This window comes from Chryseobacterium sp. Leaf404 (assembly GCF_001424145.1).
Taxonomy (GTDB): domain Bacteria; phylum Bacteroidota; class Bacteroidia; order Flavobacteriales; family Weeksellaceae; genus Chryseobacterium.
On the sequence record NZ_LMQM01000010.1, the window covers coordinates 588,435 to 819,120 of the forward strand.

The 230,686-nt window shown below is 36.9% G+C and carries 204 protein-coding genes, 1 tRNA gene and 5 pseudogenes (2 of these 210 only partly in view); 75 read left to right on the forward strand and 135 right to left on the reverse strand.

Translation table 11 applies throughout. The features are described 5' to 3' along the window. Positions 1 to 202, forward strand: the final stretch of a protein-coding gene (lgt, locus tag ASG31_RS08465; protein WP_056031403.1) for a prolipoprotein diacylglyceryl transferase. The gene continues 665 nt to the left of window position 1, outside the view; only the last 202 of its 867 coding nucleotides appear in the window; its start codon lies beyond the left edge, outside the window; the stop codon is at positions 200 to 202. A gap of 52 nt (positions 203 to 254) precedes the next feature. Here lgt and ASG31_RS08470 read toward each other — a convergent pair whose 3' ends face one another. After that, entirely contained in the window at positions 255 to 1,769 is a 1,515-nt protein-coding gene (locus ASG31_RS08470) for a bifunctional ADP-dependent NAD(P)H-hydrate dehydratase/NAD(P)H-hydrate epimerase (protein ID WP_056030591.1), read from the reverse strand. 135 nt (positions 1,770 to 1,904) lie between these two features. Here ASG31_RS08470 and mscL point away from each other — a divergent pair, with 135 nt between their 5' ends. Next, complete coding sequence (gene mscL, locus ASG31_RS08475) at positions 1,905 to 2,294, forward strand: large conductance mechanosensitive channel protein MscL (protein WP_056030594.1); 390 nt, start codon at positions 1,905 to 1,907, stop codon at positions 2,292 to 2,294. A gap of 57 nt (positions 2,295 to 2,351) precedes the next feature. Here the strand turns inward: mscL and ASG31_RS08480 are convergent, their stop codons facing one another. Both ASG31_RS08480 and ASG31_RS08485 read right to left on the reverse strand, forming a co-directional pair. After that, positions 2,352 to 3,311, reverse strand: a complete 960-nt coding sequence (locus tag ASG31_RS08480; RefSeq protein WP_056030597.1) for a D-2-hydroxyacid dehydrogenase — start codon at positions 3,309 to 3,311, stop codon at positions 2,352 to 2,354. Between the two features lie 97 nt (positions 3,312 to 3,408). Further along, positions 3,409 to 3,813 carry a hypothetical protein gene (locus tag ASG31_RS08485; protein ID WP_056030599.1) on the reverse strand — a complete coding sequence of 135 codons (405 nt, stop codon included), beginning with the start codon at positions 3,811 to 3,813 and terminating at the stop codon, positions 3,409 to 3,411. Positions 3,814 to 4,051: 238 nt separating this feature from the next. On the opposite strand from ASG31_RS08485, the gene idi reads away from it, so the two are divergent. The 3 genes from idi to gcvT all read left to right on the forward strand — a co-directional run bounded on the left by idi (position 4,052) and on the right by gcvT (position 6,194). Further along, positions 4,052 to 4,561, forward strand: a complete 510-nt coding sequence (gene idi, locus ASG31_RS08490) for an isopentenyl-diphosphate Delta-isomerase (RefSeq protein ID WP_056030602.1) — start codon at positions 4,052 to 4,054, stop codon at positions 4,559 to 4,561. 8 nt (positions 4,562 to 4,569) lie between these two features. Next, on the forward strand, positions 4,570 to 5,046 hold the full coding sequence (locus ASG31_RS08495; protein WP_231433726.1) for a hypothetical protein: 477 nt from the start codon (positions 4,570 to 4,572) through the stop codon (positions 5,044 to 5,046). 71 nt (positions 5,047 to 5,117) lie between these two features. Then, positions 5,118 to 6,194, forward strand: coding sequence for a glycine cleavage system aminomethyltransferase GcvT (gcvT, locus tag ASG31_RS08500; protein ID WP_056030608.1), 1,077 nt, complete (start codon positions 5,118 to 5,120; stop codon positions 6,192 to 6,194). A gap of 857 nt (positions 6,195 to 7,051) precedes the next feature. Here the strand turns inward: gcvT and ASG31_RS08505 are convergent. Next, the gene (locus tag ASG31_RS08505; RefSeq protein WP_056030611.1) at positions 7,052 to 7,405 is read right to left on the reverse strand and encodes an arsenate reductase family protein; all 354 of its coding nucleotides are present in this window, start codon (positions 7,403 to 7,405) and stop codon (positions 7,052 to 7,054) included. 120 nt (positions 7,406 to 7,525) lie between these two features. Here ASG31_RS08505 and ASG31_RS08510 point away from each other — a divergent pair, with 120 nt between their 5' ends. Both ASG31_RS08510 and ASG31_RS08515 read left to right on the forward strand, forming a co-directional pair. Then, positions 7,526 to 7,993, forward strand: coding sequence for an acyl-CoA thioesterase (locus tag ASG31_RS08510; RefSeq protein ID WP_056030614.1), 468 nt, complete (start codon positions 7,526 to 7,528; stop codon positions 7,991 to 7,993). A gap of 5 nt (positions 7,994 to 7,998) precedes the next feature. Further along, positions 7,999 to 8,868 (forward strand): sugar phosphate isomerase/epimerase family protein, encoded by an 870-nt coding sequence (locus ASG31_RS08515; RefSeq protein WP_056030618.1) that lies wholly within the window; start codon positions 7,999 to 8,001, stop codon positions 8,866 to 8,868. 75 nt (positions 8,869 to 8,943) lie between these two features. On the opposite strand, the gene rny is transcribed toward ASG31_RS08515, so the two are convergent. From rny to ASG31_RS08545, 6 genes are all read right to left on the reverse strand, one after another. Beyond that, complete coding sequence (gene rny / locus ASG31_RS08520) at positions 8,944 to 10,515, reverse strand: ribonuclease Y (RefSeq protein WP_056030620.1); 1,572 nt, start codon at positions 10,513 to 10,515, stop codon at positions 8,944 to 8,946. Positions 10,516 to 10,738: 223 nt separating this feature from the next. Continuing rightward, entirely contained in the window at positions 10,739 to 11,026 is a 288-nt protein-coding gene (locus ASG31_RS08525; RefSeq protein WP_056030622.1) for a cell division protein ZapA, read from the reverse strand. After that, positions 11,026 to 11,328 carry a hypothetical protein gene (locus ASG31_RS08530; protein ID WP_056030624.1) on the reverse strand — a complete coding sequence of 101 codons (303 nt, stop codon included), beginning with the start codon at positions 11,326 to 11,328 and terminating at the stop codon, positions 11,026 to 11,028. The genes ASG31_RS08525 and ASG31_RS08530 overlap by 1 nt, the downstream gene beginning before the upstream one ends. 134 nt (positions 11,329 to 11,462) lie before the next feature. Next, a complete protein-coding gene (locus ASG31_RS08535; protein ID WP_056030628.1) occupies positions 11,463 to 12,245 on the reverse strand; it encodes a porin family protein in 783 nt (260 codons plus the stop codon). A 3-nt stretch (positions 12,246 to 12,248) separates the two neighbouring features. Beyond that, entirely contained in the window at positions 12,249 to 12,980 is a 732-nt protein-coding gene (gene ubiE, locus ASG31_RS08540; RefSeq protein WP_056030630.1) for a bifunctional demethylmenaquinone methyltransferase/2-methoxy-6-polyprenyl-1,4-benzoquinol methylase UbiE, read from the reverse strand. Next, positions 12,977 to 13,546 (reverse strand): hypothetical protein, encoded by a 570-nt coding sequence (locus ASG31_RS08545; RefSeq protein ID WP_056030633.1) that lies wholly within the window; start codon positions 13,544 to 13,546, stop codon positions 12,977 to 12,979. The genes ubiE and ASG31_RS08545 overlap by 4 nt, the downstream gene beginning before the upstream one ends. A gap of 100 nt (positions 13,547 to 13,646) precedes the next feature. On the opposite strand from ASG31_RS08545, the gene ASG31_RS08550 reads away from it, so the two are divergent. Together ASG31_RS08550 and ASG31_RS08555 are read left to right on the forward strand one after the other, a co-directional pair. Then, a complete protein-coding gene (locus ASG31_RS08550) occupies positions 13,647 to 14,714 on the forward strand; it encodes a 3-oxoacyl-ACP synthase III family protein (protein WP_056030636.1) in 1,068 nt (355 codons plus the stop codon). 62 nt (positions 14,715 to 14,776) lie between these two features. After that, on the forward strand, positions 14,777 to 15,982 hold the full coding sequence (locus ASG31_RS08555; RefSeq protein ID WP_056030639.1) for a metallophosphoesterase: 1,206 nt from the start codon (positions 14,777 to 14,779) through the stop codon (positions 15,980 to 15,982). 115 nt (positions 15,983 to 16,097) lie between these two features. Here the strand turns inward: ASG31_RS08555 and ASG31_RS08560 are convergent, their stop codons facing one another. Next, positions 16,098 to 16,850, reverse strand: a complete 753-nt coding sequence (locus ASG31_RS08560) for a polysaccharide deacetylase family protein (protein ID WP_056030642.1) — start codon at positions 16,848 to 16,850, stop codon at positions 16,098 to 16,100. A gap of 86 nt (positions 16,851 to 16,936) precedes the next feature. Beyond that, on the reverse strand, positions 16,937 to 17,899 hold the full coding sequence (locus tag ASG31_RS08565) for an NAD-dependent epimerase/dehydratase family protein (protein WP_056030645.1): 963 nt from the start codon (positions 17,897 to 17,899) through the stop codon (positions 16,937 to 16,939). 92 nt (positions 17,900 to 17,991) lie between these two features. Between ASG31_RS08565 and ggt the strand changes: the two genes are divergently transcribed. Both ggt and ASG31_RS08575 read left to right on the forward strand, forming a co-directional pair. Next, complete coding sequence (ggt, locus tag ASG31_RS08570; RefSeq protein ID WP_056030649.1) at positions 17,992 to 19,677, forward strand: gamma-glutamyltransferase; 1,686 nt, start codon at positions 17,992 to 17,994, stop codon at positions 19,675 to 19,677. Positions 19,678 to 19,767: 90 nt separating this feature from the next. Then, positions 19,768 to 21,048, forward strand: coding sequence for a dicarboxylate/amino acid:cation symporter (locus tag ASG31_RS08575; protein ID WP_056030652.1), 1,281 nt, complete (start codon positions 19,768 to 19,770; stop codon positions 21,046 to 21,048). Positions 21,049 to 21,194: 146 nt separating this feature from the next. Here ASG31_RS08575 and ASG31_RS08580 read toward each other — a convergent pair whose 3' ends face one another. The 7 genes from ASG31_RS08580 to gyrB all read right to left on the reverse strand — a co-directional run bounded on the left by ASG31_RS08580 (position 21,195) and on the right by gyrB (position 31,703). Beyond that, complete coding sequence (locus ASG31_RS08580) at positions 21,195 to 22,046, reverse strand: diacylglycerol/lipid kinase family protein (protein ID WP_056030655.1); 852 nt, start codon at positions 22,044 to 22,046, stop codon at positions 21,195 to 21,197. Positions 22,047 to 22,089: 43 nt separating this feature from the next. After that, positions 22,090 to 22,884 carry a DUF3298 and DUF4163 domain-containing protein gene (locus tag ASG31_RS08585; protein WP_056030658.1) on the reverse strand — a complete coding sequence of 265 codons (795 nt, stop codon included), beginning with the start codon at positions 22,882 to 22,884 and terminating at the stop codon, positions 22,090 to 22,092. A gap of 132 nt (positions 22,885 to 23,016) precedes the next feature. After that, the gene (locus ASG31_RS08590) at positions 23,017 to 23,835 is read right to left on the reverse strand and encodes an RsiV family protein (protein ID WP_056030662.1); all 819 of its coding nucleotides are present in this window, start codon (positions 23,833 to 23,835) and stop codon (positions 23,017 to 23,019) included. A 59-nt stretch (positions 23,836 to 23,894) separates the two neighbouring features. Next, positions 23,895 to 25,802 carry a transglutaminase-like domain-containing protein gene (locus ASG31_RS08595; protein ID WP_056030665.1) on the reverse strand — a complete coding sequence of 636 codons (1,908 nt, stop codon included), beginning with the start codon at positions 25,800 to 25,802 and terminating at the stop codon, positions 23,895 to 23,897. 6 nt (positions 25,803 to 25,808) lie between these two features. Then, positions 25,809 to 27,746, reverse strand: coding sequence for a transglutaminase-like domain-containing protein (locus ASG31_RS08600; protein ID WP_056030668.1), 1,938 nt, complete (start codon positions 27,744 to 27,746; stop codon positions 25,809 to 25,811). Between the two features lie 2 nt (positions 27,747 to 27,748). Beyond that, positions 27,749 to 29,641, reverse strand: a complete 1,893-nt coding sequence (locus ASG31_RS08605) for a DUF3857 domain-containing protein (RefSeq protein ID WP_056030670.1) — start codon at positions 29,639 to 29,641, stop codon at positions 27,749 to 27,751. A gap of 127 nt (positions 29,642 to 29,768) precedes the next feature. Next, positions 29,769 to 31,703: a DNA topoisomerase (ATP-hydrolyzing) subunit B gene (gyrB, locus tag ASG31_RS08610; RefSeq protein WP_056030673.1), complete on the reverse strand. Its 1,935-nt coding sequence runs from the start codon at positions 31,701 to 31,703 to the stop codon at positions 29,769 to 29,771. Between the two features lie 229 nt (positions 31,704 to 31,932). Here gyrB and ASG31_RS08615 point away from each other — a divergent pair, with 229 nt between their 5' ends. Together ASG31_RS08615 and ASG31_RS08620 are read left to right on the forward strand one after the other, a co-directional pair. Then, the gene (locus tag ASG31_RS08615) at positions 31,933 to 33,276 is read left to right on the forward strand and encodes a cytochrome ubiquinol oxidase subunit I (protein WP_056030676.1); all 1,344 of its coding nucleotides are present in this window, start codon (positions 31,933 to 31,935) and stop codon (positions 33,274 to 33,276) included. Beyond that, positions 33,273 to 34,277 carry a cytochrome d ubiquinol oxidase subunit II gene (locus ASG31_RS08620; RefSeq protein ID WP_056030680.1) on the forward strand — a complete coding sequence of 335 codons (1,005 nt, stop codon included), beginning with the start codon at positions 33,273 to 33,275 and terminating at the stop codon, positions 34,275 to 34,277. The genes ASG31_RS08615 and ASG31_RS08620 overlap by 4 nt, the downstream gene beginning before the upstream one ends. 12 nt (positions 34,278 to 34,289) lie before the next feature. Here the strand turns inward: ASG31_RS08620 and ASG31_RS08625 are convergent, their stop codons facing one another. The 6 genes from ASG31_RS08625 to ASG31_RS08650 form a co-directional block, all read right to left on the reverse strand. Continuing rightward, entirely contained in the window at positions 34,290 to 35,114 is an 825-nt protein-coding gene (locus ASG31_RS08625) for an OmpA family protein (RefSeq protein WP_056030683.1), read from the reverse strand. A 98-nt stretch (positions 35,115 to 35,212) separates the two neighbouring features. Continuing rightward, the gene (locus ASG31_RS08630) at positions 35,213 to 36,658 is read right to left on the reverse strand and encodes a T9SS type A sorting domain-containing protein (RefSeq protein ID WP_056030686.1); all 1,446 of its coding nucleotides are present in this window, start codon (positions 36,656 to 36,658) and stop codon (positions 35,213 to 35,215) included. A 106-nt stretch (positions 36,659 to 36,764) separates the two neighbouring features. Continuing rightward, positions 36,765 to 38,465 carry a lysine--tRNA ligase gene (lysS, locus tag ASG31_RS08635; protein WP_056030688.1) on the reverse strand — a complete coding sequence of 567 codons (1,701 nt, stop codon included), beginning with the start codon at positions 38,463 to 38,465 and terminating at the stop codon, positions 36,765 to 36,767. A 351-nt stretch (positions 38,466 to 38,816) separates the two neighbouring features. Beyond that, positions 38,817 to 39,740, reverse strand: coding sequence for a 23S rRNA (adenine(1618)-N(6))-methyltransferase RlmF (gene rlmF, locus ASG31_RS08640; RefSeq protein ID WP_056030691.1), 924 nt, complete (start codon positions 39,738 to 39,740; stop codon positions 38,817 to 38,819). Between the two features lie 3 nt (positions 39,741 to 39,743). Further along, positions 39,744 to 40,112 (reverse strand): c-type cytochrome, encoded by a 369-nt coding sequence (locus tag ASG31_RS18350; protein WP_056030694.1) that lies wholly within the window; start codon positions 40,110 to 40,112, stop codon positions 39,744 to 39,746. Beyond that, positions 40,112 to 40,324, reverse strand: a complete 213-nt coding sequence (locus ASG31_RS08650; RefSeq protein ID WP_056030697.1) for a hypothetical protein — start codon at positions 40,322 to 40,324, stop codon at positions 40,112 to 40,114. Before ASG31_RS08650 ends, ASG31_RS18350 begins: the two co-directional genes overlap by 1 nt. Positions 40,325 to 40,710: 386 nt before the next feature. Here ASG31_RS08650 and ASG31_RS08655 point away from each other — a divergent pair, with 386 nt between their 5' ends. The 10 genes from ASG31_RS08655 to ASG31_RS08700 all read left to right on the forward strand — a co-directional run bounded on the left by ASG31_RS08655 (position 40,711) and on the right by ASG31_RS08700 (position 49,600). Then, positions 40,711 to 42,126, forward strand: coding sequence for an anthranilate synthase component I family protein (locus tag ASG31_RS08655; RefSeq protein WP_185113202.1), 1,416 nt, complete (start codon positions 40,711 to 40,713; stop codon positions 42,124 to 42,126). A 67-nt stretch (positions 42,127 to 42,193) separates the two neighbouring features. Continuing rightward, on the forward strand, positions 42,194 to 42,787 hold the full coding sequence (locus ASG31_RS08660) for an anthranilate synthase component II (RefSeq protein ID WP_056030701.1): 594 nt from the start codon (positions 42,194 to 42,196) through the stop codon (positions 42,785 to 42,787). A 75-nt stretch (positions 42,788 to 42,862) separates the two neighbouring features. Further along, positions 42,863 to 43,852 carry an anthranilate phosphoribosyltransferase gene (trpD, locus tag ASG31_RS08665; protein ID WP_056030703.1) on the forward strand — a complete coding sequence of 330 codons (990 nt, stop codon included), beginning with the start codon at positions 42,863 to 42,865 and terminating at the stop codon, positions 43,850 to 43,852. Position 43,853: 1 nt separating this feature from the next. Continuing rightward, positions 43,854 to 44,237 carry a hypothetical protein gene (locus ASG31_RS08670; protein ID WP_056030707.1) on the forward strand — a complete coding sequence of 128 codons (384 nt, stop codon included), beginning with the start codon at positions 43,854 to 43,856 and terminating at the stop codon, positions 44,235 to 44,237. A gap of 9 nt (positions 44,238 to 44,246) precedes the next feature. After that, a complete protein-coding gene (gene trpC, locus ASG31_RS08675; protein WP_056030710.1) occupies positions 44,247 to 45,026 on the forward strand; it encodes an indole-3-glycerol phosphate synthase TrpC in 780 nt (259 codons plus the stop codon). Between the two features lie 37 nt (positions 45,027 to 45,063). Further along, positions 45,064 to 45,762 (forward strand): phosphoribosylanthranilate isomerase, encoded by a 699-nt coding sequence (locus ASG31_RS08680; protein ID WP_056030713.1) that lies wholly within the window; start codon positions 45,064 to 45,066, stop codon positions 45,760 to 45,762. Further along, a complete protein-coding gene (trpB, locus tag ASG31_RS08685) occupies positions 45,749 to 46,957 on the forward strand; it encodes a tryptophan synthase subunit beta (RefSeq protein WP_056030716.1) in 1,209 nt (402 codons plus the stop codon). Before ASG31_RS08680 ends, trpB begins: the two co-directional genes overlap by 14 nt. A gap of 162 nt (positions 46,958 to 47,119) precedes the next feature. Beyond that, positions 47,120 to 47,872, forward strand: a complete 753-nt coding sequence (gene trpA / locus ASG31_RS08690; RefSeq protein WP_056030718.1) for a tryptophan synthase subunit alpha — start codon at positions 47,120 to 47,122, stop codon at positions 47,870 to 47,872. Positions 47,873 to 47,904: 32 nt separating this feature from the next. Continuing rightward, positions 47,905 to 48,645 carry a lipoyl(octanoyl) transferase LipB gene (gene lipB / locus ASG31_RS08695; protein ID WP_056030720.1) on the forward strand — a complete coding sequence of 247 codons (741 nt, stop codon included), beginning with the start codon at positions 47,905 to 47,907 and terminating at the stop codon, positions 48,643 to 48,645. 145 nt (positions 48,646 to 48,790) lie between these two features. After that, on the forward strand, positions 48,791 to 49,600 hold the full coding sequence (locus ASG31_RS08700; RefSeq protein ID WP_082504515.1) for a DUF2059 domain-containing protein: 810 nt from the start codon (positions 48,791 to 48,793) through the stop codon (positions 49,598 to 49,600). A gap of 194 nt (positions 49,601 to 49,794) precedes the next feature. Here ASG31_RS08700 and bglX read toward each other — a convergent pair whose 3' ends face one another. The 5 genes from bglX to ASG31_RS08725 all read right to left on the reverse strand — a co-directional run bounded on the left by bglX (position 49,795) and on the right by ASG31_RS08725 (position 59,105). Then, a complete protein-coding gene (gene bglX / locus ASG31_RS08705) occupies positions 49,795 to 52,122 on the reverse strand; it encodes a beta-glucosidase BglX (RefSeq protein WP_056030726.1) in 2,328 nt (775 codons plus the stop codon). 164 nt (positions 52,123 to 52,286) lie between these two features. Further along, positions 52,287 to 52,994: a prolyl oligopeptidase family serine peptidase gene (locus ASG31_RS08710; RefSeq protein WP_056030729.1), complete on the reverse strand. Its 708-nt coding sequence runs from the start codon at positions 52,992 to 52,994 to the stop codon at positions 52,287 to 52,289. A gap of 384 nt (positions 52,995 to 53,378) precedes the next feature. Beyond that, positions 53,379 to 54,767: a glucoamylase family protein gene (locus ASG31_RS08715; protein WP_056030732.1), complete on the reverse strand. Its 1,389-nt coding sequence runs from the start codon at positions 54,765 to 54,767 to the stop codon at positions 53,379 to 53,381. An 82-nt stretch (positions 54,768 to 54,849) separates the two neighbouring features. Beyond that, positions 54,850 to 56,274 carry a RagB/SusD family nutrient uptake outer membrane protein gene (locus ASG31_RS08720; RefSeq protein ID WP_056030733.1) on the reverse strand — a complete coding sequence of 475 codons (1,425 nt, stop codon included), beginning with the start codon at positions 56,272 to 56,274 and terminating at the stop codon, positions 54,850 to 54,852. 11 nt (positions 56,275 to 56,285) lie between these two features. Beyond that, positions 56,286 to 59,105: a SusC/RagA family TonB-linked outer membrane protein gene (locus ASG31_RS08725; RefSeq protein ID WP_082504516.1), complete on the reverse strand. Its 2,820-nt coding sequence runs from the start codon at positions 59,103 to 59,105 to the stop codon at positions 56,286 to 56,288. 403 nt (positions 59,106 to 59,508) lie between these two features. Here ASG31_RS08725 and ASG31_RS08730 point away from each other — a divergent pair, with 403 nt between their 5' ends. Beyond that, the gene (locus ASG31_RS08730; RefSeq protein WP_056030738.1) at positions 59,509 to 60,186 is read left to right on the forward strand and encodes a DUF4197 family protein; all 678 of its coding nucleotides are present in this window, start codon (positions 59,509 to 59,511) and stop codon (positions 60,184 to 60,186) included. A gap of 23 nt (positions 60,187 to 60,209) precedes the next feature. Then, positions 60,210 to 60,515: a DUF493 family protein gene (locus ASG31_RS08735; protein ID WP_056030741.1), complete on the forward strand. Its 306-nt coding sequence runs from the start codon at positions 60,210 to 60,212 to the stop codon at positions 60,513 to 60,515. A gap of 86 nt (positions 60,516 to 60,601) precedes the next feature. On the opposite strand, the gene ASG31_RS08740 is transcribed toward ASG31_RS08735, so the two are convergent. From ASG31_RS08740 to ASG31_RS08795, 12 genes are all read right to left on the reverse strand, one after another. After that, positions 60,602 to 60,949: an ArsC/Spx/MgsR family protein gene (locus ASG31_RS08740; RefSeq protein WP_056031410.1), complete on the reverse strand. Its 348-nt coding sequence runs from the start codon at positions 60,947 to 60,949 to the stop codon at positions 60,602 to 60,604. Positions 60,950 to 60,983: 34 nt separating this feature from the next. Beyond that, entirely contained in the window at positions 60,984 to 61,598 is a 615-nt protein-coding gene (locus ASG31_RS08745) for a deoxynucleoside kinase (RefSeq protein ID WP_056030744.1), read from the reverse strand. Positions 61,599 to 61,622: 24 nt separating this feature from the next. After that, positions 61,623 to 62,450: a hypothetical protein gene (locus ASG31_RS08750; RefSeq protein ID WP_231433727.1), complete on the reverse strand. Its 828-nt coding sequence runs from the start codon at positions 62,448 to 62,450 to the stop codon at positions 61,623 to 61,625. 154 nt (positions 62,451 to 62,604) lie between these two features. Then, a complete protein-coding gene (locus tag ASG31_RS08755; protein WP_056030749.1) occupies positions 62,605 to 63,630 on the reverse strand; it encodes a glutaminyl-peptide cyclotransferase in 1,026 nt (341 codons plus the stop codon). 35 nt (positions 63,631 to 63,665) lie between these two features. Beyond that, positions 63,666 to 64,049 carry a VOC family protein gene (locus ASG31_RS08760; RefSeq protein WP_056030752.1) on the reverse strand — a complete coding sequence of 128 codons (384 nt, stop codon included), beginning with the start codon at positions 64,047 to 64,049 and terminating at the stop codon, positions 63,666 to 63,668. Positions 64,050 to 64,065: 16 nt separating this feature from the next. Then, complete coding sequence (locus tag ASG31_RS08765) at positions 64,066 to 64,494, reverse strand: SRPBCC domain-containing protein (protein ID WP_056030755.1); 429 nt, start codon at positions 64,492 to 64,494, stop codon at positions 64,066 to 64,068. An 18-nt stretch (positions 64,495 to 64,512) separates the two neighbouring features. After that, the gene (locus ASG31_RS08770; RefSeq protein ID WP_056030757.1) at positions 64,513 to 66,126 is read right to left on the reverse strand and encodes a Na+/H+ antiporter; all 1,614 of its coding nucleotides are present in this window, start codon (positions 66,124 to 66,126) and stop codon (positions 64,513 to 64,515) included. A 262-nt stretch (positions 66,127 to 66,388) separates the two neighbouring features. Beyond that, complete coding sequence (locus ASG31_RS08775) at positions 66,389 to 66,841, reverse strand: VOC family protein (protein WP_056030759.1); 453 nt, start codon at positions 66,839 to 66,841, stop codon at positions 66,389 to 66,391. Positions 66,842 to 67,105: 264 nt separating this feature from the next. Next, a complete protein-coding gene (locus ASG31_RS08780) occupies positions 67,106 to 67,477 on the reverse strand; it encodes a VOC family protein (RefSeq protein WP_056030762.1) in 372 nt (123 codons plus the stop codon). Beyond that, on the reverse strand, positions 67,474 to 67,881 hold the full coding sequence (locus tag ASG31_RS08785) for a hypothetical protein (protein WP_056030765.1): 408 nt from the start codon (positions 67,879 to 67,881) through the stop codon (positions 67,474 to 67,476). The genes ASG31_RS08780 and ASG31_RS08785 overlap by 4 nt, the downstream gene beginning before the upstream one ends. Beyond that, positions 67,881 to 68,354: a hypothetical protein gene (locus tag ASG31_RS08790; RefSeq protein WP_231433728.1), complete on the reverse strand. Its 474-nt coding sequence runs from the start codon at positions 68,352 to 68,354 to the stop codon at positions 67,881 to 67,883. Before ASG31_RS08790 ends, ASG31_RS08785 begins: the two co-directional genes overlap by 1 nt. Before the next feature lie 11 nt (positions 68,355 to 68,365). After that, positions 68,366 to 68,821: a DUF1569 domain-containing protein gene (locus ASG31_RS08795; RefSeq protein ID WP_056030767.1), complete on the reverse strand. Its 456-nt coding sequence runs from the start codon at positions 68,819 to 68,821 to the stop codon at positions 68,366 to 68,368. 466 nt (positions 68,822 to 69,287) lie between these two features. Here ASG31_RS08795 and ASG31_RS08800 point away from each other — a divergent pair, with 466 nt between their 5' ends. After that, positions 69,288 to 69,806 carry a fasciclin domain-containing protein gene (locus tag ASG31_RS08800; protein WP_056031415.1) on the forward strand — a complete coding sequence of 173 codons (519 nt, stop codon included), beginning with the start codon at positions 69,288 to 69,290 and terminating at the stop codon, positions 69,804 to 69,806. Positions 69,807 to 69,936: 130 nt separating this feature from the next. Here ASG31_RS08800 and ASG31_RS08805 read toward each other — a convergent pair whose 3' ends face one another. Both ASG31_RS08805 and ASG31_RS08810 read right to left on the reverse strand, forming a co-directional pair. After that, on the reverse strand, positions 69,937 to 75,825 hold the full coding sequence (locus ASG31_RS08805) for an alpha-2-macroglobulin family protein (RefSeq protein WP_056030770.1): 5,889 nt from the start codon (positions 75,823 to 75,825) through the stop codon (positions 69,937 to 69,939). 9 nt (positions 75,826 to 75,834) lie between these two features. Next, positions 75,835 to 81,705: an alpha-2-macroglobulin family protein gene (locus ASG31_RS08810; RefSeq protein ID WP_056030772.1), complete on the reverse strand. Its 5,871-nt coding sequence runs from the start codon at positions 81,703 to 81,705 to the stop codon at positions 75,835 to 75,837. A 106-nt stretch (positions 81,706 to 81,811) separates the two neighbouring features. Between ASG31_RS08810 and ASG31_RS08815 the strand changes: the two genes are divergently transcribed. From ASG31_RS08815 to ASG31_RS08830, 4 genes are read left to right on the forward strand one after another with little or no spacing between them, the layout of a single operon-like run. Then, on the forward strand, positions 81,812 to 82,576 hold the full coding sequence (locus ASG31_RS08815; protein WP_056030774.1) for a hypothetical protein: 765 nt from the start codon (positions 81,812 to 81,814) through the stop codon (positions 82,574 to 82,576). A 56-nt stretch (positions 82,577 to 82,632) separates the two neighbouring features. Further along, the gene (gene recF / locus ASG31_RS08820; protein WP_056030777.1) at positions 82,633 to 83,712 is read left to right on the forward strand and encodes a DNA replication/repair protein RecF; all 1,080 of its coding nucleotides are present in this window, start codon (positions 82,633 to 82,635) and stop codon (positions 83,710 to 83,712) included. Further along, a complete protein-coding gene (locus ASG31_RS08825; protein WP_056030780.1) occupies positions 83,712 to 84,143 on the forward strand; it encodes a hypothetical protein in 432 nt (143 codons plus the stop codon). The genes recF and ASG31_RS08825 overlap by 1 nt, the downstream gene beginning before the upstream one ends. Before the next feature lie 6 nt (positions 84,144 to 84,149). Then, complete coding sequence (locus ASG31_RS08830) at positions 84,150 to 84,446, forward strand: DciA family protein (RefSeq protein WP_056030782.1); 297 nt, start codon at positions 84,150 to 84,152, stop codon at positions 84,444 to 84,446. Here ASG31_RS08830 and ASG31_RS08835 read toward each other — a convergent pair. The 3 genes from ASG31_RS08835 to ASG31_RS08845 are packed head-to-tail and all read right to left on the reverse strand — an operon-like array spanning position 84,424 to position 88,205. Further along, positions 84,424 to 86,442 (reverse strand): recombinase, encoded by a 2,019-nt coding sequence (locus tag ASG31_RS08835; RefSeq protein ID WP_056030785.1) that lies wholly within the window; start codon positions 86,440 to 86,442, stop codon positions 84,424 to 84,426. The two genes, ASG31_RS08830 and ASG31_RS08835, sit on opposite strands and share 23 nt — an antisense overlap. A gap of 29 nt (positions 86,443 to 86,471) precedes the next feature. Further along, the gene (gene mtgA / locus ASG31_RS08840; RefSeq protein WP_056030790.1) at positions 86,472 to 87,116 is read right to left on the reverse strand and encodes a monofunctional biosynthetic peptidoglycan transglycosylase; all 645 of its coding nucleotides are present in this window, start codon (positions 87,114 to 87,116) and stop codon (positions 86,472 to 86,474) included. A gap of 42 nt (positions 87,117 to 87,158) precedes the next feature. Continuing rightward, a complete protein-coding gene (locus tag ASG31_RS08845; RefSeq protein WP_056030793.1) occupies positions 87,159 to 88,205 on the reverse strand; it encodes an ABC transporter substrate-binding protein in 1,047 nt (348 codons plus the stop codon). A gap of 48 nt (positions 88,206 to 88,253) precedes the next feature. Between ASG31_RS08845 and ASG31_RS08850 the strand changes: the two genes are divergently transcribed. Continuing rightward, a tRNA-Arg gene (locus ASG31_RS08850) sits at positions 88,254 to 88,327 on the forward strand. Positions 88,328 to 88,634: 307 nt separating this feature from the next. On the opposite strand, the gene ASG31_RS08855 is transcribed toward ASG31_RS08850, so the two are convergent. From ASG31_RS08855 to ASG31_RS08865, 3 genes and pseudogenes are all read right to left on the reverse strand, one after another. Further along, positions 88,635 to 88,988: IS3 family transposase (locus ASG31_RS08855; protein WP_157844459.1), on the reverse strand; the 354-nt coding region annotated here is incomplete at its 5' end. A gap of 1 nt (position 88,989) precedes the next feature. After that, a pseudogene (locus ASG31_RS08860) lies at positions 88,990 to 89,232 on the reverse strand (transposase); the annotation flags it as partial. Positions 89,233 to 89,317: 85 nt separating this feature from the next. Then, entirely contained in the window at positions 89,318 to 90,037 is a 720-nt protein-coding gene (locus ASG31_RS08865) for a DUF429 domain-containing protein (RefSeq protein WP_157844454.1), read from the reverse strand. Between the two features lie 55 nt (positions 90,038 to 90,092). On the opposite strand from ASG31_RS08865, the gene ASG31_RS08870 reads away from it, so the two are divergent. Continuing rightward, on the forward strand, positions 90,093 to 91,601 hold the full coding sequence (locus ASG31_RS08870; RefSeq protein WP_056030805.1) for a gluconokinase: 1,509 nt from the start codon (positions 90,093 to 90,095) through the stop codon (positions 91,599 to 91,601). A gap of 485 nt (positions 91,602 to 92,086) precedes the next feature. On the opposite strand, the gene ASG31_RS08875 is transcribed toward ASG31_RS08870, so the two are convergent. From ASG31_RS08875 to ASG31_RS18355, 5 genes are all read right to left on the reverse strand, one after another. Beyond that, positions 92,087 to 93,199, reverse strand: a complete 1,113-nt coding sequence (locus tag ASG31_RS08875; protein ID WP_056030808.1) for a PAS domain-containing sensor histidine kinase — start codon at positions 93,197 to 93,199, stop codon at positions 92,087 to 92,089. After that, complete coding sequence (locus tag ASG31_RS08880; protein WP_056030811.1) at positions 93,189 to 93,986, reverse strand: alpha/beta fold hydrolase; 798 nt, start codon at positions 93,984 to 93,986, stop codon at positions 93,189 to 93,191. Before ASG31_RS08880 ends, ASG31_RS08875 begins: the two co-directional genes overlap by 11 nt. 106 nt (positions 93,987 to 94,092) lie before the next feature. Next, complete coding sequence (locus tag ASG31_RS08885) at positions 94,093 to 94,449, reverse strand: response regulator transcription factor (protein ID WP_082504532.1); 357 nt, start codon at positions 94,447 to 94,449, stop codon at positions 94,093 to 94,095. A gap of 234 nt (positions 94,450 to 94,683) precedes the next feature. Continuing rightward, the gene (locus ASG31_RS19180) at positions 94,684 to 94,788 is read right to left on the reverse strand and encodes a hypothetical protein (RefSeq protein WP_262908068.1); all 105 of its coding nucleotides are present in this window, start codon (positions 94,786 to 94,788) and stop codon (positions 94,684 to 94,686) included. A 19-nt stretch (positions 94,789 to 94,807) separates the two neighbouring features. Further along, positions 94,808 to 95,392: a PDDEXK nuclease domain-containing protein gene (locus tag ASG31_RS18355; protein ID WP_117585834.1), complete on the reverse strand. Its 585-nt coding sequence runs from the start codon at positions 95,390 to 95,392 to the stop codon at positions 94,808 to 94,810. 365 nt (positions 95,393 to 95,757) lie between these two features. Here ASG31_RS18355 and ASG31_RS08895 point away from each other — a divergent pair, with 365 nt between their 5' ends. Further along, positions 95,758 to 97,545, forward strand: coding sequence for a helix-turn-helix domain-containing protein (locus ASG31_RS08895; protein WP_056030821.1), 1,788 nt, complete (start codon positions 95,758 to 95,760; stop codon positions 97,543 to 97,545). A gap of 1,005 nt (positions 97,546 to 98,550) precedes the next feature. Further along, on the forward strand, positions 98,551 to 100,272 hold the full coding sequence (locus ASG31_RS08900; protein WP_056030825.1) for a S41 family peptidase: 1,722 nt from the start codon (positions 98,551 to 98,553) through the stop codon (positions 100,270 to 100,272). Positions 100,273 to 100,418: 146 nt separating this feature from the next. Here ASG31_RS08900 and ASG31_RS08905 read toward each other — a convergent pair whose 3' ends face one another. From ASG31_RS08905 to ASG31_RS08925, 6 genes and pseudogenes are all read right to left on the reverse strand, one after another. Further along, positions 100,419 to 100,595: a histone H1 gene (locus ASG31_RS08905; RefSeq protein ID WP_056030828.1), complete on the reverse strand. Its 177-nt coding sequence runs from the start codon at positions 100,593 to 100,595 to the stop codon at positions 100,419 to 100,421. A gap of 84 nt (positions 100,596 to 100,679) precedes the next feature. Continuing rightward, positions 100,680 to 101,069 (reverse strand): hypothetical protein, encoded by a 390-nt coding sequence (locus ASG31_RS08910; protein WP_056030831.1) that lies wholly within the window; start codon positions 101,067 to 101,069, stop codon positions 100,680 to 100,682. Beyond that, positions 101,070 to 101,138 (reverse strand): annotated as a pseudogene (locus ASG31_RS19185) (hypothetical protein); the annotation flags it as partial. Then, positions 101,110 to 101,562 (reverse strand): annotated as a pseudogene (locus tag ASG31_RS08915) (DUF4099 domain-containing protein); the annotation flags it as partial. The pseudogenes ASG31_RS08915 and ASG31_RS19185, both read right to left, overlap by 29 nt. Positions 101,563 to 101,800: 238 nt before the next feature. Continuing rightward, positions 101,801 to 102,034: a hypothetical protein gene (locus tag ASG31_RS08920; protein WP_056030837.1), complete on the reverse strand. Its 234-nt coding sequence runs from the start codon at positions 102,032 to 102,034 to the stop codon at positions 101,801 to 101,803. A gap of 392 nt (positions 102,035 to 102,426) precedes the next feature. Then, positions 102,427 to 104,004 (reverse strand): Na+/H+ antiporter, encoded by a 1,578-nt coding sequence (locus tag ASG31_RS08925; protein ID WP_056030840.1) that lies wholly within the window; start codon positions 104,002 to 104,004, stop codon positions 102,427 to 102,429. Between the two features lie 530 nt (positions 104,005 to 104,534). On the opposite strand from ASG31_RS08925, the gene ASG31_RS08930 reads away from it, so the two are divergent. The 3 genes from ASG31_RS08930 to ASG31_RS18880 all read left to right on the forward strand — a co-directional run bounded on the left by ASG31_RS08930 (position 104,535) and on the right by ASG31_RS18880 (position 106,713). Beyond that, positions 104,535 to 105,110: a helix-turn-helix domain-containing protein gene (locus tag ASG31_RS08930; protein ID WP_056030843.1), complete on the forward strand. Its 576-nt coding sequence runs from the start codon at positions 104,535 to 104,537 to the stop codon at positions 105,108 to 105,110. Between the two features lie 326 nt (positions 105,111 to 105,436). Beyond that, positions 105,437 to 106,396, forward strand: a complete 960-nt coding sequence (locus ASG31_RS08935; RefSeq protein WP_231433781.1) for a TonB-dependent receptor — start codon at positions 105,437 to 105,439, stop codon at positions 106,394 to 106,396. 35 nt (positions 106,397 to 106,431) lie between these two features. Further along, on the forward strand, positions 106,432 to 106,713 hold the full coding sequence (locus ASG31_RS18880) for a hypothetical protein (RefSeq protein WP_231433780.1): 282 nt from the start codon (positions 106,432 to 106,434) through the stop codon (positions 106,711 to 106,713). 314 nt (positions 106,714 to 107,027) lie between these two features. Here ASG31_RS18880 and ASG31_RS08940 read toward each other — a convergent pair whose 3' ends face one another. The 15 genes from ASG31_RS08940 to ASG31_RS09005 all read right to left on the reverse strand — a co-directional run bounded on the left by ASG31_RS08940 (position 107,028) and on the right by ASG31_RS09005 (position 126,954). Then, on the reverse strand, positions 107,028 to 107,942 hold the full coding sequence (locus ASG31_RS08940; protein ID WP_056030846.1) for a carbohydrate kinase family protein: 915 nt from the start codon (positions 107,940 to 107,942) through the stop codon (positions 107,028 to 107,030). Beyond that, positions 107,942 to 109,483, reverse strand: a complete 1,542-nt coding sequence (locus ASG31_RS08945; protein ID WP_056030849.1) for a glycoside hydrolase family 32 protein — start codon at positions 109,481 to 109,483, stop codon at positions 107,942 to 107,944. Before ASG31_RS08945 ends, ASG31_RS08940 begins: the two co-directional genes overlap by 1 nt. 11 nt (positions 109,484 to 109,494) lie before the next feature. Next, a complete protein-coding gene (locus tag ASG31_RS08950; protein ID WP_056030851.1) occupies positions 109,495 to 110,889 on the reverse strand; it encodes a DUF4960 domain-containing protein in 1,395 nt (464 codons plus the stop codon). Between the two features lie 12 nt (positions 110,890 to 110,901). Continuing rightward, on the reverse strand, positions 110,902 to 112,599 hold the full coding sequence (locus tag ASG31_RS08955) for a RagB/SusD family nutrient uptake outer membrane protein (RefSeq protein ID WP_056030854.1): 1,698 nt from the start codon (positions 112,597 to 112,599) through the stop codon (positions 110,902 to 110,904). A gap of 18 nt (positions 112,600 to 112,617) precedes the next feature. Next, on the reverse strand, positions 112,618 to 115,719 hold the full coding sequence (locus tag ASG31_RS08960; RefSeq protein WP_082504521.1) for a SusC/RagA family TonB-linked outer membrane protein: 3,102 nt from the start codon (positions 115,717 to 115,719) through the stop codon (positions 112,618 to 112,620). 11 nt (positions 115,720 to 115,730) lie between these two features. Beyond that, on the reverse strand, positions 115,731 to 117,284 hold the full coding sequence (locus ASG31_RS08965; protein ID WP_056030861.1) for a glycoside hydrolase family 32 protein: 1,554 nt from the start codon (positions 117,282 to 117,284) through the stop codon (positions 115,731 to 115,733). Positions 117,285 to 117,358: 74 nt separating this feature from the next. Next, positions 117,359 to 118,669 (reverse strand): sugar porter family MFS transporter, encoded by a 1,311-nt coding sequence (locus ASG31_RS08970; protein WP_056030864.1) that lies wholly within the window; start codon positions 118,667 to 118,669, stop codon positions 117,359 to 117,361. Between the two features lie 759 nt (positions 118,670 to 119,428). Next, entirely contained in the window at positions 119,429 to 122,191 is a 2,763-nt protein-coding gene (locus tag ASG31_RS08975) for a substrate-binding domain-containing protein (protein ID WP_056030866.1), read from the reverse strand. Positions 122,192 to 122,411: 220 nt separating this feature from the next. Then, on the reverse strand, positions 122,412 to 122,756 hold the full coding sequence (locus ASG31_RS18885) for a bestrophin family ion channel (RefSeq protein ID WP_231433779.1): 345 nt from the start codon (positions 122,754 to 122,756) through the stop codon (positions 122,412 to 122,414). Positions 122,757 to 123,025: 269 nt separating this feature from the next. After that, positions 123,026 to 123,313 carry a bestrophin family protein gene (locus ASG31_RS18890; protein WP_231433778.1) on the reverse strand — a complete coding sequence of 96 codons (288 nt, stop codon included), beginning with the start codon at positions 123,311 to 123,313 and terminating at the stop codon, positions 123,026 to 123,028. A 337-nt stretch (positions 123,314 to 123,650) separates the two neighbouring features. Continuing rightward, entirely contained in the window at positions 123,651 to 124,820 is a 1,170-nt protein-coding gene (locus ASG31_RS08985; protein WP_056030869.1) for a DUF3570 domain-containing protein, read from the reverse strand. 31 nt (positions 124,821 to 124,851) lie between these two features. Continuing rightward, on the reverse strand, positions 124,852 to 125,079 hold the full coding sequence (locus ASG31_RS08990; RefSeq protein WP_056030871.1) for a DUF4266 domain-containing protein: 228 nt from the start codon (positions 125,077 to 125,079) through the stop codon (positions 124,852 to 124,854). A 40-nt stretch (positions 125,080 to 125,119) separates the two neighbouring features. Next, the gene (locus tag ASG31_RS08995; protein WP_056030874.1) at positions 125,120 to 126,046 is read right to left on the reverse strand and encodes an FAD:protein FMN transferase; all 927 of its coding nucleotides are present in this window, start codon (positions 126,044 to 126,046) and stop codon (positions 125,120 to 125,122) included. Positions 126,047 to 126,051: 5 nt separating this feature from the next. Next, positions 126,052 to 126,498, reverse strand: a complete 447-nt coding sequence (locus tag ASG31_RS09000) for a thioredoxin family protein (RefSeq protein WP_056030877.1) — start codon at positions 126,496 to 126,498, stop codon at positions 126,052 to 126,054. A 75-nt stretch (positions 126,499 to 126,573) separates the two neighbouring features. Then, positions 126,574 to 126,954, reverse strand: a complete 381-nt coding sequence (locus ASG31_RS09005; RefSeq protein WP_231433777.1) for a hypothetical protein — start codon at positions 126,952 to 126,954, stop codon at positions 126,574 to 126,576. Between the two features lie 290 nt (positions 126,955 to 127,244). Between ASG31_RS09005 and ASG31_RS09010 the strand changes: the two genes are divergently transcribed. Beyond that, positions 127,245 to 129,296, forward strand: coding sequence for an ATP-binding protein (locus ASG31_RS09010; protein ID WP_056030883.1), 2,052 nt, complete (start codon positions 127,245 to 127,247; stop codon positions 129,294 to 129,296). Between the two features lie 118 nt (positions 129,297 to 129,414). Here ASG31_RS09010 and ASG31_RS09015 read toward each other — a convergent pair whose 3' ends face one another. From ASG31_RS09015 to ASG31_RS09060, 11 genes are all read right to left on the reverse strand, one after another. Then, complete coding sequence (locus ASG31_RS09015; protein WP_056030886.1) at positions 129,415 to 131,148, reverse strand: ATP-binding protein; 1,734 nt, start codon at positions 131,146 to 131,148, stop codon at positions 129,415 to 129,417. Next, positions 131,148 to 132,272: a histidine kinase gene (locus tag ASG31_RS09020; protein WP_056030888.1), complete on the reverse strand. Its 1,125-nt coding sequence runs from the start codon at positions 132,270 to 132,272 to the stop codon at positions 131,148 to 131,150. Before ASG31_RS09020 ends, ASG31_RS09015 begins: the two co-directional genes overlap by 1 nt. A 199-nt stretch (positions 132,273 to 132,471) precedes the next feature. Next, positions 132,472 to 133,551 (reverse strand): porin, encoded by a 1,080-nt coding sequence (locus ASG31_RS09025; RefSeq protein ID WP_056030890.1) that lies wholly within the window; start codon positions 133,549 to 133,551, stop codon positions 132,472 to 132,474. A gap of 78 nt (positions 133,552 to 133,629) precedes the next feature. Then, the gene (locus ASG31_RS09030; RefSeq protein WP_056030893.1) at positions 133,630 to 134,196 is read right to left on the reverse strand and encodes a K(+)-transporting ATPase subunit C; all 567 of its coding nucleotides are present in this window, start codon (positions 134,194 to 134,196) and stop codon (positions 133,630 to 133,632) included. A 103-nt stretch (positions 134,197 to 134,299) separates the two neighbouring features. Further along, positions 134,300 to 136,309: a potassium-transporting ATPase subunit KdpB gene (gene kdpB / locus ASG31_RS09035; protein WP_056030896.1), complete on the reverse strand. Its 2,010-nt coding sequence runs from the start codon at positions 136,307 to 136,309 to the stop codon at positions 134,300 to 134,302. A 21-nt stretch (positions 136,310 to 136,330) separates the two neighbouring features. Next, positions 136,331 to 138,019 carry a potassium-transporting ATPase subunit KdpA gene (gene kdpA / locus ASG31_RS09040; protein WP_056030899.1) on the reverse strand — a complete coding sequence of 563 codons (1,689 nt, stop codon included), beginning with the start codon at positions 138,017 to 138,019 and terminating at the stop codon, positions 136,331 to 136,333. A 330-nt stretch (positions 138,020 to 138,349) separates the two neighbouring features. Next, the gene (locus ASG31_RS18550; RefSeq protein WP_157844456.1) at positions 138,350 to 138,490 is read right to left on the reverse strand and encodes a hypothetical protein; all 141 of its coding nucleotides are present in this window, start codon (positions 138,488 to 138,490) and stop codon (positions 138,350 to 138,352) included. 10 nt (positions 138,491 to 138,500) lie between these two features. Next, complete coding sequence (locus ASG31_RS09045) at positions 138,501 to 138,860, reverse strand: hypothetical protein (RefSeq protein WP_056030902.1); 360 nt, start codon at positions 138,858 to 138,860, stop codon at positions 138,501 to 138,503. A 157-nt stretch (positions 138,861 to 139,017) separates the two neighbouring features. Then, positions 139,018 to 140,367 carry a sigma-54-dependent transcriptional regulator gene (locus tag ASG31_RS09050; RefSeq protein WP_056030905.1) on the reverse strand — a complete coding sequence of 450 codons (1,350 nt, stop codon included), beginning with the start codon at positions 140,365 to 140,367 and terminating at the stop codon, positions 139,018 to 139,020. Between the two features lie 244 nt (positions 140,368 to 140,611). Then, complete coding sequence (locus tag ASG31_RS09055) at positions 140,612 to 142,096, reverse strand: xylulokinase (protein ID WP_056030908.1); 1,485 nt, start codon at positions 142,094 to 142,096, stop codon at positions 140,612 to 140,614. 673 nt (positions 142,097 to 142,769) lie between these two features. After that, positions 142,770 to 143,162, reverse strand: coding sequence for a hypothetical protein (locus ASG31_RS09060; protein WP_131725525.1), 393 nt, complete (start codon positions 143,160 to 143,162; stop codon positions 142,770 to 142,772). 283 nt (positions 143,163 to 143,445) lie between these two features. Here ASG31_RS09060 and ASG31_RS09065 point away from each other — a divergent pair, with 283 nt between their 5' ends. Continuing rightward, positions 143,446 to 144,633, forward strand: a complete 1,188-nt coding sequence (locus ASG31_RS09065; protein WP_056030913.1) for a glycosyltransferase — start codon at positions 143,446 to 143,448, stop codon at positions 144,631 to 144,633. Here ASG31_RS09065 and ASG31_RS09070 read toward each other — a convergent pair. The 7 genes from ASG31_RS09070 to ASG31_RS09100 form a co-directional block, all read right to left on the reverse strand. Next, the gene (locus ASG31_RS09070; protein ID WP_056030915.1) at positions 144,603 to 145,187 is read right to left on the reverse strand and encodes a class I SAM-dependent DNA methyltransferase; all 585 of its coding nucleotides are present in this window, start codon (positions 145,185 to 145,187) and stop codon (positions 144,603 to 144,605) included. The two genes, ASG31_RS09065 and ASG31_RS09070, sit on opposite strands and share 31 nt — an antisense overlap. After that, a complete protein-coding gene (locus tag ASG31_RS09075; protein WP_056030918.1) occupies positions 145,184 to 145,912 on the reverse strand; it encodes a PIG-L deacetylase family protein in 729 nt (242 codons plus the stop codon). Before ASG31_RS09075 ends, ASG31_RS09070 begins: the two co-directional genes overlap by 4 nt. Before the next feature lie 9 nt (positions 145,913 to 145,921). After that, positions 145,922 to 147,094: an acyl-CoA dehydrogenase family protein gene (locus tag ASG31_RS09080; protein WP_082504522.1), complete on the reverse strand. Its 1,173-nt coding sequence runs from the start codon at positions 147,092 to 147,094 to the stop codon at positions 145,922 to 145,924. Between the two features lie 355 nt (positions 147,095 to 147,449). Further along, complete coding sequence (gene pgl / locus ASG31_RS09085; protein WP_056031418.1) at positions 147,450 to 148,160, reverse strand: 6-phosphogluconolactonase; 711 nt, start codon at positions 148,158 to 148,160, stop codon at positions 147,450 to 147,452. A 20-nt stretch (positions 148,161 to 148,180) separates the two neighbouring features. Beyond that, on the reverse strand, positions 148,181 to 149,662 hold the full coding sequence (zwf, locus tag ASG31_RS09090; protein ID WP_056030924.1) for a glucose-6-phosphate dehydrogenase: 1,482 nt from the start codon (positions 149,660 to 149,662) through the stop codon (positions 148,181 to 148,183). 13 nt (positions 149,663 to 149,675) lie between these two features. Then, complete coding sequence (gene gndA, locus ASG31_RS09095; protein WP_056030929.1) at positions 149,676 to 151,088, reverse strand: NADP-dependent phosphogluconate dehydrogenase; 1,413 nt, start codon at positions 151,086 to 151,088, stop codon at positions 149,676 to 149,678. 126 nt (positions 151,089 to 151,214) lie between these two features. Then, positions 151,215 to 152,090 (reverse strand): pirin family protein, encoded by an 876-nt coding sequence (locus tag ASG31_RS09100; protein WP_056030932.1) that lies wholly within the window; start codon positions 152,088 to 152,090, stop codon positions 151,215 to 151,217. A 293-nt stretch (positions 152,091 to 152,383) separates the two neighbouring features. On the opposite strand from ASG31_RS09100, the pseudogene ASG31_RS18895 reads away from it, so the two are divergent. Beyond that, positions 152,384 to 152,482: pseudogene (locus tag ASG31_RS18895) on the forward strand (helix-turn-helix domain-containing protein); the annotation flags it as partial. Between the two features lie 2 nt (positions 152,483 to 152,484). Continuing rightward, positions 152,485 to 152,736, forward strand: coding sequence for a nuclear transport factor 2 family protein (locus ASG31_RS09105; protein WP_231433776.1), 252 nt, complete (start codon positions 152,485 to 152,487; stop codon positions 152,734 to 152,736). 97 nt (positions 152,737 to 152,833) lie between these two features. Here ASG31_RS09105 and ASG31_RS09110 read toward each other — a convergent pair whose 3' ends face one another. Beyond that, entirely contained in the window at positions 152,834 to 153,661 is an 828-nt protein-coding gene (locus ASG31_RS09110; protein ID WP_056030935.1) for an AraC family transcriptional regulator, read from the reverse strand. Between the two features lie 106 nt (positions 153,662 to 153,767). Here ASG31_RS09110 and ASG31_RS09115 point away from each other — a divergent pair, with 106 nt between their 5' ends. Genes ASG31_RS09115 through ASG31_RS09135 form a run of 5 tightly spaced genes read left to right on the forward strand, consistent with a single transcriptional unit; the run spans position 153,768 to position 157,287 of the window. Continuing rightward, positions 153,768 to 154,334 (forward strand): sugar O-acetyltransferase, encoded by a 567-nt coding sequence (locus ASG31_RS09115; protein WP_056030938.1) that lies wholly within the window; start codon positions 153,768 to 153,770, stop codon positions 154,332 to 154,334. 11 nt (positions 154,335 to 154,345) lie between these two features. Beyond that, positions 154,346 to 155,524 carry an NAD(P)-dependent alcohol dehydrogenase gene (locus tag ASG31_RS09120; RefSeq protein WP_056030941.1) on the forward strand — a complete coding sequence of 393 codons (1,179 nt, stop codon included), beginning with the start codon at positions 154,346 to 154,348 and terminating at the stop codon, positions 155,522 to 155,524. A 10-nt stretch (positions 155,525 to 155,534) separates the two neighbouring features. Further along, positions 155,535 to 156,008, forward strand: a complete 474-nt coding sequence (locus ASG31_RS09125; RefSeq protein ID WP_056030944.1) for a cyclophilin-like fold protein — start codon at positions 155,535 to 155,537, stop codon at positions 156,006 to 156,008. Positions 156,009 to 156,020: 12 nt separating this feature from the next. Then, positions 156,021 to 156,518, forward strand: coding sequence for a cupin domain-containing protein (locus tag ASG31_RS09130; RefSeq protein WP_056030947.1), 498 nt, complete (start codon positions 156,021 to 156,023; stop codon positions 156,516 to 156,518). Between the two features lie 22 nt (positions 156,519 to 156,540). Beyond that, positions 156,541 to 157,287 carry an SDR family oxidoreductase gene (locus ASG31_RS09135; protein ID WP_056030950.1) on the forward strand — a complete coding sequence of 249 codons (747 nt, stop codon included), beginning with the start codon at positions 156,541 to 156,543 and terminating at the stop codon, positions 157,285 to 157,287. Between the two features lie 291 nt (positions 157,288 to 157,578). Here the strand turns inward: ASG31_RS09135 and ASG31_RS18900 are convergent, their stop codons facing one another. From ASG31_RS18900 to ASG31_RS09145, 4 genes and pseudogenes are all read right to left on the reverse strand, one after another. After that, positions 157,579 to 157,872: a Crp/Fnr family transcriptional regulator gene (locus tag ASG31_RS18900; protein ID WP_231433775.1), complete on the reverse strand. Its 294-nt coding sequence runs from the start codon at positions 157,870 to 157,872 to the stop codon at positions 157,579 to 157,581. 3 nt (positions 157,873 to 157,875) lie between these two features. Next, positions 157,876 to 158,052: pseudogene (locus ASG31_RS18905) on the reverse strand (Crp/Fnr family transcriptional regulator); the annotation flags it as partial. Continuing rightward, positions 158,021 to 158,164 (reverse strand): hypothetical protein, encoded by a 144-nt coding sequence (locus ASG31_RS18910; protein ID WP_231433774.1) that lies wholly within the window; start codon positions 158,162 to 158,164, stop codon positions 158,021 to 158,023. The pseudogene ASG31_RS18905 and the gene ASG31_RS18910, both read right to left, overlap by 32 nt. A gap of 10 nt (positions 158,165 to 158,174) precedes the next feature. Beyond that, positions 158,175 to 158,486, reverse strand: a complete 312-nt coding sequence (locus tag ASG31_RS09145; protein WP_056031422.1) for a hypothetical protein — start codon at positions 158,484 to 158,486, stop codon at positions 158,175 to 158,177. Between the two features lie 328 nt (positions 158,487 to 158,814). Here ASG31_RS09145 and ASG31_RS09150 point away from each other — a divergent pair, with 328 nt between their 5' ends. Further along, entirely contained in the window at positions 158,815 to 159,636 is an 822-nt protein-coding gene (locus ASG31_RS09150; protein ID WP_056030953.1) for an alpha/beta fold hydrolase, read from the forward strand. A gap of 61 nt (positions 159,637 to 159,697) precedes the next feature. Here ASG31_RS09150 and ASG31_RS09155 read toward each other — a convergent pair whose 3' ends face one another. Both ASG31_RS09155 and ribA read right to left on the reverse strand, forming a co-directional pair. Further along, positions 159,698 to 161,128, reverse strand: a complete 1,431-nt coding sequence (locus tag ASG31_RS09155) for an SDR family oxidoreductase (RefSeq protein WP_056030956.1) — start codon at positions 161,126 to 161,128, stop codon at positions 159,698 to 159,700. 41 nt (positions 161,129 to 161,169) lie between these two features. Beyond that, positions 161,170 to 161,760: a GTP cyclohydrolase II gene (ribA, locus tag ASG31_RS09160; RefSeq protein WP_056030959.1), complete on the reverse strand. Its 591-nt coding sequence runs from the start codon at positions 161,758 to 161,760 to the stop codon at positions 161,170 to 161,172. Positions 161,761 to 161,855: 95 nt separating this feature from the next. On the opposite strand from ribA, the gene ASG31_RS09165 reads away from it, so the two are divergent. The 13 genes from ASG31_RS09165 to ASG31_RS09220 all read left to right on the forward strand — a co-directional run bounded on the left by ASG31_RS09165 (position 161,856) and on the right by ASG31_RS09220 (position 175,524). Beyond that, entirely contained in the window at positions 161,856 to 162,515 is a 660-nt protein-coding gene (locus ASG31_RS09165) for a TetR family transcriptional regulator C-terminal domain-containing protein (protein ID WP_056030962.1), read from the forward strand. Position 162,516: 1 nt separating this feature from the next. Then, a complete protein-coding gene (locus ASG31_RS09170) occupies positions 162,517 to 163,845 on the forward strand; it encodes an ABC1 kinase family protein (RefSeq protein WP_056030965.1) in 1,329 nt (442 codons plus the stop codon). Then, positions 163,835 to 163,978 carry a DUF2256 domain-containing protein gene (locus ASG31_RS18225; protein WP_082504523.1) on the forward strand — a complete coding sequence of 48 codons (144 nt, stop codon included), beginning with the start codon at positions 163,835 to 163,837 and terminating at the stop codon, positions 163,976 to 163,978. Before ASG31_RS09170 ends, ASG31_RS18225 begins: the two co-directional genes overlap by 11 nt. Next, positions 163,942 to 165,240 carry a DASH family cryptochrome gene (locus ASG31_RS09175; protein ID WP_056030969.1) on the forward strand — a complete coding sequence of 433 codons (1,299 nt, stop codon included), beginning with the start codon at positions 163,942 to 163,944 and terminating at the stop codon, positions 165,238 to 165,240. The genes ASG31_RS18225 and ASG31_RS09175 overlap by 37 nt, the downstream gene beginning before the upstream one ends. After that, positions 165,228 to 166,706 (forward strand): cryptochrome/photolyase family protein, encoded by a 1,479-nt coding sequence (locus ASG31_RS09180; RefSeq protein ID WP_056030972.1) that lies wholly within the window; start codon positions 165,228 to 165,230, stop codon positions 166,704 to 166,706. Before ASG31_RS09175 ends, ASG31_RS09180 begins: the two co-directional genes overlap by 13 nt. Further along, complete coding sequence (locus ASG31_RS09185) at positions 166,706 to 166,987, forward strand: TIGR03643 family protein (protein WP_056030975.1); 282 nt, start codon at positions 166,706 to 166,708, stop codon at positions 166,985 to 166,987. The genes ASG31_RS09180 and ASG31_RS09185 overlap by 1 nt, the downstream gene beginning before the upstream one ends. Positions 166,988 to 167,013: 26 nt before the next feature. Beyond that, the gene (locus tag ASG31_RS09190; RefSeq protein WP_056030978.1) at positions 167,014 to 167,712 is read left to right on the forward strand and encodes an SDR family NAD(P)-dependent oxidoreductase; all 699 of its coding nucleotides are present in this window, start codon (positions 167,014 to 167,016) and stop codon (positions 167,710 to 167,712) included. Positions 167,713 to 167,753: 41 nt separating this feature from the next. Next, positions 167,754 to 168,398, forward strand: a complete 645-nt coding sequence (locus ASG31_RS09195; protein WP_056030981.1) for a MarR family winged helix-turn-helix transcriptional regulator — start codon at positions 167,754 to 167,756, stop codon at positions 168,396 to 168,398. A 218-nt stretch (positions 168,399 to 168,616) separates the two neighbouring features. Further along, positions 168,617 to 171,118, forward strand: a complete 2,502-nt coding sequence (locus ASG31_RS09200) for a PIG-L family deacetylase (protein WP_056030984.1) — start codon at positions 168,617 to 168,619, stop codon at positions 171,116 to 171,118. A 100-nt stretch (positions 171,119 to 171,218) separates the two neighbouring features. Further along, positions 171,219 to 172,910: a sodium:solute symporter gene (locus tag ASG31_RS09205; protein ID WP_056030987.1), complete on the forward strand. Its 1,692-nt coding sequence runs from the start codon at positions 171,219 to 171,221 to the stop codon at positions 172,908 to 172,910. 32 nt (positions 172,911 to 172,942) lie between these two features. Continuing rightward, positions 172,943 to 173,461: a DUF2911 domain-containing protein gene (locus tag ASG31_RS09210; protein ID WP_056030990.1), complete on the forward strand. Its 519-nt coding sequence runs from the start codon at positions 172,943 to 172,945 to the stop codon at positions 173,459 to 173,461. 693 nt (positions 173,462 to 174,154) lie between these two features. Continuing rightward, positions 174,155 to 174,736 carry a hypothetical protein gene (locus ASG31_RS09215; protein WP_082504524.1) on the forward strand — a complete coding sequence of 194 codons (582 nt, stop codon included), beginning with the start codon at positions 174,155 to 174,157 and terminating at the stop codon, positions 174,734 to 174,736. Positions 174,737 to 174,816: 80 nt separating this feature from the next. Continuing rightward, entirely contained in the window at positions 174,817 to 175,524 is a 708-nt protein-coding gene (locus tag ASG31_RS09220; RefSeq protein ID WP_056030993.1) for an ABC transporter ATP-binding protein, read from the forward strand. A gap of 212 nt (positions 175,525 to 175,736) precedes the next feature. Here ASG31_RS09220 and ASG31_RS09225 read toward each other — a convergent pair whose 3' ends face one another. Then, positions 175,737 to 177,818, reverse strand: coding sequence for a M13 family metallopeptidase (locus ASG31_RS09225; RefSeq protein WP_056030996.1), 2,082 nt, complete (start codon positions 177,816 to 177,818; stop codon positions 175,737 to 175,739). Positions 177,819 to 177,948: 130 nt separating this feature from the next. Between ASG31_RS09225 and ASG31_RS09230 the strand changes: the two genes are divergently transcribed. Beyond that, positions 177,949 to 178,326 (forward strand): VOC family protein, encoded by a 378-nt coding sequence (locus ASG31_RS09230; RefSeq protein WP_056030999.1) that lies wholly within the window; start codon positions 177,949 to 177,951, stop codon positions 178,324 to 178,326. Between the two features lie 17 nt (positions 178,327 to 178,343). Here the strand turns inward: ASG31_RS09230 and ASG31_RS09235 are convergent, their stop codons facing one another. Genes ASG31_RS09235 through ASG31_RS09245 form a run of 3 tightly spaced genes read right to left on the reverse strand, consistent with a single transcriptional unit; the run spans position 178,344 to position 180,107 of the window. Beyond that, on the reverse strand, positions 178,344 to 178,859 hold the full coding sequence (locus tag ASG31_RS09235) for a hypothetical protein (RefSeq protein ID WP_056031002.1): 516 nt from the start codon (positions 178,857 to 178,859) through the stop codon (positions 178,344 to 178,346). Between the two features lie 37 nt (positions 178,860 to 178,896). Then, positions 178,897 to 179,280, reverse strand: a complete 384-nt coding sequence (locus ASG31_RS09240; RefSeq protein WP_056031005.1) for a DUF1634 domain-containing protein — start codon at positions 179,278 to 179,280, stop codon at positions 178,897 to 178,899. After that, the gene (locus ASG31_RS09245) at positions 179,277 to 180,107 is read right to left on the reverse strand and encodes a sulfite exporter TauE/SafE family protein (protein WP_056031008.1); all 831 of its coding nucleotides are present in this window, start codon (positions 180,105 to 180,107) and stop codon (positions 179,277 to 179,279) included. The genes ASG31_RS09240 and ASG31_RS09245 overlap by 4 nt, the downstream gene beginning before the upstream one ends. 87 nt (positions 180,108 to 180,194) lie before the next feature. Here ASG31_RS09245 and ASG31_RS09250 point away from each other — a divergent pair, with 87 nt between their 5' ends. From ASG31_RS09250 to ASG31_RS09260, 3 genes are all read left to right on the forward strand, one after another. Beyond that, complete coding sequence (locus tag ASG31_RS09250) at positions 180,195 to 180,746, forward strand: DUF1543 domain-containing protein (RefSeq protein ID WP_056031011.1); 552 nt, start codon at positions 180,195 to 180,197, stop codon at positions 180,744 to 180,746. A 22-nt stretch (positions 180,747 to 180,768) separates the two neighbouring features. After that, complete coding sequence (locus ASG31_RS09255; protein ID WP_056031014.1) at positions 180,769 to 181,878, forward strand: 5-(carboxyamino)imidazole ribonucleotide synthase; 1,110 nt, start codon at positions 180,769 to 180,771, stop codon at positions 181,876 to 181,878. Between the two features lie 191 nt (positions 181,879 to 182,069). Further along, entirely contained in the window at positions 182,070 to 182,612 is a 543-nt protein-coding gene (locus ASG31_RS09260; protein ID WP_056031017.1) for a lipocalin family protein, read from the forward strand. Between the two features lie 173 nt (positions 182,613 to 182,785). Here the strand turns inward: ASG31_RS09260 and ASG31_RS09265 are convergent, their stop codons facing one another. The 3 genes from ASG31_RS09265 to ASG31_RS09275 all read right to left on the reverse strand — a co-directional run bounded on the left by ASG31_RS09265 (position 182,786) and on the right by ASG31_RS09275 (position 185,883). After that, a complete protein-coding gene (locus tag ASG31_RS09265; RefSeq protein WP_056031021.1) occupies positions 182,786 to 183,979 on the reverse strand; it encodes a VWA domain-containing protein in 1,194 nt (397 codons plus the stop codon). Between the two features lie 124 nt (positions 183,980 to 184,103). After that, positions 184,104 to 184,778: an SIMPL domain-containing protein gene (locus ASG31_RS09270; RefSeq protein ID WP_056031025.1), complete on the reverse strand. Its 675-nt coding sequence runs from the start codon at positions 184,776 to 184,778 to the stop codon at positions 184,104 to 184,106. 139 nt (positions 184,779 to 184,917) lie between these two features. Further along, positions 184,918 to 185,883: an SIMPL domain-containing protein gene (locus ASG31_RS09275; protein WP_056031028.1), complete on the reverse strand. Its 966-nt coding sequence runs from the start codon at positions 185,881 to 185,883 to the stop codon at positions 184,918 to 184,920. Between the two features lie 131 nt (positions 185,884 to 186,014). On the opposite strand from ASG31_RS09275, the gene ASG31_RS09280 reads away from it, so the two are divergent. Genes ASG31_RS09280 through ASG31_RS09290 form a run of 3 tightly spaced genes read left to right on the forward strand, consistent with a single transcriptional unit; the run spans position 186,015 to position 189,276 of the window. Further along, positions 186,015 to 187,787: a histidine kinase gene (locus ASG31_RS09280; protein ID WP_056031031.1), complete on the forward strand. Its 1,773-nt coding sequence runs from the start codon at positions 186,015 to 186,017 to the stop codon at positions 187,785 to 187,787. Between the two features lie 15 nt (positions 187,788 to 187,802). Then, positions 187,803 to 188,525, forward strand: coding sequence for a hypothetical protein (locus ASG31_RS09285; RefSeq protein ID WP_056031035.1), 723 nt, complete (start codon positions 187,803 to 187,805; stop codon positions 188,523 to 188,525). A 16-nt stretch (positions 188,526 to 188,541) separates the two neighbouring features. Next, a complete protein-coding gene (locus ASG31_RS09290) occupies positions 188,542 to 189,276 on the forward strand; it encodes a LytR/AlgR family response regulator transcription factor (RefSeq protein ID WP_056031038.1) in 735 nt (244 codons plus the stop codon). 200 nt (positions 189,277 to 189,476) lie between these two features. On the opposite strand, the gene ASG31_RS09295 is transcribed toward ASG31_RS09290, so the two are convergent. Further along, positions 189,477 to 189,953, reverse strand: a complete 477-nt coding sequence (locus ASG31_RS09295; RefSeq protein WP_056031041.1) for a hypothetical protein — start codon at positions 189,951 to 189,953, stop codon at positions 189,477 to 189,479. Positions 189,954 to 190,067: 114 nt separating this feature from the next. On the opposite strand from ASG31_RS09295, the gene ASG31_RS09300 reads away from it, so the two are divergent. From ASG31_RS09300 to ASG31_RS09315, 4 genes are all read left to right on the forward strand, one after another. Beyond that, positions 190,068 to 191,318, forward strand: a complete 1,251-nt coding sequence (locus tag ASG31_RS09300; RefSeq protein ID WP_056031044.1) for a CinA family nicotinamide mononucleotide deamidase-related protein — start codon at positions 190,068 to 190,070, stop codon at positions 191,316 to 191,318. A 71-nt stretch (positions 191,319 to 191,389) separates the two neighbouring features. Next, positions 191,390 to 193,426: a M13 family metallopeptidase gene (locus ASG31_RS09305; RefSeq protein WP_056031047.1), complete on the forward strand. Its 2,037-nt coding sequence runs from the start codon at positions 191,390 to 191,392 to the stop codon at positions 193,424 to 193,426. A gap of 109 nt (positions 193,427 to 193,535) precedes the next feature. Next, positions 193,536 to 194,615 carry an endonuclease/exonuclease/phosphatase family protein gene (locus tag ASG31_RS09310; RefSeq protein WP_056031050.1) on the forward strand — a complete coding sequence of 360 codons (1,080 nt, stop codon included), beginning with the start codon at positions 193,536 to 193,538 and terminating at the stop codon, positions 194,613 to 194,615. A gap of 214 nt (positions 194,616 to 194,829) precedes the next feature. Next, positions 194,830 to 196,974, forward strand: a complete 2,145-nt coding sequence (locus ASG31_RS09315) for a prolyl oligopeptidase family serine peptidase (RefSeq protein WP_056031053.1) — start codon at positions 194,830 to 194,832, stop codon at positions 196,972 to 196,974. 161 nt (positions 196,975 to 197,135) lie between these two features. Here ASG31_RS09315 and ASG31_RS09320 read toward each other — a convergent pair whose 3' ends face one another. From ASG31_RS09320 to dnaN, 6 genes are all read right to left on the reverse strand, one after another. Continuing rightward, complete coding sequence (locus ASG31_RS09320) at positions 197,136 to 197,543, reverse strand: META domain-containing protein (RefSeq protein WP_056031056.1); 408 nt, start codon at positions 197,541 to 197,543, stop codon at positions 197,136 to 197,138. 53 nt (positions 197,544 to 197,596) lie between these two features. Further along, the gene (locus tag ASG31_RS09325) at positions 197,597 to 199,471 is read right to left on the reverse strand and encodes a type VI secretion system baseplate subunit TssF (protein WP_056031060.1); all 1,875 of its coding nucleotides are present in this window, start codon (positions 199,469 to 199,471) and stop codon (positions 197,597 to 197,599) included. Positions 199,472 to 199,507: 36 nt separating this feature from the next. Then, positions 199,508 to 199,948: a GPW/gp25 family protein gene (locus tag ASG31_RS09330; protein WP_056031424.1), complete on the reverse strand. Its 441-nt coding sequence runs from the start codon at positions 199,946 to 199,948 to the stop codon at positions 199,508 to 199,510. Positions 199,949 to 200,010: 62 nt separating this feature from the next. After that, positions 200,011 to 201,423, reverse strand: a complete 1,413-nt coding sequence (locus tag ASG31_RS09335; RefSeq protein WP_056031063.1) for an APC family permease — start codon at positions 201,421 to 201,423, stop codon at positions 200,011 to 200,013. A 100-nt stretch (positions 201,424 to 201,523) separates the two neighbouring features. Beyond that, complete coding sequence (gene pheT, locus ASG31_RS09340; RefSeq protein ID WP_056031066.1) at positions 201,524 to 203,926, reverse strand: phenylalanine--tRNA ligase subunit beta; 2,403 nt, start codon at positions 203,924 to 203,926, stop codon at positions 201,524 to 201,526. 168 nt (positions 203,927 to 204,094) lie between these two features. Continuing rightward, positions 204,095 to 205,225 (reverse strand): DNA polymerase III subunit beta, encoded by a 1,131-nt coding sequence (gene dnaN, locus ASG31_RS09345; protein WP_056031069.1) that lies wholly within the window; start codon positions 205,223 to 205,225, stop codon positions 204,095 to 204,097. A 264-nt stretch (positions 205,226 to 205,489) separates the two neighbouring features. On the opposite strand from dnaN, the gene ASG31_RS09350 reads away from it, so the two are divergent. Next, positions 205,490 to 205,846, forward strand: a complete 357-nt coding sequence (locus ASG31_RS09350) for a diacylglycerol kinase family protein (protein WP_056031072.1) — start codon at positions 205,490 to 205,492, stop codon at positions 205,844 to 205,846. A 61-nt stretch (positions 205,847 to 205,907) separates the two neighbouring features. Here the strand turns inward: ASG31_RS09350 and ASG31_RS09355 are convergent, their stop codons facing one another. The 4 genes from ASG31_RS09355 to ASG31_RS09370 all read right to left on the reverse strand — a co-directional run bounded on the left by ASG31_RS09355 (position 205,908) and on the right by ASG31_RS09370 (position 213,106). Then, positions 205,908 to 206,276 (reverse strand): ribonuclease inhibitor, encoded by a 369-nt coding sequence (locus ASG31_RS09355; protein ID WP_231433772.1) that lies wholly within the window; start codon positions 206,274 to 206,276, stop codon positions 205,908 to 205,910. Positions 206,277 to 206,434: 158 nt separating this feature from the next. Further along, positions 206,435 to 210,133, reverse strand: a complete 3,699-nt coding sequence (locus ASG31_RS09360) for a phosphoribosylformylglycinamidine synthase (protein ID WP_056031078.1) — start codon at positions 210,131 to 210,133, stop codon at positions 206,435 to 206,437. A 232-nt stretch (positions 210,134 to 210,365) separates the two neighbouring features. Continuing rightward, entirely contained in the window at positions 210,366 to 211,793 is a 1,428-nt protein-coding gene (gene purB, locus ASG31_RS09365; protein ID WP_056031081.1) for an adenylosuccinate lyase, read from the reverse strand. Positions 211,794 to 212,194: 401 nt separating this feature from the next. Next, on the reverse strand, positions 212,195 to 213,106 hold the full coding sequence (locus ASG31_RS09370) for a DsbA family protein (protein WP_056031427.1): 912 nt from the start codon (positions 213,104 to 213,106) through the stop codon (positions 212,195 to 212,197). Positions 213,107 to 213,328: 222 nt separating this feature from the next. Here ASG31_RS09370 and ASG31_RS09375 point away from each other — a divergent pair, with 222 nt between their 5' ends. Further along, complete coding sequence (locus tag ASG31_RS09375; RefSeq protein ID WP_056031084.1) at positions 213,329 to 213,706, forward strand: winged helix-turn-helix transcriptional regulator; 378 nt, start codon at positions 213,329 to 213,331, stop codon at positions 213,704 to 213,706. Positions 213,707 to 213,853: 147 nt separating this feature from the next. Then, positions 213,854 to 214,642, forward strand: coding sequence for a DUF1444 family protein (locus tag ASG31_RS09380; RefSeq protein WP_056031087.1), 789 nt, complete (start codon positions 213,854 to 213,856; stop codon positions 214,640 to 214,642). Between the two features lie 4 nt (positions 214,643 to 214,646). On the opposite strand, the gene ASG31_RS09385 is transcribed toward ASG31_RS09380, so the two are convergent. The 10 genes from ASG31_RS09385 to ASG31_RS09435 all read right to left on the reverse strand — a co-directional run bounded on the left by ASG31_RS09385 (position 214,647) and on the right by ASG31_RS09435 (position 224,788). Continuing rightward, positions 214,647 to 215,273 (reverse strand): peptide deformylase, encoded by a 627-nt coding sequence (locus ASG31_RS09385; protein ID WP_056031090.1) that lies wholly within the window; start codon positions 215,271 to 215,273, stop codon positions 214,647 to 214,649. Positions 215,274 to 215,514: 241 nt separating this feature from the next. Then, on the reverse strand, positions 215,515 to 216,387 hold the full coding sequence (locus tag ASG31_RS09395) for a ChaN family lipoprotein (protein ID WP_056031097.1): 873 nt from the start codon (positions 216,385 to 216,387) through the stop codon (positions 215,515 to 215,517). A gap of 54 nt (positions 216,388 to 216,441) precedes the next feature. Further along, positions 216,442 to 216,684: a hypothetical protein gene (locus ASG31_RS09400; RefSeq protein WP_131725526.1), complete on the reverse strand. Its 243-nt coding sequence runs from the start codon at positions 216,682 to 216,684 to the stop codon at positions 216,442 to 216,444. A gap of 383 nt (positions 216,685 to 217,067) precedes the next feature. Continuing rightward, a complete protein-coding gene (locus ASG31_RS09405) occupies positions 217,068 to 218,099 on the reverse strand; it encodes a hemin-degrading factor (RefSeq protein ID WP_056031103.1) in 1,032 nt (343 codons plus the stop codon). Between the two features lie 4 nt (positions 218,100 to 218,103). Beyond that, on the reverse strand, positions 218,104 to 218,754 hold the full coding sequence (locus ASG31_RS09410; RefSeq protein ID WP_056031430.1) for a class I SAM-dependent methyltransferase: 651 nt from the start codon (positions 218,752 to 218,754) through the stop codon (positions 218,104 to 218,106). Position 218,755: 1 nt separating this feature from the next. Further along, on the reverse strand, positions 218,756 to 219,526 hold the full coding sequence (locus tag ASG31_RS09415; protein WP_056031106.1) for a heme ABC transporter ATP-binding protein: 771 nt from the start codon (positions 219,524 to 219,526) through the stop codon (positions 218,756 to 218,758). Further along, positions 219,526 to 220,566, reverse strand: coding sequence for a FecCD family ABC transporter permease (locus ASG31_RS09420; RefSeq protein ID WP_056031109.1), 1,041 nt, complete (start codon positions 220,564 to 220,566; stop codon positions 219,526 to 219,528). Before ASG31_RS09420 ends, ASG31_RS09415 begins: the two co-directional genes overlap by 1 nt. Continuing rightward, positions 220,550 to 221,428 (reverse strand): hemin ABC transporter substrate-binding protein, encoded by an 879-nt coding sequence (locus ASG31_RS09425; RefSeq protein ID WP_056031112.1) that lies wholly within the window; start codon positions 221,426 to 221,428, stop codon positions 220,550 to 220,552. Before ASG31_RS09425 ends, ASG31_RS09420 begins: the two co-directional genes overlap by 17 nt. Before the next feature lie 113 nt (positions 221,429 to 221,541). Continuing rightward, positions 221,542 to 222,642, reverse strand: coding sequence for an HmuY family protein (locus ASG31_RS09430; protein ID WP_056031115.1), 1,101 nt, complete (start codon positions 222,640 to 222,642; stop codon positions 221,542 to 221,544). A 10-nt stretch (positions 222,643 to 222,652) separates the two neighbouring features. Beyond that, on the reverse strand, positions 222,653 to 224,788 hold the full coding sequence (locus ASG31_RS09435) for a TonB-dependent receptor plug domain-containing protein (protein ID WP_056031118.1): 2,136 nt from the start codon (positions 224,786 to 224,788) through the stop codon (positions 222,653 to 222,655). 295 nt (positions 224,789 to 225,083) lie between these two features. Between ASG31_RS09435 and ASG31_RS09440 the strand changes: the two genes are divergently transcribed. Further along, positions 225,084 to 225,917 carry a T9SS type A sorting domain-containing protein gene (locus tag ASG31_RS09440; RefSeq protein WP_056031121.1) on the forward strand — a complete coding sequence of 278 codons (834 nt, stop codon included), beginning with the start codon at positions 225,084 to 225,086 and terminating at the stop codon, positions 225,915 to 225,917. Positions 225,918 to 226,197: 280 nt separating this feature from the next. On the opposite strand, the gene ASG31_RS09445 is transcribed toward ASG31_RS09440, so the two are convergent. The 6 genes from ASG31_RS09445 to ASG31_RS09470 all read right to left on the reverse strand — a co-directional run. Beyond that, a complete protein-coding gene (locus ASG31_RS09445) occupies positions 226,198 to 226,488 on the reverse strand; it encodes a putative quinol monooxygenase (RefSeq protein ID WP_056031125.1) in 291 nt (96 codons plus the stop codon). Positions 226,489 to 226,649: 161 nt separating this feature from the next. Continuing rightward, positions 226,650 to 227,534, reverse strand: a complete 885-nt coding sequence (locus ASG31_RS09450; protein ID WP_056031128.1) for a sulfite exporter TauE/SafE family protein — start codon at positions 227,532 to 227,534, stop codon at positions 226,650 to 226,652. A gap of 22 nt (positions 227,535 to 227,556) precedes the next feature. Beyond that, positions 227,557 to 228,798: a sulfate adenylyltransferase subunit 1 gene (locus tag ASG31_RS09455; protein ID WP_056031130.1), complete on the reverse strand. Its 1,242-nt coding sequence runs from the start codon at positions 228,796 to 228,798 to the stop codon at positions 227,557 to 227,559. A gap of 134 nt (positions 228,799 to 228,932) precedes the next feature. Then, positions 228,933 to 229,841 (reverse strand): sulfate adenylyltransferase subunit CysD, encoded by a 909-nt coding sequence (gene cysD, locus ASG31_RS09460; RefSeq protein ID WP_056031133.1) that lies wholly within the window; start codon positions 229,839 to 229,841, stop codon positions 228,933 to 228,935. Positions 229,842 to 229,866: 25 nt separating this feature from the next. Continuing rightward, a complete protein-coding gene (locus ASG31_RS09465) occupies positions 229,867 to 230,559 on the reverse strand; it encodes a phosphoadenylyl-sulfate reductase (protein WP_056031136.1) in 693 nt (230 codons plus the stop codon). Positions 230,560 to 230,643: 84 nt separating this feature from the next. After that, positions 230,644 to 230,686, reverse strand: the final stretch of a protein-coding gene (locus ASG31_RS09470; protein WP_056031138.1) for an RrF2 family transcriptional regulator. It continues 365 nt past the right edge of the window; 43 of the gene's 408 nt are visible here — the last part of the coding sequence; its start codon lies beyond the right edge, outside the window; its stop codon occupies positions 230,644 to 230,646.

Sequence of the window (230,686 nt, forward strand, 5' to 3'; positions counted from 1 at the left end):
TGGTTTGTTTTTCATTATTCTTTGGGCAATACGGTTCTTTGTAGAGTTTTTGAAGGAGCCGCAAGGCAAAGAGTACATTTCTATTGGAAGTTTAAATACGGGCCAGGTGCTTTCCATTCCTTTTATTATTGCCGGAGTTGTGATTATGATTTACTCTAAAAAAATGAAAATCACTGAGGCTGAAAATGCGAAACCTGATTAAGGTAAATTGCTGTTGGCTTCCAGCTCTTAGCTTTGAAAATACTAACAGAAAGTCATAACCTGGTTGTGGCTTTTTTGTTTAATTTAAGAAAGGTATTTCCTATTTCATCAATCACATCTGTGGGTTGCATTGCTTCTTTGGAATGCTTTTCAGCTGCTGAATCTGCGGATTTCCCATGAAGCCAGACGCCCAGAATTGCAGCTTTTTCAGGTGAGTACTTTTGTGCTACAAGCGAAGTCAGAATTCCTGTAAGAATATCGCCACTTCCACCTTTTGCCAAACCTGAATTTCCTGTGATATTATAAAAAACTTTACCATCGGGATTGACGACCTGTGTGTGATGATCTTTTAAAACTATAATAATCTCGAGTTCTCTAGCCTTTGTTTTGGCTAAATCTAATCTCTCCAATGAATTTTGAGTTTTGCCGAAAAGCCTTTCAAATTCTTTAGGATGTGGAGTGATGACAGAGTTTTTCGGAATTAATCTTAAATCATTTTTATTTTTAGAAATAAGATTTAAAGCGTCTGCATCTAAAATGAGAGGATTTTGATGAGTTTTAATGAATTTCAGTAGTGCTTCCTCAGTTTGCTTATCTGTTCCCAATCCTGGACCTACTCCGTAAACAGCATTTTCCTGATCATCAATTCTGTTGATAATTTTATCGCCACCATTAATAAACATGGCTTCCGGACAGCTCGTCTGTAAAATTTCATAACCACAATTCGGAGCCAGCACAAAAGTTAATCCTGAACCGGTTTTCAACGCTGCTTTTGTAGCCAAAACTGCCGCACCGATTTTCCCGTAACTTCCGCCAACAATAATCGATTTTCCGAAAGTTCCTTTGTGCGAAAAGTCAGGTCTGGGTTTAAAAATATTTAAAATTAATTCATCATCAATTACAAAATCATCAGTTTCCGTTTCGTCAATAAACTTTTTTGATAAATTTATATCCAAAACAACTACTTTTCCGGCGAACTTACCGGCTTCAGGATGGAGAAAGGTCTTTTTCAAAAACTGAAAAGTTAATGTGAAATCCGCTTTAAAGATGACATCGTTTTCGCCATTTAGCTGATCTGCAAACATTCCGGACGGAATATCAATCGAAATTTTTGGAGTATTTTTTAAATTTAAATTTTCAATTAAATCGCGATGAATTCCTTCTGAACATCTAGAAAATCCTGTTCCGAACAATGCATCGATCAAAACGGCTTTCTCAAAATTAAACTTGTCCGTTTCATTAAAATCATGAACCGTAATTCCTGAAATATCTTTTATTTTTTTTAAATTGACAGAAGCGTCATCCGAAAATTTAGAATTTGACTTGTCAACGAAAACATCCACATCAAAACCTTTCAGATAAAGCATCCTTGCAATGGCAAAACCATCGCCGCCGTTATTTCCGTTACCGCAGAAAACTGCAAATCGGGTGTGATTTTTACATTTAAAATAAATCCAGTCGACACAACTTTGCGCAGCTCTTTCCATTAAACTAACAGAGAAAATCGGTTCATTTTGTATCGTATATTGGTCTGCTTTTCTGATATTTTCGGCTGTAAAAATTTTCATTTGAATTGTTTTTTATTAAATTTAACCATAATTATTTAAAATTATTCATCATTCAAATCAAAAAACTACCCAAAACATTTAATATTATTATTTTTAAATGATACTTTTGTGCAAAACATTTAAAAAATAAAAATTATGGGATTTGTAAAAGATTTTAAAGATTTTGCTTTCAAAGGAAACGTTGTTGACCTTGCAGTCGGTGTAATTATTGGTGCAGCTTTCAGTGCTATCGTAAAATCATTCGTTGATGATATTATTACGCCACTGCTGCTAAATCCGGCGTTGGAAAAGGCAAATGTAAAAAACATTGCAGAACTTTCATGGAACGGTGTGAAGTATGGGAATTTCCTTTCTTCTGTTATCAGTTTTGTAATCGTAGCATTTGTTTTATTTATGCTCATCAAAGGAATTGCAAGCTTAAGTAAAAAAGAAGATGCTCCTATTGAAGCTCCTGCAGGACCAACTGAAGACCAAAAATTATTAATGGAAATCAGAGATTTATTGAAATCAAAGAATACTTTATAAAATAAGAAACGCCGCAAAATTTTTGCGGCATTTCTCTTTATTCCTGAAGATTCAAAATTACTGAATCTGTAAAATACTTGTAATCTGCTCTGCCAGAGAAAGCCCGATTCTATCCTGAGCTTCGAGCGTTGAAGCACCTGTGTGAGGTGTTACAGAAATTTTAGAATGTGTAATAATTTCTTTTGAAGGCGTTGGCTCGTTAATGAAAACATCCAAACCTGCAAATCTCACTTTTCCTGAATCTAAAGCTTCAATCAAAGCAGATTCGTCGATAACACCGCCTCTCGAACAGTTCACGATCGCAACACCGTCTTTCATCATTTTAAACTGAGATTTCCCAATCATGTAGCCATCTTTCTGAGCCGGAACGTGAAGTGTAATAAAATCTGCGTGTTTCAGTACTTCATTCAGCGGTTCAGTTTCAATGTCCACATTAATAAACTGTTTGTTGTAAAAAGTAACTTTAATGCTCGCTTTTCCAATCATATTATCTGCAGCAATCACTCTCATACCAAGTCCCAGAGCGATTTTCGCAACTTCCTGTCCTATTCTTCCCATCCCGATAATGCCGATGGTTTTTCCTTTCAATTCGATACCTGCAGCGTACGCTTTTTTCAGTGAAGCAAACTCAGTATCTCCTACCAAAGGCATTTTTCTATTGGAATCCTGCAAAAATCTTGCTCCTGAAAATAAATGGGCAAAAACCAGTTCAGCCACAGATTCTGACGATGCAGAAGGCGTGTTGATCACATGAATTCCTTTTTCTCTCGCATAGTCTACATCAATATTATCCATACCTACTCCACCTCTACCGATGATTTCCAGCGACGGGCAGTTATCTATAATATCTTTTCTCACCTGCGTTGCACTTCTTACCAAAACCGTACGGATTTTGTGCTCGTTGATGTAATCCAGAAGAAATTCCTGAGGAACTTTTGTGGTAATCACTTCAAAACCTTTTGCTGTCAATGCATCAATTCCGGACTGGTCTAAACCGTCGTTTGCTAAAACTTTCATAACTAACTTAATCTATTTAAAATGTAAAAAGATTTAAAAATTAAAAGAATCTGCAGCATTTTGCCTTTCATTTCAATTTTTAAACCTTCTCTTTGATTTAATCTTCTTTAAAAACTTCTATGGTTACCTGTTTTTCAACCATATCCGTAAATCTGCCTTTGTATCTTGTGGCTCTCACCAGATGATTATCAATCCAGTGGTAATTTCCGCCTCTTGGTTTTCCGCACAAAACGCTGTGGTATTTGAAACCGTGCTTGTCTAACCAATCAATTGTAATCTGCTTTAAATTCTCTGTTCTTGAGGTAAAAAAACAGATCTGATGACCTTCATCGTACCATTTGTTCACTGTTTCCAAAGCATCCGGAAAAGGATCACAGGTCACCATTCTTTCAGGCTCTTCGTTGGGTACATCTTCCGTAATTGTTCCGTCGATATCGATCAGATAATTCTTTACTCCGTCTTTTAGAATCGGACTGATATGCTCAATATAATTTAGTTCCATCGTTAAAATTTTTAAAGTGCAAAGTTAAGCATTAATGATGAAACGGAAATATTAATCTTAGTTTATGTTAAAATTTTAACAGAAAAAACAACTTAAAAATACAAATCACTCCATTCTATTGCACATTTCATAAAAGATGAGGTTTAATTTTATTTAATAAAAAGCCAAAATTTCATAAATATTAAAAATTTTAAACAATTATTTTACGAAATCGCGATTAAAACTTAAATTTGTAGGAATGGAAGAATTGGTTGTATTGGTAAATTCCGAAGATAACGTTCTGGGTTTAATGGAAAAACAGCAGGCTCATATTAATGGTTTGCTTCACCGTGCTTTTTCGGTTTTTTTATTTAACGACAAAGGTGAAATGCTTTTACAGAAGCGTGCGGAGGGGAAATATCACTCTCCCAAGCAATGGACAAACGCCGTCTGTTCACATCCGAGAATTGACGAAACGTATCTTGAAGGCGCAGAAAGACGGTTGTCTGAAGAATTAGGAATCAAAACAGATCTTTCAGAAAAATTTCATTTTATCTACAAAGCTGATGTTGGGGGCGGACTTTGGGAGCACGAGCTGGATCATGTGTTCACAGGAACCTACAGTTCAGGGTTTAATTTGAATAAAAACGAAGTGGCGGAAGTTCGCTATATTTCGCTTTCAGATTTAGATAGAGAAATTTCAGAAAATCCGGGACAGTTTACCGAATGGTTTAAAATTATTCTCCAAGAATATAAACACAATTTTTAAATATACTGATGAAAAAATATCTGTTAATAACCGCATTCTTAGTAAGCACATTTTCTTTCTCACAAAAACCGGGAAAGGAACTTTACGAAAGCGAAAATTATTCAATCAAAATGCCCGATTTGTGGAAGGCAACGAATGATGAAGGGATTGTCAATATTTTCCCGACCAATCAGATTGGTGCAATTACCATTTCAGAATATCATGATTTAGATTTGCCGAAAGAGGAAGTAAAGAAATTTATTTTAGCTTTATACAATTCTGCAGACGACGAGAAAAAAGTAAAAAACACGGGCAGTAAAAAAGGATACTCAGAATATCAGTATGATTATTTTGATGAAAAAGAAAATCTTTTTTGGGTTACAAAAGTGTATCAGAAAAACAAAGATTTGTTTTTGGTAAGCATCAACTGTCAGCAAAAACACTGGAACGGAAATTACAAAATGCTTTTCAGCGAAGCCTTTGAAAGTTTTAAAATTAAAAAATAAAGTCAAAATCTTTACGGACTTCGCTTTAAAATTATTACAATTAGAACAGAAAATAAATATAAAAATTAAACATGAAAAAAACAGCATTGTACGACAAGCACGTTTCTCTGGGAGCGAAAATAGTACCTTTTGCAGGATTTGAAATGCCTGTACAATACTCCGGAGTAACGGAAGAACATTTTGCAGTAAGAGAAAAAGCGGGATTGTTTGACGTTTCGCACATGGGACAGTTTTTCATCGAAGGTGCGGGTGCGAAAGATCTTTTGCAGTTTGTAACCACCAACAATGTAGACGTTCTCGAAAACGGAAAAGCACAGTATTCTTGTCTTCCAAACGAAAATGGCGGAATTGTGGACGATTTAATTGTTTACAAAATGGCGGACGAAAAATATTTTGTGGTTGTAAATGCTTCAAACATCGATAAAGACTGGGATCACATCTCAAAATACAATACTTTCGGAGCGAAAATGACCAATGCTTCAGACGAAATGTCTCTGTTGGCAGTTCAGGGTCCGAAAGCGACAGAAATTCTTCAGAAAATCACAGAAACCAACCTTTCAGAAATTCCTTACTACCATTTTACAGTAGGTTCTGTTGCAGGCGTGAGTGATGTTATTATCTCAAACACAGGCTACACGGGAAGCGGTGGTTTTGAGATTTATTTCAACAATCAGAATGCTGAGCAACTTTGGGATGCCATCATCGAAGCCGGTGCCGAAGAAGGAATTATCCCTTGCGGATTAGCTGCCAGAGACACTTTAAGACTAGAAAAAGGTTTCTGCTTGTACGGAATGGATATCGACGATACCACTTCCCCAATCGAAGCCGGTTTAGGATGGATCACAAAATTCGATAAAGATTTTGTTTCCAAAGAGACTTTTGCAAAACAGAAAGAAGAAGGCGTTACCAGAAAATTAGTAGGTTTTGAACTGACAGACAAAGGAGTTCCAAGACACGACTACCCTGTCGTAGACGCAGAAGGAAACGTGATCGGAAAAGTAACTTCAGGAACACAGTCGCCAATGAAGAAAATCGGTTTAGGAATCGCTTATGTAGACAAACCTCACTTCAAACTGGGAACTGAAATTTTCATTCAGGTAAGAAACAAAAACATCCCTGCAAAAGTGGTAAAAATGCCATTTGTGTAATCAGGAAATACCTATTTTATAGAAAACCGCCTTGTCATAATTGATTAGGCGGTTATTTTTTTTGGAGCTGATTCCAGCTCTCCACTATATCTTTTTTGCCATCCTCATCCAGCCGCAAAAAAAGGATGCCGTTGCGATCTGGGCTATGAGATGATCCCGCTTCTTACCAATAATTTATAAATTTTCAAAAGATACCTTTCCAATTTGATTTCGGTTTGAGATGTAAGTTCAAATTTTCAAAGAGTTAAATCAATAGCGTCGGGCTTTAGACCGATGTACAAATAATGAGCATAAATTAGGCTTTAGCCAAAACTTAAAATTAGATTTCGGCTAAAGCCAGACATATATATCATAAGACAAATGGGCTAAAGCCCATTCCTATTGAATTACAGACCTTCGTTACTAAAATAAGGTTTGAACTTATTGCAATTGGTTTCCCGCAACCTGTTGGAGACTTCCTGCGATTGCATTTTGTTTCCCGCAATCTGTTTGAGACTTCCTGCGATTGCATTTTGTTTCCCGCAATCTGTTTGAGACTTCCTGCGATTGCATTTTGTTTCCTGCAACTTGTTTGAGACTTGCCGCGATTGCAGTTTGTTTCCCGCAACTTGTTGGAGACTTCCTGCGACTGCAGTTGGTTTCCCGCAACATGTTTGAGACTTCCTGCGTTTGCAGTTTATCTGAAGCAGGAATAAAAGCTTTTTAATTTAAAAATTTAAGAGCCAAATCTAAAGGCCGCGTAATTAAGTTATTTAAAAACATCTTAAAAAATTCGTGATCTTAGTTCACAAAAAAACCTCACAGCTTTTGAAAACCTGTGAGGTTTAATTATATTAAAAAATCTTTATTCAGATCAATTAATCTGCTCTGAAATAATCTTTCACGCTTTGTACAGTTGCTTTTTCGCTTCCTACAAAAATTTCTTTATCTGTAAGGAAAACCGGACGTTTCAAAAAGGTATAATGATCCAGAAGTAATTCTTTATAATCATCTTCAGTCAAAGTTTTTAAATCTATTTCTCTGAGTTTGATCTGAGTAGATTTTTTGCTGAACAAAGCTTCGTAAGATTTTGTATGCTCGTACATCGCCTCGATTTCTTCCTTTGTGATGGGCTCTTTTTTGATTTCTCTAAGTTCCCATTCTTTAAGATTAAACTGTCCTATAATTTTTCTGCAAGTGTCACATGTATTAAGATAAAATACTTTTTTCATTGAGAGTTTTACATTTTCTAATGGTTAAATGAAAACCCCTTCAGTTTTCAATCTGCAAAAATAGGTTTTAATATACGATTTTAAGAATTATTAAATACCTTTAGTAAAAATTTATGATATATGGATAATAAACCAGTGACTTTTCAGTTTATTTCTGAGCCATCAGACGTCAATTACGGAGGAAATGTACACGGAGGAAGCGTAATGAAGTGGATCGATCAGGCCGGATACGCCTGCGCAACAACTTGGAGCGGAAATTATTCTGTAACCGTCTACGTCGGCGGAATTCGTTTTTATGAACCTATCAAGATCGGTGAGATTATAAAGGTCGAGGCTCAGGTCATTTATACCGGTTCGTCAAGCATGCATATTTCAATCAATGTTTTTTCAAGGAATTTAAAGCAACCCACTTTTGATAAGAAAACACACTGCATTATTGTATTTGTGGCCGTTGACGAAAATGGAAAAAAGCTTCCGGTTCCAAGATGGATTCCAGAAACAGACGAGGAAAAGCAGCAGGAAAAATACGCAAAACGCCTGATGGAGCTGAGAACGCAGATTGAAGATGAGATGAAACCTTTTCTTTAAATAATATGAACCGCAAAGATTTTTTAGCATTATCATCATTAGGATTTCTTGGAATTTCATGTGGGATTTCCAAAACAAATCATGTGACAAAAGCTTTGGCTATTCAGTTATATACTGTTCGTCATTCGATTTCAAAAAATTTAGAAGAAACTTTTGAGCGACTTGCAAAACTGGGATTTAGTGAATTTGAAATTTATGGTTACAACGAAACTTTCTTCGGAAAAACGGCGAAAGAATTTAATCAAATCTTAAAAAGTAATGGTTTAAAAGTGATCAGTTCGCACCACCGCACAGGAATGACAGATAATGAAAACGGAACCTTGCTCAAGAATTGGGAAAAAACTTTAGAAGATCTGAATTTTATCGGAGCGAAATATGCCGTCTGCTCCTATCTTCCCGAAGCAGAAAGAAGTGTGGAATCTTACCGCAAACTCCCTGAAATATTAGAAAATGCAGGAAAAATTTCAAAACAAAATGGAATTCAACTCGCCTATCACAATCACGATTTTGAGTTTCTGAAAATGGATGAAAAGCGAAATTTCTATGATTTCATTCTGGAAAACACATCTTCAGACCTTGTCAAAATGGAATTGGATTTATACTGGATTTCAAAAGCCGGTCTCGATCCTTTGGTTTATTTTGAAAAGTATCCCAAACGTTTTCCATTATGGCATGTGAAAGACATGAAAGCCGAAACAAAAAACTTTGCAGAAGTCGGCAATGGAACGATTGATTTTATAAGGATTTTTAAGGCCAAAGAAAAAGCAGGCCTGGAACATTGGTTTGTAGAGCAGGATTCGAGTGATAAAGATATTTTCGAGAGTATTGAGATGAGCAGGAATTACATTAAAAACAATCCATACTTCTTTAAATAATTTTCCGCCAGATTGATTAAAAACAAAACCCTTTCAGTTGCCTGAAAGGGTTTTCTAATATTATAAACTGAAAAATTATCTTGCGATATTTACAGCTCTTGTTTCTCTGATTACCGTAACTCTTACCTGCCCAGGATACGTCAGTTCATTCTGAATTTTCTCTGAGATGTCATAAGAAAGCTGCGCAGACTGCTCGTCATTCACTCTTCCGCTTTCTACCATCACTCTCAGTTCTCTACCCGCCTGAATCGCGTAAGCTGAAGAAACACCTTCAAAACTTAAAGCTGCAGCTTCAAGATCTTTCAGTCTTTGGATATAAGATTCCAAAACCTGACGTCTCGCTCCCGGTCTCGCTCCCGAAATTGCATCTGCAACCTGAATGATTGGAGATAACAATGAAGTCATTTCCACCTCGTCGTGGTGAGCTCCGATGGCATTTACCACTTCAGGATTCTCTCCATATTTCTCGGCCCATTGCATTCCTAAAAGTGCGTGTGGAAGTTCAGATTCCTGTTCAGGAACTTTTCCGATATCGTGAAGAAGACCGGCTCTTTTGGCCATTTTTACATTTAAGCCTAATTCCGCAGCCATTGTTGCAGCGATATTCGCTACTTCTCTTGAGTGCTGAAGAAGGTTTTGTCCGTAAGACGAGCGGTATTTCATTCTACCGACGATCTTCACCAACTCTGGGTGTAAACCATGGATTCCTAAATCAATAATGGTTCTTTTACCAACTTCGATGATTTCTTCTTCGATCATCTTTTTGGTTTTTTCTACCACTTCCTCAATTCTTGCCGGGTGAATTCTACCGTCTGTTACCAGTCTGTGTAGGGATAATCTTGCGATTTCTCTTCTCACTGGGTCAAAACATGAAAGAAGGATTGCTTCCGGAGTATCATCAACGATGATTTCAACTCCCGTCATCGCTTCTAATGCACGGATATTTCTACCCTCTCTACCGATAATTCTACCTTTTACTTCGTCAGATTCAATATTGAAAACAGATACTGAATTTTCAATCGCCTGCTCCGTGCCGATTCTCTGAATGGTCTGGATAACGATTTTTCTTGCTTCACTTTTTGCATTCAGCTGAGCTTCTTCCATAATGCTCTGAACGTGCGCCTGAGCTCTGGTTTTTGCTTCTGCTTTTAAAGTTTCCACTAATTCTGCTTTGGCTTCGTCTGCTGTGTAATTAGAAATTTTCTCAAGCATCTCGATCTTTCTTGCAGTAGCAGCATCGAGTTCCTGCTGTTTTCTTTCGATGAATTCGTTCTTTTTGGCATAATCAGCGATCTGTCTGTCCAGATCTTTTTCCAATTTTCCGGCTTTACTAAGCTCATCGTTCAGCTTGTTTTCTTTGTCTTTGGTGCGTTTTTCGGCATCCTGCATTTTCTTCTCACGAGCCTGAATATCTGCATCATGTTGGGATTTTAGCTCTAAAAACTTTTCTTTCGCCTGAAGATGTTTGTCTTTTTTAACAGATTCTGCCTGTAAAGTGGCTTTTTCAAGAAGATTATCTGCATTTTTTTTGGCATCATCGATGATGAATTTTGCTTTGGTATTAAGTGAGCTTTTGGAAAACATCATTCCAGCCACTGCACCCACTATCAAACAAATAACGCTTATAATTATAGCGGTTGTTGTCATATTTATATTGAGTTTAATTGTCTTTTGTTACATAAAAAAAGCCCACAACAATTCAGAGATTTAGAGTAAACTCCATATCTTCACGATTTGTTCTGATTTCTTCTCTCTGTAATCTGCGTAAAGCAGCACGCCATTGAAAAGACATTCGAACGTTAATTGTTTAGCGTTGAGTTTACCTTAATGTGTTAGAATTATTGTAGGCAGTCTGTTTGGGAAAAAAAATCTATTTCCCTGTTTCTTCCAGCATGCGGTTGATGTGTACTAATCTTTCGCTTGCAGATTTTATATTTTTTTCGTTGGCAAGAGACACCATTTCTGCGTTGGTACCCAGTTTTAAGGCACACATGGCTAACGCATCCTGTTTATCTCTTACATCAAAATTCTGTTCAAAATCTTTAATCATGTTTTCAATCTGCTTCCCCACTTTACGCAGTGTTTCTTCTTCTGCTGCGGGTACGTTCAGCGGATATACTCTTCCGGCAATGTTGATGGTTATTCTTCTTACATCCATTACAATCCACTGTTTTGAAGCTGTGCAATACAAAAGTCTACTTCTTTTACCAATCTGTTGATATGGTTTTTCATGAGCCTGTTGTGTTCAGGATTACCTGATATTGCTGAATACAATTTTATATTTTTCTGTTCTTCTGCTAAGACCTGACCTTTTTTTCTCTCCTCATCATACTTCTTCTTCAGCTCGGTATGCTCTGCATTTAATTCTGAAAATCTCTCGGAAAGATTCTGATAACTTTTATGAAGATTCTGAATCTTTTTTTCCAGTTCCGAAAATTGATTTTCTAATTCTTGAAGCATTTCAGGTTGATATTCTAACTTATCACAAAAATAGGAAAATAATGGTACGAACAAAAATAAAAACCATGATATTTAGGTTTAAAACAAAAAAAGGAGACACATTTCTGTATCTCCTTTAATATCATATAATTAAATTACTCAAATTTAAGAACAAACATTACCGCTCTTGTCTGAAGTGTAGATACTGCAGCAGACCAGTAAGGCGGTGTGGTAGCATTATCTGCAACCATTTCATTATTCATAAAGAAAGTACCTCTTACAGCAGGTGTAAGCTTGAATTTATTGAAATAAAACTGAACTCCGAATTCTGCAGACCATGCAAAGTTATGCGTTGTTGATCTGAAAACCTGCTGAAGGTTATCTTCTGTAGAATCTGAATTAGACTGAAGGTTAACAATATAGTTTACACCTGCAGCAATGTACGGTCTTGAATTGTACCAACGGTCACCGTGAAGCTCAAGCAAAACAGGAACGTCTACCAAAGTAGATTTGATCTGTCTGTGCGTATCTTTTTCCGCAAGACCCAATGGTGCAAAAGGAGCATTGGTTAATGTTCCGTTTTGATATTGATCGTTTGACTGTGTATTGAAAACAACTTCTCTCTGACCAAACTGCAGGCCTGGTTCCATTCTCAGATCAAGGTTGTCATTAATTCTAAGTTTTCCGATAAGCCCTGCCCCAAAGCTGTAACTTGGTTTTGATGTAACAAGGTTTCTGTTCCCATCCATACCGTATCTGGGATTCAGATTAATATGATAATCCATCATATTACCATTCAGGTAAAAACCCCAGCTGACCTTCTGCTGATCAAAACTCTCCAACTTATCCATCCTGTTACGGGTTCTGAATTGTGCATCTGCAAAAACTGCGATATTTACTGAGGCAAAAACCAGTGCTTTTAATAAAAATTTATTCATAGGTTACTTTGTTGCTTTATAAATTGTGGCTATACCTAAACTTAGTTTTTTATATTCAACTTTTTTAAATCCTGTATTCAATAGAATCTGCTTCATCTTTTCGCCAAACGGAAAAGCATTCACAGAATCGGGAAGATACGTATAGGCTCTGTTGTCTTTAGAAACCAATCTGCCAATTGCGGGCAAAATGTTTTTGAAATAAAACATATAAAATGGCGCTAAAAAACCTTCTACCTTAGAAAATTCAAGAATATAAATACTTTTATTTTCTTTTACTACTCTTCTCAGTTCAGAAAGCCCTTTTTCAAGGTTTTCAAAATTCCTTACTCCAAATGCAACTGATACTGCATCAAACCTGTTATCCTCAAAAGGAAGGTTTTCAGCATCCCCTTTCTGCATAGAAATTTTGCCGTCTAATTTAAGTTTTTTTATTTTAATAACGCCAACATTTAACATTTGTTGCGATAAATCTAAACCAACTACTTTTGCCTGAGTTCCTTTTTCAACAGCAATTGCCAAATCTCCGGTTCCTGTAGCTACGTCCAGAACTTCCTCAGGCGCATCTTTCTTCATCCAGCTTACCAGGGTGTTTCTCCACAGCACATCAATCTTCATAGATAAAACGTGATTGAGAAGATCATACTTCGGAGCGATATTGTCAAACATATCCTCCACCTGGCTTTTTTTCGTTGCCTCAGAATTGTAAGGCGTCACATTATTGATATCTTTTGTCAAAACTTATAATATTCGTTATAATAATTAAGATAATCCTGCTTTCTGAAAATCTTTGAGCGGGATTCTACTTTCTGAATGTTTTTGATCAGCCGGTCATATTCTTCGTCTACATTGTAATAAAAATCTTCTGTATATAATTTATTAAAATGTTTTGCCCCGCCGTAATATGCTTTTCCGTCGATCATTGTCTTATCAAGTGCCAAAAGTAATGAATCTTTCTTTAGGTTGTACCCATAAAATTGCTCATTGATGTAATAATCCTGATGAGCCAGATTTATAAGCCCTCTCACTTTGTTTACTTCGAACGCAGAATCGTAGATTAATTTCTTTTCCTGATCAAAAACTTTGATGCTGTTTTTACCCTTTGAAAGATCTACAGCAACAGTCTGTCCCGAAGATATAATTCCTTCAGCTCCGTTATTTATTTTAAAATAAAAAGTTTTGGGTGTAGGATTGTCTACTACGTAATAATTTTTCTTTGCAAGAAAGAAGAAATAAATCCCAAAGGCTCCCACAAACGCCACCAATGCAATCAAAAGACCTTTTAAAGAAGGATTGTTTTTCATAAGTATGTAAAGTAGAATTTTTGCAAATTTAATAATAATTTTAATTCTTTCTTATTAATATTAATTATTAACTTTGCCTCCTTAAAAAAATTGTATAAAAATGCCTAATACGATCATCATTGGCTCCGGTTCTTATCTTCCAGACCGAATTATAGGAAGAGATTTTTTCTTAAATTCTGAATTTTACACGGACGAAGGTGAAAAAATTGACAAACCTACAGAAGAAATTATTTCAAAATTTGTAGAAATTACAGAAATTGAAAACAGAAGATATATCGGCGAAGACACTTCAAACTCAAAAATTGGTTACGAAGCTGCAAAAATAGCTCTAGAAGATGCTGGTGTTGATGGTGAAAATTTAGATTACATTATTTATGCAAGTAATTTCGGCGAAGTAGGTACCAACGGGGCAGCCAACTTTATGCCCAACATGGCGGGAAGAGTAAAAAATCATTTAGGCATCAAAAACAGAAAATGTATTACGTATGATATGATTTTCGGTTGCCCGGGCTGGGTTGAAGCCATGATTTTAGCAGACCACCTTATCAAAGCCAGTGTAGCCAAAACGATTTTGGTAGTAGGTTCAGAAACTTTAAGCAGAGTAACGGATCCTTATGACAGAAATAAAATGATTTTTGCTGACGGTGCCGGGGCTGTAGTTGTAAAGGCTACTGAAGAAGAAAATGTGGGGATTATTTCTCACAATACCATCTGCGACAACGGTCCGGAGCTTGAATATTTGCGCAACGGCGCATCAATCAATCAGGGTTTTGACGATAAAAAACTGTACATCAGAATGATGGGCAGAAAAATATACGAATATGCTTTAAAAAATGTTCCATCTGCGATCAAAGAAACAATTGATGATGCAGGACTGTCTATTGAGGATATCGACAAAGTTTTAATTCATCAGGCTAATGCTAAAATGGATTATGCCATGATAGACAGGCTTCACAAGCTTTACGATGTGAAAGAGTATGATCACGCTATCTCTCCAATGACGATTCAGCAGTTTGGAAATTCATCTGTGGCCACCATTCCTACCATGTTTGATTTAATAATAAAAGGTAAAATGGAAGGTCATTCGTTTAAAGATAAAGGTAACATTGTGATGACTTCGGTAGGTGCCGGCATGAACATCAATGCGATCGTTTACAGATTTCCTTAAAATTTATTTTAATTAAAATACAAAGCACAAAGGACATCTCTTTTGTGCTTTTTTTAAATATTATGCAGAAGAATTTTATAATTATTGCCGCCATTTTCCTTGTTCTGGAAATCTACGTTTATCAGGCTGTAAAAACACTTACAGATAATTTCTGGATCAGAATTGCGTATTGGGCGGTGACCCTCTCTGTTTACGGGCTTTTCATTTATGAACTCACCCATATTTCCCGTGCAGACAAAGATCCTACACGGCTTCATCTTACGGTTTCGCTGTTTTTGATTTTTATGCTTCCGAAGATTTTTGCCGTCCTTTTCCTCCTCGTGGATGATATCTTCCGCACAGGAAACTATCTTTTCAACTTTACAAAAGCGGGTGAACATTTCTTTCCCGAAAGAAGAAAATTCCTGAGTCTTGTTGGCTTAGGTCTTGGTGGAGCATTTTCTGCTTTGTTTATCGACGGGATTACATTTGGAAAATTCAGACACAGAGTAAGAAAAGTAAAAATTAAAATTCCCGGACTTGGAAAAAGTTTTAAAGGCTACAAAATCATACAGATTTCTGATGTTCACAGCGGGAGTTTTCCCAATCCTGAAAAATTAAAACATGCGATTGATCTGATTAATGCCCAAAAACCTGATCTTGTTTTATTTACAGGAGATATGGTGAATAATGTAGCAGAAGAATTCAGGCCTTTTATCCCACTGTTCTCAAAGATCAAGGCTAGAGACGGAAAACTTGCAACTTTAGGAAATCACGATTACGGAGATTACGTAACCTGGAAGTCGCCAAAAGCTAAGTCTGATAATCTTGAAACTTTGATTGATTACGAAAAGCAGGCTGGTTTTGAAAATTTAAGAAATGAACACCGCATTATTGAAAAAAACGGTGACAAATTGTATATTTTAGGAATTGAAAACTGGGGTCTTAAGCCATTTCCTCAGTATGGAGATTTAGATAAAGCCCTCAAAGGTGTTCCCGAATCTGCTCCAAAAATACTCATGAGCCATGACCCTTCCCACTTCGATGCGATTGTTAAGAAACACGCTGGAAACGTTCATTTAACACTTTCAGGTCACACTCACGGAATGCAGTTTGGTTTAGATTTGAAAAACGTAAAGTGGTCACCCGTTCAGTACAAATATCCGAAATGGGCAGATTTGTATGAAAGTGAAGGTAAATTGCTTTATGTCAACAGAGGTTTCGGAGTTTTAGCTTATCCGGGAAGAGTTGGTGTTTTGCCGGAGATTACGCTTTTTGAACTTTCGTAGTTTTTAATTTGAGATTTGGAGTTTGAAATTTGAGATGAATGCTGCGCTCAGTTTTCTTTTACAAAAAGATTGTCTATAATTGCTTAACCCGAACCACGCAACCCGCAACCCGCAACTAAAAAATAAAATCCTTCATACGGGAAGTCGCAAGTTCTTTCCCGTTGATAAAAGTAAGGAGGGCATTGAGTTTGTCCTCCATTTTTTTGCCCGAGTTATAACGTCGGTAGAAAGGCATCTTTAAGCCATATTTTTTGAAATCGGTAAACTGCCAGGAATTTACGTAGATCAGCACAAACTCCTCATTCTTGAGCGTTTCAAAAACCATATTTTGATAATAATGCATTGGCAGAGCCTGAAAAACAAAATCATTGTAAGGCAGCTGACTGTAAGGCGAGATGCTTTCCGGAACAATACTCACCCCATTTTCTTCAACAATTTCTGTGTCTCTTTTCAGCCTTTTAAACGGAAAAAGAATATCTGAATGATCGATGTTTGATACGTAGGTAAAGTTCAGAGATTTCAGTTCTTCCAAGGCATATTTTTCATTTTTCTGCCGGATTCCACGTATCTGTTTTTCAAGTAAATCTTCAGTCTGTTTTTTTACACCGTCGATTTTTGCCAGAGTGGAATTTTCATTATAAAAAGCAACCTCATGCCCCTGAGCCGAGATTGCTTTTACAAGTTGCACCAGTTTTTCAATGATTGAAATTTCAATGAAGAAACTGGCTTTGATGTCATGCTCATCTAAAATTCTTAAAATTGATTCTGTATTTTCTTCTGTAATTTTCAGCTTTTCAACCATCGAAATTCCAGCCGGATTTTTTGTTTCAGCGTCAGAATTTATGATATTAAAAGTGAGTAAAATCATTCAATTAAATTTTAGATGGAATTTATAAAATACTATTTAATAAATATTTGGCAATTTAAAATTAAACATATACTTTAAATTATAAATTATTTATTAAGTTTAATTTTTAGATTCTTAATCATATCTTCTGTCATTTCAGAAATTCCGAAATCGTAAGTTAATCCCCAGTCTTTTTTAGCCACAGAATCATCAATCGATGCCGGCCAGGAATCTGCAATCTGCTGTCTGAAATCAGGCTTGTAGTCTATCTTAAACTGCGGAATTTCTTTTTTAATTTCAGCTGAAAGTTCGGCTGGCGTAAAAGACATTCCTCCTAAATTGTAAGACGAACGGACAGTTAAACTTTCCTTCGGAGCTTCCATAAGTTTCAGTGTTGCATTGATGGCATCATCCATATAAAGCATTGGCATTGCTGTATCTTCTGAAATAAAACTGGTGTATCTGCCTTCCTCAATGGCTTCATAAAAAATCTCTACAGCATAATCTGTAGTTCCACCACCTGCAGGAGTTTTCCATGAGATCAACCCAGGATAACGGATACTTCTTACGTCTACTCCATATTTATCAAAATAATATTCACACCATTTTTCACCTGCCATTTTAGAGATACCATACACTGTTGTTGGATTTAAAACCACATCCTGCCCAACATTTTCCTTCGGAATTCCTTTTCCAAAAACAGCAATGGAGCTTGGCCAGAAGATCTTTTTAAGCAACCCCTCTTTCGCCATTTCACAAAATTGAAGCAATGGCTCAAGATTTAATTTCCAGGCAAAAACTGGTTGCTTTTCTGAAGTTCCAGATAAAAGGGAAGCCAAATGATATACCGTAGTGATCTCATAATCTTTAATCACCTGTCTCACGAGCTGGGTATTGGTAACATCCATTCTTTCATAATAACCTGCAGAAGTCATATCTTTCTGATATCTGTCAAGGCCCGAAGCCACCACATTTTCAGCACCATGTATAGCTACAAGGCGATTCGTAAGTTCTGTTCCTATTTGTCCTAAAGCTCCTGTAATAAGTATTTTTTCTGTGAAAGACTCCATTTTTAATTTTTATTGGTTGACTGAAAGCAAAAGTAAAAATTTTAAAGACTACCGTGAAACAAAAATTGTAATTTAGTCTGTAAATTTTAATCATGAAAAGAATTATTTATATCCTGTTGTTTTCAGGTGGTTCTATATCAGCACAATACACAGATATTCAGATTGTAAAAGAAGTAAAAGTTTCTAAAAAAGGCGTTGTTGTAAGTGCTCATCCTTTGGCAAGTGAAGCAGGCGCGAAAGTTCTGCGAATGGGAGGAAATGCCTACGATGCAGTGGTTGCAACACAATACGCTTTGGCAGTAGTTTATCCACAGGCCGGAAACATCGGTGGTGGCGGGTTTTTAGTTGGAGTAAAAAATAGCGGAGAAAACTTCAGCATTGATTACCGTGAGACCGCTCCCAAAAGTGCTTTCCGGGATATGTATCTTGATAAAAATGGAAATGCAGATACCAGTCTTTCTCAAAACGGACGGCTCGCCGTAGGAATTCCCGGAAGCGTTGCAGGATTTTTTGCAACTTTAAAGTACTGCAGACTTCCAATGGAAAAACTTATTGAGCCCGCTATAGATCTCGCCGAAAAAGGTTTTGCAGTCACCAGACAGGAAGCAGAACTTCTGAATCATCACAAAACTGAATTCCGTAAACATAATAAAAATTCTGTCGCCTTCTCTAAAGGCACAGACTGGAAACAGGGAGATATTTTAATTCAGAAAGAACTCGCAGAAACTTTGAAACGTATAAAAAAAGATGGTCTTAAAGGTTTCTATGAAGGGAAAACAGCTCAATTGATAGTTTCGGAAATGAAAAACGGCAACGGGATAATCAATGCTGATGATCTTAAAAACTATAAAGTGGTTGATAGAAAAGCCTTAAATTTCTGGTATAAAGAAAATAATATCATTTCAATGCCACTCCCTTCCAGCGGTGGAATTCTGCTGGCACAGATGCTGAAAATGTCATCATTTGAAAACCTTGAAAAATACCAGCAGAATTCTACAGAAGCAGTACAGATAATGATTGAAGCAGAAAGAAGAGCTTTCGCCGACAGAGCTGAATATATGGGCGACCCAAATTTCATCAGTGATAAAACTTCCTATCTGATTTCTGATGAATATCTTAAAAACAGATGGAAAAATTTCAGTTTCAGCAAAGCAACCCCAAGTGCGGAAGTGGGAAAAATTGTTCAGCAACCTAAAGAATCTACCGAAACTACTCATATTTCTGTGATCGATAAAGATGGCAATGCTGCGGCCGTTACCACTACCCTAAACGGTCTTTACGGCAGTAAAGTTGTTGTTTCAGGAGGTGGATTTTTTCTGAACAACGAAATGGATGATTTTTCTGTAAAACCCGGCGTTCCGAATATGTTTGGAGCAGTGGGCGGCAAAGCCAATGAAATTCAGCCAGGCAAAAGAATGCTTTCTTCGATGACTCCCACGATTGTGATGAAAAACGGCAAACCTTTTATGGTTGTGGGAACACCAGGCGGTACAACGATTCCCACTTCGGTGTTTCAATCTGTTGTAAATGTTATCGATTTTAAATTGAATGCCAATCTCGCCGTGAATAGTCCAAAATTTCATCATCAGTGGCTGCCGGAATGGGTGGCTTTTGAGAAAAATTTCCCGGAAACAACAGTCAAAAAACTTGAAAGTTTAGGCTATCATTCTGAATACTGGGGACAGCTTGGACGAACCGAAATGATCCTCGTGGACGAAGACGGAACTTTACATGCTGTGGCAGACGGCAGAGGTGATGATTCTGTAGCGGTGGAATGATTTGAAATTTGAAATTTGAGATTTGAGATTTGAGGTTTTAAAGATTTACTATTGGATTTAATTTCTTAATTTCCCCACCAAATTTATATTTTGAAAACAAAAAAGTTTTATCAGCAGCTGTATTTCCAGGTAATTGTGGCCATTGTGCTGGGTATTCTTCTTGGAAAATTCTATCCTGAACTGGGGGAAAAAATGAAACCCCTCGGCGACGGATTTATCGAACTGGTAAAAATGATTATTGCTCCTGTAATTTTCATTACACTTACTTTGGGAATTGCCCACATGACTGACCTGAAAAAAGTAGGAAGAATCGCTGTAAAAGCAATGATTTATTTTTTCACTTTCTCTACTTTAGCCTTAATTATCGGACTCGCTGTTGGAAATTTATTACAACCGGGAGCCGGCTTAAAAATTGATCCTGCGAGTCTTTCCGGAGATATTTCCCAATACCAGCAGAAAGCTCATGAAACAACTCTTACAGGTTTTATCATGAACATTATTCCTGAAACACTATTCAGCCCTTTGGTGGGTGAAAATATTCTTCAGGTTTTATTGGTTGCCATCTTATTTGGTGTGGCTCTGGTTTTAACAAAAGAAAAAAGCGGAAAAGTAACAGAACTTCTTCAGGTTTTATCTGTTCCCGTTTTTAAAATTGTTCACATGCTGATGAAACTCGCACCCATTGGGGCATTTGGAGCAATGGCATTTACAATCGGAAAATATGGTTTGGCATCTGTTTTAAATCTTATCTTTCTGGTGGGAACATTTTATATCACGTCAGCGCTTTTTGTTGTGGTAGTTTTGGGTGCGGTTGCGTGGTACAACGGTTTCAATATTTTTAAACTGATGTACTATCTGAAAGAAGAACTTCTTTTGGTTTTGGGAACGAGCTCTTCAGAATCTGCACTTCCCGGAATTATGGAAAAGATGGAAAAGGCCGGCTGCTCGAAAGCGATTGTGGGTCTGGTAGTACCTACAGGCTATTCTTTTAATCTTGACGGCACCAATATTTACATGACATTAGCTTCACTTTTTATTGCCCAGGCATTAAACATTGAGCTTTCCATAGAAAAACAGCTGATGCTTTTACTCGTCGCGATGCTGAGCTCAAAGGGTGCGGCTGGAGTGACGGGAGCAGGATTTGTAACGTTGGCTGCAACATTAGCAGTGGTTCCTGAAATACCTCTTGCAGGAATGACCTTGATTTTGGGGATTGATAAATTTATGAGTGAATGCCGTGCTTTAACCAACGTGATAGGAAATTCTGTTGCAACGGTAGTTGTCGCCAATTGGGAAAAGCAGTTAGACCGGGAAAAATTGCAGTACTGCCTTTCAAATCCGGCTAAGATTGAAGAAAAATTAGAAGTTTAAAATATGTTGTAAATATGATCAGAACCACAAAAAATTAACAGCGCAGTCCGTATTTTTGTAACTGATTAAATAATAAATCAATTTTCATCATTTGTGTTTATCAGCCCTTCATTTTGGAGGGTTTTTTTTTGTGAAAATGGGTAATTTCATATTAAGATGCGCAGACTCGCAGGCTGCACTCTGATATGCACCGGAGACTCAATTCTGTTGAATTCTCCGTCGATATGCCAGCTTTTGGTGTCAACACTGAATTCAGTTTCAGAAATGGGCAGGTAAGTTATGTAATCATCACTTTTCAGTTTTTTGGTAAACATTCTGAACGCAAAAAATGGAGAGTAAATAAGCGGAAATTTTTTAACCAAAACCAGGTCTACCAGCCCGTCACTTTTGCTTGCCATGGGTGCAATATATGCGTTATTGCCAAACTGCCTTGTATTGGCAATGTTTACCATGAGATATCTGCCGTTGTGCTGAGCATATTTTTCGTCAGCAAATGTCAGTCTGATTGGTTTGTAGCTGAAAAAAGTTTTCAGTGATACTTTGATGTAATTTTTAAATCCACGGCTGGTTTTTTCAAATTCTTTCACCACTTTCCCGTCAAAACCTGTTCCCGAAACGTTGATAGAAAGTTTACCGTTGACTGTGAAAGTATCTATTTTTCTGGAATTTTTGCTTTTGATTTTCTCCAGAAGCTCATCCAGATTTTTGCTGAACTGAGTTTCGTTTGAAAAGCCATTACCAGAGCCTGCCGGAAAAATCGCAAGAATTTTATCTGTGTTGATGATGTTGCCCGCCACAGTGGAAATCGTGCCGTCGCCTCCTATCGCAACAAAAATTTCTACGCTATCAAAATTTTCTCTTATAAAATCATCGGTTCCGACAATTGATTCTGAAATATAGTAAAGCGGATTATTAATTTGTGTCTTCAGCTGATCAAGAAAAGGCTGATAATTTTTTTTTGCTGAAAAAGGATTAATGATGAAGGCTACATTTTCCATTTCACAAAAATAAAAAATGCTCCCTGATTTGGAAGCATTAATATTAGTTAATGTTGAGTCTCTTTTGAAATTCAGGTTTCAGATATTGTTTTATTTCTGAAAACGGGACTTTAATTTCTATAATTCCTGCGGCATAAGGCCCTATCTCATACTGATTATAAACAAATGTAATGGATTGATTATCAAAATAAAAATTATCATTTGCAGAGATATTTTCGTCAAAGAGCATTTCTTTATCCGCATGTTTCAGAAGAACTGGCTTCCAGTTTAATTTTGAAATTTCTATAAAATCTGACAACTGAAGGATTGTCTGTTTTTTCAGGTCGACTGTTTTATAAAGATCATAGCCATAACCATGAGCGCCACCGCTGAAGCCGTATCCGTTATAATTCACAGTGAGAAAATCTTTGGTCTGCGCAAAAACTTTCATATCCGAAACCTGATCCCAGGTCATTGCGTACTCCCTGTCTGCATATTCTTTTTCCGCTGCGTTGTCTGAAAGATATTTTTTCATATTTTCAGTCATTCTCATTTTAATATTTTCGCTGGTGTAATCATGCATCGGCTTTTCTTTTAGAAGTAATTCTCCAAGGTAGAGACTGTCTAAAACCTGTTTCTGAAGACCTTTAAAAGTTAAAATTTTCTGTCTGTATTCCGCAGAAAAGTTTTTTGAGTATCTGGCAGAATCTTCAACTACAAGTGAATCAACAATAATCTGCAGACTGTCTTTTTTTATTTGAACAGTATCATTTTTTGATGTGGTGGTATGTTCGGTTTTGTTTTTATTACACGATGCCGCTAAAGCGATGACAGCAAAGGTGAAGACGATATTTTTCATGATTTTTTTGATGGTTTGTGAATTTTTAATCTGACGTTAAATGTAAAACAGATATTAAGCCCTCGCAGATTTTGCGGATAAAGAAGAACTTTTCACAACTTCAATCGCTGTAATCTCCGATAACAAAATAAGTTATTGAGAATTCAGTCTTTTCTCAAATTCTGGTTTTAAAGTTCCTTTCAGTTCAATCCAAGGGATGGGAATTACGATGTCACCGGCAGCAAAAGCGGCAATTTCGTACGGACTGTAATGAAAATAAAGATTTTTACTGTCAAAATAAAAATTTTCGTTCGGCTCTATAATGTCTACCAAAAGCATATCAGAATTTTTCACTTCACCATGAGAATCTGTGGTTCCACTGTGCATCTTATCCATATTTTTCTTAAGAATTTCAGAAATTTTCACATCTGGCATTGTGGTGATATCTGAAAGAAGAAGTTTTCTTTTGTTTTTTAAGTCAAAAACTCTGTTGGAAAACCAATAATTGTCGTGAGCACCACCTTCGTACGCGGATGTAAGATATTCCAACTGCAGAAAATTATTTTTAAGTGACGTTTGAGTCATCTTAAAATTGGTATACCAGGTCTGTTTGTAATTGATATCAGAAATCCATTCTTTGCTGCGGCTTTTGGTCTCTTCAAAATATCCCGTTTTATCATTTCTTAAATAGTTTTGCAGCCCCGGTTTAGAATAATCTGTAATTCCTTTATAAATGAAATAAATACTGTCTAAAAGTGCTTTGTCTTTAATTGAGGGATACACCAAAACATACGATTCGTAATTCAGTGACAACATATTACTGATTACCGCAGAATCTTTCACAGAGACTGAATCTATTACAAATTTTGGTATTTCAGAGGAAGCCGTCTCCAACACGGGACTTTTCTCTTTTTTACATGAAACGAGTACTATACAGATACCGATGATAAAGGCAACAACAGATTTTTTCATAGATCATTTTTGCTTTTGAATGCAAAAACCATTCTCAAATGGAATGGTTTAGATTTTCTTTACTTTTTTGTTAAACTTACAACCTGATTTTCTGTATCAGAAACTGTTTTCCAGATTTGCCTGAATGCAGGATAATATTCTTTAGGATAGTTGTCGCTTGCAATTTTAATTTCTGAAGTTACTCTCAAAATATTGCTGTCCACAAGTTCACATTTGTATTTAAACGTCAGCTCTTTATCGCTGGTTACTATATTTTTTGATTTTGGAACTATGCTTAAGGTGTATCCTTCAGGAATCTCTATATCTACAGTTTTTTTTCTGGAAATTGGTGATACAAGGTCGATATGATTCTGTCTTTCTTCCTTTTGATCAAACTCTTCATTTCCACCCATTAAAAACAACAGTGGATTGAAAATAATTTTAGAACCCACCACATCAATATTCTGCGACTCTTCAAAAGCAATCTGTGAAGACATCTCGCCGCTGTCAAGTCTTTTGGTTTCCACATTTTTGGTAGTGATTTTATACTGGGTCTTGAAACTGTCGTTATATCTTGTCTGGTTCTCATCAAAACTGTCAAACGCTTCAATGGCATACATTCCGCCGTCTGTTGAAGATAAAACACCTGTTATTTTGGAACTGTCTACGTCTAGTTTAGCTTTTATGTACAGATTTTTTGTACTCACATTGGTGTTTGAAAACGAGATATCTGTAGCTTTCTGACCTTCAATTAAAATCCCAAAGTCATTCCAGTCTCTTTCAGGAAGAAGATTGGCTTTAGAATTTGGTGAGGTAGCATCATAAAAATAATACTGCCCGTCAATCTTTACTGATGCCAAAAGATAATTCAGGTTATTCATATTGGGAGCCACAATGTTTAAAATACCATTTTCAACTGTAGAAATAAGAAACGGATTGGCGTCTAAACCTGCATTTCTGAAGAGATTGACAAGGAGTAGATTAATTTCTGCACTGTTTCCGGATTTTGTTTTCAAAACAGATTTCAGGTTTTGATCTGCGATAAATCCATGGTTTTTATTCCATTTTACATTGCTTTTCACATAGTCAAAAATTTTGTCTGCACGGTCGGTGGGTCTTGCAGTTTTTTTAATATCTTCCGGCAAAACGTCTTTGGTAGAAGTCCTCAAAAATCCCCCGAAATTATCGCTTTCATCAAGACCTTTTGCAATTTTGTTCCATGTTTTAGCAAATTCATAGGTTGAATCTCTGTAGGTATACTTCTGAAGTTCTGGCTTGATACGTTTTCGGTATCGATTTGCATTTTTTACAAATTTTTCTTCCTTTATGGCCTTAGTATCTGTAAAAGCAAATCTTTCAACGGTATAGCCGACGCCCAAACGACTGCTCATTTCCGATACATGGTGTTCCGGCTGCAAAAGACTTCCCGCACTGTTGAAAACATAAGTAACCCCATCCGGATATTCGAGATTATATTCCTGATAGACAGCAGGGATATCGTGTTCCAGATAGCAGGCGACATTCATTATTCCTGTTGAAAGTTTATAAGAATATTCTATTACATCTCCATCTGCAACATTTGGAATCGCCATTTTAAAGAACTTCAGTCCTTTAATTACGTTTTCTTTGAGCTGTTCTTTTTTATTGAACGTTACTTTTTCAATTTTACCATTGCTGTATTTATAAACGTTTACAACAAAAGAAGAAAGCTGCTCACCCTGCACCACAGGAATTTCAATATTAAGCCATTTTTCAGACCTCTGCCTGTCATATATTTTAATTTTGGAAAAACAAGTTTTTTCTGCAGACAGATTTTCAATATCATACCTTACGCTGTTGTAAAGTATTTCTGCAGGTGCCGAGGCGTCTATTAATGACTTAGGTTTTATAAGTTCATCTTGGGTGATGGTGGGATAATTTAAAAATTTATGTTGTGAAAAACATAGGCCTGAATACAAAATAATCCCTAATGCTATTTGTTTTATCATTGACAGTTATTGTGTTTTTACTAAACTCATCACCTGGCTTTCGCTGTCGGAAATTACTTTCCAGATTTGCTTAAATGCCGGATAATATTCTTTTGGATAGTCTGCACTCGCAATTTTGTATTGAGACGTGACTTTTATTTTATTATTGTTTTTCTCTACGATGTAGGAGTAACTGATTTCTTTGTCTTCGGTAACGATTTTTTTACTTTTTGGAAGATCTTCCACTTCATAACCTTCAGGTATTTCAATTTCAACCGTTTTGATTTTGGATACGGGAGAAATAAAATCAATCATATATTTTCGTTCTTCGATCTGATTAAAATCATTGGAAGAAGAATGTAGAAACAGTAACGGGTTGAAAATCTTTTTCTTGCCCACATTATCTATTAAATTTTCCGAACTGAAACTCATTTTAGATTCAAAATCTCCATTTTCAAGAACATCACTTTTGATATCTGTAAAGTCTACAGAAAAATTTTCTTTGTACTGCTTACTGTATTTCTCCTGATTTTCGTCGTAATGTTCTTTCGCATTCATGGCAAACAAACCTACATCCCTGTCTTCATAAACCCCACTGATGATTCCGTTTTCATTAATTTTTGCTTTGGTTGTGAGATAATTGTAAGACATTTTAATATTGTTCAGGCTGATGACTTCTGCTTTATCATCTCTTAAGATCAAACCTGTATTGTTCCAGACTCTGGACGGTAAAATTCCTTCAGAAGACTGTCTGGAAGTTGCATCAAAAAGGTAAGACTTTCCGCTGATTTCGGCACAGATAATTACGTAATTAAAGTTGCCAACGTTAGGAAAGGTGATATTTACATTTCCGTTTTTAATAGTGGAAACCAAAATAGGGTACGCTTTGATACCCGAACTCCGAAGCATACCCAGTAGCATCAGATTTAAATCGCCGCAATTTCCTGTCTTGGTTTTGATGAGATTTTTCACTCCATTTTCTGCAAAATAACCATTACTCTCGTTCCATGTATAGTTGTTTTTCACAAAACTATGAATCAACTGAGCTCTTTTAAGCTCTTCTTTCTCACCCGCGATGTCTGAAGGCATGATTTCTTTTACAGCACGGTCTTTTCGATATTGATTTCCGAAATCTTCATCATCCCAAAGCTTTTTTCTAATGTCTTCCCAACTCGCTGTATACATTTTCAGACTGTTGTTGAAATAAGTTGAGTGAAGTTCAGCACGCACTTTTGTTCTGTAATTATCACTGTTTTTTACAAAATTTTCTGTTTTGAATGCTTTCAGATCTTCAAAAGCGAATCTGTAGGTTTTTGTTGTTCTACCATAAAGTTGGGCTTCCTCTACTTTACGGTGTTTCGGCGACAGACTTCCTGTAAAATCAATATGATAAGACATTTCTACAGGAGACTCAAAAACATATTCTGTATATTCTGATGGGATATCAAGCTCAATGTAAGCCATCGGAACCTGATAAGCAAAAGGCGAGGAAACTTCATATCTATATTCTATTACAGACCCGTTTTTGATATTTGGAAAAGCAAACTTGTTTACTGTGGTGTATTTATTTTCTTTTGATTTGAATTTTGAACTTTTATCAACCTTTGTTTCTGCAATTTTATCATTTTCCAGATTGTACACTACAGCTTTCATCGATCTTAAGGCCTCTTTGCTTCCGTTGTTGTTATCATATAAAGAGATTTCCAGATTCATCCAGTCTTCTACCTTATCTTTATCATATACTTTTATTCTATATGCTATATTTTTTAAAAGATCACCCGTAGAATCGTCAATTCTGTAATGCACAGAGCGGTACAGTATTTCTGCCGGAGCTTTAACGTCTATTGCAGATTTAGATTTTTTCAAATCATCAATCGTAAATTTAGGCATTTTCAGAAACTCATGCTTCTGTGAATATAGAAATACCGCCGAAACACAGCAAAAAGTTACTAGTAATTTTTTCATGATTATGATTTTTTTGAGATCATTATTTTAGAATTGTCAGCATTCCGGATTTTTTTTCTGAAACTTACATAGTCGTTGTATTTTTCTTTGCTGTAAATCCCTTTTTTGATCTGAATAAGTCTCTTCACAACAAGCTTAGAATCTTTTTTCTCAAAATTAAGAGTGTACGTCCCAAATTCTGAAGTTACAGTGCCGTTCTGCGGCAATTCTTCTATGAAATAACCCGCTGGAAGTTCGTATGAAATTTCGTAATCATCTTCATAGGCAAACTTCGTTTCAAACGGAAGATTTCTGGTCTCGTTTTCGTGAAAAAAACCTTCAGAATAAATAGGCACTGCTCTGAAAATAAAGCTGTTTCCTACGGTTTTAGAGTAATTTGAGGCTTTAAAATCGAGATCATAATCTATAGAAGCAACATCTCTGTCATTTTTAAAATTACTCATCTCAAGATTTTCAAAATTTAACATCGGCATCTGTGATTTCAATGCATCATTTCTTTCTTTTTGAGACAAACCTGTAAATCTGAGATTAAAATCGTACTGATTTCCTGTGTACTGCAGTTTTGCTTTTCCAGTGATGGTTTTATCAGCATTTAAAACGATATCAATCAGCTGCTTTTCTCTGTTTTGCTGTGCAGTATAATTCGGAGTTTCAATAATTTCAATTCCTGAAGGTTTTACCGCTAAAACATTGCGGTCTGTAGTGCTGTAACTCAAATGATTGAAAGCAATTTCCTGAGACGTATTTTCCAGCCAGATATTTCCTTTTTCGGTTGGAATGACCAAAATAACGTGATTACCACCCATTTTGGGGAAATCTTTATCAAAACTGATAGCCGAAGGATTTGAGTTGATGATGGCGTAGTAAGATTCTATTCCCGCTTCATCCAGAAGAATCTTCATATAATTGCTGAGACCTTTGCAGTCTCCGTAGCCCTTTTTCTGAACTTCGTCCGGCAACATTGGCTGCCATCCGCCTATACCAAGTGAGACAAAAATATACCTCGTTTTGCTCTGCATATACTGGTAGATTTTCTTCACCTTTTCTTCCTTGGTTCCAGACAGATTTAAAGCAGCAATTTCAGCCTTAATCTGTGGTGTGGATGCGGAAACAGGCGTCAACAGACTGTTGTGATACCATAATCCGAAATCTTTCCAGGTTGTAATTTTACCTTTTTTCCCGACAAGATTAAATTCATCTAAAGAAAAACTCACCTTAGGTAAGATTTTCTGAGGATTCGGAACTAAAATTTCATCATCCAGAGCGGCAATATTCTGATAACTGTATGTCTTGGCATTCCCTTTATCATCAGCCGTTACAGATGCATAACCGAATGGCGAAGGATAAACTTTTGATCTGAGATTGATCCCGGAATTATTGACAATTGAAAAAGTGCTTTTCTCAAGAGAAATATTAAAGCTGCCGAACGGTGTAAAATCTGGTAGAAAAACTGTGCTTTCGTCTTTCTGGTCATAAGAAAATTCGATGGTATACGGAAAAACAGTTGGCGTATAAGTCAAAATCATGGCTCTGCTGTCCGAATAAAAAGTACCCTGACTGTTGGCCGCAATATCAATAAAATCACTTTTAGAAAACGATTTGATTTTTTTGCCGGCTTCATCGTATACAGCCACTTTCACATTACTGATGATATCCCCTTTCTGATAAAATATCTTGGGAACTGCAAACCCCATCGCCTCTTTGTTTAATACACTTACTGCAGAATAATTTTTGTAAACGATCTCATCAATTCTGTTAATCTGGATTTGAGTATCCTCGTTACGAATGACGGCGCTGGCATTTTTTTTAATTTCAGGAGAAATTGTAGAGACCGGATAAGTTTGGGAGTAGTAAAATGAAGCTGCTAACAGAGCTCCTGCAATAATGATTTTCATCTTGGAAATAGTTTCTCCAAAAGTATAAAAATCTTAATGAAATGTTAAATAAAAAATCAATATTTTGAGAAATAAAAAAAGGAAGACTTAAAAAAGTCTTCCCTGCTGTATTATTTTCTGCATTTAATTACGCGTCAATCTTCGCATACTTCGCATTTTTCTCGATAAATTCTCTCCTTGGCGGAACTTCGTCTCCCATCAACATTGAAAAAACTGAATCTGCTTCAACTGCATTATCAATTGTTACCTGCTTCAGAATTCTGTATTCAGGATTCAGAGTGGTTTCCCAAAGCTGTTCAGGGTTCATTTCCCCAAGACCTTTATAACGCTGAACTTCAACACCTTTACCGTCCGGAGCCATTTCTAAAGTAAATTCTTCACGCTCTTTTTCGTTGTAAGCGTAAACCTTTTTGTTTCCTTTCTTTAGTAGATACAAAGGTGGCTGAGCGATATAAATGTATCCGTTTTCAATCATTTCTTTCATAAATCTGAAGAAGAAAGTCAGAATTAGAGTTGAAATGTGAGAACCGTCGATATCGGCATCGGTCATGATGACTACTTTATGATATCTTAATTTAGATATATTTAAAGCTTTGCTGTCTTCCTCAGTTCCTACTGAAACTCCTAGAGCTGTATAAATATTTTTAATTTCTTCATTGTCGTAAACTTTATGAAGCATTGATTTCTCAACATTCAAAATTTTACCTCTCAACGGAAGAATAGCCTGGAAAAATCTGTCTCTACCCTGTTTTGCAGTTCCACCTGCAGAGTCTCCCTCGACTAAGAAAAGTTCAGATTCTGCAGGATTTTTTGATGAACAGTCAGACAGTTTCCCCGGAAGACCAGAACCTCCCATCGGAGATTTTCTCTGAACCATTTCACGGGCTTTTTTCGCTGCCTGTCTTGCTTTTGCAGCCAAAACAACCTTCTGAACAATCAGTTTTGCTTCATTGGGATTTTCCTCAAGGAAGTTGCTCAACATCTCGCCTACGATTTTATCAACCGCACCGGATACTTCAGAGTTACCCAATTTAGTTTTAGTCTGACCTTCAAACTGAGGTTCCATCACTTTTACAGAAACTACAGCCGTCAAACCTTCACGGAAGTCATCTCCGGTAATCTCTACCTTTTCTTTTGCCGGAATACCCAAGTCATCAGCATATTTCTTCAATGTTCTCGTTAAAGCACGTCTGAAACCTGCCAGGTGAGTTCCTCCTTCATGCGTATTGATGTTATTAACATAAGAGTGAAGATTTTCGCTGAATGAGGTGTTGTAACGCATCGCCACTTCAATAGGAATGTTTTCTCTTTCCCCTTCCATGAAAATTACGTTTTCCATGATAGACTCACGGTTTCCGTCAATAAATTCAACGAATTCTTTTAAGCCACCTTCAGAATGGAACACTTCGAAAGCGAAAGATCCGTCTTCATTCTTCTCTCTTTCGTCTACCAGCGTGATTGTAATTCCTTTATTTAAAAAAGACAATTCACGTAATCTTGCTGCAAGCGTATCATAATTATAAACTAATTCCTGAAAAATTTTACCGTCTGGCTGAAAGAAAACTTCAGTTCCTCTCTCGTCTGTAGTACCTATTTCGGCAACGTCTGCCAAAGCTTTTCCTTCAGAATATTTCTGCTGATATAATTTACCGTCACGGCTTACCGTTGCTACCAATAAAGTAGAAAGTGCATTTACACAAGAAACACCCACACCGTGAAGACCACCGGAAACTTTGTAAGAGTCTTTATCAAACTTACCACCCGCCCCGATTTTTGTCATTACAACTTCTAATGCAGATTTCTGTTCCTTTTCGTGAAAATCTACAGGAATTCCTCTACCGTTATCTTTTACAGAGATACTTTCACCTTCATGTATCGTAACCAAAATAGTGTCACAATGCCCGGCCAAAGCCTCATCAATAGAGTTATCCACTACCTCATAAACCAAATGATGAAGACCTCTCACCCCTACATCGCCGATGTACATAGACGGTCTTAATCGAACGTGTTCCATCCCTTCCAAGGCCTGGATACTTCCTGCGTTATATTGTTTTTGACTCATATAAAATTGAAATAATTGCTTTATGCAAAGACCCACAAATATCGTGATTTTTTTTGAGGTATGAAAGTATTTTGCCTCTTAAAATATCAGAATTTCTGCTAAAATCTCAATGTATATTTCAGAGAAAAAACATTAAAGTTACAACCCAAATCTGAATTAACTGCAATGTTTTAAATCATATTAAGTTACCGTAATTTTATCCGTAACTTTCAGTTGAAAATTAAACATTATGGATGATTTCCTCGCTGCCCGCGCACAGATGGCAATGTCTTTGGGCTTTCATATCATATTCTCCTGCGTTGGGATGGTAATGCCTTTTCTGATGGCATTTGCCCACTGGAAATATCTTAAAACCGGAAACGAAATTTATAAAGGTCTCACAAAAGCCTGGAGCAAAGGTGTAGCGATTTTATTTGCCACCGGAGCTGTTTCCGGAACTATGCTTTCATTCGAACTCGGGCTTCTATGGCCTGCATTTATGAAACATGCCGGACCTATTTTTGGAATGCCTTTTTCGCTTGAGGGAACGGCGTTTTTTATCGAAGCCATCGCCATCGGATTTTTCCTGTACGGTTGGGACAAATTCAACAAATGGTTCCATTGGTTTTGTGGATTTTTAGTGGGTTTAAGTGGTTTAGCTTCTGGAATTCTTGTTGTAGCTGCCAATGCATGGATGAATTCTCCTGCCGGATTTGATTATGTAGACGGACAATATTTAAATATAGACCCAATAAAAGCAATGATGAATGAAGCCTGGTTTCCGCAGGCTCTGCACATGACGGTCGCAGCTTTTTGTGCAACAGGATTTGCCGTTGCCGGAGTTCACGCTCTGTTGATCTTGAGAAAGAAAAATATTGAATTTCATACCAAAGCATTTAGAATAGCTGCAGCTTTTGCTTTGATTGGTGCTTTTGGAGCTCCTTTGAGCGGCGATGTTGCTGCGAAATCTGTTGCAGAACGTCAACCCATCAAATTAGCGGCCATGGAAGCTCATTTTGAAACCGAAAAAGGTGCGTCTTTTGTTTTGGGAGGAATTCCTGATGAAGAAAAAGGCGAAATTAATTATGCCTTAAAAATCCCTAAAGTTCTCAGTTTTCTGGTGAGCAATAATTTTAATGCTGAAGTAAAAGGTTTAAAAGATTTTCCAAGAGAAGAATGGCCTCCCGTTGCCGTTGTTCATTACGCTTTCCAGATTATGATTTTCTTTGGTGTCGTGATGATCGGCATCGGAAGTTTGTACCTTTTTGCTTTCTTTTTCAAGAAAGAATGGCTGAATAAAAATTGGCTTTTGAAAACATTTTTATTTGCAACACCTTTCGGTTACATCGCTTTGGAAGCAGGCTGGACGGTCACTGAAGTCGGAAGACAACCATGGATTATTTATGGAATTATGAAAACCGCTGATGCCGTTACACCGATGCCGGGAATCCAGTATTCATTTTACTTTTTTACAGCAATTTTTGTTTCGTTATCATTAATTATTATTTTTCTTTTAAACCGTCAGATCAGAATGGTTCCGAAACTTTACGACCCCACAGATCCGCAGTATAACACAAAAAACAAGAAGTCATGATTTACGTAGTTATTGGTTTTTTATGGCTTTCAATCTGCCTGTATGTAATTTTAGGAGGTGCTGATTTCGGTGCCGGAATTGTGGAACTTTTCACTAAGAAAAAATCCAGAGAACGAACGAAAGAATTGATGTATGAATCAATTGCGCCTGTTTGGGAAGCCAATCACATGTGGCTGATTATCGCAATTGTTATTTTATTTGTAGGTTTCCCCGAAATTTACACAACGATGTCAACGTACCTTCATATTCCGCTGGTGATGATGTTGGTGGGAATTATCGCAAGAGGCACAGCGTTTACTTTCAGACATTACGATGCCGTGGAAGACCGATGGCAGATGGTTTACACTCAGATTTTCTACTATGCAAGTCTGCTCACTCCGTTTTTTCTGGGTTTGATAGCCGCCTCCACCGTATCGGGGTCAATTAATCCGGATGCTAAAACTTTTTTAGACCTTTACATCTTCAGCTGGCTCAACTGGTTTGGGGTTTCTGTAGGTTTATTTACTGTTTCCATTTGTGGATATCTGGCATCTGTTTTCGCTTTAAGAGAAACTGTTGACCGTCTTGAACTCACTTTGATGGTCAGAAAAACGCATCAGACAATGGTTTTTGTTGTCATTGCAGGAATTCTGGTCTTTGTAACAGCTCACTTTTCGGAAATTCCTCTCGCAAAATGGATTTTCTCTAAACCTTTAGGTGTGATGGCGATTGCCTTTGCAACGATATCTTTAGGTTTGATTCTAAGAGCGATGAAAAGGCGAAAGCTGCTTCCCGTTCGGGCTTTGGCAGGTTTTCAGGTGGTGATGATTCTGGTGGCAGCTACGTATCAGCATAATCCAAATATCATTTTATTAGGTAACGGTGATCATCTTTCCCTGCTGGAATATTCTGCTGCAGGAAAAACAATTTCCGCATTGGGATGGGCTTTGATGCTGGGTTCTGTATTTATTCTTCCTTTTCTGTTTTATCTGATGGCATCATTCAGTAAGCAGAGAAAATAGGTGGTCAGAAGATTATTTTTTAATTAAAACCAATTCTACACGCCGGTTTTTGGAGCGGTCTTCTTCGGTAACTTCGGGGTAAACAACGGGATTCAAATGCCCTAAACCTTCAGCTTTAATTCGGTGGGGTTCTATTCCCATTTTAATTAAAAATTTCCTTATTGCATCGGCTCTTGTGAAAGAAAGATTAAATGTTTTCAGATCTGTATCTTCACCATCAAAATTATCATAGTCACAGCAGATATGGCCCTGAAGCTCAACTTCTACGGATGGATTTTTCTTTAAAATTTCATACAGCAGATACAGTTTCGGGGTACCTTTTGACAGCCAGACGTGTCTGCCTCCAATAAAATTCACATCGGGCAGTGAAAACATATCATTCACTTTCATAGAAGAAATTTTCACATCAAAAAAACTTGGATAAGAATTTCGTGAAATCTTTTCGCCATCTGCTATAGTTTTTTCAATAAAAATATCTACACGACGATTTTTTGCCTGCAAAATTTCAGTGCTGTTGTCATTGATTTGTTTTGAAATTCCTAATCCAACTGAGCCAGAAAGTTTTATATTCTTCCCGATCCTCTTCTGAAGATAATCGCTGACGGTTTTTGCCCTCTGATCTGAAAGGTTTTTATTAAAATCTTCATTTCCTAATGGATTGGCATTCCCGAAAATTCTGAACGTAAGATTTGATTTTAACTGAGAAAGACTATCTAATTTCTGTTTCGATTCAGAATTTAAATCAAAAGAGTTGTTTTTAAAATAAATAGATGTGAGCGTTTGAGCATTCAGTTCAGAAAAAAAGACGAGCGAAAAAAACAGCAGAACGCATCTCATAAGTTCATTTTTTATTCTAACGGAAAAATATCAATTTATTGTCTGCGAACAGAAATCAATAAATAGTCCTCACCTAAAGCTATTTCTGTGATGAGATTTTAAATTTTAATCGCTTTTCTGGAAATTACTTTTGATGATTCTGTAGTTATTTTAATGATGTAAATTCCTTTTTGAAGACCGGAAGTATCGATACTTTTTGCGGCTTTACTCTGAATGATCAGCCGTCCACTTTGATCGTACAATTCTGCCGATTCGATTTTTTCTTTTGACTCTAATTTTAATTCATTTTTAAAAGGGTTGTTAAAAACTATACTCTTGTCTATTGGTAGATTTGCATTTACAGATAATGTGGATTGGCTTATAATATACCTTGAAATTTTATTATCATAAAAAACGTATAGGAAATTATCTTTAATTATCGGATGAAAAGTATCATTAACAGTACTTTCCTGTAAAATATGATGAAGATTTCCGTTAATTACAACTGGATTCCCCGAACTTGTATAACCTCTCATTCCTATTTTTGTCAGCGCAGTGTTATTCGTTGTATCGAAAGAAGCTGAATATAAGAATATATAGTTTTCAAACAAGAGTGGTTTATTTTCTGCACTGCTGTACAAATCTCCGTTGAAGGTGTATGAATCGGCGTAATTTACTTTACCATTTATACCAAAAGTAGCATCAGCAATGCCTGACGAATTAGTTTTTGTTAACTGGCCGTCTGTTCCGTTTTTAAAATTATGGATAAATGATGCAGTATTTTGAGAAATCACAGCAGTTCCACAGTGTAATACCGGATTGGAGAGTGTGTTTGAAAGTTCTGCATAGCCATTCTGCCCAAATGACAAATCCAGATTTCCTGTGTTAAAATTAATCTTTCTCACAGAAGTCTGCCCTCCCTGAGTGTTAACAGCTTCATACAAAAAATCATTGTCGTAATAAAAAAGTTCTCCAAAAATTGTGCTTGTGTTTTCTAAAGTCGTGAGAAGAGTTTGAACTCCATTATTTCCGAAAGCAGCGTCTGGAAAACCTGTTGAATTATATTTACTGATACTCTGTTGATTTCTTGAAATAATTTTTCCGTCTGCCAAAACTATTTTATAGTGATGGTACGGTGTTGTAAGGGAAGAATTTATATTTCCGAATCCTGCATCTAACTGTCCGTCAGAAAGATACTTCACCCCTGAATTCAAATAAAATTTAAAAGGATCACAGTAAAAGCTGTCTGAAAAATAGATTGAATTCAAGACATTTACTTCTCCATTGTTACCGAAAGTGGAATCTGGAGTTCCGTTACTATTTAGCCTGAAAAATTTTCTACCGATAAAATTATTGGAACTGTCGTGGATTTCCTTATTCAAAAATAATTTGTTGTCTTGAAATGTGGGCGTGTTATAAGCAGACAATTGTGACATCGAATTGGTCTTTGTGCCAACCTCTACTACACCATTATTTCCAAAACTTAAGTCTTTCGTAAAAGTAATTTGAGAATAACAGAAAGACAAACTGCAGGCGAATACTGCCACGGATATTTTCTTCATCATTTATGTGTGTTTAATTATTTCCAAAAATAATATTTTTTCTCACATAAAAATGAAAAGAGCAGACTTTTTTTAAATCTGCTCTTAATTATTAATATTTTAAATGGTTTTAAACCAACTTCATCCACACATTTTCATCCACTTTCTCAACCTTCACAAGGTTTCCTTTCGTTAAAGTCTTAGAAGCCTTATCCCATTTTTTTCCGGATAACTGACTTCTTTCTTTTACTTCAGCTAAAGAAAATGCCTCTTCCTGAGAATTTAAAATCTGCAGAATTACTTTTTCATCTTCTCCCAATTCGATTTGAGGAACCGTTTTTTCAGGTCTCATCTGCGGGAAGAACAATACTTCCTGAATCGATGGGTTATTTGTAAGGAACATAATCAGTCTGTCCATTCCGATGCCCAAACCTGAAGTTGGCGGCATTCCGTATTCCAAAGCTCTGAGGAAGTCTTCATCGATAAATCCTGTTGCTTCATCGTCACCTTTTTCGGCTAATTTTAACTGCTCTTCGAAACGTTCTCTCTGATCAATCGGGTCATTTAATTCTGAATAAGCGTTGGCGATTTCTTTTCCGCAAACCATTAATTCAAAACGTTCTGTCAAACCTTCTTTGCTTCTGTGTTTTTTGGTTAACGGTGACATTTCAATCGGGTAATCGGTAATGAAAGTCGGCTGGATAAAGTTTCCTTCACATTTCTCCCCAAAAATTTCGTCAATTAATTTTCCTTTTCCCATCGTTTCGTTCACTTCAATTCCGATAGATTTAGCGAAATCGAACAATTCCTGCTCAGTTTTCCCGGTGATATCAAAACCTGTATATTTCTGAATCGCTTCTGTCATAGAAACTCTTGGGTAAGGCGCTTTCCAGCTGATTTGATGCTCACCGAAGGTTGATTCTGAAGAACCGTTCACAGAAGTCGCACAGAATTCCAGCAATTTCTCTGTAAAATCCATCATCCAGTTGTAGTCTTTGTAGGCTACATAAATTTCCATTGCTGTAAATTCCGGGTTATGGGTTCTGTCCATCCCTTCGTTTCTGAAGTTTTTTGAGAATTCGTAAACACCGTCAAAACCACCAACGATCAGTCTTTTCAGATACAATTCGTTGGCAATTCTTAAGTATAATGGAATATCCAAAGCATTGTGATGCGTTATAAACGGTCTCGCCGCCGCTCCACCTGGAATCGACTGTAAAATCGGAGTTTCAACCTCAAAATATCCTGCATCGTTGAAGAAAGTTCTCATTGCATTGAACAGTTTTGTTCTTTTTACGAAAATTTCTTTCACCTGAGGATTTACCGTTAAGTCAACGTAACGCTGTCTGTATCTCAATTCCGCATCATTGAAAGCATCGTGTACGACACCATTTTCGTCGGTTTTCGCAATGGGTAAGGGACGTAATGATTTGGTAAGCAAAGTAAAATTCTTCACCAAAACCGTCATTTCACCAACCTGAGTGGTAAATAAATCACCCTCAATACCGATAATATCACCAATGTCTAAAAGATGTTTGTAAACATCGTTGTATAAAGATTTGTCTTCTCCCGTACAGATTTCGTCACGGTTGAAGTATACCTGAATTTTCCCTGTAGAATCCTGCAATTCAGCAAAAGAAGCCTTCCCCTGAATACGGCGAGACATCAGTCTGCCCGCAATCTTCACCTGTTTACTTTCAGAAAAATTCTGTTTTATAGATTCTGTAGTATCTGTAACCGTGTATTCTTCTGCCGGGAATGCGTTGATTCCCAATTCAACAAGCTTAGTCAGCTTTTCTCTTCTAATGATTTCCTGTTCTGATAATTGCATTATAATTCAATTTTTTCGAATTGCAAAAATAGTGAATTTTAAGCGTTTATGAAACTGGAAATTTGTTTTAACCACAAATCGTAGATTAGAAGCAGTCAAAAGTCACAAAAGTTTTATATTGGATTGAAGATGTGATGGTTTTCGCTTTAAAGCTCAAAAAAATTAAATCATATAATTTTTGGTAAAAAATGGTGTTACCTGCTACGAAACCGCAGCCCGAATTGAGTGGAGCTCTTTTTGTGAGGAGGAACGACGAGCAAAAAAGCGGGAACGGAAGGCGGAAATAGCTGCCAAAAAAAAATAGTAAATTGCTATTCGACGTAGTCAAAAGCTGCAATAAAAAAATCACTTTTAAAAACTATTCCTCCTGTTTTTAGGAACAAAAGTCCACGCTAGAATACGGCTCAATTTTTGACCTTGCGCCATGTCGATTATTTTCACTTCGAGAGCGTCTACTTTCTTTAAAAGTGAATTTAATTTAAATAAATTTTCTTTTTTGGAAACCAAAGACGTAAACCACAGAATTTGAGACGAATACAAAACACTTTCTTCAATCATTTTTGAGACAAAAGCTATTTCGCCACCTTCGCACCACAATTCAGCCTGCTGTCCGCTGAAATTGAGATTGGGCTTTTGAACCTTGGATTTATGAAGATTTTTTGTTTTGCGAATATTACCTTTCATCGCAGAATCCATCGAATTATGGAATGGCGGATTGCACATGGTAAACGTGAATTTATCCTGAGAATTAAGAATATTTTTAAAGATAAACTGAGAATCCTGCTGTAATTTTAACTGAATATTTTCGGAAAAATCAGTATTTTCAGCTAAAATCTTTTGGGCATTGTCTAAAGACTTCTGATCGATATCGGTTCCCAGCATTTCCCAACCATAAGATTTATGGGCAATCAGCGGATAGACCAGATTGGCTCCGGTTCCAATGTCGAGACCTCTAACAGATAACCCTGACGGAATTTCTTTTAAATTTCCTGCCAGCAAATCGGCGATGTAATGAATGTAATCGGCACGTCCGGGAATGGGCGGACAAAGATTTCCTTCCGGAATATCCCAGTTTTTAACGTTGTAAAAATGCTCTAACAAAGCCTTGTTAAGAAATTTTACTGCTTTCGGAATACTGAAATTGATGGTTAAATTACCGTAAGAATTTTTAAAAACGTAATGTTTCAGTTCCGGCACACAGGAGACCAGTTCGTCGAAATTATAAGAATTTCTGTGAAGATTTCTTGTGTGCAGTCCTGATTTTTCGGTGGTCATGAATTATTTTTTCTGTTTCAGAATATATTCCACCATTTTTTTGGCATCTTCTTTCGAAAACTGCGGATGAGGCTGCATCGGAACACTTCCCCACACACCGCTTCCGCCTACAATAATTTTTGATGCCAACTGCTCAATATCCTTTTCAGAATATTTTGCGGCGATTTCTCTGTATGAAGGGCCGATCATTCTTTCATTAATGCTGTGACAAGACATACAGTCAGATGTTTCAATCATCGTCTGCCCCGAAGCTTCTGCCACAACGGGAGTTGCCACATCTGATGAGTCGGCAGCCTGTGGTTGTATGGTCTCTTTTTTAGAACAGGAAATGGCAAGTAAGCTCACCAATCCTGTTACCAATAGTTTTTTCATTACTTAGCTGCTGCTGTAGAGTCTGTTTTTACAGGTGCAGCCATTGCTGCGGGAGCCGGTGTAGAATCTTTTTTAGTAGAATCTGCCTGTATAGTCTGCACTTCAGGTTCTTCAAGCATCGTGTTGCTGTCCTGTAAAGAATGGTCTGCCTTTTTTGAGCAGCTTGCCAATACTAAACCTCCGATAAATGCGATTGCAATTAGTTTTTTCATATTTTTCTATTTAATTTTCAAATTTTTCAGTGAAAACGATTACCTGTTTTATGGTTTATTATTTTCGGTCACAAAAATATAAAAATAAAATTTCAAACTGTAGATTTAAGACGATTTTAAATCCTGTTTAGACTGATTTTGCAGAAATTGAAGATAAATCTCAGCTTTTAAGTTTTTTTTGCTGCAGATATTGAAAAAAATTCTACATTTGTCACATGATTAATTCAGTTAACAGAAATTGGTGGTGGCATTCAAACTCTTCGTCGGGTCTGAAGCTATTGTCCTTTTGTTAATCTACAGCCGGAATTTATAGAAAAATATACAGAGACTTTGACGATTTGCGTTGAAGTCTTTTTTTATGTCTAAATCTCAAAAAAATAAAAAGAATGTCTGATTCTATTATAAAAATTAAAACAAAATCCAGAAAAATACTGGGCGACTTGCATACCCCGATGAATATTTATCTTCAAATCAGAGATAAATTCAGGGATACGATTCTTCTGGAAAGTTCGGATTCTAAAAATATTGACCACAATTTTTCATTCATCGCTATCAACGCAATTGCCGGAATTGAAATTAAAAACCTGGATGAATTTGAGGTAAAATTCCCCAATAAAAGTCCTGTGAAGAAGTCTTTAGAAAACAAAAATATTCCTGAACTGCTGAATGATTTTTCTAAAAGTTTTCAGTGTGAAAAAACGCATGATAAAATTGAAGAAACGGCACAATCTCTTTTTGGATACACCAGCTTTGAAGCGGTGCAGTTTTTTGAAGATGTAAAATTCAAACCTCAAAGCAGAGAAGTTGAAATCCCGATTCTGCGTTACAGACTGTATCAGTACGTGATCGCCATTAATCATTTTAACGATGAGATGCATTTGATTGAAAACCAGATTTACGGTGTAAAATCTGAATTCAGAATGCTGGAAGATTTAATAAAAAATAAAAATGCTGTCGTTTATCCATTTGAAAAAATGGCTGAAGAAACTTCCAATATCACAGATGAAGAATATTTAGAACTGGTAAATAAAGCTCAGAAACACTGTATGCGCGGCGACGTTTTTCAGTTGGTTTTGAGCAGAAGATTTGAGCAGAAATTCCAGGGAGACGAATTCAATGTTTATCGTGCTTTGCGAAATATTAATCCATCACCTTATCTTTTCTATTTTGATTATGGAAATTACAAACTTTTCGGATCAAGCCCTGAAAGTCAGTTAATTATCAAAGACAACAAAGCAATTATACATCCCATTGCAGGAACTTTTAAAAGAACAGGTGATCTGGAAACGGATTTACAGTCGATTGAATCACTGAAAAACGATCCTAAAGAAAATGCCGAGCACACCATGTTGGTTGATTTGGCAAGAAATGATTTAGGAAAATTAGGTAAAAATATAACCGTTACGAAACTGAAAGAAATTCATCTATTTTCGCACGTTATTCATATGGTAAGTGAGGTGACAGCAGATTTAGAGGAGATGACCAATCCTTTTGAAATGGTTGCTACGACCTTTCCACAGGGAACTTTGAGCGGAGCACCAAAACATAAAGCACTACAGTTAATCAACGAATACGAAAAAGATTCCCGCGGATATTATGGCGGCTGCATCGGAATGGTTGGTTTGAACGGCGAATGCAATCAGGCGATTATGATCCGTACTTTTCTGAGTAAAAACAACACTTTATTTTATCAGGCAGGAGCAGGTTTGGTAGCAAAATCAGTTCCCAAAAACGAATTGGAAGAAGTTAATAATAAGTTGAATGCTTTGAAAAGAGCGGTGGAAAGAGCGGAAAAACTTTAAAAATTTGAAATTAGATGTTTGAAAATTTGATATTATCAGAGATCATATTAACAAAACAATACACGAAATGAATTCAAAAAACATAAATCATCATTCTAAGACTCTCGTCTTTGATAACTACGACAGTTTCACTTACAATTTAGTTCAAATAATAGAAAGAGTTTTAAATCAAAAAGTTGACGTTTTCAGAAACGACCAAATTTCGCTTGAAGAAATCAACAAATATGATAAAATTATCCTTTCTCCAGGTCCCGGAATTCCCGAAGAGGCAGGAATCTTATTGGATTTAATTAAAAGATATGCTCCTACAAAAAGTATTCTTGGAGTTTGCCTCGGGCAGCAGGCAATTGCTGAAGCTTTTGGCGGAAATTTAATCAATCTCAGTGAAATTTATCATGGCGTTGCCACAGAAGCGATTCAAACCAGCGAACATAAACTTTTCAAAGATTTACCAAACACTTTGGAAGTCGGCAGATATCACAGTTGGGCAGTAAACCCGGAAAATTTCCCCGAAGAATTGGAAATTACGAGTACCGACAGCAAAGGAATGATTATGAGTTTGAAGCACAAAACTTATGACGTTCACGGCGTTCAATATCACCCTGAAAGTATTTTGACGCCTGATGGTGAGATGATTATCAGGAATTTTTTATTGGGTTAACAGGTTTTGGAGTGAAGTTAATAGAAAAAACGAACTATAAAAACCAAGAACCCAATACTAACAACAATTACAATTATGAAGGAAATACTACAATATCTTTTCAATCATCACACCTTATCAAAATCGGAAGCAAAAGCGATTATGATTGAAATTGCCCAAAATAAATTCAACGCAACTGAAGTCACAGCCTTCATCAGTATTTTTCTGATGCGGAATATCACTTTAGATGAACTGAAAGGTTTCAGAGAGGCTTTACTGCAAATGGCTCTTCCTGTAAATTTAAGCACCCGCGACACGATAGACATTGTAGGAACGGGCGGTGATGGAAAAAATACCATCAACATATCAACGTTAGCAAGTTTCGTAGTGGCAGGAACCGGACAAAAAGTGGCAAAACACGGCAATTACGGAGCTTCCACAATCACGGGATCGTCTAATGTGATGGAAGCTTTGGGTTATCAGTTTAAAAAAACTTCTGAGGAACTCAATGAAGATTTAGATAAAGCAAACATCTGTTTTCTGCACGCTCCTTATTTTCATCCTGCATTGAAATCTGTGGTGGAATTGAGAAAATCTTTAGGTCTTAGAACATTTTTCAATCTCCTCGGGCCGCTTGTGAATCCCGCTAAACCTCAATTTTCTGTGATTGGCGTTTATAATCTTGAAATAGCAAGAATTTATCAATATCTGTTGCAAAAAGAAGAGATAGACTTTGTTTTGGTTCATGGGATGGATGGTTACGACGAAATCAGTTTGACGCAAGACAGCAAAATCATTACAAAAAGCGGAGAAAACATCTATTCGCCTGAAGATTTAGGATTTAAAACTGTGGAAGCAGAAAATATCAAAGCCGGAAATACGCCCGAAGAAACGGCACATATTTTCAGAAATATTTTGGAAGGAAAAGGTACAGAATCACAAAATGCAGTGGTTTTGTCAAATGCGGCTGTTGCATTATATCACACTAATAAATTTGAAAATTATGAGAACTGTTTAAATTTGGTGAGAGAAAGTTTGTTTGGCGGCAAAGCGTTACACAGTTTGAATCAATTGATTGAATGCTAAAATGAAAACACTTTATCAATCAAAGAACGGCAAGATAGAATTAAAAATTGTTGGTTACGATGAGCCTAATAATGGGCGCTCACTTCATATTGCAGAATTATATATTCAAAGTAAAGATTATACATCTCAATATTTTGAAAATGGTTGGAATAGATTAAACTTTAATTTGGATGATTTCCAATTTGAATCAGCAGATTCAAAATTCATTTTTATTCCTGCGGAAGGAAATAGCTTTTTAATCAATACCAACACTTTTGCAATTATAAAATTTCCTTTCAAAGCATTTTCAACGTTTCATTTTAAAAAGAATGAATTTCTTGAAAACAGTGTAAAGATTTATTACAGTGACGAAACTCTTGAACTGAACTTACCAATAAACGATTAAAATCTTAACATGAACATTTTAGATAAAATTATTGCCACAAAAAAAAGGGAAATATCAGAGTCGAAATCTGAGGTTTCAGTTCACCAGTTGAAAGATTCAGAATTTTTCAACAGGAAAGCTTTATCGCTGAAAGAATCATTACAATCAAGATCCGGAATTATTGCCGAATTTAAAAGAAAATCACCCTCAAAAGGAATTATTAACGACAAAGTTTCTCCACTCGAGGTAGTTTCGGCTTACGAAAAATTCGGAGCGAGCGCTGTTTCAGTTTTAACGGATAAAGAATTTTTCGGTGGAAGTTTTGACGATATTTTAAATGTAAGAAACCAAATCAACATTCCGATTTTGAGAAAAGATTTTATGATTGATGAATATCAGTTTTATGAAGCTAAATCAATCGGTGCTGATGTTATTTTGCTCATTGCAGCATGCCTTTCGCCCAGTCAGGTTTCAGAATTTACTGAATTGGCACACAGTTTAGAATTAGAAGTTTTACTGGAAATTCACACCGAAGACGAACTTCAGCATATTAACAAAAACGTGGATTTGGTGGGTATCAACAACAGAAATTTAAAAGATTTTAAAGTTGATCTGCAGCATTCTGTTCACCTCAAAAACATGCTTCCTGAAAACACTTTATCTGTCGCCGAAAGCGGTATTTCCAGTGAAGAAGATTTTAAATTCCTCAAAGAAAAAGGCTTTGACGGATTTTTAATGGGCGAATATTTTATGAAAAATGAAAACCCCGGAAAAAAATTCGGGGATTTTATTTCTAATGTTGTTAATTAACAGTTTAACAATATAACAGTTTAACAATTTACCAATAATGAAAAGCCAAAAGCAAGAAGCCAGTCGCCGACCGCAGGTTAAAGTCTGTGGTTTGACTCAGCTCAATCAAATCAGTGAACTGATGACCTTGAAAGTTGATTTTTTAGGTTTTATTTTCTATGATAAATCACCAAGATTTGTTTTGAATCATTTGAGTTTAGATCAAATTTCAACAATAGATCATCAGGGGAAAATAGGCGTTTTTGTGAATGAAACTGTTGGAAAAATTGTTGAAATTTCAGAAAAGGCAAATTTAAATTTCATCCAGCTCCACGGCGATGAAAATGAGGAATATGTTATCAGGTTGAGGCAGAGGCTAAACGAAAATGTAAAAATTATAAAAGTAATCCGAATGGGAGCTTGTAAATCTGAAGTAGAAAACGAAATACAAAAAATCTCAAACCTCACACGAGGCAAAGCCGAACTGAGCGAAGCTAAACCTCAAATTTCAAATCTCCTGTTCGATACCGACTCAAAAGCCTTCGGAGGAACCGGAAAAACCTTCGACTGGAATATTTTAAACGAAATCAAAATTCCTCTTCCCTATTTCCTGAGCGGCGGAATTTCACTGGAAAATGTTGATGAGATTAAAAATCTAATTCAAAAACCATTTGTCCTCGACATCAATTCAAAATTTGAAACTGAGGCGGGAATTAAAGATTTAGAAAAAATAAAAAAATTATATGCAAAATTATAAAAATCCTGACCAAAACGGATATTACGGCGAATTTGGAGGAGCTTTCATCCCCGAAATGCTCTACCCGAATGTGGAAGAGCTTCAGAAAAATTATTTGAAGATAATCGAATCTGAAGAATTTCAAAATGAATACCAAGATCTATTAAAAAATTATGTTGGACGTGCTACTCCACTCTATTTTGCGAAAAATTTAAGTGAAAAATACAGCACAAATATTTATCTCAAAAGAGAAGACCTCAATCACACCGGAGCGCATAAAATAAACAATGCTTTGGGGCAGGTTTTGCTGGCAAAACGTTTGGGAAAAACCAGAATCATCGCCGAAACAGGAGCCGGACAACATGGCGTTGCAACTGCAACAGCCTGCGCGCTATTAGGTCTGGAATGCATCGTTTACATGGGCGAAATCGACATCGCCAGACAGGCTCCGAATGTTGGACGAATGAAAATGCTGGGAGCAAAAGTCGTTCCCGCAACTTCTGGTTCAAAAACCCTGAAAGACGCAGTTAATGAAGCACTTAAAGACTGGATCAACAATCCTGTGACTACTCATTATGTGATTGGAAGTGTTGTGGGGCCACATCCGTTTCCAGATCTGGTGGCGAGATTTCAGAGTATTATTTCAAAGGAAATTAAAGAACAGCTTATCGAGCAGACTGAGAGTGAAAATCCCGATTATGTAATTGCCTGTGTGGGCGGAGGAAGTAATGCTGCAGGAACATTCTATCATTTTGTGGAAGAAGAAAATGTGAAAATCATTGCTGCAGAAGCAGGTGGTTTTGGTGTACAGTCCGGAAAATCCGCTGCGACTACTTTTCTGGGAACTTTAGGCGTTTTGCATGGGAGTAAAAGCCTGGTCATGCAGACTAACGACGGTCAGGTTATCGAGCCCCACTCCATTTCTGCAGGTTTGGATTATCCCGGAATAGGGCCTTTTCATGCACATTTGTTTCAGGAAAAACGTGCTGAATTTTTCAGTATTAATGATAATGAAGCATTGCAATCTGCATTTGATTTAACAAAAATGGAAGGGATTATTCCAGCTTTGGAAAGTGCACATGCTTTGGCGGTTTTAGATAAAAAGAAATTTAAGGAAGACGACATTGTTGTCATTTGTTTGAGCGGGCGTGGCGATAAGGATATGGAAACGTATTTGAAAATGCTGGATGAGGGAAGCGGGAAGATGGATGTTTGATTTTGCTGTAAAACAAATTTCCTTCAAAAATTCAAACGGATGATTTAACAAAGTATTCGATTCAATCCTAATCAGCTATATTGAACAAAAAAAAATAAAAAAATCCATCAGTGACCAACATAACACCCATCATCCATCACCCAACCCAATAAAAAATCAACAATGAATCACAATAAAACCCAACCCAAACTCAACATCTACTTCACAGCAGGAATTCCCCAGCTTGAAGACACCACAGAAATCATCAGACTCGTACAGGATTCGGGAGCGGACATGATGGAAATAGGAATGCCATATTCTGATCCCGTTGCAGATGGACCGGTTATTTCTCAGGCTCACGAACTGGCTTTAAAAAACGGAATGACGATTGAAAAACTATTTTCACAACTAAAATCTATTAAAAACGAAATCAGAATTCCGATTATTTTAATGGGTTACATCAATCCTGTTTTAAGTTTTGGATTTGAAAGCTTCTGTAGAGAATGTTCAGAAAGTGGTATTTCAGGATTGATTATTCCGGATTTGCCGGCGATAGAATTTGAATTAAATTATCAGAATATTTTAAAACAGTTCAATTTGAATTTCACATTTCTCGTCACTCCGGAAACTTCCGATGAAAGAATTTTATATCTCGATTCTTTAAGTTCAGGATTTCTGTATGCGGTAAGTTCGTCTTCCACCACCGGAAATGACCAGGTAATTTTAAAAAATGAAGATTACCTGTCAAGGCTGGCATCGCTCCCGTTAAAAAATCCGGTGATGATTGGTTTCGGAATTAAATCGAAAGAAGATTTTGAAAACGTAACCGAAAAAGCAGACGGCGGAATCATCGGAACTGCCTTTGTGAACGTCCTTTTACAAAATAGAGATTGGAAGACAAAAGCCATAGATTTCATCCATTCTATAAAAGCGTAAAAATTAGTAAATTTGTTTCATCAAAGTAAAGCATGAATACACATCAAAATAAGGTCGTAGAATTTGAAGATTTAGGCATCAGAGAATATCAGCCCGCATGGGATTATCAGGAAAAACTGATGAAAGATATTATTGACATCAAAATCAAAAACCGCGATTTAGCTCCTGAAAATCATATTACAACGCCCAATCATTTTCTTTTGGTAGAACATCCCCATGTTTACACCCTCGGAAAAAGCGGACATGAAGACAATATGCTCGCCGGAATTGATAAACTAAAAGAAATCGACGCCACTTTTGTAAAAGTAAACCGCGGCGGAGACATTACCTATCACGGTTTCGGACAAATTGTTGGCTACCCGATTTTAGATCTTGAAAATTTCTTCACCGATATTCATTTATACATGCGAAATCTTGAAGAGGTGATTATCAGAACAATGGCTGAATTTGGCATAAAAGGTGAACGTTCACCGGGAGAAACCGGAGTTTGGCTGGATGTCGGAAAACCTTACGCCAGAAAAATCTGTGCAATGGGCGTGAAAGCCTCAAGATGGGTTACACTTCATGGTTTTGCCCTCAACATCAACACCGATATGCGTTATTTCGAATACATCATCCCCTGTGGCATCAAAGACAAGCAGGTTACTTCCCTAAAAAGAGAGCTTGAAAGAGACCTGACTCCTGAAGATATGGACGACATCAAAGCCAGAATCAGAAAGCATTTTGAGAATGTTTTTGAAGCGGAATTGGTGAGTGAAAGCTTTATAAAATAAATTTTTAATGATATGAAATCTGTTTCTTTTGGAGTAGATTTTTTCGTCTACATTTTCTAATAGATTTGAATTATTTTTTTTTATTTTTAACAAATTATAGTTTGGATTGACGTAATGCGTGAAGCCAAATTTTATCTTCAATTGTATGAAAGCAGTACTATACATAAGTTTATTATTATTTTCAATTAATTTGTTTGGACAAACAAAAGAGCAAAAGACTGAATCTTTGATTAAGGAATTAGGTTATTTTGGCTCAATGAAAAGTGCTCTTTTTGATTATCACCTCAAAAATTTGAAAAATTTTGTTGACAAAAATGATAATAGAATTGAAGTTCTTGAGAATAAGTTAAGTGACAATGAAATCATAAAAAGACTCTCAAATGCTTACTCCAAAATTTTTTCTCAAAAAGAAATTGAGGAATTATACAAATTTTTCAATTCTGAAACAGGAAAAAAATATTCTAAAAGTCAAAATGATGTTGAAAATAAAATAAAAGATAACTTCATTGATATATTTGAGGAGATAAATCAAATTCAAGAAGAAAATCAAGAGAAACAAAATAACCAAGGATCATATTTGACAAAATTTTTCGATACAAAATTTGACAAACCAGACGGATTTTACTTGGTGACAGAGAATAGAATTAACAAAGAAGAAAGGAAATTAGAATTAGAGGAAAAACCATCTTTTACTCCAAATGATATTGAAGAAATCAAATCTAGTTATGATGACTTAGGAAATTTAATTATTGACATTAAATTTAAGGTTACTTCTGCAAAAAAATTAAAAGAAATTACTGCTAAAAATATAAATAAAGGAATGGCAATAATTGTTGATAAAAAAATTATAAAAATGCCTGTAATATCATCTGAAATTCCTGATGGAAAATTACAAATATCAGGAATGTTCACAGTGGAAGAAATTAAAAACATCGTTAATAAATTAAAAAAATAACAACTTCTGATAACATAGGTAACAGTTGCACAACCTTTTAATTTTCCAATTTTTCCGCTTCGCAAAGTCTCCGACTTTGAGGCCATAAAAACCCTTAAAAAAAACTTATCCCAAAGCTCTTAGAAATGGCGTTGTTGTATTCCCAACACCTATAACCCATAAAAAAAACCATTCTTTCGAATGGTTTTTTTCACTTACTTCGTCCAGTTGATTTTTGAGTGTTTCACTTCTTCAGAATTGGTACCAATCATGATATCAAATTCTCCGGCTTCCCAATCATATTTTAAATCTCCGTTGTAGAATTTAAGATTTTCAGGTGTGATGTCAAAAGTTACTTTTTTAGATTCTCCTTTTTTCAGCATCACTTTTTGGAAACCTTTCAACTCCTTTACAGGTCTTGTGATAGTTCCTACTAAATCTCTGATGTATAACTGTACCACTTCTGCTCCATCATAATTTCCGGAATTGGTTACTGTAACCGAAGCCTCAACCGTTTGATTTCCTTTTGGATTTGCATTGGAAACAGTTACATCAGAATAATTAAATTTTGTATAACTCAAACCATATCCAAACGGATATAGCGGCGTATTACACTCATCCATATAATTCGAACGGAAACGCTCAAACTGACATTTTTCAACCAGTTTCTGATCTAAAGGACGGCCTGTATTTTTGGCATTATAATAAATTGGAACCTGTCCAAGACTTCTTGGGAACGTCATCGGAAGTTTACCTGAAGGATTTACTTTTCCGAAAAGAACATCAGAAATCGCATTTCCGGCTTCTGAACCTGCAAACCATGCATTTAAAATAGCATCTGGAGCATCTTTCACATTCGTTAAAGCTAAAGGACGACCCGTGAAAAGTACCATGGCGATTGGTTTTCCGGTTTTTTTCAATTCATTCAACAAATCGACCTGAGACTGCGGAATGGTAATTTCAGTTCTTGATGACGATTCTCCGCTCATTTCTGCAGATTCTCCGATGGCCAAAACGATAACGTCTGCCTGGTTCGCAATATCAACAGCTTCTTTTAATAAAGCTTCTTTTGAACGGTTGTCTCTGTCGGTTTTTTTACCGTGAGCTGCATAAATATCTTCTAATTTAGCATCGTAATCGATGTTCGCTCCTTTTGCAGAAAGGAATTTCACTTCTTTCCCATAATTTGCCTGAAGACCCTGCATTAAATTGATTGCGTTGGCATGTTTTGAAGCTACGCTCCAGGTTCCGGGCATATTCATTGAATTGTTAACCAACGGACCGATTACTGCAACCGTTCCGGATTTTTTCAATGGTAAAACCTGATTTTCGTTTTTCATCAAAACCATCGACTGAGCTGCTGCACTTCTTGCAATGTTGCGGTTTTCCATGTTATAAACCTCTTTTGCCGCAAGTTTTACATCTCCGTGTTTGTAAGGATTGTCGAATAAACCTAAATCGTATTTCGCTTCCAGAATTCTTTTAGCAGCCATATCGATTTCGGCCTGAGTCACTTTTCCTTCCGACAGAGATTTTTTTAATGTAGTTAAAAAGCCTTCTCCAACCATGTCCATATCAACTCCAGCTTTTAAGGCTAAAGCTGAAACTTGCTTAAGGTCTCCCATTCCGTGATCTACCATTTCGTTGATTCCCGTGTAATCTGTAACAACAAAACCTTTGAATTTCCATTGGTTTCTCAACACTTCAGTCTGCAACCATCGGTTTCCTGTTGCAGGAACGCCGTCAACTTCATTAAATGAAGCCATCACCGAAGCTACACCCGCATCTACAGCAGCTTTGTATGGTGGGAAATATTCGTTGAACATTCTCACGTGGCTCATGTCAACCGTGTTGTAATCTCTACCCGCTTCACCGGCTCCGTACAGTGCAAAATGTTTTACACAGGCTAAAATATTAGTTCCATTTGCTAAATCTTTACCCTGATAACCATACACCATGTTTTTAGAAATTTCACTTCCTAAATACGGATCTTCCCCAGAACCTTCAGAAACCCTTCCCCATCTCGGTTCGCGTGAAATATCCACCATTGGAGAAAAGGTCCAGTTGATTCCGTCTGATGCGGCTTCTCTTGCGGCAACTTTTGCAGACTGCTGAACTAAATTCATATCCCACGAAGCTGCCAATCCCAATGGAATCGGGAATGTAGTTTCGTAACCATGGATAACATCCATTCCGAAAATCAAAGGAATTTTCAGGCGGCTGTTTTCTACTGCTACTTTCTGTACGGCTTTGATTTTCTCAGCTCCTTTTATATTGAAAAGTCCTCCGACTAATCCCTGCTCTACTTTTTTTCCGATGTCTGAACTTTTCGCAAGACCTGTGGTAAAATCTCCTGAACTCGGTAAATTCAGCTGCCCTATTTTTTCGTCTAAGGTCATTTTAGCCAATAGTGCATCAACAAAGGCTTTTTTCTTTGACTGATATTGTGCAGTCTGGTAAGACTGAACGGGCTTTGTGACCATTTCCTGTGCTGAAAACATCGGCGCAAGGGCTAATGTTGCAATTACAATTAACTTTTTCATGTATCTATCTTCTTAAATTATATTTTTCTTTTTGTTTTAATTTTAATTTCTCAACGCAATGTTCGCTACGATTTTGATCTAAATCGTCCTGCCTACTTTTCGCAAAGGCATTTCACTTAACAAAGACAAGTTTAAATTACATTAATCAGAAACTTTCTTTTAAATTATTTCTCTTTTCTTTTACTCAACATCCATTCGTACAAAGCAGGATTTGAATAGGTGGAATCCCAAGAGTTGTGATTATCATTCGGGAAAATCGTCAGTTCTGCGGAGGGGTTGATGGGATGAAGTTTTTGGTAAAAATTAAAAGCATTTTCCGGTAGAACTACATCATCCATTCCGCCGTGGAAGATCTTCATATTGAGATTTTTGTACTGATGAATATTCGCATACATTACTCTGTCTGTCGGTGCACAAACGGAAACAACTGCTGCAAACATTTCGGGATGTTCCATCGCTAATTTTAAGGTTCCCCAACCACCCATTGATAGACCGGTTAGGTAAATTCTGGAGTCATCAATTTTATATTTTGCCTGAATTTCCTTGATTAAATGATACACCGTCACGGTATCCCACCAAGTATTTTCCGAACATTGCGGTGCCAAAATAGCAACTGGTTCTTTGATTAAATTTTTATAAGTAAAAGGACTGTGAGCTTTTACTTTTTCCAAATCATTTCCTCTTTCGCCGGAACCATGCAGAAAAACTACCAACGGTACTTTTCCTTTTGTATTTTGGGGATAGTCGAGAATGTACGATATTTTTTCTGTTCGTTTTACTTCTTTATTAAAAGTCGTCTTGACTTCCTGAGCGTTTAAGCTGATAGAAAACGGGAGAAATAATAGAGGTAAATGTTTCAGTTTTAAATTCATAATTCTTTAGGTTTTGGCTAAAGCCGTTTGATTTTTTTTGCGTTCGGTTGCACGTTCGGTTATTTAAATTGAACCCTTTCAGGGTTCTGAATTTGACCTTTTGTTTTTACCATCGGTTTCACCGACGGCTATTCAAATTGAACCCTTCGGGTTTATACTTCAAATTTGTAAACCTGTAAAGGTTTAAAACTTTACCAGGATGCCTGCTATATACTTTTGGCGGTCAGTTATCACTAGCCCTGATGGGAACGGCATCCTTTTTTTGTGGCAGACGGAACAAAGTGGAGACTGCCACAAAAAAAGATACAGTGGACAGCAGGATTAAGCTCCTAAAAGGCAATCGGCTGATGGCTTCTGGCTGTTAGCATTTCGCATAATTGACGTTTATTTGATGTTGTATTTTTCTGATTTGAAGCTTAATTTTTTTAATCCCTGCTGGATTTCGGGGGCATTCATAAATAATTTCCATAAAAATCCGGTACGGTGGTTTTCTATCATTGGGGCAATTGTTCCCTGATCGATGGCTAAATATCGTGGCGTCGTCCAATTGTTATAATGGATTGAAGTGGCATCATAAGGTCCTGCAGAACCTATGAATTCTGGCTTTTGGGTATAAATAAATTTCAGAAAGTTCATAGATTCTTTTGGCGTGTACGGAAAACTGCTTAAGGCCGCGGTTGGCGTAATGACACCGTGTTCGTTTTGTGGAAAATGAGCATCATAACCTACTCCACCGTCGTTATTTCTTGAATATCCTGCCGTGAGACCCCAGTAATTTTCGCCGTAGCCTTTCCATTGTTTTGGGTTTTCTACGCAGTAGTTGTAATCGATTAAAACCTGATTTTTATTTAAATCGAAATAATTTTTAATGAGTTTATCCGAAAGATTCATCGGGTCAAGACCAATGTAGGAATAATGCGCCCAAAAAAGTGGACCGCCATATTCTTCGGCTCCGTTGTGCTTTACGAACATTGGAAGTCCATATTTTTCTTTGTCTGAAAGGTAGGTTCCGTTTCTCGTCCAGCCTTTGTAATAGGTTTCAGCATCGATAGAATAAGTTGGAGATGAAGCCGCTAGAATGTAAGTTATCAAACATTCGTTGTAACCCTGAAGCGGAAAATTCATTTCCCACTGATATTCCGCTGACCAGTGCCAGTACAGGACTTTTTCGCCGCCTTTGGTGTACCAGTTCCACTGAATTCCTTTCCAGAGTTCGTCGCACTTTTTGGCTAAGGCTTTTTCTTTGGTATTTCCGTTTTTGAAATATTCTCGAACCTGAATGATACCTGTCGTCAAGAACGCTGTCTCCACCAAATCTCCGCCGTTGTCTTTCTTTCCGAAAGGGACGGTTTTTCCGGTTTCTCCGTTAATCCAGTGTGACCATGCACCTTTGTGGCGGTCTGCTGTTGCGAGAAAATCCATCATCGTGGTGAGCCTTTTTACTGCCTCTTTTCTGGGAATAAAACCTCTTTCTACACCGACAAGAATGGTTGCCAGACCAAATCCTGAACCACCAGTTGTGATAACATGTTTGTCATTATCAGGATAAATATTGTCTTCATGGTAACGCTCTCTTCCAAGTTTTGAGTTTGGTTCGGCGTAATCCCAGAAGTATTTCAAAGCATCTCTCTGAACTTTATCCATCAGCTGTTCGTCTGAAATATTTCCTGAAACGGTTTTGTTTTGGGAAGTATTTTTAGAGGAATTTGAAGCCGTTGTGCAACTGAAAAGTAAAGCTGAAACTGACAAAATTGATATTATACTTAATTTCATATAAATTTCAATTTAAAAAATTAAAATTGGTTAAAAAAATAACCAAAGTTAAACTTTGGTTATTTTTTATGTTTAATGACTTTTAGTAACCAGGGTTCTGTGATAAAACTCCATTACTTTGATTTATTGAATTCAAAGGAATTGGAAACACTTCATTTTTGTTTGCTTTATAACCATAAGACGCCAGTACAGTTGCCGCCTGACCTGTTCTAACAAGATCTACAAACCTATCTCCTTCCATCGCAAGCTCTACTCTTCTCTCCTGCCAAATTGCAGTTCTTAAAGTACCTTGAGCTGAAGCTGTGGTATTTACTAAACCAGCCCTATTTCTAACCTTATTCAGATTGGTGACTGCCATTGCAGTATTTCCTAATTCGTTAGCAGCTTCGGCATTTATCAGAAGAATTTCTGCAAATCTTAAAATTCTGATATTCTGAATAGAACCATAACCACAGCTTGCGTCATTAACCGAAGTAGGAACATATGCTTTCTGATTCCATGTATTACCAGCCTGAGGATCACCTTTTTTAATAAGGTCACCTTCTGGTGTAATTTCTCCCTCTCTAAGGATAGTAAGTTCTTTACGGATATCTCCTGATTCAAATGCAGATTCCAGAGCTGCTGAAGGCGTGAAAAAGCCCCATCCGTATTGATTTCTTACACCTTGAACCTCTGCGTATTGACTTCCTCCAAATTGGGAAGAACATTGACAGTTAACTTCTATTACAGACTCAGAACCAAATTCACCTGCCGGTCGGAATAAATGATTGAAATTAGGATCTAAAGAATAACCTAAAGCAATTACCTGATTTGAAGTTTCGTAAGCTTTTTGCCAATCCTTTTTATATAAATATACTTTTGACAGTAAACCTAAAGCACCTCCTTTTGTAACTCTACCCACATTAGCAGCGTCATAGCTTTGTGGTAAAACTGCGGCAGCTGCGCTAAGATCAGAAATAATAAAATCGTAAACTTCGCTAATTGAATTTCTCGGAATATTGTAGTTACCATCTGAAGGAAGTCCGTTAAATATAGGGACACCACCATAAATTCTTACCAAATTAAAATAGAAATATGCTCTCAACATTTTTGCCTCTGCGATTAATCTACTTTTAAGTGATTCATCCATATTAATGCCAGGAACATTCGTTATCACTTGATTACAGCGATTTACAAACTGCCATTGACCAATCCAGTAACCTTCGACTCCTCCATCACTTGCAGTATAACTGAAGTTATTATAAACATTTATAAATGATGCATCTCCAGGATTTGAACCTTTCTCTACATCATCCGCTGGAACACCAAAAACGTATTGAGCAGGAAATGCGGAGTTTTCCCAGCTTCTAAGTGATGAATATATTGCATTAGTTGCTTGCATAGCATCGTCCTGTGTGGTAAAGAAAACAGCTGCATCTACTTTCCCAGGTTGTACGGTATCTAAATAGTCATCCTTACAACTAATTGCAGCTACTATTAAAGCTAATGATAAAATTATTTTTTTCATGATTTTCTATATTAAAAAGTGATACTTGTACCCATTGTGTAAATAGCAGACATGGGATATATATTATTATCAATACCCATACTGACTCTGTCTGAACTCGTAATTTCAGGGGAGAAACCATTATATTTGAATGATGTCCAAGGGTTTTGTGCACTTAGATAAATTCTCACCTTAGTAAAATTAGGCCATTTTGCAAAGCCTTTTGGTAAAGTGTATCCAACCTGGATATTTCTAATTCGGAAATAGCTGCCATCTTCTACGTAGAAACTACTTGGTAAAATTATAGATTGGTTGTTTGTAGCCATAGAATAAGAATTGGATGTTCCAGCTCCCTGCCATCTATTGTTATAAAAGTCTAAATCCCAACTTTCATTTCCAAACCTCTGCTCTCTGTTGTAGTTATAAATTTTATTTCCGAATACTCCTTGAAAATCTATTGCAAAATCAATATTGGACACATTCATATTAAATCCAAAACCATAAGTACCTTTAGGAACAGGACTTCCCAGGAATGTTTTATCTCTAGCATCGATAATTCCATTTCCATCCTGGTCTGTAAATTTGAACCATCCAGCTTTTGCACCAGAAGCTCCTTGTGCAGATGCTGCTGCTTCTGCGTCGGTCTGGAACACACCAGCAACTTCATATCCATAATAAGAGCCAACAGACTGTCCGGCTTCAAGCCTTACAATCTGATTTCCAAATAGACTTGCTCCAGCATTTTGATAAGAACCTCCAAAAACAGATGTAATTTCATTTTTTAGAGATGTAAAATTACCATAAAAACCAATTCTTACTTTTTCAGAAAGTTTTTTGTCATAATTCACAGACAATTCTATACCACTGTTATTAAATGAAAAAGCATTTGTAATATAATTGTTGTTATTACTCGCGCCTGAAACAGGGCTTTGTACGATTCCATACACCACATCTTTGGTATCTTTATCGAAATAAGCCGCCTCAAATTTTAATGCATTGTTTAAAAAAGCCATTTCAACACCAAAATCCTTACCTGTAGTAATTTCCCAACCAATAGTTGTATCAATAAACTGACTGATCGTTTGTGCTGGAGAACCAACTGTACCATAGTAAGCACCAGCATTTACTGCGGTAGCAGACAACTGATAAGCCCCATACTGTACATTTGGGTTTCCTGTTCTTCCCCAGCTACCTCTTATTTTTAAAAGGTCAAAAACATTTTGATCACTCATAAAGTTTTCTTTAGAAATAACCCATCCGGCACTTACTGAAGGGAAAATTTCGTTTCTGCTAATATTAAAATTAGAAGATCCATCTCTACGGATTGACGCGTTCAAAAGGTATTTTCCTTTATAGTCGTAATTTAGCCTACCAAAAAAAGATTGAATTCTTGAGATGTACGGTACTACATTATATTCTGCATTATAGACATCGACGCCAAAAATATTTGTTCCGCCGGAAATTTGAAGAGAGCCATTACTACCATCATAATTCACATTACGTGCATTCCAGTACGATTGTGAATAATAGTTTTGAGTTCTTGAAAAGCCAGCCAAAACATCAAGATTATGACTACCAAATTTTTTCTTCCAGTTTAACGTGTTGTCCCAGACATAATCTCTGTTTCTAGAATCTCTCGTAATTAATGTAGAATTTGCAGGTGTTGGTAAATAAGTCTGTAAAGGAGTGTACTCAAACAAACTAGAATTCAAATTATCGTTAGTTAAGCTTGATCTAAAGGTAAAATCTTTCAGAAATTTAACTTCTCCCCAAACATTATTCAGCATTCTCTGTTGTCTGTTTTGAGATCTGAAAAGATCTAACTGTGCCCGAGGATTACTTACAGTAACTAGGCTAAAATACTGGTAATTTCCAGTTGTAGGATTGATTGGTGCATAAACTGGTGGTGCATTATATGCATTTAACAAAGGATTATTTGCAACGTTTGTAAGAATCTTCGAAAATGTGAAATTGTTTCCAATCGTTATATTGTCTGTAATTTTGTAGCTTAAATTCAATTTCGAAGTGAATCTTTTAAAATTACTTCCAGAATTTATACCTTTATTAGCATCCAGGTTTCCCTCGTCCTGAAGATAACCAACACTACCATAATATGAAAGCTTTCCCGCAGATCCTGAGGCAGAAAAATCATTGGAATTAATACTGCTTGGTCTCAAGATTTCCTTAAACCAATTTGTGTCAGCTGGATAATTTGTTCTTGAAATAGATCCCAACCCAGAGCCAGTATCATTGTATAATTTTTCATTGTACAATTCAATATACTGATCAGCATTTACCATTTTAGGAACATTAGTAACGCTCTTAATACCTAAATAAGAATTCACATTAAAAGTTGGTTTTTTACCTTTTCCAGTTTTAGTTTTAATAATCACCGCGCCGTTACCAGCTTGTGCTCCGTAAATAGCTAAACTTGATGGATCTTTTAGAATACTCATCGACTCAATATCCTGAGGATTTAGATAAGAAATATCAGTGGTTATAGAGCCATCCACGATGTAAACTGTATTTCCAGTCATAGATCCGATCCCTCTAATATCAACTCTTGGCGAGCCACCTGGTGTTGCTGAGTTGAAAATCTGGACACCAGCTGCTTTACCCTGTACAGAACTTAATGCATTAGAATTCGGTCTGTCAGCAAGATCTTTTGCCGAAATGACACCAATACTTCCCGTTACATTTTCTTTTTTCTGTGTTCCATATCCCACAATAACCACTTCCTCAATCTTTTGTTCTTTCTGAACTGTATCCTGAGGGGTAGTCTGCCCGCTGACGTTCATACCGAAGTAGAGAACAGCAATGAGGGTAGAATACTTTAAATTACTTTGTTTCATATAGTTTCAATTTTCTTGTTTGTTCCTTTTGTTTTTATCTCAAAATAAGACATTAATCCAAAAATAACAAAAAAATCCAATTCTGTTAATTTTTCTTAAAAAATTTAATTTTTTAACATATCAGTCTACAATTAAGCAAGATTATTGCAATTTCAGTTAACATTCAGTTAATATAACATAAAAAAATTATCAATTAAACATTGTACCTTATCATTATTTTTTCTTTTCGAAGCATTAAAAAGCCCAAAATCAATTGATACAGAGGTGAAAATTTTAGTTTCCGAAAAAATATGAAACCTTAATGCACCAAAAATCTTAAAAATAATTGTTTCAAAGTATTGAAATTTTTAATCTGTCATATTTTGGTGCTATATTTGAAACTTGATTTTAATTAAAATCGGTTATGAAAAAATATATCATTGCAGTTGCGCTTCTTATCGGGACGGGAATTGCAATTACCACTTCAGTACAGTCTTGCACAACCCTTGCAACGTCAGATTTAGGGATTTCCGTAATTAAAAGGATTTTGCTTGGCGGAGTTAATAAAGGCGCCAACATTTATGGCAACAAAGAAGCTTTCATGCAGAACAATCTTATTGATAAAGCGCTTCCAAAAGAATTAAGAGATATTAATAATACTCTCGAAAAAATTGCCCCATCTCTGGTGCAGAAAGAGAAACAGTACATTGCTGAAGCTGCTGCTTTCACTGTCAATATTTCGAAACCTATTCTAGAAAATGCCGTTAATACCCTTAGTGCGCAGGATGTGACGAGAATTCTCCAGGGCGAAAAAGGTACTGCAACCTTAATTTTAAAGGAAAAAACACAGACGCAACTCATCCAGGCGATTGCACCGAGAGTGGAACAGGAACTGAATAAATACGGAATTGTAAAAACCATTAATACAGCACTTTCCGGCAGTAATCTTTTAGGAAGTATTTTAGGTGGAAATAAGACATCCGTAAATTCCGGGGGACTCAGTAATCTGGCTTCCGAGCAATTGGTGAACGGAATGTTTAACATCATCGAAGACTATGAAATTGAAAATTCTAAAAGTCTTTTGGGGCCTTTAGGAAAATAAAAAATAATTAAGCGAATTTAAAAATGGATATAATAGAGGGAAACCAACACGCCAGCCCTGAAGATTTTTACGAATCTTTAAAACAGAAATTAGAAGACAATCACGATTTTCCGGAGGATTATTTGTTTAAATTTATCATTCCCACAGATCAGGCTAAACTTACGGAAATTTATAAAGTTTTTGACGGAATAAAATTCACCCTTGGGAACCGCGAAAGCAAAAACGGAAAATATACAGCCTGCAATATCAATGCTTTTGTTCTTGATGCAGATCAGGTGATCAAGATTTATAAAGAAGTGAGCAAAATTGAAGAAGTAATTTTACTTTAGTCAATTGGTAATGAGTAATGAGTAATGAGTAATAAAGTTACATTTTACTTAAAATGAAAGTCAGCGGGATGCTGACTTTTTTATTGCTATTCTATGAAGAATTTTACATTTTCTACCGGTCTTCCCAGCATAGCAACTTCGCCTTTGATCAGAATTGGTCTTTGAATAAGCGCTGGATTCTGTCTTAAAACTTCGATCCACTCGTCATCAGAAAGCTGTTTTCCTGCATAGTTTTCAAGGTACAGACGGTCGTTTTTTCTGATTAATTCATGAACGCTGTGGTTCAGTTTTTTAAGTAATGTTTTAATTTCCAGGGCAGAAAGCGGATCTTCAATCAAATCTATAATTTCGAAGGGGACGCCATTTTCATCAAGATATTCAAGAACTGCTTTAGATTTTGAACAGTTTCCATTGTGCAGCACTTTAAGTATCATAATAATTTGAGATTTGATGTTTGAAATGTCGGGATTAAAACAAGCCATTGAGCTCTGCCTCAATCTTTTCAAGAATAAAGCCAAAGTCTTCGGGTTTCTCCACAAAATCAAGATCGTCTACTTCTATAATCAAGAGTTTACCCTCGGTGTATTCAGAAATCCATTTTTCGTATTTCTGATTCAGTTTAGAAAGATATTCAATGCTGATGGATGCTTCATATTCTCTGCCTCTCTTGTAAATTTTCTTCACCAGATTCGGAACGTCAGATTTCAGATAAATTAAAATATCAGGCGCAGAAACAAAAGATTTCATTAAGCTGAAAACGGATATATAATTAGCGTAATCTCTGTCAGAAAGGAGTTTCATATCATTCAGATTCTCTGCAAAAATATGGGCATCTTCATAGATCGTCCGGTCCTGAATAATATTTTTCCCACTCTCACGGATTTCTTTCACCTGTCTGAAACGGCTGCCCAGAAAATAAATCTGCAGTGCAAAACTCCATTTGCTCATGTCTGCATAGAAATCTTCCAGATAAGGGTTGTGATCAACGTCTTCAAACTGTGCGTCCCAGCCGTAATGCTTAGCGAGCATGGTCGTTAAAGTAGTTTTTCCAGCTCCGATGTTTCCTGTAACCGCAATGTGCATAGTTGTCTGTGTCTTATTTAGATTTTAGTACCCAAGATTCTCAATTTCCTCCAAAACTTTCAGAATGTCACCTTTTTCAGATTTTTCTTTTTCAAGTTCTTCAATAGCGTCTTCCAGTTCTGCTTTTTTCGCTTCTGCTTCCATTAGACGAAGCGATTCGGAGCTGTAAAGATAGAGTTTGTTGCCTTTTAGTTCAAAAAAAGCGTGACTGTTTTTTTCCACAATCTGGGTATCGGGATCTTCAAATATTGTAGTTATTTTCTGATCTGGACTGAATCTCAGAATACTGTTCTGAGTGATTATTAAAATCATCTCATTTTCTCTGCGGAAACGTTTGGGATTTACAACTTCAGCTTCAAAAAGTTTTTCAAATTTTAAAGTGAAGATTCTGAAGTGATTTTTGGTAAGAATATAAACTTTGTTTTCGAAAACCAGAAGATCGATAATATCTTCAAAACCACCGTCGTATGGGTAAGAATTGATGGTTGTATCATTCCGGAAATTGTATTGCAGAAGTCTTCTTGTGCTTTCATCTAAAAGCCAGATCTGCTGTAAATCTTCAGCATATGCATGCTTGATGTAACTGAATTTCTGTTTAAAATCTATCTTTTGTATGTCATTAAGATTTTGATCCACAAACTTCATTTCCTGTGCATTTTCAGAAAATAGCGGAATACTTAAAGGATTCTGCACACTTTGGATTTTATAAGGAACGGGAAGCATCATCTGGCCAATCTGTTTCCCCAGAGAATCATATTTGGTAAGGCTGAAATCTTTGCTTTTGTAAATGTAGAGATTGCCGTAATCGTCAGCAAAAAAATCTTTCACTTCCTTAAGTTTAAGAGTATCCAAAGGGAGACTTTTCTGCGCAGAAACCGTACAGAATAAAAACAAAAAGATGATACTAAATAACCTCAATACTATTTTACTAAGAAAGCGTTCCAAAAGGAACGCTGCCAATTTACATACTTTATTTTATTAAGCAGAGAATTACTTTCAATTTTTTCTATTTTACAGCAACCTCGTATATTTTAGACCATTTTTTACCTGTCACCACCATGTTTTCTCCTTTGAAGGCAATGCCATTCAGTACATTTTCGCTGTCGGCATCTGTGAAAGGTTTGGCTAATTTTTCGAAATCAAATTTTCCTACCACTTCACCTGTTTTAGGATCGATTTTAAGAATAATTGGTTTGTGCCAAACATTGGCGTAGATGAAACCTTTGTAATATTCAAGTTCATTAAGCTGGTCATAAACCGAACTGTTTCCTGCCACCGAAATATATCTCACAATTTTTGAAGGATCATTGGGATTAAGAAAGTACAGATTTTTAGTTCCGTCTGAAGCGATCAGATTTTTGCCGTCAAAAGTAAGTCCCCATCCTTCCACCATCATATCCGGATAAGGAAATTCGGAAAGTAATTTCAGGGTATTTTTTTCGTAGACCAAACCTTTTTTGTTCTGCCACGTCAGCTGGTAAATTTTGTCTCCTGCAATGGTACTGCCCTCAGAAAAAATGTCGGCGGGCTGCTTATTTTCCTTCATTGGAAGCGTATCTCCTATTTTATATGTAATTAATCTGGAAGACCCGTACTGCCCTTCACTTTCGTAAATCGTAATGCCATCCAGCTGAAAACCCTGTACAAAATTTGCCGGATTATGAGGATATTCTGCTACCACATCATACTTTAAAACCTGCTCAGGACTTTTGCTGTACACATTAATAGTAGCATCCTGATTCAGCATTTCGCCACTTTTGGTTTTGATATTAAACGTCACCGCGTTGTCCCCCAGTGTAAAATATTTGGGATCTACCACTAAATTTTCTGTTTCTTTATCTCCAAAACTGATGGTGATGCTTTCAGCCATATCTAAAACATCCTGAGGCAGATTGAGTTTATCACCAAAATGATAACCTTTCGCCTCCATAGAATTGTTATAGTCTGCAAGATTGTTCATCACTTTTTCGTCATCTTTACAAGACACGATCATCAAGAGTGCTGCAAAACCTGCTATGATTTTATTTTTCATATTCTGTTTAAAAAATTCCTCAAAAATAACAAAATTTATGGCTCTTTGCTAATTTTGGTAATATTCTCTCCGAATTGGAGTATGTAACCGTTGTTGTCATAGACTGCAAACTCACGCATTCCCCATTCAAAAGTTTCTATTTCGTAGCAAACATCAGCTTTTTCCTTTAGATCTAACCATAAACCTTCCACATCATCTACATTAAAATAAAATGATCCGGAAAAACCAATGTTGTTAAATTTAGAATGGTCATTTTTCTCCGAGATCATGAGAACTACATTGTCTTTCTGTAACGAAGCCCATTTCCACTCAGCATTTTTTTCATTTAAAATAAATCCTAAAATTTCGGTGTAAAATGATATGCTTTCTGCGAGGTGATCTGTCCAAAGAATTGGTTTGAGATTATTGAATTTTGACATTTCGATTCATATTAAATTATTTCTCCAGAAAAGGTTTCAGGCTGTGATTCAATATTCCGCGCCAGCCTTCTGCAAAGCTTTTCCGGGAAAAATTATAGCCTAAATCACCGAATTTTTCGGTTTCGGAATGGATTACTTTTACTGATGTTTCTCCGTTTTCAAGCTCGTCAATCTCCCAGGTTACAGTACTTACCGCAGTTGAAAAATCTGGATACGTCCAGGTAAATGAAAGTTTCTTTTCTGGAATTACTTCCAAAACTTCGCTTCTGTGACGGTATTTTTTGTGATCTTCAGGTTCATAAAAATCAAAGACAGTTCCTACAAAAGGCTGGAAATTCTGAATATCAAAATACCATGCTTTGATTTCGTTTTTATCTGTGAGTGCCTGCCAGACTTTAGCTGCGGAGACTTTAATATTGGTTTTAATTTCAATCGGACTGCTCATATTTTGTTAATATTAAAATTAAGTGTGTGCAAAACCAGTAATTTTCGCTTCATCAAAATCCAGCTGCATTTCTATTGTACGCATTACGTGATCGTCAAAAATTTTCTCACGTTTCATGCGGTGAAGTTCGTTACGCTGCGCCTGGATCACCTGTCTCAAAACATTTTTATTTTCATTCATTGCCGTAACATAATCTTCTGTTGAAGCCATACACTGTGCTTTGTCTGCCATCATCATCATTTCGTTTTCCAGCTTGTGAATCTGATGTTTTACCATACTGTTTTTCTCTGAAAGTTCAGAAAAATCGTTATTCAGTTTTTGAAGAGCGGTTTCTTTCAGTTTTTTCATCAGGATTACTTCCTGCTTCTCTTCAGGCAGTTCGCTTCCTGCATCTTCTATTTTAAGCCATTTTAAAACGGGCGAAAGCAGTAAACCCTGCCCTACTAAGGTAATTAAAATGATCACAAAAGTTACGAATAATATTATATTTCTGTGCGGAAAAGGTTCACCCGGACTGATATACACCGGAATTGAAAGTGCCGCAGCCAGGGAAACCACGCCCCGCATCGCCGCAAAACTGATTATAAAAGGCTCTTTCCAGTCTGGTTTTGGATTTTCCTTCCGTAATTTTTCAGAAAAAAGCCTTGGAATGTATACGATGGCGTAACTGTACGCCAGTCTCGTAACGATAATGGCTCCGCCAATAACGATGCTGTAGAAAATACCTTCAGAAATGGTATAATCTTTCATAGATTCAATTACAACTGGAAGTTCAAGACCAATTAAAATAAAAATTACTGTATTCATTAAAAATATAACGACGCTCCATACATTTCCGGTTTGAATTCTCGAGGTGTGGCTCAGATAACAGTGTGAATTATAAGACATTAAAAGCCCACCTGCAACCACCGCCAAAACTCCTGAAAAATGAAAATGCTCGGCAGCAACGTACATTACATAAGGAACAATAAGTGTGATTACCGTATCAATATTAGAATTGGAGGGGATCATTCTTAAAAATTTACCAAAAACCAGCCCGCCCGCAATTCCTACGGCTACTCCACCAATTGCCATGGTAAAGAAATCCTGAACGGCATCGCGGAAGATAAACTGTCCTGAGATGACGGCAGCCAAAGCAAATTTAAAGACAATTAAACTGGAAGCATCATTAATTAAACTTTCCCCTTCCAAAACGGTAGTGATCTTTTTCGGAATTTTCATATTCCTTAAAATTGAAGTTGCGGCAACCGCATCGGGAGGAGAATTTACACCACCCAAGAGAAATCCCATCGCCACTGTAAGCCCTGGAATGATGGATGAAGAAAGGTATGCAACCACGATGGAGGTGAGAAAAACCAAGCCAAATGCCATCGAAAAAATCTGCTTACGCCACTTGTGAAAATCCTGCCAGGAGGTAAACCAGGCCGCTTCAAATAAGATTGGAGGAAGGAAAATCAGGAAGACCAAATCCGGCTCAATCTCAATTTGCGGCATTCCCGGAACGAAACTTACCAGCAGACCGGCAATTACGAGAAATATGGGATAGGCAACTTTGAGCTTCTGGCCTATCATCACCAAAATCATTACAGAAAGTAATACGGCTATGGAAATTATAACGTAAGTGTGAATCATGATTAATTTAATTTTTGGAATGAAAAATGAGCAAGCAAAAGATAATTAATTATTTCTATCAATCAGACAAAATCAATACTAAAAATCAATTACAGACACAAAGTCAATTTTTTTTAAAAAAATGATGTTACCAGAAAAATTTCTTAAAAAAATATCACCGCCAAGAAGTCAATATGTCAGTTATGGTAAAAAACTATTCTGAACTGCAGGTTTAAAAAAGAAACCGCCAGAAAAAACTGACGGTTTAAATTGAGATAAAATCTTAGGGATGCTGCTGCATTTTCGCAGGATCATCATAATTGACCATCCAGTTGATACCAAACTGATCTGTAAGCATTCCGAAGTAAGCGCCCCAGAATGTATCTGCCATTTTCATTGTCATGTTACCGCCCTGTTTGCCAAGTTTTTCATAGATTCTGTCTGCTTCCTCACGGGATTCTGCGTTTACGGAGATCGCAAAATTGTTTCCTACAGTGATTTTGTCGGCATATTCACCGCCTGCATCACTTCCCATCAGAACGGTTTCCTGGGAAATCGGCATGCTGACGTGCATAATTTTGTTTTTGTCTTCTTCAGACATTTCCATTCCTTTCTGTGGAGGCATTTCACCAAAAGTTCCCATGTAAGGAATTTCTTTTTCGAAAACATCCTGATAAAATTCGAATGCCTGTCTGCAATTACCATTAAAGGTAAGATAAACGTTTACCTGTGCCATTTTATTTGAAATTTAAAATTTGAGATTTGAGTTACGTGATTCGGGGTGCGAGATTCGAGTTACAGAATACGGGTTACGGGATTCGGGTTACGGAGTGCGAGCTTCCAGTTACGAGTTTCGGGGTGCGTGATTCGGGTTTTGCGATTTGTGATGCGGGTTTTATTCATCAGACATCACTCATCATTCATCATAAATCATTAATCACTCATCACTTATCATTCATCACCCATCATTCATCAATTATTGCTTATTACCCATCTCTCATTACCTATGTTGATCGATGAGAATCATATTTCCATCGGGGTCTTTGAGGAATATGTGTTCGGGGCCGGTGGTGGATTCGTCGGCAGATTTTTCCAGTTCTACTCCACTTTTATTCAGTTCTTTCTGAATGGCTCTCACGTCATCAAACTCTTCCAGATTCTGAGCATTTTCGTCCCAACCTGGGTTGAAGGTAAGCATATTTCCGTCGAACATTGCCTGAAAAAGGCCAATAAGTGTACTGCCGTTTTTCATGATGAGATAATTATTTTCCATACTTCCGCCCATTGAGCTGAAGCCTAATTTTTCGTAAAATTCTTTTGATTTAGCTAAATCTTTTACGCTGAGGCTTAATGAAAATACTCCCAGTTTCATATCTTGGTTTTATTTAAAGCCACTTTATATCCTGCGAAAACAACAGATGGCGCTAAAATCCCTGAAATCCACATCCATGTGGGTGTAGGCAGCATTGTAAAATTCCAGATGATGGCTGATAGCAGAAGTACTCCACAGATCATCGCGTAATATTGTTTTCCGTCTTTGGCAATTTTTGTAGAAACGAAACCGGCAGCAAACGCTCCAATTACATATCCGGCAATAATCATCAGCAACGCATCAACGGGGAGACTTTCAATATATCTGCTGAACGCTTCCCGGTTTTCGTAAGTTACGCCTTTTGGCAGCGGATAATGAAAATGATTAATGGCTTCCATCAAAAATATGATCAGATTACCTGTAATCATTCCTCCAATTACTGCAAATATTTTTCTGATCATCATTAACGGTTTTTGAGTCTTGTTTTAAAAGTCATGGTTTTATCATAACTTACCCAATCTCCTATCAATTCAATATATTGATTTTCAATCTGATCCTTCTCTTTATTCCATTTAAAAGTGTAGATAAATCTTCCTTTAAATACTCCGGAATGCTTGCCTTTATTTTCTTCTGAAAGGTCATATTCGCCGAAGACCGTGCTCTTCTTACCGGAGTTTTTATACTTGGTAATTTTTATTTTACCTTCAAATTTTGCATACACCTTATCCACCAGAGAATATCCTGAAATAAAGTATTCCTGATCGTTTTTCCTGTCCTGATCGGAGGTATTAATTTTAAGTTTTAAAACTTCACCTTCTTTACCGATGGTACCCTCATAAGGTTTGCTGTTGTTGAGCCATACTGTTGAAATATTCGGCATCTGCGCAAAGCTGAAAGCGGAAAAGAATATGAGTAGAAACAATAATTTTTTCATCATAAGAAAGTTTTTTAAACTCCAAACTGAGCGAGGTGATGATTGAGGTGTTTTGCAAACATATTGTTCCATTCATGGGATTTCAGTTTCCCGAAAGAGAATGATTCTTTGCCTTCAAATGCGTCCTGACCAAGCTGTTGTGTCTTTTGTATAAAACCAATCAGTCTCTTTTTTTCTTCGTGAAAATTTCTTCTGTTTGAAATCAGAAACTGAGGCGCCGTAGGAGAATCTCTTGGATAAGCTTTTTCGCTGACTACTTTTGGTTTTACAAACTGTTTCAGTATAAATTTTGCAATTGCTCCCGGTTTTTTGTGTTTTTCGGGCTCGTAAACCATCTCATAAGTTACGCAGCAGTGCGCCAACATTTGATCTACGGTCATTCTGCCCCACATACCGTGTGTGTCTTCGATGAGATTATTGATTCTATTGATGTAATTCTGAGCGTCTTTTGCGTCGAAAACGTTTTCCATTGTTTGATTAATTGTAGAAAAGCAAATATAATTATTCTGTTACAATTTATTTAAGAGCCCGTATAAATATTTCATCAAAATTATTTTGCAAACTCTTTATTCTCTTCAGCAGGCTTAGGTAAATTATCTTAGGATGAAATAGAAGTAGTTTTAACAAAGTTTTCAAGTCATTTTTTAACCTAATCACGAAATTATATTTTATAAGGCAGATCCTCAATCTGATTGATACAGTATGATGACTTCCAGAGATATTTTAATAATTTAATAATTTATTCTCACTTCAAAATCTGATTTTAGATATCTATCGTATATAGAATCGTAACATTAAAAAAATATTATTATGAAAATCCAAAAGTTAATTGTAGGTGCTCTGTTTGCATCATTACTAGTGTCAACAAGCTGTAAAAAAAATGAAACCGCTGAAACAAACTCGGTGGAACAGCCTGCTGTGACAGATTCTACATCTATGAACGACTCTGCAAGTATGGCAAAACCAGCGGAAGAAACGAAAATGGTGGGAGGTGCAGAAATGTATCCATCCAAAAATATTGTTGAAAATGCAGTAAATTCTAAAGATCATACAACATTGGTAGCAGCTGTAAAAGCAGCAGGATTGGTTGAGACTTTATCCGGTGCAGGTCCTTTCACTGTTTTTGCTCCTACCAACGCGGCATTTGATATGCTACCTAAAGAGGCCGTTTCTAATCTTATGAAGCCTGAGAATAAAAAAGCATTAGCTGGCGTACTTACTTATCATGTAGTTTCGGGCAAAGTTTCTGCAGCAGATTTGATGAATAAGATTAAAGAAGGTAACGGCAAAGCCGTTTTGACTACTGTTGCAGGCGGAAAACTTACTGCATGGGAAAAAGATGGTAAAGTTTATCTTACAGATGAAAAAGGTGGGGAAGCGATGGTGAGCATTGCAGACGTCAATCAGTCCAACGGGGTGATTCATGTGATCGACCATGTTCTGATGCCAAAATAATTGCATTGATTATTGTAAAGAAAGCTTATTTTCACAAAAACCCTTGCAAAATTTCAAATCTTAAATTCAATTAAAAATCGCTTCCAATTTTTGGAAGCGATTTCTTTTTTATTGATATTTTTTTTTAATATTACTCTTTTATTTCCACAGTAATCCCCTTTGTATTTGAATTCATCTGCGGTGCATAATAATTCTGAACTGTGGTAATTCCGTTGGAGAAAACTCCGGATGCATTGCAAATCAAATCATATTCAAAAACATATTTTCCTTTCGGCATTGACTGAATGTAGAAGTTTGTGGAAGCGTCTTTTGTCGACTGATAATATCCCAAACTGTTTTTCCACTGATAGCCCGAAATGACACTTATAGGCTCAAAACCTGCCGCTCTCATGTCTTTAATCTGGATAAATTCCATTGCGCGGTCTGTGTTTAAAATCATTCTTACAGTTACCTTATCTCCCACTTTTAAAAGCGTTTCGGATGTGATATTTTTCAGTTCTTCGCCGTTGACCGTTTTTACTTTTTTGTAGAGTTCTTTTGTAACGGAAAGGTAATTTTCAGAAGATTTAATTTTATCTAAATCTTCATAATACTGCCAGAATAATCCGCCCTGAACGATTCCCGCACCTGGTTTTGTAATGGTTACAGTTGCTAATTTTTTATCGACAAAGTCTGTTTTTATCGAAGATTTCACATAACCTGTTGCCTGAGTTTCTGGTTTTAATTCTTTCCCGCCCCAAATAATGGTTGCTTTATCGCTGTCTGATGAAGTCCATGATTTTCCTGAATTTAAAATCGTGAAAATTGCTTCTGCAGTTCCTCTGGAGCTTCCCCACGAGTTCACTTCTTTTTGAGTAATCAGCCAGATTTTCATTTCTTCAATAAATTTCTGGTCGGTTGGTTTTAATGTACTGAAAGCTTCCAACACACCTGCGTGATTCACCACTTTTGAGCTGAACCAGCCCCAGTCATTCAGATTCTGTTTCCAGTAAACACCTTGATTTTTAGAATCGACTGAGGTTTCCTTTAAATAATTTAATAATTTTTCTGAAACATCTTTCAAACCGTAATCACTCATCAAAATTGCTGCACGATGCAGTCCGAAGAATGTAAAATCTGTGATTTTTGCGGTTTTGGCTTTTTCTTTTACCAAAGATTTTAACGTTGCAGATTTTCCGGTTAAAAGATATTCTTTTTCCCAGTAATTTCTGGCATTCAAATAATCCAACGTCCAGTTTGTCCACACATTTTCCTTTTCCACGTCATATTTTCCAACTTCCTGATCGACATATTGTACCAGTTTATTAACTAAATCTTTCTGTTCTGAATTTTGATAATCTTTCACATTATCTTTCAGCCAAAGATTGATTTTACCTAAATTTCTTAAAATGTAAAGCGAAGTAGAATACGAACTCGGATAACCCTGATACCACGAAAAACCACCATCCGGATTCTGCAGTTTTTTCAAATCATCCCAATCCTGACTGATTGAATTTTTCATCGTGTTGGCATCAAAAAGCAAAGCTAATTTCTGCATATGTTCAGTCTCATTTTTACTTTCCAGAACCCACGGAGTTTCATCCAGCAAGGTCTGTTTCAGTTCCTGATTTTTTTCAAGATTTGAATTTAATAATCCTTTGTTTTGATATTCTTCAAAAACAGTTTTCAGTTTTGGATTTGCTTTAAAAATTTCCGAAGCTAAAACGTCTGCAAACCATTTATTAAATACAACATCCGCAGAATTGTTCTGATCATTTTTAAGGCTTGGCAATGCAAACATGATTTCCCAAATCGGACTTGTCGTCAGTTCTAAAGTATTGGAAACATTTGAAATTGTAATTGAACTGTTATTTTTAAGATTTTCGATCTCAAAAGTTTTGGTTTCGCCTTCTTTTACGAATACAGGAACAGCTTCTGTGACAAGCATTCTGTTTGGTAAAACTGCAACTGCTTTTTGCTCACCATCAGAATAATTTCCGGCCTTCGCAACGACTTTGAGAATAATCGATGAAACATTTTTTGGAACAAGAACTTTCCATGTTAATGCAGAATTTCCCTTTTCCTTTAAATCAAAATTCTGAATACTTGATTTTAAACCAAATTTATCAGAAATATCTTCATTGGTAAAAGCGTCTAAGATTTGGAGTTGAGCCGTTCCGTTTAGTTTTTTATCAGTAAGATTTGAGAGTTTAGATTGCAAGTTTAATTCATCACCTTCTCTCAAAAATCTCGGATAATTCGGTGTAACTGAAAATTCTTTCTGTGTAACGACTTGTTTTTCCAAGGTTGCCGCTCTTGCATCTTTTGTGTGAGCCAAAAACATTAATTTCCATTTGGTTAATGCCTCCGGAGAAGTAAATTTAAAGCTTACATTTCCGTCTTTGTCTGTTTTTAAATCTGGGTAGAAGAAGGCAGTTTCGTTGAGATTTTGGCGAACGGGAACTTTATTTGAAAGCGTTTCACTCAATTGTGTAGGATCGATGACATCTGTGTATTCAATCTTTTCTTCTTTTGAAAGCTGTCTTCCAGAATTGAGAATTTCTACCGCTGCATCATCCATTCTCAAGCTCTGTAAGCGCACCTCTTGTGGTGCAGCTGCAATTTTGTGATTTACCCTTGCATCTCCAGCCAAATATCCCTGATTAGAAGTTGGCTCCTCATCCTGATAATCTAAATCTTCATCTAAAGAATAATTTAGCCAGTTTAATTCAGGAATTCCAATGCTTTTTACTCTTAAATATTTATAATTTTTTTCATAATATCCCTGCTGAAGACTGTTTTGTATAGAATAATTTTTAAAATCATCATAAGATATTTTTAAAGTATTCCAATCGAATTTATTGACATTGAACTGATCCAAAGACATATCATACATATTCGCAAGCACTTCCGCGTTTACTTTTTCCTGATCATTTCCTGAAACTTTTACTATCCATTTTTCTTTGGAATTCGGTTCTATTTTATCTCTGAAAGTTACCGTTTCAATCGTCATATTGTTTGACTGATCAACCACGTTATAATTAACAGTTTTGGTTTGTACATCATTGAAAGATACCAGCTGAAAAGTAATATTTAAATTTGAAATCTTATCATTTAAAGATGCCGTAACAGGGAATTTTAAAACTCCATTTTTAAACTGGTGAACCGAGCTCACAACCGAATTTACTCCATCCTGAAAAAACACATTCACAGACGCATCCGGAATCGAAGAATAAACATAAATTTCTGAAGTTTCCCCTCGATTCAACTCTGTTTTTGGCTGAACAATTTCAAGGAAAATATTTTGCTCTTTACCAACATATTTTTTACTGAAAACAGAAAAATTCTGCTTTGTTCTTATCGTGTCTTTTCCTTCGATATTAAATAACTCAAGTTCATAATTTCCTGTTTCAAGTTTGCCTAAACTTAGATCCTGTGAAGCTTCGACTTCGCTTTGTGAAACAGTTTTACTTAACATAATCGACTGAGGTTTTGGACTGTCTTCATCATCAATTTTATCAAAACGGTCGTGCGGAAATTTGTTTATAAATTCTGCCTTGGAATACTGCGGCAAATTCTGAGTATAATCTTCAAAATTACTTCTGAAAATTCTTTCAGGAGATTTCAGTTTTGAAAGTTTTATCTGATACGATTTTTTAAGATTCTGTTCGTTGTAATTTTTAGTTTCAACTTTCAGTTTTACATTTTCATCGTCAAAAACATTTTTTATATCATCAGCTTTGATGTAGTGTGAGACAGAAGCTACCTTCAAATTTGTATTTGCAGACTGAGTTTCGCCGTTGATATCAGTAACAGAAGCATTCACGGCAAAATTATCGATTTGGATTCCATCAATTTTGTCGTCTTTTTTTAAATCAACTCTTATAGTAAATTCGCCTTTATCATCCGTTTTAACGTCTCCCAAAATTGAATTTTCGTTATCATAATCATGTGGAAACCAAGGGAAATATTTCCATCTGATGTTCTGTTTTTTGATTTCGTAATTTACTGTTGTATTGCTTAATGCAACTCCGGAAAACATCATCGTTTTACCTTTTAATTCAAGCGTTTCTCCGTATTTGTATTCTGTTTTTACAGGTTCGAATGTGACTTCAAACTTGGGTCTTTTGTATTCTTCAACCTGAATATATTTGTTCCATTCTGCAAAACCCTCAGTTTTAATTCTGAAAGAGCCATTAAGTTTACCTTTGGGCAAAATAAAGCTTCCATGATAAGAACCAAATTCATTTGTTGTAAATTCCTGAGAAGTTATTTCCTGATTATTTGCATCAACCAAACTAATTTTCTGTTTCGTATTTGAAGCTACAGATTCTTTATCATTCACAATCTGGGTGCTGATTACTTTAAAATAAACCGTTTGACCAGGTCTGTAGATCGCTCTGTCGGTAAAAATCTGTGCTTTCTTTGCATTTCTTTCCTGAATATATTGATTTCTATCGTGCCCGTAAACACTCATCATTTGGAAACTGTTAGTTTTTGGCTGGGTGATCAGATATCTTCTGTAAAATTCTTTATTTTCGGATAATGGAAATTTAAAAATCCCGTTTTTATCAGTCAAAAGCTTCGTTTCAGATAATTTTTTATCACCTGAGAATTCATAAATGATAAGATTTTCTTCGCCTACAACATTACCATTTTCACTGTTTACCAATTTCAAAAGATTCTGTAAATCTCCCTCATCAGATTTTGTCTGATAAAGAATTTTGTTTTCTGAAACGAAAAAATAAAAATGCTGATATTTAAGACTTTCTTTATCGTTTTCAACTACAAATTCTGCAATATAAATTCCTGCAGGCAGAGGTTTTATTTCGAGTGAAGTTCTGTGAGTCTTGTAATCTTTAGGATTATTCAGTTTAAATTCATCCTTTCTTACCAATGTTTTTTTTATTCCGTCTAATGAATTTTTGTTTTTGTATGAGAAAAACTCATTTACGTTTTGAGGTTTATAAATATTGAGACTGAAATTTTCTACATTTTTAAATTCCGCAGAAAAATGGATCGGCACATTGGGCTGCGTCTGGTCTTCATAAATTATTTCAAGAGAAGGATTTACAATTCGGTTTTCGATATTTTTAAGGTTATTTAAAAAAGACGATTCAGGAAATTCCTTTTTAGCTTTTTCAATTGCTGCAAGCGCGTCTTTTTCCTTATCTTCCAAAGTCAGAGTTTGAGCAATATCTTCGTAAATCAAAACTTTGTAATCTCCTTCCACAGGAGAATTTGCTAATTTGTAAAGCTGCTCCACCTTATTTTTGCAGTCGGTATTTACACAATCCTGAACGATCTTATCATGAGAAAAATACAGTTTTGAATTTCCTGTATTTACAGCAATTAATTCATCCAAAATTTTACTGATCTCAATTTTATTTTCAGCCAATTCGTTTGGTGTGAAAAAATTGAGATTTTTAAGAAAATTAATCTTTTCCAAAGCATACCAGTCGTATAAAGTCGGGAAAAATTCAATAGACGAAGTATTATAAAAGACTTTCTTATACTTCGAAAAATCAATCTTTTTTAATTCAGCTTTCATCTGATCCAACTCCTGATGCGATTTGGAAATATAGTTTTTAAAATCAAGTTTAGACCAGGTTTCAATTGAAGAAACATCCTGTTGATTGATATTGGTTTGGTCGTTAATCTTCCAGATATTGTGAATGTAATATTCGTGTAAAAAATTGGAAACTAAAATTTTAAAGAAAAGCCTGTCATCTCCCTTCAACTGCTGTTCAGTAGCTCTTATTTTCGCAAAAAATTTTGAATCCAAATCATTTTCTTCACTGTGGGAGATTTCGAAGATGATTGCATATTCTGATCTCAGAGCTTTTATCAGTTCAATCGTTTTATTTTCTTTCATTGCGCGTGTCTGTATTTCTGTAATGATGGGAAGATTGCTTTTAAACTTCCCTGCATTCGAGTTTTCCTGAACTTTTTTCCATTGGGTATCGTAATAATTCTGAGCCTGAATTTGATTGAAAATCCCAATAAACAGAAGAATCAGGATGAGTTTGATGCTTTTCATATTTGATGTTTAGTTTTTAATTTCAAGTTTATCGCCTTTTGTGCGGGCATTCATTTGAGGTGCATAATAATTCTGAAGCGTTGCAAACCCGCTGGAGAAACTGCCTGCTGCATTACAAACGAGATCGTACTCAAAAACGTATTTTCCTTTCGGCATATAGTAAATATAAAAATTGGTTGAAGCATCTTTTGTTGCCTGATAATAACCTAAATTATTTTTGTACTGATACCCCGAAAGCACGTCTACAGGCTCCAATCCCGCAGCTCTCATATCTTTCAGATGAACATATTGCATCGGTCTGTCGGAGTTCAAAATCATTCTTACAGTAAGGCGGTCTCCCACATTCAACGGACTGTTTTCTGTGATTTTAAGCAGTTCTTCGCCATTCGTGGTTTTTACTTTTTTGTAAAATTCTCTCGTCATCGAAATATAGGTTTCGGTAGATTTTGCATTGTTGATATCTTCATAATATTGCCAGAACAAACCGCCCTGAACAATTCCCGGACCTGGTTTGGATACCGTAACCTGACCCAATTTGGGATCAATTTTATCTGAATTGAAGGTCTGTTTCAGGAAGCCTGTGGTTTTGGTTTGAGAATTAACTTCTTTTCCTCCCCAGATCACCGTTGCTTTATCAGCTTCTGGAGTTGTCCACGATTTGCCGGAATTCATCATGATGTAAATAATTTCCGCAGTCGTTCTTGAGTTCCCCCATGAATTGGTTTCTTTTTGTGTAGCCAGCCATATTTTTGATTCTTCGATAAAATCAATGTCATTCGGTGCAATTTTGGCCAAAGCTTCGATGGCTCCGGCATGATTTACAGCCTTGGATTCGTACCAACCCCAGTCGTTGAGATTTTTCTTCCAGTAAGCACCTTGTGTTTCAGATGAAACTGAAGTTTCCTTTAAATAATTAATCAGTTTTTTGCAGGTATCTTTCAATCCGTAATTATCGTAAATCAGAGCTGCACGGTGAACACCGTAAAACGTTAGATCTGTTACTTTAAACTTATCTGCTCGGTCGATGATCATTTGTTTTAATCTTAAACCTTTCCCCGAAATCGGATATTCTTTTTCCCAATAACGTCTCGTATCTAAATAATCTAATGCAAAATTGCTCCACGGATTGTCTTTTTCTTCACTCCAGTATCTTTCCAGTTGAGAATCGATGTAGCCGATCAGTCGTCCAACCATCGATTGCTGTCCACCCGGTTGGTATTCTCCAATCCCATCTTTCAGCCAGACATTCATCTTACCTAAATTTTTAAGAATGTATAATGAATTGCTGTACGAACTTTCGTAGCCCGGAAGCCACGGAAAACCGCCATCGCCGTTTTGGTAACGCAATAAGATACTCCAGTCTTTGGCAATAGAATTTTTCATCTGATTGACCTCGAAAAGTCGGGCAACTCTGTTCATCGTTTCTGTTTCTGACTGAGATTGCAGAACCCAAGGCGTTTCTTCAAGTAAAACCTGCTTAAGTTCCTGATTTTTTTCAAGATTGCTTTTCAGCAAATCAGCGCTTTTGTATTCATCAAAAACCGCTTTCATTCTCGGATTGGCTTTAAATATTTCTGTACCAACCACATCTGCAAACCAGGTATTGAACCAGTCATCCGAACTGATGTTTAAGTATTCACTCAAATCCGGCAAGGCAAAAATAATTTCCCAGATCGGATTGGTTTTCAGTTCCAAAGTATTTCTCACATTTTCTGCCGTTCCTGTGGTATAATTAGTAAGATTTTCCAAGGTAAAAGTTTTGGTCTGACCTTCTTTCACGAAAATCGGAACTGCGTCTGTTAACAACATTCTGTTAGACAATACCGCGACTGGAATCTGCTCTCCATCAGAAAAATCACCTGCTTTTGCAACGACTTTTATGATGATGGAATTTACTTTGTTGTAAGGCGTTTGAATTTTCCAGCTCGCTACAGCATTTCCTGTATTCTGAACTTTAAAATCCTGAACTGAACCCGTAATTCCAAATAAAGATGTGATATCTTCATTGGTTTCGGCATTTAAAATCTGAAGTGAAACCTTTCCATCCAAAGACTTATCGGTAAGATTAGAAATTTTAGTCTGGAAAGAAAGTTCGTCTCCTTCTCTCAAAAACCGTGGATAATTCGGAGTTACCGAAAGTTTTTTCTGAGTGATAATATCCTTCTCCAAAACGGCATTTCTGTCGTCTTTTGTGTGGGCAAGAAACATTAATTTCCATTTGGTTAAAGCTTCGGGAGTGGTAAATTCAAAACTTACATTCCCCTGAGCATCGGTTTTCAGATGAGGATAGAAAAATGCAGTTTCATTAAGATTCTGTCTCGCATTTACTTTATCAAGATCTTCATCTTTTACATGTGGTGGTGGCGCATCGTCTTTATCTAAAACACCGTCTGCATCTTTATCAGCGAAACGGCCCTTGGATTTTTGAGCAGAAGAAACTTCCGCCGCCATCATAGCCTTTGGCTTAGGGCATCCGTTATAACTTTCCAATCCTGGAACTGATGGGCAGGCATCTTTCATATCATCGATTCCGTCGCCATCTGTATCTGTAGTCAAACCGTATTTTAACAGTAATTCATAAAATACATTTTCATCAAACCATTTGAGTTGCGGCAGATTAATTTGCTTGGTTTCAAGATATTTAACCTGTTGATACCAGTACAGTTGTGACGGATAAATCTCAACATTAAAATCTTTGAAAACGTTTGTCGGCCTGTAAATTTTCGTCCATGAATATTTATTGGGAACAAATTTATCCAGCGATTTATCATACATATTCGCTAAAACTTCAGCAACAACCTTTTCCTTCTCTCTGCCTAAAATTTTGATGCTCCATTTTTCTTTTGAATTGGGTTCCAGTTTATCTTTGAACGTCGTCAATTCAATTTTCAGAGGTGGATCTTCATTTTTGATGTTGAGATTGATGTATTCATTTTGAACATCGTTGTACTGAGCCAGAACGAACTGAATATTATATTTTTCAATATTCTTATCTGAAGAAATTGTGAGTGGATAAACCAAAATTCCGTTAGAGAATTTACTTGTTTCCATTTTTGGAGCTCCGAAACCATCCTGAACATAAATATTAACTTCAGCATCAGGAATTGCAGAATAAGCATAAATCGTCACTTTCGAACCTCTTTTAACCTCATTTTTAGGTCCGATAATTTTTAAAAAAGGAAACTGATTTTTGCCAAGAAGGTTCTTATCCCAAACGCTGAAATCCTGTTCGGTCTTTATTGAATCTTTGCCTTCAATATTGTAAATCAAAAGTCTGTAATCTCCTGCATCAAGTTTTTCGAAATTGAGCTCTTTTCCGTTTTTTGTTTCGTCTATAACTGTTTTTAAAACTTTCCAGTATTTCTGGTCGTCAGATTTATCATATCGATCATGCGGGAATTTGCTTAAAAACTCATCTCTTCCCATTTTCGGAAGGTTTTGAATATTGTTTTTAAAATTATTTCTTAAAATTCTTTCCGGTTGTTTCAGCTGTACCAATTTAACTTTATAGCTTTTATCCAAAGCAATATCATTGTAATTAAAACTTTCTACCTTTATTTTAAGATCTTCATTTGCAGACGCTTCAGAAACAGGATTTGTTTTTAAATAATGGGAAACTGAAGCCACTTTTACATTCGTTTCGGCACTTTGTGTTTCGCCGTTCAAGTCGGTAACGGTTGAATTGACCTTATAATTATGAACCTGAATTCCTTTTACATTTTCATCTTTTTTCAGGTCAATTTTAATGGTAAATTCTCCCTTTTCATTGGTTTCAACCTTTCCTAAAACTGAATTTTCGTTGCTGAATTCTGCAGGATACCACCAGAAGTAACGGTTTCGGATATTTTCTCTTTTAATATCAAAATTCACCATTGTTTTGCTGAGAGGAACTCCTGAAAAGGTGGTTACTTTTCCTTTCAATTCAATGGTTTGACCATATTTGTATTCACTTCTGATGGTGTCAAAAACGATCTCGAATTTAGGACGTTTGTATTCTTCAACAGAAAAATATTTCTGGTTTGCATAATTACCATTGGAGACATTGAGAGAAAATTTCCCATTCAAACGGTCTTTTGGAATCTCAAAACTTCCGCTGTAAGAACCGAAATTATTGGTTTTAAATTTCTGAGAAGAAATTTTCTGATGATTGGTATCGTACAAAATAACCTCATGATCCTGATTCAGCAAAAGAACATCTTTGCGCTTTTCAAAATCAGGCGTTGTTGCAATTACTTTAAACTGAACAGTCTGACCCGGACGGTAAATCTCTCTGTCAAGAAAAACCTGAAACAGATCGTAAGGATACCTACTGTCACGATCCCATTCGTATTCTGAATTTAAAATATTAAAATCTCCCGAAACAGCATCATAAATTAAATAGGGGTACTCACGGTGATAACCTTTAACTGAAGGAAATCTGGCAAAATTATCGGTCTGGATCAAAACTTCTGCTTCACTTGTATTCTTATAATCCGTGAAAGCATATTTGTGAAGTTTTGTATTAATTTTTCTCTTCCCCGTTTCTCTTTCAACCAAAATGTAATCTTTCTTTTCATCATAAATTACCCTTGAAGAAGTTGAAACAAACAGAAATTTGGAAACATCGCCACCATTGATGTATTCTCCGATGTAAAGGCCTTTCGGAAGCCCTTTCATTTCCAATGAGGTTGAATAGTTTTTGTAATCTTTTTGATTGGGAAGCTCAAAAATATCAGTTCTTACTAAGGTTTTATCGATCTTTTTATAATATTCTGCATAATCAAGACCTTGCAAGTAGAGCAACTGATTTTTAAAATCGTTGACCTTATAAATTTTTATTTCAAAACGGTCTGCATTTTTATGTGAAGCCACAAGATGGACCGGCATTTCGGGAATATTGTGTTCTTCATAAAAAATCTGAACTACAGGACTTTTGATGTTATTTTCCAGATAATCAAGATTGCTCAGAAGCTTTGAGCCGGGATATTCAGATTTCATTTTTTCAATCCAGCGGATGGCTTCTTTAAATTCAGACTTTTGCTGCAATACTTCTGCAATATTTTTGACAATCAGAATTTTGTAATCTCCTTTTTCTGAGGAGTTGACAAGATTGATCTGTTTTTGCAGGAACTCATCATCATTTTTAATACCGTTTTCAAACAATAAAAGCTGGTGCTGAAAATATAGCTTTGCATTTCCCTGGTTAAAACTGATCAGATTCTGATAAAGATTTCTGATCTGCAAACGGTTTTCCACAAGTTCATCCTTAGTGAAAATAAACTGATTATTCAGAAAATCAATGTTTTTCTTCAGTTTCCAGTCGTACAGAGTTGGATAATAATCGTAGTCTGTATTTTCGCCAAGCGCTTCTTTATAAGATTCAAGTTTTACTTTTTTGAGTTGATTATCGAGTGCTGAAAGTTCTGCAAACTTTTGGGTATAATGTTTTTTATAGTCTAGTTTTGTCCATGTTTCAATTTCAGAAATTTTTCCTTCTCCTGTATTGGTTCGTTGCTGAATCTCATACCTTGTACGGTTGAAATACTCTTCAAAAAATTCAATTTCAAGGATTTTAAAAAACAAAAAATCATTTTTTTTCAGCTTGCGTTCTGTTTCTTTAATTTTCGCAAAAAATGCCGATGCGTAATCGTTTTTAGTATCGTCGTGCGTTTCTTTGTAAATACCAAATTCTGCTTTTAAAGATCTTACAGTTTCGGACGCGTTTTTATCTTTAATGGCTTTGTTCTGAACTTCTAAAATCAAAGGCAGGGAAGATTTGAATTCTCCGTTTCTGTACCCTTCGGCAATCTTTTTCCACTGCACGTCATAGTAGATTTGCGCAGAAGAGAAAGTTGCAAGCAATAGAAATAATACTGAAAGACATTTGTGTATGGTTTTCATATGTAGATTTTATTGTTTTAATTTGTCATATGTTATCGCCATAATTTCATTGTAATTTGCTTGCAATCCTGTTACTGGCGATTTCATAGATCTTATTTTTGTATGAATGAATGCTTTAAAATTACTGAAAAAATACGTCATCCACAGTCAAATATTTGTCTCATTGATGGGAACTTTTTTTGCAGTTTTTTTTATGCTGGAGCGGCAAACCTTCCGTTGGCCTACAGTTGCGCTGATTTTCATCACTTATTTCAGCGGCTATCTGTATACAAAGTATCAGAAAACAGAGCATTTTCCAAAGATTTTGATTTTAAACTTTCTTGCAGGAATTATTTCGGCAGTTTTAATTATTTTAAATCATAATGAAATACGCTTGCTGAAATGGTTTGTGATTGTTGTACTTGGATTGCTTTATAATTCTTTTTTTCTAGAAACTTACATTAGGAAAATCCCTTTACTGAAAGTGTTTTACGTAGGTTTGGTCTGGGGTTTAATGAACTGCTGGCTTACGCTGCCGGAATTCAGCTTACCCATTTTTATTATAAGTTTTCTGTTTATCACTGCATTGGTTCTGCCCTTTGACATTCGGGATATGAAAAGCGATACCGTACAGACTTTCCCGAAAATTATCGGTGTGCAGAATACAAAATATTTAGCTTATTTTCTTGTTTTTACGGCAACTGTTGTGGGATCATTATATTTAAAACAAAACTTTTCTGTAAGCTTTTTCCTCACCACATTTATCACCTTTGTATTTATTTTTTACGCAGAAAATACAAAGAGTGAATCTTACTTTTCATTCTGGGTGGAATTGTGCTCCGGCCTGCCGCTTTTGTTTTTAATTCTGTACGAAAAGCTTTATCTTTACTGAAATTTTGGAACACAAAATCCTCCGCGACTTCAGATCTCCCTAAGAGTTTTCAAAAAATGACCATCAACAGACTTACTCTCTATAATTTTAAAAATCATGCAGAGCAGCACTTTGCTCTTTCCCCGCAAATCAACTGTTTTGTAGGAAATAACGGTGTTGGAAAAACCAATATTCTGGATGCACTCCACTATCTTTCTGTAGGCAAAAGTTTCCTCGGGAACAGCGATTTAAACAACATTCTTGATGCAGAAGATTTCTTTACAATAGAAGCAGAAATTCAAAATGAAGATTCTCAGGATATTATTAAAATTCTTCAACCCAGAGAAGCCAAAAAAGTCATTAAAAAAAACGACAAAAGCTACGAGAGAATGGCTGATCACGTGGGTTATTTACCAAGTGTGATGATTTCTCCTTACGACTCAAATTTAATTTCAGACTCGGGGGAAAGCCGCAGAAAGTTTCTGGATTCGATGATTTCACAAACCGATTCTTCCTATCTTTTTGATTTAATCCAATACCAAAAAACCGTTCAGCAAAGAAATGCCCTCTTAAAATATTTCGCCAAAAACAGAACGTGGGACAAAGACTCTTTGGAGATTTATGATGATCCTATCGTAAAATCCGGAACAAAAATTTTTGAAAAAAGAAAAGAATTTGTTGAACAACTCTATCCCATTGTTCAAAACTTTTATAAAATTATTTCCGGCGGTAAAGAAACTGTTTCCGTAAAATACGAATCGCATCTGCTTGACGCGTCATTTGAAAATTTATTAAAGGAAAGCTTAGACCGCGACAGAATGCTGACTTACACGTCCAAAGGCATTCACAAAGATGACTTGCTGTTTGAGATGAATTCAGTTTTGATTAAAAAAATCGGCTCACAGGGACAGCAAAAATCGTTTCTGATTTCGTTAAAACTGGCTCAGATGAGTTTGATTAAGGAATTGACAGGAAAGACACCAATACTTTTACTCGATGATATTTTTGATAAACTGGATGACAACCGTGTTTCGCAATTAATTGAGCTAGTTAATCAGGAAAACTTCGGGCAGATTTTCATTACAGATACGCACCGTGAACGTACGGAAAATGTAGTGAAAAGAATTAATGAGGAAAGTGTTATTTTTGAGATTTAATGAGAAATTTTAAAAACATATTATCAATTTTTATTTCAGCAATATGCGTGATAAGTTGCGGAATTGAAACTGATGATAAAGATGAGATTTATTACCTTTGGACAAATGCTGAACTCCCGAAAGATGTACTGACAATAAACGGTAAATATTGGGAATCTGGACATTTTACTAAGGAGTACGAAGTTTACATTCATTTGAAACCAACTGTGAAATGGTGGAATGAATTTAAAAAAGTGAATGAATTGGATTCTGCTAAATCAAATTTTTCAGAAGATATTATTTTAAAGTTAAAACCAAATTATAACCGGGCTATAAATTTACCAGAATGGTTTAAACCTAATAAAAATTCTACTTTTTATCAAAAAAAAGATTCTGAATTTTATTGGAACGAAAAAACTAAAGATTTATTTATTCACGAAATTCAATTGTAAAAACGGATGAAAAGAAATAAAAAACGTGAATTTCAATCCTCAGAACTGGTGAAATCTTTTGCCAGAATTCATGGTTTTGAAGATAAACTGGTCGCTTTTGAGATTAAATATTTTCTGGAAGATTATCTTGATGAAGCTTTATTTAATGAAATTAAATCAGTAAATCTTGAAGACAAAATTATTATCATCAAAGTAAATTCTCCGATTCTGAAGCACGATTTTCAGATGCGAAAAAGCTTTTTTCTAAAGAAATTTCAGGAGAAATTCGGGGAAGAAAAATTTAATGATCTTCAGATTTTGTAATTACACTGCTTTTCATCATATCACTTGATTTTCTGTCGTAAGCAGACCTCATCGGTATAAAAAAGCTCAGAGGGCGTCTTAGAAAATATCTCCAGATTTCTCCGTAAATATCTCTTACCTCACCCAGATTCAATTTTCGGGAACGGAACGCCAAGAACATCGAAAGACTGAAACTTACAGCAAAATTAAAGAACCCTATAAGTGCCACAGTAACCAGTGAAATACAGAATGTGTAGGTGTCTATTGAAAAATCTTTACCATAAAGCCCAAGTGCAAAATTCCCTGCAGCAAATGTGATGTGGCGGATATCCAGATCAAGCCCGAAGAACAGACCGATTGGTGCCGTAGCTCCCAAAAAAACACCAAACCAGAAATTGGATACTATTCCTGCCCAGTTTTTAGCATAATATTTTGAGAGGCTTTTGGCAAATCCTGCCCCGAACCATCTTTTGATAGAGATATTTTTTGCAATCCTGTCTGGTATCTGATAGAAAACTGAATTATTGGCAATATTCCCCGCAATAATCCCGGAGATAAAAAGGTAAAAACCTGCAATACAGGCATGCAGAATCGCTTTCGACTGAAATGGATCTAAATCTTTCAACAGCTTATCTGATCTTTCAACAGCAAGATTTTGCGAGAAAAAAACATCGAGACCATAAATGATTGCCATTGCAATAGGAAAGGAAAGCAGAACATTTCCCACAAATGCGATAAACTGACTTCTGAAAAGTTTTGAAACCAAATCTGCAAATTCTGTATAATTCTGCTTAGAATTTCCCTGCTCAGAAAGCACCTTCGTCATCGTAGCGGCTGTCATTGCGGGCTGTTTGGTTGCCAGCGTGAAGCTCATCAGATAAATCATCACAAATCCCATTGCGTAGTTTACTGAGTATAAAAAAGCATGAAAAAAATCGCTGCCCGGCATAAAACCGTATAACATTTTCAAAACACAGAGCGCACCTACTATGATCCCACCACCACTGGCTTTGTAAAACATACTCATATACTGTTTCCGGTTTGCAGTGATGTAATGAGTGCCTGTTTCAGCGGTATGATTGGTAATTAGATGCGAAAGTAATCTTGTGCTGTCATTAAAAAGTTCAGCAATATTATTTTTATGAGATTTATATGATACTATATTGAAAATCAACTGCTTGGATTTCAAAAGATAATCTTTTTCAGAATCAATAACCAACAGGTTTACAATATCATAAATTCTGGTGGTCTGCTGTCTGATTTTCAGCAGTGACTGGTTGATTTTGCCTGAAATTCCGTATTTGGAAGAGTTTTTAAACGAAATATTAACGAAATCAAGACACTGTTCGATATAGATTTTAATCTGCTTGTATCTGCTGTCCTTCGATGAAAGCTGTAGTTTGGGATTGACCTTAAACTCCTCTGCGAGGGCTTCCAGTTCATTTTGAAGTGCCAAAAAAGGATTATCAAAATTTCTGTATTCGGGAGCCATTCTCACGACGTCAACCTCCAGTGCCATCCCTGTAACGCGCCATGACAGGATATTCATAGAAAAAATAAGCTCGCTCTTAACCTTCTCGCTATTGATAAAATCTGAAATATTAAGAATCTGAAGAAACTCATTCAGTTCATTTTCCGGAATATTATGAAAGTACTGAAGATCTTTTGCCGGCCTGATGCTGATATTGTCGATCAGATACCAAACTGTCTGCTCATGCTCTACAGAAGGCAGAATTTTATTTAAAGCCCGCTTCCTGAGTTCTGAGAAAAAAGAGTTTTCAGAGAGAATATTGGCTTCTGTGAGTGATAAATTGAAAGGTCTTTGCGCAAAAATATGGTGCAGATATCTGGAAAAATGAAGCTTTTGGTCTTCGTGAGATTTCAGGTAATCTAAAACATCTTTAAAATCAGACTTACGGACACCTTCCAGAAACTCGGCCAGAGGTTCCAGCGAATGCGTTTCGTTTTCAAAAGAAAAGTACTTGGAAAGAACGGTTTTAAAATTTTTACTGTTCAAAAGACTGTTTTTTTATCAGAAAGAGTAAATTATTTTAAACTTACGTGGTTCATCTGCCTCATAATCCACCGGTGTTTTTTGTTGAGATAGACAGATGGATTTTTGGGATCGTATTTTTTGGGATTTGGTAAGACTGCGGCTATCCACGCGGCTTCAGACTGATTAAGATCTTTAGAGGATTTACCGAAATAATATTTACTTGCAGCTTCAATTCCAAATACACCGCGCCCCATTTCAATGGAATTCAGATACCTTTCCAAAATGATATCCTTAGACCAAACTTTCTCAATAACAAACGTATAAGCAGCTTCAAAACCCTTTCTTATCCAGCTTCTGCCCTGCCAAAGGAAAATATTTTTTGCTGTCTGCTGAGAAATGGTACTTCCTCCACGCACTTTTTTTCCCTGTTCATTGTTTTTATAGGCCTTTTCAATAGCTGTATAATCAAAACCATTGTGTGTGAAAAATTTCTGATCTTCGGATGCAATAACGGCTTTTTTCACATTGGATCCCATATCTTCATAAGAAATATAGTCTCTGTTCAGTTTTCCGTACTGTATTAGACCGCCAATCTGCGTAAGGGTAATCGGTGGATTAAAAAATCTTCCCCAAATGATGAAAAATACATTCAGAAGAAGTATGATAAAAATAAATTGTTTGATTTTTTTCCACATAAGCTCAAAAACTTGATGCAAAAGTAAGCAAATACTGCGAGGTTACTGCAATTCTTTGAAATAGGTGAGCTGATATCCCGGAAATAATTCCGGATGAAATACTTTAATATAATCTTTCAGAACCAAGTCAGACCGCACTACTCCGCTTTCAAAAAAATCATTGGCAGTAGATGTCTGTTTATTACTGTAAGCATAAATCTTTCCCATGCTGAAAACCTTGAGCTTTGCATAAAGTGGGTTCGTCTGTGCCAACTCTTTTTTACTTAAATGATTACCGGCATTCATCCAGAAACTGATGGAATCTGATTTGGAATAGACCTCTTCAAAACTCATCGCTACTGCTTTATCTTCTGTATTCTGATGTAGAATGTAATTTCCGCCAGCATCGGCAATATACTGAGCTACGGAAGTTTTTCCGCCCGGCATATACCAGATATTCCCGTACATCTCGTTGGCTAAAACATTTGGTTTTGTAGCCGCAGCGGCGGCCTGTTTACTGTATTTACTGTAGTCGCCCTCAATTTCTTTGTATCTTTTTTCTGCCAGCTGGTCTTTTCCTAAAAGTTTGCCGAAAACTTTGAGATATGAAGTTTTTTCTAAAGGTTTCTGTTCTAAATATTCGTCCAGAAATATCACTTTGATTCCATTGCTTTTCAGGAGTTCATAGGTATTTTCAAAATTAGGGATGTGGTTGGTAAAAACTGCATCTGGTTTTAAAGAAATAATTTTTTCAACATCATATTTCTGGTCACTGCCCACATTCTGAATTTTTCCGGACTTCACCATATCCTGAATTTTCTGCGAAAATATATATTCCGGACTGGAAACTGCAATGATTTGATTTTCGGCATTCAGTTCAGAAATAAAGCCAATCATACTTGCATTCAGAACGATTATTTTTTTAAAAGGTAGATCTTGTTCGCTGAAATTATATTCAAATTTTCCTGTTTTCAGATGAAAACCTGAGGCATCCTCATTATATCTGGTTCTTTCAGAGAGAATCTGCCAATTCTGAGAAGTAATTTTCTGTTCTCTTTTACAGGATATTAGCAGTAAAAACGCGAATAACATTAAAATTTTTGATTTCATATTTCAAAGAAAACAAAAAAATTGTATATTTGCAAACCTTTAAACAACGGCCTCGTGGCGCAACTGAATAGCGCACCTGATTACGGCTCAGGAGGTTACAGGTTTGAATCCTGTCGAGGTCACAAGACCGACATTTGAAGATTTTTCACTTCTTTGTCGGTTTTTTTGTTTTCCTATTTCCTTCTTAATCAAGAAGATAGTCTCCGCAAAACTATTGATTTTAGTGGTTTGAAAAAATTCTCCGTTGAAGGTTAACTTTTCAGGATATATCAAACCAATTATAGCTCTTTTGTCTAATGTGGATATGCAAATAAAAATTCCAGTATAAGTTAAGCAACATTTTGATAAATTTTATTTTGATTGTTAAACTCTTCTATTGTTTTGTAATTCAAGGTGCTNTGGATATGCAAATAAAAATTCCAGTATAAGTTAAGCAACATTTTGATAAATTTTATTTTGATTGTTAAACTCTTCTATTGTTTTGTAATTCAAGGTGCTGTGGCGTCTTTTTTTGTTGTACCAGACTTCGATGTATTCGAAAACTTCCAGCTCCATTTTTTCTTTGGAGATAAGTTTATTCCCATAAATGAGTTCCGTTTTTAATGATTTGAAAAAACTCTCTGCCACTGCGTTATCCCAACAATTTCCTCTGCGGCTCATACTTCTTGTAACGCCATAAAATTCAATAGTATTCACAAATTTCTTACTTGCATATTGAATGCCTCTGTCGCTGTGAAAAATTAATCCGTCAATTATTTTCCGGTTTTTGACAGCCATTTTCCANAATAGTATTCACAAATTTCTTACTTGCATATTGAATGCCTCTGTCGCTGTGAAAAATTAATCCGTCAATTATTTTCCGGTTTTTGACAGCCATTTTCCAGGCTGCAAGACTTGTCTCTTCGGTGCTCATTCCATTACTCAAACTCCATCCTATTATTTTTCGGTCGTRTAAATCAATCATARTTGTCAAGTATAAAAACCCTTCTTTGGTCTGAATATAAGTGATGTCAGAAACCCAAACTTGCGCAGGTTTCTCGGCAATGAAATTCCTCTCCAAAATAAATGGTAATATTCACCGTGAAATAAAGATCATACCAGATGAGTAAATTTTACTTTGAAAAATAATGAATTTTCATAGGTATTCCGAGAATATCTAAATTACCGGTCTCAAAAGATTTATCAGAATTAACCATCTCCTCAAGTGTTACTGCCAGGCAGATAGAATCTAGAATATCATCAGCAGAAACATGCTTTCGTCTAAAATTACACATAGAATTATTATAGATCATTTCTGCTTTATCGGAGTAATTGCTTAACACCTGCAATCTTTCCTGCTGACCCTCATCTGTCTTTTTATTATATTCCATAGATTGCTGATTGTTCAAAAAATGAAACGCCACCTCAGGATGTGATTCTTTGATTTTATCTACAAGGCTTCTATTACTTTGTAAAAGTTGATCGACTTCTCTGATCTTTGGAACTATACCCCAGGATTGTTTTGAGATACCTTTCTTAACTATTTCTTTATTTATCTGATTAGCTTCTTCATATGATGAAGCATATATTGCCTCCCGACACGGAACTGAAAACAGACTCGGTTTTCTTTTTTTTGATAAAATTTTTCGGGTCAGCATTTCGCAATTTCTTTCTGTCAAATCAACATTGGCAAGACCAACAGGCATATCAATCATGAACATACTGTTTTCAGGATTAAAATGTATCAGATCTGCCAGACTTTTAAAGAGGTTTACAGAACTACAATTCAATGAAACAGCTACCCATCCATACTTACAGCCATCAATACCTATTAATTCTTTGCATTTTGTCAAAATCTAATGTAATTTAGATGGTAAATATATCACTTTAAATTATTGACTGAAAATTATGATAATAGGATTAGATATTGGCACGTCGTCTACAAAAGCCGTTGCATTTGACCTGAAAGGCAAAGTCTTGGCAATACAAAGTATATCTTACCCTATACTAAAACCTTTAGAAGGACATTACGAACAGGATCCTGAGGTTATTTATAATGTGTGTATTACGTCGATTGCGCGTCTAATGACCGAGTTACAAAGCCTTGACAAGATGCTACAGCCTATGTGCATTTCTGTTAGCAGTGCGATGCACGGACTGATAGCTGTTGACAAATCAGGAATGCCTCTCACGAACTGCATCATTTGGGCTGACCGAAGAAGTGAAGATATAGCTAACGAACTGAAGGCAAATGAAGAAGGAAGACTATTATATCAACAGACCGGAACCCCCATTCATCCCATGACTTTGCTTTGCAAACTAATATGGATGAAATCCTGTGATGAAAAAGTGTTTGTTCAATCTCATAAATTTATTGGTATTAAGGAATTCCTTTTTTACAGACTCTTTGGTACCTATGTAGTTGATCATTCCATTGCATCGGCTACGGGATTATTTGACATACATAAGTTAGTGTGGTCTGATTTAGCACTGAATTTGGCAGGAATCTCTGCCGAACAACTGTCTGCACCTGTCCCGATTGATCATGTTTTTACATTGCAGGACCAAAACACAGCAGTCTCGATGCGCATACCAGAAGGTACTTCATTTGTTATTGGTGGTAGTGACGGCTGTCTGGCTAATCTGGGAGTTGGAGCTGTAGAACCGGGAGTGGCTTCTGTAACTTTTGGCACCAGCGGAGCTATACGGGTTGCCTCTTCGCATCCAAACCCGGAACAAAAGCAACGGTTATTCAGCTATCTCCTAAGACCGAATGAATATATAATTGGAGGAGCTGTTAATAATGGTGGTATTTTGCGAAATTGGTTCCGAAGTACTTTCTTAAACGAATCAACCAAAAAAATTACGGATGAGGACTTTAACCATTTTTTTAACGAAATGATAGATTCGGTGGGTCCAGGATCAGAAGGCTTGATTTTTTTGCCTTACATAACTGGTGAGCGTGCTCCGCATTGGAATTCCAATGCAAAAGGAGTTTATTTTGGAATACAGTTGCAACACACCTCTGCACACTTTGCGCGGGCAATGATGGAGGGCATGCTGTTCGCCATCTACAGCGTTGGAATTGCGTTGGAGGAAAATACCGGTCCAATTCAAAAAATCTATGTAAGTGGCGGTTTAGCGCGGTCGCAGAATCTGATTAAAATGTTAGCAGACATTTTTAACAAGCCCGTTTTCATTAAAGATTCAGTGGAAAGCTCCGCATGGGGAGCTGCACTAGTAGGTATGGAAGCCTTAGGAATCACACTGAAGCAGGCTGTGAAAGAATCCATAGCGGCAGATAGGACAGACAACATTGAGCAATTTTATGAGCCGAGTAAGGAAAATCATGCAGTGTATTTAAAAAATTTCAAACAATTTCAGAGACTTTATGATAAGCTGGAAGACGAGTTTTAATTATATAGCAAATCATCAAATTTGGGATGTTTAGACAAGTCTTTTTTTTGTTACTGTAATCAGACTCAACACTTTATTTTTCTCGCATATAAAATTTATCACTGGGGGCTTTACCATGCTAATAATCGCTGTGATAATCCTTAAATGTTTTGAAACAGGAGCCAATATTACAACGTGACATCTGGACTTTTTTAGTAACCGTGGACGATGTTGTCTACGGGAATTTTAGGAGGCATACAGTTATTTTCAAATGTTTTATTTTTGGCATTATAGACATTTTTTCAGCTTGTGCTTTCATAAATTATCTGTGCTGTATGTAGTGATTTTACTGTTGGCAGCGCTATTCTTAACTCATCGTCTTTTGAGTTTTTTATTTAAATATCTAATGAACCGTTTGCCGCATGAATCATATTGTAAAAGAATCATTGTTTAATATACAAAAATGTGGTTCATTATTTATTTATGAACGTACATTGAGTGTAAGATTATTCTATTGAAACCCGAAATGTAAAACATGTTTTATTTTCGTCTGATATAACGGATAGTAGCCCGTGATGCGCTTTTGCTATTTCATGTGAAATGTACAATCCCAGTCCAAGACCATTTTGATTCGAATCCGTCCCTTCGCGGTGAAAAGGATTAAAAAGATTTTTTATTGATTCTTCCGGTATTTTCTGACCGCTGTTAGTAACAGAAATTTCCCAAAATTCATCGGTGGCTTCGGCGCCAAGAGTGATAGAAGTATCAGATAATCCGTGCGTAATCGCATTGGCAAGAAGATTAGAAACCAGTTGAGAAACACGCCCAGGATCACATTCTATCAAACGATTAATTTTAAAATGAGATTCGATAGTCCTTCCCGGCCAGGAAACTTTTAATTCATTGCTGACTTCATTGAGAAGCTGTTCCAAATCAACAGTAACGGGTATTATGGAAATTCCGCCTCCCAGCCGGCCACGAGCCAAATCCATTATATTGTTAATCATCTCATACATCCTTTTTGAGCTGGAATGTACTATATTCATTAATTTTCTGTCGCGATCACTTAATTCAGATCTTGTCAGCAATTGAGTAGCGCTCATTATACCTCCGAGCGGATTTCGTAGGTCATGCCCAAGTACTGCTATAAATTGCTCACGAATAACTGCCTGCTGCTGTTCAATATTTAAGTTTGTTTCGGCTAATTTTTTGGACATCTGTAGGTTCTCTTCATACAAACGCCGGTCTGCTGCCTGAAATAAGGTGAAGCGTAAAAAAAGAGGATGATTGTTTTCATCTCTTCTTTCATATCCATTGATATAAACAGGAATTTTACCTTTCCCTGTATCTGTCAATTCAACTGATACTTCGTCAAAGTGTCCCTGTATTCGAAGCAACGGCCACAAATGGGTTTCAAAATATATTTTGCCGCCTACCGAAAGCAAATCAGATATACGTTTTCCAGTAAGGTGATCGGGACTGGTGCCAAGCCAACGGGCTGCACAAGTATTGATTCTGGTGATTTTCCCATTTGCATCAGCAATTACAAATCCGCATAATGAAGATTCGAAAAAGTCGTCAAAGTCCTCTGACAGTTTATTTGATTGGCTACCAGTCATTTAAAAAAACTCTTATTGCTTCAATTGTCTCTTGGGGAGCACTGAGATTAGGGCAATGCCCAGTTGCATTCATAATGACCAATTGACTTCCTTCCATCTGCCTGTGCATATAATGACCAACTTCTACCGGGGCAATGACATCATTACTACATTGAAGGATCAGAACAGGAACTTTCAGATCACCCAAAATATCCCGCTTATCTGTTAAAAAAGTAGTGCGTGCAAAATGTTTAGCGATTTCAGGATCAGTTTTACAAAAGCTGTTTGTTAATTCTTTTCCGAATTCCGGTCTGTCAGGATTTCCCATAATTACAGGAGCCATTGTTGCTGACCATCCTAGATGGTTGTCGTTTAAGGAATCAAGGAGCTCATCAATTTCTGACCTGCTGAAACCACCTACATAATCATCTTCATTGATATATGACGGTGAAGGTGATACCAAAACTAATTTTTTGAACAGTTCAGGAGCCATTTTTGCAGCAATAATTCCCATTATTGAACTTACAGAATGTCCAACAAAAACTGCGTTGGAAATTTTTAATTCTTTTGCAATTTCAACAATATCTTCAGCATAGCCCTCAAGCTGGCTATATTTTTCAAATGAATATGATGAAAGATCTGAATTTCCTGCACCTACGTGGTCGAATAGGACAGTTGTATGATTCTCCTCAAATGCAGGTGAAACATAACGCCACATATTTTGATCACAGCCAAAACCATGAGCAAAGAAAATAACGTTTTCACCTTCTCCATTTACTGTGACGTTATTCCTTTTGAGGATATCCATTAAATTCTGATTTTTGCAAATCTATTGATTTTTTAATTGGGAAATAAATAAACTTTTTGATTTCAAATTAATGGAACCAATCATTTTATTTAAAAATCATTTAATACTAAACCAAATTCTCTTTAATTCTCGCTAGCAGATTATCAATATCGAAAGGTTTGGAAATAAAATTGTCCGGCTGACAGATTTCACTAAATTGCTTGAGTTGAGCATGGGCACTCATAATGATCACAGGAACATCTTTATTATTGATATCCTCTTTTAGTTCACTGCATAGATCAATTCCAGATCCGTCAGGAAGCATTACATCAAAAAGATAAAGATCAGGATTTACTTTTAAATTTCTTTGTCTAAAAGCATGAGCAGTGGAAAAGGACTGTACTTCATAATTTTCCGACGTTAGTACAATCTCAAGTATTTCTCGAATGGACGGATCATCTTCTACCAAAAAAATCTTTCTCATATCCATACTTAGCAACAATGAAACCAAATAAAAGGTATAATTTATTGATTTGCTCAGTTTTTTAGTAAATTACTATCGTTTTTTGAGAATATCTAATTAATTTTATTGCTACTTCTGAATAAATACTCGAAGCATTCAGCAATTAGTTGTAAGAAATTAGTTATTCCTATTTAATCCTTTGAGACTCTTATATTACTCTGAGATTGGTCTTTGATGGCTTATGGTTCATATATTTTACTGGTCTGTGCTGTAATCTTCGTTTAATTTATCGATATTGTCTTTTACAAGCTGCTCCAATTGATAGGTAGCAACTTCTAAAGGTTTATCCAGTCCTCGCATTGCATATTCTACTTTAACATTACTTTTTGAGGCACAAAGTAATAACCCAATGGTTACAAAGTAATAACCCAATGGTTGGCTCATCAAATGGAGTCTTAATTTTATCGTCAACTGCACTGATATAAAAATTTAGTTTAGAAACATATTCAGGCATGAATTCTCCTGCCTTTATTTCGATCACAACATAGGCATGTAAAACAGTTTGATAGAAAAGCGAATCGGTTTTATAGTCGGTTTTATCGACTTCGATGGCATATTGACGTCCTACAAAGGCAAATCCCTTTCCCAACTCTAAAAGAAAGTCCGTTATTTTATGTGTCAAAAGCTTTTCTATTTCCAGCTCTTTTACTTTCGTTGAGAGCATCAAAAAATCAAAATGATATGGATCTTTGTAAATACTCTGCGCTAAATCTGATTGATATTCGGGGAATGTCTGTTTAAAATTATTCAAAGCCTTTCCGCTTCTTGTATATAAATTGCTTTGAATCTGTAAAAGCATTACGTCTCTACTCCACTCATTCTTGGCTGCTTCTGTAATGTAAAATGCTCGTTCTGTAGGATCCTTTATCTTTGTAAGAAGACTGATGTGATGATACCAGGTAATTTGTGCAAGTTACACTTGCACAAATTGTGTTTCAGATTGTGCAAGCGGCACTTGCATTATTGGAAACTGAGGATATCCTCACGACATGAAGATAAGATTGCAAAAGAAGTTAGAAATAGAGCGTAATTTATAAGTCTCATAAATAAAATTTGACCTAAAAGTAATGTCCTATTTCCACAGTGAAAAATTTCGGGCGAGGTATGGGAAGTAAAAACTTAAATATAGTTTTCTAAACAAAAAAAAGAATGGTAAAAACAAAAAAAAGAATGGTAAAAACAAAAAAAAAGATTTGTGTATTCAAAGTGATTTAATTGATTTTTCACTACTTTTAGAGCGGAATTCAAACACCTCTTCAATCACTGAACATGATTAAACTCTACACTACCACTATCATTTTTTTGCTGTCGCTCACATTCTTCCATTCCCAGAGAAAAACTGATTTCAATAATTTCGATTTTAATCTGATCAAGTCGAAAATTACAGAGCCTAATTTAAAAAGTGCAGAACGGAAAAAGCTGATTTTGGAGTTGATATTCGATGTGAAAAAGATAAATGACAAAAATCTTTTGTATGATTCCTACGCATTAGCATCACAATATACAACGGGGCAAGACCAATTAAAATACGGTGACAGCATTTTGATGATTGGAAAAGTAATTGGCACAGATGCAAAAATTGCAGATGCCTATATTGCAAAAGGGATGATTTTATCTACCCACAAGGATTTCGTTGGCTCATTAGATTCGTATCTGAAGGCATATGACCTCTTAAAAAAAGGAAAAAATGGCTATGTAATCAACAATTTGGAGTATAATATTGCCGATACAAAAAATTATTTAGGATTACATGAGGAAGCCCGAACCTCATTACAGAAAACCATAGCTTTTTTCAGATTGCATCATGACAAAGTAGATGGAACGGATTACAGATTATACTACATGTATTCCTTAATATCTCTCATTGATACCAATTCCAGAACAGGAAAATTTGGAGATAACGCCAATTTGATTAATGAGGGTAAGAATTTTATCAAGGATAAACAAAATGCAGACCTTGAAACTCTTTTGCCCTACCTAATCAGTTCAGAGGGAATGCAGGCATACTATCAGAAAAATTATCAACAGGCAATCAAGCTTTTAAATAAAAGCCTTAGTACCTACAATGACCAATGGAATCACTCAAACGATTATTTTTTTCTGGGAATGAGCTATTGGGAAAATGGAGAGCAGGATAAGGCTGTTGAATCATTTGCTGTCCTTGATGAAGAACTTGACAAAAACGGCAAAATTGACCCGAAATTCAGGTCTGCATTTGAAAAACTGTATGAATACTATCTAAAGAAAGAGGATAAAATTAAACAGTTTGAGTACATAGATAAACTGCTCATGCTTCATAAAGTGTATGAGAAAGAATACGAGCAGATTTTTCCTCATCTAAAAACGAAGTATGAGATTGATAAGTTAAACAGAGAAAAGCAAAAATTATCCACCTCCTTAAAAGAGCAGAGATATTTTAATCTTTCTCTTATCGTCTTGTCTACTCTACTACTTTTAGGATTATTCTACAGCATTTTAAGAAGTTACAGACGAAAAAAACAATATAAGAAACTTTATGAGACTTATATTCTTCAAAACTCTGTTGGGTCATCAGTTGAGGAAGAATCTGTAGATTACGAATTCTCTTCAGACAATTATGATGAAAAGTTTATTGATGATAAAGAAGAATCAGATGAAATCTGCGAAGAGGAACTTGAGGAGGAGGAAGTCTCGCCGTCAGGCAATACATTGCTCATAAACCAAACACTGGAAAACCAAGTTCTGGATAAACTTTCCTTTTTTGAAAAAAGCAGAAAGTTTCTTGACTCAAGTGTTACCTTGAAATCCCTGGCAGTATACTGTGGAACAAATACTGCATATCTTTCAAAGATAATCAATAGTCATAAGAAATGTAATTATAAAACTTACATGGTCAACCTTCGCCTTAATTACACAATGCATTTATGGAAGTCCAGAGCCGATTCAAGGGTGCTGTCAATTCAGGAGATAGCTACAAAATCAGGCTTTAGCACTGCACAAAGTTTTTCTAAAAATTTTCTGCTTAAATATGAAGTTTCACCAAAGTACTTTTTACAGCAACTGAATAAAACTCAATAATTATAGTCTAAACGTAAGTAGTAGATCTTTTAAATTGAGGAAAGTCATGGATTGAAACCAAAACAATGCACTAGGATGTCAGGATGATCAAATATAGCCATATATGCAGGGACATAAACCAGCTTGCCCGAGCAGAAAATGATCTTAAATACAAAACATAGATGAGACTAGTCCTGATAATAATTCTGTTATTGTCTGTTTTGAAGGAGACAAAAACTAAAAGCATTTTAAGTAATCTTCTTTCAATCCTTACGTGCAGAAAATGAGAAAGTGGAATGCTGGGAAATGACAATTATGAGGGATATTGAAATTTACATAATTGAAGAAGCCGGAAAGAAATCGTATTTCACCATCTTCTCTGTGATTAGGCTGTAAAGATAAATTCTCCTTATAGTGTAAAAGATTAGTTGTGAGGACTCCTTAAATTTCAATAAACCGCATTTGCGTTTTGTGAGGTTTCTGACTTTTCTATGCAGATTACCATTCAGGCAGGCACAAGGAAAACTGCAATCAATTCCATGAAAACAATAAGAAAGAAAATTGATAGAGCCTGAAATATTTTTGCGGAGGCTCCGCAATCCCGGATTGTGGATACCCAAAAAGATTTTTTTCCGCAGGGACAACGGAATATATTTGCTATAGAAAATCGGAGAGCCTCACAAGGAATGATGATAATTGAAATATGATCTTCTTTTTATAGAATAAAAAATGAAAACAAATGTTATGAAAGATCCAGTTGAGATATTTTTTGCAAAATTGTTGGTTTATTAGCGGATGAACACTTTCAGATCTGTAATTATGAACTGATTTTTCCGGTTTCATCACTTTCCATTATACGAACCTATAATAAATGATAGAAATTTTTATTTGGTAAAAACTAAATTCCTGTAACTTTAGTGCGTTTGTAACTGTCATTGTAATGTGTATGTATCCCTTCAGAATGTTTTACCAAATTTAGTTTCTGTGGAGATTGTATTCATGACATTAAAAAATTAATTTAAGCGCATGAAATTCCTCATTTTTCTCTCTATCCTTTTAACATCTTCCCTATCCGCTCAAAGCACCAGATTCTCTGACCGTGAGTTATATGACTTAGCTAAAATTTGGGGGCTGATTAAATATTATCATCCTGCAACTTCTCAGGGAAAAACAGATTGGGACAATGTTCTTTTGCAGTCATTCAGCAATCAGAAAGAATCAACTCCAGATGAAATAATCACCAATTGGCTGAAGCAGGCAGACCAAAGTTCATCTGACCGGATAGTTGAGAGAAAATCGGACTGTGACAGCATTACCCTTCGTAATTTTGATGATTCGTGGATAAAAAAATTAAATAAAATAAGTCCTGCAAACAGGAAACGTCTGCTGGAAATGACAGCTCAACCAAAAAATGTAGGATCATTCTACTCTAATCCCGTTGAAAACAGTATTCGTTTCAGCAGTACCAATGAAAAAACGTACACCCAATTTTCGACAGACATCAAAATGCTGGAACTCTTCAGAATCTGGAATGCGATCGAATATTTTTATCCCTACAAATATCTTCTAGATGAAAAATGGGATCAGGTTCTGCAAAAGTATATCCCTGTTTTCAAAAAAATAAAAACAGAAACAGACTACAAATACGCTGTAATGCAGCTTGCCGCTGAAATTCAGGATAGCCATGTTGAAATAAAGAAAACCTTACAGTACGATGTTGTCGGAAAATTATCTGCTCCTTTTATTTTTCAGATCGCTGACGGCAAAGTTGTCATCACCGGGATTAAAGATGAAGCTAAGATGAAGAAAGCAAACCTTGAAGTTGGAGATGTCATTACAAAGATCAATGGAAAATCTGTTCTGAAATCGCTTGATATCAATTCCAAATATTTTGCATACTCCAATAATGCAGTAAAATTACGTGAGGCTTACAGCTATCTGTTCAGCAGCAATGTTCTGACAGCAACAGTAGAAGGTGTAAAAAAGAACGGAAAGGCTTTCAAAACGGTCATGGAAAGAACTGGACGCATCTTTCAAAATGAATGGGACAAAGACGGCATACCCAATTATCAGCTGTTCTACAAAAACAAAACCTACACCTACCTCACTTATAATGAGAAAGAAAGCCGCCTAAATCCGAGCTTTCCGCTTGATGACAAAGTGTATTTTGAGTTTGCGTCTTTAAAAGCAACAGAGATTCCTTTACTGATGGAAAAGTATCAAAATACCAAAGGAATGGTTTTCGATCTCCGCGGCTATAATAATGACGGCTCAATAATAAAGATCTTTGATTATCTGCTGACTAAACCGGAACATTTCGGGATTATGACTCAGGCAGATTTCAGCCAGCCTGGAAAATTCTGCTTCGTCGATAATATCATTGACAAATCCTACAAATTTGCGGGCAGGAATAATCCCAACGCCTACAAAGGTCAGGTTGTTGTTTTAATCAACGAGTATACACAGAGCGCAGCTGAACTTTGGGCAATGATATTTAAAAAGGTTCCCAACGTCATTTTTGTTGGAAGTCAGACCGCAGGGGCGGACGGGAATAAGACGTCCATTAAAATGACCGACGGAAATGAACTTATTTTTTCAGGACTGGGTATTTACTATCCAGATGGTGCTGAAACCCAGCGGATCGGTATTCAACCAGACATTGTCGTACGTCCCACCGTTGAAAGCATCAGAAATAGTCAGGATCTGCTTCTGCTGAAAGCTTTTGAACTTATTGATCAGAAGAAATAAATTTAAAAATTTACACTGCATTTACGTGGCAAGGTTCTACCGGAAGCAAGAAAAGGATAGTGAATATTTTACGCATGCAGGCTTAATTAAGAAATATAAACAAAATATCCATCACAGTACGATGGATATTTTGTTGTAAGAGAATCTTATTTTTTTGATTCCTCAACAGAAACTTTTCTGAAATCCTTAAAAAGTTTGCTTAGTTCTAAAGCTGATTTTCTGGCTCTTGTTCCTGCTGCTTTGTTTCCTTTTTCAGATTGCTGATTCGCTTCAGCAGTAAATGCTTCAAATTCAGCATTGATTTTTTCGATAAGTTCTTTCATAACTGGATTGTATAAATTTATTTGGATGGCAAATATATTTATTTTTTTTAGTTAGACATGGTTTTTCACACAGGTTTAGAAAGTTCACATTTTGCGACCTTTGGATTTGTTAACTGTTTTAGTTATCCTTACTTGTTCTTTTACCGGATTTTTAAACGAAAACTCAAACTTTCCTATCTTATTATGGAAACTAATATAGCCTTGGTATTTCTTTCCTTTGCTGTCGTTGAGTCCGTTGATGTAGGCGGTCTCCCCTGCTTTGAGTTTTTCGATCTGCCATTTGTGGAGGGGTTTGCCTCTGAAGGTAGTAGGCACTTCTGCTTTGAGGAGGGTTGGGCGGGTTTTGTGTTTTAAATGGTTTTGTAAAGTATTGATGCTTTTATTGATGTTTCTGTTGAATAGGAATTCTACATATCTTTTGTCGGCATTGAACTGGACGGTGGCATTGAAGAGGGTTCCTCTTTTGGAGATCATGTTTTCAATATATAAGGGTTTTCCTTCTTTCCAGGGTTTTCTTTTGATCTTTGTTAAGGGTGACTCCACAGAGAACCAATGGGATTCTGATATATTCTGCTCGTAATGTCTTGAGTTGGTTGGTTAGTCGGTCTCTGCTGATGACGGACGGAGTGATTTCGTCAGTCATAGGATTGATCAGATTGACCACCCCGCCCATGTTTCCTGTTTCCAGGAGATTGATTTGGTCTTGTTGGATGAAGTCATGACCGATGAGTTGGGTGGCGAAGTCTGGTTCTTTTCTGACGGGGTGAATGCTTACTTCAAGGCATCCGACATCGTTGAGTCTTAAGGAAAGTCTGACATCCACGGTCGTTGTGATGGTTCCCTGATTAAACGTGATGGGAATCAACATGGGTGTTTTATATCCTTTGAGTAAGGGTTCCATGGCGTTGAGCTGTTCGAGTATTTCTTTTGTAAGAATGAGCCTGCTCATGATTTTCCAGTCGATCTGTTCAGGGACATAGCGGTATTGATTTTCTTAATGTAAGGATAATTACTTTTACTTTGCTGAAATTGGGTGAGTTTATTTTGACGATCCAACGCCGCTTGTACTGCATCGATGGAAACTGCATAGTCTTTGAGCTGGTCGATTCTTTTACACTTGCCTGACCGATGTAGTCCTGAAGGTATTCAGCTGTTTCATTGGCTTCGTATTAAGTTACTTTGAAAAAGGTGAATTCTTCAGGGTTTTATAACTTGTGGTACAAATCTGAATAGAATTGGGTGAAGCTGGCTTCTTTTGAGTTAATTTTTAAGATGGTATTTAAATATTCTTGCTCGGGTTCGTTGTAATTGATCGTCCCGTCTGGATTGATGTTTTGTACAATGCCGATAGTATTGCTGTTATTGTGGAGAACCACTAAAGTGTCGGTGGATTGGATTTTTATATTCTGTTCCTGATTTTGTTTGTACTTATTTTCCATAATACTCAATCTGATTTACTAATAAAATTAAATGAGAATTGGTCCGGATTCATGTTCTGGAATTCCATGACATATTTTGGAAATGGTAGTCTTTCTTATGATTCTCTTTTAATAAGCATATTAAGTAAGTCCGTTGCGTTGACTTAATCTTTAAATTTGATGAGTATTGCAAAAAAAAACAAGCTTCCTGATAACGATGACGCTCTTAAAGTCACAATACCGTTTTGCTAAAAGATGCAATCATTCTTCTAAAGCACACACATCATCTTTAGATTATTCAAAAAGCTATTATTACCTTACCTGTTGAGACAAGACTTTACTGATAGATCCGAGCTGGATTCCAATACGAGAAACAGGCTCTAATGACAGACCACAAAAAATATAACAAAATATTAGCTTCTCATATTTAATCTTTCCTCCTGAAGATCTAGCAGGCGAAGATGTTTTCTGATTATTTCTTCATCTAACAGGAGCTCTTCTCTGTTTTTATTGATCAGCCAGCTTCTCTGACTTTCGAGAATGTCGATATAAATCTTTCTGTACTCATCAAAATTGAGAATGATCTCAGAACTGCTTAATTGGTTTTCGTATTTCTGTAATTGATCTTTCAACGCCGGGAAACTTTCTATTTTGTGGGCATAATCGCTGTGGATTTTATTAATTGCCACTTCTGCCAAGCTGTTTTGAATATCGTAATCAATCTCTTTCTCACTTTTTATAAAGTCCCGATCTACAGGTGGAAACCTTTTAAGTAAAATAGGAAGTGTGAGACCTTGCAGCAATAGAGTTAAAAGAATAACAATAAAAGTAATGAAGAGAATCATATTTCTTTGTGGGAAAGGTGTTCCATCATCCAAAGTCAGGGGAATGGAAAGCGCTGCGGCCAAAGAAACTACTCCTCTCATTCCAGTCCAGCCAATAATCATGGGCGTTTGCCAGCCGGGTGACTGCGCATCAGCAACGGTAATAAAATTTCTCATAATTAAAGTTGTAATTAACGCTCCGTAGCCGGCAACTATTCTCACAAGAATCAATACAACAGTAACTGCAACTCCATAACCGATTGCAGTGTATAAATCTGTATCACCTAAGCCGGAAACAATTTCCTGCAGGTCTAAACCGATAAGCATGAAAACGATTCCATTTAACAAAAAGCAAAAGCTTTCCCAAACTGTTACCGTACGTATCCGTGATGCGCTGCTTAAAAAATCGTGACTCCGGTAAGAAAGAAATAACCCACCGGTTACCACAGCTAAAACTCCGGATGCATGTAGCTGTTCTGCTGCCAAATACATTGAAAAGGGCGCAATAAAAGTCAACAGAATATCAATGTTTGAATCTGTAGGTAAAATTTTATGCATTTTCATAAAGATGTGCGCAATAACAAGACCTATTCCTACTCCTCCAAAACACATCCATATAAAACTGCCAGCTGCTTCATGCCAAACGAATTGTCCGGTTGCAGCAGCAATCATCGCAAATCTGAAAATAATGAGAGAAGAGGCATCGTTAAGCAAACTTTCACCTTCGAGAATTGATACCAGTCTTTTCGGAACCTTTACAAATTTTAAAATTGCTCCAGCACTCACTGCATCTGGTGGAGAAATGATTCCACCCAATAAAAACCCCAGGGCTAATGAAAATCCCGGAATAAAATAATTAGCAAAAACAGCCACTGACATAGCAGTAAAAAAAACGACTATAAAAGCAAAACTAAAAATAATTCTACGCCATCGCCATAGTTCTTTCCATGAAGTTGACCATGCAGCCTCATAAAGCAGAGGAGGTAAAAAAATGATGAATAATAATTCAGGTTCTATTTTAATATGTGGCGTACCGGGGATAAAACTGATCAGAAGGCCGGCTAAGACCAGCAAAACGGGATATGCAACCTGAATTTTCTTTGCCAGCATGATGAGCATAGTGATAAGCAAAACCAGAAAAAGATAGAATTCGAAATTTTCAAGCATAGTGGATTTTTAGAAAACTAAATATATATATTAAATTTTAAAAACATTTAGATTAGAGATAGATATTCAACAACATTACTATTCCGACACAACGTCAATCTGCTTTTCAACAGGTGTTGAAACATACGTTTCAACTATGTATTCTGCCGTCTTCAGTGCATTAAATATTTTTACCATAATTGTATTTTACCTTATAGATTAATAAGCTGAGGAAGCACCTTTACTCTCAAACTTTAGCTGGCGGAATCTGGTATTATCCTGTAATAGTTCGACATCATATCCTCTTTTTTCTCTCTTGTTTTCATTAATGTAGCAAGTTCGGTAGTGTAGGATCTGACAAAATGATTAAAGAAACTGCCCCTGCTTAAACTTTGTTAATCATAACTTCATTATCTGAAGTGGTCTTTATTTTAGATAGTAACAGTCTTTTAAATTTCATATGATATAAAAATAGCACCAATATAAGTTTACTATTTGTAATATTGTGAAAGGATAAATTTATACTTTTACAAAATCAATATAATCATAGAATGAGTGACTTCATCATAGGCATCGGCAAAAGAATAAAGGATATCAGAAAAGAAAACAATCTTACAATTAATGAGCTTGCCAACAGAGCCAATGTGAGCAATGGACTGATTTCAAGGATAGAAAACGGCAGAACGATACCCTCTCTTCCTGTATTATTGGATCTTATTCAATCGCTAAACATTGATGCAAGCTATTTTTTTGAAGGCGTAGAAAAAAGCAGTACAGCAAAATATATTTACATTCCTAAAGAAGATCAGCAGGTAATTGAAAAAGAAATAGAAGCAGAGGGATTCAAATACATGCACATCTTCAGCAAAAGTTTAAATTCATTGGGTTTCGAGGCTGTTTTGCTGACTTTGGAACCACGTTCTAAAAGAGAAAAAGTAATCACCGATGCCTGGGAATTCAAATATATTTTACAAGGAACTGTAAAATACGTTATTGATCAGGAAGAAATTATCTTATCCGAAGGTGATGCACTTTATTTCAACGGAAAACATCCTCATGTTCCGGTAAGCATTTCTGATGAATCATGTATTATGCTGGTTCTCTACCTATATTCTGAAAAATTCTGAAATTATAAATCAGACATATGCTCCGCAATTTAAAAGTTTACTAATAGTAAACTTTTTGTTTTTCCATTTAATAATTACGTAATAATTTGTTCATATCTGTCTTGAATTAATTTTGTATTCCCGTTGAGAAAAAATCATCTGAAATCTTCACATCTCCCTCTCTTAAAGCATTATTCTTTATTTTCGTCAGGCAGAAGTTTTCATACTTCAGCTTATTTCATTCAAATTAAATATAAAATTTCTTCATTATTACTTAACATTAAAAGTTTATAAATATTAAAAATCAGGCATATTTTTGTAGTGTAATTTTAATATTTGTAAAAAAAATGAAAACCATAATCCAAAAAAGCTTCATTCCATTATTTGCCTGCTGCACCATCGGCATTTTTGCACAGAAGCAAATCGTTACAGGAATAGTTTCTGATGATAGTCAGGCTCTGCCGGGCGCCGCAGTATCTGTGGAAGGAACCTCAAAAGTTTTGATCACTGATGCTGAAGGAAGATTTACCATCAGCGATTTAAAGGCAGGTCAATACAATCTGAAAGTAAGTTATATAGGCTTTGAGCCAAAAAATCTTTCTGTAGAAATTATTGATTCTCAGAATCTTGATTTAGGGAGTATTGTTCTTTACCAGCGTCAGAAGAATATCGAAGAAGTTATCGTTTCAGGAACACTCAGAAACAGTGAAGCCCGTGCCTTGAATATGCAAAAAAATGCAATCAATATTTCAAACGTCATCGCCTCAGACGGTATTGGTAAACTACCGGACAGAAACGCAGCCGAAACCGTACAAAGAGTTCAGGGTGTCTCCATCGAGCGCGATCAGGGTGAAGGAAGATTTGTTTCTTTAAGAGGACTTCCTCCATTTTGGGCATCAACAACCATCAATGGAAATAGACTTCCAACCGCTGAAGAAGAAACCACCTCAAGAGCAACAGCCTTTGATTTTTTTCCGACAGAATTGATTTCTTATGTACACGTCAACAAATCTTTTACTCCCGATATGGAAGCAGACGGAATTGGTGGCGGTGTGAATTTTATCACCAAAACTCCTCCCATGAAAACTGAGTTCAGAGGGACTTTAGGAACAGGTTACAATGCAAAGTCTGATAAAGGCGTTTACAATCTGGGTCTGCTTTACGGCGGAAGAACGAAAGACAAAAAGTTCGGATATCTTGTTAATTTTTCGCATTTCATCAGAAACTGGTCAACGTATAATTTTGAAGCAAGAAGAAGCGGTGACGAAGGAGTTTTCAGAATGGAACTTCGTGATTATAATGGGTAAGAAAAACTACAGGAGCAAATGCTGCTTTAGAATATGTGTTGTCTCCGAAAAGTACCTTGTATCTGAAAGGAATGTACGGAACCCTTTCTGATGACGAAACTCATTACAAACACAGAGTGAGATTTGATAAATTCAGTGCGGCAAACAACACGGCAAGAGTTGAGCTTCAAAACATTCACAATTTACTGATCACAGAACTGACTTCGGTTTCTTTGGGTGGAAATCATCAGTTTAATAAAAGTAAAATTTTTGGGAGAAGGTCAAGAAGGTCACATTTTCTAAGATTCTTGCGCCGTATAAAAGTTGCAAACACTTAAGAAGGTAAGTGAGATTTTTAAGAGTCCACTATTTGACCTGATATAAATCATTATAATATATAAATCACCATTTTACATCTGATTAAAAACATCTAGAACTTTATTAATATCAATCAATAATTGGTTTGAATAGATTCCTGTCTTGTTCACAAACAACCAAATGGCGCCACTAAAGACAAGTGGCGCCATTTTTTATGATGTTGTTTTAATTATTCAAAAAATTATTTACCGAGAATTAAAATTTGAAGATCAATGTCAACAGACAAAACTCCCAAAAAGAGAGTTTTGTTTTATGATCAATATGTGTAATTATCTTACTGAAAAACGTTCTGCTTACGAAATATCTCTATTTCAGAGCTTTCTATTTTAGGATTTGCCCCGGAGTAACTCGCTACTAATGCCCCGACGGCACTTGCAAAATTCAGGGCTTCATCCGGACTTTCATTTGAGAGCAATTTGGCAATCAGACTGGCTAAAAAAGAATCTCCTGCACCTACTGTATCTGCTACTTTCACAGGAAAGCCCTGGTGTCTGTACAGTTCATTATTCCACAGCAGGATAGAGCCGTGCTTTCCTAAAGTTACACAGATTGCCTTCGTGTCTGTTTTTTCTGATATAAATTTAATGTTTGACTCCAGATCATCAGACTCGAATCCCATTCCGGCAGCTATTTCCACTATTTCCTCATCATTAAATTTGATAAAATCTGCTCTCTTCATAAGCTTTTCGAGAAGCTGAATGTTGTAAAACGGCTTTCTTAAATTCACATCAAAAACTTTAAACATTCTGTCATTGAAATCTAAAAGTGAGAAAAGCGTCTTTTGGGAAACTTCATTTCTGCAGGCAAGACTTCCGTAGAAAAAAACATCGGCCTTTTTTACGGTATTCATTATCTTATCATCTACAGTGATAAAATCCCATGCAGAAGGAAATTTAATCTCGTACGTTGCAGAACCACGTTCATTTAAAGAAACCTGCACAATTCCTGTATTATATTTCGGAGAAACAGCAATCCCGGCAGTTTCAACAGCATTTTTTCCGGTGTAATCCAGAATTATCTTTCCGTCTTCATCATTTCCTACGGCACTGATCATTGCCACGGGAAAGCCAAAAGAAGCCGTTCTGAGAGCCAGATTAAGAGGCGCTCCGCCAATTTTTTTCTCTTCTCCAAAAACATCGAAAAGTACTTCGCCAAAACTTATTACATTAATTTTATTATTGATAGACATTAATTGGGGTTTTTAATATTGACATTACTGAATGAACTGTCTGAAGAACTAAAAATACTCCATTTTTTATTAACTACATTATAAATCCTGTTTGTGAACGCGATTTTATCGTTAATATAAACCACACAAACATCGTTGCTCATAGAAGCTGTTACAGTATATGATGTTCCTGAAACCGAACTTAACGAATAAGAATTCATAAGATCCTCCGAACCGGAATTCATTACATAAGCTGCGATTCTGTTATTTGCAGGTTCAAAGGCAATCTTTACCCCACTTCCGGCGTCGGTATCCTGTGCCAGAATAATTCCTGCTTTTCCGGCAGATACATTCAATGTAAAGTTAATCTGATTAGCCTTCTGAAGTTTTGAAAAAGTGATCTGAGAATTGGAAGATAAATTAAAGCTGTTTCCATTCTGAGAGGCATTTCCGATGATTTTATCAACTGATAATGCATTGTTTTGATTAAACACAGATTGTACTCCCGAAACAGGTTTCACAGCCAGTGTTCCGTCCGGATTCTGAAGCAGTCTGTGAGCAACAATATTTCCTGCCCAGTCTTTTCCACCGGTATTATTTTCAGGTGTTTTTCTTGCGGTCCATCCTACCAGATAACGGTTTGTATTATCCGAAACTGTTTTGGCTGCATATAGATAAGAGCCGTCAAGACGGTCATTTTGAGGCGTAGTCCAAGGTCCGTTTGGTGAAGTCGAAATACGGTAATGCGTTCCTGTATTGCTGCTCCAGTTTTCAGAAAAAACAAGATACCAATAATTGCCCATTTTGAAAAGGTCCGGACATTCCAGCATAATATAATTTTCGGAAGAGGTGGTTGTATAAATCGGATTTTGTACAGTCCAGTTTCCGGTTGCCGGATTGGTTGTGGTAAATTTCAATACAACCGCTTTTTTATCAGAGGTTTGAGCAGAGACCAACATCCAGTATTTACCGTCTTCAGAGTTAAAGAAAACGTGTGGATCACGGAATTCATAATCATAATATCCTGCCGGAGCAGTCATTTTGAAACTCTTTACTTTTGTCCAGTTTTTCATATCTGTACTTGTTGCCAAAAGAATGCTCTCCCGCGGATTGCCTGAAAGAAACGAAGCTGCGGCGTTATGACCGGTGTAATAGTAATAATACGTATTTCCTACCTTCACAAGGCTTCCTGTTCCCACTCCGAAATCGGCTTCTGATGACGTTCCGTAAGGAATCTGTCTTCCCTGATAAGTAAAATCTGTGAAATTACCGGTCTCGAAGCTGTGAATATCGTGAAATCCTTCTCCTGCGGGTTTTGTTTTTGCATCGTGGAGAAAGAAAAGGTGGAACTTCCCGTTTTCATAATAAGGCATTACATCTCCTGCATAACCTTCTGTATAATAAGGATTGTTCTCTCCCATCCACTGATTGGGCGGCTGCGGAAAGATATTGGTTTTGCTGTAAATATCTTCCGGATTAACCTCCGTATCCGAATCACGATTCTGACAGGAAAATGTTGCCAGTGAAAGTACGGCTGCTACATATATTTTTTTAATTGACATGGGTTCTGATATTAATTGGTTACAAGATAATTGAGGCTGTTTTCCGTCATCTTTTTTATGTTATCCTGAAATGAATTGGGTTGGCTCGGGTTTCCGTTCACTGTTTCATTGTACCAGTCGTAGGCACCCATACAGATGACCATACATTTTTTGTTGGCAGTTCCGCCGGGAAATTCAGCAATAGCAACACGTCCGTCCAAAGTATTGTCCCAAGCCTCGCTGGCAAGATTATTACCACCTGTCTGGTTTCTCCATCCGGCCCCATTTACGTAACCACCCCAATCAGGAAGAAACCACCATGCTGTGTGATTAAGACGGAATGTCCCTTTCTCAAGCAGATTAGCTTTTCCTGCTTCGTACGTCTGAAGACCATCGAAAACAGGATGATTTTCATTTCCTTTGAAAGAAATTCCCCAGTCACTCCCTGTATCAATAAATCCGTTCGGAAGAAAATCTCCGAAAACATTATTCGGTCCTTTTCCTGCAGGAACTATCCCCAGTGCATCTACATATTGTGCAGCAAAGCTTGTTAGCAAAATATTTCCTCCGCCATTCAAATAGGTTTTGATTTTGGAAGTTACATTTGTATTCAGCGCATCGCCCGGCAGAGCGGTAGCCGAGTCAAAATGCCACCAGATCACATCAATGCCCGTAAGATTGGCTGCACCACTTGCGACATCAGCAATCGAAACATAGACAGCTCCTGAATATTTTCCAAAAAGCCAGTCAGAAGCTGCAATCTCATCCGGATTTGTCAATCCTGTTCTTGTAGTTGCTGTCCCAAGGAATAAAACGGACGGTCCTGATACAGGAGTTGTTACCTTCGCAGTATACACTTCCATTAGACTTCCGTTAGAAACAGTAAACGGAACCGGACTGGTAAAGTTAATAGTTGTTCCTGATACAGGATTGATGCTTACACCGTTTCCTGTTTCTATGATTGGCTGCAATGCGGTAAGATTTGTTCCTTCCGGCATTGTGAGTAAAATCGTCTTACTGGAATGATTGATGGTTGCCGATAATCCGTTGATTTTAAAACTGATAATTGGAACCTGAGCCTGAACCGTCACCTGGTAATCTTTATAAATATTACCGTTCTTCACTCTGAATTTGACAGGCTGGGAAAAATCAATTACAGTTCCCGAAGCCGGGGAAATTACAGAACCTTGTGGAATTTCTATGATTGGCGATAAAGCTTTCACACTTGTTCCATAAGGAAGCGTGACGATGATTTTATCATTTTTATGGTCTATTTCTCCTGAGACATTATTCACTCTAAAAGAAGAAATATTGACTGAAACATCCGTAACAAGGCCGTCTTCCATCTGGCTGTCGCAAGACCAGGTAAAAGCTGCAGAGATCAGCAGAATGATGATAACGTAAGTTTTTTTGAATATTGTTTTCATTTGAATCTTTTTTTAATATCCGTTATTTTGTTTGTACAGTCCCTGACTGAAATTGATCTGAGCCAGAGGAATCGGACAGTATTCCTCAATTCCATGGTCAAAACCTGCCTGAGAATAGAAGGATCTTTTCGTTTTTTCTACAGAATAATAGCTGTTCATCGTTCCCGCGGCAGTTCCCCATCTCACAAGGTCAAAGAATCGGCTTCCTTCCATAGCAAACTCCATTCTTCTCTCCCATCGCAATGCTTTTCTTGCAAAATCCTGATTCCATGTGCAGTTTACTCCCGGCTCGTACTTGCTAATAAGATTATTGGTCGTATAATTCCCCGTAAGAACAGTACTGTTGGCAGCACGCTGTCTTACCTGATTGATTAATGGTAGTGCTTCGTTGATCTGTCCGAGTTCAATTAACGCTTCAGCTTTCATCAGCAAAACATCGGAGTATCTTATAATGATCCTGTTTTTTGAATTGCCATAAAAAGGATCCACATTCACAGTACAGCCGCATCCCACAGGTACATTTTCTTTTAAAGAGGCATAATATCCATAAGTTCCGGGACTTCTGCTCCAGCTTTCCTGAAAGATTTTGTTTTCCTCATATTTCCAGGGCAATCCGGGCAGGGCGACGGTATGATACAATCTTGGATCCACTTTGTAATTGTTGAGTTGACTGTAGTTCAGATCCGAGTCATTGTACGTGTCAAACATCGGTAAACCCTGAGGGGTTGTTTTGAATGCATTCACAAGATTCTGGCTTGGCTTATGAAAATCACAGCAGCCTAAACCTTGCGGAAGAGAAAGCACATCACCGTAATTAAGCCTTCCGAAAAGCGTTCCGTCGTTGTCAGAATACTGAATTGAAAATACAGCTTCAGGACCGTTCTCGTACGTTCCTGGCATAAAATTATATCCAAAATCTGGCTCCAGTGTATAATTTCCTATCACCTGATTGGCAGCATCAACAGATTTTTGAAGTGTTACCGGATTGATCTGAGTAACCGTGTAGTTAGCATCCTGCTCGTATGCCTGATATAGCCTTACTTTAGCAAGATAAGCGTAGGCAGCACTTTTCTTTGGTCTTCCGACTTCTGATTGGGTTGCAGGAAGATTGGCGGCTGCAAATTCAAAATTAGAAGCAATTGCTTCCCAAAGCTCCTGGTCTGTTTTTGCTTTGTTGGAAATTTTAGGATAATCATCAATGGACGTATTTTCATCCACATAAGGCACATATTTGTATAAAGTTTTCAGTAAAAAGTAGTAATGTCCTCTTACGAAATTCATCTCGGCAATCCGCTTCTGCCTGTTTGGATATTCGGATTCTGAAAGCTGATTAAGTGCGGCAATCGCTTTGTTACATCTGGAAATTCCCACGTAATTGAGATACCATAATCTGTCTAATTCACCAAAATCCGGACGGATATTGTTTGAAATTTCGAAGAAGTGAAAGGTCTGGATGTCATTGGTTCCGCTTCCTCCTTTGTACGCGTCATCAGAACGGACGTTTCCATAAGGCCAAAGACTGAAAGGGGTATCATAGTGGTCATTTCCGAGAGATGCATAGGCTGCAACCACAAAACCATCCACATTCTGAGGCGTTACCACATCGGCTTCAGACAGTACACCTCTCGGCTCATTGTCCAGAAAATCGTTACAGGAAGTAGTTCCCAGCAAAAAGGCAAAAGCTATTGTTAAAAGTATATTCTTTTTCATTTTTTTATTATTTAAAAATTATAGGGAAAAATTAACTCCAAAATTGAACGTCAACGGTAATGGATAACCGAATGCCGGTGTTTCAGGATCGATTCCTGTAAAGCTTTTTGATTTTATTGTCCAAAGATTCTGTACACTTGCATACATCCTGAAATTGGCGATATGATATTGCTCCATCAGAGATTTTGGGAAAGTGTAACCCAACTGCAGAACCCTCAATTTAAGATAGCTTCCGTTTTCCACGTAGTAAGATGAAAATCTTGATTCTGCATTGCTGTCTACTGTTGTAAGAGCAGGAATATCCGAATTTGGGTTTTGAGGAGACCATGCGTTCAAAAGCCTTGTACCTTTATTGGACCCTACATCATCCACACTCCAGAAATCAGTCTGGTATTTTTTTGAATTAATCACATCTACATCACCGATGCCCTGCCAGAATGTTGAAAGATCAAAGTTTTTATAAGAAAAGTTAAAATTGATTCCATACGTAAACCCAGGATTGGGATTTCCTATCCATGTTCTGTCTTTATCGTCAATAATGCCGTCGTTATTTAAATCGGCATAACGGATTCTCCCCAGCCCTTTCCCTGGCTGTGCAGCAGAATTATCCACCTCAGACTGCGTCCTGAAAAGGCCGTCTGCAACATAACCGTACATCGAGTTGATGGGTCTTCCAAGGATATTATCTGTAGTTCCGTTCCCGCCGTAGTTATTGACAACAGACTGTGGAAGTTCGGTGATTTTGTTGCGGTTCATAGAGATATTCCCTGAAACTTCATAGCGGAAACCTCCCGCAGTTTCATTCTGGTAAGATAATGCAGCCTCAATTCCTTCGTTTTCCATCGATGCACCGTTAATCCAGCGGTCTCCCCCTTCTCCTATTACACCAAGATAAGGTGGAAGCACCAGAATATCTTTCGTAGCTTTCTTATATACATCTACACTTCCTGTCAGTTTCTGATTAAACAACCCGAAATCCAATCCTAAATTGGTTTGTGTGGTTGTCTCCCACCGAAGGTCATCATTTTTGGTTTGTGTTGCAATAAAGCCTGAAGGGAGCAATCCGCTACCGACACCTGAAATATCGTAAGCCGTACCGTAAGATGTCGCCCAGGTAGGATTTCCTCCGGCATAATTTGCGATATACAGAGAATACACCGCTGAATTACTGATCTCCTGGTTTCCGGTCTGTCCCCAGCCAGCTCTTAACCTCAAATCTGAAAAAAACGGAATAAGATTTTGTGCAAAATGTTCCTTATTGATTCTCCATCCTGCCGAGAACGCAGGAAAAGTTCCGAAACGGTTATTCTTCCCGAATCTTGAAGACCCATCGTAACGCATTGTTGCAGAGAAAAGATAGCGGTTGTCATAATCGTAGGAAAATTTACCAAAATAGGACAAAAGGCTGTAATATGTAGAGCTTCCTCCGTTGAAAGCGTCTCCGGTTCCGGCATCGGGATACATATAATCAGGAGTTTCAATTAAAAAACCTTCTTTTCTCAGCCAGGTATTTCTAAACGTGTCTTTGTACATTTCCATTCCGCCCAGAAGATCAAAATGATGCTTACCAGCTTTTGCTGTGTATTGTGCAGTATTGGTCCATGTCCATTTTTCGGTGTCTGACTGGTCAATGTTTACTGCATTGGTTTTGTTTTGCAAGTAACCCGAAACATAGCTTCTTTGCAGCATTCTTTTATAATAATTGGAAAGATCTATCCCGAAACTGGATTTTAAGGTCAGATTTTTCACGGGCGTTAATTCAGCAAATACATTTCCGAAGAATCTTTGGTATTCATAACCGTTATCTTTGTTGTATTCCAATAATCTTACAGGATTTTGTCTGTCATTCATTCCGCCAACCGGACCACCCCATCCAATGCCGTCTACAGTGCGAACAGGGATGATTGGTAAAGCTCGCAGAGCAGGATCCAAAACACCCGGATCCATCAGTTCATTGGTTTTATTGAAGGTAAAATTTTCTCCGATTTTCAGTTTTCCGTCGAAAAAGTTATAGGAGGTATTTACACGGGCAGACAGTCTTTTAAAATTGGTCAGTTTCACAATTCCTTCATTATCATAGTAACCCAAAGAGAAGAAATAAGAACCTTTGTCTGAAGCACTTGAAGCAGAAACATCCAGCGAATTGGCAACACCGGTCTGTGAAACCTCATCATACCAGTTGGTATTGGCTGATTTCAGGGTTTTTGCTGCATCCAGATATTCAGGTACGAAACTATTGTACAATACAGGAATGCCATTCTGCACGCCCCAATCGAAATTGTAGCTGAGATTATTCAAATTCGGGTTCAGTCCGTCATTGATATTGGCCTGCCAGAGAGCCTGTCCGAATTGTTTGGCATTCAGAACCTCTGTTTTTCTGGCATATTGTGAATACGCTGTGTAATAATTGAGGTCGATTCTCATCTTTCCTTTTTTTCCTTTTTTGGTCGTGATGATGATAACACCATTCGCAGCCCTTGATCCGTAGATACTTGCAGAAGATGCATCTTTAAGTACCTGCATAGATTCTATGTCACTTGGATTAAGCTCATGCATACCGGCTTTTGTTGGAACTCCATCTATGACGTACAAAGGATCTGTATTGTTCAGTGTTCCTACACCACGAATCAGTACTTTTGTATTGCTGCCCGAAGGAGATCCGTCGGTTGTAATATTCACACCTGCCACCCTTCCCTGAAGGGATTTTATTGGATTGGGTTCTGTCTGCTTATTCAGGTCTTTCATATCCACCACCGAAACCGCACCTGTAATATCTGCCTTTCTCTGCTTTGTATATCCTGTTACGACAACCTCTTCTATGCTTTTTATTTTCTCCGCAGCTAAAACGATGTTCAGAACCGTCTTTTCATCCACGACAACTTCGCGGGTAGAATAATCGGGATAAGTAAAAATTAGGGTGTTTCCTTTTTGCAGATCATTGATCTGAAATGCACCGCTGCTGTCTGTTGTGGTATTGGTTCCTGTTTCTGAAACGGTTACAATTACACCGCTCAAAGGCTTTTGATCTGAGGAAACTACCTTACCTTTAATAACTTCCTGCGCAAATACATACGAAAAAGGCAAGAGGCAAAAAGCGATGGCTATTTTGTATTTCTTCATAGTATAGTTTTTTATTTGATATTAATCTGATGAGCATTGAATTTTACTGTACTTCCCTTGGTATCTGTGGATAAGCTTAGCTCCGAGTAGCTTTCATTAGGGAAGAAAATTTCGGTCATTACCTTTTCGCCGTCATTGAAGAAAATTTCGATGGAAGTTTTATCCAGAAGAATTTTAAATTTTCCCTCAGTTACAGCTTTTGAAAGCGGCGCTTTTGTTACCTTTTCTGCGAATTTATCACCGAAATTGGTTTTTCCCGATTTCCTGCGGTCTATGAAAAGTGATTTCTCTTTATTATCGATTCCAAAAGTGATTTTTTCACCTAAAAAATTACTGAGAGAAAATGTATAAACACCGCCAGTCATTTTCTTAAAATCAAAATCGATCACTGCTTTTGTAAGGTCGATTTCATTATTTTTAAGAATAGATTGGGATGATTTCAGAGTAATATTTTTTGAAATTTTCTTTCCCTGGTATTTTTCCAGCTGAGAAACGGGTACATTTTTAAGAATATAACCTTCTTTCTTTTTTACAAGGCTCACTTCCCGTGCAATGGTGTTACTGCTTCTCCACTTTTCTGTGGGAACTTCCTGCGCATACAGCCAATTCGACATCCAGCCGATGATTACTCTTTTATTTTCTGGGACGTTGTCAAAAGATACACTTGCATAATTATCCATTCCCCAATCTAACCACACGGCTTTTTCTTTTGCCAGTTGTTTTTCAAAGAGAGGGTCTATTTTAAATGTTTTTCCATCAAAATCCCCCACAAAAAACTGGGCACCAGAACCTCCGTTTGGTCCACCCGGATTAAGATTTTGAATCAAAACCCATTTGGTTTCCTGTGTTCCCTCAATTTTTATAGGAAAAAAATCCGGACATTCCCAAACACCGCCGTGTGCACCTAAATCTTTTCCAAAATCTGACAAAAGTTGCCAATCTTTCAAATTTTTAGAAGCATAAAACTGTGTTTTGTCGTGCGCAGCAATACTCATTATCCATTGCTGATGAATCTCATCTCGGATCACTTTCGGATCTCTGAAATCCCGAATACCTGGATTTTGAATTACAGGATTATTTTTATATTTCGTCCACGTTTTACCGTTATCCAAAGAATACGCTAAAGCCTGACTTTCAACATCAGTTTTATTTTCTTTTTCCTTTGATGGATCGTGATAGGTATAAAATGCTAAAACTGGAATGTTTTTTCCGTCTCCAAAACCGGAAATGTTGTTTTTATCTACCACAGCGCTTCCCGAAAAAATATAACCTAAATCATCCGGATAAAGCGCAATGGGCTGCTCCTCCCATCTAATAAGGTCTTTGCTGGTTGCGTGTCCCCAATGCATTGGCCCCCACTTGTTTCCACCGGGATAATACTGAAAAAACAAATGATAAAGACCATCTGAATAATACAATCCGTTTGGATCATTCATCCAGTTTGCTTTCGGTGTAAAGTGGTAATTGGGTCTGTAAAGCTGCTCTTCAGAGGCTTGGGAGCCAGACTGCGCTTGGAGCCCGGAATAAAGCGTTGCGATTATTAAAGTTGATATGATTTTCTTCATTATATTTATTTAACAGGAGATTTTTAATTATATTTAAAACACTTTCCTAAGTTTAAACAGCTCATTTTTAAAATCTATTTCGTGAGTGTTCTGCTTAATTTTTCCAGCGATATACCTTTGGTTTCCGGCATCATAAAAATGACAAATAATAACTGGAATACCATGGCAACCGTAAAGACCAAAAACACGGTCGCTGCGCCTATGGTAGCAAATAATGTGGGAATAAGTGATGGAATAACTGCTGCCAAAAGCCAGTGTGTGGAACTTCCGAAAGCCTGACCTGATGCACGCAGGTGATTCGGGAAAATCTCAGAAATAAACACCCAGATCACTGTTCCCTGACCAATAGCGTGAGAAGCAATAAACAGGAACAGGAAAATTGGAATCGCCAATCCCGACCAATGAAAATAAAAAGCCATAGAAACCAATCCTAAAGAAATGATATAACCTACAGAACCCAGATACATCAGAGTTCTTCTTCCCACCTTATCAATGAGATTTACTCCAACTAAAGTGAAAACCATATTCACAACACCTATCCCGATACTGCTGAGAAGTGCCGTTTTCTCACCTAATCCTGCTTCGCCAAAAATCCTCGGCGCGTAGTAAAGAAATGCATTTATCCCTGACATCTGATTGAAAAAGGCTACCAGAAAAGCCAGCATCAGCGGAAAACGGTATTTTTTCATAAAGATATTTTCCTGTGGCGATTCTGCGTGGTCATCTTCCATCTGCGTGATCAAAGTGTCAGAATCCTGATCTGGACTTAGGATTTTCATCACTTTTTTCGCTTCTTCTATTCTGGATTTGGAAACCAGCCATCTTGGACTTTCAGGAATTGTGATTACACATAATGTATAAATAGTTGCGGGAATTGCCTGTACACCAAGCATCCAACGCCAGTCGTTATCACCGATACCACTTAATAAATAATTTGATAAAAATGCAACTAAAATCCCCAGAACAATATTAAACTGATACAAGGAAACCATTCTGCCACGGTCTTTTGCAGGTGCAATCTCTGAAATATAAGCCGGTGCAGCAATTGTAGATGCACCAACACCTAAACCACCCATAAATCTGAAAAATGCGAACAGATAAGGATCATTGGAAAGTGCCGTTCCTATTGCAGAAAATGCATATAAAACACCAATAATCAAAAGCGTTTTTTTCCTGCCCAATTTATTGGTCGGTATTCCACCAAAAATAGCACCTATCACTGTACCCCATAATGCCATTCCCATCACTACTGCTCCGTGAAATGCATCTGAGCTGTTCCAGAGTGCCTGCAACTTTTTGTCTGCCCCGGAAATTACCACTACATCAAACCCGAAAAGAAATCCTGCCAAAGCTGCAGTTACAGACCACATAAGAATTTTATTCATCCTTAAAAATATTTATTTGTTTGTGGCTAATATATCCCAAGGCGGCTATCCGAAGGTTTAATTATGTAACTAAATATTTCGAAAAGGTTAATTATTTGTTAAATAACAGTAACTTACTAATAATCAATTATTTAATTTAAAATAATTTCATTAAATTTTCATCAGGTTTCAAAAATGTTACATTGTTTTATAAAAATGTTACGTGTGTTTTGGCGTTTTCGAGGTTTAAGAACAAATAATGTTATGAAAATTTTAACCGAAAAAATGGTCAAGGTGTATCGTTTTTGGATCAATAACTTTTAGGAATTACAATTCCTATGAAAAGCTGTTTAATTTTCCGAATGAAGCTGTAATGTTGGGAAAATTTAATAAAAAAAGCAACAGATTAGTAAACTGCTGCTGAATATGGTAAAATATGAGGTGTGAATATTTTTTTCATTGTTGTCCTCAAAAAATTGAAAACAAATTGATTAATACAATGTTTATCGGATAAATTAACAGTTCGCTCCTACGGAGCTATTTTTTTTGACCTTATTTTTTTTCTATTAACAGTAAGTCCTTACAGGACTAAATACAGCTCCATTAGGAGCTAACTGTTAATAGAAAGAAAGTAATTCTTTGATAATTTAAGCTCTATAGGAGCGACCTGTTAATTGTATAATTTTCATCAGACAACATAATTTTTCTTATCTAAATAAGATTAAAGTGTTAGATTTTTTTATTAAAATGTTACAATATCATAGTTGATTTCGCACATTTTTACAACTCATTATCTGCGGACTTTCTAAAAGCATTCGGGGATACGCCAAACTTATTTTTGAAGACAGTGGAGAAATAATTCGGGGAAGAAAAACCGTTTTTGTATGCAATCTCAGAAATCGTCAGTTCAGGATTTTGAAGCATTGATTTGGCTTGCTCAAGACGGAGATTGTTAATATAATCGCTCACGTTCACATCAAATATTGCTTTTATCTTTCTATAAAGCTGAATTCTGGAAATATTAAGCAAGTCTGCGAGATTTTCCACTGAAAAATCGGCATTGTCAATATTTGTTTTAATCAAGTTATTCAGATTGTTCACAAAGGTCTGTTCTATGCTTCCGAACGACTTGCTGTCCACAATTCTGCCAATATTATTTGTATAATAATAACGCAGTTTTTCCCGGTTGTAAAGTAATGCACGCAACGATTGTATCAGAATCGTGTAACTGAAAGGTTTCGTAAGATAAAGATCAACACCGGATTTCAATCCTTGCAGATAAGATTCTTTATTATCCAGAGCGGTCAAAAGAATGACCGGAATATGTGATGTACGAAGGTCGTTTTTTAAGATTTCACAGATTTCAAAGCCATTTTTGCCCGGAAGATTCACATCACAAACGATAATATCAGGAATTTCAATTAAAGCTTTATCAATCGCATCTGTACCGTCAGAAACCATTATCTCAAACTCATTCTGAAGCTTGTTGCTTAAAAAGAAAGATAAATCCGAATTGTCCTCTACCAAAAGAAGTGAATAACGTTCGCCTTGAGATTCCTGATTTTGAGTAATCGTCTCGTCTTCCAATCCTGTAAAAACGATATCTTTTGCCAGACTTTCAGCACCTGCAAGACTAGGTTCTTTTACCATTTGGTCTTCATTGAAATGCTTGTTTCCTTTATAAAGACTGATGACGAACTCTGTTCCCTGAAAAGAACTCACTTCTATCTTCCCAAGATGAAGATCAATGAACTGTCTGCTAAGATGAAGCCCGATTCCTGAACTGTTTTTTCGGTTGTTGGAACCCTTGAAATAAGCTTCGAATACATTGACAATCTCTTTTTCAGGAATTCCGATCCCATTATCTTTGAAGCTGATGACCGCTTGATTTCCTTTTTCCTGAATCGTGATTTCAATTTTTCCATTGTCCGGAGTAAATTTAAAAGCGTTGGACAAAAGGTTGAAATAGACTTTATCCATCAGGTTTCTGTCGATATAAAGCTCAAGATTTTTATTCTGAGAATGAATTTCGAATTTGATATTTCTTTTCTTCGCTTCATTTTCAAAATCACGGAAAATGGCGTAAGTAAAATCGTAAATATTCGTTTTGGAAACTCTTAGGTTAAAAGTTTGGTTTTCTATTTTCCTAAAATCCAGCAAGTTATCCACCAGTCGTAATAATCTGTTGGAGTTTTTATTGATCAGCTCCAATTCATAGGGCGGTTTTGTACCTTTGGTTTTGCCAGAATCAATTAAAGATTCCAATGAACTGAGGATAAGCGTAATGGGCGTTTTGAATTCGTGAGACAATCCCGTAAAAAAATTAACCCTTGCTTCATTACTTTCTTTCAACTTATTGGCAATGGTTTCAATCTGGTTTCTTTGAATAGTAATTCTCTCGTTAGTAAGGGTAAGCTGCTTATTTTTTATCTTGATTGCATAAATAAGGTAAATAGAATAAGCAACCAGGCAAAACATCAATACCAGCAATATGATAGACCATCGGAACAATTGTTTTTGTGAAGAATAAAGCTCAGTCTGTTTTTTAATCGCCTGTACCTGATTTTCTATGATGTCTTGCTGTTCGATGATTTTATCAAACTGATTGCGCATAATTTCAGCATTCATCCGGTCAATAATCGTTGTGCTAAGTTTGATACGTTTCGGAACAGGAACACCGTTATGAATCTTAATTGCAGTTTTGATGGCTTCTGCTCCACCTGTCGGATACAATAAAGTGGCGTTCAGCTTACCATCCAGAACCATTTGTACTCCTCCGTCTTTTGTATTCAGTCCGTCAACACCGATAAATTTGATTTGTTTTTCCAAACCTCTATTCCTTGCAATTTGCCACGCAATGTCGGCAAGCTCATCATTAAAAGCAAAAACATACAGACTTTGCTTTCCTAATGAATCCAGCGTTTTCCTGAAAGAGTCTGCTGGAAGTCCTTTAAACGTTTTTAGTAAATCTGTATTGGGATTGTTTTTGATAATTTCCTGAAAGCCTAAACTTCTCTCAATTGTTGGCGAAGATTGGTCGTCACCTCGTATTTCGATTACTTTTTTATCATTTTTGGAATCTGAAAGAATGTAATTGGCTGCATCTTTACCAATTTCAACGTTATCTGCGCCAATATATGTTGTATATTTTTCTGAATTAATCTTCCGGTCCAGCAAAATAACGGGAATATTTTTTGCAGCCGCTTTTTCCACCACAGGAACTAAGGAATGGGGATCAATGGGTGAAATGATAATCACATCCACCTTACGATCAATCAATTTTTGAATATCCTGAATCTGTTTATTGACAGAACCTTCTGCTTTCTGTATACTCAGCTCTACTTCGGAATGAAGTGATGCCTGTATTTCCATAGAATGGTTCATTGCCAGTCTCCACGGATGATTTCCCAAGCCCTGCGAAAATCCGATAGTAATTTTATCTGAAGTTTTCTGCGATTCTTTACAAGAAAAAAAAACAAGAAGAAACAGAACCAATATTATTCTATAAGTCTTAAAAAAACTGAAAAATTTTAGTGCTAACATATTAACACAATATTAATGAAGATGTTGCAGATAGGCAATTATAATTGCACTTATCTTATCATAAAAATTCTCCATTTATTGCACGCATACTTTGATTAGGATTCAGTAAAAAATCTTTTCTGAATTCGAAATATTTAAAAATTCTTAAAAACTAACAAAAACACATTCACCTGGTGATTTAAAGTTTCATAATTAAATGAACTTGTGACAGGAGCATTATTTACAGAAGCTTTCTTTTTACCTCATCACAGTTTTGTACAATTGTTTTACAGATTTCATCAACGGTTACAGATGTTTTGTTATCAGAAAAAGGTTCGCCATAGAGGTTTGCCAGTTTATTAATGGTTAAAAATGAAGTGCTGATAATAACCATAATTTGGATGGTCAATAACTCAAATGTGCTGTCTTCACCACCTAAATCAATATCGCCGATAAACAACGGCAGTAAAACAATATAAAAACTCACAATAATCTTTGTAAATGCACTGTAAATCATCAGAAACGGAGTATTTTTGATCCGCTCTGCTTTCCCCTGAATGTCATAGAAACGGGTAATATGCTGCATCAAATCATTTTTTTCAAAATTTGCCTTTGATGTAAAACTGTGTTCCAGACTTTTGGTTACGGCGAGTAATAATTAATTTGAAATTTTATTTTCCATGTTGATTTCAAAACTATTTAACACCTGTATTTCCTGCTCACTGAATGCTGGCTGGAAGTTGTTGTGCATTTCATTTTGAGCTGACGAATGTACAGCAAAATTAATTCAATGATATTCTGAGCCTGGGTTTTCAGGGAGTTTTCTTCTACCTTAATGATGTTCGCACTGTTACTTTAATAGGCATATATTTTTGCGGCAAAACTTCTTGTGTTGTTGGTAAGTTCACCAAATATCTTTCGGGCTTCCCACCATCTGTCATACGAAGAATTCATTCTGAAACCTAAGAAAAATGCAACTGCAAGACCAAATACAGAACCTATTTGCCGCGGTATTTTATAGATGTGATCACCAAAATATTCTTCAAGACCAAGTATAAAAACTGTATAAGCGGCAGTGACAACAATATATGGCAACGAAATTTTCAGCAACTGAATTAAACCCTGCTTTTCTGTTTTTATCATCCTTTTAAAATTTTTTTATGTTTTCAGTTAAAGCAGCCGGCTCTGTGAAGATTTTCATTAAAATATAAACTTTGCTGTAAAAATATTTGAAAACTGCTGCCAGCTTCTGAGAAAAATTCTGACCTGCCAATGATCTTAACAATCCAAAATTGATTTATTTAGCATCTTTTTAAAATTTCATCAAAATTAATTTCCGCGGCCCTTCCTTCTTTAAACTCTGGATGACATGGGAGTTCATTTTAATAAAATTTTCAAACCATTTTTATTCTCCCTTTTGGCTTGGGTAAAAGAAAAATGACTTGAAAATTTGTTTATCTAATCATTTTTAAACAGGCTTTTATTTGAATCTTACATTTAACGATAAAATATCAGATTTCATTCCTATAGATTTTGTGTAATGACCGTAACGGATTTCCAGCATATTCAGGCGTGAAACTCCGAACAGCCCGTTTTTAGGATTGATTCTGATGCCCGCTCCGTAAAAATTACTGCTGAATTGAGACAGATCATAATTGCTGGTGTAAAAATCATCAAAAGCGGTATGCTCTTGATACTGTGCAAAATATTTTGCCGAAGTCTGTTTATAGTAGCGATAGAAAGGCGTCACCGAAACGAAAGGCGAAATCTTTACCGGCGTTTCCAGGCTTACAGTATTTGATTTTAAACCCCAGTTGTCTGTGTAATAACGGTAGTAAGCTCTCACAACTAACCGGTCACCTAAAAAATAATTGGCCCTGAATCCCACAGGAATTTTAAAACGTTTATCCGGCAAGGCCTCCTGATGCACAGAGCTGTCTTTGAAATAAACCCTGTGAAACGGCAAACTTAGATAACCCGTCTGCTGTACACCATCTGCCAGAAGCTCCACCTGAAAATTCTGGTTGATAATCTGCGAATACGCTAAAGATAATGCATAAGTGTTTCTGCCGCTCGTTCCCTCATTTTGTGCGGTTCTCAGCTCTACAGGAGCAATCAGTTTTACCTGATCCATGTACTCCTGAAATTTAGCTGTAAATTCTCCCATTTTGTTGGGCGTTTTCTGCGAAAAACCAATATTGGCGCTGTAAGACTGGTAATCATACTCAAAAGAAGAAGATACGCCTGCCAGCAAAGTTGTACCATTTTCGGCATTCTCACGGCTCCAGCTCAAAGCAGGATAAATCCTGTTGTCTGCACGGGAAGCAGAAGAATTTGCTTTCAGATCAATCATATCAGAAGATGCAGATGTGTAATGGTCTATTCCTGCACTGAAACTAAATTTGTTCTTCCGTTCTTTTTTATCGTATTTTACAACGGTTACATCGATCGTATTTGAGATATCAGACAATTTTTCGGTTCCGGTTCCTCCGGTGACGGCAGAATTATTCCCATCCTGTTTATAATAGCTTGAAACCAAATTGGCTTCATCAAATGTTAGTTTTTTAGGCTGTTCACTTCCTGTATTTTGCTGTGCCTTTACATTAAAAATCCCAAAAAGAGCAACGATGCTTATGATAATTTTTTTCATTTTGAATCACATTTTTACTGTACAGTTACTCTTAATTACAACCGCATCCACCTCCTACTTTCCCGGCATTTGCTCCTGAAGAACCTTCTCTGTAAGACTGAAAACTCAGTTCTGTTTTTTCAACCGGTCTGTTGCCCAGGGTCATTTCGGCATCGTTCAGTTTGTTTTTATCGTACTCTTTTACCGTTACGCAGGATTGCATCAGTACATTTGCGGTGATGCACAGGGCAGCAACCGCTGTTTTATTTAAGTTTTTCATTTGTTTTGAATTTAATTTGTTTAAAATGAAACCTTTACGATCATTTTAGATTAATATTTTGAGAAGAATAAATATGGTCTTCTTCATCAATGATAATGCACTCCAGATGGTTAATCTGATTGACCATATTGAGAGCCGGCTGAATTCCCATGATACTTACGGGAGTTGCCATGGCATCTGCAATTTCAGCATTCGGGCAGAAAACGGTCACGCTTTTTACTCCAGATACGGGCATTCCAGTCTTCGGGTTGATGGTGTGAGAATATCTTTTACCATCTATCATTACAAATTTTTCATAATTTCCGGAGGTTGCGACAGCCATATCAGTGATATTCATGTAAGAAAACGGCTGTCCCGAATGATCAGGATCTGCGATTCCTACCGTCCAGGGTTTTCCGTTGGCCTGGCTTCCCCATGTAGTTAAATCGCCTGAGGCATTTACAATTCCTGAATTTACACCACGGGTCTGAAGCAGCTGTTTGGCCATTTCTGCAGCGTAGCCCTTCCCGATTCCACCAAAGCCGATACGCATGCCTTTCTTCTTAAGAAAAACCGTCTGAGAATCTTTATTCAGGATAATATGATGATAATTAACCAGCTCGAGCTGTTTTTTTATATATTCGGGATTGGGCAGCGCTGTCATTTCTTTGTCGAAATTCCAGAAACTTTTATCAATACTTCCGTACGAAATATCAAAATATCCGTCTGTGATGCTGCTTATTCTGAGGCTTCTTTCAATCAGACTGAAAATTTCCTCGTCCACTTCTACAGGTTTAATTCCTGCGTTGCGGTTAATGAGATTGGTCTGGCTCCCGTCGCTGTAAGTAGTAAGGAGTTTTTCTATTCTCTGGATTTCTGCAATCGCTGCATCAATATGCCTGTCAGCAGAATTTTCACTATCGCTCACCACAGTTATTTCAAAGGCGTTACCCATCAGTTTCTGGGGCCTTTTAAATTCTTTCAGCATCAGCCTCAGGGTTTTTGATTTTCCTTAATTTCTCTGATTTCTTTTGTGAAAGACGAAGCATTTCCGGATGGCAGGCCTTCCCAGCTCTTTAGAATTTTACCTTCAGAATTCATCAGAAGTGTATACGGAAATATGCCTTTCGGATTATAATGGTCGGCGAGAGATGAGTTTTCTTTTTTCAACTCTGTTGAAAGCTGATTTTTTTTGTTTCTCGGAAAATCTGCATTGATGTAAACGACGATATTTTCGGTTTCAAGTTTCTTAAATTCGTCCGTTCCGATCATGGTTTTATGAAGTTTGATGCACGGAATACACCAGTCTGATCCGGAAAAATTAAGCAATATCAATTCTTTGTTTTCTGATGCCTGTTTTTGGGCATTCTCAAACCTGCTTTGCGCATGTACGCCAACAGAGAATACAGCCAGAAGTATAGCTGAAAATAATGTTTTCATTAGGATATAATTAATGATAAATAAAAAAATGATAAATTGTTGATTTACAGATAGTAAATCAATATTTTGAAAGTTTTAGGAAAATGAAATCCTGGGTGGTTCCCAAGCCCCATTGAGAAAGCCTTTCAAGCACAGATCTTCATCTATTAAAGGCATCTGATACGATTTCATATTTTCAAATGAAACCTGCTTCGCGACCATCTGAAATTCTTTATCCAATACGAACAGTAAACTCAATGTTTTGGCGTGAACGATGAATGGAAGTTTTCTGTCTTTCCCGAAATCACCGTCTTTTGACGGATGATCGTAATGGGTTTTCAGAAAAGCGGTAAAACTCATTTCTGAATTCAAATTTTTATGCTCAAAATAATGCTCTATAAGCTGTGGGATTTTAAATAACTGATACAGTTCGGTTGTAGAAACCAAAAACAAAGTTAAAAACAGTATAGAAAACATCTTTTTCACTAATCAAATTTAGAAAATAAAATAATAAGAATGATTTTAAATAATTTTAAGAAGAATTGTGTGTACATCACTTTGCTTCATCCATCTTCTGACGACAAAATTGAGAAGTGATTTTGAAGAAATTTAGAATTTTATTTTTTCAGAACAAAAATATTGCCTGCATCATCTTTTGAAATACAGCGCGTACCGTACGATAAGGAAAAAGGCACAGTATCTGTAAGACAAAAGACTATTATTAGTTACCTTTGCAAACATAACTTTGATAATTCTGCAACATCACCATGGCCGATTATAATTCTTCTGATGAGCTTAAGAGGCTGGAAGCGCTTTACTCTTACCACATCCTTGATACTGATACAGAAAAAGATTTTGATGAGCTTACTGCGTTGGCAGCAGCTATCTGTGATACTCCAATCTCCCTTATCAGCTTTGTAGACAGAGACAGACAGTGGTTTAAGTCTCATTATGGTCTTGATGCCAGACAAACAGACAGATGTCATTCGTTCTGCTCACATGCAATACAGGATCCAGGGCAATTGATGCAGATTGAAGATGCACGGAATGATTTTCGCTTTCAAGACAATCCTTTAGTAACCGGAAATCCTGATATACGCTTTTATGCGGGAATTCCGCTTATGGATAAGGAGGGTTTTGCTCTGGGCTCTCTATGTGTAATCGATCAGAAACCGAAACTTTTGACAGAAGTACAAAAGAAAGCTCTTCATACCATTGCCAGTCAGGTAATTGACAAACTGCTGTTGCGGAGAAATAACAGAAGTCTTTTTTTAGCTAATAAAAATCTTACTGAAACCAACGAAAAATTAAGAATAGCTGAGGAAAGTTTGAAAAAAGCTGTAAGTGATTTAACTGATAGTAAAGAGAAAATTCAGAATATACTCGATATTGTAGGAGAAGGAATTGGGTTAACCGATCATCAGGGAAATATTGTGTATACCAATAAACGCAATCAGGAAATCTTTCAGATGGACGAAAAAAGTATGCTGGCTTTGTCTAATATCTCTCCGGAATGGAATAACCGCAGGTCCGACGGATCAAGCCTTCCTACTGAAGAACATCCTATTACCATCGCTTTGAATACCGGTAATCCTGTACTTGATCATATTCTTATGATAACTGATCAGCGTGGAGATTCGAAATATCTGCGGATGAATGCAATGCCCGTAAAAGATGCTGATGGAAATGTAACCGGAGCAATCGGGAGTTTTGCAGATATTACAGAAAGCTATCTTTTACAGCAAAAATTAAAAGAAAGCGAAGAAAGTCTTAAATCTGCCATTTCTTCGGCTAATCTTGGAACCTGGCAGATGAGCGTTCAGACCAAAGAACTGCTTTCTTCGTCCCGAACCAAAGAGCTTTACGGATTTTACCCTGATGAGCCAATGCCATTCGATGTTGCCGCAAACCAGATTGCAGAGTCACACCGTCAGGAGGTTATTAACATCATCGAGTCTTCAATTTTAAATGACGAACCTTATGAATTTGAATATCCGGTGGTAGGATATCATGATAAAAAACTCAGATGGGTTTGTGCGACTTTACAGTCTTACAGAGATCCAAGGGATCTGAAAACTTCCTATCTCTCCGGAACCATTGCAGATATTACAGAAAGAAAATTGGATGAACAGCGCCGTACAGACTTTGTAGGAATGGTAAGCCACGAACTGAGAAACCCACTCACAGCTATAAAAGCGTATGTGCATTTGTTTAACAAACGTGCCAAAAAAAACAATGACACGATTTTATCAGATAATCTATTGAAATTAGACAGTCAGGTAAAACGTATGGAAAATTTAATCAACGGATTTCTCGATTCAGCACGTCTTGGTGAAGGAAAAATCAACCTGGAAAAATCTCATTTTGATGTAGCTCACCTGATCAGATCAACGGAAGAAGAATCTCTGGAAACAATAACTTCTCATCACCTGGTTTTCGAACCTTCTGAAAAGGTGGTGGTAGAAGCAGACCGTAATAAAATTGAGCAGGTGCTGGTGAATTTTATTAATAATGCAGTAAAATATTCGCCCAGAGAAACTGCAGTTACCATAAAATCTTTTACCCAGGATGGTTTTCTACATATTTCTGTGAAAGACAACGGAATGGGAATACCGGAAAAGGACCAGCCCTTTATCTTTGACCGCTTTTACAGAGTGGAAAGTGATGCTATGAAAAACAAAAAAGGCTTTGGAATTGGTTTATACATTTGCAAAGAGATCATAGAAAGACATAACGGGCAAATCGGGATGGAAAGCAGAGAAGGTGAAGGCAGCACATTTTGGTTTAAGTTACCCATTGCTGCCGCTAAAACTGTCTGACTCAACAGAACTTCTGCATCATTCATCTTCAGACAGATTTCATCTGAGGCGAATACGGTTAAAAATAAGGTTATTCAACAGTATTCGCCTGAAGATATAAGCGCTTCTGACTGGCAATTTATTTAAGATTTGAGCTTATTTCAAAACTAAAACTGCTTCCCTGTCCTGGTTTGCTTTCTACAGATACAGACCCTCCATGGGCCTCCACAAAGTCTTTGCAGATGCTTAATCCCAAGCCGTTGCCTTCTGTTTTCGTTCCCGGTATACGGAAATATCTGGTAAATATCTGTTTTAAATACTGAGGTTCAATACCTCTCCCCTGATCTGTAACTGAAAATTTTACAGAATCATCTACCTTTTTCACCGCAATATCTACAGTAGAATTTTCAGAAGAATAACGGATTGCATTGGAGACCAGATTGTTTAAAACCCAGACAATTTTTTCTTCGTCCGCATTCACCGTTTCAACCCGGGAATCAACATGAGCATTAATGCGTATATTTTTTTCAGCGGCGGCAGACTGGTTGGTATCCATCACTTCTTTTATCATCGGGTCAATGCTGAAAGGATGTATATTGAGCTGTATAATTCCTGTTTCTACCTGAGCTAAATTCAGCAACTCACCTGTGATCCTCAGCAATCTTACGGTGTCTTCGTTAATTCCTTTCAGAAGATGTCTCTGTTCCTCATTAAGATTTCCCACTTTTTCGTTTTCTAAAAGCTGCAGCCCCATTTTAATGGAGGAAATAGGAGTTTTAAATTCGTGAGAAACAGTTCCTATAAACTGTGTTTTGGCTAAATCCAGTTCTTTGAAAGGAGTAATATTTCTCAGCATAATTACCTGCCCAATCAACTGAATTTCCTGTTCGCCGGTTGGTATCACATTGATATCCACAATCTCTTTTTCAAAATAATTCTCTTTTCCTTCAACGAATATTTTCAGGGAACCGGAAGAATCTTTTTCTGAATCCGGATGGATGATTTCTTTAATTAAATTGCGTATCAGATCATTAGAAACTGCAATATCCTGAATTTGCCTGCCTACAAAATCAGTCTTTTTCAAACCTGAAATCTTCAGCGCCTCATCATTCACGAAGAGAACTTTCCGGTTCTCATCTATCCCAATAACCGCATCGTGCATATTGTCTATCAAAGTCTCAATTCTCTTTTTACCTTTCAGGATTTTATCGAGACGGCTTTCAGAATATTCCTGAAGTTTTTCTGCCATGGTGTTGAAAGATTTTGCCAGTTCACCAAACTCGCTGTTGCTTTTAAAATGAACGCGTTCCTTATAATTCTGATTGGCAATCTGATGGATACTCGAAGTAAGTTCCCGGATAGGATTTGAAATATTGGCGGGCAAATTTGCCATTAATATAAAGGCAATCAGGAAGCACAGGGTTCCTAAAACTGATATCACAGCAATTGCATTTTCTGCAGTGGTGTTTGCTATTTTACTTTTAATTTGGATGGCATTCATGTTGAGCTGCATCAGTTCAGCAATATCTTTCCGGATGGATGATTCTATTGCAGGATTTCCAAAATCTGCTTTTAACTCAGAAAAATGTCTTTCAATGTTCTGCGTTGCCTGCATTTCACCGTCTTCCGTTATATTTTTTGACTGTAGCTCAAGGTTTTTCCGGAAATCATTTCCCGCAACCGGATCTTTGCCCAAATCTTCCAGTGCCAAAAGCATATTTCTGGAATACTGCAACGTATTGTAATTGGCAACAAGAATATTCTGTGTATCTTTTTTCAGCTGATAAATAAACCATCCGCCTGAAAGAGACAGAATGATGATCATTAAAAACATCAGCCCTACACCGGCATTAAGTTTTGCTTTTATTTTCATTAGGACAAAATTACTAAATCTACGTTTTGCTTTGAAAGCCTTTTTAATAAAGAGTTGAATGTATCTGTAGCCCAGATTATTCTCCAGATATCAAGATGGGGCTTGCCAATGCAGACGGTGGTGATGCTTTTTTCATCACACTGTTCCATGATCGAGAACGCAATATTTCTGCTTTCCACTTTTACGATTTCCCCGCCCAGTTCTGTAGCCAGTTTGAAATTATTGATCAGATGCCTCTGCTTGCTCAGTGAAATTCTGTCTGCAGATTCTTTAGGAATCTGTACATACAGCAGAAACCATTTGCTGTTATAATAATTGGCGAGTCTGGCAGTTTTCCGGATCACATTTCGTGCGGTTTTCTCATTGGAACTGATGCAGGCAAGAAATCTTTCCTTCTTCAAACTTTTTCCGATAATAATATCAGATTCTACCTTTCTGGTCACCTGTGACGCCACTTCCTTCAGTGCAAGCTCCCTAAGCTGAAGAATATTTTCGTTTTTAAAAAAATTACTGAGCGCTGAAGGAATTTTACTCTGTTCATAAATTTTCCCTTCTTTCAGTCTCAAAATCAATTCATCGGCAGTGAGATCAATATTGACTACCTCATCGGCCGATGCCAGAACGGTATCGGGAATTCTTTCGGCCACTTCAATGCCTGTAACTGCCTTCACCTCATCATTAAGACTTTCCAGATGCTGAATATTTACTGCACTGATGACGTTGATTCCGGCTTCCAGAATATCCATTACATCCTGCCACCGTTTTTTATTTTTGCTTCCTTCAATGTTGGTGTGAGCAAGCTCATCCACAATCACAATTTCAGGACGGAGAATAAGAATTGCAGGTACATCAAGCTCTTCCAGCTCTTTACCCTTGTAAAAAAGCTTTCTCCGTGGGATGATAGGTAAACCTTCCAGCAGGCTGTGTGTTTCTTTTCTGCTGTGTGTTTCTATGTAACCGATTTTCACATCAATTCCGTTCTGTAAAAGAACATGGGCTTCCTGAAGCATTCTGTAGGTCTTTCCCACGCCTGCGCTCATCCCGATATAAATCTTAAGCTTTCCTCTTTTTGATTTATTGATAAGATGTAAAAATTCTTCTGCGGATTTTCTGGATTCGTTCATTTGTTGAAATGATTTATTTGAGAGCAGTTACATTTTTTTTAAGCATTAAAAGCCTGTTTAAAAATTATTGAAAAACAGATTTTTATAAACTTTTTTTCTTTTCCCCAGCCCTAAAGGGAGGAAAAATCCTTTTGAAAGTGACAGAAATTACTCCCTTTAGGGTCGGGGAAATAATTTCTGTCAAATTTTATATTGATTACTAAAACGAAACTGCCAGTGCCGTAGTTGCCGTGAGACTGTTTTTATTAAACTCATCGGTTCTGTTCATAAAAACCGCGTCTCTGCTGTTTAAATTTCTGATTTCTGTGCGCCAGAAAAGATTCGGAAAGATCTGATAATCGGCGTTCAGAGAATATCCAAAAGTTTTAAAACCATTTTCTGTTCCGGTAGCGATAATGACTCCTTTTTCATCCTGATAATACTCTCCTCTTGCGGTGAAACTCAGTTTTTCTGTAGCATTGTATTTTGCGATTAAAACAGGAGTGTACCAAATATTGTACTGTTCACTTCGCTTTGCTTTCTGCTCGGCTCCGATGTCAAATCCTGCTGTTACCCCAAAATTCTTACTGATTTGATACACTGCGTAAAGATTGTGAAAATACCGCATCTGGCGAATGCTGTCGGGCTTGTCATTTCCGATAAAAGAGCTGCTGTTGATAGTCAGTTTTTCATTAGGTTTAAAAATTACTTGATGACCAAATGCAGGAGTAGAATTTCCGTCAACTCTCTGAATACGCTGCCAACCATTGAGTACTAAACCGCTTACAAACCATTTTCCGCTTTGTGAAGTGTAGGAAATTTTCGCACCGGTTTCAAAATAAGGCGAATTGTCTGCAAACAGACTTCGGGTAAGCGTCCAGTTGTCTTTTCCAACGGCACTTTCAAACCCTAAATGTGACGAGAAAATCCCGGCATCAATCCACAGATTGTATTTTTTGGAAATTTTCAAACCTGCATTGGCTTCGTAAATGTTTTTCATAACACCCTGTTCGGCTGCGTAGTTGGCATTCATGTAAGTTCCGACCGCTAAAGCGAGATTGGCTCTTACATTTTCGGTACTGTAAGCCGTTTTAATAAAGGCTAAATTAACATTAACCTCATTGTTACGGTTGTGACTGTACACAAATCCCGGACGCATATTGTTCTTAGGATTATTAAAATCCGCAGTGTAATACACTTCAGCATATCCGCTAAAAGTAAGAGGTTTGATGATTGAATCGTTTTGTGCAGATGCTGTGATTCCACACAAAGCTAATAAAGCAAACAGTATTTTTTTCATTGATTTTAAATTTAAGAAAAAGATGGATTTATATCTAAAAAAAATAAATCCCAATAGATAAATAGTGATTTTAAAATTTTACTTTGCACTTAATCTGTCAAGTGCGATATTCAGTTTCAGGACATTGATTTTTTCCGGACCAAACAATCCTGCCAAAGGTTTTTCTGTGTGTTCGGCGATTAGATTTTTGATTTTACTTTCATCAATATTTCGGATTTTGGCAATTCTTTTCACCTGAATTTCAGCTGCCTGTACAGAGAAATTCGGATCCAATCCGCTTCCGCTTGCTGTAACGAGGTCTGCAGGAATATCTGATTTTTTAATTTCAGGATTTTTCATTAAAATCGTATCGATTCTAGCCTGAACCTGTTTTAAATACTCCTCATTCGATGGACCTTTGTTGCTTCCTGCCGATCCCGCAGCGTTGTAATCAACCGCTGAAGGTCTCGACCAAAAGTATCTGTCGCTGGTGAAAGACTGCCCGATGTTTTCGTAATAGGTTTTGTTCTGATGTTGAATTAAATCTCCCTTTCCCTGATTAGGCGAAAGCTGAGCAATTGCCCAAATGGTTATGGGATAAAAAACCGCAAGAAGTACGATGCACAAAGCAGTCAGTTTGATTGCGGGTAAAATATGCTTTTTCATTTGATAATAATTTTAATAAAGACAAATGCAGGAAGAATTGAGATTGATATTGGACGAAAAGTGATGTGATGAAAACTTTCTTCCTGCTTTGCCTTTTGGATATTTAGAAAAATAAGGATACGATAATGTCGATGAGTTTAATGCCTATAAATGGGATAATCACGCCGCCTAAACCGAAAATGAACAAATTCCTTCTCAGCAAAGCCGATGCACCGATAGGTTTATAAGCCACTCCTTTCAATGCCAGCGGAATCAGTATCGGAATAATAATCGCGTTGAAAATGACCGCAGATAAAATTGCACTTTCAGGACTGTGAAGATTCATAATATTTAAACCTTGCAAAGCAGGAATTGCGGTGATAAACAATGCCGGAATAATGGCAAAATACTTCGCAACATCATTGGCAATACTGAATGTCGTCAATGTTCCTCTCGTCATCAGCAATTGTTTGCCGATTTCTACAACTTCAATCAATTTTGTCGGGTCATTATCTAAATCCACCATATTTCCGGCTTCTTTTGCAGCCTGAGTTCCGCTGTTCATGGCAACACCAACGTCTGCCTGAGCCAGTGCGGGAGCATCATTGGTACCGTCACCCATCATGGCAACCAATCTACCGTCCTGCTGTTCTTTTTTGATGTAATTCATTTTATCTTCCGGTTTTGCTTCAGCGATAAAATCATCAACTCCGGCTTTTTCGGCGATAAATTTTGCAGTAAGAGGATTATCACCTGTCACCATCACGGTTTTAATACCCATTTTTCGGAGACGATCGAAACGTTCGCTGATTCCGGGTTTGATGATATCCTGAAGTTCAATCACTCCCAAAACTTTTTCATTTTCTGAAACCACCAAAGGAGTTCCTCCGTTCTGAGAAATTTCTTTTACTTTTAAATCTATTTCCTGTGGAAAAACATTTCCAGCAGCTTCCGATATTTTTCTGATGGCGTCGGTTGCTCCTTTCCGGATGCGGTTTCCGTCGTAATCAATTCCTGAACTTCTGGTTTCTGCGGTAAATTTGATAAACTGAGGATTACTGATTTCATAGCTTAAAGGATTGATTCCCGCCAGCTCTATGATTGATTTCCCTTCAGGAGTTTCATCTGCCATTGAACTCAAAACAGCCGCTTTGATTAACTGTGTTTCATCAACTTGGTTAGCAGGATAAAAACTCGTTGCCTTACGGTTTCCGATGGTGATTGTCCCTGTTTTATCTAAAAGTAAAACATCGATATCTCCAGCTGTCTCCACTGCTCTACCGCTTTTTGTGATCACGTTGGCTCGCAAAGCTCTGTCCATCCCGGCAATTCCGATCGCAGATAACAATCCCCCAATGGTTGTTGGAATCAGACAAACGAAAAGAGAGATAAATGATGCAATGGTAATCGTTACATTAGAATAATCGGCAAAAGGTTTTAAAGTAACACAGACAATGATGAAAACCAATGTAAAACCTGCAAGTAAAATGGTCAGGGCAATTTCATTCGGCGTTTTCTGTCTTGAAGCACCTTCCACCAAGGCAATCATTTTATCTAAAAAGCTTTCGCCAGGTTGTGTCGTAACCTGTACAACGATTTTGTCTGACAAAACTTTTGTTCCGCCTGTTACCGAACTTTTGTCGCCTCCAGCCTCACGGATGACGGGAGCAGATTCTCCGGTAATTGCACTTTCATCAATCGTAGCGAGACCTTCGATGATTTCTCCGTCTGACGGGATGATATCACCGGCTTCACAAACGAAAATGTCGCCTTTCTGTAGCTTAGAGGAAGAAATTGTTTCTCCGTTCTGGAGTTTTGCAGGCGTTTCCTCTCTTGTTTTACGCAAACTGTCTGCCTGAGCCTTTCCTCTTGCTTCGGCGATGGCTTCAGCAAAGTTTCCGAATAAAACGGTGAGCAGAAGAATAATGAATACCGTGAAATTGTAAGCAAAACTTCCCTGAGATTTTTCTCCTGTTAAAGTCCAGATGCTTACGAAAAACATCACCAATGTTCCGAGCCATACGAGAAACATGACGGGATTTTTAAACATCAGTTTCGGATTCAGTTTCACAAAAGACTGTTTCAATGCTTCCTGAACCAATTCTTTTTGAAACAAAGATTTATTTTGAGCCATTTTAAATTCTGTTATTTTAATTTATCTTAATGAAAAGTATTCTGCAATCGGCCCCAATGCCAGTGCGGGAAAAAAGGAAAGTGCTGCAATAATTGCAATCACTGCAAACGTCATCAGTCCGAATGTTGAAGTGTCTGTTTTCAGCGTTCCTTCTCCTTCAGGAATATATTTTTTCTGAGCCAGTAATCCGGCAATTGCTACAGGACCGATAATTGGCAAGAAACGCCCGAGCAAAAGGACAATTCCTGTTGAAATATTCCAGAAAGGATTATTATCACCCAGACCTTCAAAACCACTTCCGTTATTGGCTGCTGAAGATGTATATTCGTAAAGCACCTCACTGAAACCATGAAATCCCGGATTATTGAGTGTCGAAGTACCGACTGCAGGGAAATAAGCAGCTATTGCGGCACCTACCAAAATAAGAAACGGATGAAGTAATGCAATGATCATAGCAATTTTCATTTCTCTGGCTTCAATCTTTTTGCCCATAAATTCCGGAGTACGGCCGACCATCAATCCGCTGATAAAAACGGCAAGAATGATGTAGATGAAAATATTTAAAATACCTACTCCGTCACCGCCAAAAAATGCGTTAACCATCATCGCAAGCATCTGTGTCATCCCGGAAAGCGGCATCGAACTGTCGTGCATTGAGTTGACTGAACCCGTAGAAATTACTGTGGTTACAATACTCCAAAAACCTGAAGCGGCAGAACCAAAACGGATCTCCTTTCCTTCCATTGCGCCCAGTGACTGATCAATTCCCATTTGGCTGATGGCTGGATTTCCGTTCATTTCCATCACAACTGTCGGTACTGCAAGTAATAGAAACCCGATAGTCATGACTCCAAAAATCATGTATCCAAATTTCTTTCTTCTGATGAAATAACCAAAAGCAAAAACCATTGCCATCGGAATTATTAACTGTGAAACCATTTCTACCATATTGGTAAAATAGTTAGGATTCTCTAACGGATGAGCTGAATTTACTCCAAAAAATCCACCGCCATTCGTTCCTATATGTTTTATAGGCACAAAAGCAGCAACAGGTCCTGTAGAAACATCTACATTTTTACCTTCTAGTGTAATCATTTTATCTTTTCCTTCAAACGTCATCGGCATCCCTTGAAAAACCAATACCAAACCCATTAAGAATGAAAGAGGCAGCAAAATTCTTGTGATTGATTTTAGCAAATAATCATAAAAATTACCTAGTTTTTCGGTTGTTTTTTCGCGGAAAGCTTTAAATACAACAATTGCAGCGGCGATCCCTGTTGCGGCGGAAACGAATTGAAGAAACATCAGCCACATCTGTCCGAGATAACTCAATCCTGTTTCGCCTGAGTAATGTTGTAAATTACAGTTGACTAAGAAAGAAATTGATGTATTAAATGCCAGATCAGGCGACATATCCGGATTTCCGTCCGGATTGAGCGGAAGCCAGCTCATATTCATTAAAACCAGCATACTGATGAAAAACCATAAAAAATTGATGGTTAAAAGTGAAATCAGATGCTGTTTCCAGTTCATTTCATGGTCAGGATCGATTCCTGATATTTTGTAGAAAAATCTTTCTACGGGTTTGAAAACAGGATCCAGAAATGTTTTTTCTCCTGTGAATACTTTTGAAATGTACTTTCCAAAAGGTATCGCCAACAGCAATGTTATGACAAACATTGCTACAACGCCTAAAATTTCAGTGTTCATAGTTTTTTTAATGAGTTAGTGCAAATTTTTTAACGGTAATCACCAGATATATAAAAGCGATGATGACGCTGATCCAAAAAAGGAGAATTGCCCAGTCTTTTATTTTCTGTATTGTTTTACGGTTCATCTGCATATTATTTTTTTTAAAATTTTTCTGGCTTTACCAGCACGTAGCAGATGTAGATAAATATGGCTACGGATATTATAAAAAGTAAGGTCATTTTATTAGAATTTAGATTTTGCTGAAAACTTCTACAAGACTGTAAAAAGCTGCGAACAGAATTACTGCAGTGAAGAGTAAAATAATCGTGATCATTGTTTTTGATTTTTTTAAGTTGGCTGAAGAATTACCGCAACGATTAAGACGCTGAGTAAGACCGCAATGTTGATGGTTAAGATTTCCAGATTGTGCTTTTCACGTGTTGATTTCAGCAGACTCCAGTTTCCGGTTTTTCTGATTTTTGATTTCATATTTTTCATTTTAAATTCCTGACTTATAAACCTGACGCAGATAATTGTTTTGAAGATTTGAGGAAAGTCTGTTGAAAATCATTTTTTTGTATGCCGGTTCGCAGCAAAACGTGAAACTGTCTAATGAGTAGATAAAATTATTTTCAATGGCATTTTTAAGACTCTGGTCACCATATCTGTAAAATCTGTTCATTTTCTGAATACACCTTCTGAGCGTAGTGCGATCATTGTTCACGATAAGGTTTTTAATCTGTCCGGTAAAAATGCTGATGACTTTATAAGGCGTCACTGCCGTTCTCTGATTGGTAAACTCCCCTTTTACATCAGGTATAATTTCTATAATTTCCTGTGTGGCTTCTGTACAGTTCATTTTGATTTGTTTTGAAACGTAATGCCAAGATTTATTCCCAGTTGCAAATAAAAATCACAAATCATTAAATTACAGAGACTTAAAGTGTTTTATTTAAGTGATACACAACAAAAAACCCTATCAAAATGATAGGGTCTTTATCAGAATGAAAGTCATTCTATGAAATTTTATACTCTTCCAGTTTCCGGTATAAAGTGGCGATGCCGATTTCTAAAAGTCTTGCAGCTTCGGCTTTATTGCCTTTGGTGTGATTGAGAACTTTCTGAATCTGCATTTTCTCTGCACTTGCGATGGAGAAGGCAGATAACATTTTTGTTTCTCTGAGATTATTTTGGGAATCCACTGCTATATCTGCGGGAAGACTGTCGGTGTTGAGTTCTGCAGAATCTGTAAGAATGACGCTTCTTTCAATTACGTTCCTGAGCTCACGTATATTACCTTTCCAAGAATGATTTTTCAGTGCTTTCAAATAATCAGGAGAAACTGAAGTGATATTTTTTCCGGTTTTCAGGCAAAAGCTTTTGAGGAAAAAATTTGCAAGCAAATCAATATCTGCAATTCTCTCGCGTAACGAGGGCAGTTTAATCTGAAAAATATTAATTCTGTAAAATAAATCTTCACGGAAATTTCCTTTTTCTATTTCCAGGGTCAAATCACGGTTTGTGGCCGTAATAATTCTCACATTGGTTTTGGTGGGTTTGCTGTCTCCCACTTTCAGAAACTCGCCGGATTCTAAAACACGCAACAGTTTAGCCTGCAGATCCAGAGGCATTTCGCCGATTTCATCAAGGAAAACAGTTCCCAGGTTGGCTTCTTCAAAAATACCTTTGCTGTCTTTGAGAGCGCCCGTAAAAGCGCCGGCTTTATGACCAAAGAGTTCATTTTCTAATAAATCTTTGCCAAAAGCAGAACAGTTTACAGCGATAAAATTATTTTTGTTTCTTTTGCTGGCATGATGAATAGCCTGTGCAAAAACTTCTTTTCCGGTACCTGTCTCACCTGTTAAGAGCACTGTAGCATCAGTTTCAGCCACTTTCTGAGCAGAGCTTATTGCAGACTTTATGCTGTCTGATTTTCCGATAATGCTGTCGAAAGACTGTTTTCTGTTGAGCTGCTTCTCTAAGTGCAGCACACGTTTGTTGAGCGCAACTTTCTCAGCAGCCTTGTAGATGAGCGGTAAAATTCTTGTATTATCGTCCCCTTTTGTGATGTAATCGAAAGCACCGTTTTTAATGGCCAGAACACCATCGGGGATATTTCCGAAGGCAGTCAAAAGAATGGTTTCTACAGCAGGAAACTGATTTTTAATAATTTTAGAAAATTCTACACCATTACCGTCAGGCAGTTTCACGTCACAGATTACAATGTCTATTTCTGAAATTTCAAGTCTTTTTAATCCGGATTTCAGAGTTCCTGCTTCGAAAACTTCAAACCCTTCCAGACTGATGATGCGTGAAAGAAGAGATCTTATTTTCTCTTCATCGTCGATGATTAAAATGGTGCTCAATAGTGTAAATTATAAAAATCAAAATTAGTAATTATTTCTGCGTGATCTTTATCTGATGATGATTAATATTTTATTCTACCACACCAACTTTGCTATCAAAAATTTCATAATAAAAACGGTAAAACCGAATCACCATTCCTGAAAACAATTTTATATAAATACAAAATCCTGTAGTGACAAACTATTTATTCATCAAAAAAAAACATACTTTTTGCGGATTCTTTCTGCAGATCAATTACAAGGTTCAGAGAATATCCCTAAGATGTTTCTGCCAGGAGGAATATGCCTCCAGATACTGTTCTCTCTTTTCGTGCTCCGGCTCTATCACCGCTAATTTTTCCAAAGAAGAAAATGCTTCTCTGGAATCTGCATAAAAACCAATGCCCATTCCTGCTGCTCTTGCGGCGCCCACGGCTCCGTCTGTATCAAACAGCTCAATTGTTGCATTGCTCACACTTGCCAGAGACTGGCGGAAGATGGAGCTTAAAAACATATTGGCATTGCCTGCGCGAATGACGTTAATATTCATTCCCATATCCCTCATAATATTCATCCCATACTCGTAAGAAAAAACAATGGCTTCCTGTGCAGCGCGGAGAACATCACCTTTTGAATGGATATTGAAATTAATCCCGTGGATAGAACATCCTGTATCTCTGTTTTCTAAAACTCTTTCGGCACCGTTGCCGAATGGTATGATGCTTAGACCTTTAGAACCGATTGGAGAAAGTGACGCCAGCTCATTCATATCGCCATAAGATGACAGTGAAGTTGCAAAATTGTGTTTCAGCCAGGAGTTGAGAATTCCTGTTCCGTTGATGCAAAGTAAAACCCCTAATCTCATTTGCTCCTCACTGTGGTTTACGTGGGCAAAAGTGTTTACCCGGGATAGTTTGTCATAATCCAACTGATCCAAAACACCGTAAACAACGCCTGAAGTTCCTGCTGTGGAAGCAATTTCTCCAGGATTGAAAACATTAAGTGAGAGTGCATTGTTTGGCTGATCACCCGCTCTGTATGAGATTGGCGTACCTTCTTTCAAACCTAATTCTTCTGCTGCTGCAGCTGAAACAACAGCCTGAATCCCAAATGTTGGAACAATTTCAGGAAAAAAAATCTTTGGAATTCCGTAATAACTGATAACGTCTTCTGAGATACAGTGGTTTTTAAAATCCCAAAAAATGCCTTCAGACAATCCTTCTACCGTAATCCCTATTTCACCTGAAAGTTTCATTGCGATGTAATCGCCGGGCAGCATAATTTTGTCGATTTTATCAAAGAGTTCAGGCTCATTTTCTTTAACCCACGCCAATTTTGATGCTGTAAAATTTCCCGGTGAATTCAAAAGATGAGACAGACATTTTTCTTCTCCTATCTCTTTAAAAGCTTTTTCACCGTAAGGAACAGCCCGGCTGTCGCACCAGATAATTGACGGGCGGAGAACATTCTGGTCTTTATCCACCATTATTAATCCGTGCATCTGCCATGTGATCCCGATTCCTTTGATATCTTCCGGCTTCACATCAGCATTGCCCATTACAGACTGGTGCGCCAGCTTCAAATTTATCCACCAATCTGATGGGTTCTGCTCTGCCCATCCCGGCTGGTTTGCAATAATTTTCATCTCTTTTTTGGGTGAAAAATCAGACGCCACCACCTTACCGCTGGATGCTTCTATCAAACAAACTTTTACAGATGAACTGCCAATATCAAATCCTAACAAATACATTTTATTTTAAGGCTTATTTTATTACATTACGTTATTTTGAGTTTTCCTGATACCGTCGGGTAAAACTGTTAAATTCTGCTGCCTGGTGCGATACTCAGGTTTCTATCCTGTCGGGAAAACTAATAAAAGGATGAATACAGTTTGAAACCATTCAGATATCAACGTAACCTCACAAATATAAAAATACAATTGATTTAAAAAAAATTAATTTTTAAAAACACCTATATATCAAAACCTTATATATCTAAATTTTATGATAAGACTTGTGAATTTCAAATGTCAGATCTAATATTTTGTAATCGATTTACGATAAAAAATCATTATGATACAGACCATTATGCTTTTTAAAGATTCCTGCCTATACCATGATAATTTTGAGATAATTATGATAAGTATTTTTCAGAAATGGTAAAAGAATTTTTATACTGTATAAAATGAGAGCAAAACGGTTCGGGATATGATAATTGGTGACCCATTATTGAAAGAAATGACTTAAAAATATCTAAAAACCCTATTTCCACTCCCCATATTTTTCCTTAAAAAAGATGAATATTTTTGAGAATAAGGTGAAAATAATTTTGAAAATCAGTTTTTCACAGATGGAAACTAAAAAGAATGCGGCTACATCTACAGCAGTAATCGTCCAGAATTAATGAATTCCATCCGCAGGAAATTAATTTTTTTTAAAATATCTGAATTTACGCTGATTCCATCGTCTGATGAATGCTTTACCGTTTTCAAAACGGTAAAAATAAGTATCTTTTTCTCTGAGATTTGGTCTTATCAAAGTAAAACATTCACCTTCCGGAAGCTCTATAATTTCATGAATTGTATCCGCAGGCACAAAATGCGATGTGCCTTCTTTTCTGTGGTGAAGGGATGAAGCGTAGGTTCCGTCATCAAAGATTTCATAAATTCTTTCTACATAACTTCCTTTTAAAATATGGGTTGTGAAACTGAATGGATGGTCGTGAATATGCTCGTTGATATCTTTATCGCTGAAATGATGAATGACGGCGTCAAATGGCAGTCCTCTCAAATGATGCTTCATAAATACTGCATTCATTTTTTCGCGTTTTATCTTGATATTGATCATTACTTTTAAATTTTTTTTGAAACACCTGAACAGAAATGCTCAAATATTAGGGATTAGACTGTCAAAAAAAATCACCGCTGGGTAATTGAATTTTTTGGGAATTACTGCCATAAAGTTAGTCAATAATAAATTCCGATAATGATGCGGGAAGTCATATTATCTGACGAACATTTTACTTAAATTATCACCTAATACATTTTCTCAAAATGTTGGCAACTGTCTTGACAGACAATTAAACGAAAAACAATATTTCATGAAAAATCCTGAAAAACATCCTAATGAACCTTTTTTCTCAAATTGCAGAGTTTCACCAGATGTAAAGCTGTGCATTGTAATTCCCGTAAAAAATGAAGAATCATATATTGTAAAAGTTTTAAAAGCATTTGCCGCGCAGGTTGATCTGTCGGGAAAACCGCTTGACAGCCGTCTGTTTGAAATTCTTGTTCTTGCCAATAATTGCTCAGACCTTTCTGTGGAATACATCAAAGGCTTCCAACAAAATCATCCTGATTTAAATTTATTTCTTGAAGAAGTTGTTTTAGAACCACAAAATTCAAACATAGGATATGTTCGCAGAATATTGATGGAGACGGCCTGTACAAGATTAGCCATAAATAATGGAGGAATTATTCTCACCACCGATGGAGATACAGCAGTTGCCACAGACTGGATTTCACAGACGGTTTCTGAGTTTGAGAACGGAGCAGATGCTGTAGGAGGGAGAATCTTACTTGCGGAAGACGAGCTACAGAATTTAGATGAAATGACCCGGTCTCACCATATAAAAGATGAGAAATATCATCTTCTAACTGCAGAATTGGAGGGAGAAATTATGAAATCTCCTTATGATCCTAATCCGAGACATCATCAGCACTTTAACGGAAGTTTTGCCATCACCACAGACTGTTACGAAAAATCCGGAGGTGTACCTCATGTGAAAAACCTTGAAGACTGCGCATTTTTTGAGAGATTACAGAGCATTGATGCAAAAGTACGTCACAGTCACCATGTAATTGTGCGCACTTCTGCCCGATGCATTGGGCGTACAGAAATAGGTCTTTCTTACCAGCTGAATATCTGGAAAAATCTCAAATGTAAATCGCAGGATTATATGGTAGAATCTGCAGCTTCCATCTTAGAGAGATTTGTACTGAAGAAAAAACTGAAAGATCTCTGGAAAATGAAAATTGAAGATGAAAGTGTTTTAAGTAAGATACTTCAGGAACTCATTCCGGAGGTCGATGTTTCAAAAGAGATACCTCAACTGCTGAAGAAAAACGGGTATTTTGGGGAATGGTACAGCCTGATTATTGCTTTACAATCAGAAAAATCACAAAATAAAAATCCCGGAATTTCATCTATTGACGATGCAATCCAGGATTTAGAGCTTGCCATCGGAAATTATGCCTCTCAGGATTTTGCCCAGACATCAATTCTGTAATTTTCTTCTCTTTTTGAGAAAACATTTGAAAGTTTTCCGCTCATTGATCTTTCAAAACTGTCGTGAACCTCATCGCCCGTTTGCGGATAATCATGAACTTCCGGAAGCCAGTGAACCAAAACTATATTTCCTTCCGGTAATAATTTTTTATATACACTTTCAACTGCAGAATCCCAGTCTACAGCAGAAAGGTAATATGCCACCTCCGAAATCATGATGAGATCAAACCCGCCTTCAGGCATCTCATGCGGGAAACTCATGCATTCAAATTTTACATTGCTTTTATTTTCACACCTTTTTTTTGCGATATCCAGAGCTTTCTGCGAGACATCTGTGGCCAGTAAATTTTTTGTAATTTCTGCCAAAAGTAAAGAAAGAACTCCTATGGAACAGCCTATTTCTAAAGTTTTTGTATAATGTTTTTTCGGCAGGGCTTCCATCGTCGCAGCATACTTGGCGGTTTCATATTCGCTGGTTTCAAAATCCCATGGATCGTCTTTGGCGGCATAAACGTCATCGAAATATTGGGTCTCTAAAGATTTTTTTCTGTTCATAATTTTGATATATAAAAAGTTTCGTAAGGAACTTTAAACCGGTTCAGCATATTTTCAGACAGCTTAAAACCTTCAGGATCATCACTGATGAGATCTGTAATCTGAGAACGGTGCATGGCAAATGCCTCAAGTTTTTTATGGAGAACGCTGCTTATATTAAGGCGAAAAGGCATTGCTTCATCCGGCTTTGGTAAATCATTTTCATTACCCAGCTCACTCAGCCAGATGGGATACTCATATATTTTTGCATTAAATGTCTGTGATGCTTCCAACAGCTGAAATGCCGCTTTGTGATCAGGATGCGGATCTCGGCGCCAGGGTACGAAAATACTTTGAGGCTTGATAAGTGCAATCATTCTTGAAATTTTTCGCACAGCTTCTTCAAATTCTTCTGAACCGGAAGATGGCACACTTCTGTCTTTAAATCTGCAAAAAATGATGTGATCTGCATCTACATTCAGTACTTTCGCTGCATCTAAAAGCTCTTTCTCCCTCAGATCTCTTAATTTTTCAGATGGATATTCTCTGCTGTTGGGGTGTGATAAAGTTCCGTCACTGAGTAAAACGATGTACACAGACTGCCCGTATTTTCTGAGTAGTGAAATAACGCCACCACAGCCTAAACTTTCGTCGTCTGCATGAGGAGCCATGATGAGCGTTGTTCCAAAACCTGTAACACACTGCTCTGGTGCTAATGGTATATTTTCAAAATTAATTTCCTGCATTTTGATGTTTTATGATTTATGGTTCCAAAGATCACCGGCTGAAATATTATTTTTTAAAATGTAGGCCCCAACCTCTGCCAAAACTGCATCCGGAGCAGGCTGACGAAGATAAGTGCTGAGATCCCGAATCATTCTTTCAAAATGATAAGGTTTATTCAGTCCGCGGGCGCCTACGCATTTCTGGCACAGACTGATTACCAAACTGCAGATGTGTTCTGTTGCTGTACGCATCATATTTGCATAGATCACGAGACTTTCAGATTCAGAATTTCCGGGATTTTTCATAAAAAGATCCATCTGCAAAGCAGCAGCATGAATCCACTGATTGCCGGATTCTACAGCGATTGCCATCTCGCCCAGACGCCTTTTCTGGTAAGGATCGTCCGTTCGGTTTAAGTCTTTAAGATATTTTTTAGTTTCGTCTGATAGTTTTTCTGCTGCCCCTAACTGAACTGCAGCGAAACGAATCGCGCCTCCTCCAAAAGCAGGCTGCCTGTAATAATCTCCGCCCGCACCTAAAATATTTTTCTTTGAAACCACTGCTTTCACAAAAGAAATCTTAAAACTTCTGCTGGCTTTCATACCCATAGGATTCCACCATGAGGCATCAGACACTGAAATTACTTTTTCCAAAGGCACAACACACATTTGCCAGGAACCATCAGGCATTGCGGCAGTCACTATTGGTCTGCTTACAAAGTCTGTACCCGTAGCAAAGGTTTTTGCACCACTTAAACTATATTTTCCATTCTTTTTCACCGATAAAAAAGTTCCATTTTCTGCCTGGGTGTTCCATACGCCGAAGAGTCTTCCCCCTAGAGCATCGCGTGCAAACATTTTTTTCTGTTTCTCATTTCCGAACTGATCAATCAGAAGCAGAGCGTTGATGTGACCTTCCAAAACTCTTCCCATTACAGGATTTCCTCTTCCAATATTTTTCAGAATCTTCAGTAACGCCAAATTGGTTCCGCAAATAAGACCTAAATCCTGCCCGCCAAATTTTTTACTTACACTGGCTTTTAAGAGCTGAGCAGAAAGCAATTTTGACAGCGTTTTTTCGGGAAAAGAGTCTACAGAATCGGTTTCTGAGGCTTCCTGCAGAGAATCATCGCCGATAATTTTTGATAAAGCCACTAATTCTGACAGGGTGTAACTGCTCAATGCATTGTTTTTATTTTTCAAATTTTCTGTTATGATATTTGTTGGTATGGTCAGGTCACTGAATAGCTGGTCTGAAGGTTTTTAAGACAGGCTGATTTCAATAAAATCCCAATCTGACAAACACCCAAGTTAGTGGAAAATTAAAGTGTTCCGTATGATCTTGGTCATGTTTAAAATCATAATTTAAAATGAGTTTACAAAGCTGACAGCATTTAACTACATCAGTAATGAATTTAAAAACGGTTTAAGCTCAACAATTACTGCCCGGAATCAGGTAAAACACTAAGAAAAAACAAAAATGTACTGAAAACGAAAACTGCCCTTCAAATGAGGACAGTTTTTTACCTTAAAAATTATTTATTCTGAATTTTAAACTCTATCCTGCGGCTTCCTGATCTGTAAAAATCTGAACAACAGCTCTCTTTTCAATCAACTGCATGGGATATAAGTCCGGATTGTATTCTCCGTTCAAGACCTCATTCAAAGCATGTTTTTTAGACTGTCCGAAGGTAACAATCAGGATTTTTTCTGCTTTATTAATGATGGGTTCGGTTAAGGTAATTCTGAACATAACCTGTGGTTTCAGGTAGTAAGCATCTACCCATTTTTCTTTTTCATGAAGAATCTTTTCTCCCGGAAAGAGCGAAGCCGTGTGACCGTCATCGCCCATTCCCAAAAGGATAAAATCAAAAATCCCTTCCGTTCCCAAAACATTTCTGATCTGAGTTTCATACTCTAAAGCAAAGTCCTCAGGCTGGCTTCCGCTGCTGTACATCGGGAAAACTTTTGCTCTGTCCACAGGCACTTTGTCTAAAAGCGTTTCTGCAGTCATTTTAAAATTACTTTTATCATCACTCAGAGAAACCCATCTTTCGTCTACCCAGAAAAAATAAATTTTGCTCCACTCTACTCTACCGGCGTATTCCGGCGTTGCCAGCAAACTGAAAATTGCTTTGGGAGAAGAACCGCCACTTAGGGCAACCACAAATTTACCATGCTTTCTGACTGATTTTTCTGAAATCTCTACAAATGTATCGGCCGAATTTTTATATAAAGTATTGAGATCATCAAATATTCTGATATTCATTTTTATTTTTTTAATTAAACTTAAAGCCACTCATGATTTTGTCTTTCCACCAAAGCGTTGCTGTCTTCCGGTCCCCAGCTTCCTGCATCGTAATTCGGGAATGAAGAATCTTTTGTTTTTTCCCATGTTTCCTGAATGGTTTTTACAACATCCCACGCTTCTTCCACCTGATCAGAACGCATAAATAAGGTAAGATCACCTAAAAGTGCTTCCAGTAGAAGCGTTTCATAAGCTTCCGGAGTGTCTGTCTGGCAGGCAAAATTGTCGAAAATCATCTCTACAGGTTTCAGTTCCAGAGAAATTCCCGGTTTTTTAGACATAAACTGTAATCTAATATCCATCTGTGGCTGAATATTGATAATCAATCTATTGGCAGATAAATGCGAAGAACTTTCTGAAAATGTAGAATGTGGCAGCGGTTTAAACTGAATGGTGATATAAGAATGTTTTTCTTTCATTCTCTTGCCCGTGCGCACATAAAAAGGAACGTTTTCCCATCTGTCATTGTCGAGATAAAATTTTATTGCAGCAAAAGTTTCTGTACCGGAATGAGTAGAAACACCCTCTTCCTGGCGGTAGCCCTTTACTTTTTCTCCGTTTACTTTTCCTCTTCCGTACTGACCGCGAACTGCATAATGATCTACTTTTTCGGGAGAAATTCTGCGGATGGATTTCAGAACGTCCACTTTACGGTCTCTTATTTCTCCGGATTCCAGAGAAACAGGCGGCTCCATGGCGACCATGCAGAGAATCTGCAATAGGTGATTCTGAATCATATCGCGCAACGCACCTGTCTGCTCGTAGAAGCTGGCTCTTGTTTCTACTCCCACTTCTTCTGCAACGGTGATCTGAACACATTCTATATGTCTGTGATTCCATAACGGTTCAAAAATTGAATTTCCGAAACGGAATGCTAAAATATTCTGAACAGTTTCTTTGCCTAAGTAATGGTCTATACGGTAAATCTGCTCTTCATTGAAAGTCTCAGAAAGCAGTTTGTTGAGTTCTATCGCAGACTCTTTATCGTGGCCGAAAGGTTTTTCGATAATAATTCTGTCTTTCTCAGGATCTGATGCAATGGACGTGTTTTTAAGGTGATTTGAAATCACAGATACAAAATTCGGGGCAATGGAAAGGTAAAACAGCCTGTTCCCTCTTGTGCCGTATATTTTATCAAAATCTTCTAATTTTTTGTATAAATTCTGATAAGAATTTTCCTCATCCAGCTGATGCTGAAAATAAGTAACGTGAGCCTGAAAACCAGCCCAGTCTTCTCTTTTCACAGGTTTTCTTGAAAAATTTTCCAGATTTTCTTTTACGTAAGACCTGAATTTTTCGTCTGTATTTTCTGCTCTTCCCAAGGCTAAAATATTGAAACCTTTGGGCATTCTCCCATCTGTATACAGATTATAGAATGCAGGAAAAAGTTTTCTTTTGGCCAAATCTCCGGTAGCCCCAAAAATTATAATAGTAGTTGGATGCAGAATTGTATTGTCGCTCATAGTAAAATACCGGTTATTTAGATTGCCATAAAGAATGAAAAATTCCTTCTCTGTCGTTTCTCTGATAAGTATGGGCACCGAAATAATCTCTCTGGGCCTGAAGGAGATTTACAGGAAGTGATTCTGTGGTGTACGCTTCAAAATATCCTAAAGCTGATTGCAGTCCAAGGCTTGGAACCCCATTACTTATTGCATAGGCAGCGGTTTTTCTTAATGAAGAGAGTTTATTTTTTACAATCTCAGAAATTTCTTTATTCAATAAAATATTAGATAAATTTTCATCCTCAGAATAAGCAGCATAGAATTTTTCCAGCAAAACAGAGCGGATAATACAACCCCCTCTCCAGATTTTAACGACATCTTTCAAAGGGATTTCAAAAGAATATTCTTCAGAGGCTTTAACCAGTAATGCCAAACCTTGCGCATAACTGATCAATGTTGCCAAATACAGTGCGTCACCAACTTCCTGAATAAATAATTCTGTGTTTTCAGGAGTTACAGCTACCTCTCTGGTATATAACTGAGATGCTTCCACTCTTTCAGCCTTGTAGGCAGATAAAATTCTTGACGTCACGGCAATGTCGATGGTTGGGATAGAAACACCAATTTCCATTGCCTGTTCTGAGGTCCATTTTCCTGTACCTTTTGCTCCTGCTTTATCTAAAATCTGATCGACAAGAAAACCATCGGTCAAATCGTCTTTCTGCCGGAAAATATCTCTTGTAATTTCAATCAAAAATGAATTCATCTCGCCTTCATTCCACTTTTTGAAAACTTCGTACAGCTGGTCGTTATTGAGTTTTGCACCTTTTCTCAGCAAATCATACGCTTCACTTATCAACTGCATGATTGCATATTCAATTCCGTTGTGAACCATTTTCACATAGTTCCCTGCTGCACCTTTTCCCATGTAAGCGGTGCATGGTTCGCCATTTACTTTCGCTGAAATAACTTCAAGCATCGGCTTCACAAGTTCAAAAGCGTCCCAATCACCACCAGGCATGATACTCGGGCCTCTTCTGGCGCCCTGTTCACCACCGGAAACTCCCATTCCCATAAAATGAAGATTTTTTGATTTCAGACTTTCAATACGTCTTTCGGTATCTTTAAAATAAGAGTTTCCTGCGTCAATTACAACGTCATCAGGATTAAGAAACGGCGTAATGCTTTCAAGAACGGCATCAACAGGTTTTCCTGCGGGAACCATTAAAATAATTTTTCTCGGACTGTCTAAATTTGCCACAAATTCTTCCAGCGAAACTGAGCCAATCACTCTTGTTCCGGAGGCAATTCCGTTGCGGAGTTCCACCACTTTTTCCTGATCAAGATCAAATCCTGCGACAGAAAAACCATTGTCAGCAATATTGTAAAGCAGATTTCTCCCCATTACACCGAGACCCACGACCCCGTAATTATATTTTTCCATTTTTAACTGAAGATTTATTTCGTGACAAATTTACGGAAATGACCATCATTAGAAAAAATAATACCTCATTTCTTTCATTTAATACGGAAGTTAAAAACATTTAAAAACCAAAAATTTTCAAATGATCTACATCGTCATCGGAACTTCCATCAACAGAATTTCTGTATTGTCTGAAGTGGATCTGATGTTTAAATCTGAAATTTCCCAAACGCCAAAACCATCTCTTTTCTCCAATTCCTGTCCTTCAATTTCTGCGCTTCCCTTTAAAATAAATGCATAAACACCATTCCCTTTCTTCCTGATCTGATAATTGGTTTCGATATTTTTTTCAAAATCTCCTAAGTGAAACCAGGCATCCTGATTGATCCAGACACCTTCGTCATCTGCATTTGGAGAAAGAATCTGCTGAAATTGATTTAGACTTTTTGCTTTGTTTAAAGTGATCTGGGCATATCTGGGCATCACATTTCTTTTGTTTGGATACACCCAAATCTGAAGAAATTTAACTTTACGGTCTGCATTTTTATTGAATTCGCTGTGCATAATTCCCGTTCCTGCGCTCATCACCTGAACATCTCCGCTCCTGATTACTGCAGAATTTCCCATGCTGTCTTTATGCTCCAAATCGCCTTCCAATGGGATGCTGATAATTTCCATATTGTCATGCGGATGCGTTCCGAAGCCTCTCCCCGCCTCCAGGATGTCATCATTTAAAACCCTCAAAACACCAAAATGCATTCTTTCAGGATTGTGATAATTGGCAAAGCTGAAGGTGTGATTGCTCACCAGCCAGCCGTGGTCTGCCTTACCCCGGGAATCTGCATTGTGAATCACAGAGTTATATTTAATTTTCGAATCGGTATTCGGCAGATGATTGTATCCAATGGGTTCCAGCGGCTCAATTTCGTCAATCTCATTTTTTATAGTATTTGCCAGTGCAGCGCCTGTAACGAACATTCCTGTACCCAACAGTCCCTTCTTTATAAAATCTTTTCTGTCCATATCTATAATATTTATTCTTTTTGACAGCACAAATTTAGGGTGATGAAAACTCCTGTACATTGAACTGGTTTAATAAATGAGTCAAAAGAAAGTTTACCAGATATGCCACGCAAAGCCAACAGCAAATTAATTTTCTTATTTTAAACTTACCAGAGCTTGCACCCAAAACTATTTTTCATCTATAGAAACCAACGGGTCGAAAAATTTAATTCATCAGTCATTTCAGAGATGCTCAGGTCTTTGTTTTGGAGTAAAAATCAAAGTCTGCAACGCTTTAATAAGTAACTGCTTAAATAGCTTATCAATTAGGTTTTGAACAGCCACAATCTTTCAACACACTGTTTAAAAAGAAAACCAATCACACACCAATAAAATACAAACAATTCAACTAAAAATGGAAATCAAATCATTTATACAGGATTGGCTTGCATTAGCCAATGCTTACGACACAAAGAATTATCTTGAAAAATGGCACGAAAAAGCTGTACTTGACGACACTTCGGTAGGACACATTTTTAAAGGACATTCAGGCATTAAAAAATATTTCGAAAGCTATTTTATCGGCTACAAAACACAAACACGACTTGTAAATCTGGATATCATTTCCGAAAACGAAGCACACGTTGAAGTGGAGTTTTCAGGCTAATTTCCCGAAAGAAAAATTGGAGGAACTTTTGAATTGACCTTTGAGAATGGTAAGATTAGGGAAGCAAAAGCTGATTTGATTTAAAATCAACCCAAACCTACCCCACCCTATTTCTAAAAGCACTCGGGCTCACGCCCAAAACCTTCTTCACATATCTCGTAAAAAACGAGCGACTCGAAAAATGCATTTCGTCGGCAATTTCGGAGATGTTCAGGTTTTGGTTTTGTAGTAAAATCAACAGGCGTTCTTTGGCGTGGCGCTGTATCCATTCCGATGCGGTAATGCCTGAGTGGATTTTGCAGAGGTGATTGAGATATTTGGGTGTGATGTTCAGCATATTGCTGTAATACTGCACTTCCCGCTCCGTGAGGCAATGCTGCTGCAACAGATGGATGAATTGCTGGTACAGCGTTCCCGTTTGCAGGCTATGGCGGCGCTGCTCGTATTCATTGGCGAAAGTGTGCCACATTTCCAGAATGAAAATGCGCATTTGAAGTTTCAGCGCCTCATCGTAAAAGCGGTGTTCCGTTTCATTAAAACGCTGGTTCATCCATTTGAAATTATTCAGAATTCTTTCTTTTTCTTCCATCGCCGCAATATTTTTTACCGGAAAAACCCTCGAATGTAACTGTGCATTGATGCTCCACCCCTGGTCTGGAATATTATCGGTGAGAAAATCTTTTTCCACCAGCAGTACAGTGGCTTTAAACCCTTTACTGGTCTGTATTTTCGCCAGCCTGCTTTCGGCAAACCAAAACAGAAACTGTCCGGCTTTACAGGTCATTGGCGTTTCATTGAACAAAAATCTGATGCTTCCACGATGGCAGAATAAATGCGTATGATACTGTTTCAGCATACTTTCAGTAAAAGCAGTTTCGTCTTTTATTTCAAGAAAAATGATTTTGGGAAGTGTATTTTTCGGCATCGCAACAATTTAAAAGCTAAAATACGTAATATTTGACATTTTCTGCGATATAAATGTAACAAAACACGGTTTTCATCTGGCTACCTTTGTCTGTAAAAATAAGACAATGGCAACAGCAGATATATTTGAACGGTTGAGAAACGGCGAAACCATTTCTTCCAACGATGCCGAAGCATACAAAATGCGTGAAGCTTCGTTTGCAACAAAAAAGCTGGTGGTACAGATGAACAACGCTACTGAACCATCGGAAATCAGACGATTTTTAAGCCAAATTACAGCCACAGAAATTCACGAAAGTGTTACCGTTTTTACGCCCTTGCACATCAATTACGGAAAGCATACCAAAATAGGCAAAAACGTGTTCATCAATTTCGATTGTGTGTTTCTCGGTTTGGGCGGAATTACCATTGACGACAATGTTTTGATTGCACCAAAAGTGAGTTTGCTTACCGAAGGCCATCCCATAAATCCTGCGGAAAGACAATCCTTAATTCCAAAACCTATTTACATCAAAAAAAATGCGTGGATTGGTGCCAACGCCACCATTCTGCAAGGGGTAACGATTGGTGAAAACGCTGTTGTAGCAGCCGGTTCGGTGGTTTCAGCGGATGTTCCTGATAACGTCATCGTAGGTGGAATTCCTGCAAAAATTATTAAAAATATTAATGCTTAAAACGAAATAATATGTCAAACGATAATCATAATCCCAGAAGAAAATTTATACAACAGACAGCATTTGCGGGTGCAGGTTTGGCGCTTGCCGGACCGCTGCAAATTTTCGCACAGACAAATAACAGAACAATGAGCAAAAATATAAAAGCAAGAGGCTACGCAGGAAAAGATGCAGCCGGAAAAATGGTGCCGTGGAATTTTGAAAGAAGAGCCGTGGGCGACAACGATGTTTTAATTGAAATTAAATATTCGGGAATTTGCCATTCGGATATTCATACCATAAAAGGACATTGGGGAACGCAAAAATATCCGCAGGTTCCGGGTCACGAAATTGCAGGAATTGTAACGGCAGTCGGTAAATATGTAACCAAATTTAAAGTAGGCGACCAAGCCGGTGTGGGCTGTATGGTAAACAGTTGTATGCAATGCGAAAGCTGTGAAAGCGGCGAAGAACATCACTGCGAAACAGGCGGGATGGTAGGCACTTATGGTACGCCCGAAGCCTCATCACCAACCGGAATTACCCAGGGTGGCTATGCCAACAATATTGTGGTAACCGAACATTTTGCAATAAAAATCCCTAAAACCATTGACCTGAAATATGCAGCGCCACTGCTTTGTGCGGGTATCACCACCTATTCGCCAATGATGAAAATCAATTTTAAAAAAGGAGATAAAATCGGCGTGATTGGCATCGGCGGTTTGGGGCATATCGCTGTGAAATTAGCCGTATCGAAAGGTGCGGAAGTGTATGCATTCACCACATCGCCTTCAAAAGTAAATGACATTAAAAGTTTTGGGGCAAAAGAAGTTATCGTGGTAAAATCGGCAGCAGATTTACAACCTTACAAAGGCAAACTCGACTTTATGATTTCTACCGTTCCGTATGCGTATGAAATGTCGCCTTACATCGACTGTGTGAAAAAGTACGGCTATTTTACACAGGTTGGGCAGCCTGTAAACGGCGAGTTGACCATCAATAATTTCAATATGATTTTCAACCGAGTGAATTTCAACGGCTCGCTGATTGGCGGTATTCCTGAAACCCAGGAAGTGATGGATTACTGTGCCGACAACAGAATTTATCCGCAAATCCAAATCATTAAAGCCTCAGAAATAAATGATGCGTGGGATAAAGTGGTGAATAAAGAAGCGAGATACAGATATGTGATTGATGCCTCAACTTTTTAAATAATGAAGTATGAGATCTCTGATAACAATTGTCGCTGTTCTGTTTACATTTTCCTTTTGCACCGCAAGTTGCAGTAAGGAAGATGAACCCTCTTCAATCGAAAATAATGGCAGTGGAAGTACTAATCCATCCTCAACAAAAATGAAAATTACAATTGGCACAGCAGTTTTTACCGCAACGCTGTACGACAATCCAAGTGCGGCAGCTTTTAAAGCCCTGTTGCCCCTTACGATAATTATGACCGAATTGAATAACAACGAAAAATACTTCAATTTACCCAAACCGCTTCCCACCAATGCATCCGTTGGTGGTGCAATTAAAAACGGCGATTTAATGCTGTACGGAAGCAATACGTTGGTGCTTTTTTATAAAAATTTCAATACCTCGTACAGCTATTCAAAACTGGGCAATATCGATAATCCCACCGGGCTTGCCGAGGCTTTGGGCAATGGAAATGTGGTGGTGAAATTTGAGAACAATTAAACATCAATCAAAATGAAAAATAATTTAAAAAACTTTTCAGTAATAGCCGTTTTGGCGATGACGATACTATCGTGCAACAATAAAAATCAGGAAAAAATGGAAACAAATAAAAGTGAATTAACAGAAATTTTCCCGAAAGGTGAAAAAGGTTCAAGCGAAAATTTTACCGGAAATGCGTACAATATTGGTTTGGTAGATGCAGACAGTCTGCTGACAACGGCGGTAGGCAATGTCTATTTCGAACCCGGCGCAAGAAGCAATTGGCACAGTCATCCAGCCGGACAGATTTTAATTATTACAGACGGAATTGGCTACCATCAAATAGAAGGACAGCCGATTGAAATTCTCAAAAAAGGAAGTGTGGTAAAATGCCCACCCAATGTCCGTCATTGGCACGGAGCCAGTGCAGATGTAGGTTTACAGCAATTGTACATCGTTCCTAACACCGAAAAAGGAATTGTGAACTGGCAGGAAGCCGTGGCGGATGAAGTTTATAAAAGTGTGAAGTAATTAAAATAAAATAAGATCAATTATGGAAAACACTATCAAAAACAAAGTAATAGTTATTACCGGTGCAAGTAGCGGAATGGGCGAAGCTGCCGCAAAACATTTAGCTGAACTGGGTGCAACAGTAGTACTTGGCGCAAGAAGAGCCGAAAAAATTGAACAGTTAGCAAAGCAAATCAATGAAACCGGTGGAAAAGCACTTGCCGTAAAAGCAGACGTAATCCAGCTGGAACAGGTAAAAAATCTTGTAGATACGGCTGTAAAACAGTTTGGTAAAGTAGATGTGATTTTAAACAACGCCGGAATAATGCCTTTGTCGCCAATGGACAGAATTAATGTGGAGGAGTGGAATACGATGATAGATGTGAATATAAAAGGTGTTCTGAACGGTATTGCTGCGGTTTTGCCTTGCATGAAAGCGCAAAAATCTGGTCAGATTATCAACACAGCATCCGTTGCCGGTCATAAAGTTTTCAATGGTTCTGCGGTTTATTCTGCTACCAAATATGCAGTCAGAGCCTTAACCGAAGGCCTGCGAATGGAAGTAAAACCGTATAACATCCGTACCACCATTGTCTGTCCTGGAGCTGTAAAAACAGAATTGCTTGAACATATTTCCGAAGCAGACATTCAGCAGGCCAATAAAGATTATGTGGGCGAAGTAGGCATCAGTCCGGACAGTTTTGCCCGTGTGGTTGCTTTCGCCATCAGCCAGCCGGAAGATGTGGATATTAATGAAGTGATTTTCAGACCGACGGCGCAGGAGATGTAAAAACTGTCTTCTACTGAAACTGAATATTTTTTAGAACGAATTTCAATTAAAAATTAAAAACATCAGGAAAGAGATAACAGAAATAATATACGGCTGAAGTGCAGACTTCGGCCTTTTTGTTTTACTAAACTGTATACGATCTTACATTTTCTAATCTGCTGTTTTTGACCTGTAATTGCCAATATCCAAAACATTTAGTTGAAAAAATATTGGAACGTTGGGCTACAGTGTATAATGTGAGATTGTGCAGCGAAAATAAAAGTATTTTTAAGGTTCAGATTCTGTCCCATTTTACTTTTCTTTATTCGCCAGGCGCTTTCTGATCATGCTTACAAATTCTTTGGAGACGCCCAGATATGAGGCAATATAATATTTCGCCACACTCTGCGGAATGCTGGGATAAACTTTGATAAACTCAAGGTACCGTTCGGTGGCAGCTTTCGAAATGGTATTTACCAGACGGTTTTGCAATGTATAAAGATTTCTCTGGACTAACATTCTGAAAACTCTTTCAAACTTTGGTATTTTTTGTAAAAGTTTTTCTTTTGTGGTGGGATTCAAAGTATAAATTTCTGAATCTTCCAACGTTTCTATGCATAACCCTGATAGTTTCTGTTCCTGAAACGAGGCAATATCACTGATGCACCAGTCTTCTACAGCAAAGAGAATAGTGACCTCAAAACCGTTATCATCAAGGTAAAAGACCCGAACGCAGCCTGATTTTATAAACCCTTCAAACTGACAGATTTCGCCTTCTCTCAGCAGTACCGTTTTTTTTAGGAAAAGTCTGAAGCGTTAAATAATCAGTGAATATTTTTTCTTCCTCTTCGCTGAGACTGATAAATCTTTTGACGTTTTTGATGATGTTCTCATACATAGCTTGCCTTTTAAGGCTGCAAATTAGGGAAAAGTGTGTAAACTTCGTTCTTTAGCAGTCCATTTCCGCCACCGTAATGATCAATTACTTTTACATCCTTCTCGATCTTCCGGCAAAAATCTTTGATATTGCTTTCAAATTGTTCAGACAGACCGGAATTTAACAAAACTATATCAACGTGATTTTCTCTGATAAAGTCCTCACAAACCCTTTCATCACTTGTAATCTCAGCATTCCAGCCTTCATTATTTGTGATAATTCTCTTTAATGTATCAAGAATTTCCTCATTTTTTCCTATCACCAAAAAATTTAATGTTTTCATTTTTCTAAGTGTATAAACTGACTGATGGTGAAATTTTTCTTTCTTCGTTCCCTGAATAAACGCTTCATCCATCGGATCTTCAAAATTGAAAGTTCCTGTAATGTAATCGTTTAAATTTTAACATGACAAATGTACGATGATACGCGCTGCTATTTATTGAACCAGTTTAATAAAGTGTTTAGCAGTAGTGAAATGTAATTTATTTACAAAAAAATATACGATATTAAAGCAGATTAACGAAAAATCATTTTAAGCCTCCTAGATTTGCTGAAGAATAAGACAACAAAATCTTATCACAAATCAAAAACAACCTTAAAAATTAACAATTATGAGCACACTACAATTAAAAGACGGAACCGAAATTTTTTACAGAGACCAAGGTAAAGGACCGGTTTTAATGTTTCATCACGGATGGCCATTATCTTCAGACGACTGGGACGGCCAGGTTATTTTCTTTTTACAGAAAGGTTACAGGGTGGTAACGCATGACAGAAGAGGTCACGGCCGTTCAAGCCAGAATATTTACAACCACACTATCGAGCAGTATGCCTCTGATGCAGCAGAACTGGTAGAATTTTTAGATCTGAAAGATGTGATTCACATCGGTCACTCAACCGGTGGCGGTGAAGTAATCCGTTATGCAGCGAAGTTCGCTAACGGAAGAGCAAAAAAGGCAGTTCTCATCAGCGCCGTTCCGCCGATTATGGTAAAAAGCGAAACCAATCCGGACGGAGTGCCGATGGAAGTCTTTGACGGAATTAGAGAACAGACTATGAATAACAGAAGCCAGTTTTATATTGATCTTACTTTCCCTTTTTACGGATACAACAGAGATGGGGCAAATGTGAAAGAAGGCGTACAGAGAAACTGGTGGAGACAGGGCATGATGGGCGGTATAGTTGCTCATTATGACGGGATTAAAGCATTTTCTGAAACTGATTTTACCGAAGATCTGAAAGCTGTAGACATTCCAGTTTTGGTTCTTCACGGCGAAGATGACCAAATTGTTCCCATAGGAAATGCAGCCTTAAAAGCAATAAAATTACTGAATAACGGAAAGATGATTACCTATCCCGGTTTCCCGCACGGGATGCCAACTACCGAGCATGACACAATCAATAAAGACCTTCTGGAATTTATTCAATCTTAATAATTACCATTTAAAGAACTGTAAAATGGCTCCTACACTAAAGTGGGCGCTATTTTGTTTTTTAGCTTTTAACAAGATTTCTCACCATCCCTTTAAATATCAGGCCGTGAAAGGGCAAAACAGAAAACCAGTACAATCTTCCCCACAATCCTTTCGGCCGGAAAACAGCTTTCTGCCAAAGTTTGCCTCTGTATAATTTAAACATCAGCCAGGCTTCCCCCGGCAGTTTCATTTCTGCGAAGAGAATGAGTTTTCCTTCTTCCCGGTTTGCATACAGAACCCTCCAGAAATCCAAAGCATCGCCCTGGTGCAGCTGCGTAGGGTGCGTTCTGCCTCTCCTTAAACCAGGGCCTCCCACCAGCTGATCCATAAATCCCCTGATTTTCCAGAGATTCTGCCCATACCATCCTTTTTTGCCCCCTAAACTGAAGACATTATCCAGACATTTCTCACGGTTTTCATAGACTGCACTCTGCAAATCTGTAAAACATCCAAAATGTGGAACTTCTATAAATTCTTTTAAGCTGGAATCGCTTCTGCTGCTTACAAAACTGTCTTTCCAGCTGGAACTGATCTCATTGGCCTGAATTTTCTCCATCGTTCTTTTCAATGCCTCACCGTAACCAAATGGCTGTATGTTGGTGATTCCTTTTATTTCCTTCAAACTTTCAGGTTTGCAAACCACTTCAATTTTCATACTTCCTACTAATGAACTTGCCAGACTGTACGTAGTTGAGGTGATGAAATACAGCCAGTAAGAAGATAATTTTGGAGTCATTACAGGCAGGATAAAAATATGTCTTTTCAGACCCCGCACTTTAGCGTATCCCAGCAATATTTCTTTGTAGGTTAAAACGTCATCACATCCAATATCAAAACTTCTGTTGTAGGTTTCTTTTTTGAAGAGTGAAAAAATCAGAAAATCGAGAACATTGGCAATCCCGATGGGTTGGCATCTGGTATTAAGCCACTTTGGCGTCACCATTACCGGCAGTTTTTCCACCAGATCCCGAATGATTTCGAAAGACGCACTACCCGACCCGATGATGATCCCTGCCCGCAAAACGGTAGTGTGAAGTTTTGATTCCATCAGTATTTTCTCTACATTAAATCTGGAGTTCAGATGTTTGGATAATTCTTTCTCGTTTACCAAACCAGAGAGGTAAATTATATGTTCACACGACGTAGCTTCCAGCGCGCTGATAAAATTTTCAGCACATATTTTTTCTGAAGATTCATAGTCGCCGCTTGCGCTCATAGAATGCATCAGATAATAAGCTCCGGAAATATCTTTCGGAATGTTCTGTAATGTCTCTTTCCTCAGAAAATCTACTTCTATTACTTCAAACTGTTCTTCTTTTATCCCGGAAGGTTTGGAGAAACGCTGTACATCACGCACACAACAAACCACCTTATATCCCTGAGCTGCGATTACACTGATCATTCTTTTTCCGATATAGCCGGTTGCGCCGGTGAGCAGTATTTTTTTCATAAGATTTAGACCTTGTAATTCTGTTGACAGTAATGAGAAATTTATACCTTTTCCAGAAGGTGCCCGAAATAATCTTTCTTTTTCGTCAGATAACTTTCGTTGATACCGTTGGATTCTATTTCCAGCGGAATTCTGATGTTGAGTTTAATGTTGCTGTTTTCTAAAGATTTAATTTTGTCAGGATTATTGGTCAGCAGGTTAATTTCTTTCACATTCAGAATATTAAGTATCTCCACTGCAACATCAAAATTTCTTCCGTCTGCAGGTAAACCCAGTTTTAGATTGGCTTCCACAGTATCGAAACCCTGCTCCTGTAATGCATAAGCTCTCAGTTTGTTAATGATTCCGATATTTCTTCCTTCCTGACGTAGGTAAATGATAATCCCACCGTTTTCCGACATATATTTCATTGCGGAATCCAGCTGCTGGCCGCATTCGCATTTTCGGGAATGAAAAACTTCACCCGTAATGCATTCAGAATGAAAACGGACATTCACGGTTTTGCAGAAATCTGTATTTTCTGCGACCCATACAAGATGAGGTTTCCAATCTTCTTCGCTTTCGGAGAACGCATAAACATTGTAGTTGCCAAAATCTGTCGGTATTTTTGTCTGTGCCTGAATTGTCAACATAATTGAAAAATTAAATGATTTATATGGTACAAATTTATACTTTATTTTAATTAATAATAAAATATATTACTAAATTTGTACCATAAAGTTTAAGTATGAAAAAAGATAATCAAATCACAGAAGAAAAGATATTTGAATTGTATTCAGATTACATCCTTAACCACGGCGAGAAACCTAAGAACATTTACCGTTTCGCAAAAGACAACGAGTTTGAAGAGAAAGATTTCTACAATTACTTCTCAAGTTTTGAGCAGGTGGAAAAGCAGATGTTCGTCAATCTTTTTGTAAAATCTGTAGAGCTGGCAGCTGAGGTAAATGACGCTGAAGAAATTGCATCTAAAGAAAAACTCTTAAATGTTTACTATATATTTTTCGAAAATCTTACAATCAACCGTTCTCTGGTTTTAATGATTCTGGGGAAAACAAAAATGGAGTCTGCAAAAAATCTGAACCAGCTGAAAACTGTTCACCGCGAATACATCAAAACGCTTGATTTCGCTGACTGGGAAATCATCCGGAAAGCAAAAGACGATATCAGAAATGCACATCAGAAAGCCCGTGAAGAAGCACTGTGGCTGCATTTGGTTTCAGCCATTGAATTTTGGAAAAAAGATACTTCCCCCGCTTTCGAAAAAACAGATATTTTTATCGAAAAAACAATCGACACAGGTTTTGAACTGATGGACAACGAGCCATTGAGAAAACTGGCTGACCTCGGGAAATTTTTATTCAAAGAAACATTCAAAAAAAACTGAGATGAAAACACTGAATAAAATACCCACAGGAAAAATAGAAAGAACCGGCAGTTTACTGAAAGCCGGAGCTAAAATCGGAGTAAACTACATCAAATATTACGGAAATAAAATCACCAAAGACGAAACGGAAGCAAGGCAGATTCTGAACGAAGAAAATGCCACAGACATCTACGATTCTCTGAAAGAACTGAAAGGTTCTGCACTGAAAGTTGCCCAAATGCTGAGTATGGAAAAAAATATTCTTCCGCAGGCTTATGTAGAGAAATTTTCTCTGTCACAGTTCTCTGTACCGCCACTTTCCGGGGCTTTGGTGAAGAAAACTTTCAGAAAATATTTCGGTAAAAATCCGGAAGCGATGTTTGATCAGTTTTCTGCGGAATCTGTGAATGCAGCAAGCATCGGGCAGGTGCACAGAGCAAAAAAAGACGGTAAAGATTTAGCGGTAAAAATACAGTATCCCGGTGTTCGGGAAAGCATTTCCAGCGATTTGAAACTGGTGAAACCTATTGCCATTAAAATGTTCAACATTCAGAAAGAAGGTTCTGAATCTTACTTTCAGGAAGTTGAAAACAAATTATTTGAAGAAACAGATTATAACCTCGAGCTGAAAAGAAGTCTGAAGATTTCTGATGACTGTAAACATTTGCCCAACCTCAAATTCCCAACCTACTATCCCGATTTGTCCTGCGAAAAAATCATCACGATGGATTGGATGAACGGAAAACATTTCTCTGAATTCACAAAGCAAAATAATTCGCAGGAAGACCTCAATAAAATCGGACAGACACTGTGGGATTTCTATATGTATCAGATGCATATCCTGAAGCAGGTGCACGCAGACCCGCATCCCGGCAATTTTTTGGTTTCAGATGAAAAAGAGTTACTGGTGATCGATTTTGGCTGTATCAAAGAGATTCCGACAGACTTTTACGAACCTTATTTTGAACTGGCAAAAGAAGATAATCTTAAAAATCCTGAAATTTTCAGACAGAAACTGTATCAGCTGGAAATTCTCCGGGATGATGATTCACCCAAAGAACAGGAATTTTTCACCAAATTATTCTATGAACTTTTGGAACTTTTCACAAGACCTTTCAACCGCGACGTTTTTGATTTTTCTGACGAAAGTTTTTTTCAGGAAATTGCAGATCTCGGTCAGCGTTACGCCAAACTCAGCGATATGAAAGGAATGAATGCCAACCGTGGTTCGAAACATTTTATTTACCTTAACAGAACCTTTTTCGGTCTGTACAATATGATGCATGATGTGAGAGCGAAAGGCGTTGAAATTAACCATTTTAAAAATTTTGTTTCGCAAAATGCCGGCTAATCTGCCTTCAAAAATCTGTGAGGTCTGCGGGTTGCCGTTCAACTGGCGGAAAAAGTGGAAGAGAAACTGGGACGAAGTAAAATATTGCAGCGAAAAATGTCGGAAAAACAAAAAATCAACATTCTCTGGCTGAACAACAACCTAAGAATCAGAGACAACGAAGCACTTCTGAAAATTCAGCAGGAAGATCTGCCTTTTGTTGCATTGTATATTTTTGACAGTAAATTTTACAGTCAAAAGCAGTTTGGCTTCAAAAAAACAGGAATGTTTCGGACTAAATTTTTACTGGAAACTGTTTTGGATGTAGAGAAAAAATTAAATCAGAATGGAATTCCTTTTTTGAAAAAGTTTGGAAATACAGCTGAAATTTTCAAGCAGATAGCTGAATATTTTGATATAGAAACCATTTTCTGCCAGGAAGAATGGACGAAAGATGAAACTGATGTACAACAGCGGGTTGAGAAAGCTTTACCGAAAGCAGTTTGGTCTAAATCTTATTCTCAGCTGTTACTCCAGCCGGATTTTGTTTATCATCAGATTGAAAAAATCCCTTTTCAGTTTACCACTTTCAGACAGAAAGTTGAGAAGAATTTTACTGTGAGAAAAGAATTTGTTTTCAATAAAACCGGGAATGATCTGAACTTTGAAATTCAGGTAAAAAGCGATGAGATCAACCTTGCAACTTTGGGTTTTGAAGATTTTGAAAATCACAGATTTTCAGCATTTCCTTTCTCTGGTGGTGAAACTGAAGCTTTGAAACGCCTTAATTCATATTTTGCTGAAACTGAAAATCTAAGTAAATATAAAGAAACACGCAATGGAATGACGGGTTCAGGTTACAGCAGCAAATTTTCTGCGTGGCTCGCCAATGGAAGCCTTTCGCCGATATCTGTATATTACGAAATTAAAAAATATGAAGCAGAATTTGGCAGCAATGAATCAACCTACTGGCTTGTTTTTGAACTCCTTTGGCGTGAATTTTTCAAATATGTTTCGATGGAAAATAAGGATAAAATTTTTCAGCTGAAAGGAATTTCAGATAAAGAATATCCATTTCAATCGGAGGATAATGTAATTCAGAAATGGATTGCCGGAAAAACAGAATCAGATTTCATCAATGCAAATATGCTCGAAATCAGGCAAACCGGATTTATGAGCAATCGAGGCAGACAAAACGTGGCATCGTATTTCTGTAAAATCCTCAGGCAGGACTGGCGGATTGGAGCCGCTTATTTTGAGGAAATGCTTGTTGATTACGATTTACACAGCAATTATGGCAACTGGATGTACCTCGCCGGCGTGGGAAATGACCCGAGAGGCCGGACCTTTAATCCAGGAAAACAGGCAGAGCAATACGATAACGATTACAAATTCAGAAATTTATGGCTACGGTAAAGACTTCGGTTGCGCAATTGATTTTTCCGCATCAGCTCTTGAAAGACACCGATTTTTTAGATAAAAATCAGCCAGTTTATCTGGTTGAAGAATTTCTCTTCTTCAAACAGTACAAATTTCATAAACAGAAAATTGCATTTCACCGCGCAGGTATGAAATTTTACGAAAAGTATTTGCTGGAAGCAGGTTTTAAAATAAATTATATTGAAAGTAATGAGCCGTTGTCTGATGTTCAAAAATTAATTAAGCATTTAGAAGAAGAAAAATTTACAGAAATTCTCACGGTTGATGTTTGCGATCACTGGCTGGAAAAAAGAATTAAAAAGACAAAATTAAATGTAAAATTTACAGACAATCCAATTTTCATCAATACCGAAGAGGATTTGAAGGAATATTTTGAGGGTAAAGAATTTTATCATCAAACCGATTTCTATAAACAGCAGAGAATTTCCAGAAATATCCTGATGAAAGCAGGGAAACCGTTGGGTGGAAAATGGACTTTCGATACAGAAAACCGAAAAAAATATCCTAAAAATAAAAAGTCACCTTCAATCATTTTTCCTGTAAACTCCACATTTTATGAGGAAGCCAAAGTTTATACTGAAAAATATTTCAGTGAAAATTACGGAAATCTTACGTCCTATCAACTGTACCCAACTACTTTTGAAGATGCTGAAAAATGGCTTGATCAGTTTTTAGAAATGCGTTTTGCAGACTTTGGAGTTTACGAAGACAGCATCGTGGAACATGAGCATTTCCTGCATCACAGCGTGCTTTCTCCGCTGCTCAACGTGGGTCTTCTGACGCCGGATTTTGTTTTGGAACACGCCATAAAATATGCTGAAGATTTTGATGTTCCCATAAATTCTCTGGAAGGATTTGTACGACAGATTTTAGGGTGGCGCGAGTTTGTGAGAGGAATTTATCTTTATCAGGGAATCTTTCAGAGAAATAAAAATTACTGGAAACATAAGAACCCGCTTCCGGAAACATTTTATACAGGAAAAACAGGCATTAAACCTATAGACAGCACAATTCTGAAAGTTTTGGAAACCGGATACGCCCATCACATTGAAAGGCTGATGATTTTTGCCAACTTTACGAATTTAATGAAACTCAATCCTGATGAAGTTTACCAGTGGTTTATGGAAATGTTTATCGATTCTTACGATTGGGTAATGGTTCCCAATGTTTATGGAATGAGCAGTTTTTCTGACGGCGGAAAAATGAGCACGAAACCTTACATCTGCGGGAGCAATTATGTGAAAAAGATGAGCGATTATTCTGATGGCGACTGGTCTGAAAAATGGGATGCGCTTTTCTGGAATTTTGTGAATGACAACCGTTCATTTTTCGAGAAAAATCCGAGGTTGGGAATGATGATCCGGACTTTTGACAAGATGACGGCAGAGAAAAAAGAAAGCCATTTGAAACTGGCAAAACAAACCCTTAAAAACCTAAAATAATGATCAAAGAATTTAATCCCGAACAGACCGACCGCATCATAGAAATGGCGTGGGAAGACCGCACTCCTTTCGAAGCTATAGAATTTCAGTTTGAAATAAGCGAGGCGGAAGTGATAGAACTGATGCGGAAAGAACTCAAATTTTCAAGTTTTAAACTGTGGCGGAAGAGGGTGAATTCTGGTGTGAGCCATAAGCATCTGAAGAAAAGAAGTGATGAGATCAGCCGTTTCAAATGCAGCAGACAGCGAGCGATCAGCCACAATAAAATTTCAAAAAGGTAATTTTTAATAATCTTAAAAAAAATAATATGAAAAATATAGTCATTGTAGGATGCGGACAGGGAATTGGATTTTCTACTGCAAAAATACTGTCTGAAAATCACAAAGTTACCGGCATTTCGAGAACAGAAAATTCAGAAATTAAAAAATTGAATATCAGCTTTCATCAGATGGATATTCTTTCGGGAAATCTGGACGAAATCAATTTCCCAGACGTTGTTGACGGATTGGTGTATGTGCCGGGAAGCATTAATTTAAAACCATTTAATCGACTTTCGGTTGATGATTTTAAAAATGACTTTGAAATCAACGTTTTGGGTGCTGTAAAAACAGTTCAGAAACTTTTACCCAATTTAAAAAAATCTGAAAGTGCATCAATCATACTTTTCAGTTCGGTTGCTGCAAAATTGGGAATGCCATTCCACGCTTCTGTTTCTGCCAGTAAAAGTGCGTTGGAAGGTTTGACGAAAAGTCTTGCGGCAGAACTTTCGACACAGAAAATCAGGGTGAATTGTATTGCTCCTTCGCTTACTGACACAAATTTGGCTTCTCAACTGCTTTCAACACCGGAAAAACGTGAAGCATCAGGCAAGAGACACCCTTTGCAGAGAGTGGGAAACGCTGGTGAAATGGCAAAAATGACAGAATTTTTATTATCCGACAACGCATCGTGGATTACCGGACAAATCATCGGGATTGACGGTGGAATGGGCAGTACGAAACTGTAAATGAAAAACCAATTAATTATATATGTCACAATTTAAAAGCTATGAAAACCGATTTTATCATTGATCTGCTTCATCACGTAAAAGAATTTGAAAACTCTTCTGCCTGCAAACCCAACTGCAGTGTAGAAGATTTCAGAATGTGGCTGAACGATAAAAAATATACAGAGGAAAGCCCAACCAAGCTTTTTAAAACCGAAAATCATCAGGTTTCCTACACAGAAAATGAAATCTGCAAGCAGGTTCTTTTGCTGGGACGATACTCAAAACTCCTCATCAGAAAAGGTTTGGGAGAATTTCCTGACCTGGCGAATGAAGAATTTACCTATCTGTACCGCCTTAAAGATGAACCTTTTTTAAGCAAAATTCAACTGATTGAAAAAAACGGTCACGAAAAACAAACCGGAACCCAGATCATCAAAAGACTTCTGGAAGCAGGATTTCTGGAAGAAAAGATCGATGAAACTGACAAAAGAAGCAAGCTTTTAAATCTCACAGAACTTGGCCAACAAACGTTTCACGAATCTGTAAAAAAAGTCAATCAGACTTCAAAAATACTTTCCGGTAAACTGGTAGATGACGAAAAAACAGAACTATTAAGACTCCTCAAAAAACTGAATGAGTTTCACAGTCATATTTATTCAGAATATAAAAACACGGATTTTGATGAACTGACAGCTTTAATTTAAAGGCATTTTCTGACATTAATCGGCAAAATTGTTTCTATATCTGATCGACAAACTGAAACTCGATTTAAAAGTGAAGTGAGATTTAGGAGAATTTCAGAAATAATGTGAAAATTTCTGATGCAGTCCTGTTAGCTTTTAAAACGTAAACTGCAACAGCCATCTTTTACTACCGCAGAAAAAAACGATTTACTTATATTTGTCAGGCAAAGCAAATTCAAATGTTCAAAAAACAAATCTCTGTATTTATTCTTGGCTTTTTCATGGTTTTCAGTTCGGCTCAGCAGATTCGTCCGTCAAAATCATCAGAAATTTACCGCGATCTCAAAACACTGAAACATTTACCGAAAGTTTTATATCTCGCTGCTCATCCGGATGATGAAAATACGGGTTTACTTTCCTGGCTGATCAACGATCAAAACGTTGAAACAGGATATCTGTCTTTAACGAGAGGTGATGGCGGCCAGAATTTACTTGGAACAGAACAGGGAGCTGCTTTGGGCTTAATACGCACGCACGAACTTCTTGAAGCACGAAAGTTAGACGGCGCCCAGCAGTTTTTTACCCGTGCAATTGATTTTGGCTTTTCTAAAAATACAACCGATACTTTTAAACAGTGGGATGAAAAAAGCATCACCGCGGATGTGGTCTGGGTGATCCGGCAATTCCGTCCGGATGTCATTATTTGCCGTTTTCCACCGAATGCAGCGGCGGGTCACGGACAACACGCGGCTTCGGCTGTGGTTGCAGAAAAAGCATTTAGACTGGCGGGCGATAAAAATGCGTTTCCAGATCAATTGAAATACGTCAATGTTTGGCAACCGAATCGTATTTTGTGGAATACTTTCCGATTTGGCAGCAACAATACCACTTCTGAAAAGCAGCTGAAAGTAACTGTTGGACAGTATGATGCACAATTGGGAATGGGCTACGGCGAACTTGCAGGATTGAGCAGAAGTCTGCATAAAAGTCAGGGCGCCGGAACGCAGTCGGTGGCCGGAATAAAAACTGAATATTTCTCATACGTTGACGGTGAGCCCGCAAAATCTACACTTTTTGACGGAATCGATAAAACCTGGACAAAAGAAGGAAATGTTGATATTGACAAGTCTTTAGATAAGATCATTTCAAATTTCAATTTCAACCGTCCAGATTTAAGCTTGCCGGATTTGCTTGCTTTGAGAAAAAAAGTAGCGGCAATGAAAGAGTCAGATTTCAAAAAGAATAAAATTAAATCTCTCGATCAGATTATTTTGAGCTGTACAGGATTTATGGGGGAAGCTGTAACCAATACAGCTGAAGCAGTTGCGGGAGAAAATTATAGTTTCAGATTAAATTTAATTTCAAGAGCTGAAAACCCCGTCATTTTAGAAAATGTAAAGTGGCTGAATCAATCAGAAAACTTTAACAGAAAATTATCAAAAGATTCATTAATCACAATTCAGCATCAGGTCCAGATTCCTTCGGATGCAGCGCTCACAGAACCGTACTGGTTGGCAGCACCAGCCAAAGACGCGGCCACTTTTTCTGTTCCAGATGAAACTTCAGTAGGTTTGCCTGAAGCAGAATCACCTCTGAATGTCTTGCTTGATTTAAAGATCGGTTCAGAGAAATTTCAGGTGAAACTGCCTTTGTCTTTTAAAAAATTAGATCCCGTACGTGGCGATGTGGTTGAGGCTTTAAGAATTGTTCCTGCCCTTGAACTGAAATTTTCGCAACCGCTTTATTTGGTTAAAGAAAACGAAGATCTGAATGTAAGCTTAAATTTTAAGGTAAATTCCAACAGACAATTCAATAATGGAAAAGTAAATCTGATGTTTAACGGAGAAAGATTAGGTGGCGGTGATGTAAAAGCTGTTAAAGGAAAAGATTTCACTGTAAATTTTGTTATTCCAAATGCTGAACTTTCACTGATAAAATCTGATCAGTTACAGTTGGAAGCCGGTTTTGTTGCTGATGGAATTACGTACAACAAAAAACAGGTTTTAATTCAGTATCCACATCTCCCTTCTTTGCAGTATTTTGCGCCAGCAACGGTTTCAGTGATGAAAGGTGATATCAAAGCTGCTGTTAAAAAGGTGGGTTATATACAGGGTGCGGGAGATTTTATTCCGGAGTTTCTTCGAATTGCCGGTGTTCAGGTTGATGTCTTGAAAGATGAAGATTTTTATGGAAATATTGACGAATCCGGAAATGGAAGTTTAAAAAGATTGTCACAGTACGACGCCATTGTGCTTGGAGTTCGCGCCAATAATACTGAGAAAAAACTGGGTCGCTGGATGCCTTTTCTATGGTCTTATGTAAAAGCCGGTGGTAATCTGGTAATGCAGTACAATACCAATCAGGATGCAACAGTTGATCAGCTGGGAATGTACAGTTTCAGCATTGCCAACAAGAGAGTTACCGAAGAAAATGCGTCCGTGAGATTCTTAAATCCAAATCATAAATTGCTCAATTATCCGAATAAAATTACGGAAAATGATTTTAGCGGCTGGGTGCAGGAGCGCGGAGCTTATTTTCCTGATAAATGGGATTCTGCCTACGAACCACTTTTTGAAATGCGCGATACTGGTGAAGAGCCTCTGCAGGGATCAACTTTATATGCCAAATACGGAAAAGGGAATTTTATTTACACACCGCTGGCGTTTTTCAGACAGTTGCCTGCGGGAAATTTGGGTGCGGCAAGATTATTTTTAAACTTTTTATCTGCACAGAAAAACTGATGAATAAACAACTTAAAAACTGGAAAATCTGGTATGTTTTATTAGCTTTTGCACTCGTATCACAGATTGCATTTTATTTTTGGTTTACTAAATTCTGGGCATGAGTACGATAGACTGGACAGTTCTTATTTTCACACTTGTTGCAGTGGTTGTTTACGGCGTATTCATAGGTCGTGGGCAGAAAAGCAACGAATCTTACCTGAAAGCAGACAACAAAATGCCATGGTACATTGTGCTGATTGGGATTATGGCAACTCAGGCGAGTGCCATCACCTTCCTTTCGGCGCCGGGACAGGCGTATACAGACGGGATGCGTTTCGTTCAGTATTATTTTGGTCTGCCACTGGCGATGATTGTGATCTGTATCACGTTTATTCCTATTTTTCAACGGTTGAATGTTTACACGGCTTATGAATATCTGGAAAACCGTTTTGACAAAAAAACAAGGGTATTAACTTCACTGCTTTTCCTTTTTTCCAGAGGATTATCTACGGGAATAAGCATTTACGCTCCGGCTATCATCTTATCTAGTGTTTTAAACTGGAATATTTATCTTACAAATATTTTAACAGGCGGAATTTTACTTATTTATACCTACGTAGGCGGTGCTAAAGCGATTGCGCACACTCAAAAATTACAGTTTCTAATTATTCTGGGAACAATGGCTTTTGCAGGTTATCTTCTGATTGAAAAGATGCCGAATGGAATTGGTTTTACAGATGCGCTTTATCTCGCAGGGAAATCAGGAAAGCTGAACGTGATCACCACAGACTTCGACTGGAAAGACAAATACAACATCTGGAGCGGACTGATTGGTGGATTTTTTCTGGCACTTTCCTATTTCGGGACAGACCAAAGTCAGGTAGGAAGATATATTACGGCGAAAGATAATACCAACGCGAAAATGGGTTTACTGTTGAATGGTTTGGTTAAAATTCCGATGCAGTTTGCAATTCTTCTGATTGGCGCTCTGCTTTTTGCCTTCTTTTCTCTCAAACCCGCTCCGATCTATTTCAATGAAAGATCTTATCAGCATTTAAAGGAAACAAAACCTAAGCAGGCTGCTGTATTTGAAAAGGAACATCAGAATTTACAGGCCAAATTTAATTCAGAATCGAAGGAAATTTTAAAGTTAAAAGAAATACAATCTCCACAGCTTAATCAGAAAGTTGAGGATTTTAAAAATACACAATCCGAGGTTAAAGCATTACATGGAAGAGTGGAGGAAGCCATCAATCAATCTAACTTTAATGCAGAAAAAACGGATACAAACTACATTTTCCTGTATTTCGTAAAAAACACATTGCCTGTGGGGATGATTGGATTGCTGTTTGCGGTCATTTTTCTGGCAAGCTGGGGTTCCATTTCAGCGGCACTGAATTCTTTGGCCGCGTGCTCATTAAAGGATGTTCATTTAATATTTAAAAAAGAAATACCCGACGATAAAACCGAACTTAAATACAGCCGCCTCCACACATTAGCATGGGGAATTTTCTCGATTGGTGTTGCGATGTTTGCTACACAAATGGGCTCCTTAATCGAAGCGGTGAATGTTTTGGGTTCCCTATTCTACGGACCAATTTTAGGCATTTTTCTGGTAGCATTTTACTTTAAAAAAATTAAAGGTTCAAACGTCTTTATCTCGGCAATTTTATCAGAAATTACGGTGATTGCCATCTACAACTTCGATATTGTTTCATTTCTCTGGCTTAACGTCATTGGTGCCACAGCGGTGATCTTATTTTCTGCAGTTGGTTTACTGTTTTCTAAGCCAAAAGCAGTACATTCGTAAAAGATAAATCAATCAAAAATTATAAAAATAATATGAGCGCAATTTTTAAATCTGCCACTGTTCTTGTGGCTGCAATGACGATTTCAGTAAACGCTTTTGCACAGGAAACCAAAAAACCGGCAAGCCCTGCAATGACGGCTACCGGAAAGATTAAAGACGCAAACATTACGATTGCCTACGGAAGCCCTTCTGTAAAAGACCGTAAAATATGGGGTGATTTAGTGCCTTATGACAAGGTTTGGCGTGCAGGTGCGAATGATGCCACCACTTTTGAAACTGATAAAGATATTACGGTTCAGGGTAAAATGCTTGCTGCAGGTAAATACAGCTTTTTCCTGGTACCGAAAGCAGGCGGCACGTGGACTGCGGTATTCAATAAGGAAGCAAAACAATGGGGTGCCTATAAATACGAAGAATCTAAAGATGCTTTACGCGTGGATGTTAAAACAAAAGCGCTACCTGCAAAACAGGAGACTTTAGTTTATAAAATCAATAAGAACGGATTTACGATGGATTGGGACAAAGTTTCAGTACCCGTGGAAATAAAATAAATCTTACAGATTAAAACTCTGAAATCTGGTAATGACCAATAAAAAAGCTGTCTTATCAGGAAACCTTTGCAAATTATTTCAATAAGATAAACATATCTTTTGGAAATATTTTTTCAGATATTTTCGCAACGTAAAAAAGCACCATTTCTTTTGATCTGGTGTTTTTTTTTGAAATACAGAACGATTACTGATCAATTTTTCTTTCATCCCAATTTTTATGCTGTACGAATTTTGTGATTACAGATTGTACCCAATAAAATGTTTTTAACTGATCTAAAAGGTTTTTCCGAATAAATCTAACAGATCAAATGATATTTCAGTAGTTTATTACATAATCATCTGAATAGTCTGAAATCCGTAAAAAAGAGCGTATTATGGCTCAGATATTGTTCAATTTTGGAGGAATTATGAGAAAGATCTTAACTGAAAATTCATTTTATTTTCAATTATAAATATTTTAAAAAAGTAAATTTACCAACATTACAATCCTTTTAATTTGTATCGTAAATATCTCATAATGATATTTTTAAGGCTCAGTTTTAAGCAAGTGCAAATCAATAAATTAATAAATATCATATTCAGTTTAAAACCTTGTTGAAAAAAAATATTACTTTTGCCGAAGAAAAAAAATTGTCAATTTTGTTATATTCGCTATTTTAGCGTTACCATACCAAAATATATAAAGCAAGAAACATGAAAAAAATATTTTTACTATTCGCTGTGATGCTCAGTATTACAGCATTTTCGCAAATTAAAGTTCTGAAAAATGAAACCTTGACAGAGATTGGAAAAGATAATTCTGTAGGACTTTATAAAAAAGAAAACAGATATACTTTTAATTATCAGGATATCAACAATTCAAATCTTAACACCTTTAGATCCTTTTCATTTATTGATCTGAATGGTGACGTAATGGGACTTTATAAGATGATTTCTGACGGTTTTATTGATGAGCCTACTGGGAATATCTCTCTGGAGCTTCCCAATGACATTATTGAACTCCATTTCGAGAAAAATTACGGTCAGCCAACAATGCAGTTTATTCAGTACATTAATAAAAACAAAAAATACGTTGGTAAATCTCAGTTTTTAAACAAAAAACAGCTGGATAAGGTTTTCGGAGTTGGAACATCAAAGGCAGCGCTCTACAATAAGCCTGTAAAGCAACAAAGTGCAGTAAACACCCAGCCCACCACGCCGGTACAGCAGACTTATACCCAACCCAATGCTCCAGCATCACAGCCTGTTAAAAAGTCTTCAAAAAAGACAAAATAACAGCAGATTTCAACAATATTGGAACTCATTCTTTACGGATGAGTTTTTTGTTTTATTTTTGTAAAATATCCACTAAAGACATGTCATTACTCATCAATAATTTAACCAAAACCTTTGGAACTCAAACAGCACTGAATAACGTAAACATCAGCACCGAAAAAAACGAAATCATTGGACTTTTGGGGCCAAACGGTGCAGGAAAATCTACGCTGATGAAATCAATCGTCGGTGCTCTGAAAATTGAAAAAGGCGAAATCTTTTTAGACGGAAAAAATATTGCAGAAAACGAGATTGAAACAAAAAAGAAAATTGGTTTTCTGCCCGAAAACAACCCGCTGTATCTGGAAATGTTTGTGAAAGAATATCTTCAGTTTATTGCCAACATCCACAAAATCCCTATGCCCCGGGTGGACGAAGTGATAGAAACTGTAGGTTTAACGCCTGAAAAATCTAAAAAAATCAGTCAGCTTTCCAAAGGATACAAACAGAGAGTGGGCTTGGCGCAGGCGATTATTCACAAACCGGAACTTTTGATTTTAGATGAACCGACCAATGGTCTAGACCCAAATCAGATCCTTGAAATCAGAAGCGTCATCAAAGAAATCGGAAATAAAAAGACAGTGATTCTTTCTACGCATATCATGCAGGAAGTTGAGGCTTTGTGCAGCAGAGTAATATTGATTCATAAAGGAAATATTCTGCAGGATTGCGCTATTGAAGATTTTAAAGGAAAATTTAATAGTTTGGAGGAAGCTTTTACCGCATATACGACCCAGGAAACGGTTTAAATTTCTGTAAATATAAAACTACAAAAGTCACAAAAGTTTTACAAGTCTATTTAAAGACTGATTAAAGTTCAAAAAAGATATATTTTTCAGCAATGCCCTTTTTGAACTTTCCTGAAAAAATCAGGAACTTCTCTTTTGTGAATTCTGTGGTTAAAAACTTACCGTTCAGACAATTTAAAAAGACCTGCAAAATTCTACAGGTCTTCTTGATTTTACCAAATCATAATTCTTTCGGCTGGTGCTTTATACATTTTGTCACCTTCTTTAATATCGAATGCTTTAATAAAAGAATTCTGATTCACCAATGGCCCAAAAGCCCTGAAAATACCGGGAGAGTGGGGATCTGTTTTTACCTGATTAATCATATACTGTTCGGTAGATTTGGTGCGCCAAACGGTAGCCCAGCTCATAAAAAATCTTTGATCCTGATTGAAACCGCTAATGAGACCTGGATTTCCTTTATCTTTCAGATACATCTGTAGTGCTTCGTAAGCCACAGAAACTCCGCCTAAGTCACCAATATTTTCCCCGCTTGTAAATTTACCGTTTACGAAACTTCCTTTTACAGGCTCATAAGCATTGTATTGTGCGGCAAGCTGAGCCACTTTTGCGTCAAAGTTTTTACGGTCCTGTGCGCTCCACCAGTTGTTCAGATTTCCGTCTCCGTCGAACCTCGAACCGCTGTCGTCAAAACCATGAGAAATTTCGTGACCGATTACAGCCCCAATTCCACCAAAATTGACTGCAGCATCTGCATTTGGATTATAAAATGGAGGCTGCAGAATAGCGGCAGGAAAAACAATTTCATTATTTGAACCGCTGTAATATGCGTTCACCGTCTGCGGCGTCATGCCCCACTCTGCTCTGTCTACAGGTTTACCTATTTTCTCAAGACTTTTTTCATATTGCCATGCTGACACGTTCTGGAGGTTGGAATATAAAGTAGAACCTTTTTCAACTTTCAGCTTAGAATAATCTTTCCACTGATCGGGGTAAGCGATTTTCACACTGAATTTAGAAAGTTTTTCATGTGCTTTCACCTTGGTTTCAGGAGACATCCAGTCGATTTCTGTAATATGCTTATCAAAAGCTTTTACAATATAATCGATGTAGGTTTCCATCTGTTGTTTTGATTCCGGAGTGAAATATTTTTCAACATATAATTTGCCAAAGGCTTCCCCTAAAATAGAATTAACGAGACCCAAGCCTCTTTTATTCATCGGCCTCTGCTCCTTCTGACCCTGGAGGTATTTAGAATAAAAATCAAATCTTATCTGCTCGAGATTTTCATCAAGATTTGATGCATTTCCGTTGATGACGTGATATTTCAAATAATCTTTCAGCAGAGGAATATTTTTCTGCGTAAAGATATTATCCATATTCTGATAATATTTCAGTTCACCAATAATTACGCGGTCGGTATTTACACCTGCATCTTTCAGATATTCCGGCAGGTTAACATTTTTCACCAAAGGCGACAGTTCTGACACTTTTTTAGGATTGTATCTTAAATTGGCATCACGGTTCTGTTCCAGTGTTAAAAGATCATTAGCCATTTTCTTCTCAAAATCTACAACAGTTTTCGCTGCAGCATCAGCATTTTTGTAACCAAGAAGTGTAAAAAGTTTTGCGATGTAATTTTGATATTCAGCTAACGTTTTGGTGTTTGCCTCGTTTACCTTCTGATAATAATCACGTCCCAAACCAAGATCCGGACCACCCAGATAAACTGCATTCATCTTAGAATCTTTCAGATCAGCACCTACTCTCCAGCCGTAGAATGAATTATCCCCCAGCCTTGTAGCTTCCAGTAAATATTTCTGAAGATCGCTTACCGTCTTAATGGCATCAATTTTTGCCAAATCAGATTTTATTGGAGCTAAACCTTCAGCATTCCGTTTCGAAGTATCCATAAAACTTGCGTACAGATTCTGGATTTTCTCTCCTTCAGAACCCTGAGGATAATTTTCATCTAAAATTCCTTTCAGAATAGCCAGGGAAGCATCGTCTACATTCTCTCTCAACGCATTGAAAGATCCCCAACTCGCCTTATCAGAAGGAATCTGCGTTTCTTTCACCCAGTTTCCGTTGACATATGTAAAAAAATCGTCCTGAGGTCTTACAGATTGATCCATGTAGGAAAGATTTAAACCTTCTTCCTTAACCTCTTCTTTTTCAGGTGATTCCATTGCAGGAACAGGTTTTTCAACTACAGCAGCTGTTTTTGTTGTGCCGCAGGAATTCAGAAAAACAAGACCTGAAAATGCCAAAACGGCAATATTTATTTTTTTCATTAAAATTTTGATTTATGATTTTAAAATGAATATCAAATATAATGAATAGTTGATGAAAAAAGGCACATAATCGCCTACTCATCCTTAAAATTAAAACGCTGATCTCACTGAAATATTTTAAATTTGATGTATGAAAATACATCACATTGCCATCATCTGTTCAGATTATGAAGTCTCAAAGAAGTTTTATACCGAAAGTTTAGGTTTAACTATCCTCCGTGAAGTCTATCGGGAAGAGAGGCAGTCTTACAAACTCGATCTGGCAATTGGAGAACATTATGTGATTGAATTATTTTCATTTCCAAATCCTCCGGAACGGCCATCCAGACCGGAATCATGCGGTTTGAGACACTTGGCTTTTTCTGTTGGAAATGTGAATGAAAAGCGGGAAGGATTAATTCAGCAAGGTTTAAACTGCGAAGAAATAAGAATTGACGAATTTACCGGAAAAGCATTTTTCTTTACTCAGGATCCTGATGGTTTGCCTTTGGAGTTTTATGAGATGTGATTTAAAATTAAAAAATATTAGTAATCAATATTATATTCAAATTTCACAGTATCTGGTTTTGTATTGATTAACTGTCTGGATTTTAAGATTTTAAAGATGTTGTTTTCGAAGATGTGAAAATCTGCATTTTCGGAACACCCACTGTAAAAGCCTTCATTATTGCGGCTAATTTTAGCAGTGCTTGATTCTCTATTTTCGTTAGACAAATTATAGTTAAGCGTCATTTTAATTTGATAATCTTCATCCAGAAAACGCAATGATTTTCTATAATTTAAATCAAGGCTAAGTTGAAAAATGATCTTACATTCGAATTTATTGAGATAAAATGCAAAAAACAGATCCTCAGAAAGGATTAAATCTTCAGTAAAATACCTAAAAGAATTGTTTTCAAGATAATTTTTCAGGAATAAGCGGATATAATTTTCAGTATCAAGATTTAAATTTTCATCTTTGGTAATCCCTTTTTCCAAAAGATGTTTAAAATGAGGCAATTCAATTTTTACGAACTGATTATAAATTTCTTTGTCCTTCATTATTAACTATCGAAAATTTTATTTTTTCTAATCGTTTTTAATGCGCATAACCCGCAAAGAAACTCACTGCCATAATTGCCAGAACGATAGACGAAATAATGACATACGTGTAATCTTTTTCCTTCAAATATCCAATCAGAGCAAAGATAATTCGCATTAATGGCGTGAAAATCAGCATCAGAATTCCCAATTGAATAATGGCCATTCCTTCCCCCTTACAAAGTGTTTCCCAAAAGTGGCTCCAGACTTTTTCTGAAGACGTTCCCATGTCGAGAAGTTTGTATTTTCGTGGCATTTTGAAACCTTCCATGAAAAGTTTAATAAAACCAATCACGGATGTGATTACCGATAAAATAACACCTACTCTCAGAAGATTTCCAACGGAACGGTTCAGGTCGACATCAGTGAAATTCTTTCTCATGAAAAGTTGTTTCTAATCCCATTATACATCATATATACTGAAAGAATTGTAATCACAATTGCGAAAAAAGTCTTTAATTTTTTAGTTTTAGATACCATCAAAGTCTTAGAACCGATGAAACTTCCCACCACTACTCCTACCAAAACGGGAGCAACAATTACGGGAATAATTTCACCTCTCTGAAAATAGATCAGTGAACTCGCAACGGCAGTTACGCCAATCATAAAATTACTGGTTGTGGTAGACACTTTAAACGGCAACCTCATCATATTATCCATTGCCAAAACTTTCAAAGCCCCGGAACCAATACCTAAAAGTCCGGACATGGCGCCAGCAAACATCATCATAAAAAATCCTGGAACGGTATTTCTTGCGGAATAGCTTTTCAGAACACCTTTGTCTGGGAAAGTTCCGTACAGTTTTAATTTATCTTCCAGAGTCCCTTTAATTCTGGGTTCCTGATGGTCGGGTTTTCCCTTTAAATTTAAAACAACGGTAAGCAAAAGAATACTTGCGAAGATAATTCCGATGGTATTGGGATTCAGCATCCCCGAAACCAAAGCGCCTGCGATAGCTCCGGCAGTGGTGGCAATTTCCAGAAACATACCAATTCTCATGTTGGTGAAACCCTCTTTTACAAAGGCAACTGCTGCACCGGAAGAAGTTCCGATTACTGAGATAAGTGAAGCACCGATGGCGTAATGCATTGGCACACCGAAACCCAGCGTCAATAAAGGAATAATTATAACTCCACCTCCTAAACCTGTGAGAGAACCCAAAAGTCCTGCAGATATTGCTCCAAGGAAGAGAATGATGATTTCAGACATGCTACAAATATAAAACTATTGAGGTTTTTGGGCAAACATTTAAATAAAGATTATTTTTTGCTGTATTTTTGCAACATACAAACTTCTATGAAACTGTTTTACATCATACTCGGAGCAACTCCGAAAGGAAGAAATATCGAGCAGCACGACGTGTTCTTCGGGATTGCAGAAAACCTCAAAGACCTCGTTCCGGTGATGAAAGATTTCTGGCCCGAAGCAAAGGGTAAAATTCACATTGACGCCTATCAGGAAGTGAAATTTGCTGATGGCTACGAAATTTCTGTAGAGCCCAAAAACAGCTTTGAGAACGAAGAAAAACTCTTTTTTGTAAATCTCGGTGGGTACAAAGCAGATCATTTCAAAGAGTTTCACGAGCAGCATCTGATGGTAGGAAAAACTCTGGGTGAAGTGGTGAAAAAATCAAAATCTACGGAATTTTATCAGACGATGGGCTTTAAAGGCGCAGGAAGTCATATTGATGAAAAATTCGGGGTTGATATTGACGATATTTTCAGTGTCACAGACATTCTTCCCACCGAAATGAAGCAAAACTATTCCTTAAAAATAACGAAGTCTGAAGAAGAAAATCAGGAAAATTTTACTTTTCTCGGTTATCTGATGCTTGATAAAATTAAATAATAAATCTACTTAAAATAAAATAATGAAAATTGGAATCTTAGGAGGCGGACAGCTCGGGAGAATGCTTATTCAGGAAGCCTTGAAATATGATGATGAGTTTTATACTTTAGATCCGGCTGCCGATGCGCCTTGTCACACTATTTCTCACTTTACACAGGGAAATTTTAATGATTATGAAACGGTTTTAAATTTCGGACAGGGAAAAGATGTGGTAACTATTGAAATTGAACACGTGAATGCAGATGCCCTGGAAACCCTTGAAAATCAAGGCATAAAAGTGGTTCCGAATTCACAGATTATCAAAACTATACAGCAGAAAATTCTTCAGAAGCAGTTTTACAAAGAGCACAACATCCCGAGTCCGGATTTTGAAATTATGGACGGAACGGAAGACGAAATTAAAATCGAATTTCCTTTTGTACAAAAACTCAACACGGGCGGTTACGATGGTAAAGGTGTACAGATTATCCGCAATTCTGACGATTTAAAGAATTTATGGACTGAAGATTCCGTCTTGGAAAACCTGGTTGATATTGAAAAAGAACTTTCCATCATCGTTGCCATCAACGAAAATGGTGAAACACAGACTTTCCCAGTCACAGAAATGGTTGCCGACCCAAAATTAAACCTTTTGGATTTTAATATCTGCCCGGTTCATCTGACTGAGGAAATTGAAAATCAGATCTACTCTATCACAGACAAATTTCTTGCTGCAGTAAACTCTCCGGGACTTTTTGCGATTGAATTGTTTTTAGATAAAAAAGGAAAAGTCTGGGTGAACGAAACTGCACCGAGACTGCACAATTCCGGTCATCAAAGCCAGGAAGGAAACGCCAATTCGCAGTTCGAACAAATGTACAGAGTGGTAAAAAACTTACCTTTAGCCGATACCGACGCGATTATTTACAGCGGAATGCTTAATCTGGTAGGTGCAGAAGGCTTCTCGGGAAAAGTAATTTATGAAGGTATGGAAGAAGTTTTAAAACTTCCTGAAACTTATATTCATCTGTACGGAAAAACAGAAACCAAGCCAGGAAGAAAGATGGGACACATCAATGTCTTAGCAGATTCTCGCGAGGAACTGATGGAGAAGCTGATACAGGTGAAAGCGATGGTGAGAGTGATCGCTTAAGATCTTTAAAATATATTGAGGAAGACTGCTTTTTGGGCAGTCTTTTTTTGTAAATTATTTTAAAAATATCAGGTTCTATCGAAAATTTGGTATATCAAAATCCTCTTGTTATTTCTATACACCTGGTGTTTAGGAAAGAAATGAAGGCATCATTTTTGAATCCACAGAGAAATACCTCAAAAATATTCTTTATGAAAACTTACAAAAAAATACTTTTGCCTTTGGCAGCCGGCGTTTTGGGATTGTTAGTTTTAAATTCATGTTCGGTTGGGATTCCGAAAAATGCTGTAGCTGTACAGAATTTTAGTGCAGACAAATACCTTGGAAAATGGTATGAGATTGCAAGATTCGACTACAAATTTGAAAAGGATATGGATAATGTAACAGCCGAGTATTCTTACAACGATAGAGGTAATATCAAAGTCAAAAACCGTGGCTACAATTACGTAAAAAAAGAGTGGAAAGAATCTGTGGGTGAGGCGAAATTTGTGAATGAAAAAACTGAAGCACGCCTTAAAGTTTCTTTTTTTAAACCCATTTGGGCAGGTTATAATGTGATCGACATTGACGAAAATTACCAGTATGCTTTGGTAGCGGGCAACAGTGTAAAATACAATTGGATCTTATCCCGAACTCCTGAAATCCCTGAAAGCATTAAACTCCGGTTTCTTGAAAAAGCTAAAAATCTGGGGTACAATACTGATAATCTGATCTGGGTGAAACACAACAAATAAAAATTTTCTCTTAGACCTCAATGATTTTACGGATATAAGCAAAAAATCTGAATGCTGAAAAACGTTTGGGGCGACAATTGCAGCCGCCCCAAACTCAATAAACAATATTAACACTCATCTGTTTTTTGTTGAGTTTAATTCCCAATTTCAAATCTTAAATCTAAAATGTCAAATTAAAAACTATATCCTTTTTTCTTTGCAATTTCTGCAATCGACTTTTCGATGGCTTTTCCCAAATCATCCGCATCAGAGCTTCCCTGTTTTTTGGTTTCAGTATCAATAAATTCCTGTCTTTTTCTTGCTAAAACTTCAATCTCTTTTTGGATCTTATCGCGTTCTGCAGATTTCTGAGACACAATTTTCTGAATTTCATATTTACTTTTCCCCTTCAGCTCAGACGGCAACTCTTCTTCTCTGATTGATGAAATGTAACTTTTATCCTTTTCAACTTTATCCACCAAATCCCAGTGGTCATTTTTGTAAGCGTTCTTTTTAGACTTGCTCACGGCTCTTTCCACAGCATTTGATGCGGAAACCGATTCTGCATTAGAATCCTGTAAATATTGTTTGCTTTTCATTTCAGAACCGCGGCTTCCGTAAGAAACATAAGTAGCATTGAGAAGACTGTTGCATTCATAAATCCTTTTATCAAAAGGAGTTTCAATGTACATCACTTTCTGGTTACTGTCGATATTAAAATATTTTCCATCCCCTAAAACCGCTCCGTTTTGCCAGAAAGTCTGTATTCCTTCTTCTCTCCCGCCACAAAAAATGGTGTTGGTATAAATGTTTTTTCTTTTTGCATCAGCAATTGTTTCCCTGTAACTTATTTTTCCCTGATCGAATGGTTCGTTGCCGGCGATGTAGATCAATTTCATGCTCTTGATGTTGTTGTCCCAATTCAGATTTAAGGACGCATCACGAATTACGGCTCCACAAAATTCATTTCCACCATTGGTTCTCAAAGCAAAGAGTTTTTCTGAAACCAGATCCAGATCCTGAGTGAGTGGCGTCACCTGTCTGATGAAATTTTCGTCTCTTAAGCCGTCATTTCCATATTCGTAAAGTGCAATTTCGATTTGTGGTGCCTGTCCGTTGTACTTTAGAGTGGTCAAAGTATTCACGATATTCCACAGTCTGGATTTTGCCTGATCGATGAGGCCATCCATACTGTTTGAAGTATCCAGAAGCAAAGCTACCTGAATTTTGTTGTCTTTTGAAACGGTAATTTTTGGCTCATCAGAAATATTGCTCTGTATTATTCTTCTCTCACTGGCATTGCTACTGGAACTGGTTTCAGAAATTTTTCCTGTGCTTAAAAAAGCAGCTGCACCTACAGTTAATGCTAAAAATTTTAAGGTATTCATAATATCTGTTTTTACTGAATTTACTTTGGTTCTGTTTACGGGATTCGGGCTGCGGGGTTTGTATGAAGGTCAATAAATCTTAAATCTCAAGTTTCCAAGTCCGTTTCGAATTTTATTTCACATTCTAAAGAATTTCGTATCTTGCTTTGATGCTGTATTTCAGTTTGATATTTTCGATGTTGTCGAAAGAGTAATCTAAACTCTGGTCTGCTGCTTCCATCTGCACATTGGCTATTTTACTTCGGTACGCAACCGGCATCACAGTATCGCTCATGTAATCTTCCATCTCAGTAATGTCCATCGCATCTCCCGTTTTTTTGCTGATGCTTCCCAAAAGATAATCTGCTTTTTCTTTTGCAGCTTTCAATGCGTTGATCTTCACCGTTTTTCTGAATTCTGCAATCTTTGTGTTTTTAATTTCTGCAATATTCAGATTGCTTACCCATTTTTGGTTTAAATCTTCAAAAAGCTTACTCACATTGGTTTTTGCGCTGACTTTAAACTGATAACTCTTGGTAAACCTGGTCGTTTTTGAGTATAAATTCTGATACATCGATTTGAATTTGATGTCTTCATTTTTGACGCCGTTATTTTTTAAAGTTTCAAATAAAAGTTTTTCGCTGTCTGCAAGTTGATTTTTATTATCGGCTTTTATCCCGATGTTAAAAATGATTTCATCCGGTTCCACTTCCATTTCGGCAACCCCCGTTACCTCGATTGCATTTTTTTTAATTTCCTGCGCATTCACCAAACTTCCTGCTGCAAAAATCCCGACTAATAAAAGGTGTTTCAGTTTCATAATGTAAATATTTATTGTTTATTAAAATTTCTAAAGTAAAATTACCATGATTTAAAGTTAAAAATCCTGAGACTTGGTGGAATGGGTGTTTGGCTTGGTGGAAGTATTTTTTACTGGAAAATTTCTAATAAAAACCTATTTATTTTGCAATATTCAAATCCCTCATTTCGCCATTTGGAGTAATCAGAATATAGGATTTTTGATCTTTTACTTCCTGCTTTTTCTCTTTTGTAATGATCATTTTGACCTCATACATGACCTGAATGACAGGTTCTAAAATTGTCGGATTGATAACAAAATCAAATTCTTTATCCAAAATGGGCTGATAATACATAGTTGTAGATTTATTTGCCTGATTTACATTGGCAGATCTTGTCAGGGTTAATGACGAGCTGTTGTAAGCTTCATAAGATTTGTACATTTCGATTGGAAGTACAATTTTATAACCGTCGCTTAAACTTTTGGCATTATTGATAAAAGTTTCGCCCATCATCAATTCATAATTCTTAATCTTTTCCTGAAGAGCGAGTTTGGCTTTGTTCATCAACTCTTTTTTCACGTTTTCAAGATTTCCTGCAAAATAATCGACTCTCACTAAATCGTAAATTTCATTTTTAGAAAGAATCGTTATCAGCTGATTGAGCTGATTTGGGTCTGAAAATTTTACATGAAGATTCTTTTTTAGTTCAAATCCTTTGGGAACTTCATTGTAGGTTTTTTTGCTGAAAACCTTCTTCTCTATTTCATAATTGTAAACAGGAACAAAAGAAATCATATCAATATAAGTCTCGTTACCTTTTAATAATTTGATTTGTGAAATTGAAGAATTGAGGCGTTTATCGATCATTTCATTGACTTCCTCAGCAGTTTCCCCCACCTGCGTCAGACTGAAAATCGCAACATACTGATCTGCTTTCACATTCGCCATACCTTTTATATTAACGAATATTTCATTCGGCGACGGATTGTTTACGTTAATATTTGAATCAGGATATCTGAACTGAGCCTGAGGATTTGCTTGGTTTTGATAGTTGATATTCCCCCTGTCTTGCGCAAAATTCAGCTGAAAAAATAATGCTCCGATAATGTATAAAGTGCTTTTCATAATGATTAAGTTTAAAATTATACTGCAAACTTAACTTCATCAATAAATCATGAAACACGAAACTTGGTAAAACGATCTTTTCGCTTGGTGAATCGTTTTTGGTAAACTATTTATATGTATATCTTTGTTTTATGAAAATTTCTCAGTTTTTTATCGTTCTGCTTTTCTCAACACGACTATTCTTTTCTCAGGAAAAAAGTAGAAATACCGCAGAAGAAGTTGTGAGTGAAAGCAAAATGCTGAAAAAAGCGGTTGACAAAAAAGACGAATCGGCGGAGGCTGAATCGTATTTTAAAATTGGTGAGTCGTATTTTAATGCTTCCAATTTTTCTAAAAGTGAAGAGTATTTTTTAAAATCAAAAAATATCTACGAAAAGCTGAATGACAAGCAGAATCTGGAAAAAGTGACCCGAAAACTGGCGCAGTCTCAGGAAAGTCAGAATAAACTGAAGGCAGCAGCGAAAAACTATGAAGTTGCCTCCAATGTCGGTTATTCCAAGTCGAAGAAAATGCAGAATTCTAATGATGCATCACGGCTAAGCTCCAACTCTGTGGTGATGAGAATGGATGCTATACAGAACAATATTCAGATCAGCGAAAAAGAAAATAACAAGGAAGACCTCGCCGCCGGATATTCTCAAATGGCAGAAGCCAATCTCGAAGTGAAAAACATTCCGAAAGCGGAAGCAAATCTAACTACGGCTTACAATATTTCAAAAGAAGAATCTCCTCAACAGGCACTGGCAATCAACCAGAAACTGACCGATCTTTACGTGGTAAACAAAGATTTCGACAAAGCCATTGCCGTTAAAAAGAAAGTTTTGAAGGAAGATTTCGTTAAAGAAAATTCAAAAAAGGAAGTCGAACAGATTCAGGAATTGGCTGACATTTACATCAAAAAAGATGATCCAAAAGAAGCCATTAATCTTTTAAAAAAATCTTACGGAATCGCTTTGGAAAAAGGTCACACGCTGGAAGCTCAAAAAAGTGTGAAGAGACTCGACAGCCTTTACGCCATTTCTCAAAATATTGACGAATCCGTTTCACTGTATCGTGATTTTCTTGGGAAACTGCCTGATTTGGTATCAAAAGATAAAAGCCTGGTTGACGAAAAAATTCTGGAAGATACCGAACAGCGAATTTCACAGCTGGAGCAGGAAAAAAAACTGAAGGATGAGTTGATCAGAAAGAAAAATCTATTCAATTACAGCCTTATTGTAGCTTTAATTCTTTTGATCGGTTTGATATTTTTCATTTTCAGAACACTGAAAAAAGTTCAGATTAAAAATAAAAAAATTGCTTTACAGTCACTTCGTCGTGAGATGAATCCGCATTTTATTTTCAACAGCTTAAACTCTGTAAATCATTTCATTGCAACGAATAATGAACTGGAAGCGAACCAATATTTAACCAGATTTTCAAAGCTGATGCGTGGCGTGATGGAAAATTCTACTGAGGATTTTATTCCTTTTCAGCAGGAACTGGATCTGCTTCAGAATTATTTAGCTTTAGAGAAAACACGTTTTGCAGATAAATTTGATTACGAAATTGAAGTTGACGAAAATTTAAATACCCAAAGCTTAAAAGTTCCCGGAATGTTAGTACAACCCTTCCTTGAAAACTCCGTCTGGCACGGATTGAGGTACAAAACTACGAAAGGACTTTTAAAATTAAAATTTGAAAAATCTGCTGAAGATCTGAAAATTACCATCGAAGACAACGGGATCGGCATTGAAGAAAGCAAAAAGCAAAAAACTGAACATCAGAAAACCCGTAAAGGACGCGGTATGAAAAATACGCTGGAAAGAATAAGACTGCTGAATGATTTATACAGAAAGGAGATTTCCTGCTCAATAAAAGATTCTGAAAATGGTGTACTTGTTGAGATCTTAATGATAATTTAAAAAGACAAAAAAACGATGACAGTCTACAAAAAAACAAAAATATTTCTGCTTTTATCTTTTCCAATCATGTTTTTTGGACAAGAATATAATGCTACGAGGTTTAATCATGTTTTAAAACAGTTAAAACTCAATCCTTCGAAAGTTAAAAGTGAGTTTTACACCGAAAAAAAGATGCCCAATGCAGAAGACTCTTTCATTGCAGTAGTTCCCTTTTTGAAAGAAAAAATTGAGGAAGATTATCTATTGTATCAAAATTATATTGTGATAACGGATGCAAAAGGTGAAATAAAAAGTAAATATTTAGATCCTGCAGAAATCACTTCTGATGCAATCATGCTGGAGGGTTTTACTATTGATACCGGACTTTATCATTTGAATTCTGAAGTGCGCGCTTTTGGTGTGATTGCAAATTACAGAAACGGCAGCGGACCAAATCCCCATTCTTCCGCAGATATTTCATTATATTATTCACAAGGTAAAACGCTAAAAAAAGTACTGAGTCAATACAATGTTTATACAAGTGGTGCAGAATGGGATATGAAATGCAACGGAGAATTTTCGGAAGATCGTTCTGTAATTATTTTGGATGAGGCAAAATCCAATGGCTTTGCTAATCTTAAAATCAAAACGGAAACTACAGAAAAGATTGGTAGAGAAGTTAATGGAGATTGTACAGAAAAGAAAACGATGAAAACGTCATTAAGGACACTGAAGTTTGATAAATCTGCGTACAAATAATTATTTAATTCCTGACATGAAAATAAATTCCGTAATCGTAGACGACGAAAAAATTGCAAGAGATGTTCTCAGAAATTATCTCACAAAATACTGTCCGCAAATTGAGATCTTGGGCGAGGCGGAAAATATCAGGGAAGCCGTTCCATTGATCGCTGAAACGCGACCACAACTGGTTTTTCTGGATGTTGAAATGCCTTTCGGGAATGCGTTTGATGTGTTGGAAGCGACCAGAGAATTTTCCTACGAAACCATTTTCATTACAGCATTTTCTCAATATTCGTTGCAGGCATTAAACAAATCTGCGAGTTACTATATTTTAAAACCAATCGATATTCAGGAACTGATTGTTGCAGTGAATAAAGTCGCTGAAAGCATTCAAAATAAAGAAGAGCTCAACCGGAATAAAATTCTTCTTGAAAATTTAAAATTAAAACCTGAAAAACAGCAGTTGATTCTTCCGACTTTGCAAGGCTTTGATGTAGTGAAAACAGAAGATATCGTCAGACTTCAGGCTGATGGAAATTTCACGCAGGTTTATCTCACAGACGGTTCCAAGAAAATGGTCTGCCGGTTTTTGAAACACTTCGATGATTTGCTTGAAAACCCTTTTGTGAGAGTTCACCGTTCGCATATTATCAATACCGGATTTGTAAAATCTTATCACAAAAGCGGAACGGCAACACTGGCTGATCAAACTGAAATTGAGGTCTCGGGGAGTTTTAAAGAGCAGTTTCTGAAGGTTTTCTCTTAAAATCTGAATTAAAGATTTTAAACCATTAAGGTTATTAATTGGTTATGATTTTTTAAGAAAATCAGATAGATTTTCTTAAGCATTTTGCTTAAAGTATAGCTCAACTTAATCACCCTAAACAAGTTAAGAAATCTTGATGGTTCAAACACCTCTTAAATCTCACAGGTTTTGAAAACCTGTGAGATTTTTTTCGAGAAATTTCAATTAAGATTCTTATATTCCTTCCACTCCTGAAAGCGATGGTCAATCACCTGCTTCATCACATCGTAGTTTTCATAAGTATCTTCAATATGATAAAAAGTTTCATATTCAAAATCACTTTCTTCAGCGATGCTGTCGAAAATATTGATGTAATCTGTGGCAAATGAACTGTATTGGGCAGCAAAATCAGTTTCGTCAACGTAATAATCTTTTGCAAAAGCGTTTCCAAAATCATTCAGATCGTCTTCAGAAAATTTCCCATCCAAAACACTGATCACAAATTCAGCTCCTGTGATTTCACGTCTTTTTAAGGTTTCAATTTCATTCTCATGATCTTCCTGTAATTCTTGAGAATGAAGATTATGATTAATGCACCAGTTCAGAAACATTCCCGTGTGGGTCGCGCTGTTTTTTTGTGGAAGCTCTTGAGGGAAATCTCCGCCGTAATGCCACGAAGCATCATCGTATTTTGTCATAGTGTAATTATAGTTATCAACAGTAGAAATCAAAGATATAAAAAATCATTTTCTTTTGTTCGCTACAGAGATTTTCACGTCATTTGTAACGAATTTTTTTTCAAAATCAAAAGCATGCAAAACGCAGTTCTTATCACCATCGGAGACGAAATTTTATCCGGAAATACCGTAGATACCAATTCAAATTTTATTGCAACCGAACTCAAAAACATCGGAATAAAAGTGGTACAGATTTTCACCATTTCTGATGAAATTGAAATCATTAAAAACACTTTAAAATCTGCTTTTGACATTGGCGATTTAGTCATAACAACCGGCGGTTTAGGTCCAACAAGAGACGATAAAACCAAAAAAGCCATCGCTGATTTTTTTGATGATGAAATTGCTTTAGATGAGAAAACTTTCGAACACCTTAAAGCTTACATGGAAAAGCGCGGGAGAATAGAAATACTCGAAAGAAACCGTGAACAGGCATTTGTTCCTACGAAATCCACGGTCTTCCAAAACCATTTCGGAACAGCTCCCTGTATGATGATGGAAGAAAACGGGAAGATTGTTTTCAGTCTGCCTGGCGTTCCTTACGAAGTGAAACCGTTGATTAAAAATCAGATTGTTCCTTATTTAAAGGAAAAATTCAGCCTGAATTATCTTACGACAAGAATCGTTTCTGTAGTGGGAATTCCTGAAAGTATTTTGGCAGATATGATAGAAGATTGGGAACTGGCCTTACCAGAACATATTTCGCTCTCTTATCTTCCTGTAGGAACCCGTGTAAAATTAAGAATTACAGCCACCGGAACTGACGAAGCACTTCTAAAACAGCAACTTGAAGAAGAAATCCAAAAGCTTTTACCAATCGTTAAAGATCACGTCATTGCGACTTCTGAAGATAAAATTGAAAAAATTCTTGCTGAGATTTTAAATGACCGTAAACTGACTGTTTCTACCGCAGAAAGCTGTACAGGAGGCGAACTGGCAAGATTGATCACTTCAAATCCCGGCAGTTCAAAATACTTTTCAGGAGGAATTATTCCTTATGATTCTCAGAAAAAAATTGATATTTTAAAAGTAAGGATAGAGACCATCGATCAATATACCGTGGTCAGCGAAGAAGTTTCCGCAGAAATGGCTGAAGGGTGTCAGGCATTATTTAAAACTAATATTTCCCTTTCTACAACGGGAGTAGCCGGTCCCGGAAAAGGTGAAGACGGAAAGGAAATTGGGCTCGTGCACTATTCTATTAGAATTGGAGACAAAACCCACAGTTCAAAACTCTTCATGCCCCATCTGGACAGACCGGATTTTATGCATTTTGCTTCTCAGAAAGTCATTCAGGATTTAATTTCGCTCTTAATTTCTGAGTAGTTTTTAATAATAATTATATTTCTGCGTAACAAAACGTAATCATAAAAGACATATTCTACAAATTTTAGAAAATGAAAAAACTCACATTATCTTTAGTTCTTTTGGCCGGAACCTTTGCCGTGCAGGCACAAAAAGCGGTAAAGCCCGCTGGGGAAAACGGTTTGGAACTGAATTACATGGATAAAAATGTCCGTCCACAGGATGACTTTTACAATTTCGTAAACGGAAGCTGGATGAAAACAGCGAAAATTCCTTCTGATAAGCCAACCTGGGGAAGTTTCAATAAACTTGCGGATGATACAGACAATAATTCAATGACGATTTTGAATTCTCTTTTGAAGGATAAATTTGCCGAAGGAAGTGAAGGAAAAAAAATCCAGGATCTGTATGCAACATACATGAATATGGACAAAAGAAATGCAGACGGTATAAAGCCCATTCAGGAAAACATCAACAAAATTGATAAAATTAAGAACCTTGCAGACCTTCAGAATTATTTGGTTTCTGTAACCAGAGAGGGTGAAAATAAATTCTACGGATGGGGTGTGTATTCGGATCTTAAAAATTCTAACATGAATGCCGTTTACCTTGGCGATGCTTCATTGGGAATGGGAAGAGATTACTATCAGAAAGCAGACTCAAAAAACACAGAAGCTCTTGCAGAATACCAGAAGTATGTAGCTTCTATGCTGAAAGAACTGGGTTACACAAATGCTGATGCCGCTGCAAAAGAAATTGTAGACTACGAAAAAAGCATTGCCAAAAACCTGCTTACCAACGAGCAAAGCCGCGACAATACGCTTCAGTACAATCCTAAAACGATGGCTGAATTGAAGACTTTGGTAAAAAATGTGGATATTCCGGCTTATCTTGCGAAAGTTGGAGTGAAGACAGACCGTGTGATCATAAGTGAATTGGGTTACTACAAAAATTTTGACCAACTGGTGAACGAAAAAAATCTGCCTGTAATCAAAGATTATTTGAAGTTCCACATGATTAACGGAAATGCTTCATACCTAAGTCAGAAACTAGGGGATGAAAAATTTGCTTTTTACGGTAAATATCTACGAGGTCAGCAGGAGCAGAGAGCTTTAAACAAGAGAGGTTTTGAGCTGATCAACGGTTCTTTAGGTGAAGCTTTCGGTAAATTATATGTGGAAAAATATTTTCCAGCTGAAGCAAAAGCCCAGATGGTGGAGCTGATTGATTATTTAAAGAAAAGTTTTGCAGTTCACATCAACGGTTTGGCCTGGATGTCTTCTACTACAAAAGTGAAAGCCCTCGAAAAACTGAATAAATTCACCGTAAAAGTTGCTTATCCTGATCAATGGAAAGATTATTCCAAACTGAACATTCTTTCAGAAGCTAAAGGCGGAAATTTATATAAAAACCTCCAGAATGTAGGCGAATGGCAGTACACAAAAGATCTGGCAAAAATTGGGAAACCGGTAGACAAAACTGAATGGGGAATGACTCCACAAACGGTAAACGCTTACTATAATCCAGTAAATAACGAAATCGTATTCCCAGCTGCAATTCTTCAGCCTCCTTTTTTTAATCCAAAGGCAGATGCTGCTGTTAATTTCGGTGGAATTGGTGCTGTAATTGGTCACGAAATGAGCCACGGATTTGATGATTCCGGTGCTCAGTTTGATGCACAGGGAAATTTGGTCGACTGGTGGACGCCGGAAGATAAAGCCAATTTTGAAAAAGCTACAAAATCTTTAGCTGCGCAGTATGACAAATATGAGCCTGTAAAAGGTACTTTCGTAAACGGAACTTTCACCAACGGTGAAAATATTGCAGATTTAGGGGGTGTGAATATCGCTTATGACGCCCTTCAAATGTATCTGAAAGATAAAGGAAATCCCGGAAACATCAGCGGTTACACGCAGGAGCAGAGATTCTTCCTGAGCTGGGCAACGGTTTGGAGAACTTTATCCAGCGAAAAATACATGATCAATCAGGTAAAAACAGACCCGCACTCTCCGGGATACTTCAGAAGTTTTGGTCCGTTAACCAATGTGGATGCTTTCTATAAGGCATTCGACGTGAAAAAAGGTGATAAACTTTATAAAGCACCGGAAGAAAGAATTAAAATCTGGTAATATATTTTGAAACCGCTCCCCGTGAGCGGTTTTTTCATCATTATTACTATAATTTAACTCTGAAACTTTAAAATTTGTTTTAAATTAGTACTTTGTTTTTTGAACCGTCATGTGGGAACTTTATATTGTCTTAAGTGTTTTAATTATTATCTTTTCTGTACTTCCAAAAATTCCAAATTCACACTGGATTTTTAGGGTTCCGGACTTCGGTAAAATTCAGGTTTTTGTAATCGCAGTATTAACTTTCGGCTTCGGATTTTTTCTGGAGAAAGATTTAACCTGGAAAATATTTCAGGCAATTTTACTGCTTCTCATCATATTTCACGGTATTGTGCTGATGAAATACACACCGCTTTACCTTATCACCAAACACAAACCCTCAACGGCAGCATCAGAAGACGTGCAGTTTATTTCTGCAAACGTTTACCAGTTTAATACAGATTACCCGCGCTTTATCAATCTTATCAACAAGTGCAGGCCAGACATTTTCCTCACCATGGAAAGCAATGGAGACTGGGAAAACGCTCTGAAGGTTTTAGAAAAAGACTATCCGTTTCATCACAAAGTGACTTTGGAAAATACCTATGGAATGCATTTTTATTCAAAACTTGAAATTTCAGAATCGAGAACCCATTTTTTTGTAGCTGATGACATCCCGAGCATCGAAGCTCATCTGAAAACGAAAGATGGTTTTGAATTTGTATTTTTCGGCGTTCATCCGCCTCCGCCAAGTCCTACAGAGGAAGAAACTTCCAAAGAAAGAGACGGCGATCTTCTGAGCACAGGAAAACGGGTGATGGAAATCCATAAACCGATTATCGTTGTAGGTGATTTTAATAATGTGGCCTGGTCTAAGTCTTCCATTTTATTCAGAAAAACCAGCGAATTGATTGATCCCCGGATTGGACGGGCATTTATATCAACCTTTCATGCAAAGTACAGACTTTTCAGGTTTCCGATTGATCTGATGTTTCACAGCGAAGAAATTTTTATCGGAGATTTAAAAACGCTCGATAATTTCGGTTCAGACCATCTTCCGGTTTACTGCAAATTTAAAATTGATCACAAAAATGATGATCAGGAGGAGAGAATTGATACTGCTGATGCAGAAGAAAAAGCCGAAGCCGAAGAAATGATCGAGGAAGGAAAAAAGGAAGACGGGGAACGTGAAGCAATAGTAACGGAATAAAAAACCTAAATTGTTTTTCTATAGAGACATTTATTCTGTTCACACTACCTCCCGTTATTTTCACTTAAACAAAACTGGGATTCTTCTGGTTTGTTTTTTAAAAAAATTTAGAGTATTTTTTGCCCGAAGTATTTGAGAAGACTACACTTACAAATTTATTTTTAGTTGTTATTAAAAAATAATACTAAATTTAAAGTGCAAAAAAACTTAACCCATGAAAGCAACATTTATCCTGTCAGCTGCATTTTTCAGCACAATAGCTTCTGCACAATATCAATATCCATTCACAAAAAAAGAAACTGTTTCAGATACTTATTTCGGTGTAAAAGTAGAAGATCCCTACCGTTGGCTGGAAGATATTAAAGATCCAAAGGTTTTAGACTGGTTTAAAAAAGAAGCTGATTTTACCAACACTGAAATCCAAAAAATACCGGGAACTGATGTTTTAATGCAGGAAATGAAGACCTTCGACAAGGCCATACCTGTAAAAATACTGCCACTCACCTATCAAAATGGAATTTACTTTTATCAGAAAAGAACACCCAGTGATGTAAAAGAAAAATTATATTGCAGAACAGGAGTTTCCGGTGAAGAAAAACTGCTGTTTGACCCAGCTGATTACATCAAAGATAAAGTAATGGATGTAACTTATCTTGTGAGTGCAGACGGCAGCAGAATACTGCTCAATCTCAGTGAGGCAGGTGCAGAACTGGGAGATATCAGAATTTTAGATGTAAAAAAACAGGTCATTCTGGATGACGTTATTAAACACAGCTATGGCGAATTTCTGGACGGAAGCAACGACAAAATTATCTACTACCAAGCCAAAAGTTATGACACCCACGATCCCGAAGTCTTTATAAATACACCTACAAAATTACATACTGTAGGAAAGCCTGCAAATTCAGACCTCTTACTTGCCAGCTCAAAAAAATATCCTGATCTGGAATTAGCTCCCGCTGAGCGTGGTGAACTTTATTATTTCAAAGATTCGCCTTACATGCTGCTACTAAAAGCTTCTGTAGCAACAGATCTTGAACTTTACTACGCACCCTCATCAGAAATTTTATCTGACCGCATCCAATGGAAAAAGCTTAGCACTTCAGAAGATCTTATAAAAGGCTTCTATCTAAAGGGAAAATACATGTATGCCTGGAGTGCTAAAGACAATCCCAACTACAATATCATTAAAGTTGATCTTACAAACCCGGAACTGAACACGGCAGAAATTATAAGCAGGGGTGACAGTGAGTGGAAGATTTCAAACGTGACGCAGTCTAAGAATTATCTAGCTATTATTAAAAGCAGAAACGAACAGGTTTTTGAAACTTTTATTTATAATTTTACAACAGGCAAAACTGAAAAAATCAAAAGTCCCATTCTGGGAAATGTGGAAGGCACAGCACTGTCTAAACATAATGATGAACTTTTACTGGCCAATTATTCCTGGGTAAAACCTTATAATTTCTATGCGTACAATGCCGAATCTAAAAATTTTTCAGAAAAACCCTTCACCATGACTTCTCAGTTTCCAAATTTGGAAAATCTGGTTCTGGAAGAAATAGAAATCCCTACACATGACAATAAAATGATGCCACTGAGCATTTTTTACGACAAGACAAAACTGAAAAAAAATGGATCAAATCCTGCATTTATAAGAGCCTATGGTGCATACGGAAAATCTCAGCTTCCCGGGTTTTCGCCAAGCTCCCTATGTCTTCTTAACCGCGGCGTAGTGGTAGCAGTGGCTCATGTACGAGGCGGTGGCGAAAAAGGAAATGACTGGTATATTGACGGTAAAAAAGCCACAAAACCAAATACATGGAAAGACCTGAACAGCAGTGCAGAATATCTCATCAAAAATAAATATACTTCTGCCGAAAAACTCGGTATTACCGGGGCAAGCGCCGGAGGCATCATGGTAGGAAGAGCCATTACATCAAGACCGGATCTGTATAAGGTGGCAATTCCTAAAGTGGGATGTCTGAACGCTCTGCGAATGGAATTTTCGCCGAATGGCCCTGCAAATATTCCGGAATTCGGAACAGTGAAAGATGAGAAAGAATTTAAAGCAATACTGGAGATGGATGCTTATCAACACATAAAGAAAGGCGAGAAATATCCTGCACAGCTCATTACAACCGGATTTAATGATCCCCGTGTGGAAAGTTATATCCCCGCAAAATTTGCTGCGAAGATGCAGAACTGCAATGCCTCACCAAATCCTGTACTCCTGTATGTAGACTACAAAGCCGGTCATTTTGGCGGAAGCACTGTAGATGAACAGTTCAGACAGATTGCTGTAGAGTATGGTTTTTTTCTCTGGCAGACTGGTGATCCAAGTTTTCAAAAAAAATAAATCTTATAATCTAACGTGGAATTTCCAGAAACAAACTGGCAGCGGGCACTCACTCCTGACCAAAATAACTTTGGATTTTCCTTCTCAACCTGAAATCACTACAAAGCAAAAAAAACCTGATCCGAAAATCAGGTTTTTTTTATGCTAAATTATTTTAAATCTTACTCAGCTTTATTAAATTTCAAAAGCAGTAAACCGTCCTGATAAAGCTCTAAACTGGAATCACTTACCACATATTTATTCACTTTTTGCAATGCTCCGAGGAAGTTATTTTCCACCGTCATATTTTCGCAGGCCATTTTTGTTGAGCCAACTCCTGAGGGAGTAAATGTTCCGGATTGCGTATTAAACGTAGCAGTACCGAAATATCTGTTGCAACCACCATTACCATTAATTTTATCTCCGTCGATGTTCAGTGTTGGAACGGTTCCTTTTACTTTATCCGCCAAAACCCATTTAGTATTGGCAATAGACGCCTGCTCCTTCCCTACTTTTGATGCTGTATTTCCCATTGTTCCACAAGATACAATCGTTGCTGCCCCCAAAAGGGTTAAAATATAGTTTTTCATTTTTTTTAAATTTATTTTTTCAAATTTAGGCAAAATATATTGCGCACCCGAATTTAACTGTTGAATTCATCCTCATCCTTTACTTCCAAAATGTATTCCAGACCGTCGATGGCGCGGGTCACAATCTGATTTTTAAGAATTCCTGCCATATTATCCCAATATCTTTTTCCGTAGAACGCATAATTTTGCGGAACAACCACAATCTGAACAGTTCTGATGAATCCTTCCTTAGGTTTACTGCTAATCATCGTTCCGCGGGACACCCGGATTTCTTTTAGCTCGTCTTTCAGCACCATTTCACAGTAATTTTTCACATCCTGAATGGTGATAATTTTATCTGTCGACGTCAAAGCAAATTTAAATGCCTGAATGCTGTCTGTTCCCGTCTGTTCTTCTGCACCGCCCAGAGTTTCTGTAAGCAATGTCATAAACTGAGACTTTTTCTGATTAGAAAGTTCGGTTCCCGGCCGCATCTGGTTGGCAAAAGTGCAGTTGGTATACCAAAATGCCGCAAAAGTGTGACGTGAATTTTCAATGGGTTCTAAAATCACATAATTAAAATCCTGTCTTGTATTCTGTTTTACATTATTGATTTTCTGCATCATCGTTTTCATCTGACCGGAAATTTCATTTAAAACTGTCTTCACGTTATCACGGTTTAATAGTGAAAAAGCTGTAATTTCGTCTCTCGTCAGTTCCAGAACATTGGCAATCATATCCACTGCATTCCGGTTGTTGAAACGCTCCATGCCACCTTTTCTTACTGTGTACAGACCTTTCTTCAAATGATCATTTGGCGTAAAAGGAATTTCCTGATAATAATTACCTTCACCATCCTGCACTTCATCCACATAAAGAAAATGCTCGCCCACGTCGGTGATTAAAGGGATATTGTTTCCCATCACATCAAGACTGTATTCAGTTTTTTTCCAGCCTCTGTTGTAGACCGGAAAAGCATTTAAAACAAAGGAAAAATTATCTAAAATCTCGGCAGTAAACTGCGGCGGAAATTTAATCGTCAGCCAGAGCATTTTTTTACCGGAAATAAAATTATGAAGGTTTTCTAAATCTGAAAGATGACTGATTTCTTCAGGAAGCACATTCTCCAGCAAAAGTTGATCAGAAAGTCCGGATATTTCTACGAATTTCTGTTCATAAATATTTTTTAAACCCGTTTTAACTTTATTTCTTACAGACTGCTCGTTGAAAATCTCTTCGTACCCTTTATAAGAAGCATTTTTCTCGTAAGACAAGCCACCACGTACGGCAATCACGTTTCCATTTGAAGTAATTTCGGTAAACGGTAAAAGTTTAAAGACAAAATCCAGATGTTCGAATGAAGGGTTTGAACAATAGATACTTAAATGCTTTGGAAATTTCTCACTGTTGAATCTGCTGGCATCAATACCAATCGTGATTTTTCTGTAATCTTCAATCTTACCCTGAAATCTTGCCACCGGAATTTTATTGAGTTTCTCATCAATGCTGTAACAGGTATTCCCAACAATCATCACTGAGGTCTGCATTTTATTTAAAACAACAGAATCCACAGGCGTAAACGGAATGCTGATCTGCCGGTCAGATTCTGCTTTAATACTTGAAGCGATGGTTTTTTTAAAGAAAAATTCTGTATGCTCCCACAAGGTTTCAGAATCTTCAGACGGATTTACAAAGGCAATTGCGTGAGCCGGAAAAGGATGAGTATAAATATTCGGAGTGAGAAGTTTTGAAAGTTTCTCTAAAATCCTTGTATTTACAGACTGAATTTCGTTATTGGTTTTAAAAATTTCTGTACTGAAAGCATCGATGAGCAACTTCACAAAAGGATCCAGCGACTGCGGACTTTTAACGCCCCAAATTTTAGTGGCATTCTGAAGCATTCTTGCTTTTACAGATTCTTTTGAATATATATTCTGATCAAGATTCATTGGATGATTTTGAAAAATTAGATGAATAGAAAAAGTTTAATCAATAGACATTGGGCTCAGGAAAAGCTCTGTAGCGAAACTGAATCTTTCACCGCTGGCTTCAAGCCTTGCATTGATGGCAATTTTTACTTTTTTCTTGATTTCTGTATGCTCTTTGGTATCGTAATTATGCTCCACCATCTCGAGGTGAGCGTCCACTTTTGTATCCGTAATGCGCGGTTCATACATTCTGATCTGCTGTCTGAGGCTGTTGATAAAAATGGTTTCCCACATCCCGGAACTTACGCCATTGTCGAATTCAAGATTCCAGACTTCGTTTCCGTAGGCCTCATCGTAACGGTTTTCACCTTTTTTTGTGGTGATCAAAAGCATGATGTTGTGAGCAATACTTTCACCTTCATCACATGTTTCAACGCTTCCTCCTTCTTTCATCAGATTTTCAGGGGAAAAAGGCATTCTGTAGTTTGGTGTATTCATAGCGAGATTTTCATAAATGTTAAGCAATTGGTACTACCAAAATAAGCATTTTTTATGAAAAATCAAACCTCCTTTTTGCTTGAATTGATGAAGTAGTAAATAGGAAGACCAATCAGCACCAGAAGTAATCCAGGCCAGGTGTACTGCGTTTTAAAATAAAGCAGCAGCAGACAGAATGTAGTTCCAATGATCAGATAAATGAGTGGTGTTACAGGATAAAGCCACGTTTTGTACGGTCTTTCCAGCTCGGGCTTTTTAATTCTTAAATAAATTACTCCAAATACAGTAATCATGTAGAATAAAACGATTACAAATGAGATCATATCTAAAAGATTCCCATACTGACCGCTTAAACAGAGTACACTTGCCCAGATTCCCTGCATCCACAAAGCGTTTTCAGGAACCTGATTTTTATTATTTTCTGCAGCAGATTTAAAGAACATTCCATCTTTCGACATCGTTTGAAAAACTCTTGCACCGGAAAGGATCAAACCGTTATTACATCCGAAGGTAGAAATCATCACCAGAATGGCTATAATTAAAGTTCCTGTATTGCCAAAGATTGCCAGAGCAGAGGAAACAGCCACACGGTCGTCTGCAGCAAAGGCAATCTCGTCCCGAGAAAGTGTAGTGAGATAAACAAGATTTACAGCCAAATACAAAACCATCACCGCAGAAGTTCCGAAAATCATTGAGCGGACCACATTTTTCTTCGGATTTTCAATTTCACCCGAAACAAAAGTTACATTTTCCCAAGCCACAGAACTGAAAACCGAACCTACCATTGCCGAAGCGATACCGCCCATCAAAGCAAATCCCGTAACAGATTCCCATCCTGACTTCAGGAAATTTCCTGAGACATCTTTTTTTAAATTGCTAAATGCTTCAAAACCATTGCTGAAGTTTTCTGAGAAAAAACTTGTATTGACAAAGAATATTCCAGCTGTGATAATTCCGATAAGTGCTAAAATCTTAGAGCCTGTGAAGATATTCTGCAGCATTTTTCCGCTTTCCACGCCTTTTGTGTTGATAAAAGTGAGCAGCATAATGATAGCAATGGCAAGAATCTGAATGTAGGTAATTTTGAATTCACCCTTCTGAAAAATGGGTTGTGCGTTGTTTAAAGCTGGAATCAGATACGCCGTAAACTTACCGAATGCTACTGCCACTGCAGCAATTGTTCCGGTTTGGATTACAGAAAAAAGCCCCCATCCGTATAAAAAACCAATCCTTCTTCCGAAAATTTCTTTCAGATAAACATACTGGCCGCCCGCTTTTGGGAATATTGCAGAAAGTTCTCCATAGCTTATTGCTGCTGCTACCGTCATTACTCCGGTAATGATCCAAACGATCACGAGCCACCAGCCGGAACCCAAGTTTCTCATGATATCTGAGCTGACGATGAAAATTCCGCTTCCGATCATTGAACCCATTACGAGCATGATGGCGTCCCACAGTTTAATTTTTTTCTGCATAGTTTTTTGTAAAACGTAAATATAATTAAAAGTTTAGTTTTTGGTCATAAAAAAAGACCGCTCTTGCGAACAGTCCTGTATTTAAATATGAATTTTCTTTTTAAGATCTCAATTCTGCATTGAATTCTTTCTGGAAAGATTTAATTAAAGAATCCATCACAGAAGCAATTTCTTTTTCTTCAAGAGTTTTATCTTCATTTAAAAGTTCAAAACTCATGGCATAAGATTTCTTGCCTTCCGGTAAATTTTTTCCTTCATAAACGTCAAACAGATTGATGTTTTTGATGTACGGCGATTTATTCTTTTTCGCAGTCTGATAAAGATCCTGATATTGAACATTTTTATCAATCAGTAAAGCCAGATCTCTTCTGATTTTGTTGAATTTCGGAACATCTTTAAACTTCAGTTCGTTTTCAGATCTTAATTTTTGAGCGAATTCCAGTTCGATTTCTGCGTAGAAGCAATCCTGATCGATATCAAAATCTTTCAACATCTGAGGAGCCACTTTCCCTATTCTCACCAAAGTCTCGCCATTGCATTCGTATTCCAAAGCATCAGAAAATCTTTCGTCAGATGAAGCAGTCTCTTTATAATCAATCGCTAATTTTTCAATCAAAACTTTCACATAAGCTTTCAGATTATAGAAATCTGTCGCTGATTTTGGATGAAGCCAGTTTTCGGCAACATTTCTTCCTGAAACCAAAATAGCAAGCTGTTTTCTCTCTTCGTATTTTTCTTTTTTATGATAGATTTTTCCGAATTCAAAAAATTTGATATCCTGATTTTTTCTGTTGATGTTGTAAATCGCATTTTGCAAAAGTCCTTCCAGTAAAGACTTTCTCATAAACGCCAAATCGTTACTGAGAGGATTGAGAAGTTTCACTGCATCTGTTTCATCTTTTACAGAAGTTAAAGAATTGTTCATCACTTCATTGAAACCTAAGCTCTGAAGCGTTCTCGCCCAGGAATTTTCAAGCTCGTCCTGATCTTTTGCATTCAATTTAACAGGAGTGAACGAAATTTTTTGCGGAGCATCAATTTTGTTGTAACCGTAGATTCTTAAAAGTTCTTCAATAATGTCGATTTCTCTCGTCACATCGGCTCTGTACGCAGGTACTGATACTTCAAAACCATTCTGAATTTCATTTAAAACCTGAATATCAAGTGCTTTTAAAATCTCTTTTACTTTTTCTCTGTGAATCTTTGTCCCTAAAATCTGCTCAATTTTTGAGAATCTGATGATTACATAACTGTCTTTTATTTTTTCAGGATATTCTTCAAGAATTTCTCCAACCAGTTTTCCATCAGCCAATTCACTGATTAATTTCACAGCATGCGTAAGTGCAGTTCTCGTAATATTCGGATCAACACCTCTTTCAAATCTGAATGAGGCATCGGTATTTAATCCATGTGTTTTTGCTGCTTTTCTTACCGCAACCGGATTAAAATATGCACTTTCAAGGAAAATTGTTTTAGTATCTGCAGAAACTCCGGAATTTAAACCTCCGAACACTCCGGCGATACACATCGGATTATTTTCACCGTCTTTAATAATGATTTCTGAACCGTTTAAAGTTCTTTCAACACCATCCAAAGTAGTGAATTTTGTTCCTTCTGCAACAGTTCCCACTTTCACTTTTTTGCCTTCAATTTTATCGGCATCAAAAGCATGAAGCGGCTGCCCGAGGCCATGAAGAATATAATTGGTAATATCTACAATATTGTTGATTGGGCTCAGTCCGATGGCTTTCAATCTGTCTTTTAACCAAGACGGAGATTCTGCAACCTTGACGTTTTCAATCACAGCACCGATGTATCTCGGTGTAAGTTCTGTATTTTCAACTTCAAGTGTGAAGCTGTGTGAACCTTCATTATTCAACACTTCAGAAGATACCTTATTGAATTCTGATTTCTGCTGATTTGTTGAAAGGTAGGCGAAAAGATCTCTAGCCACCCCGTAATGAGACATTGCATCGGTTCTGTTCGGCGTTAAACCGATTTCAAAAACTTCATCATTTGCAAGATCAAAATAATCTGAAAATTTCTTTCCTACCTCGTATTTTGTTTCGTCTAAAACCATGATTCCGCCATGATCATCACTCAGGCCTAATTCATCTTCAGCGCAGATCATTCCCTGAGAAACCTCACCACGGATTTTTGCTTCCTTAATTTCAAAAAAGCTTCCGTCTTTGGCGTAGATTTTCGCTCCTACAACAGCCACAGGTACCGTTTGCCCTTCAGCCACATTCGGAGCACCACACACGATGTTCAGAATTTTTCCTGTTCCAATGTCTACGGTGGTTTTGTTTAATTTATCAGCATTAGGATGTTTTTCGCAGGTCAAAACTTTCCCTACCACAATTCCTTCAAGGCTGCCTTTGATGCTTTCAAATTTTTCTATTCCTTCAACCTCAAGACCTATATCGGTAAGAAATTCGCCGATTCTCTCGGTTTTAATATCTGTTTTGATAAAATCTTTAAGCCAGTTATTTGATATTTTCATTAATGATGAATTTGAAATTTAAGCTTTGAAAAAGAGATTTAAAGCTATTTTTTAATGTCAACAAATATCGTGTTTTTTTAAGAATTGCCGAAATTTTTTAACTCTTAAAAAAGCACAAAAAAAGGCTTTGGACAACCAAAACCTTTTATATTTAATTAAATTCAAATCTTACAATCCGATTACCGGCATTGAAAGCATTAATATATTTTCGTTTTCTTCCAAACCATCCAATGGCTCGATGATTCCAGGTCTGTTCGGCTGAGACATTTTCATAGTAATATCGTCAGCACTTAAAATACCTAACATTTCCGTTAAAAATTTTGAACTGAAACCGATATTGATGTCTTCACCATTGTAGTCGCAAGGAATCTGCATGTCTGCCTTGTTTGCATATTCTGTATCTTCTGCGTGAAGGTGCAAAATATTTCCTGAAAGCTTGAATCTCACCTGATTGGTAGATTTGTTTGACATGATCGAAGCCCTTTTGATTGCACTTAACAAAAGGTTTCTGTTGATGGTTAAAAGATTTGGATTTTCTTTCGGGATTACCGCAGTATAATTAGGGTATTTCCCGTCAATTAATCTACAGATCCAGATATTTTTATCAAAAGTAAATTTAGCCATATTATCGTTGAATTCGATCAATACGTCGCCATTTGAGCTTGCTAAAATATTTTTAAAAATTGTTAAAGGTTTTTTCGGCATGATGAATTCCATTGGCTCGGCATTCATCAAATCTGTTCTTTTGTACACCACCAATCTGTGAGAATCTGTAGAAACAAAGTTGGTTTCATTTTCTCCAAACTGGAACAGTACTCCCGTCATTACCGGACGGAGAGAATCGTTGCTGGTTGCGAAAAGTGTGTTGGTTAAAGCTTCAGATAAAACTCCGGCAGGCATTGTTACGCTTTGCGCAGATTCAAATTCCGGAAGTTCAGGATAATCGTCTGCGTGATCAAGTGCCACCGCAAAATTATCTTTTTCGTCTAAAATTTCAAGAAGACTTCCCGTGCCCTCCGCGTTGTCTTTTACAACAAAAGTAAGTGGCTGCTCACCGTAAGTTTTGATAAAATCCTGAAATATCTTTGCAGGAACAGCAAATTTACCGCTGTCGTCAGATCTTACTTCAAGCGAAGTTACCAAAGTGGTTTCACCATCAGAAGCAGTAATGGTAACGTTGTTTTCGTTTAATTCAAAAAGGTAATTTTCTAAAATCGGTCTCGACTGAGAACTTGAGATCACTCCACTTACAGTTTGTAAAGCCTTCTGCAGTTCGCCACTTGAAATAATAAATTTCATACGTAGATTATTAATGTTTTTTACAGGTCATATGTAATCGCAAAACTAAAACAAAAGTTTATTTTAGAAACAACCGCAATTTCATAGATTTAAATATAAGTTTTTACAAATATAACAAATACAAAACAGATGGAAAAGAATTATATACAGAGTTACTAACAAACATCAAATAATTAGCTTTCGCCGGATGCGGGTTTGCTGGTGATGAATATTTGAGGAGCGGTGCTTTGGCAAAAGTTCTTATTTTTGATTAAATTTAGAATAATGCGAAAACCGCCTGTATATAAAAGTTTATTGAATGCATTCAAAGGTGTTATTCTGATGCTGAAGTCTGAAAGAAATTTTCAGCTTGAAGTATTGGCATTGCTCATTAATATCTTTTTGATTTTTTATCTGAAACTTTCCAATCTGGATACAATTTTGGTTTTGGCAGTTTCTTTCGGAGTTTTAAGTGCTGAGATTTTTAATACAGCGATTGAGAAAATATGCGATTTTATTCAACCGGAATTTGATAAAAGAATTGGATTTATAAAAGACATTTCTGCGGGAGCAGTAATTTTAATGGCTATCCTTTCTGTGATAATGGGAGTTTTGGTATATTGGAAATATATCTTTGCGTGAAGTTCTGTCGCACAGATTTCACAGATTTTCACAGATCATTGTGTTAGCAAAAATCGTAAGATCATTTTAAAACTTTCTCTAAAATCAGCGAAATATTTTTGTGTGATTCTATAATTTCAACTAAAATTTCGAATAATGTTTGTCCGTTTCCATCAATCAAATCATCCAGTTTTTGCTGAATCAATTCTACATTAAAAGGTTTTCCAATTCTGATTTTGTTTTCGTAAAATTCTTTCGTCGCTTCAAAACCTAAATCTTTTTTTGATTTTTCAGATTCTTTCCAGATAATTTTCCCCTCAAATCCATATAAAATATCATCAAATCCGTCAAGCGTTCCTATTTTCCAGTCTTCATCTTTCATTAAAATCAGAGAAACGTCTTCGTAAAAACCTGACAAATCAGAAAAATGGCTGCCATTGATGACAGCCATTTTTTTATTATTTTTATTTGAAGTATCCAATTCTATTTAAATATTTCGACAAGTTGTTATCTGGAAACCTAACGGGTTTTCAAAACCCGTTAGATTTGAAAGTTGTATTTAAACTCAGTATTTATCAAGCCAAAAGCAAATTACCAAAAGCCATCTGCTTACTTAAAGTATTCAACTCCATTTCTGAAGATGTTATGGTAATTCGCAGTCGGAATATTTTTCATTAAACCTTCTGCAAAACGTTCCGGATGTCCCATTCTTCCGTAGATCTTTCCGTCCGGACTGGTAATTCCTTCAATACCGAACAACGAGTTATTTGGATTAAATGGCATTCCGTGAGCGATGTTTCCATCTAAATCTAAATATTGAGTCGCAATCTGTCCGTTCTCATACAGCTTTTGAATTTCTTCTTCCGAAGCCATGAAACGACCTTCGCCGTGCGAAATTGGAATCGTGAAAACTTGGTCTTTCATTCCTTTCAGCCAAGGCGATTCGTCATTCAGAACTTTTACATTCACCATTTGAGAAATATGTCTTCTGATGGCGTTGTGCGCTAAAGTCGGAGAATTTTCATCCAAATCTTTAATTCTTCCGTAAGGCAACAATCCTGATTTCACCAACGCCTGAAAACCGTTACAGATTCCGATGATCATTCCGTCTCTGTCGAGCAATTCGTGAACGGCATTTTTCATCTTTTCATTCTTCAGAACATTCACGATAAATTTAGCAGAACCGTCCGGTTCGTCACCCGCAGAGAAGCCTCCTGAGAAAGCTAAAATCTGTGACTGTTTAATTTCTTCTACCCAAGCATCAATGCTGTCATCCAGCAACTGATGGTTGATGTTAATTAAAGGTAAACTGCTCACAATTGCACCCTCTTTTTGGAATGCATTCAGCGTGTCGTATTCACAATTTGTTCCAGGAAAAACCGGCAAGAAAACTCTTGGCTGAGCAATTCCGTGTTTTTTAATGATGATATTTCTTGGATTCATTGAGTTTAGTTTTGAATCCAGCTCAACCGTTATTTTTTCTTTTTCAACTGTTGAAAAAAGGTTTTCAAAAGTTTTTGTATTTGCTTCAAGTAATTTTTCGATTTCAAAATTCAAACCACTGATTTTCAAAGTCTTTGAATTTTCAACTTCACCGATTAGTTGAAGATAAACAGAGCTCAATTCTTCAGTTGATTCAATAATTAAACTTCCTATATTTTTAGATAGTAAAACGTTCTCTTCAGCAATATTTATTTGAGCTCCCAATCTGTTTCCAAAACTCATTTTTGCTAATGCAACTGCAACGCCACCTTCTTTCACAGTCTTCACAGAAACGATTTTTCCGGCCTTGATATTTTCGAAAATCAATTCATAAACAGTCTTTAGATTTTCATAGTTTGGAAGTCCATTTTCCTGCGAAATATGATTGAAGAAATACAGTTTATTTCCCGCCTGTTTAAATTCCGGAGAGATCACATTTTTCTTCTCACCATTCGCACAAGCGAAAGAAATCAATGTTGGCGGAACATTCAAATCCTGATATGTTCCACTCATAGAATCCTTGCCTCCTATTGCAGCTAAACCGAAATTAATCTGAGCATCATAAGCTCCTAAAAGAGATGCCAAAGGCTTGCCCCATTTTTCTGGATTTTGTCCTAATTTTTCAAAATATTCCTGAAAACTGAATCTGATATTTTTATAATCACCACCCATCGCAACGATTTTCGCAACGCTTTCAACGACTGCATAAGAAGATCCCAATAATGAGTTTTGCTTTGAAATTTCAGCATCAAATCCCCAACTTGCCAAAGAAACGGTGTCGATGTCTTTTGCACCTAAAATTGGCAATGTCTGAGCGCTTCCTTCCATCAAAGTCTGCTGATATTTTCCACCCAAAGGCATCGCAACCGTAGTCGCACCAATCGATGAATCAAACATTTCCAATAAACCTTTTTGAGAGGCAACGTTTTTATCTGCAAGAATTTTCAAGAAATTCTCTTCGTTAAAAGTTTGAGTTTCTTCTTTTACTTCATTAAGATGCGTAATCTTAACTTGCTGACTTTTAGAACAACCGTTTGTATCCAAAAATTCTCTTGAAAGATCAACAATCTTATCGCCTTTCCAGAACATCTGCATTCTTCCTGAGTCTGTTACTTTTGCAACTTCTACAGCCACAATATTTTCAGCTTCACAGAATTTGATGAATTGTTCTTTATCTTTTGGTTCAACCACAACCGCCATTCTTTCCTGAGATTCGGAAATAGCAAGCTCAGTTCCGTTCAGACCTTCGTACTTTAAAGGTAAAACATCTAAATTAACTTCCAAAGAATCAGCGATTTCACCGATTGCTACGGAAACACCCCCAGCTCCGAAGTCATTCGATTTTTTAATTAATCTCGTCACTTCAGGATTTCTGAATAATCTCTGGATTTTACGTTCTTCCACGGCATTTCCTTTCTGCACTTCAGAACTCATCGTGTGGATAGAAGTTTCGTCCTGTTCCTTTGAACTTCCGCTTGCTCCACCAACACCGTCACGACCCGTTGCACCTCCTAAAATAATGATAGAGTCGCCAGCTTCAGGCTTTTCACGTCGTACCCAATCCACAGGAACAGCTCCGGCAACGAAACCAACTTCCATTCTCTTTGCTTTGTAGCCTTCATCGTAGATTTCGGAAACCATTGTAGTCGCCAAACCGATTTGGTTACCATAAGAAGAATAGCCGTTTGCAGCCTGTTTTGTGATTGTTTTTTGAGGTAATTTGCCTGGTAAAGTTTGGTCAACAGATTCCAAAACATCAGCAGCACCCGTTAATCTCATCGCCTGAAAAACGAATGAACGTCCGGACAAAGGATCTCTGATTGCGCCACCTAAACACGTAGAAGCACCACCAAAAGGTTCAATTTCCGTCGGGTGATTATGGGTTTCGTTTTTGAATAATAAGTACCACGGTTCTCTTTTACCATCGTATTCAGCTTCGATCTGGATGGTACAGGCGTTGATTTCATCAGAAACCACCAAGTTCTCCAAGTTGCCTGTTTTATGGAAATATCTTCCGCAAACTGTTGCCAAATCCATTAAAGAAATAGGTTTCAATTCGCGTCCTAAGAATTTTCTTTTTTCGATATAGTCATTGAAAATAGTTTCCAATGTATGTTTAAACTGTCCTTCAAATTCAATATTTGACAATTCTGTTTCAAACGTCGTGTGACGGCAGTGATCGCTCCAATACGTGTCTAAAACTTTAAGTTCAGTTTCCGTAGGATTTCTCTGTTGGGTTTTAAAATATTCCTGAATAAATTTTAAGTCATCCAAACCTAATGCAAAACCGTGATTGTTAAAGAATTCTTCAAGCTGAGCGTCATCAAAATTGATGAAACCTCCGTGAACAATCACTTTAGATGGGGTTTCTTCAGCAGGAATATCTAAAATTGACAAATCTTTTTCCTGAGATTCTACTTTATTGATGAGAAGATCTTTAATTTTTGCTAAATCAGGATCAGAAACTCCTTCGAACTCGATGAGTTTACCACTTCTTACTTTAGACTTCTCATTTTCAGTCAGTAAAGCGATACACTGTTGGGCAGAATCTGCACGCTGATCGTATTGTCCAGGTAAAAATTCTAATGCGAAATGAGTTCCTTTTGCAGGATTTTCTTCGATTAAAATATCAGTAACTGGGTCAACGAAAGTGCTGTTTACCACTTTTTCGAATTCGCCATCATTTAATCCAAAAATATCGTAAACGTTGTACACTTTTACACTTTGGATAGACGGAATCACCGCTTTTACTTCATCAAAAATTTTTGGACTTTCTACATCGAAAATTCCTCTTTTTTCTACGAAAATTCTTTTGTTTTGAGACATTAGATGTCGGATATTTATTAGATTTATTTAATTTTTAACTGAAATTTAATTTGGAAACGAATCTCTGCAGCCCGACTTAAGCGGAGCTCTTTTGCCGCAACGAAGTGGAGGCAAAAAGCGAGAGTGGAAGGCGGATTAAGCTGCCCAAATAAGTAAATTTCAATGATCAATACTTTATTCAAATCATTCATTGAACAAAGTAAAAAATGCAGCCAAAAAGACTGCACAATATTTATACTTTAAGGTCAGATTCTAAACCAATCAATTCTTTGTTGGCATCCAGAATAGGCTGGACTTCATTTGCGATGAATTCTTCCGTCTGAATTGGTGCAAAACCGATGAAGTTTTTAGGGTCGAGAACTTCTTTTAATTTTGATTTGTCTAATTTCAACGAATTATCGTTTAAGATTCTTTCGATCAAATCGTTTTCTTTTCCTTCTTCTTTTACCTGCTTGGAAGCTTCCATAGAGTGAACTCTGATTACTTCGTGGATTTCCTGACGGTCGCCACCAGCTTTCACTTCTTCCATGATGATGTATTCTGTCGCCATGAAAGGAAGTTCTTCCATAATATGTTTGTTAATTCTGTTTGGATACACCACAATTCCGTTCATAATGTTATTCCAGATCAATAAAATTGCATCAACTGCTAAAAATGCCTGAGGAATTGTTAATCTCTTGTTTGCAGAATCGTCTAACGTTCTTTCAAACCATTGTGTAGAAGCGACCATCGCAGAACTCGTTGTCAAAGACATTACGTATTTTGCTAATGCTCCGATTCTTTCGCTTCTCATAGGATTACGCTTGTAAGCCATTGCAGATGAACCGATTTGGTTTTTCTCAAATGGTTCTTCAATTTCCTTCAGATTTTGAAGAAGACGTAAATCGTTGGTGAATTTATGTGCAGACTGAGCTATATTTCCTAATAAAGCTACAACTTTTGCATCAATTTTTCTGTCGTAAGTCTGTCCGGAAACCCCGAAAACTTTCTCAAAACCAAATCTTTTTGATAATTCTTTATCTAAATGTTTTACTTTAGAATAATCTCCGTTGAAAAGCTCCAGGAAACTTGCAGCCGTTCCCGTTGTTCCTTTTACCCCTCTGAATCTCAATGTTTCTAAGAAGAAATCAAGCTCTTCGATATCTAGAACTAAACTCTGTAACCAAAGTGTTGCTCTTTTCCCGACAGTTGTCAACTGAGCCGGCTGGAAATGTGTGAATCCTAAAGTCGGAAGGTCTTTGTACTGAATTGCGAAATCAGAAAGATTTTTCATTACGTTCACCAACTTTTTCTTTAAAATTAAAAGTCCGTCACGGATTTGAATTAAATCTGTATTGTCTCCTACAAAAGCTGAAGTTGCTCCCAAGTGAATAATTCCCTTTGCAGAAGGCGCCACATCACCATAAGCGTGAACGTGAGCCATCACATCATGACGGAATTTTTTCTCATATTCTGCTGCTTTATCATAATCGATATTGTCAACATTGGCTTTCAACTCTGCAATTTGCTCGTCTGTAATATCAAGACCCAAGTCTTTTTCAATTTCAGCCAAAGCAATCCAAAGCTTTCTCCAATTCTGGAATTTGTTGTTGTGAGAAAAATTAAACAACATCTCTTCGCTTGAATAGCGTTCTTCCAAAGGATTTTTGTAGGAATTCATTCTTTACTTTTACTTTTTTATAGATATGCAAAAGTAAGATTTTTTGATGAGAATTGAAAGAGGTTTTAAAAACTTCAACTGGCGGAATTTTAAGTGAAAAGATGATGTATATTTTGATTTTTCCATCATAGTAAGTGCAAAACTTCAGGTGTGTTCTTATATCCAAAAAGGCTTTGCAGATTTAACCACAAACGGCACATAGGCTTTCACAAGGAACACTGGAAATTTTTGAGCTTAGTGAAAAATCTTTGTGCTCATTGTGATAAAAACATTGACACAAAAGGCTTTCAGATCTGTTAAAAAATTAATATTCAGGACAATTTATAGAAAAAAAGCGCCACAGAATACTGCGACGCAAAAAAAAAATGTTTTTTAGAAAAAGTATATATAAAATGTTTGGTCTATTTGATGGTCCACATCGAACCGTTTTTTGTGGTTGTCTTCTCCAGTTTTCCCTGAGAAGTCAGGTCGTTCAGCAATTTTTCGCTGTCTTTTCTTCCGTTTCCGGAAAGTTCTGTAAACTCTTTTGCAGTTAACGAACTGTATTTTTTAAATAACGATTCCCAGTCTTTCGCAAATTCTGACTTTTCAGCTTTTGGATTTACTGTGAGAATTGCAGTTTCGTAAAAAGGATAAGGTTTGGAACCGTAAACCATTTGTTTTTCGCCTTTATTATTCATGAAAAAGATAGTGGGAAATCCCCGCACGCCCAGTTCTCTGGCCATTTTAAGATCATCTTCAAATAAAGTTTTTGCTTTACCTTCGAAGTCAGATTTTAACTGTTTTAAATCAAGACCGACTTTTTCAGCAGCCAACGCCATATTTTCCCATTTGGCAATATTTTTCCTTTTAAGGAAAACCAATTCTCTCAGCTCTCTCATAAAAAGAATGGCTTTTTCTTCGCTCTGCAACTGCGCTGCTTTGAAAGCAATCGATGGTGGATAGGAAGAATCCAAAGGATCCTGCAACCATACATCGCCATCAATCGGCATGTCGTAGTAACCGCTTACTTCGTCCCAATGGTGTGCAACATCAGATGGTTTACTGATGCCTCCGCTGTTGTAGCTCCAGTCTGGCAAAAGTCCGCCCATGTGGTATTCTACGTCGATTTCTTTTCCGTATTCGAGTTTCATTTTTCTCAGCTGAGGCTCGATTCCCCAGCAGGATGAACAGATCGGGTCTGTAAAATAGATTACTTTCACAGATTTTTCGGTTGTATCAATTGTTACTGAACCGTTTTCTTCACTTCCGGGAACACCGCAAACTCCGGTTTCGGGATCACAAAGAAGTGGATTGGTTGTCTGTGTACTCATTTTATTACTCTTTTTTTTACCGTTCTGACCGCTGCATGACAGAGACAAAATGCTCAGGCTACAGATGATCACATTTCTATAAAATCTCATCAGAAATTTTTCTTAACTCAGCAAATCTAAAACTTTGCTTACTTTAAAATACTATAAGTTTCATTTTGGAAAGTAGTTTCTTTGAGGAAACTGACTTTACAAAAATTCTTATCTTTGCATCAATCAAGAATTATGAAAAAAACATCAACCGTAAACAACAACGCCATCTGCAAACACCGCATGAATGCCATCAAAGACACTGTTGAACTGCTTTCCGGCAAGTGGAAATTTCACATTGTGGGGACGCTTTTGCAGAGTAACAGAATGAGATTTATGGATCTTCTCCGCGAAGTAGACGGCATCGGGACAAAAATGCTTTCAAAGGAGCTTCAGGATTTGGAGATGAACCATCTAATTACAAGAGAAGTTCTCGACACAAAACCCGTAACTGTAGAATACGAAATCACCGAGTTTGGTAAAACCTTGGCTCCGATTATTGATGAAGTGGCGAAGTGGGGGATTAATTACCGGACGAGTTTGTATGGGGAGAAAACCAGTTCTGTAGAATAATTTTTAATAAAAATTTAGATAATAACACGAATTTTTTGATTCGTGTTTTTTTGAATCCACCAACTGATTTAAATACCTTTTTGAAAATTAGAAACCAAGGAGAATTAGTTTATCTTTGAGTTAATATTAATTTTTATAATTGTATTCATGAACCAATCTAAAAATTTGCTTTCAGAAATCGATTTTACAAACTTGTTCAATAAAAATTTAATTTTAAAAGTTAAAGATATTGATATTCTTGAAATCAATCAACTTGAGATTAAAACGAGAGATACTGAAGGAGAAATATATACTCATTTTTTAAACAATGCATTCGCGGAATATAATTACGAACCGTCGGATCTTGATGAAATAATTGAGAGATACTCTACAGCTTCTTCAAATTTATATTCCCAAAAAACACCAATTGATACCAATTGTATCATTCCTATTATAAAAGATAAAAGATTTTTTGATGAGTGCTCAAATCTTTCTGAAGAATTTTCAAGAAGTCATGTTTATGAGATGTACAACTCAGATTTATACATTTTTTATGCAGAAGATAAAGAGGATAGCATTTCCTATTTAACTACTGAGGATTTGGAAGAGTTAAGTTTAAATATAAAAGATTTACAAAATTTAGCGGTAAATAATTTAGAATCTTTACTTGAAATTGAACGAAGTGGAGACAGCGGCATTTTTATGCTTCTTGCGGGAGGAAACTATGAATCGAGTCTAATTTTATTCGACATTTGGAACGAAGATAATTTTCCGGTTAATGGAGAAATTATTCTTGCAATTCCTTCCAGAGATTTGGTTTTTATTACAGGGAGTAATGAATTAGAAAATATTGAAAAGCTCAAAAACATAATTATCGAAATTAATAAGGAAGGAGATCATATCGTATCTGATAAGCTTTTCATTTTAAAAGATTCACATTTTCAGGTTTTAAACTAAGCAGTTATTTTTTAGCATCACTCCTCTTAAACGCATCCACTTTCAAATAAGCATCATTCTTTTCTTTATCATTTTTATCCGAGATTAAAATTCCGAAAAGATGATCGATTTCGTGTTGGAAGATGACGGCTGTGAAACCTTCAACTATTTCTGTATATTTCTGACCTTTTAAATCAACATATTCCAGCTGGATGACTTTGCTTCGGTAAAACTGACCGTAAAAATCGGGGATGGAAAGATCGCCCTCGGGACCGAGATTCTGAAGTTCGGATTTCCATGTGATGATGGGATTCAGGAAGTATTCCAACGGTTCGCCTTCTTTGTCGAAGCGCTGTACCCAGATTACTTTTCTGTTGATACCCACTTGCGGTGCGGCAATGCCTACTCCACCGTCGGTTGACTGAAGTGACGCTTTCATTCTGCTGACCAAAACCGCTGTATTTTTATCAAGCGGATCGATGTCGGCGGAAATGCTTAGTAATGTTTGATGCTGATGATTTTCTGTCGTCTGATAAATAGGTAAAGCGGTCGTGATGTCACCTTGATTGATGATTTTCAGTTCATCGGGAGTGAATTTTTGTGCGTTGATAAAACTGATGAGCAGAACGAAAAGCAGAGAGATTTTTTTCATTTTGTTGGAATGTTGCACCAAGATAAAGATGTTTTTATGTTTTGGCTAAAGCCAATGAATTTAGTTGCATTAAAAAAACGGGCTTCCTTCGAAAAGCTCAGGATGACATGACCGTTTCTGTTGAATATGAAGGATTTTATCTCACGCAGATTCTGCAAACTCAGCAGATCAAATCTGTGCAAATCTGTGTAATCTGTGCGACATTTCGCTTGGCTCTTTTTACTTTTGCCTTGTCTCTTTTTCAGTAAGTTTTCGTCATATCCTCAGGAATAATGAGATTAAAATCTGTCGGAATATAGTCTTTCTGAGGGATTTTCAATTCTGGATCTTCTGATTCGAAGACAGAGATGACAGCCATTTTCAGGTTTGGATTTTTTTGTTTGATGTACCAGTAAATTCCGCCAAATTCTTTGCTGTGGTAATTGCCGTTGTAGTGGATGAATGTTTTTCCGGACTGGAAATTTTTTAAAATAGATTCAGCCATCGTTGCATCTTTGATGGCTTGTGCTGAGACGAAATTCATCACTTTCATTTCGTCGGCGTGGTCGCCCATCATGGTTTTCATTTCGGGATAGCCCGGCGTTTCGAGAGTTACTTTAATTGGAAGTTGAGCAATGTAGGTTTTTTCTTTTGCTGATAATTTATTTAAAGATTCAAGACCTTCTTTGGAGGTTTGGGAAGCGTATTTTCTTGGAACATTGGTGGCGATGAATTTCAGTTTTCTGTCTTTCGCAAAATCTACCAAAGGTTTGTAATCTGTAGCATAATTGTTCCACAATCTGGAGGAGTCTTTGAATGTTTTCGCATCAAATTTTCCACTTAAATATTGATCTAACTGAGACTGATTGTCTCTTTCAAACATTTCTGCACCTAAAATCAGTTGTCCGTTCTTCTTTTCAAATAAGGCTTCGGTAATTTTGAGCTGAAGCCAGTGGTTGATGGAACTGTTGTGGTTTTCGCCAAAGAAAACTATATCGTATTCAGCTAATTCTTTAATCAGCTTTTCGGTTTTTATTTCTTTTCCTTTTTTGTCGTAGAATTGGTAAGGTTTGAAGCTCTGCGCATTTGCCGAGCACAAAACAGTTAATAAAAGGAATGCGAATATATTTTTCATATTTTCTTTTTTTAATAGTTTAAATACAGATACTGATAATGGTCTTCACAAATTTCATAAATCATTTGGATGAATGATGTTTACCATTATAAGAATATTGAATGACATTGCAAAAATAGAATTTTCCATCACAAGAATATAGTCTGCCATTGCAAGAATATAGTTTGCAATTATAAAAATATTGTCCGCCGATGCAAGAATATAGTTTTCCTTCGCAAAAATAGAGTCCGCCAATGCAAGAATATCCTTCGTCATCGAAAGAATAATGTTCACCATCGCGAAAATATTATTTGACATTACAACAATATTATTTTGGGAGGCAGGAATATAGTTTTGGGATGCAAAAACATTCTTTTGGGATGCAAGAATATACTTTTAGGAGGCAGGGATATTCCTTTGGGATAAAAGAATATACTTTTGGGAAGCAAGAATATAATTTTGGGATGCAGTAATATAGTTTTGGGATGCAAGAATATACTTTTAGGAGGCAAGAATATTCCTTTGGGATGCTACAATATTTCTTAGTGAGGATTAATTTAATTTTAAGATGATTTCGCTGAAAAATTGCTTAGATCCCTAAGGGATGACAAACATAGCGCAAATAGATTTGAAATCAACAACTTTTAAATAAAAAGGCCGCCTTGCGAAAACAAAACGACCCTATCAATTAATCTAACTTTTTAGTAGTTTTCTAAACCCGCTACAAGGTCTTTCCACTCCTGTAGTTCAGGGATTCCCGGTTTTCTTTTTCCGAAGAACTGTACGATGAAATCTCCTTCTTTATTGAATACCTCAATTGCTGTTACTTCCCCGTCTTCAGTTGGTTTTTTAACGATCCAGACCTCAGCGATTTTAGTTACATCAAGGTGTAAATTGAAATCAGGATCCATCACGTTAAACCATTGCTGGTGCCACATTGTTTTCTTTACTTCTCCGGTGTGGATCTGAATAATCCCTCTGTTTCCAACAAAGATCATGATTGGCAAGCCCTTTTCAGAAGCTTCTTCCAGCACATTTATCACTTTTGAATTGTCGATCTTCCTGGCATAACCTTCAGGAGCCAGCCTCAAAGCCTGAGTTCTTGACACACCGAATTTTCTGGTCATCATGAAGAAATCGTGGGTATCTTTTAATTCTGTCCATGACTTTTGGAAGCCTTCCACATCAATTTCAGCATCTGCTTTTTCTTCAGCTTTTGGAGCAACAGTTTCAAATTCCAAAGCAACATTTTGATCTTCAGCTTTAAATTTCTCAACAATTGTATCGAAAGCTTCAGCATTGCTGTCTTTCGTTAAATAGATTTTATGCAGAGCCAAACCGTCTTTTCCGAAAAACTGAAGACTTTTTCTGTCGCCTTCCACTACGCCAAAAGCAGATTTCCAGTGATTCTGGAAAATTCTCAAGTCGATATCTTCATTCACAAAAAGCTGTGCGTGCGGACTGCTGAAATCTCCATTTTTGTAAACGCCTTTTCTTTCGTGAACGCATTCGTCGTTTCTCGTTAAAGCCATTACTTTTCCTAACCGCTCAACTTCAGTTAAGATGTTGGCAAATTCGGGTTTTAAAACGGTAACGCCTTCTCCGACGTTGGTTGCCAACAATGCAGCTTCGCTTACGCCTAACTGATCTGCTGCATTTCTAATTCTTAAATGTGGGTTTTCAGCTTTCAGAGATTCCCATTTTTCTTTTAATTCGTTAACTAAAGTGCTCATTTATTTATTTTTTGATTGTTAAAACTGTGTATAATCTTGTAACGGTTTCGCCGTCTGCTTTACTTTTTACCTGCTCTTCTTTTTCTGAAATTTTCATTCTTTTGAAATGACTTTTAGAAACCGTTTCTTCCATTTCACCGGAGTTGTAGAGTTTAAAATCATACTGTGTGAAAGGCAGAGTTTCCATAAAATCACGCTGCCCGAAAGTAAGAACGAAGGTTCCGCTGTCTTTTAAAACTCGGTAAATTTCATTTAAATATTCTACAGGCTGTTTCCAGAAATAGGCTGTGTTGACGGTAAATATTTTGTCGAAAGTCTGATCTTCGAAAGGCAGTTTCGTTCCTTCATACAATACAAATTCTGCCTGATTTTTAAATTCATCATTTAATCTTTGGGCTTCATTGTGCATGGTTTCAGAAATATCAATTCCTGTATATTTTAAATCTTTTGCCAGATTTAAAAGGCTTTTTAAGTGTGCTGCGTTGCCGTGACCGATTTCGAGAATACTTTCTCCATCTTCAATCAAAAGTGTTTCAATGCTATCAACCGTCATTCCGATGTTGGTGGCATTCATCATTTCGGCTACTTTCAAACCGGTTTCGCCTTCAGGATTAGCGAGGTTTCGTGCTAAAATTTTTAAATCTTTTTCTTCCATATTATCCAAAAATAATCATTGGATTGCTGGTGATTGGGTGGTCGCAAATCGTACAGGGAAAATTGTACGCTTCGCTGATATTTTCTGCTGTGAAAACTTCTTCCGGTGTTCCATAAGCTGCAACTTTTCCGGATTTCATTAATAGAATTTTGTCTGCGTACTGAGCTGCTAAATTTAAATCATGAAGAACAACCACTGCAGAATTTTCGTTTTGAGTGAAATTTTTAATGATTTCCAAAGCTTTGTACTGATGCTTTACATCCAGATTATTCAAAGGTTCATCCAGAAAAAGAAGTTTTTGAGTGATTTCATTTTGCAGCTGAGCCAAAACTCTCGACAAATGAACACGCTGTTTTTCGCCGCCGGACAAAGTGTTGTATTCTCTGTCTTTCAAATGATAAACGTCGGTCTGATGCATCATTTGGTCTGTTGCCTCAAGATCTTCCTCTTTCGGCTGGGCATCAAAATAGGGATAACGCCCCATTATCACTACATCTATCACTTCCAGAGGAATGTCGTTTGAATTGTGCTGGGAAAATTTTGCCTTGTGCTTTGATAGCTCGGTAATTTTCCAGTCGGTTATGTTTTTATCTTTAAATAAAATCTGCTGTGCACTCTTCACTTCATTTGCCAAAACACTCAGAAGGCTCGATTTTCCGGCACCGTTGGGACCGACGATGGCTAAAAATTCGCCAAAGCCCAAAAACACATCCACATTATTGAGAATATGAAATTCTTTGTGTTTATAACTGATCTGCTGTGCCTTAATCATTAGATTGACTTTTTAAATTTCATTAAAATGGCGATGAAAATAGGACCTCCGATTAACGAAGTTAAAATCCCTATCGGTAATTCTGAAGGTGCAACAATACTTCTGCTTATGGTATCGGCAATTAAGAGCAAAATACTTCCCAAAACTGCTGATAGAGGCAGAATGAAAGTATAATTTGATTGGAATAAAAGCCTTAAAATGTAAGGAACAATGAGCCCTACGAAACCGATCGTTCCTGAAAAGGCAACGCATGTTCCGATCATTAAAGAAGTAATGATGATAATCTGTTTTTTTAATCTTTCCACATTAATTCCCAAATGCTGAGCATCTTTTTCGCCTAAAAGCATTGCATTTAAAGCTTTTCCCTGAGGGAGTAAAATAATGTAGGAAACAGTGAGAACAAGAGCGAGAATGATATTTTTCATCCATGTGGCACCAGCAAGACTTCCCATATTCCAGAAAGTAAGGTCTCTTAGCTGCTCATCTTTGGAAATATAAATCAGAAATCCGGTAATTGAAAATCCGACTGATGTGATCGCAACACCGCTCAAAAGCATCATGACAACATTGGTTTTGCCGGCACTTGTAGATATTCTGTATACCAATAACATGGCTCCCAAAGCTCCGAAGAACGCAGCAATTCCTGTGAGTGAAAACTGAATCATCTCAGGAAGATACTGTCTGAAATATCCTCCTAAAACAATTGCAATTGCTGCAAGCAAAGTAGCTCCCGAAGTTAAACCAATTGCCTCGCCCGTTGCCAGAGGATTTTTGAACAGTCCCTGTAAAGTTGTACCTGAAACCGCCAAAAGACTTCCCACTAAAATTGCCATGATAATCCGTGATGCCCGAACATCCCAAACCACATATTTATCGCTTAAAGATAGGTCTGAATCGCCTTTTATCACTTTTAATAAAACTTCAAAGGCCGATTTTCCTCCAAAATCGTACACCCCAATATTAAGAGACCATACTGCTATCAAGGCAAGCAGTATAGTACTTAGTGTGATGTAAAAATATAGTTTACTTTGCGTTTTCAATTAGAAGTTTGTTTAATGAAACTGCTGCCTCTCCTAATCTTGGTCCGAAACCTGAGATAAGGCCTCCATCCATGGCAATCACTTTTTTGTTTTTTCCGGCGTTGGTTTGTGCAACTCCAGGGGCTTTCAAAACACCTTCGATTCCTCCTGAACTTTCCAGTCCGCTTGAGAATAAGAACAATATGTCAGGATTTGCTTTTACTACCGCTTCCGGAGTCAGTGGTTTGAAATCTTCAAAATCATTCACTGCATTTTCACCGCCTGCAATTCCGATCAATGCTGCCATCGGTGTGTTTCTACCTGAAACCATCATCATATTTCCTCTTGCGTAGATGAAAAGAACTTTTGGTTTTTTAGTCAGCGTCTGAACCTGGGCTAAATCTGAATCAATTTTATCATTTAACTTCTGATAATCATTATTTCCGATGGCTTTTGCTACGTCAGCGATTAATTTTTTAGTTCCTTCAACGCTATATTCCTGCTTGAAAGTTTCCGTTTTGATACCTGAAGATTTAATTTTACCCATTAAATCAGGGTTGATGTCTTTGTCTGAAGCTAAAATCAAGGTTGGAGAAACAGCCATAATCGGCTCGATAGTAATTGATCTTACGTGACCTAAATTTTCGGCAGAAGTTTTTAAACCTTCCGGATAAGTGCTGGTAACATCAGTTGCAACGATTTCTTTTTCGTGACCCAAAGCGGCAACGATTTCTGTAATTCCGCCGTTTAAGGTTATCATTTTATGATTGGTTTTCGGAGCTTCTGCTTTCGCTTCGGTATTGTTTTCAGTTGATTTTGTATCTTCTTTTTTGCAAGAGTAAACTGCAATAAGCATGGATGCTGCTAATATGAATTTTTTCATTTTATCTTATTGTTAGATGTTTGATGAGGGGTGTTGGGTGTTTAAAAATTGATATTGAAAACAATTTTTCTTTTCCCCAACCCTAAAGGGGAGGAAAAATTGTTTTCAATCTACTACAAAGGTTTATATTCAAATGAAGGGAAACCTCTTTCTCCCGCAAGGCCCTGAGCATCTGCTTTTTCTTTTGTGAGTCTTGTGAATCTGAGCTTAAAATAATATCCGTCTGAATCTTTAATCACGTAAAACCGGTCTCCATAAATCTGAGCTCCACTCGCGGTACCTCTCCAATTAGAACCAATAACTGTGTGATCGTTAAAGATAAATTTAGCCTGATCTATATCTGAAGCTTTGAAGCTGTTATAAGCGTCTACACCGGTTGCCGGAGCTGTTACCGTAACTTCGTATGCACCTGTTTTCCCAAGATTATTATTGTTTACGAAATCTGCATACGCATAACTGCCTGCTCCCGGTATAGTGTTTGTGAAAACTGTAAATGACAGATCCCACTTCTTTTTTTCAGGCTGAATAACGACTTCTTTATTGTTTTTAAGACTTACAAAACTGTAATTGTAAGCAGTATTTTTTGCCACTGTAAGCTCTTTGTGATTTGTTGCACCAAGCTCAGCATATTTAATCTTATATCCTTCTCCTGATCTGGTTATCTGAATTTTCATCCAACCTCTGGCATCACCGCTATACGTAACGGCACCCAATGCTACGGGACCATTGTAAATATCTTTTCCTAAATTAAGAAGATAGATTCCGTTGTCTGCATCCAGAGATTTCACTTCTTCGATGGCTGTGTAACCTGAAGGAAAATCACCTTTCACATCATCAATATATGCTTCGTTAGCAGGATTAAAATTAGCTACCTGAACCTGAGTCTGCAGAGAGAGAACACTTGCAGAAGTAACAGCGTCAATATTGGTTGCATTTGGAATTTTAGCTGCTGCCATCATGATGGATGAATTTAAAACTACTTTGAACTGGCTGCCGGAATAAAATGCAAGATCCCAATCTGTTCTTTTGGTAGAGACAAATTTATTTTCGCTCAAATCAAACCAAACCTGATTGGGTTGGGTGGCACCGCCTACGCTTACATTCACCAAATCTCCGTCAATTGGTGCTACAGCAACTATATCTTCGTTGTCATTGATGCAGGACTGCGAAACAGCGAGAGTTCCCACTAATAATCCAAAAAGTATTTTCTTCATTTTCGATATTTTAAAAGTTATAATTTAATCTGGCAAAGTAGCTTCTGCCATAGAAAAGGTTCTGGTTTCCTGCTGCTGCACTGTGCGCATCACCCTGTATTATCGAGTTTCTCAGACTGCTTACATCAAATATATTTTTGATACCGGCAGCAATTTCAAAATGATTATTAAAGAATGGCTGGGAAACCGTAAAGTTTAACATACTGAAACTTCGTACTTCACCGAGTATAAATTTTGGAGGTGCAGAAAGATCGATATTTGATTCCTGAACAAACTGTTTTCTTGATCCCGTATATTTATAATAAAGAGCAAACAGAGTATTTGTTTTAGGCAGCGTATAATTAGCAGCTAAATTGGCTTCTGAATAAAAATTGTAATCGTCTGGTGAGGTGATATTTCCTGCTGTTAACTCCTGAGAAATTCCCATAAAAGAAACGCCTGCATTCAGAGAGAAATTATTGCGTTTTGCAGTAAATCCACCCCCAAATATCATTGAACTGTATTTGTTGATATTTAGAAAAGTAAAACGCAGTGGGCTGTTGCTGATAACTACATTTTCAATTCTATCCTGTACATCCAGATACATCCCGGAAAGGGTTACATCAAAATTCCAGGCATTAGAATTTTTCGTCTTATAATCCCAGAATAACCCTACGGAATATCCTGTTTCAGGTTTTAAATTTGCATTTCCTCTGATGTCGTGATTGGCATCCACTACATAGGTGTATAATTCTTCGTAGGTAGGAAATCTGTTTGAAGATCCAAAAACAGCACGAAGATCAGACTTTTCTGAAGTGCTGTATCTGGCAGTTAATGAATAGTTTTGCTGAGAATCAAATCTGTCGCTCAACGCCAGACGGAATCCCGGTCTTAAAGAGAAGTCGTCTGAAACTTTCCATTCAGCAGAAATAAAATTAGCGTAGCTGAATACAGATCGGTTAACATTATTTATTTCCTGAGGATTGTAGGCTACAGTAGAGCCCGTTGCATAACCACTCGTTCTGTCAAGCTCGTATCCTAACTGAAAATTAAATTTTTCACTGTCTAAGAAATTACTGAATAACCCACGGGAATACAGCACCTTAGAGTCATAATACATGCTTTTACTGTCTCTTGTAAGCTCTGTACGGTTAGGAACATCGTATTTATAATTCTGGCTTTCTCTCTCCTGAGTCTGATAAGAGAAATCTCCCATATAATTGATTCTTCCCAGTTTTGTCTGAACATTCAACTGATGAATCCATCTTTTTGTGAAATAATCTGTATCGTCTGAAGTGTACGTTTTATTACCTCCGCCCAGAGAAAATTCATTTACAATCTGATTTCGGAAGTTGATGTTTTCTCTTAGAAAGTTGACCTTATAAAATAATACAGTATTGTTTTTAGAATATCTTACCGCTCCATTCGTAGTTAAAAGATCTTTTGGAAGCCATTCATAGCCGCGGTTTCCGTCGTTTGCAGGGCTGAAATATTTGTACCCGTTAAATCTTCCTTTATAACCCTGAAAGTCGTTGTGATTGATGTCTGCAGTTACCGTCCAGTTGGCATTGATTTTATAACCTAAGTTTAAAGACTGAATATGTCTTCCGTTTCCTTTCTTAAACCAATCGTAATCTTTACCCACCGTTTCTTCCTGAAGAGAAAGGTTTATATTTACTTTTTTACTGTAGCTTTTCTTTGTAATAATATTGATAACACCCGTTACAGCATTATTTCCGTACTCAACTCCCATTGCACCTTTCACCACTTCGATACGCTCGATATTGTTGACGTTGATTTTGCTTAAATCCATCTGATTTCCACTGCCTCTGTCTGTAACCACCGGGATGTTATCGATCAGAATTTTTGTGTAAGCACCTCCCAATCCCATGATATTGGCTTGTGAACTTCCGTCACCTGCATCCGGAACAATCTGAATGTTCAGGTTTTGGTTCAGAACTTCCGCAGCGGTGGTTACTGCCATATTTTTGATCATCTCAGCATCAATTACTTCAACCTTGTAAATTGATTTGTTGATCGACTGCTGCATATATTGTCCGGTAATAACTACTTCATCAATATTTTTTTGAATTACAGAATCTTTCTTTTGCGAATACACGCCCGTAATTGCTGATAATGCCAAAATGGACAGCACTTTCTTCTTCATAAAGGTTACAATATTTCAGCAAATATAAGTTTATTTAGAATAGATAAAAACAATTTTTAAAGCAATTTTTATTTTTCATTCAATAGTTCAAAATAATCCACTTTTATATTTCACATTTTCAAGAAAAAATTAATATTTAATTTATTGATTTACAATTATTTAAAAAGATAATAAAATTAAAAAAATAATTCTGATGTAAAGCAAAAACAGAAAACAAGATTTTTATCATATTTTTATTTAGAACTGATAAAAATAATTAATTACTTTTGTAGAATAATTCTAAATAATAATCGGTATGAAATTGAAACTACTTTTCGCAGCTATTGTTTTCACATCAGCAAATGCAAATGCACAACTGGCCACTTTGAACGAAACATTTGAAAGTGCTGTTGTTTCTACCCCTGCAAACTACAATAACCTCGTAAATGGATGGACAAAAAAAGTAAATGCACCTTCACCCCATAACATTTATGTAGATCAGTCGAACGGAAACAAATATGTAAACTTCTACTCGGCTGGTTCACTGGCAGCAGATGTTTTCTTAATCTCTCCACAGATTATGGCACCAGATGGTACCAAACAGCTCAGCTTTACAGCAACACGTTTAGAGGGATTTGCCACCATGGAGGTAGGATTGGTAGATCACCCGGAAAGCCTGGTTGCCAACAGTGGAGTTCCTGCATCTTATCAAGTGCTTCAGACTTATACTTTTACAGGTACAAACACTCCCGTTGTGACACCGTTTACAGTGCCTGCATCGTCTAATCAGTATATTGTATTCAGATACCGTAATCCGCAACCGCTCTTTCCAGGATCTACCATGTCTCATGCTGTTTTGTCAATAGACAATGTCATTTACGATACCGCTGGAAATCTCTCTGTAACAGAGAAATCAAAAGAAAGCAATGAGATTAGATTTGCTGTAAATTCAGAAAATACCGCGTTACAGTTTTTAGGAAAAGATTCTCCAAAATCTGTAGAAATCTATTCTGCCGGCGGACTTAAAGTTGCTGCAGGAACTGTAGATTACAACAGATTCAGCATCAGCACACTTCAAACAGGAGTTTATTACATCCTTATCGAAACTAAGGACGGTAAAACTCAGAAATCGAAGTTTATCAAAAAATAATACTTTCTATTTTTTCTAATAAAAAGGCAGTCTCAGAATTTCTGAAACTGCCTTTTGTTTTTGAGCGAGGTGTTGGATAATTGATGATTGATAATTGATGATTGATGATTGATGACTGATGACTGATGACTGATGACTGATGACTGATGACTGATGACTGATGACTGATGACTGATGACTGATGATTAGCAAAATTACTTTATCAAAAACTATTTCCTCCCACTTTTTCCTTGACTCTTTTTACTTTTTACTTGGTTCTTTTTACTTTTGCCTTGGCTCTTTAATAAATCTTAAACCCTTTGTAAACCTGTGCGGATTCTTCAGATATTTTAGAAGCGTGTTTTCTGAATTCTAAAAGATGATCTGTCCCGTTGTGATGATTGTGGTGCTGAACCGTTTCCCACAACTCGACGAGGAAAAAAGTTCCTTTGTTTTCGTTATCTTCGATCAGGTCATACTGAAGACATCCCTCCTCTTTTCTGGTTTCTCTTACCAAAGTCTGAAACAATTCTACAGCTTCCATCAGATGATTCTCTTTGAATCTGAACAGCGCGACAATATGTAAATTCATGTGTTATTTTTAGGCTGTAAAAGTAGATTAATTTTGATTTTAATTGAAATCAGATTCTGCTAAATTTTTCACAAAAAACACCTCTCTTATCTCAAATCATTTTTAAAATAAAATTCCAGACCCAATCCCGAAACACGCATCCCGTATCACTTATCCCGAAACTAAAAAATTGATTTAAAAATAGTAATAGAGCTCATCACAATGACCAATGCTCCAATGATGATAAACATATTTTTCACAGGAAGTCTGGAGGTCAGCATAGCAGAAAAAGGTGCAGTGATAATTCCGCCAATTAAAAGTCCGAGAATAATATTCCAGTGCTGAATACCTAGAGTAAAAAAGAACGTTACAGCTGCGGTAATTGTTAAAATAAATTTTGCAACCGTAGAACTTCCTACGGCAAATCTTGGGGTGAAAGAATTTTTAATCAAAGTTCCGGTCACCAAAGGTCCCCATCCTCCACCAGCAAACGAATCAATAAAACCACCGATGACGCCCAGCCTTGTTAAGTTGGTTTTCTTTTTTAAAGATTTATTTTGCTTAGGCTTAAAAGCATTTGAGAAAATTTTGAAACCTAAATACAAAGTATAAAAAGCAATAACCGTTTTGGTTATTTTTGAATAATATTCACCTAAATATGTCAGACTTAAAGCTCCGAGAACAGCTCCAATAATAGCAGGAATGGCTAGTTTTTTCACTAAACTTTTACTTACATTTTTAAGTTTAATATGGCTGATACTTCCCGCAGCCGTTGTAAAACTTTCAGCAGAATGAATACTTGCACTCACAATATGAGGTGGAATTCCTAAGAACATCAGTGTCGTCGTACAAATCACTCCATAACCCATTCCCATTGAGCCCGCGACAACTTCAGCAAAAACTCCAATCAAAAGCATCCAGTAAAATATATAATTGTCTTTCTCCAAAATAATCTGAAGTTCATCCAAATAACCCAAACTGTAAAGTAAAAAAAAGGCTATAATTAAAACCGCAACTGTCACCAAAAGCAAATTAATTCTAAACTGGATTTTCGGAGTAATCACCATATCATCAAGTGTTTAATTAAAATTACAAAATCATCACCGCGCCAACGGTAGAATTGCTCGTTTCATCAATCAGAATCGCATTTCCGGTTGATTTACTGTCTTCAAAACTGTCAAAAACCAAAGGTGAAGCAGTTTTAAATCTTAATTTTACGACTTCATTCAGCTTAATACTTTCTGCAATCGGAGTTTGCTCTAACGTATTCACATCAATTTTGTATTCGATTTCTTTGATGATGGCTTTTACCGTTTTACTTTTATGCTGAATGAAATATTTGTTGCCTTCGTTCAGTTCTTTTTTATCAAGCCAGCAGACAATGGCTTCCAGCTCATTTTCAACTTTAGGCTGAAGGTCGGTTTTTACTAAGAAATCACCTCTACTAATGTCGATATTATCTTCAATATGAATTACGGCAGGCTGATTGGTAAATACAAAATCTACTTCTTTTCCTCCGGTTTCAATTTTTGAAATTTTTGTCTGAATATTTTGCGGAAGAACGGTAATTTCATCTCCTTTTCGATAAATTCCTGAAATCACTTCTCCTGCATAACCTCTGTAATCATGCAATTCATCCGTTTGCGGACGAATCACATACTGCACCTGAAATCTGGGATTTTCATTGGCCTGATCTTCAAAAATTTCAACATTTTCAAGAAAATCTAAAAGAGGTTTGCCTTTGTACCAATCCGTTTTTTCAGATTTTGAAACAATATTATCTCCATGAAAAGCAGAAATCGGAAAATAACTGACGTTTTCAAGCTTCAGTTTTTTAGCAACTAAATCGTATTGAGCTTTGATATCATTGTAAATTTCTTCAGAATAATTTACCAAATCCATTTTATTAATGGCAACCACGACATTTTTCATTTTTAATAATGAGGCAATAATCGAGTGCCTTCTTGTCTGCTCAATCACGCCTTGCCTTGCGTCAATCAGAATCACCATTAACTGCGAATTGGAAGCTCCCGTGATCATATTTCTGGTGTACTGAATATGTCCTGGTGCGTCGGCAATAATACATTTCCTTTTCGGTGTTGAAAAATACCGGTAAGCGACATCAATCGTGATTCCCTGTTCTCTTTCAGCTCTCAGACCGTCAGTAAGAATTGCAAGGTCAATTCCGTTTTCGTTTTTATTTTTGGACTGTTTTTCCAAAGCTTCAAGCTGGTCAATCAGTATATTTTTGCTGTCGTAGAGCAGTCTGCCAATCAAGGTGCTTTTCCCGTCGTCTACACTTCCTGCGGTGATAAATCTTAGTATGTCCACATTTATTTTATTAGTAATGAGTAATTGGTAATGGGTAATTAGGTTAAGGTTAAGAGTGAAAACAAATTTGATTTTAACATTAATTTTAAAACTTCGCTTTATAAACTTCCAGCTTCCCTCACCCAGCTTACGGCTTAAAAATATCCTCCTTTTTTTCTGTCTTCCATTGCTGCTTCTGTTGCTTTGTCGTCGATTCGGGTTTCGCCACGTTCGGAGATTCTGGACGCGGTGATTTCGCTTAAAACATCATCCAAAGTTTCAGCAGAGCTTTCAACGGCGGCAGTACAAGTCATATCACCAACAGTTCTGTAACGTACTTTTTTATTAACAATCGTATCATTTTCATCAATCTGAATAAAATCTGAAACCGCTATCAACTGTCCGTCAAACTCAATCACATCACGGTTGTGAGCAAAATAAATGGATGGCAATTGAATATTTTCCTTCTTAATATAATTCCAGACATCCAATTCAGTCCAGTTTGAAATTGGGAAAACTCTTACATTTTCACCTTTATTGATTCTTCCGTTGTAGATATTCCACAATTCCGGACGCTGTAACTTTGGATCCCATTGTCCGAATTCGTCCCGGACAGAAAAAAATCTTTCTTTTGCTCTTGCTTTTTCCTCGTCTCTTCTTGCTCCGCCAATACACGCGTCGAACTGAAATTCTTCAATCGTATCTAATAAAGTATGCGTCTGCAACCAGTTTCTTGATGCAAATTTTCCTTTGGGTTCGGTTAAATTTTTAGCTTTAATCGTGTCTTCAACTTTTCTTACAATCAGTTCAGCTCCCAGCCTTTCAGCAAAGTAATCTCTGAACTGCAATGCTTCCGGAAAATTGTGTCCTGTATCAATATGTACAAATGGAAAAGGAATTTTCATCGGAGCAAAAGCTTTTTTCGCCAAATGAACCAGTGTAATCGAATCTTTACCACCACTGAAAAGCAAGGCTGGTTTTTCAAACTGAGCCGCAATTTCACGCATAATGTAAATGCTTTCGGCTTCCAATTGTTCGAGATAATTTAATGTATAGTCACTCATTATGATTTGAAAGATTAAATTTGAATTAATTTGAATGCAAACCGCATTCTTTCTGTGAAGTTTCCCACCACCATCTTCCGGCCCGCGGATTTTCGCCTTCTTCAATGGCTCTTGTGCAAGGCTGACAACCAACGCTGATAAAGCCTTTTTTGTGCAAGGACAATTCCTGAACATTATTTTGTTTTAAATAATCTAAAACATCCTGATAAGTCCAATTGATTAAAGGGTTGTATTTGTATAAATTTCTTTCATCATCCCACTCCAGAATTGGCATATTTTCCCGGTTTTCTGACTGTTCAGCACGAAGTCCGGTAATCCAGACTTTGGCATATCCCAAAGCACGGTTCAGTGGTTTTACTTTTCGGATAAAACAACATTCTTTTCTGTTTTCTACGGAATGATAGAAAGCGTTGATTCCTTTTTCAACAACATATTTTTCTACATCTGCAGATTCAGGAAAATAAACTTCTGTAGTTTTTTTATAACGTGAATTATTTTTTGAAAGTAAATCGTAGTGCTCATAAAAAAGCCTTCCCGTATCTAAAGTGAAAACTTTAATCGGCAAATCATTCTTAAAAATAGCGTCGGTAATAACCTGATCTTCCTGACCAAGTGAAGTTGAGAAAACAATTCCTTCTGAAATTTTAGACGAAATAAACTGTAATCCGTCTTCTAAAGTGAGCTGCTGTAAGGTGTTTATATCTTCTTTTGAAAACATTTTTTCTGTTTGATACCAGCAAATATCCAACAAAAATATTATCCTACCAAATAAGTAGACTTTTAAAATTAAATAAAAGACAGATTAATCTTTCAAATCTAATAATGTTTTTTCCTCCAAAATTTTC

What these genes read in the sequence shown, in the direction of transcription:
- ASG31_RS08470 (WP_056030591.1), bottom strand. Translation starts at nt 1,769, where the DNA reads ATGAAAATTTTTACAGCCGAAAATATCAGAAAAGCAGACCAATATACG.
- mscL (WP_056030594.1), top strand. Translation starts at nt 1,905, where the DNA reads ATGGGATTTGTAAAAGATTTTAAAGATTTTGCTTTCAAAGGAAACGTT.
- ASG31_RS08480 (WP_056030597.1), bottom strand. Translation starts at nt 3,311, where the DNA reads ATGAAAGTTTTAGCAAACGACGGTTTAGACCAGTCCGGAATTGATGCA.
- ASG31_RS08485 (WP_056030599.1), bottom strand. Translation starts at nt 3,813, where the DNA reads ATGGAACTAAATTATATTGAGCATATCAGTCCGATTCTAAAAGACGGA.
- idi (WP_056030602.1), top strand. Translation starts at nt 4,052, where the DNA reads ATGGAAGAATTGGTTGTATTGGTAAATTCCGAAGATAACGTTCTGGGT.
- ASG31_RS08495 (WP_231433726.1), top strand. Translation starts at nt 4,570, where the DNA reads ATGAAAAAATATCTGTTAATAACCGCATTCTTAGTAAGCACATTTTCT.
- gcvT (WP_056030608.1), top strand. Translation starts at nt 5,118, where the DNA reads ATGAAAAAAACAGCATTGTACGACAAGCACGTTTCTCTGGGAGCGAAA.
- ASG31_RS08505 (WP_056030611.1), bottom strand. Translation starts at nt 7,405, where the DNA reads ATGAAAAAAGTATTTTATCTTAATACATGTGACACTTGCAGAAAAATT.
- ASG31_RS08510 (WP_056030614.1), top strand. Translation starts at nt 7,526, where the DNA reads ATGGATAATAAACCAGTGACTTTTCAGTTTATTTCTGAGCCATCAGAC.
- ASG31_RS08515 (WP_056030618.1), top strand. Translation starts at nt 7,999, where the DNA reads ATGAACCGCAAAGATTTTTTAGCATTATCATCATTAGGATTTCTTGGA.
- rny (WP_056030620.1), bottom strand. Translation starts at nt 10,515, where the DNA reads ATGACAACAACCGCTATAATTATAAGCGTTATTTGTTTGATAGTGGGT.
- ASG31_RS08525 (WP_056030622.1), bottom strand. Translation starts at nt 11,026, where the DNA reads ATGGATGTAAGAAGAATAACCATCAACATTGCCGGAAGAGTATATCCG.
- ASG31_RS08530 (WP_056030624.1), bottom strand. Translation starts at nt 11,328, where the DNA reads ATGCTTCAAGAATTAGAAAATCAATTTTCGGAACTGGAAAAAAAGATT.
- ASG31_RS08535 (WP_056030628.1), bottom strand. Translation starts at nt 12,245, where the DNA reads ATGAATAAATTTTTATTAAAAGCACTGGTTTTTGCCTCAGTAAATATC.
- ASG31_RS08545 (WP_056030633.1), bottom strand. Translation starts at nt 13,546, where the DNA reads ATGAAAAACAATCCTTCTTTAAAAGGTCTTTTGATTGCATTGGTGGCG.
- ASG31_RS08550 (WP_056030636.1), top strand. Translation starts at nt 13,647, where the DNA reads ATGCCTAATACGATCATCATTGGCTCCGGTTCTTATCTTCCAGACCGA.
- ASG31_RS08555 (WP_056030639.1), top strand. Translation starts at nt 14,777, where the DNA reads ATGCAGAAGAATTTTATAATTATTGCCGCCATTTTCCTTGTTCTGGAA.
- ASG31_RS08560 (WP_056030642.1), bottom strand. Translation starts at nt 16,850, where the DNA reads ATGATTTTACTCACTTTTAATATCATAAATTCTGACGCTGAAACAAAA.
- ASG31_RS08565 (WP_056030645.1), bottom strand. Translation starts at nt 17,899, where the DNA reads ATGGAGTCTTTCACAGAAAAAATACTTATTACAGGAGCTTTAGGACAA.
- ggt (WP_056030649.1), top strand. Translation starts at nt 17,992, where the DNA reads ATGAAAAGAATTATTTATATCCTGTTGTTTTCAGGTGGTTCTATATCA.
- ASG31_RS08580 (WP_056030655.1), bottom strand. Translation starts at nt 22,046, where the DNA reads ATGGAAAATGTAGCCTTCATCATTAATCCTTTTTCAGCAAAAAAAAAT.
- ASG31_RS08585 (WP_056030658.1), bottom strand. Translation starts at nt 22,884, where the DNA reads ATGAAAAATATCGTCTTCACCTTTGCTGTCATCGCTTTAGCGGCATCG.
- ASG31_RS08590 (WP_056030662.1), bottom strand. Translation starts at nt 23,835, where the DNA reads ATGAAAAAATCTGTTGTTGCCTTTATCATCGGTATCTGTATAGTACTC.
- ASG31_RS08595 (WP_056030665.1), bottom strand. Translation starts at nt 25,802, where the DNA reads ATGATAAAACAAATAGCATTAGGGATTATTTTGTATTCAGGCCTATGT.
- ASG31_RS08600 (WP_056030668.1), bottom strand. Translation starts at nt 27,746, where the DNA reads ATGAAAAAATTACTAGTAACTTTTTGCTGTGTTTCGGCGGTATTTCTA.
- ASG31_RS08605 (WP_056030670.1), bottom strand. Translation starts at nt 29,641, where the DNA reads ATGAAAATCATTATTGCAGGAGCTCTGTTAGCAGCTTCATTTTACTAC.
- gyrB (WP_056030673.1), bottom strand. Translation starts at nt 31,703, where the DNA reads ATGAGTCAAAAACAATATAACGCAGGAAGTATCCAGGCCTTGGAAGGG.
- ASG31_RS08615 (WP_056030676.1), top strand. Translation starts at nt 31,933, where the DNA reads ATGGATGATTTCCTCGCTGCCCGCGCACAGATGGCAATGTCTTTGGGC.
- ASG31_RS08620 (WP_056030680.1), top strand. Translation starts at nt 33,273, where the DNA reads ATGATTTACGTAGTTATTGGTTTTTTATGGCTTTCAATCTGCCTGTAT.
- ASG31_RS08625 (WP_056030683.1), bottom strand. Translation starts at nt 35,114, where the DNA reads ATGAGATGCGTTCTGCTGTTTTTTTCGCTCGTCTTTTTTTCTGAACTG.
- ASG31_RS08630 (WP_056030686.1), bottom strand. Translation starts at nt 36,658, where the DNA reads ATGATGAAGAAAATATCCGTGGCAGTATTCGCCTGCAGTTTGTCTTTC.
- lysS (WP_056030688.1), bottom strand. Translation starts at nt 38,465, where the DNA reads ATGCAATTATCAGAACAGGAAATCATTAGAAGAGAAAAGCTGACTAAG.
- rlmF (WP_056030691.1), bottom strand. Translation starts at nt 39,740, where the DNA reads ATGACCACCGAAAAATCAGGACTGCACACAAGAAATCTTCACAGAAAT.
- ASG31_RS18350 (WP_056030694.1), bottom strand. Translation starts at nt 40,112, where the DNA reads ATGAAAAAACTATTGGTAACAGGATTGGTGAGCTTACTTGCCATTTCC.
- ASG31_RS08650 (WP_056030697.1), bottom strand. Translation starts at nt 40,324, where the DNA reads ATGAAAAAACTAATTGCAATCGCATTTATCGGAGGTTTAGTATTGGCA.
- ASG31_RS08655 (WP_185113202.1), top strand. Translation starts at nt 40,711, where the DNA reads ATGTCTGATTCTATTATAAAAATTAAAACAAAATCCAGAAAAATACTG.
- ASG31_RS08660 (WP_056030701.1), top strand. Translation starts at nt 42,194, where the DNA reads ATGAATTCAAAAAACATAAATCATCATTCTAAGACTCTCGTCTTTGAT.
- trpD (WP_056030703.1), top strand. Translation starts at nt 42,863, where the DNA reads ATGAAGGAAATACTACAATATCTTTTCAATCATCACACCTTATCAAAA.
- ASG31_RS08670 (WP_056030707.1), top strand. Translation starts at nt 43,854, where the DNA reads ATGAAAACACTTTATCAATCAAAGAACGGCAAGATAGAATTAAAAATT.
- trpC (WP_056030710.1), top strand. Translation starts at nt 44,247, where the DNA reads ATGAACATTTTAGATAAAATTATTGCCACAAAAAAAAGGGAAATATCA.
- ASG31_RS08680 (WP_056030713.1), top strand. Translation starts at nt 45,064, where the DNA reads ATGAAAAGCCAAAAGCAAGAAGCCAGTCGCCGACCGCAGGTTAAAGTC.
- trpB (WP_056030716.1), top strand. Translation starts at nt 45,749, where the DNA reads ATGCAAAATTATAAAAATCCTGACCAAAACGGATATTACGGCGAATTT.
- trpA (WP_056030718.1), top strand. Translation starts at nt 47,120, where the DNA reads ATGAATCACAATAAAACCCAACCCAAACTCAACATCTACTTCACAGCA.
- lipB (WP_056030720.1), top strand. Translation starts at nt 47,905, where the DNA reads ATGAATACACATCAAAATAAGGTCGTAGAATTTGAAGATTTAGGCATC.
- ASG31_RS08700 (WP_082504515.1), top strand. Translation starts at nt 48,791, where the DNA reads ATGAAAGCAGTACTATACATAAGTTTATTATTATTTTCAATTAATTTG.
- bglX (WP_056030726.1), bottom strand. Translation starts at nt 52,122, where the DNA reads ATGAAAAAGTTAATTGTAATTGCAACATTAGCCCTTGCGCCGATGTTT.
- ASG31_RS08710 (WP_056030729.1), bottom strand. Translation starts at nt 52,994, where the DNA reads ATGAATTTAAAACTGAAACATTTACCTCTATTATTTCTCCCGTTTTCT.
- ASG31_RS08715 (WP_056030732.1), bottom strand. Translation starts at nt 54,767, where the DNA reads ATGAAATTAAGTATAATATCAATTTTGTCAGTTTCAGCTTTACTTTTC.
- ASG31_RS08720 (WP_056030733.1), bottom strand. Translation starts at nt 56,274, where the DNA reads ATGAAAAAAATAATTTTATCATTAGCTTTAATAGTAGCTGCAATTAGT.
- ASG31_RS08725 (WP_082504516.1), bottom strand. Translation starts at nt 59,105, where the DNA reads ATGAAACAAAGTAATTTAAAGTATTCTACCCTCATTGCTGTTCTCTAC.
- ASG31_RS08730 (WP_056030738.1), top strand. Translation starts at nt 59,509, where the DNA reads ATGAAAAAATATATCATTGCAGTTGCGCTTCTTATCGGGACGGGAATT.
- ASG31_RS08735 (WP_056030741.1), top strand. Translation starts at nt 60,210, where the DNA reads ATGGATATAATAGAGGGAAACCAACACGCCAGCCCTGAAGATTTTTAC.
- ASG31_RS08740 (WP_056031410.1), bottom strand. Translation starts at nt 60,949, where the DNA reads ATGATACTTAAAGTGCTGCACAATGGAAACTGTTCAAAATCTAAAGCA.
- ASG31_RS08745 (WP_056030744.1), bottom strand. Translation starts at nt 61,598, where the DNA reads ATGCACATTGCGGTTACAGGAAACATCGGAGCTGGAAAAACTACTTTA.
- ASG31_RS08755 (WP_056030749.1), bottom strand. Translation starts at nt 63,630, where the DNA reads ATGAAAAATAAAATCATAGCAGGTTTTGCAGCACTCTTGATGATCGTG.
- ASG31_RS08760 (WP_056030752.1), bottom strand. Translation starts at nt 64,049, where the DNA reads ATGTCAAAATTCAATAATCTCAAACCAATTCTTTGGACAGATCACCTC.
- ASG31_RS08765 (WP_056030755.1), bottom strand. Translation starts at nt 64,494, where the DNA reads ATGAGCAGTCCGATTGAAATTAAAACCAATATTAAAGTCTCCGCAGCT.
- ASG31_RS08770 (WP_056030757.1), bottom strand. Translation starts at nt 66,126, where the DNA reads ATGATTCACACTTACGTTATAATTTCCATAGCCGTATTACTTTCTGTA.
- ASG31_RS08775 (WP_056030759.1), bottom strand. Translation starts at nt 66,841, where the DNA reads ATGGCACAGGTAAACGTTTATCTTACCTTTAATGGTAATTGCAGACAG.
- ASG31_RS08780 (WP_056030762.1), bottom strand. Translation starts at nt 67,477, where the DNA reads ATGAAACTGGGAGTATTTTCATTAAGCCTCAGCGTAAAAGATTTAGCT.
- ASG31_RS08785 (WP_056030765.1), bottom strand. Translation starts at nt 67,881, where the DNA reads ATGATGATCAGAAAAATATTTGCAGTAATTGGAGGAATGATTACAGGT.
- ASG31_RS08790 (WP_231433728.1), bottom strand. Translation starts at nt 68,354, where the DNA reads ATGATGAAAAAATTATTGTTTCTACTCATATTCTTTTCCGCTTTCAGC.
- ASG31_RS08795 (WP_056030767.1), bottom strand. Translation starts at nt 68,821, where the DNA reads ATGGAAAACGTTTTCGACGCAAAAGACGCTCAGAATTACATCAATAGA.
- ASG31_RS08800 (WP_056031415.1), top strand. Translation starts at nt 69,288, where the DNA reads ATGAACGACTCTGCAAGTATGGCAAAACCAGCGGAAGAAACGAAAATG.
- ASG31_RS08805 (WP_056030770.1), bottom strand. Translation starts at nt 75,825, where the DNA reads ATGAAAAGCATCAAACTCATCCTGATTCTTCTGTTTATTGGGATTTTC.
- ASG31_RS08810 (WP_056030772.1), bottom strand. Translation starts at nt 81,705, where the DNA reads ATGAAAACCATACACAAATGTCTTTCAGTATTATTTCTATTGCTTGCA.
- ASG31_RS08815 (WP_056030774.1), top strand. Translation starts at nt 81,812, where the DNA reads ATGAATGCTTTAAAATTACTGAAAAAATACGTCATCCACAGTCAAATA.
- recF (WP_056030777.1), top strand. Translation starts at nt 82,633, where the DNA reads ATGACCATCAACAGACTTACTCTCTATAATTTTAAAAATCATGCAGAG.
- ASG31_RS08825 (WP_056030780.1), top strand. Translation starts at nt 83,712, where the DNA reads ATGAGAAATTTTAAAAACATATTATCAATTTTTATTTCAGCAATATGC.
- ASG31_RS08830 (WP_056030782.1), top strand. Translation starts at nt 84,150, where the DNA reads ATGAAAAGAAATAAAAAACGTGAATTTCAATCCTCAGAACTGGTGAAA.
- mtgA (WP_056030790.1), bottom strand. Translation starts at nt 87,116, where the DNA reads ATGTGGAAAAAAATCAAACAATTTATTTTTATCATACTTCTTCTGAAT.
- ASG31_RS08845 (WP_056030793.1), bottom strand. Translation starts at nt 88,205, where the DNA reads ATGAAATCAAAAATTTTAATGTTATTCGCGTTTTTACTGCTAATATCC.
- ASG31_RS08870 (WP_056030805.1), top strand. Translation starts at nt 90,093, where the DNA reads ATGATAATAGGATTAGATATTGGCACGTCGTCTACAAAAGCCGTTGCA.
- ASG31_RS08875 (WP_056030808.1), bottom strand. Translation starts at nt 93,199, where the DNA reads ATGACTGGTAGCCAATCAAATAAACTGTCAGAGGACTTTGACGACTTT.
- ASG31_RS08880 (WP_056030811.1), bottom strand. Translation starts at nt 93,986, where the DNA reads ATGGATATCCTCAAAAGGAATAACGTCACAGTAAATGGAGAAGGTGAA.
- ASG31_RS08885 (WP_082504532.1), bottom strand. Translation starts at nt 94,449, where the DNA reads ATGAGAAAGATTTTTTTGGTAGAAGATGATCCGTCCATTCGAGAAATA.
- ASG31_RS19180 (WP_262908068.1), bottom strand. Translation starts at nt 94,788, where the DNA reads ATGCGAGGACTGGATAAACCTTTAGAAGTTGCTACCTATCAATTGGAG.
- ASG31_RS08895 (WP_056030821.1), top strand. Translation starts at nt 95,758, where the DNA reads ATGATTAAACTCTACACTACCACTATCATTTTTTTGCTGTCGCTCACA.
- ASG31_RS08900 (WP_056030825.1), top strand. Translation starts at nt 98,551, where the DNA reads ATGAAATTCCTCATTTTTCTCTCTATCCTTTTAACATCTTCCCTATCC.
- ASG31_RS08905 (WP_056030828.1), bottom strand. Translation starts at nt 100,595, where the DNA reads ATGAAAGAACTTATCGAAAAAATCAATGCTGAATTTGAAGCATTTACT.
- ASG31_RS08910 (WP_056030831.1), bottom strand. Translation starts at nt 101,069, where the DNA reads ATGATCTCCAAAAGAGGAACCCTCTTCAATGCCACCGTCCAGTTCAAT.
- ASG31_RS08920 (WP_056030837.1), bottom strand. Translation starts at nt 102,034, where the DNA reads ATGGAAAATAAGTACAAACAAAATCAGGAACAGAATATAAAAATCCAA.
- ASG31_RS08925 (WP_056030840.1), bottom strand. Translation starts at nt 104,004, where the DNA reads ATGCTTGAAAATTTCGAATTCTATCTTTTTCTGGTTTTGCTTATCACT.
- ASG31_RS08930 (WP_056030843.1), top strand. Translation starts at nt 104,535, where the DNA reads ATGAGTGACTTCATCATAGGCATCGGCAAAAGAATAAAGGATATCAGA.
- ASG31_RS08935 (WP_231433781.1), top strand. Translation starts at nt 105,437, where the DNA reads ATGAAAACCATAATCCAAAAAAGCTTCATTCCATTATTTGCCTGCTGC.
- ASG31_RS08940 (WP_056030846.1), bottom strand. Translation starts at nt 107,942, where the DNA reads ATGTCTATCAATAATAAAATTAATGTAATAAGTTTTGGCGAAGTACTT.
- ASG31_RS08945 (WP_056030849.1), bottom strand. Translation starts at nt 109,483, where the DNA reads ATGTCAATTAAAAAAATATATGTAGCAGCCGTACTTTCACTGGCAACA.
- ASG31_RS08950 (WP_056030851.1), bottom strand. Translation starts at nt 110,889, where the DNA reads ATGAAAACAATATTCAAAAAAACTTACGTTATCATCATTCTGCTGATC.
- ASG31_RS08955 (WP_056030854.1), bottom strand. Translation starts at nt 112,599, where the DNA reads ATGAAAAAGAATATACTTTTAACAATAGCTTTTGCCTTTTTGCTGGGA.
- ASG31_RS08960 (WP_082504521.1), bottom strand. Translation starts at nt 115,719, where the DNA reads ATGAAGAAATACAAAATAGCCATCGCTTTTTGCCTCTTGCCTTTTTCG.
- ASG31_RS08965 (WP_056030861.1), bottom strand. Translation starts at nt 117,284, where the DNA reads ATGAAGAAAATCATATCAACTTTAATAATCGCAACGCTTTATTCCGGG.
- ASG31_RS08970 (WP_056030864.1), bottom strand. Translation starts at nt 118,669, where the DNA reads ATGAATAAAATTCTTATGTGGTCTGTAACTGCAGCTTTGGCAGGATTT.
- ASG31_RS08975 (WP_056030866.1), bottom strand. Translation starts at nt 122,191, where the DNA reads ATGTTAGCACTAAAATTTTTCAGTTTTTTTAAGACTTATAGAATAATA.
- ASG31_RS18885 (WP_231433779.1), bottom strand. Translation starts at nt 122,756, where the DNA reads ATGCAGCATATTACCCGTTTCTATGACATTCAGGGGAAAGCAGAGCGG.
- ASG31_RS18890 (WP_231433778.1), bottom strand. Translation starts at nt 123,313, where the DNA reads ATGATAAAAACAGAAAAGCAGGGTTTAATTCAGTTGCTGAAAATTTCG.
- ASG31_RS08985 (WP_056030869.1), bottom strand. Translation starts at nt 124,820, where the DNA reads ATGAAAAAAATTATCATAAGCATCGTTGCTCTTTTTGGGATTTTTAAT.
- ASG31_RS08990 (WP_056030871.1), bottom strand. Translation starts at nt 125,079, where the DNA reads ATGAAAAACTTAAATAAAACAGCGGTTGCTGCCCTGTGCATCACCGCA.
- ASG31_RS08995 (WP_056030874.1), bottom strand. Translation starts at nt 126,046, where the DNA reads ATGCTGAAAGAATTTAAAAGGCCCCAGAAACTGATGGGTAACGCCTTT.
- ASG31_RS09000 (WP_056030877.1), bottom strand. Translation starts at nt 126,498, where the DNA reads ATGAAAACATTATTTTCAGCTATACTTCTGGCTGTATTCTCTGTTGGC.
- ASG31_RS09005 (WP_231433777.1), bottom strand. Translation starts at nt 126,954, where the DNA reads ATGTTTTCTATACTGTTTTTAACTTTGTTTTTGGTTTCTACAACCGAA.
- ASG31_RS09010 (WP_056030883.1), top strand. Translation starts at nt 127,245, where the DNA reads ATGGCCGATTATAATTCTTCTGATGAGCTTAAGAGGCTGGAAGCGCTT.
- ASG31_RS09015 (WP_056030886.1), bottom strand. Translation starts at nt 131,148, where the DNA reads ATGAAAATAAAAGCAAAACTTAATGCCGGTGTAGGGCTGATGTTTTTA.
- ASG31_RS09020 (WP_056030888.1), bottom strand. Translation starts at nt 132,272, where the DNA reads ATGAACGAATCCAGAAAATCCGCAGAAGAATTTTTACATCTTATCAAT.
- ASG31_RS09025 (WP_056030890.1), bottom strand. Translation starts at nt 133,551, where the DNA reads ATGAAAAAAATACTGTTTGCTTTATTAGCTTTGTGTGGAATCACAGCA.
- ASG31_RS09030 (WP_056030893.1), bottom strand. Translation starts at nt 134,196, where the DNA reads ATGAAAAAGCATATTTTACCCGCAATCAAACTGACTGCTTTGTGCATC.
- kdpB (WP_056030896.1), bottom strand. Translation starts at nt 136,309, where the DNA reads ATGGCTCAAAATAAATCTTTGTTTCAAAAAGAATTGGTTCAGGAAGCA.
- kdpA (WP_056030899.1), bottom strand. Translation starts at nt 138,019, where the DNA reads ATGAACACTGAAATTTTAGGCGTTGTAGCAATGTTTGTCATAACATTG.
- ASG31_RS18550 (WP_157844456.1), bottom strand. Translation starts at nt 138,490, where the DNA reads ATGAAATCAAAAATCAGAAAAACCGGAAACTGGAGTCTGCTGAAATCA.
- ASG31_RS09045 (WP_056030902.1), bottom strand. Translation starts at nt 138,860, where the DNA reads ATGAACTGTACAGAAGCCACACAGGAAATTATAGAAATTATACCTGAT.
- ASG31_RS09055 (WP_056030908.1), bottom strand. Translation starts at nt 142,096, where the DNA reads ATGTATTTGTTAGGATTTGATATTGGCAGTTCATCTGTAAAAGTTTGT.
- ASG31_RS09060 (WP_131725525.1), bottom strand. Translation starts at nt 143,162, where the DNA reads ATGAATGCAGTATTTATGAAGCATCATTTGAGAGGACTGCCATTTGAC.
- ASG31_RS09065 (WP_056030913.1), top strand. Translation starts at nt 143,446, where the DNA reads ATGAAAAATCCTGAAAAACATCCTAATGAACCTTTTTTCTCAAATTGC.
- ASG31_RS09070 (WP_056030915.1), bottom strand. Translation starts at nt 145,187, where the DNA reads ATGAACAGAAAAAAATCTTTAGAGACCCAATATTTCGATGACGTTTAT.
- ASG31_RS09075 (WP_056030918.1), bottom strand. Translation starts at nt 145,912, where the DNA reads ATGCAGGAAATTAATTTTGAAAATATACCATTAGCACCAGAGCAGTGT.
- pgl (WP_056031418.1), bottom strand. Translation starts at nt 148,160, where the DNA reads ATGAATATCAGAATATTTGATGATCTCAATACTTTATATAAAAATTCG.
- zwf (WP_056030924.1), bottom strand. Translation starts at nt 149,662, where the DNA reads ATGAGCGACAATACAATTCTGCATCCAACTACTATTATAATTTTTGGG.
- gndA (WP_056030929.1), bottom strand. Translation starts at nt 151,088, where the DNA reads ATGGAAAAATATAATTACGGGGTCGTGGGTCTCGGTGTAATGGGGAGA.
- ASG31_RS09100 (WP_056030932.1), bottom strand. Translation starts at nt 152,090, where the DNA reads ATGGACAGAAAAGATTTTATAAAGAAGGGACTGTTGGGTACAGGAATG.
- ASG31_RS09105 (WP_231433776.1), top strand. Translation starts at nt 152,485, where the DNA reads ATGGAAATCAAATCATTTATACAGGATTGGCTTGCATTAGCCAATGCT.
- ASG31_RS09110 (WP_056030935.1), bottom strand. Translation starts at nt 153,661, where the DNA reads ATGCCGAAAAATACACTTCCCAAAATCATTTTTCTTGAAATAAAAGAC.
- ASG31_RS09115 (WP_056030938.1), top strand. Translation starts at nt 153,768, where the DNA reads ATGGCAACAGCAGATATATTTGAACGGTTGAGAAACGGCGAAACCATT.
- ASG31_RS09120 (WP_056030941.1), top strand. Translation starts at nt 154,346, where the DNA reads ATGTCAAACGATAATCATAATCCCAGAAGAAAATTTATACAACAGACA.
- ASG31_RS09125 (WP_056030944.1), top strand. Translation starts at nt 155,535, where the DNA reads ATGAGATCTCTGATAACAATTGTCGCTGTTCTGTTTACATTTTCCTTT.
- ASG31_RS09130 (WP_056030947.1), top strand. Translation starts at nt 156,021, where the DNA reads ATGAAAAATAATTTAAAAAACTTTTCAGTAATAGCCGTTTTGGCGATG.
- ASG31_RS09135 (WP_056030950.1), top strand. Translation starts at nt 156,541, where the DNA reads ATGGAAAACACTATCAAAAACAAAGTAATAGTTATTACCGGTGCAAGT.
- ASG31_RS18910 (WP_231433774.1), bottom strand. Translation starts at nt 158,164, where the DNA reads ATGTATGAGAACATCATCAAAAACGTCAAAAGATTTATCAGTCTCAGC.
- ASG31_RS09145 (WP_056031422.1), bottom strand. Translation starts at nt 158,486, where the DNA reads ATGAAAACATTAAATTTTTTGGTGATAGGAAAAAATGAGGAAATTCTT.
- ASG31_RS09150 (WP_056030953.1), top strand. Translation starts at nt 158,815, where the DNA reads ATGAGCACACTACAATTAAAAGACGGAACCGAAATTTTTTACAGAGAC.
- ASG31_RS09155 (WP_056030956.1), bottom strand. Translation starts at nt 161,128, where the DNA reads ATGAAAAAAATACTGCTCACCGGCGCAACCGGCTATATCGGAAAAAGA.
- ribA (WP_056030959.1), bottom strand. Translation starts at nt 161,760, where the DNA reads ATGTTGACAATTCAGGCACAGACAAAAATACCGACAGATTTTGGCAAC.
- ASG31_RS09165 (WP_056030962.1), top strand. Translation starts at nt 161,856, where the DNA reads ATGAAAAAAGATAATCAAATCACAGAAGAAAAGATATTTGAATTGTAT.
- ASG31_RS09170 (WP_056030965.1), top strand. Translation starts at nt 162,517, where the DNA reads ATGAAAACACTGAATAAAATACCCACAGGAAAAATAGAAAGAACCGGC.
- ASG31_RS18225 (WP_082504523.1), top strand. Translation starts at nt 163,835, where the DNA reads ATGCCGGCTAATCTGCCTTCAAAAATCTGTGAGGTCTGCGGGTTGCCG.
- ASG31_RS09175 (WP_056030969.1), top strand. Translation starts at nt 163,942, where the DNA reads ATGTCGGAAAAACAAAAAATCAACATTCTCTGGCTGAACAACAACCTA.
- ASG31_RS09180 (WP_056030972.1), top strand. Translation starts at nt 165,228, where the DNA reads ATGGCTACGGTAAAGACTTCGGTTGCGCAATTGATTTTTCCGCATCAG.
- ASG31_RS09185 (WP_056030975.1), top strand. Translation starts at nt 166,706, where the DNA reads ATGATCAAAGAATTTAATCCCGAACAGACCGACCGCATCATAGAAATG.
- ASG31_RS09190 (WP_056030978.1), top strand. Translation starts at nt 167,014, where the DNA reads ATGAAAAATATAGTCATTGTAGGATGCGGACAGGGAATTGGATTTTCT.
- ASG31_RS09195 (WP_056030981.1), top strand. Translation starts at nt 167,754, where the DNA reads ATGAAAACCGATTTTATCATTGATCTGCTTCATCACGTAAAAGAATTT.
- ASG31_RS09200 (WP_056030984.1), top strand. Translation starts at nt 168,617, where the DNA reads ATGTTCAAAAAACAAATCTCTGTATTTATTCTTGGCTTTTTCATGGTT.
- ASG31_RS09205 (WP_056030987.1), top strand. Translation starts at nt 171,219, where the DNA reads ATGAGTACGATAGACTGGACAGTTCTTATTTTCACACTTGTTGCAGTG.
- ASG31_RS09210 (WP_056030990.1), top strand. Translation starts at nt 172,943, where the DNA reads ATGAGCGCAATTTTTAAATCTGCCACTGTTCTTGTGGCTGCAATGACG.
- ASG31_RS09215 (WP_082504524.1), top strand. Translation starts at nt 174,155, where the DNA reads ATGAAAAAAATATTTTTACTATTCGCTGTGATGCTCAGTATTACAGCA.
- ASG31_RS09220 (WP_056030993.1), top strand. Translation starts at nt 174,817, where the DNA reads ATGTCATTACTCATCAATAATTTAACCAAAACCTTTGGAACTCAAACA.
- ASG31_RS09225 (WP_056030996.1), bottom strand. Translation starts at nt 177,818, where the DNA reads ATGAAAAAAATAAATATTGCCGTTTTGGCATTTTCAGGTCTTGTTTTT.
- ASG31_RS09230 (WP_056030999.1), top strand. Translation starts at nt 177,949, where the DNA reads ATGAAAATACATCACATTGCCATCATCTGTTCAGATTATGAAGTCTCA.
- ASG31_RS09235 (WP_056031002.1), bottom strand. Translation starts at nt 178,859, where the DNA reads ATGAAGGACAAAGAAATTTATAATCAGTTCGTAAAAATTGAATTGCCT.
- ASG31_RS09240 (WP_056031005.1), bottom strand. Translation starts at nt 179,280, where the DNA reads ATGAGAAAGAATTTCACTGATGTCGACCTGAACCGTTCCGTTGGAAAT.
- ASG31_RS09245 (WP_056031008.1), bottom strand. Translation starts at nt 180,107, where the DNA reads ATGTCTGAAATCATCATTCTCTTCCTTGGAGCAATATCTGCAGGACTT.
- ASG31_RS09250 (WP_056031011.1), top strand. Translation starts at nt 180,195, where the DNA reads ATGAAACTGTTTTACATCATACTCGGAGCAACTCCGAAAGGAAGAAAT.
- ASG31_RS09255 (WP_056031014.1), top strand. Translation starts at nt 180,769, where the DNA reads ATGAAAATTGGAATCTTAGGAGGCGGACAGCTCGGGAGAATGCTTATT.
- ASG31_RS09260 (WP_056031017.1), top strand. Translation starts at nt 182,070, where the DNA reads ATGAAAACTTACAAAAAAATACTTTTGCCTTTGGCAGCCGGCGTTTTG.
- ASG31_RS09265 (WP_056031021.1), bottom strand. Translation starts at nt 183,979, where the DNA reads ATGAATACCTTAAAATTTTTAGCATTAACTGTAGGTGCAGCTGCTTTT.
- ASG31_RS09270 (WP_056031025.1), bottom strand. Translation starts at nt 184,778, where the DNA reads ATGAAACTGAAACACCTTTTATTAGTCGGGATTTTTGCAGCAGGAAGT.
- ASG31_RS09275 (WP_056031028.1), bottom strand. Translation starts at nt 185,883, where the DNA reads ATGAAAAGCACTTTATACATTATCGGAGCATTATTTTTTCAGCTGAAT.
- ASG31_RS09280 (WP_056031031.1), top strand. Translation starts at nt 186,015, where the DNA reads ATGAAAATTTCTCAGTTTTTTATCGTTCTGCTTTTCTCAACACGACTA.
- ASG31_RS09285 (WP_056031035.1), top strand. Translation starts at nt 187,803, where the DNA reads ATGACAGTCTACAAAAAAACAAAAATATTTCTGCTTTTATCTTTTCCA.
- ASG31_RS09290 (WP_056031038.1), top strand. Translation starts at nt 188,542, where the DNA reads ATGAAAATAAATTCCGTAATCGTAGACGACGAAAAAATTGCAAGAGAT.
- ASG31_RS09295 (WP_056031041.1), bottom strand. Translation starts at nt 189,953, where the DNA reads ATGACAAAATACGATGATGCTTCGTGGCATTACGGCGGAGATTTCCCT.
- ASG31_RS09300 (WP_056031044.1), top strand. Translation starts at nt 190,068, where the DNA reads ATGCAAAACGCAGTTCTTATCACCATCGGAGACGAAATTTTATCCGGA.
- ASG31_RS09305 (WP_056031047.1), top strand. Translation starts at nt 191,390, where the DNA reads ATGAAAAAACTCACATTATCTTTAGTTCTTTTGGCCGGAACCTTTGCC.
- ASG31_RS09310 (WP_056031050.1), top strand. Translation starts at nt 193,536, where the DNA reads ATGTGGGAACTTTATATTGTCTTAAGTGTTTTAATTATTATCTTTTCT.
- ASG31_RS09315 (WP_056031053.1), top strand. Translation starts at nt 194,830, where the DNA reads ATGAAAGCAACATTTATCCTGTCAGCTGCATTTTTCAGCACAATAGCT.
- ASG31_RS09320 (WP_056031056.1), bottom strand. Translation starts at nt 197,543, where the DNA reads ATGAAAAACTATATTTTAACCCTTTTGGGGGCAGCAACGATTGTATCT.
- ASG31_RS09325 (WP_056031060.1), bottom strand. Translation starts at nt 199,471, where the DNA reads ATGAATCTTGATCAGAATATATATTCAAAAGAATCTGTAAAAGCAAGA.
- ASG31_RS09330 (WP_056031424.1), bottom strand. Translation starts at nt 199,948, where the DNA reads ATGAATACACCAAACTACAGAATGCCTTTTTCCCCTGAAAATCTGATG.
- ASG31_RS09335 (WP_056031063.1), bottom strand. Translation starts at nt 201,423, where the DNA reads ATGCAGAAAAAAATTAAACTGTGGGACGCCATCATGCTCGTAATGGGT.
- pheT (WP_056031066.1), bottom strand. Translation starts at nt 203,926, where the DNA reads ATGAAAATATCAAATAACTGGCTTAAAGATTTTATCAAAACAGATATT.
- dnaN (WP_056031069.1), bottom strand. Translation starts at nt 205,225, where the DNA reads ATGAAATTTATTATTTCAAGTGGCGAACTGCAGAAGGCTTTACAAACT.
- ASG31_RS09350 (WP_056031072.1), top strand. Translation starts at nt 205,490, where the DNA reads ATGCGAAAACCGCCTGTATATAAAAGTTTATTGAATGCATTCAAAGGT.
- ASG31_RS09355 (WP_231433772.1), bottom strand. Translation starts at nt 206,276, where the DNA reads ATGGCTGTCATCAATGGCAGCCATTTTTCTGATTTGTCAGGTTTTTAC.
- ASG31_RS09360 (WP_056031078.1), bottom strand. Translation starts at nt 210,133, where the DNA reads ATGTCTCAAAACAAAAGAATTTTCGTAGAAAAAAGAGGAATTTTCGAT.
- purB (WP_056031081.1), bottom strand. Translation starts at nt 211,793, where the DNA reads ATGAATTCCTACAAAAATCCTTTGGAAGAACGCTATTCAAGCGAAGAG.
- ASG31_RS09370 (WP_056031427.1), bottom strand. Translation starts at nt 213,106, where the DNA reads ATGAGTACACAGACAACCAATCCACTTCTTTGTGATCCCGAAACCGGA.
- ASG31_RS09375 (WP_056031084.1), top strand. Translation starts at nt 213,329, where the DNA reads ATGAAAAAAACATCAACCGTAAACAACAACGCCATCTGCAAACACCGC.
- ASG31_RS09380 (WP_056031087.1), top strand. Translation starts at nt 213,854, where the DNA reads ATGAACCAATCTAAAAATTTGCTTTCAGAAATCGATTTTACAAACTTG.
- ASG31_RS09385 (WP_056031090.1), bottom strand. Translation starts at nt 215,273, where the DNA reads ATGAAAAAAATCTCTCTGCTTTTCGTTCTGCTCATCAGTTTTATCAAC.
- ASG31_RS09395 (WP_056031097.1), bottom strand. Translation starts at nt 216,387, where the DNA reads ATGAAAAATATATTCGCATTCCTTTTATTAACTGTTTTGTGCTCGGCA.
- ASG31_RS09400 (WP_131725526.1), bottom strand. Translation starts at nt 216,684, where the DNA reads ATGTCAAATAATATTTTCGCGATGGTGAACATTATTCTTTCGATGACG.
- ASG31_RS09405 (WP_056031103.1), bottom strand. Translation starts at nt 218,099, where the DNA reads ATGAGCACTTTAGTTAACGAATTAAAAGAAAAATGGGAATCTCTGAAA.
- ASG31_RS09410 (WP_056031430.1), bottom strand. Translation starts at nt 218,754, where the DNA reads ATGGAAGAAAAAGATTTAAAAATTTTAGCACGAAACCTCGCTAATCCT.
- ASG31_RS09415 (WP_056031106.1), bottom strand. Translation starts at nt 219,526, where the DNA reads ATGATTAAGGCACAGCAGATCAGTTATAAACACAAAGAATTTCATATT.
- ASG31_RS09425 (WP_056031112.1), bottom strand. Translation starts at nt 221,428, where the DNA reads ATGAAAAAATTCATATTAGCAGCATCCATGCTTATTGCAGTTTACTCT.
- ASG31_RS09430 (WP_056031115.1), bottom strand. Translation starts at nt 222,642, where the DNA reads ATGAAGAAAATACTTTTTGGATTATTAGTGGGAACTCTCGCTGTTTCG.
- ASG31_RS09435 (WP_056031118.1), bottom strand. Translation starts at nt 224,788, where the DNA reads ATGAAGAAGAAAGTGCTGTCCATTTTGGCATTATCAGCAATTACGGGC.
- ASG31_RS09440 (WP_056031121.1), top strand. Translation starts at nt 225,084, where the DNA reads ATGAAATTGAAACTACTTTTCGCAGCTATTGTTTTCACATCAGCAAAT.
- ASG31_RS09445 (WP_056031125.1), bottom strand. Translation starts at nt 226,488, where the DNA reads ATGAATTTACATATTGTCGCGCTGTTCAGATTCAAAGAGAATCATCTG.
- ASG31_RS09450 (WP_056031128.1), bottom strand. Translation starts at nt 227,534, where the DNA reads ATGGTGATTACTCCGAAAATCCAGTTTAGAATTAATTTGCTTTTGGTG.
- cysD (WP_056031133.1), bottom strand. Translation starts at nt 229,841, where the DNA reads ATGAGTGACTATACATTAAATTATCTCGAACAATTGGAAGCCGAAAGC.
- ASG31_RS09465 (WP_056031136.1), bottom strand. Translation starts at nt 230,559, where the DNA reads ATGTTTTCAAAAGAAGATATAAACACCTTACAGCAGCTCACTTTAGAA.